At 54.3% G+C, this 225,110-nt stretch carries 227 protein-coding genes, 7 tRNA genes, 2 other RNA genes and 2 pseudogenes (2 of these 238 cut by a window edge); 146 read left to right on the forward strand and 92 right to left on the reverse strand.

Annotated elements, in window-relative coordinates; genetic code table 11:
* From NP77_RS06710 to NP77_RS06740, 7 genes are all read right to left on the reverse strand, one after another.
* Positions 1-2,385 carry the 5' portion of a DEAD/DEAH box helicase family protein gene (locus NP77_RS06710; RefSeq protein WP_039659487.1) on the reverse strand. Its footprint begins 105 nt before the window's first position, so the window shows 2,385 of its 2,490 coding nt (coding positions 1-2,385); the start codon lies at positions 2,383-2,385; its stop codon lies off the left edge, out of view.
* A 268-nt stretch (positions 2,386-2,653) separates the two neighbouring features.
* A complete protein-coding gene (locus NP77_RS06715; protein WP_039659488.1) occupies positions 2,654-4,990 on the reverse strand; it encodes a primase-helicase zinc-binding domain-containing protein in 2,337 nt (778 codons plus the stop codon).
* A 14-nt stretch (positions 4,991-5,004) separates the two neighbouring features.
* Entirely contained in the window at positions 5,005-5,346 is a 342-nt protein-coding gene (locus NP77_RS06720; protein ID WP_039659490.1) for a DUF5375 family protein, read from the reverse strand.
* Positions 5,333-5,599 carry a hypothetical protein gene (locus NP77_RS06725; RefSeq protein WP_019106103.1) on the reverse strand — a complete coding sequence of 89 codons (267 nt, stop codon included), beginning with the start codon at positions 5,597-5,599 and terminating at the stop codon, positions 5,333-5,335. The genes NP77_RS06720 and NP77_RS06725 overlap by 14 nt, the downstream gene beginning before the upstream one ends.
* A complete protein-coding gene (locus NP77_RS06730; RefSeq protein WP_039659493.1) occupies positions 5,596-6,123 on the reverse strand; it encodes a host cell division inhibitor Icd-like protein in 528 nt (175 codons plus the stop codon). The genes NP77_RS06725 and NP77_RS06730 overlap by 4 nt, the downstream gene beginning before the upstream one ends.
* Positions 6,124-6,136: 13 nt before the next feature.
* Positions 6,137-6,385: a hypothetical protein gene (locus tag NP77_RS06735; RefSeq protein ID WP_039659495.1), complete on the reverse strand. Its 249-nt coding sequence runs from the start codon at positions 6,383-6,385 to the stop codon at positions 6,137-6,139.
* Complete coding sequence (locus NP77_RS06740) at positions 6,382-6,639, reverse strand: AlpA family transcriptional regulator (RefSeq protein ID WP_039659497.1); 258 nt, start codon at positions 6,637-6,639, stop codon at positions 6,382-6,384. Before NP77_RS06740 ends, NP77_RS06735 begins: the two co-directional genes overlap by 4 nt.
* A gap of 509 nt (positions 6,640-7,148) precedes the next feature.
* Here NP77_RS06740 and NP77_RS06745 point away from each other — a divergent pair.
* From NP77_RS06745 to NP77_RS06755, 3 genes are all read left to right on the forward strand, one after another.
* Positions 7,149-7,865 carry a hypothetical protein gene (locus tag NP77_RS06745; RefSeq protein WP_039659498.1) on the forward strand — a complete coding sequence of 239 codons (717 nt, stop codon included), beginning with the start codon at positions 7,149-7,151 and terminating at the stop codon, positions 7,863-7,865.
* A complete protein-coding gene (locus NP77_RS06750; protein WP_039659499.1) occupies positions 7,862-8,113 on the forward strand; it encodes an ogr/Delta-like zinc finger family protein in 252 nt (83 codons plus the stop codon). The genes NP77_RS06745 and NP77_RS06750 overlap by 4 nt, the downstream gene beginning before the upstream one ends.
* 583 nt (positions 8,114-8,696) lie before the next feature.
* Positions 8,697-9,422, forward strand: coding sequence for a hypothetical protein (locus NP77_RS06755; RefSeq protein WP_156137291.1), 726 nt, complete (start codon positions 8,697-8,699; stop codon positions 9,420-9,422).
* A gap of 210 nt (positions 9,423-9,632) precedes the next feature.
* Here NP77_RS06755 and NP77_RS06760 read toward each other — a convergent pair whose 3' ends face one another.
* The 4 genes from NP77_RS06760 to smpB all read right to left on the reverse strand — a co-directional run bounded on the left by NP77_RS06760 (position 9,633) and on the right by smpB (position 12,997).
* Positions 9,633-10,310 carry a DUF2971 domain-containing protein gene (locus NP77_RS06760; protein ID WP_197066361.1) on the reverse strand — a complete coding sequence of 226 codons (678 nt, stop codon included), beginning with the start codon at positions 10,308-10,310 and terminating at the stop codon, positions 9,633-9,635.
* A gap of 415 nt (positions 10,311-10,725) precedes the next feature.
* Entirely contained in the window at positions 10,726-11,916 is a 1,191-nt protein-coding gene (locus NP77_RS06765) for an integrase domain-containing protein (RefSeq protein WP_039659506.1), read from the reverse strand.
* Between the two features lie 193 nt (positions 11,917-12,109).
* Positions 12,110-12,471, reverse strand: a transfer-messenger RNA (tmRNA) gene (gene ssrA / locus NP77_RS22830).
* Between the two features lie 43 nt (positions 12,472-12,514).
* The gene (smpB, locus tag NP77_RS06770; RefSeq protein ID WP_003848573.1) at positions 12,515-12,997 is read right to left on the reverse strand and encodes an SsrA-binding protein SmpB; all 483 of its coding nucleotides are present in this window, start codon (positions 12,995-12,997) and stop codon (positions 12,515-12,517) included.
* A gap of 158 nt (positions 12,998-13,155) precedes the next feature.
* On the opposite strand from smpB, the gene NP77_RS06775 reads away from it, so the two are divergent.
* The gene (locus NP77_RS06775; protein ID WP_008926724.1) at positions 13,156-13,590 is read left to right on the forward strand and encodes a type II toxin-antitoxin system RatA family toxin; all 435 of its coding nucleotides are present in this window, start codon (positions 13,156-13,158) and stop codon (positions 13,588-13,590) included.
* Complete coding sequence (locus NP77_RS06780; RefSeq protein WP_039659508.1) at positions 13,583-13,876, forward strand: RnfH family protein; 294 nt, start codon at positions 13,583-13,585, stop codon at positions 13,874-13,876. Before NP77_RS06775 ends, NP77_RS06780 begins: the two co-directional genes overlap by 8 nt.
* Positions 13,877-13,970: 94 nt before the next feature.
* Here the strand turns inward: NP77_RS06780 and bamE are convergent, their stop codons facing one another.
* The 3 genes from bamE to nadK form a co-directional block, all read right to left on the reverse strand.
* Positions 13,971-14,318, reverse strand: a complete 348-nt coding sequence (gene bamE / locus NP77_RS06785; RefSeq protein WP_003848578.1) for an outer membrane protein assembly factor BamE — start codon at positions 14,316-14,318, stop codon at positions 13,971-13,973.
* 186 nt (positions 14,319-14,504) lie between these two features.
* Positions 14,505-16,166, reverse strand: coding sequence for a DNA repair protein RecN (gene recN / locus NP77_RS23390; protein ID WP_039659509.1), 1,662 nt, complete (start codon positions 16,164-16,166; stop codon positions 14,505-14,507).
* 84 nt (positions 16,167-16,250) lie between these two features.
* Positions 16,251-17,129, reverse strand: coding sequence for an NAD(+) kinase (nadK, locus tag NP77_RS23395; protein ID WP_003848582.1), 879 nt, complete (start codon positions 17,127-17,129; stop codon positions 16,251-16,253).
* Positions 17,130-17,251: 122 nt separating this feature from the next.
* On the opposite strand from nadK, the gene grpE reads away from it, so the two are divergent.
* Positions 17,252-17,833, forward strand: a complete 582-nt coding sequence (gene grpE, locus NP77_RS06800; protein ID WP_039659511.1) for a nucleotide exchange factor GrpE — start codon at positions 17,252-17,254, stop codon at positions 17,831-17,833.
* 59 nt (positions 17,834-17,892) lie between these two features.
* Here grpE and ung read toward each other — a convergent pair whose 3' ends face one another.
* Entirely contained in the window at positions 17,893-18,573 is a 681-nt protein-coding gene (gene ung, locus NP77_RS06805) for a uracil-DNA glycosylase (protein WP_003848587.1), read from the reverse strand.
* Between the two features lie 242 nt (positions 18,574-18,815).
* Between ung and grcA the strand changes: the two genes are divergently transcribed.
* Positions 18,816-19,199 carry an autonomous glycyl radical cofactor GrcA gene (gene grcA, locus NP77_RS06810; protein WP_008926720.1) on the forward strand — a complete coding sequence of 128 codons (384 nt, stop codon included), beginning with the start codon at positions 18,816-18,818 and terminating at the stop codon, positions 19,197-19,199.
* A gap of 217 nt (positions 19,200-19,416) precedes the next feature.
* Here grcA and srmB read toward each other — a convergent pair whose 3' ends face one another.
* Positions 19,417-20,745 carry an ATP-dependent RNA helicase SrmB gene (gene srmB, locus NP77_RS06815; RefSeq protein ID WP_003848590.1) on the reverse strand — a complete coding sequence of 443 codons (1,329 nt, stop codon included), beginning with the start codon at positions 20,743-20,745 and terminating at the stop codon, positions 19,417-19,419.
* Between the two features lie 164 nt (positions 20,746-20,909).
* Between srmB and NP77_RS06820 the strand changes: the two genes are divergently transcribed.
* Positions 20,910-21,659, forward strand: a complete 750-nt coding sequence (locus NP77_RS06820; RefSeq protein ID WP_039659514.1) for a tRNA1(Val) (adenine(37)-N6)-methyltransferase — start codon at positions 20,910-20,912, stop codon at positions 21,657-21,659.
* On the opposite strand, the gene nadB is transcribed toward NP77_RS06820, so the two are convergent.
* On the reverse strand, positions 21,644-23,263 hold the full coding sequence (nadB, locus tag NP77_RS06825; RefSeq protein ID WP_039660456.1) for an L-aspartate oxidase: 1,620 nt from the start codon (positions 23,261-23,263) through the stop codon (positions 21,644-21,646). The two genes, NP77_RS06820 and nadB, sit on opposite strands and share 16 nt — an antisense overlap.
* A gap of 412 nt (positions 23,264-23,675) precedes the next feature.
* On the opposite strand from nadB, the gene rpoE reads away from it, so the two are divergent.
* The 11 genes from rpoE (at position 23,676) to acpS (ending at position 33,134) form a co-directional block, all read left to right on the forward strand.
* Complete coding sequence (rpoE, locus tag NP77_RS06830) at positions 23,676-24,251, forward strand: RNA polymerase sigma factor RpoE (protein WP_003848595.1); 576 nt, start codon at positions 23,676-23,678, stop codon at positions 24,249-24,251.
* Between the two features lie 30 nt (positions 24,252-24,281).
* The gene (gene rseA / locus NP77_RS06835) at positions 24,282-24,935 is read left to right on the forward strand and encodes an anti-sigma-E factor RseA (protein ID WP_003848597.1); all 654 of its coding nucleotides are present in this window, start codon (positions 24,282-24,284) and stop codon (positions 24,933-24,935) included.
* On the forward strand, positions 24,935-25,891 hold the full coding sequence (gene rseB, locus NP77_RS06840; protein ID WP_003848599.1) for a sigma-E factor regulatory protein RseB: 957 nt from the start codon (positions 24,935-24,937) through the stop codon (positions 25,889-25,891). The genes rseA and rseB overlap by 1 nt, the downstream gene beginning before the upstream one ends.
* The gene (gene rseC / locus NP77_RS06845) at positions 25,888-26,352 is read left to right on the forward strand and encodes a SoxR-reducing system protein RseC (protein WP_008926717.1); all 465 of its coding nucleotides are present in this window, start codon (positions 25,888-25,890) and stop codon (positions 26,350-26,352) included. Before rseB ends, rseC begins: the two co-directional genes overlap by 4 nt.
* A gap of 218 nt (positions 26,353-26,570) precedes the next feature.
* Positions 26,571-28,370: a translation elongation factor 4 gene (lepA, locus tag NP77_RS06850; RefSeq protein WP_003848603.1), complete on the forward strand. Its 1,800-nt coding sequence runs from the start codon at positions 26,571-26,573 to the stop codon at positions 28,368-28,370.
* Between the two features lie 9 nt (positions 28,371-28,379).
* Positions 28,380-29,354, forward strand: coding sequence for a signal peptidase I (gene lepB / locus NP77_RS06855; protein ID WP_003848604.1), 975 nt, complete (start codon positions 28,380-28,382; stop codon positions 29,352-29,354).
* 131 nt (positions 29,355-29,485) lie between these two features.
* Entirely contained in the window at positions 29,486-30,166 is a 681-nt protein-coding gene (gene rnc, locus NP77_RS06860) for a ribonuclease III (protein WP_003848606.1), read from the forward strand.
* Between the two features lie 145 nt (positions 30,167-30,311).
* On the forward strand, positions 30,312-31,217 hold the full coding sequence (gene era / locus NP77_RS06865) for a GTPase Era (RefSeq protein WP_003848607.1): 906 nt from the start codon (positions 30,312-30,314) through the stop codon (positions 31,215-31,217).
* 4 nt (positions 31,218-31,221) lie between these two features.
* Positions 31,222-31,950 (forward strand): DNA repair protein RecO, encoded by a 729-nt coding sequence (recO, locus tag NP77_RS06870; protein ID WP_003848609.1) that lies wholly within the window; start codon positions 31,222-31,224, stop codon positions 31,948-31,950.
* Between the two features lie 72 nt (positions 31,951-32,022).
* The gene (gene pdxJ, locus NP77_RS06875; RefSeq protein WP_003848612.1) at positions 32,023-32,754 is read left to right on the forward strand and encodes a pyridoxine 5'-phosphate synthase; all 732 of its coding nucleotides are present in this window, start codon (positions 32,023-32,025) and stop codon (positions 32,752-32,754) included.
* Entirely contained in the window at positions 32,754-33,134 is a 381-nt protein-coding gene (gene acpS, locus NP77_RS06880) for a holo-ACP synthase (RefSeq protein ID WP_003848613.1), read from the forward strand. Before pdxJ ends, acpS begins: the two co-directional genes overlap by 1 nt.
* On the opposite strand, the gene NP77_RS06885 is transcribed toward acpS, so the two are convergent.
* Positions 33,131-33,379, reverse strand: a complete 249-nt coding sequence (locus NP77_RS06885) for a YfhL family 4Fe-4S dicluster ferredoxin (protein WP_003848615.1) — start codon at positions 33,377-33,379, stop codon at positions 33,131-33,133. The two genes, acpS and NP77_RS06885, sit on opposite strands and share 4 nt — an antisense overlap.
* 55 nt (positions 33,380-33,434) lie before the next feature.
* The gene (locus NP77_RS06890) at positions 33,435-34,274 is read right to left on the reverse strand and encodes a MurR/RpiR family transcriptional regulator (RefSeq protein ID WP_003848617.1); all 840 of its coding nucleotides are present in this window, start codon (positions 34,272-34,274) and stop codon (positions 33,435-33,437) included.
* A 155-nt stretch (positions 34,275-34,429) separates the two neighbouring features.
* Here NP77_RS06890 and yfhb point away from each other — a divergent pair, with 155 nt between their 5' ends.
* Both yfhb and tadA read left to right on the forward strand, forming a co-directional pair.
* The gene (gene yfhb, locus NP77_RS06895; RefSeq protein WP_039659517.1) at positions 34,430-35,068 is read left to right on the forward strand and encodes a phosphatidylglycerophosphatase C; all 639 of its coding nucleotides are present in this window, start codon (positions 34,430-34,432) and stop codon (positions 35,066-35,068) included.
* Positions 35,069-35,131: 63 nt separating this feature from the next.
* Entirely contained in the window at positions 35,132-35,623 is a 492-nt protein-coding gene (tadA, locus tag NP77_RS06900; protein WP_072040353.1) for a tRNA adenosine(34) deaminase TadA, read from the forward strand.
* Here the strand turns inward: tadA and mltF are convergent.
* The gene (gene mltF / locus NP77_RS06905; protein WP_003848623.1) at positions 35,620-37,077 is read right to left on the reverse strand and encodes a membrane-bound lytic murein transglycosylase MltF; all 1,458 of its coding nucleotides are present in this window, start codon (positions 37,075-37,077) and stop codon (positions 35,620-35,622) included. The genes tadA and mltF overlap by 4 nt on opposite strands.
* A 266-nt stretch (positions 37,078-37,343) precedes the next feature.
* Here mltF and purL point away from each other — a divergent pair, with 266 nt between their 5' ends.
* The 5 genes from purL to glnB all read left to right on the forward strand — a co-directional run bounded on the left by purL (position 37,344) and on the right by glnB (position 45,767).
* Positions 37,344-41,231, forward strand: a complete 3,888-nt coding sequence (gene purL / locus NP77_RS06910; RefSeq protein WP_039659519.1) for a phosphoribosylformylglycinamidine synthase — start codon at positions 37,344-37,346, stop codon at positions 41,229-41,231.
* Positions 41,232-41,810: 579 nt separating this feature from the next.
* Positions 41,811-43,238 carry a HAMP domain-containing sensor histidine kinase gene (locus tag NP77_RS06915; protein WP_039659520.1) on the forward strand — a complete coding sequence of 476 codons (1,428 nt, stop codon included), beginning with the start codon at positions 41,811-41,813 and terminating at the stop codon, positions 43,236-43,238.
* 3 nt (positions 43,239-43,241) lie between these two features.
* Positions 43,242-43,910 carry a two-component system QseEF-associated lipoprotein QseG gene (qseG, locus tag NP77_RS06920; RefSeq protein ID WP_039659521.1) on the forward strand — a complete coding sequence of 223 codons (669 nt, stop codon included), beginning with the start codon at positions 43,242-43,244 and terminating at the stop codon, positions 43,908-43,910.
* Entirely contained in the window at positions 43,910-45,244 is a 1,335-nt protein-coding gene (glrR, locus tag NP77_RS06925; protein WP_003848633.1) for a two-component system response regulator GlrR, read from the forward strand. The genes qseG and glrR overlap by 1 nt, the downstream gene beginning before the upstream one ends.
* A gap of 184 nt (positions 45,245-45,428) precedes the next feature.
* Positions 45,429-45,767, forward strand: coding sequence for a nitrogen regulatory protein P-II (gene glnB, locus NP77_RS06930; protein ID WP_003848647.1), 339 nt, complete (start codon positions 45,429-45,431; stop codon positions 45,765-45,767).
* A 405-nt stretch (positions 45,768-46,172) separates the two neighbouring features.
* Here glnB and hmpA read toward each other — a convergent pair whose 3' ends face one another.
* Positions 46,173-47,357, reverse strand: coding sequence for an NO-inducible flavohemoprotein (hmpA, locus tag NP77_RS06940; RefSeq protein ID WP_039659523.1), 1,185 nt, complete (start codon positions 47,355-47,357; stop codon positions 46,173-46,175).
* Between the two features lie 326 nt (positions 47,358-47,683).
* Between hmpA and glyA the strand changes: the two genes are divergently transcribed.
* Positions 47,684-48,937, forward strand: a complete 1,254-nt coding sequence (gene glyA, locus NP77_RS06945) for a serine hydroxymethyltransferase (protein WP_003848651.1) — start codon at positions 47,684-47,686, stop codon at positions 48,935-48,937.
* Positions 48,938-49,065: 128 nt separating this feature from the next.
* On the forward strand, positions 49,066-50,214 hold the full coding sequence (locus NP77_RS06950) for a 3-phenylpropionate MFS transporter (RefSeq protein WP_039659524.1): 1,149 nt from the start codon (positions 49,066-49,068) through the stop codon (positions 50,212-50,214).
* Here the strand turns inward: NP77_RS06950 and csiE are convergent.
* Positions 50,196-51,464: a stationary phase inducible protein CsiE gene (csiE, locus tag NP77_RS06955; protein WP_039659525.1), complete on the reverse strand. Its 1,269-nt coding sequence runs from the start codon at positions 51,462-51,464 to the stop codon at positions 50,196-50,198. The genes NP77_RS06950 and csiE overlap by 19 nt on opposite strands.
* 155 nt (positions 51,465-51,619) lie before the next feature.
* Here csiE and NP77_RS06960 point away from each other — a divergent pair, with 155 nt between their 5' ends.
* The 3 genes from NP77_RS06960 to NP77_RS06970 all read left to right on the forward strand — a co-directional run bounded on the left by NP77_RS06960 (position 51,620) and on the right by NP77_RS06970 (position 54,435).
* Positions 51,620-52,246 carry a DUF1007 family protein gene (locus NP77_RS06960; protein WP_008926712.1) on the forward strand — a complete coding sequence of 209 codons (627 nt, stop codon included), beginning with the start codon at positions 51,620-51,622 and terminating at the stop codon, positions 52,244-52,246.
* Complete coding sequence (locus tag NP77_RS06965) at positions 52,237-53,217, forward strand: nickel/cobalt transporter (protein ID WP_003848657.1); 981 nt, start codon at positions 52,237-52,239, stop codon at positions 53,215-53,217. The genes NP77_RS06960 and NP77_RS06965 overlap by 10 nt, the downstream gene beginning before the upstream one ends.
* A 204-nt stretch (positions 53,218-53,421) precedes the next feature.
* Positions 53,422-54,435, forward strand: coding sequence for a TIGR04086 family membrane protein (locus NP77_RS06970; RefSeq protein WP_039659527.1), 1,014 nt, complete (start codon positions 53,422-53,424; stop codon positions 54,433-54,435).
* Positions 54,436-54,498: 63 nt separating this feature from the next.
* On the opposite strand, the gene suhB is transcribed toward NP77_RS06970, so the two are convergent.
* On the reverse strand, positions 54,499-55,302 hold the full coding sequence (gene suhB / locus NP77_RS06975; protein WP_008926709.1) for an inositol-1-monophosphatase: 804 nt from the start codon (positions 55,300-55,302) through the stop codon (positions 54,499-54,501).
* Between the two features lie 132 nt (positions 55,303-55,434).
* Here suhB and trmJ point away from each other — a divergent pair, with 132 nt between their 5' ends.
* From trmJ to sseB, 5 genes are all read left to right on the forward strand, one after another.
* Entirely contained in the window at positions 55,435-56,187 is a 753-nt protein-coding gene (trmJ, locus tag NP77_RS06980) for a tRNA (cytosine(32)/uridine(32)-2'-O)-methyltransferase TrmJ (protein WP_003848663.1), read from the forward strand.
* A 130-nt stretch (positions 56,188-56,317) separates the two neighbouring features.
* Positions 56,318-56,815 carry a Fe-S cluster assembly transcriptional regulator IscR gene (gene iscR, locus NP77_RS06985; protein ID WP_039659528.1) on the forward strand — a complete coding sequence of 166 codons (498 nt, stop codon included), beginning with the start codon at positions 56,318-56,320 and terminating at the stop codon, positions 56,813-56,815.
* Positions 56,816-56,903: 88 nt separating this feature from the next.
* On the forward strand, positions 56,904-58,064 hold the full coding sequence (locus NP77_RS06990; protein WP_039659529.1) for an IscS subfamily cysteine desulfurase: 1,161 nt from the start codon (positions 56,904-56,906) through the stop codon (positions 58,062-58,064).
* A gap of 161 nt (positions 58,065-58,225) precedes the next feature.
* Positions 58,226-59,512 (forward strand): aminopeptidase PepB, encoded by a 1,287-nt coding sequence (gene pepB, locus NP77_RS06995; protein ID WP_003848667.1) that lies wholly within the window; start codon positions 58,226-58,228, stop codon positions 59,510-59,512.
* Between the two features lie 46 nt (positions 59,513-59,558).
* Positions 59,559-60,323, forward strand: coding sequence for an enhanced serine sensitivity protein SseB (gene sseB / locus NP77_RS07000; protein ID WP_039659530.1), 765 nt, complete (start codon positions 59,559-59,561; stop codon positions 60,321-60,323).
* A 41-nt stretch (positions 60,324-60,364) separates the two neighbouring features.
* Here the strand turns inward: sseB and sseA are convergent, their stop codons facing one another.
* A complete protein-coding gene (sseA, locus tag NP77_RS07005; RefSeq protein ID WP_003848671.1) occupies positions 60,365-61,207 on the reverse strand; it encodes a 3-mercaptopyruvate sulfurtransferase in 843 nt (280 codons plus the stop codon).
* A gap of 146 nt (positions 61,208-61,353) precedes the next feature.
* Here sseA and NP77_RS07010 point away from each other — a divergent pair, with 146 nt between their 5' ends.
* The 13 genes from NP77_RS07010 to NP77_RS07070 all read left to right on the forward strand — a co-directional run bounded on the left by NP77_RS07010 (position 61,354) and on the right by NP77_RS07070 (position 81,474).
* On the forward strand, positions 61,354-66,249 hold the full coding sequence (locus tag NP77_RS07010; protein ID WP_039659531.1) for an alpha-2-macroglobulin: 4,896 nt from the start codon (positions 61,354-61,356) through the stop codon (positions 66,247-66,249).
* A 3-nt stretch (positions 66,250-66,252) separates the two neighbouring features.
* On the forward strand, positions 66,253-68,589 hold the full coding sequence (gene pbpC, locus NP77_RS07015; RefSeq protein ID WP_039659532.1) for a peptidoglycan glycosyltransferase PbpC: 2,337 nt from the start codon (positions 66,253-66,255) through the stop codon (positions 68,587-68,589).
* 175 nt (positions 68,590-68,764) lie between these two features.
* The gene (gene ndk / locus NP77_RS07020) at positions 68,765-69,196 is read left to right on the forward strand and encodes a nucleoside-diphosphate kinase (protein ID WP_003848684.1); all 432 of its coding nucleotides are present in this window, start codon (positions 68,765-68,767) and stop codon (positions 69,194-69,196) included.
* A 186-nt stretch (positions 69,197-69,382) separates the two neighbouring features.
* On the forward strand, positions 69,383-70,552 hold the full coding sequence (locus NP77_RS07025) for a bifunctional tRNA (adenosine(37)-C2)-methyltransferase TrmG/ribosomal RNA large subunit methyltransferase RlmN (RefSeq protein WP_039659533.1): 1,170 nt from the start codon (positions 69,383-69,385) through the stop codon (positions 70,550-70,552).
* 80 nt (positions 70,553-70,632) lie between these two features.
* Positions 70,633-71,367 carry a type IV pilus biogenesis/stability protein PilW gene (pilW, locus tag NP77_RS07030; RefSeq protein WP_039659535.1) on the forward strand — a complete coding sequence of 245 codons (735 nt, stop codon included), beginning with the start codon at positions 70,633-70,635 and terminating at the stop codon, positions 71,365-71,367.
* Positions 71,357-72,376, forward strand: coding sequence for a cytoskeleton protein RodZ (gene rodZ / locus NP77_RS07035; RefSeq protein ID WP_003848690.1), 1,020 nt, complete (start codon positions 71,357-71,359; stop codon positions 72,374-72,376). Before pilW ends, rodZ begins: the two co-directional genes overlap by 11 nt.
* Before the next feature lie 37 nt (positions 72,377-72,413).
* On the forward strand, positions 72,414-73,535 hold the full coding sequence (gene ispG / locus NP77_RS07040) for a flavodoxin-dependent (E)-4-hydroxy-3-methylbut-2-enyl-diphosphate synthase (RefSeq protein WP_003848692.1): 1,122 nt from the start codon (positions 72,414-72,416) through the stop codon (positions 73,533-73,535).
* Between the two features lie 105 nt (positions 73,536-73,640).
* Positions 73,641-74,915, forward strand: coding sequence for a histidine--tRNA ligase (gene hisS / locus NP77_RS07045; protein WP_039659536.1), 1,275 nt, complete (start codon positions 73,641-73,643; stop codon positions 74,913-74,915).
* A 39-nt stretch (positions 74,916-74,954) separates the two neighbouring features.
* Positions 74,955-75,572 (forward strand): YfgM family protein, encoded by a 618-nt coding sequence (locus NP77_RS07050; protein WP_033733525.1) that lies wholly within the window; start codon positions 74,955-74,957, stop codon positions 75,570-75,572.
* 19 nt (positions 75,573-75,591) lie between these two features.
* Positions 75,592-76,773 (forward strand): outer membrane protein assembly factor BamB, encoded by a 1,182-nt coding sequence (gene bamB / locus NP77_RS07055; protein ID WP_039659538.1) that lies wholly within the window; start codon positions 75,592-75,594, stop codon positions 76,771-76,773.
* Between the two features lie 174 nt (positions 76,774-76,947).
* Positions 76,948-78,438, forward strand: a complete 1,491-nt coding sequence (der, locus tag NP77_RS07060; protein ID WP_008926703.1) for a ribosome biogenesis GTPase Der — start codon at positions 76,948-76,950, stop codon at positions 78,436-78,438.
* Between the two features lie 62 nt (positions 78,439-78,500).
* Positions 78,501-78,722, forward strand: a complete 222-nt coding sequence (locus NP77_RS07065) for a zinc ribbon domain-containing protein (protein ID WP_039659539.1) — start codon at positions 78,501-78,503, stop codon at positions 78,720-78,722.
* A 310-nt stretch (positions 78,723-79,032) separates the two neighbouring features.
* Positions 79,033-81,474, forward strand: coding sequence for a glucose/quinate/shikimate family membrane-bound PQQ-dependent dehydrogenase (locus NP77_RS07070; RefSeq protein WP_039659542.1), 2,442 nt, complete (start codon positions 79,033-79,035; stop codon positions 81,472-81,474).
* Positions 81,475-81,514: 40 nt separating this feature from the next.
* Here NP77_RS07070 and NP77_RS07075 read toward each other — a convergent pair whose 3' ends face one another.
* The 3 genes from NP77_RS07075 to xseA all read right to left on the reverse strand — a co-directional run bounded on the left by NP77_RS07075 (position 81,515) and on the right by xseA (position 84,341).
* Positions 81,515-81,847 carry a protealysin inhibitor emfourin gene (locus NP77_RS07075; RefSeq protein WP_008926700.1) on the reverse strand — a complete coding sequence of 111 codons (333 nt, stop codon included), beginning with the start codon at positions 81,845-81,847 and terminating at the stop codon, positions 81,515-81,517.
* Complete coding sequence (locus tag NP77_RS07080; protein WP_039659543.1) at positions 81,844-82,857, reverse strand: M4 family metallopeptidase; 1,014 nt, start codon at positions 82,855-82,857, stop codon at positions 81,844-81,846. The genes NP77_RS07075 and NP77_RS07080 overlap by 4 nt, the downstream gene beginning before the upstream one ends.
* A 110-nt stretch (positions 82,858-82,967) precedes the next feature.
* Entirely contained in the window at positions 82,968-84,341 is a 1,374-nt protein-coding gene (gene xseA, locus NP77_RS07085) for an exodeoxyribonuclease VII large subunit (RefSeq protein WP_039660459.1), read from the reverse strand.
* 168 nt (positions 84,342-84,509) lie between these two features.
* Here xseA and guaB point away from each other — a divergent pair, with 168 nt between their 5' ends.
* From guaB to NP77_RS07100, 3 genes are all read left to right on the forward strand, one after another.
* The gene (guaB, locus tag NP77_RS07090; RefSeq protein ID WP_003848714.1) at positions 84,510-85,976 is read left to right on the forward strand and encodes an IMP dehydrogenase; all 1,467 of its coding nucleotides are present in this window, start codon (positions 84,510-84,512) and stop codon (positions 85,974-85,976) included.
* Between the two features lie 68 nt (positions 85,977-86,044).
* A complete protein-coding gene (gene guaA, locus NP77_RS07095) occupies positions 86,045-87,625 on the forward strand; it encodes a glutamine-hydrolyzing GMP synthase (RefSeq protein WP_003848716.1) in 1,581 nt (526 codons plus the stop codon).
* Positions 87,626-87,931: 306 nt separating this feature from the next.
* Positions 87,932-88,705: a DUF3750 domain-containing protein gene (locus tag NP77_RS07100; protein WP_039659545.1), complete on the forward strand. Its 774-nt coding sequence runs from the start codon at positions 87,932-87,934 to the stop codon at positions 88,703-88,705.
* Between the two features lie 30 nt (positions 88,706-88,735).
* Here the strand turns inward: NP77_RS07100 and NP77_RS07105 are convergent, their stop codons facing one another.
* Positions 88,736-88,915 carry a hypothetical protein gene (locus NP77_RS07105; RefSeq protein ID WP_003848720.1) on the reverse strand — a complete coding sequence of 60 codons (180 nt, stop codon included), beginning with the start codon at positions 88,913-88,915 and terminating at the stop codon, positions 88,736-88,738.
* A gap of 194 nt (positions 88,916-89,109) precedes the next feature.
* Here NP77_RS07105 and NP77_RS07110 point away from each other — a divergent pair, with 194 nt between their 5' ends.
* Complete coding sequence (locus tag NP77_RS07110; RefSeq protein ID WP_003848722.1) at positions 89,110-89,355, forward strand: hypothetical protein; 246 nt, start codon at positions 89,110-89,112, stop codon at positions 89,353-89,355.
* Positions 89,356-89,375: 20 nt separating this feature from the next.
* A complete protein-coding gene (locus NP77_RS07115) occupies positions 89,376-89,873 on the forward strand; it encodes an AlpA family transcriptional regulator (RefSeq protein WP_039659548.1) in 498 nt (165 codons plus the stop codon).
* Here NP77_RS07115 and mgtE read toward each other — a convergent pair whose 3' ends face one another.
* The 5 genes from mgtE to ppk1 form a co-directional block, all read right to left on the reverse strand.
* The gene (gene mgtE, locus NP77_RS07120; protein WP_003848726.1) at positions 89,874-91,307 is read right to left on the reverse strand and encodes a magnesium transporter; all 1,434 of its coding nucleotides are present in this window, start codon (positions 91,305-91,307) and stop codon (positions 89,874-89,876) included.
* A 131-nt stretch (positions 91,308-91,438) separates the two neighbouring features.
* On the reverse strand, positions 91,439-91,624 hold the full coding sequence (locus tag NP77_RS07125; RefSeq protein WP_003848728.1) for a YfgG family protein: 186 nt from the start codon (positions 91,622-91,624) through the stop codon (positions 91,439-91,441).
* Between the two features lie 102 nt (positions 91,625-91,726).
* The gene (gene tehB, locus NP77_RS07130; protein ID WP_003848730.1) at positions 91,727-92,341 is read right to left on the reverse strand and encodes a tellurite resistance methyltransferase TehB; all 615 of its coding nucleotides are present in this window, start codon (positions 92,339-92,341) and stop codon (positions 91,727-91,729) included.
* 41 nt (positions 92,342-92,382) lie between these two features.
* Positions 92,383-93,909, reverse strand: coding sequence for an exopolyphosphatase (ppx, locus tag NP77_RS07135; RefSeq protein ID WP_003848733.1), 1,527 nt, complete (start codon positions 93,907-93,909; stop codon positions 92,383-92,385).
* A 5-nt stretch (positions 93,910-93,914) separates the two neighbouring features.
* Positions 93,915-95,975: a polyphosphate kinase 1 gene (ppk1, locus tag NP77_RS07140; RefSeq protein WP_003848735.1), complete on the reverse strand. Its 2,061-nt coding sequence runs from the start codon at positions 95,973-95,975 to the stop codon at positions 93,915-93,917.
* Positions 95,976-96,125: 150 nt separating this feature from the next.
* Between ppk1 and NP77_RS07145 the strand changes: the two genes are divergently transcribed.
* The 3 genes from NP77_RS07145 to pstB are packed head-to-tail and all read left to right on the forward strand — an operon-like array spanning position 96,126 to position 100,624.
* The gene (locus NP77_RS07145) at positions 96,126-98,213 is read left to right on the forward strand and encodes an ABC transporter permease subunit (protein ID WP_039659551.1); all 2,088 of its coding nucleotides are present in this window, start codon (positions 96,126-96,128) and stop codon (positions 98,211-98,213) included.
* A complete protein-coding gene (gene pstA / locus NP77_RS07150) occupies positions 98,210-99,844 on the forward strand; it encodes a phosphate ABC transporter permease PstA (protein ID WP_039659552.1) in 1,635 nt (544 codons plus the stop codon). Before NP77_RS07145 ends, pstA begins: the two co-directional genes overlap by 4 nt.
* 12 nt (positions 99,845-99,856) lie before the next feature.
* Entirely contained in the window at positions 99,857-100,624 is a 768-nt protein-coding gene (gene pstB / locus NP77_RS07155; RefSeq protein WP_003848740.1) for a phosphate ABC transporter ATP-binding protein PstB, read from the forward strand.
* 280 nt (positions 100,625-100,904) lie between these two features.
* On the opposite strand, the gene purN is transcribed toward pstB, so the two are convergent.
* Positions 100,905-101,543 (reverse strand): phosphoribosylglycinamide formyltransferase, encoded by a 639-nt coding sequence (gene purN / locus NP77_RS07160; protein ID WP_039659553.1) that lies wholly within the window; start codon positions 101,541-101,543, stop codon positions 100,905-100,907.
* Positions 101,540-102,580, reverse strand: coding sequence for a phosphoribosylformylglycinamidine cyclo-ligase (gene purM, locus NP77_RS07165; protein ID WP_003848745.1), 1,041 nt, complete (start codon positions 102,578-102,580; stop codon positions 101,540-101,542). Before purM ends, purN begins: the two co-directional genes overlap by 4 nt.
* 229 nt (positions 102,581-102,809) lie before the next feature.
* Here purM and upp point away from each other — a divergent pair, with 229 nt between their 5' ends.
* The 3 genes from upp (at position 102,810) to hda (ending at position 105,667) form a co-directional block, all read left to right on the forward strand.
* Positions 102,810-103,436, forward strand: a complete 627-nt coding sequence (gene upp / locus NP77_RS07170; RefSeq protein ID WP_003848753.1) for a uracil phosphoribosyltransferase — start codon at positions 102,810-102,812, stop codon at positions 103,434-103,436.
* A gap of 137 nt (positions 103,437-103,573) precedes the next feature.
* Positions 103,574-104,857, forward strand: coding sequence for a uracil permease (gene uraA / locus NP77_RS07175; protein ID WP_039659555.1), 1,284 nt, complete (start codon positions 103,574-103,576; stop codon positions 104,855-104,857).
* Positions 104,858-104,959: 102 nt separating this feature from the next.
* The gene (hda, locus tag NP77_RS07180) at positions 104,960-105,667 is read left to right on the forward strand and encodes a DnaA inactivator Hda (RefSeq protein ID WP_033743385.1); all 708 of its coding nucleotides are present in this window, start codon (positions 104,960-104,962) and stop codon (positions 105,665-105,667) included.
* Here the strand turns inward: hda and arsC are convergent.
* Together arsC and NP77_RS07190 are read right to left on the reverse strand one after the other, a co-directional pair.
* Positions 105,664-106,005 (reverse strand): arsenate reductase (glutaredoxin), encoded by a 342-nt coding sequence (gene arsC / locus NP77_RS07185; RefSeq protein WP_008926552.1) that lies wholly within the window; start codon positions 106,003-106,005, stop codon positions 105,664-105,666. The genes hda and arsC overlap by 4 nt on opposite strands.
* Before the next feature lie 50 nt (positions 106,006-106,055).
* Entirely contained in the window at positions 106,056-107,519 is a 1,464-nt protein-coding gene (locus tag NP77_RS07190) for a M48 family metallopeptidase (protein ID WP_003848757.1), read from the reverse strand.
* Between the two features lie 753 nt (positions 107,520-108,272).
* On the opposite strand from NP77_RS07190, the gene NP77_RS07200 reads away from it, so the two are divergent.
* From NP77_RS07200 to NP77_RS07240, 9 genes are all read left to right on the forward strand, one after another.
* Positions 108,273-108,878, forward strand: coding sequence for a DsrE family protein (locus tag NP77_RS07200; protein WP_003848761.1), 606 nt, complete (start codon positions 108,273-108,275; stop codon positions 108,876-108,878).
* Between the two features lie 30 nt (positions 108,879-108,908).
* Positions 108,909-109,517 (forward strand): DsrE family protein, encoded by a 609-nt coding sequence (locus tag NP77_RS07205; RefSeq protein WP_003848763.1) that lies wholly within the window; start codon positions 108,909-108,911, stop codon positions 109,515-109,517.
* Positions 109,518-109,642: 125 nt separating this feature from the next.
* The gene (locus NP77_RS07210) at positions 109,643-110,665 is read left to right on the forward strand and encodes a LacI family DNA-binding transcriptional regulator (protein ID WP_039659558.1); all 1,023 of its coding nucleotides are present in this window, start codon (positions 109,643-109,645) and stop codon (positions 110,663-110,665) included.
* Positions 110,649-111,671 carry an ABC transporter substrate-binding protein gene (locus NP77_RS07215; protein ID WP_039659559.1) on the forward strand — a complete coding sequence of 341 codons (1,023 nt, stop codon included), beginning with the start codon at positions 110,649-110,651 and terminating at the stop codon, positions 111,669-111,671. Before NP77_RS07210 ends, NP77_RS07215 begins: the two co-directional genes overlap by 17 nt.
* Positions 111,671-112,546 carry an ABC transporter permease gene (locus NP77_RS07220; RefSeq protein WP_039659561.1) on the forward strand — a complete coding sequence of 292 codons (876 nt, stop codon included), beginning with the start codon at positions 111,671-111,673 and terminating at the stop codon, positions 112,544-112,546. The genes NP77_RS07215 and NP77_RS07220 overlap by 1 nt, the downstream gene beginning before the upstream one ends.
* Positions 112,543-113,358 (forward strand): ABC transporter permease, encoded by an 816-nt coding sequence (locus tag NP77_RS07225; RefSeq protein WP_003848771.1) that lies wholly within the window; start codon positions 112,543-112,545, stop codon positions 113,356-113,358. Before NP77_RS07220 ends, NP77_RS07225 begins: the two co-directional genes overlap by 4 nt.
* Positions 113,355-114,338, forward strand: a complete 984-nt coding sequence (locus tag NP77_RS07230) for an ABC transporter ATP-binding protein (RefSeq protein ID WP_039659562.1) — start codon at positions 113,355-113,357, stop codon at positions 114,336-114,338. The genes NP77_RS07225 and NP77_RS07230 overlap by 4 nt, the downstream gene beginning before the upstream one ends.
* A gap of 10 nt (positions 114,339-114,348) precedes the next feature.
* Complete coding sequence (locus NP77_RS07235; protein WP_039659565.1) at positions 114,349-115,179, forward strand: phosphodiesterase; 831 nt, start codon at positions 114,349-114,351, stop codon at positions 115,177-115,179.
* A 160-nt stretch (positions 115,180-115,339) separates the two neighbouring features.
* Positions 115,340-116,905: a sensor domain-containing diguanylate cyclase gene (locus tag NP77_RS07240; RefSeq protein ID WP_008926546.1), complete on the forward strand. Its 1,566-nt coding sequence runs from the start codon at positions 115,340-115,342 to the stop codon at positions 116,903-116,905.
* Between the two features lie 93 nt (positions 116,906-116,998).
* On the opposite strand, the gene bcp is transcribed toward NP77_RS07240, so the two are convergent.
* Positions 116,999-117,466 carry a thioredoxin-dependent thiol peroxidase gene (gene bcp, locus NP77_RS07245; protein ID WP_039659567.1) on the reverse strand — a complete coding sequence of 156 codons (468 nt, stop codon included), beginning with the start codon at positions 117,464-117,466 and terminating at the stop codon, positions 116,999-117,001.
* 155 nt (positions 117,467-117,621) lie between these two features.
* On the reverse strand, positions 117,622-118,203 hold the full coding sequence (locus tag NP77_RS07250) for a glycine cleavage system transcriptional repressor (RefSeq protein WP_003848785.1): 582 nt from the start codon (positions 118,201-118,203) through the stop codon (positions 117,622-117,624).
* Between the two features lie 143 nt (positions 118,204-118,346).
* On the opposite strand from NP77_RS07250, the gene dapA reads away from it, so the two are divergent.
* From dapA to ypfH, 6 genes are all read left to right on the forward strand, one after another.
* Positions 118,347-119,225 carry a 4-hydroxy-tetrahydrodipicolinate synthase gene (gene dapA, locus NP77_RS07255; RefSeq protein WP_003848787.1) on the forward strand — a complete coding sequence of 293 codons (879 nt, stop codon included), beginning with the start codon at positions 118,347-118,349 and terminating at the stop codon, positions 119,223-119,225.
* Between the two features lie 14 nt (positions 119,226-119,239).
* Complete coding sequence (gene bamC / locus NP77_RS07260; protein WP_003848789.1) at positions 119,240-120,271, forward strand: outer membrane protein assembly factor BamC; 1,032 nt, start codon at positions 119,240-119,242, stop codon at positions 120,269-120,271.
* Between the two features lie 145 nt (positions 120,272-120,416).
* A complete protein-coding gene (purC, locus tag NP77_RS07265) occupies positions 120,417-121,130 on the forward strand; it encodes a phosphoribosylaminoimidazolesuccinocarboxamide synthase (protein WP_003848791.1) in 714 nt (237 codons plus the stop codon).
* A 140-nt stretch (positions 121,131-121,270) separates the two neighbouring features.
* On the forward strand, positions 121,271-122,137 hold the full coding sequence (locus tag NP77_RS07270; RefSeq protein ID WP_003848793.1) for a neutral zinc metallopeptidase: 867 nt from the start codon (positions 121,271-121,273) through the stop codon (positions 122,135-122,137).
* The gene (locus NP77_RS07275; protein WP_039659568.1) at positions 122,137-124,089 is read left to right on the forward strand and encodes a tRNA(Met) cytidine acetyltransferase TmcA; all 1,953 of its coding nucleotides are present in this window, start codon (positions 122,137-122,139) and stop codon (positions 124,087-124,089) included. Before NP77_RS07270 ends, NP77_RS07275 begins: the two co-directional genes overlap by 1 nt.
* Positions 124,090-124,186: 97 nt before the next feature.
* Complete coding sequence (gene ypfH, locus NP77_RS07280; protein WP_003848796.1) at positions 124,187-124,867, forward strand: esterase; 681 nt, start codon at positions 124,187-124,189, stop codon at positions 124,865-124,867.
* A 261-nt stretch (positions 124,868-125,128) separates the two neighbouring features.
* Here the strand turns inward: ypfH and NP77_RS07285 are convergent, their stop codons facing one another.
* The 6 genes from NP77_RS07285 to narQ all read right to left on the reverse strand — a co-directional run bounded on the left by NP77_RS07285 (position 125,129) and on the right by narQ (position 133,147).
* Positions 125,129-125,317 carry a YpfN family protein gene (locus NP77_RS07285; RefSeq protein ID WP_003848800.1) on the reverse strand — a complete coding sequence of 63 codons (189 nt, stop codon included), beginning with the start codon at positions 125,315-125,317 and terminating at the stop codon, positions 125,129-125,131.
* Between the two features lie 22 nt (positions 125,318-125,339).
* A complete protein-coding gene (gene dapE / locus NP77_RS07290) occupies positions 125,340-126,467 on the reverse strand; it encodes a succinyl-diaminopimelate desuccinylase (protein ID WP_003848801.1) in 1,128 nt (375 codons plus the stop codon).
* A gap of 1 nt (position 126,468) precedes the next feature.
* Positions 126,469-126,837: an ArsC family reductase gene (locus tag NP77_RS07295; RefSeq protein ID WP_008926544.1), complete on the reverse strand. Its 369-nt coding sequence runs from the start codon at positions 126,835-126,837 to the stop codon at positions 126,469-126,471.
* A gap of 580 nt (positions 126,838-127,417) precedes the next feature.
* Positions 127,418-130,534 (reverse strand): multidrug efflux RND transporter permease AcrD, encoded by a 3,117-nt coding sequence (acrD, locus tag NP77_RS07300; RefSeq protein WP_039659570.1) that lies wholly within the window; start codon positions 130,532-130,534, stop codon positions 127,418-127,420.
* 166 nt (positions 130,535-130,700) lie between these two features.
* Complete coding sequence (locus NP77_RS07305; RefSeq protein WP_008926542.1) at positions 130,701-131,330, reverse strand: response regulator; 630 nt, start codon at positions 131,328-131,330, stop codon at positions 130,701-130,703.
* Between the two features lie 128 nt (positions 131,331-131,458).
* Positions 131,459-133,147: a nitrate/nitrite two-component system sensor histidine kinase NarQ gene (narQ, locus tag NP77_RS07310; protein WP_039659572.1), complete on the reverse strand. Its 1,689-nt coding sequence runs from the start codon at positions 133,145-133,147 to the stop codon at positions 131,459-131,461.
* A 257-nt stretch (positions 133,148-133,404) separates the two neighbouring features.
* Between narQ and NP77_RS07315 the strand changes: the two genes are divergently transcribed.
* The 4 genes from NP77_RS07315 to NP77_RS07330 all read left to right on the forward strand — a co-directional run bounded on the left by NP77_RS07315 (position 133,405) and on the right by NP77_RS07330 (position 137,440).
* On the forward strand, positions 133,405-133,677 hold the full coding sequence (locus tag NP77_RS07315; protein WP_039659573.1) for a DUF1471 domain-containing protein: 273 nt from the start codon (positions 133,405-133,407) through the stop codon (positions 133,675-133,677).
* A 280-nt stretch (positions 133,678-133,957) separates the two neighbouring features.
* Positions 133,958-135,454, forward strand: coding sequence for an L-asparagine permease (gene ansP, locus NP77_RS07320; RefSeq protein WP_008926539.1), 1,497 nt, complete (start codon positions 133,958-133,960; stop codon positions 135,452-135,454).
* A gap of 144 nt (positions 135,455-135,598) precedes the next feature.
* Positions 135,599-136,177: a GDP-mannose pyrophosphatase NudK gene (nudK, locus tag NP77_RS07325; protein WP_039659576.1), complete on the forward strand. Its 579-nt coding sequence runs from the start codon at positions 135,599-135,601 to the stop codon at positions 136,175-136,177.
* A gap of 189 nt (positions 136,178-136,366) precedes the next feature.
* Complete coding sequence (locus tag NP77_RS07330) at positions 136,367-137,440, forward strand: DUF1176 domain-containing protein (protein ID WP_039659577.1); 1,074 nt, start codon at positions 136,367-136,369, stop codon at positions 137,438-137,440.
* On the opposite strand, the gene ampH is transcribed toward NP77_RS07330, so the two are convergent.
* The 5 genes from ampH to amiA all read right to left on the reverse strand — a co-directional run bounded on the left by ampH (position 137,437) and on the right by amiA (position 144,075).
* Positions 137,437-138,600 (reverse strand): D-alanyl-D-alanine-carboxypeptidase/endopeptidase AmpH, encoded by a 1,164-nt coding sequence (gene ampH / locus NP77_RS07335; protein ID WP_039659578.1) that lies wholly within the window; start codon positions 138,598-138,600, stop codon positions 137,437-137,439. The genes NP77_RS07330 and ampH overlap by 4 nt on opposite strands.
* 259 nt (positions 138,601-138,859) lie before the next feature.
* Entirely contained in the window at positions 138,860-140,860 is a 2,001-nt protein-coding gene (gene tkt, locus NP77_RS07340) for a transketolase (protein WP_008926536.1), read from the reverse strand.
* Between the two features lie 57 nt (positions 140,861-140,917).
* Positions 140,918-141,868: a transaldolase gene (tal, locus tag NP77_RS07345; protein WP_003848827.1), complete on the reverse strand. Its 951-nt coding sequence runs from the start codon at positions 141,866-141,868 to the stop codon at positions 140,918-140,920.
* 346 nt (positions 141,869-142,214) lie between these two features.
* A complete protein-coding gene (gene hemF, locus NP77_RS07350) occupies positions 142,215-143,129 on the reverse strand; it encodes an oxygen-dependent coproporphyrinogen oxidase (RefSeq protein WP_003848828.1) in 915 nt (304 codons plus the stop codon).
* Positions 143,130-143,229: 100 nt separating this feature from the next.
* Positions 143,230-144,075: an N-acetylmuramoyl-L-alanine amidase AmiA gene (gene amiA, locus NP77_RS07355; protein ID WP_008926534.1), complete on the reverse strand. Its 846-nt coding sequence runs from the start codon at positions 144,073-144,075 to the stop codon at positions 143,230-143,232.
* 207 nt (positions 144,076-144,282) lie between these two features.
* Here amiA and NP77_RS07360 point away from each other — a divergent pair, with 207 nt between their 5' ends.
* The 10 genes from NP77_RS07360 to NP77_RS07405 all read left to right on the forward strand — a co-directional run bounded on the left by NP77_RS07360 (position 144,283) and on the right by NP77_RS07405 (position 153,057).
* Positions 144,283-144,708, forward strand: coding sequence for a GNAT family acetyltransferase (locus NP77_RS07360; RefSeq protein WP_003848834.1), 426 nt, complete (start codon positions 144,283-144,285; stop codon positions 144,706-144,708).
* Positions 144,698-145,165 (forward strand): DUF2919 family protein, encoded by a 468-nt coding sequence (locus NP77_RS07365; RefSeq protein WP_039659581.1) that lies wholly within the window; start codon positions 144,698-144,700, stop codon positions 145,163-145,165. The genes NP77_RS07360 and NP77_RS07365 overlap by 11 nt, the downstream gene beginning before the upstream one ends.
* Positions 145,166-145,230: 65 nt before the next feature.
* Positions 145,231-145,848, forward strand: coding sequence for an RpoE-regulated lipoprotein (locus NP77_RS07370; RefSeq protein WP_039659582.1), 618 nt, complete (start codon positions 145,231-145,233; stop codon positions 145,846-145,848).
* 253 nt (positions 145,849-146,101) lie between these two features.
* Positions 146,102-147,118 carry a sulfate ABC transporter substrate-binding protein gene (locus NP77_RS07375; RefSeq protein WP_039659584.1) on the forward strand — a complete coding sequence of 339 codons (1,017 nt, stop codon included), beginning with the start codon at positions 146,102-146,104 and terminating at the stop codon, positions 147,116-147,118.
* Positions 147,118-147,951, forward strand: coding sequence for a sulfate/thiosulfate ABC transporter permease CysT (cysT, locus tag NP77_RS07380; RefSeq protein ID WP_003848842.1), 834 nt, complete (start codon positions 147,118-147,120; stop codon positions 147,949-147,951). Before NP77_RS07375 ends, cysT begins: the two co-directional genes overlap by 1 nt.
* Positions 147,951-148,826, forward strand: coding sequence for a sulfate/thiosulfate ABC transporter permease CysW (gene cysW / locus NP77_RS07385; protein ID WP_008926532.1), 876 nt, complete (start codon positions 147,951-147,953; stop codon positions 148,824-148,826). The genes cysT and cysW overlap by 1 nt, the downstream gene beginning before the upstream one ends.
* Complete coding sequence (gene cysA / locus NP77_RS07390; RefSeq protein WP_039659586.1) at positions 148,816-149,904, forward strand: sulfate/thiosulfate ABC transporter ATP-binding protein CysA; 1,089 nt, start codon at positions 148,816-148,818, stop codon at positions 149,902-149,904. Before cysW ends, cysA begins: the two co-directional genes overlap by 11 nt.
* A gap of 81 nt (positions 149,905-149,985) precedes the next feature.
* Positions 149,986-150,870 (forward strand): cysteine synthase CysM, encoded by an 885-nt coding sequence (gene cysM / locus NP77_RS07395; RefSeq protein ID WP_003848848.1) that lies wholly within the window; start codon positions 149,986-149,988, stop codon positions 150,868-150,870.
* Between the two features lie 169 nt (positions 150,871-151,039).
* Positions 151,040-151,720: a response regulator transcription factor gene (locus NP77_RS07400; RefSeq protein ID WP_039659587.1), complete on the forward strand. Its 681-nt coding sequence runs from the start codon at positions 151,040-151,042 to the stop codon at positions 151,718-151,720.
* Positions 151,717-153,057, forward strand: a complete 1,341-nt coding sequence (locus tag NP77_RS07405) for an ATP-binding protein (protein WP_003848854.1) — start codon at positions 151,717-151,719, stop codon at positions 153,055-153,057. The genes NP77_RS07400 and NP77_RS07405 overlap by 4 nt, the downstream gene beginning before the upstream one ends.
* Positions 153,058-153,118: 61 nt before the next feature.
* On the opposite strand, the gene crr is transcribed toward NP77_RS07405, so the two are convergent.
* The 3 genes from crr to ptsH all read right to left on the reverse strand — a co-directional run bounded on the left by crr (position 153,119) and on the right by ptsH (position 155,808).
* Positions 153,119-153,619 (reverse strand): PTS glucose transporter subunit IIA, encoded by a 501-nt coding sequence (gene crr, locus NP77_RS07410; protein ID WP_008926530.1) that lies wholly within the window; start codon positions 153,617-153,619, stop codon positions 153,119-153,121.
* 42 nt (positions 153,620-153,661) lie between these two features.
* Positions 153,662-155,389 (reverse strand): phosphoenolpyruvate-protein phosphotransferase PtsI, encoded by a 1,728-nt coding sequence (gene ptsI, locus NP77_RS07415; protein WP_003848857.1) that lies wholly within the window; start codon positions 155,387-155,389, stop codon positions 153,662-153,664.
* Positions 155,390-155,550: 161 nt separating this feature from the next.
* A complete protein-coding gene (ptsH, locus tag NP77_RS07420; protein WP_003848868.1) occupies positions 155,551-155,808 on the reverse strand; it encodes a phosphocarrier protein Hpr in 258 nt (85 codons plus the stop codon).
* Positions 155,809-155,903: 95 nt separating this feature from the next.
* On the opposite strand from ptsH, the gene NP77_RS23400 reads away from it, so the two are divergent.
* A complete protein-coding gene (locus tag NP77_RS23400) occupies positions 155,904-156,218 on the forward strand; it encodes a hypothetical protein (RefSeq protein ID WP_153574537.1) in 315 nt (104 codons plus the stop codon).
* Here NP77_RS23400 and cysK read toward each other — a convergent pair.
* The gene (gene cysK / locus NP77_RS07430) at positions 156,196-157,164 is read right to left on the reverse strand and encodes a cysteine synthase A (protein ID WP_003848872.1); all 969 of its coding nucleotides are present in this window, start codon (positions 157,162-157,164) and stop codon (positions 156,196-156,198) included. The genes NP77_RS23400 and cysK overlap by 23 nt on opposite strands.
* A gap of 141 nt (positions 157,165-157,305) precedes the next feature.
* On the reverse strand, positions 157,306-158,073 hold the full coding sequence (cysZ, locus tag NP77_RS07435; RefSeq protein WP_039659590.1) for a sulfate transporter CysZ: 768 nt from the start codon (positions 158,071-158,073) through the stop codon (positions 157,306-157,308).
* A 218-nt stretch (positions 158,074-158,291) separates the two neighbouring features.
* On the opposite strand from cysZ, the gene zipA reads away from it, so the two are divergent.
* The 3 genes from zipA (at position 158,292) to NP77_RS07450 (ending at position 161,610) form a co-directional block, all read left to right on the forward strand.
* Positions 158,292-159,296, forward strand: a complete 1,005-nt coding sequence (zipA, locus tag NP77_RS07440; protein ID WP_008926527.1) for a cell division protein ZipA — start codon at positions 158,292-158,294, stop codon at positions 159,294-159,296.
* 75 nt (positions 159,297-159,371) lie between these two features.
* Positions 159,372-161,390, forward strand: a complete 2,019-nt coding sequence (gene ligA, locus NP77_RS07445; RefSeq protein WP_003848876.1) for an NAD-dependent DNA ligase LigA — start codon at positions 159,372-159,374, stop codon at positions 161,388-161,390.
* A gap of 1 nt (position 161,391) precedes the next feature.
* Positions 161,392-161,610 (forward strand): DUF3820 family protein, encoded by a 219-nt coding sequence (locus NP77_RS07450; protein ID WP_039659595.1) that lies wholly within the window; start codon positions 161,392-161,394, stop codon positions 161,608-161,610.
* 27 nt (positions 161,611-161,637) lie between these two features.
* Here NP77_RS07450 and NP77_RS07455 read toward each other — a convergent pair whose 3' ends face one another.
* Positions 161,638-162,654 carry a bile acid:sodium symporter family protein gene (locus tag NP77_RS07455; RefSeq protein ID WP_003848880.1) on the reverse strand — a complete coding sequence of 339 codons (1,017 nt, stop codon included), beginning with the start codon at positions 162,652-162,654 and terminating at the stop codon, positions 161,638-161,640.
* Positions 162,655-162,749: 95 nt separating this feature from the next.
* Between NP77_RS07455 and NP77_RS07460 the strand changes: the two genes are divergently transcribed.
* Positions 162,750-163,670 carry a LysR family transcriptional regulator gene (locus tag NP77_RS07460; RefSeq protein ID WP_008926526.1) on the forward strand — a complete coding sequence of 307 codons (921 nt, stop codon included), beginning with the start codon at positions 162,750-162,752 and terminating at the stop codon, positions 163,668-163,670.
* On the opposite strand, the gene NP77_RS07465 is transcribed toward NP77_RS07460, so the two are convergent.
* The 6 genes from NP77_RS07465 to NP77_RS07485 form a co-directional block, all read right to left on the reverse strand.
* Complete coding sequence (locus tag NP77_RS07465; protein WP_008926525.1) at positions 163,667-164,005, reverse strand: FlxA-like family protein; 339 nt, start codon at positions 164,003-164,005, stop codon at positions 163,667-163,669. The two genes, NP77_RS07460 and NP77_RS07465, sit on opposite strands and share 4 nt — an antisense overlap.
* 543 nt (positions 164,006-164,548) lie before the next feature.
* Positions 164,549-164,681: non-coding RNA, RtT sRNA (locus NP77_RS22840), on the reverse strand.
* A 43-nt stretch (positions 164,682-164,724) separates the two neighbouring features.
* Positions 164,725-164,800: transfer RNA gene (locus tag NP77_RS07470), tRNA-Lys, on the reverse strand.
* Between the two features lie 4 nt (positions 164,801-164,804).
* Positions 164,805-164,880, reverse strand: a tRNA-Val gene (locus NP77_RS07475).
* Positions 164,881-164,916: 36 nt separating this feature from the next.
* Positions 164,917-164,992: transfer RNA gene (locus NP77_RS07480), tRNA-Val, on the reverse strand.
* Positions 164,993-165,033: 41 nt separating this feature from the next.
* Positions 165,034-165,109: transfer RNA gene (locus tag NP77_RS07485), tRNA-Val, on the reverse strand.
* Between the two features lie 271 nt (positions 165,110-165,380).
* Between NP77_RS07485 and gltX the strand changes: the two genes are divergently transcribed.
* Positions 165,381-166,796, forward strand: coding sequence for a glutamate--tRNA ligase (gene gltX / locus NP77_RS07490; protein ID WP_039659597.1), 1,416 nt, complete (start codon positions 165,381-165,383; stop codon positions 166,794-166,796).
* 35 nt (positions 166,797-166,831) lie between these two features.
* On the opposite strand, the gene NP77_RS07495 is transcribed toward gltX, so the two are convergent.
* Positions 166,832-167,185 carry a YfeC-like transcriptional regulator gene (locus NP77_RS07495; protein WP_003848889.1) on the reverse strand — a complete coding sequence of 118 codons (354 nt, stop codon included), beginning with the start codon at positions 167,183-167,185 and terminating at the stop codon, positions 166,832-166,834.
* A 111-nt stretch (positions 167,186-167,296) separates the two neighbouring features.
* Positions 167,297-168,085, reverse strand: coding sequence for a formate/nitrite transporter family protein (locus NP77_RS07500; RefSeq protein ID WP_003848892.1), 789 nt, complete (start codon positions 168,083-168,085; stop codon positions 167,297-167,299).
* A gap of 360 nt (positions 168,086-168,445) precedes the next feature.
* Between NP77_RS07500 and NP77_RS07505 the strand changes: the two genes are divergently transcribed.
* A tRNA-Ala gene (locus NP77_RS07505) sits at positions 168,446-168,521 on the forward strand.
* Between the two features lie 44 nt (positions 168,522-168,565).
* Positions 168,566-168,641: transfer RNA gene (locus NP77_RS07510), tRNA-Ala, on the forward strand.
* A 314-nt stretch (positions 168,642-168,955) separates the two neighbouring features.
* On the opposite strand, the gene NP77_RS07515 is transcribed toward NP77_RS07510, so the two are convergent.
* Positions 168,956-170,146: a NupC/NupG family nucleoside CNT transporter gene (locus tag NP77_RS07515; protein WP_003848895.1), complete on the reverse strand. Its 1,191-nt coding sequence runs from the start codon at positions 170,144-170,146 to the stop codon at positions 168,956-168,958.
* Positions 170,147-170,515: 369 nt separating this feature from the next.
* Between NP77_RS07515 and NP77_RS07520 the strand changes: the two genes are divergently transcribed.
* The gene (locus NP77_RS07520; RefSeq protein WP_039659600.1) at positions 170,516-171,757 is read left to right on the forward strand and encodes an Nramp family divalent metal transporter; all 1,242 of its coding nucleotides are present in this window, start codon (positions 170,516-170,518) and stop codon (positions 171,755-171,757) included.
* 46 nt (positions 171,758-171,803) lie between these two features.
* On the opposite strand, the gene NP77_RS07525 is transcribed toward NP77_RS07520, so the two are convergent.
* Positions 171,804-172,223: a DUF2502 domain-containing protein gene (locus NP77_RS07525; RefSeq protein ID WP_039659602.1), complete on the reverse strand. Its 420-nt coding sequence runs from the start codon at positions 172,221-172,223 to the stop codon at positions 171,804-171,806.
* A gap of 172 nt (positions 172,224-172,395) precedes the next feature.
* Positions 172,396-173,385 (reverse strand): L-glyceraldehyde 3-phosphate reductase, encoded by a 990-nt coding sequence (mgrA, locus tag NP77_RS07530; RefSeq protein ID WP_039659604.1) that lies wholly within the window; start codon positions 173,383-173,385, stop codon positions 172,396-172,398.
* A gap of 219 nt (positions 173,386-173,604) precedes the next feature.
* On the opposite strand from mgrA, the gene ipdC reads away from it, so the two are divergent.
* Entirely contained in the window at positions 173,605-175,257 is a 1,653-nt protein-coding gene (gene ipdC / locus NP77_RS07535; protein WP_039659606.1) for an indolepyruvate decarboxylase, read from the forward strand.
* Between the two features lie 160 nt (positions 175,258-175,417).
* Positions 175,418-176,383: a glucokinase gene (gene glk, locus NP77_RS07540; RefSeq protein WP_003848907.1), complete on the forward strand. Its 966-nt coding sequence runs from the start codon at positions 175,418-175,420 to the stop codon at positions 176,381-176,383.
* Positions 176,384-176,549: 166 nt separating this feature from the next.
* On the opposite strand, the gene NP77_RS07545 is transcribed toward glk, so the two are convergent.
* Together NP77_RS07545 and NP77_RS07550 are read right to left on the reverse strand one after the other, a co-directional pair.
* Entirely contained in the window at positions 176,550-177,278 is a 729-nt protein-coding gene (locus NP77_RS07545) for a LytTR family DNA-binding domain-containing protein (RefSeq protein ID WP_003848909.1), read from the reverse strand.
* Positions 177,275-178,945, reverse strand: coding sequence for a sensor histidine kinase (locus NP77_RS07550; protein ID WP_039659607.1), 1,671 nt, complete (start codon positions 178,943-178,945; stop codon positions 177,275-177,277). The genes NP77_RS07545 and NP77_RS07550 overlap by 4 nt, the downstream gene beginning before the upstream one ends.
* 269 nt (positions 178,946-179,214) lie before the next feature.
* Between NP77_RS07550 and NP77_RS07555 the strand changes: the two genes are divergently transcribed.
* Together NP77_RS07555 and alaC are read left to right on the forward strand one after the other, a co-directional pair.
* Positions 179,215-179,739, forward strand: coding sequence for a GNAT family N-acetyltransferase (locus NP77_RS07555; RefSeq protein ID WP_003848913.1), 525 nt, complete (start codon positions 179,215-179,217; stop codon positions 179,737-179,739).
* Positions 179,740-179,856: 117 nt separating this feature from the next.
* Positions 179,857-181,089, forward strand: coding sequence for an alanine transaminase (gene alaC, locus NP77_RS07560; RefSeq protein ID WP_003848915.1), 1,233 nt, complete (start codon positions 179,857-179,859; stop codon positions 181,087-181,089).
* Between the two features lie 51 nt (positions 181,090-181,140).
* On the opposite strand, the gene ypdK is transcribed toward alaC, so the two are convergent.
* The 3 genes from ypdK to NP77_RS07570 all read right to left on the reverse strand — a co-directional run bounded on the left by ypdK (position 181,141) and on the right by NP77_RS07570 (position 184,048).
* Positions 181,141-181,215, reverse strand: a complete 75-nt coding sequence (gene ypdK, locus NP77_RS23405; RefSeq protein ID WP_099257831.1) for a membrane protein YpdK — start codon at positions 181,213-181,215, stop codon at positions 181,141-181,143.
* Between the two features lie 203 nt (positions 181,216-181,418).
* A complete protein-coding gene (locus tag NP77_RS07565) occupies positions 181,419-182,447 on the reverse strand; it encodes an HlyD family secretion protein (RefSeq protein ID WP_008926516.1) in 1,029 nt (342 codons plus the stop codon).
* A gap of 2 nt (positions 182,448-182,449) precedes the next feature.
* On the reverse strand, positions 182,450-184,048 hold the full coding sequence (locus NP77_RS07570; protein WP_039659609.1) for an MFS transporter: 1,599 nt from the start codon (positions 184,046-184,048) through the stop codon (positions 182,450-182,452).
* 149 nt (positions 184,049-184,197) lie between these two features.
* Here NP77_RS07570 and NP77_RS07575 point away from each other — a divergent pair, with 149 nt between their 5' ends.
* From NP77_RS07575 to NP77_RS07590, 4 genes are all read left to right on the forward strand, one after another.
* Positions 184,198-184,977: an IclR family transcriptional regulator gene (locus NP77_RS07575; protein ID WP_039659610.1), complete on the forward strand. Its 780-nt coding sequence runs from the start codon at positions 184,198-184,200 to the stop codon at positions 184,975-184,977.
* Between the two features lie 13 nt (positions 184,978-184,990).
* Positions 184,991-185,443, forward strand: a complete 453-nt coding sequence (locus NP77_RS07580; RefSeq protein ID WP_039659611.1) for a universal stress protein — start codon at positions 184,991-184,993, stop codon at positions 185,441-185,443.
* 9 nt (positions 185,444-185,452) lie between these two features.
* The gene (locus tag NP77_RS07585; protein WP_039659612.1) at positions 185,453-186,259 is read left to right on the forward strand and encodes a hypothetical protein; all 807 of its coding nucleotides are present in this window, start codon (positions 185,453-185,455) and stop codon (positions 186,257-186,259) included.
* Positions 186,260-186,533: 274 nt separating this feature from the next.
* Positions 186,534-186,815, forward strand: coding sequence for a lipoprotein (locus NP77_RS07590; protein WP_003848928.1), 282 nt, complete (start codon positions 186,534-186,536; stop codon positions 186,813-186,815).
* A 75-nt stretch (positions 186,816-186,890) separates the two neighbouring features.
* Here NP77_RS07590 and NP77_RS23635 read toward each other — a convergent pair whose 3' ends face one another.
* A complete protein-coding gene (locus tag NP77_RS23635; protein ID WP_008926513.1) occupies positions 186,891-187,064 on the reverse strand; it encodes a hypothetical protein in 174 nt (57 codons plus the stop codon).
* A gap of 263 nt (positions 187,065-187,327) precedes the next feature.
* Here NP77_RS23635 and NP77_RS07595 point away from each other — a divergent pair, with 263 nt between their 5' ends.
* Positions 187,328-188,203 carry an SMP-30/gluconolactonase/LRE family protein gene (locus NP77_RS07595; protein ID WP_039659615.1) on the forward strand — a complete coding sequence of 292 codons (876 nt, stop codon included), beginning with the start codon at positions 187,328-187,330 and terminating at the stop codon, positions 188,201-188,203.
* Positions 188,204-188,251: 48 nt separating this feature from the next.
* Here NP77_RS07595 and NP77_RS07600 read toward each other — a convergent pair whose 3' ends face one another.
* Positions 188,252-189,478, reverse strand: a complete 1,227-nt coding sequence (locus NP77_RS07600) for an MFS transporter (RefSeq protein WP_008926511.1) — start codon at positions 189,476-189,478, stop codon at positions 188,252-188,254.
* A 291-nt stretch (positions 189,479-189,769) separates the two neighbouring features.
* Between NP77_RS07600 and NP77_RS07605 the strand changes: the two genes are divergently transcribed.
* Entirely contained in the window at positions 189,770-190,003 is a 234-nt protein-coding gene (locus NP77_RS07605) for a hypothetical protein (protein WP_003848934.1), read from the forward strand.
* A 36-nt stretch (positions 190,004-190,039) separates the two neighbouring features.
* Here the strand turns inward: NP77_RS07605 and NP77_RS07610 are convergent, their stop codons facing one another.
* Positions 190,040-190,939, reverse strand: a complete 900-nt coding sequence (locus NP77_RS07610; RefSeq protein WP_039659618.1) for a DMT family transporter — start codon at positions 190,937-190,939, stop codon at positions 190,040-190,042.
* A 177-nt stretch (positions 190,940-191,116) separates the two neighbouring features.
* Between NP77_RS07610 and NP77_RS07615 the strand changes: the two genes are divergently transcribed.
* Positions 191,117-191,995: a helix-turn-helix domain-containing protein gene (locus NP77_RS07615; protein WP_039659619.1), complete on the forward strand. Its 879-nt coding sequence runs from the start codon at positions 191,117-191,119 to the stop codon at positions 191,993-191,995.
* Positions 191,996-192,290: 295 nt separating this feature from the next.
* Here the strand turns inward: NP77_RS07615 and NP77_RS07620 are convergent, their stop codons facing one another.
* On the reverse strand, positions 192,291-192,773 hold the full coding sequence (locus tag NP77_RS07620; RefSeq protein ID WP_008926507.1) for a type VI secretion system tube protein Hcp: 483 nt from the start codon (positions 192,771-192,773) through the stop codon (positions 192,291-192,293).
* An 82-nt stretch (positions 192,774-192,855) separates the two neighbouring features.
* On the opposite strand from NP77_RS07620, the gene NP77_RS07625 reads away from it, so the two are divergent.
* Positions 192,856-193,644: a DUF4225 domain-containing protein gene (locus NP77_RS07625; RefSeq protein WP_008926506.1), complete on the forward strand. Its 789-nt coding sequence runs from the start codon at positions 192,856-192,858 to the stop codon at positions 193,642-193,644.
* Position 193,645: 1 nt separating this feature from the next.
* On the opposite strand, the gene NP77_RS07630 is transcribed toward NP77_RS07625, so the two are convergent.
* The gene (locus NP77_RS07630) at positions 193,646-193,993 is read right to left on the reverse strand and encodes a hypothetical protein (RefSeq protein ID WP_008926505.1); all 348 of its coding nucleotides are present in this window, start codon (positions 193,991-193,993) and stop codon (positions 193,646-193,648) included.
* Between the two features lie 60 nt (positions 193,994-194,053).
* On the opposite strand from NP77_RS07630, the gene NP77_RS07635 reads away from it, so the two are divergent.
* Positions 194,054-194,869, forward strand: coding sequence for a hypothetical protein (locus NP77_RS07635; RefSeq protein ID WP_008926504.1), 816 nt, complete (start codon positions 194,054-194,056; stop codon positions 194,867-194,869).
* A 233-nt stretch (positions 194,870-195,102) separates the two neighbouring features.
* On the opposite strand, the gene NP77_RS07640 is transcribed toward NP77_RS07635, so the two are convergent.
* The 3 genes and pseudogenes from NP77_RS07640 to NP77_RS07645 all read right to left on the reverse strand — a co-directional run bounded on the left by NP77_RS07640 (position 195,103) and on the right by NP77_RS07645 (position 196,039).
* Entirely contained in the window at positions 195,103-195,321 is a 219-nt protein-coding gene (locus tag NP77_RS07640) for a hypothetical protein (RefSeq protein WP_050540853.1), read from the reverse strand.
* A 296-nt stretch (positions 195,322-195,617) separates the two neighbouring features.
* A pseudogene (locus NP77_RS23640) lies at positions 195,618-195,795 on the reverse strand (Arm DNA-binding domain-containing protein); the annotation flags it as partial.
* 169 nt (positions 195,796-195,964) lie between these two features.
* A tRNA-Arg gene (locus NP77_RS07645) sits at positions 195,965-196,039 on the reverse strand.
* Between the two features lie 193 nt (positions 196,040-196,232).
* On the opposite strand from NP77_RS07645, the gene NP77_RS07650 reads away from it, so the two are divergent.
* Positions 196,233-197,402 carry a site-specific integrase gene (locus NP77_RS07650; protein WP_039659622.1) on the forward strand — a complete coding sequence of 390 codons (1,170 nt, stop codon included), beginning with the start codon at positions 196,233-196,235 and terminating at the stop codon, positions 197,400-197,402.
* Here NP77_RS07650 and NP77_RS23790 read toward each other — a convergent pair.
* The 11 genes and pseudogenes from NP77_RS23790 to NP77_RS07700 form a co-directional block, all read right to left on the reverse strand.
* Positions 197,386-197,553 (reverse strand): helix-turn-helix transcriptional regulator, encoded by a 168-nt coding sequence (locus NP77_RS23790; RefSeq protein ID WP_369700123.1) that lies wholly within the window; start codon positions 197,551-197,553, stop codon positions 197,386-197,388. The genes NP77_RS07650 and NP77_RS23790 overlap by 17 nt on opposite strands.
* A gap of 82 nt (positions 197,554-197,635) precedes the next feature.
* Positions 197,636-197,964: pseudogene (locus tag NP77_RS07655) on the reverse strand (hypothetical protein); the annotation flags it as partial.
* Positions 197,964-198,254 carry an antitoxin PHD gene (locus NP77_RS07660; RefSeq protein WP_008926252.1) on the reverse strand — a complete coding sequence of 97 codons (291 nt, stop codon included), beginning with the start codon at positions 198,252-198,254 and terminating at the stop codon, positions 197,964-197,966. The pseudogene NP77_RS07655 and the gene NP77_RS07660, both read right to left, overlap by 1 nt.
* A complete protein-coding gene (locus NP77_RS07665; protein ID WP_008926253.1) occupies positions 198,254-198,493 on the reverse strand; it encodes a hypothetical protein in 240 nt (79 codons plus the stop codon). Before NP77_RS07665 ends, NP77_RS07660 begins: the two co-directional genes overlap by 1 nt.
* Positions 198,493-199,011 (reverse strand): hypothetical protein, encoded by a 519-nt coding sequence (locus NP77_RS22600; protein WP_008926254.1) that lies wholly within the window; start codon positions 199,009-199,011, stop codon positions 198,493-198,495. Before NP77_RS22600 ends, NP77_RS07665 begins: the two co-directional genes overlap by 1 nt.
* On the reverse strand, positions 199,011-199,703 hold the full coding sequence (locus NP77_RS07675) for a hypothetical protein (RefSeq protein ID WP_039659626.1): 693 nt from the start codon (positions 199,701-199,703) through the stop codon (positions 199,011-199,013). The genes NP77_RS22600 and NP77_RS07675 overlap by 1 nt, the downstream gene beginning before the upstream one ends.
* Complete coding sequence (locus tag NP77_RS07680; protein WP_039659631.1) at positions 199,700-200,041, reverse strand: hypothetical protein; 342 nt, start codon at positions 200,039-200,041, stop codon at positions 199,700-199,702. Before NP77_RS07680 ends, NP77_RS07675 begins: the two co-directional genes overlap by 4 nt.
* The gene (locus NP77_RS07685) at positions 200,038-200,451 is read right to left on the reverse strand and encodes a hypothetical protein (protein WP_039659633.1); all 414 of its coding nucleotides are present in this window, start codon (positions 200,449-200,451) and stop codon (positions 200,038-200,040) included. Before NP77_RS07685 ends, NP77_RS07680 begins: the two co-directional genes overlap by 4 nt.
* Positions 200,448-200,891, reverse strand: a complete 444-nt coding sequence (locus tag NP77_RS07690; RefSeq protein WP_039659635.1) for a hypothetical protein — start codon at positions 200,889-200,891, stop codon at positions 200,448-200,450. The genes NP77_RS07685 and NP77_RS07690 overlap by 4 nt, the downstream gene beginning before the upstream one ends.
* 10 nt (positions 200,892-200,901) lie before the next feature.
* The gene (locus tag NP77_RS07695) at positions 200,902-201,060 is read right to left on the reverse strand and encodes a DUF1317 family protein (protein ID WP_008925097.1); all 159 of its coding nucleotides are present in this window, start codon (positions 201,058-201,060) and stop codon (positions 200,902-200,904) included.
* Between the two features lie 726 nt (positions 201,061-201,786).
* Positions 201,787-202,485, reverse strand: coding sequence for a LexA family transcriptional regulator (locus tag NP77_RS07700; RefSeq protein WP_082040834.1), 699 nt, complete (start codon positions 202,483-202,485; stop codon positions 201,787-201,789).
* A gap of 54 nt (positions 202,486-202,539) precedes the next feature.
* On the opposite strand from NP77_RS07700, the gene NP77_RS07705 reads away from it, so the two are divergent.
* The 18 genes from NP77_RS07705 to NP77_RS07780 all read left to right on the forward strand — a co-directional run bounded on the left by NP77_RS07705 (position 202,540) and on the right by NP77_RS07780 (position 212,910).
* On the forward strand, positions 202,540-202,737 hold the full coding sequence (locus NP77_RS07705) for a Cro/CI family transcriptional regulator (RefSeq protein ID WP_039659639.1): 198 nt from the start codon (positions 202,540-202,542) through the stop codon (positions 202,735-202,737).
* 25 nt (positions 202,738-202,762) lie between these two features.
* Positions 202,763-203,299, forward strand: a complete 537-nt coding sequence (locus tag NP77_RS07710; protein ID WP_039659640.1) for a YmfL family putative regulatory protein — start codon at positions 202,763-202,765, stop codon at positions 203,297-203,299.
* A gap of 288 nt (positions 203,300-203,587) precedes the next feature.
* Entirely contained in the window at positions 203,588-203,770 is a 183-nt protein-coding gene (locus NP77_RS07715; RefSeq protein WP_039659641.1) for a DUF4222 domain-containing protein, read from the forward strand.
* Entirely contained in the window at positions 203,767-204,660 is an 894-nt protein-coding gene (locus tag NP77_RS07720) for a conserved phage C-terminal domain-containing protein (protein ID WP_039659644.1), read from the forward strand. The genes NP77_RS07715 and NP77_RS07720 overlap by 4 nt, the downstream gene beginning before the upstream one ends.
* A 13-nt stretch (positions 204,661-204,673) precedes the next feature.
* The gene (locus NP77_RS07725; protein WP_039659645.1) at positions 204,674-205,108 is read left to right on the forward strand and encodes a PerC family transcriptional regulator; all 435 of its coding nucleotides are present in this window, start codon (positions 204,674-204,676) and stop codon (positions 205,106-205,108) included.
* A complete protein-coding gene (locus tag NP77_RS23940; RefSeq protein WP_255351899.1) occupies positions 205,105-205,227 on the forward strand; it encodes a hypothetical protein in 123 nt (40 codons plus the stop codon). The genes NP77_RS07725 and NP77_RS23940 overlap by 4 nt, the downstream gene beginning before the upstream one ends.
* Positions 205,224-206,564 carry a ParB/RepB/Spo0J family partition protein gene (locus tag NP77_RS07730; RefSeq protein WP_039659649.1) on the forward strand — a complete coding sequence of 447 codons (1,341 nt, stop codon included), beginning with the start codon at positions 205,224-205,226 and terminating at the stop codon, positions 206,562-206,564. The genes NP77_RS23940 and NP77_RS07730 overlap by 4 nt, the downstream gene beginning before the upstream one ends.
* Positions 206,561-206,800, forward strand: a complete 240-nt coding sequence (locus NP77_RS07735; RefSeq protein ID WP_039659650.1) for a hypothetical protein — start codon at positions 206,561-206,563, stop codon at positions 206,798-206,800. Before NP77_RS07730 ends, NP77_RS07735 begins: the two co-directional genes overlap by 4 nt.
* Positions 206,797-207,162: a RusA family crossover junction endodeoxyribonuclease gene (locus NP77_RS07740; protein WP_039659653.1), complete on the forward strand. Its 366-nt coding sequence runs from the start codon at positions 206,797-206,799 to the stop codon at positions 207,160-207,162. The genes NP77_RS07735 and NP77_RS07740 overlap by 4 nt, the downstream gene beginning before the upstream one ends.
* A 150-nt stretch (positions 207,163-207,312) precedes the next feature.
* A complete protein-coding gene (locus NP77_RS07745; RefSeq protein ID WP_039659654.1) occupies positions 207,313-208,029 on the forward strand; it encodes a phage antirepressor KilAC domain-containing protein in 717 nt (238 codons plus the stop codon).
* Entirely contained in the window at positions 208,026-209,042 is a 1,017-nt protein-coding gene (locus NP77_RS07750) for a DUF968 domain-containing protein (protein ID WP_039659655.1), read from the forward strand. Before NP77_RS07745 ends, NP77_RS07750 begins: the two co-directional genes overlap by 4 nt.
* Before the next feature lie 21 nt (positions 209,043-209,063).
* Positions 209,064-209,492 (forward strand): antiterminator Q family protein, encoded by a 429-nt coding sequence (locus tag NP77_RS07755; RefSeq protein WP_008925111.1) that lies wholly within the window; start codon positions 209,064-209,066, stop codon positions 209,490-209,492.
* Positions 209,493-210,076: 584 nt separating this feature from the next.
* The gene (locus NP77_RS07760) at positions 210,077-210,439 is read left to right on the forward strand and encodes a phage holin, lambda family (protein WP_008925112.1); all 363 of its coding nucleotides are present in this window, start codon (positions 210,077-210,079) and stop codon (positions 210,437-210,439) included.
* A complete protein-coding gene (locus NP77_RS07765; RefSeq protein WP_039659659.1) occupies positions 210,423-211,055 on the forward strand; it encodes a glycoside hydrolase family 19 protein in 633 nt (210 codons plus the stop codon). Before NP77_RS07760 ends, NP77_RS07765 begins: the two co-directional genes overlap by 17 nt.
* On the forward strand, positions 211,043-211,480 hold the full coding sequence (locus tag NP77_RS07770; RefSeq protein WP_039659660.1) for an Rz lytic protein: 438 nt from the start codon (positions 211,043-211,045) through the stop codon (positions 211,478-211,480). The genes NP77_RS07765 and NP77_RS07770 overlap by 13 nt, the downstream gene beginning before the upstream one ends.
* Before the next feature lie 204 nt (positions 211,481-211,684).
* A complete protein-coding gene (locus NP77_RS07775; RefSeq protein ID WP_039659662.1) occupies positions 211,685-211,948 on the forward strand; it encodes a hypothetical protein in 264 nt (87 codons plus the stop codon).
* Between the two features lie 194 nt (positions 211,949-212,142).
* Positions 212,143-212,301: a YnfU family zinc-binding protein gene (locus NP77_RS23795; protein ID WP_225613745.1), complete on the forward strand. Its 159-nt coding sequence runs from the start codon at positions 212,143-212,145 to the stop codon at positions 212,299-212,301.
* Positions 212,302-212,634: 333 nt separating this feature from the next.
* Positions 212,635-212,910 (forward strand): hypothetical protein, encoded by a 276-nt coding sequence (locus NP77_RS07780; protein WP_039659663.1) that lies wholly within the window; start codon positions 212,635-212,637, stop codon positions 212,908-212,910.
* Positions 212,911-212,954: 44 nt separating this feature from the next.
* Here the strand turns inward: NP77_RS07780 and NP77_RS07785 are convergent, their stop codons facing one another.
* A complete protein-coding gene (locus NP77_RS07785; protein WP_156137293.1) occupies positions 212,955-213,215 on the reverse strand; it encodes a hypothetical protein in 261 nt (86 codons plus the stop codon).
* Between the two features lie 91 nt (positions 213,216-213,306).
* Here NP77_RS07785 and NP77_RS07790 point away from each other — a divergent pair, with 91 nt between their 5' ends.
* The 16 genes from NP77_RS07790 to NP77_RS07865 form a co-directional block, all read left to right on the forward strand.
* A complete protein-coding gene (locus NP77_RS07790) occupies positions 213,307-213,645 on the forward strand; it encodes an HNH endonuclease (protein ID WP_039659667.1) in 339 nt (112 codons plus the stop codon).
* 171 nt (positions 213,646-213,816) lie between these two features.
* Positions 213,817-214,281, forward strand: a complete 465-nt coding sequence (locus NP77_RS07795) for a phage terminase small subunit P27 family (RefSeq protein ID WP_029519569.1) — start codon at positions 213,817-213,819, stop codon at positions 214,279-214,281.
* Positions 214,235-215,980 (forward strand): terminase large subunit, encoded by a 1,746-nt coding sequence (locus NP77_RS07800; protein ID WP_039659668.1) that lies wholly within the window; start codon positions 214,235-214,237, stop codon positions 215,978-215,980. Before NP77_RS07795 ends, NP77_RS07800 begins: the two co-directional genes overlap by 47 nt.
* Positions 215,980-217,284, forward strand: a complete 1,305-nt coding sequence (locus NP77_RS07805; protein ID WP_039659671.1) for a phage portal protein — start codon at positions 215,980-215,982, stop codon at positions 217,282-217,284. The genes NP77_RS07800 and NP77_RS07805 overlap by 1 nt, the downstream gene beginning before the upstream one ends.
* A gap of 11 nt (positions 217,285-217,295) precedes the next feature.
* Entirely contained in the window at positions 217,296-218,141 is an 846-nt protein-coding gene (locus tag NP77_RS07810) for a head maturation protease, ClpP-related (RefSeq protein WP_039659673.1), read from the forward strand.
* A gap of 12 nt (positions 218,142-218,153) precedes the next feature.
* Entirely contained in the window at positions 218,154-219,368 is a 1,215-nt protein-coding gene (locus tag NP77_RS07815) for a phage major capsid protein (protein ID WP_039659674.1), read from the forward strand.
* 41 nt (positions 219,369-219,409) lie between these two features.
* Positions 219,410-219,691, forward strand: a complete 282-nt coding sequence (locus NP77_RS22860; protein WP_039659677.1) for a hypothetical protein — start codon at positions 219,410-219,412, stop codon at positions 219,689-219,691.
* Between the two features lie 5 nt (positions 219,692-219,696).
* On the forward strand, positions 219,697-220,026 hold the full coding sequence (locus NP77_RS07825; protein ID WP_010246528.1) for a head-tail connector protein: 330 nt from the start codon (positions 219,697-219,699) through the stop codon (positions 220,024-220,026).
* A 1-nt stretch (position 220,027) separates the two neighbouring features.
* Entirely contained in the window at positions 220,028-220,417 is a 390-nt protein-coding gene (locus NP77_RS07830; RefSeq protein ID WP_039659679.1) for a phage head closure protein, read from the forward strand.
* Complete coding sequence (locus NP77_RS07835; protein ID WP_039659680.1) at positions 220,410-220,916, forward strand: hypothetical protein; 507 nt, start codon at positions 220,410-220,412, stop codon at positions 220,914-220,916. The genes NP77_RS07830 and NP77_RS07835 overlap by 8 nt, the downstream gene beginning before the upstream one ends.
* Positions 220,913-221,473 carry a transposase gene (locus NP77_RS07840; protein ID WP_039659682.1) on the forward strand — a complete coding sequence of 187 codons (561 nt, stop codon included), beginning with the start codon at positions 220,913-220,915 and terminating at the stop codon, positions 221,471-221,473. The genes NP77_RS07835 and NP77_RS07840 overlap by 4 nt, the downstream gene beginning before the upstream one ends.
* 3 nt (positions 221,474-221,476) lie before the next feature.
* Positions 221,477-221,665 (forward strand): DUF2635 domain-containing protein, encoded by a 189-nt coding sequence (locus tag NP77_RS07845; RefSeq protein WP_039659683.1) that lies wholly within the window; start codon positions 221,477-221,479, stop codon positions 221,663-221,665.
* Entirely contained in the window at positions 221,665-223,161 is a 1,497-nt protein-coding gene (locus NP77_RS07850) for a phage tail sheath subtilisin-like domain-containing protein (RefSeq protein ID WP_039659684.1), read from the forward strand. Before NP77_RS07845 ends, NP77_RS07850 begins: the two co-directional genes overlap by 1 nt.
* Complete coding sequence (locus tag NP77_RS07855) at positions 223,161-223,517, forward strand: phage tail tube protein (RefSeq protein WP_010246516.1); 357 nt, start codon at positions 223,161-223,163, stop codon at positions 223,515-223,517. The genes NP77_RS07850 and NP77_RS07855 overlap by 1 nt, the downstream gene beginning before the upstream one ends.
* Entirely contained in the window at positions 223,514-223,783 is a 270-nt protein-coding gene (locus tag NP77_RS07860; protein ID WP_010246514.1) for a phage tail assembly protein, read from the forward strand. The genes NP77_RS07855 and NP77_RS07860 overlap by 4 nt, the downstream gene beginning before the upstream one ends.
* A 141-nt stretch (positions 223,784-223,924) precedes the next feature.
* Positions 223,925-225,110, forward strand: the 5' portion of a protein-coding gene (locus NP77_RS07865) for a phage tail tape measure protein (protein WP_039659685.1). 839 nt of this gene lie beyond the right edge of the window; 1,186 of the gene's 2,025 nt are visible here — the first part of the coding sequence; it begins with the start codon at positions 223,925-223,927; its stop codon lies beyond the right edge, outside the window.

Here is a 225,110-nt window from a genome sequence, read left to right on the forward strand (position 1 = left end):
ATTTGTACATATAGCATTGATAAAATCAATTATGGACTTCTTGAATGCATCAAGGTTGCCAATAGTCATTATTCTAGTTCCTTCATTTAACGTTGCTGCGTACTCAGGAAAGTTGGAATGATGTATCATGACTGGCTTGAATGTAGATGTTTGATCATACATGCTTTTAAACCATGCACCGGAGCCATTTAATTGATTGCAATCATGCTTGCTAATTCTTTCAGCCGTGGCTCCATTTTTACATTCAATGACTAAATATTCATTTTCACCCATAGACCATAGGTTATCAGGACCCTTTCCAGTATCATTCTCTGGCCGATGACTCCTAAACCCGATTAATTTAGCTACCTGATCTATAGCATTTTCGAATGGATTCGCAGTACCTTCCATAAATATAAGGTTTTCAATTATTGAATTTGTGTGGATAACAATTTCATTATTACTGTCGAAATTATTTCTTAAATATAAACTACATTCCTTTGCTTGTTCTAATGCTGCACCATTCAATCTACTATATGTTACACCCATTAATGGCTTCAATACACGATGGTTATCGCTTGAAGCCGACTGAAGTAATGTTTGAGCTTCACTTTTATCATAAAGATTAACGTATTCTGCGGCATGCTCTTTCAAAAAACCTTTGTGGATTTTATCATTAACATTACTATCGTTTCGTAGGGTTTGAGCAGCATCGTAATTCATGTTTCTTGAAGCTAAATCATATGCCATTCTCTTATTTATTGTATGAGGGTCTATTTCTTTATGAGTGGAGGATAACCCAGTTAATACACCCTTACTCATTGAGGTCCATTGTGGCTCTCTTAATAAACAATAATCAAGGGCACCCTTGATTGTTGTAATTGTAGAGTCAGGTAAAATATTCACTAATTCTTGAGATAATTTAATTTGAGCTTTAGTGGCTGGAGAGAATTTCTCTAAGGAAGAACCTAGGAAAACAGCACCATTTAAAGCTTTGCCAAGCAGGATTACTCCACAAAAATCGTCGCTCGAACGTACACCGCGTCCCATGCCTTGTTCAATTTTCTGAATAATCTCGTCTTTAGTTTTCTCACTTCCCAACAACATGCTTTGAGTTGTCTTGTCAACTAATCTACGAACATCAGGAAGACCATCAATGACTAAAAGGCGACAGGCAGTATTTGGTAAATCTATACCATCATACCTATTAACCATAACAACTAGCCCTACATGTTGACTTCTCAATTCTTGTACACCGTCATACAAGCTATCTTTATCTAAAATTTTATCAGCAACGTCATTCCAAAATTTCGCTCTGTATTCTGATGGTACGATAACAACCACATTGTGTTTGGTTGATATATCCTTGCACATCGATTTGATTTCAGGGTCGCTTAATTCCGGATTAATTACCTGAGGCATCAAAATCATTCTATCCCCAATATCACCTATGGTTTTGGGTGTTATTGGGTTCGACAATGAATCGTCCGTAATTCCGAAGTGGCTTGCTAAAATTGACTCATCTACGAGTGTAGCAGTCATGAATATTTTTCGGCGAGCATTTGATAAGCTAGGAATCATGTGAATTGGAATACAGTGAGGCGATATTTCAATCTTTGTAGCGCTTACTACACATTTAGAAAGCAAAAGGTTTTCTTTAATTAACGACCATTTAAAGGACAGGTCTTTACTTTCTCTGTTTTCTAAAAGTATTTTTGTTATTTCATGAATGCTTTCTTGCCACTTCCAGAACGGGACTCTAACATAAGCATTTTTATCGCCATCTTTTATTTCAAGAGTCTTTGCGCTTCCTTGTGTAAATAGAGAGTTTTCAAAAATTCTAAAAAGATGATCATATGCTGGATTTTCTCTGCTTATGCTTAATGTAAATTGGTCCTCAATTGTAGAAAGGCAAGCATGCGCATCGTCAATTATTATTGATCCAATTTCAATTTTTTCACCTTCATCTCCAACACCAAATACAGAACGGCCATTGACCAACTTGAATATATTTGTAACTAGAATCTCATGACCTGCGATAAATTTAGGGGACTTTTCATCGGAAGTTACAGGAATGCCTAAAAGGTTGGCTTCTTCAATAACTTGCTCAACTAAATATTTATCTGGTACAAGATATACTACGGGGCCTACTCCCTCATTAATGCAACTCTTTAGGATTATTAGTCCGACTGAGGTTTTTCCACTGCCAGTATTCATTTTTATAACAGTTGTAGAGTTATTTCTATCATTGAACCATTTTTCCCAAACTTCGGCCTGAACATCACGAGGATATTGAAATTTTGTATTTTTACTCGGAAGTGCGGTGAATATATCTCGAGGAGGTATTGCTGTATTGCTGTCAACCCCTTTAGATAATTTTGATAAATCTAAAAATAATCCGGACATTAGTATTCTCCCTTACTATAAATGTTTTTCGTTCATTGCTAGCTTATAGATCATTAACACATTTTTTTATTCGACGCATTAAATTATATTAATAATTCTAATGATAATAAAAATACTTAAATTTCAATTGGTTGTGTGGGTGTTTGTAGGGGGTTAGAGCTGTCAAGCTAAGGGGGAACTATCGCTAGGAAAAGCTTATCATTTCCCAAACTCTTGCCTTTGAGAAAGGCATAAAAAAACCGGCGTATGCCGGTTTATAAAGTATTTTTTAACAGCACGCGGGCAACCAATCAGCCTCGCTGTCCTCATGCAGCGTCAGATTGGTTTGTATGCCGTTATTCGTTCGGCGCTTGAGCAGTACGCGCTCGTATTCTTTCAGTGTCAGTGGTACTGCCTGGCCGAAAGCCGTCAGGCTGAGCGGGTGCTGATGGCCGCGCGATTCCATAAATGACAGATACGCATGATAGAGATAGCGCTTCGGGTTAATCGGGCGAATATTGGCGTTGCCGATAAACAACCCGTTCGGCGTGCTCAGTGGCATCAAGTAGCCGCAGAAATCGACCAGCGGATCAGCCTGTCGTTTTATCTCCAGCGCTTCGCCGGATGATTGCTGCGCCTGCAACAGTTCGCGCGCTTCATCGGGTAACGCGAAGCGCTGCATCAGATGACGAACAATGACGGCCAGCTCGGCGCTGATTTTATCCAGTAATAGCGTGTCACGCTCTTTCGCCGGTATTACTTCCGGGAACGTCAGGATTACCCGGCGACGCGATACTCCACCACTGCGATCGCTGAAGCGCATCGGGTTATTGTTCACCGCCAGAATCACCGCCGGGATATGCGTTGAATAAGCGTCACGGTATTTCGGATCGATTGCTACCGCATCGCCGCCGGTAATCGCCTTGATGCCCGCACCGTCGCCGCTCCATTTCTCCTGGTCAGGCAGGATAATCAGAGAGAAGCCCACCACGCTGGCGCGCTCGCGGGAGGATTCCAGCGTGTCGATGGTGGCTGACGTGGTGTTGTCTTTTCCGGCCAGCAGAGTGGCAATCGAGGCCATGACGCTTTTACCGCTGCCGCCGGGGCCGGTCACCTCAAGAAACATCTGCCAGTCATAGCGGTTTGCCAGCACCATAAATAATGCCGCGAGAATGCGCTCCTGCTTGTCGTGATTATGCCCGGCGGCCCGCGTTAACCAGCGCCAGAAAGCCGGGGCGTGGTCTGCGAGATTTTCACCAGGACGTGGCGCGGTGTAGTCCACACTGTTGACGGTGCGCAGCCAGTGCTCGTGGCGGTGCGGGCTGAAGGTGCCTGTTGTGGTGTCATACACGCCGTTACGGAAGCCAATCAGGCGGCGGGACGGTTCACCCATCTGCGGCACCATCAGCTTGAGCGTGTCCAGCACGCTGCCGATACCGGCGGCCGAGAACGGTGCGCGTACTTTCTGAAACAGCGCGGCGATTTCCCGGCGCAGCGTCTTCGCCTCCATCACCTGCCATGCGCCGTTCTCATAGCGGCAGATTTCTTCCCCGACCGGCGGCACGGCCAGCGCCTCTCCGTAATGGGCGACCAGCAACTCGGCTTTCTGGCTGGCGCTCATGGCCTTCAGGTCAGCCTCGCTGACGGATTCAAACGGGCTGAGTGGCTGCGGCTGCGTGAAGTCGGTGAGCTGCGCCAGCGTGGCGATATCGCCCTGCGCCAGCGTGGCGATATCGCCCTGCGCCTGCCACACGTCGTTCCAGTCACCCGTAACCGGCGGCAGTGCGGTTTTCCCGCCGCAGGCTTTCGCCGCTTCCTCTGCCTTTAACTGGCCGGTGCCGCTGTCGTCGCGGTCGGCGGCAATCAGCATCAGCGCGGCGGGGTATGACTCACGCAGCCGCTTTGCCAGTGCGGGCAGGTTGTTGGCGCTCAGCGCCACGTAAACCGCCTGCCCGGTCAGCCTATGCACGGTCAGGCCGGTGGCGTATCCTTCAGTGAGCCACAGCGTTTTGCCATCCGGCTCGCCTGCCAGCCAGTAGGTGCCTTTCACCTGCCCGCCGGGCAGGGTGCGCTTGTCGCCTGCGGCGCTGATGAGCTGCACGTTAACGGCCGTGCCGTCTTCACCGGTCAGGGGGATAAGCACATCCCCGGCGGCAAAGCTGACGCCACCACAGCGCAGCGCATCAGCAATTGTAAGCGCGTGCGTGCCGTGCAGCCCTTTCGATGAAAGGTAGGCATTGTCCGTGCGGCTGACGGCGGCGGCGATAAGTGCCTGCGCCCGTGCGGCTGCTTCAGTCTGTGCGCGGCTTTTGTCTGCGGCTTCATAATGCATAAACGGGGCTGACTCCGGCAGCGTGCCGAGCATTCCGGCCACCTTCATGGCGGCCTCTTTAGCGCTGATACAGAGCGCCTTTTCTACCAGGTTAAGGCCGTCACCGGCCCCGCACTGGTTACAGAGCCACGTTCCGCGCCCGTCCTGATTGTCAAAACGGAAGCGGTCTTTACCGCCGCACGCCGGGCAGGCACCGTGTCGTCCCCCGGCATGCACGCTGATACCGAGTGCAGGCAGAAGCTGCGGCCAGAATCCGATGGCCGCCTTTACGGTGTCAGAGACAATATGTTTCATATGCGCGTCCTCCCTCAGTGCAGCGTGGTGCGGCTGACGGCCGCTAGCTGGCTACGGAATAGCTCATCCATCATGGTGACGCCGAGCTGTGTCAGGCGCGGCGGGGCGGTCAGCAGGTCAGGCTCGACCATATCGCCCAGCATGGTGCAGGCCATCTCCATGCCCGCATCGGGGCCGTGACGGCGTACATAGAAGCCCTCCAGCTCAAGGGCGATAGTCATCTGCAACTCGTCGAGCGTGGCGGATACGGTGACGCCGAGGTTTTTGCAGGCATTCAGGTAGCCCTGCGCCAGCGCGCGGCGGTAAACGGCGGTGCGTACCTCAACGGGCAGGCAGGAGTGATTAGCGGTCATCATGGCGGGCCTCCGTGGCTAACATGCGGGATTCACAGGTTTCAACAACTTTACCGAGCTGGTCGGTGAGCAGGGCGACGACCGAGGCAAGCGCCGCGCCGTCCGGGACGCAGCCGCGTGCGCTCAGGCAGTTCACCGAGTCGAACATATCGAGCACGGTCACGCCGACCGTGTGCGCGTGCAGCAGACGCAGATAGTCAGCGTGGGGGATGGGGTAGGTGTCATGGTTATTCAGGTGTTGAGAAAGGGTGTTCATGCCGCCACCGCCTTAACCGGCAGACGACCGGCAAAGGACAGGACGTAATCGCGGGCGAGGCTGGCGCGGGCGCTGCGCTCATCGCCTGCCACGGTGCGCAGCATACAGAGACGCGCGGTCGCATCGGTGCGGCGTACTGCGGCAAAAATAAAGGTGAATTCGGGGTGAGCGGCAGTAAGGGCCGTTGTCATGAGGACAATCTCCATTGAGTAGCGGTTAACGCCACCACCGGAGCTGCAAATCTCATGGGTGGTGGCCCGAACGGGGTTTGCAGTACCGGCCTCAATGGATACCGGCCAGCCCGAAGGCTGCCCCGCCCGGGCCACCATTATTTGACAGCGGCTGCGGTCTAAGAACCACAGCCTGAAAAATGGGTAAGCCAGAGCAATGACACAAAAAAACACGCTTGGCGCGTGTTGTGTCGCCATTGAGTTACACGGGCTGCAAATCCCGGCTGCCGATTTTGCGGCAGCACGAAAACTGTATAACGGCCGCTTGCCAGAGAAAAGCCTTTTTTCACACATCGGGGCGTTTCCCTCAGCAACTGGTCAGGACGTGATCGGATTGCGGCGGATTTGATCGGAATATCCTGCTCTGTTTCTTAGCCCGATGCATGACAGGCTTCGCTTTTTTACTCATAACGGAGATGTGACCGAGCATTGCGCTGGTAAAGGCCGGTGCGGTTGCTGGTCTGTAGCTGAGGGCTGCCGTCAGGCTTTCTGCGGCAAAGGCGGCTTCTTCGCGGGTGAGCGGAAAGGTTTTTGTGCCAAATTTTAGCGTAATCATGCTGCACCCCCGGCGCGCTGTGCGATGCGGGCCTGCATCCAGCCGTCAATCTCTGACGCCAGCCAGGCGACGTTTTTACCGCCGAGGGAAATCTGCGAGGGGAACTGCTCCCGGCTGATTAAATCGTAAATGGTCGAGCGTGACAGGCCGCAGGTGCTGATGACTTCCGGCAGGCGCATAAAGCGGTCGCGTGGGTAAACGGCATCACGGATTACGGGAATGGCAGGGGCTGGTACGGATGAAACTGCGTGCATGGTGTTACCTCATTATGAGTCCGGCCGGTGCTGTCCGGTTCTGGTGGTGTCTTTAGGTAACTCCCTATTTTGTTGATATTTTTAAGTGTGGCAACACCCCTTCTTAGTGCAAAAAATAATCATTCATGAGATTCAGTGCAGTGTAATGCATTGAGTTGCATCCTGTTCTCTTTCTATTAATTTAAGTCATCATTCGTTAATTATTAATAGATAAAAACAATGAACTGAGGCTTACCAGAGAAAGGCTGGATTTCTGAAAAGTGAACACTAGTTAATACTCAGTGAATACTTCATTTTAAAGTGTTCACTTTTTTACTTACTGTATTTATTACCTTTTTTATCTCAGTGAATACCAGTGAACAGTTTTATAAGAAATATAATTAGTTAAAGGGCTATCCCATACAGGTTATGCCCTTGTTTGTTCATCGACAGGCGGAAAGCAATGAAATGCGCCGTCCTGTGGTACACGACAGAATGGCCTCATCCTTTACAGACGATGAGAGACAACCATGACTATGCCTGAACAGAAACCTGCATCACTGGAACGCTTTGAGAAAGCCCGCGCTGAACATACCGAAAGGATGAAAGCCTATAACGGCGTCTGCGCCGATATCGCCCGCTGTGAAAAAGAACAGCAGGCAGCCATCGAGGCAGGGAAAGAAGCCGAGAGCAACTGGCGCACGAGCTTTCGCAACCTGCGAGGCAATCTCACCGACGAGCTGCGCGCCGAACATTCTCAGCGCATCGCCAGCCGTGAACTGGCCGATGAGTTCGGCGGGCTGCTTAAAGAGCTGGCGCTGGATAAGCAGGAGGCGATGCTGAAATGCTGCGGTAGTGGTAAAGAGTATGTTGAATCGCACCGGGAGGCGTTTACCGGGTTCGCGGATGCGCACTGGCAGTCAGCCCTGCGTAACGTAAGTCCGTCGCTGCTGTGGGCCATTAAGCTGCGACTCCGTCGTGAAGAGCTTTCCCCGACATTTGCTGGAGACGACCGGGATAGTATTAATGACGTGGCTTATCTGGTCGGCGAAGCGCTGACGCGGGCGGCGGCTGATCTGCCAGACAGCAAACTAAATGAGGCTCCGCTGCTGGAGAATATTGGTCTGTATCGCCCGCCGCTTACGGGTATTGATATGGAGCTTTACCGCCATCCTATGCGCCGCCAGAAGCTGGCTGAATCAATCCGGGCGCAGCATGCAAAACTTCAGGAGGGAAGCCAGAAATGATGCATTGTCCCTACTGCAAAAGCGCGGCACATACCAAATCGAGCCGCTATATGTCAGAGCAGGTAAAAGAGCGTTATCACCAGTGCACTAACCTCGACTGCTCCTGTACTTTCAAGACGAATGAGAGCATCACAAAGGTGATCACCGCACCGCCACAGCCGGAAAAAATACCGGTACCATCACCGGAACCAGCAAGAGAACGCCAGACGCTGGGCCGTTATGGTTCTGCATTCCGCCAGATTCATTAATCCCTCACACTGCCGCTGCATAACCAGCGGCTTTTTTATTCCTGTCTTTGTCTTACTGAAGCCTTTTTTTGGCGAGCCGCTTTGTAAAGAGCAGTGCATGCATAGCGTGCATGGATCTGCATGCAAAATCATGTACCGCTTTCTCCCATTCAGGCCATATAGGGCGCGGCTTGGCCCACACAATGCACTTGCATGAAAAACGATGCATAAAGCGGGCAGGCGTGGCGGGGATAGCATTGCGCGCTGACCTCTTTGTGTAATTCTTGGGCGCAATTGGCTTCCTTTAATGTGTATAGTCTCAAACTTGAGCTGACAGTTTTCACTGGCAGCATACAATCAAATCTGACAGTCTGCTTAGCTATGAGCGGACCATGCATGTTGTTAATGAGGTCATGGTTAGGAATCAATCACCCAACTTGCTAAGGCTAGGTTAATGACCTATTTTGGCTGCTATTAATGCTAAAAAATTAAATAGACAAAACCAGAAAATGCAGAGAATCTTCTTTAAGAATCAGCTTAAAATACCAAGCAATTACCTGTAATACTTCTTTCGGAAAGTATAACATACTGTAGGAATAATATTATGGATTGGAATCGTGTAAACGTCTGGACTCGTACCCTATATACATTAGTGCATTCATTACATATGGCAAAACAAGTTGATTTTGGTGATAAGTCATCACTTAATGAACGCTTTAGAGATGCTACTAGTTGGATCTCACCCGTTTGTTCTTATTCCACGACTCTCTTACCATCTCATACAAATAATAAAAGGCTTGAGTTTAGGAAAGACCCATCTATGCATTTTGACGAGATATCTGGTCAGATAGTTAAGATGCTTGTTCAAGATTTGACAGTGATCTTCGATGAAATGATGGCAGATGCTATGGTTAAGCTAAATTTCAATCCCGCTGGGTTCCCTCAATCTAAAGTAGAAAAGCTTTCAACGCTACTTCATGCTGACTATGAGTGGTCAAAAAAAGGTTGTCTTGAACTAATTGCTGTAAGAAATTCATTGTGTCACGCTAATGGGCGTTGGAATACTAAGTCTCTTAATTTAATATCAAGCTTTATTAATCCTATCCCTGCGGCTGGTGATGAAATTATTGTAGGTTTCGAAATGCTTTTTAACTACAGAAAAGCAATTCGTACGTTTTTAAATGAAGTTTGCCCATCAGATAAAGCACCTAAATTAAAAATAAGGAATAATAAGTCTTCTCCGTCTAAAAAACAGTTAAAAAAAAACTTCAAGCAAGAAAGAAAGCAACGCGGTAGGGATGCAATGAAAGATTTGTTAAAGAAAATCTAAAATTAATGATTTTGGATTTAGGTAAATAAGTAAATGGCTATAAACGAAAGTAGAGGTCCAGATATCAGTTAGGCGTATTTATCTTGTGAAAAACTGCCAGTTTTCAGCTGGCAGTTTTGGCTGGCTAGGGCGAATGAATTGGTAGTAAGGTCGGCGAGAAGCGGAACTTATCGGATTAATAATTTGATTGCAGAATTAATTCCTAAAAATTCAAAAGTCATATTTATCTAAAAGAGATGACTTATACACCTTACAATTATTTAATTCATACTTTGAGCATATGGCTTTTACACTGCTTTCATAAGGATCAGATACAAAGGGTGATATAACCACATCATTAATCAATTCATTGATGTTGACATTAATAAAATATGGCTTAATAGTATATTTTTCCCAGTAATCAGTAAACATTGTATGCTGGGGGTTAAATAGATCATGTTCATGCGGTTTGTGATAAAGCCTGACTTCTTTCTCATGCTCATATTCTTTTCTTTTGAAAAGAATGCTGGCGATGGCCATATCATTTTCCAGAAGCTCTTCCTGTTTTAAAGAGAGATCATCAAAATTTAAATATTTAATTTTATTTAAATGGACAAGATTGATATTGTCTTCTGCTTCAATTGATTTTTTTAGACTGCCAACAGTTGTTTTGATTGCTACGGATTTTCCGTTATCGCCATATAGCTTCCACATTGCTTCAGATTCAAATTGACTCTCATACCAACAGCAAATACTTTGACGGCCACGAGTCTTTTCTTTCATTAGTTCCATCCTTAAATCAGAAGTGGCATTCCATTCCATCAGCCAGTCTTTCATTTCATTAGGCATGCTTTTGTAATCAGGCCTTGAGGACTCACGCATGGATCGTAAAGTATTTTCCATGTCCATATGAAACTTTTTTGGGAGGTGGCCTTCTAATGGATCGCTATTTTTGAAATATGATATTGGAGATAGAAATATTGTCCTGGAGTCAATCAAGTGAATAAATTTCTCAAGGCTCATATAGCGCCACAAAATAACATCATCTGAAAGCTTATGGTCAATTAAAATCTTATTCTTTATTTTCATTTTTGGATTGGCAACTTTGCAATATAAGTATGTTAAGTGACATCATTTTATTCCTTGAGGGAAAATATGCGATTCTTAGTTTTCTTCAATTTATTTTAACTTTATCAACGAAAATTAAATTTCTTAAATACAAGGAGAACATTCGTTTCTGGCATAGATCTGACTTTCAGATTAATTTTTACTCTATGCCATAGCTGTGTCAAGTCAAATCTAAACTAATAAATTTCATGTTGGGCTAACTTTTATAGGTGAATGTGCCCCACCAACTCATCATGTCTTTACGTTGTTCGAGATAGGTAGAGCGGTTGTAGGCTCGCCTAACTTCGTTTTTATCTGTATGTGCAAGAGCTGACTCGATGACATCAGGATTAAAGCTGGCTTCGTTGAGTGCTGTACTCGCTATGGAACGCAAACCATGAGCAACCAACTTGCCGCCATAGCCTATGCGCTTTAATGCAGCATTCGCAGTTTGGCTATTCATTGGTTGTCTGGGATCGTTACGGCTTGGAAAAACATATTGTCGGTTAGCGCTTATAGGCCGCATAACCTCGAGAATTTCCAAAGCTTGTTTTGATAAAGGAACGATATGTTCGCGCTTGGCCTTCATGCGTTCTGCAGGAATAACCCAAAGTTTCAAATCAAGGTCGATTTCTGCCCATTCTGTTCCAGAGGCTTCTGACGGTCGTACAAGGGTAAGAAGCTGCCACTCGATTAAACAACGGGTGGCGACTGAGAGATTGGACATCACCAATGAACGCATCAGCTTGGGCAGTTCTTCCGGCCGCAATGTTGGCATGTTTTGTTTTTTTGGCTTTTCGAAAGCCATCCCAACACCAGAAGCTGGGTTTGCATCGATCAAACCGGTATTAACCGCGTAAATCATAATCTCGTTAATGCGCTGCACTAACCGGCGAACTGTCTCAAGCGCCCCGCGAGCTTTAATCGGCTCCAATGCTTCTACAAACGTTTTAGCCTTGAGCGCTTGAACAGGAATTTCACCGATAGTAGGGAAGATGTCCTTCTCCAGCGATCGCCAAATATCCTTCGCATAATCCTCGGTAACGCTTTTACTCTTAAGCTGGAACCATCTTCCAGCAACAACTGAAAAAATACTGTCCAGCTCAATTTGCCGTTGCTCAGAAACTTCCTCTTGCTGCTTCTGTGGGTCAATCCCTTGTGCAAGCATCGAAAGATATTGGTCACGCATTTGGCGTGCGACAGCGAGCGTCAGGGCAGGGTACGAGCCAAGACTGAGATTTGTGCGACTGCTGCTATTTGGTCGCTGGTAGCGAAAACGCCACAGCTTCTTACCTGAAGTTTTTACGAGCATGAAAAGTCCGTCACCATCGTGCAGTGTGAAGTCTTTCTCTTGAGGCTTGGCTTTGAGGATTTCGTTATTGGTGAGTGGGCGTGTCATCCGCGCCATGACTGGTTTCCGTCCATAATTGGTACACGTTTTTAGGTACACATTATAGCGTGTACCTAAACGTGTACCAATTATCTCTGGATTCAGGCGGATCCCCTCGGAAGATTTCAGACACAAAAAAGCCCGCAGGGCTTGTGCCATGCGGGCTTTAAGGACTTCTGCGGATGGCACTGGAACCATCTTTGAAGAATTTTGGTGGAGCTGGCGGGAGTTGAACCCGCGTCCGAAATTACTACACCGTCGGCACTACATGCTTAGTCAGTTTTTACATTCGCCGGTTAGCTGCGAACAGACACGCCACTAACAGACTATCCTGATTGGATTTAACGCTTCAACCCCAGGCAAGGCATCCACGCGATCTCTTTTGGGTTTGACTTCTCTTGATCCCCGTCTTAAGAGCGGAAGCTAGGGAGAGAAGGCTAAAAGCAGGTTATTAAGCTGCTAAAGCGTAGTTTTCGTCGTTTGCGACTATTTTTTTGCGGCTTTTTACGAGGCAAACCGCCCCTCGGCATGCTCCTAAGGCTTCACAATCCCGTCGAGTCCAGAATCAGCCCCAGAACTTCAAATACTAGCAACAAAACAAATCAAAATCCAGTGCTTAACGCTTTGAATTCTTCATGATACGTGCTTTATCCAGTTTCCATTCACGGTCTTTGATATCGTCGCGCTTGTCGTGCTCTTTCTTACCGCGTGCAACACCAATCTTCAGTTTGCACCAGGCGTTTTTCCAGTACAGCGACAGCGCCACGATGGTGTAACCTTCGCGGTTAACGCGGCCATACAGTGAATCAAGTTCACGTTGCTTCAGCAGCAGCTTTCGGCTGCGCGTCGGGTCACAGACCACATGGCTGGAGGCAACGGCTAAGGGTTGAAAGGTTGAACCGAACAGAAAGGCTTCGCCATCGCGCAGCAGAATATAGCTGTCGCTGATGTTGGCTTTACCGGCACGAAGTGACTTAACTTCCCATCCTTGTAACGACAATCCCGCTTCATACTCCTCTTCAATGAAGTACTCGTGGCGGGCGCGTTTGTTCATGGCAACAGTGGCAGAACCGGGTTTGTGTGCTTTTTTCTTTGTCATAGTGCGGCGTATTTTACATCACTTAGTCGGTTATCGCATCCCCAGTCCAGCGGGGCGGCAGGAAACGGGATATTCTAGCACACCCTCACTCGGGGACATTTTTGTTTAATCGCTGAAAATGCTATTATTCAGCGGTTTTGTGATGAACAGGAACCATTATGGCTCAGATTAGTCGTTCGGCGCTGGTCCCGTTTAGTGCCGGGCAGATGTACCAACTTGTAAATGATGTGGATGCCTATCCGCAATTCCTGCCGGGTTGCACCGGAAGCCGCGTGCTGGATGCGTCTGAGAATCAGATGACGGCGTCCGTGGATGTGTCGAAAGCGGGCATTAGCAAAACGTTTACCACCCGCAATACCCTGACGGATAACCAGAGCATCCATATGCAACTGGTTGATGGTCCGTTCCGCAAGCTGACTGGCGGCTGGAAGTTCGTCTCGCTGGGTGATGACGCCTGCAAGGTTGAGTTAAGCCTGGAGTTCGAATTTACCAATATGCTGGTAGAGATGGCCTTTGGGCGGATCTTCAAAGAGCTGGCCAACAGCATGGTGCAGGCTTTCACACAGCGCGCCAAAGAGGTTTACCGTGCCTGATATCTCCGTCGAGGTGGTCTATGCCTTGCCTGAAAAGCAGTATCAGCTCTATGTGAAAGTGGAGCAGGGCAGCACGATTGGACAGGCCATCCTCAAATCAGGACTACTTGAACTGCGTCGTGAGATTGACCTCGCCAGTAACAAGGTCGGCATCTACAGTCGGCCAGTGAAGCTGGATGATGTGGTGAATGAGGGCGATCGTATCGAAGTCTATCGTCCGCTGATTGCCGATCCTAAAGAGTTACGCCGGCAGCGCGCAGAACGAGCGGCAGAAAGCAAAAAATAAGCCCTTATCCCATCAGATACAGCGGATACCCGGCATAAAAAAGGCGCTCAGTGCGCCTTTTTGCTGTCTGTTGTTTCTGACAATCTTACGACAATCAGTCGTTGTTCTGTGACAGATTCTGCTTGTTGTCGATATTAGTCAGAACGCCGTTACCATCAAAGGTCAGCGTCAGCGTCTGCTGTTTTACGCCCTCATGACCTGGCTCCTGACGGAAAACGTAATACCAGACGTTGCTGCCAAACGGATCTTTCATCATTGGCGTACCGAGCGTGTAAGCCACCTGCTGCTGTGTCATACCGGTATGAATCTTGGCCACATCGTTGGCAACCAGATAGTTCCCCTGGTTGATATCAGGACGATAGACCACGCGCTCTAAGGTGGAACATCCGGCGGTCATCATCAACATTACTACTGCCGCGGCAGTCAGCGTTTTACAGCGCATCTATACATTCCTTTTCCGGGGCCAAACGCCTTTTAAAGGCGGCTTTCTTGCCATCAAAATCTGAACTCTGCCTGCGGCAGGCTTTATTACTCTGGCGACATAAGTGCCGATGATAATAAACCTTTTCGCTGTTGGAAACCTCTACAGAGCAAGCATATGACCACGGAGGGTTAAAAAAGTGCGCTGCTATGCGGCTAAAAGTTCTTTTGCGTTGGCCAGGGTATTGCGTGTGACCTCGCTGCCGCCCAGCAGTCGCGCCAGTTCCTGCAGACGCGCCCGCTTGTCCAGTGGCTGCATGTGCGTTTCAGTCATTGCGCCATCGGTCTCTTTGCTGACGTAGAAGTGCTGATGACCACAACCGGCCACCTGCGGCAGGTGAGTCACACACATCACCTGGGTCGATTCACCCAGCTGACGCAGCAGTTTACCGACCACGGCAGCGGTCGGGCCGCTGATGCCGACATCCACTTCATCGAAAATCATCGCCGGTGTTTCCATTTTCTTCGCAGTAATCACCTGAATTGCCAGCGCGATACGCGACAGTTCACCACCGGAAGCCACTTTGCCCAGAGGCTGCAGTGGCTGGCCTGGGTTAGTGGTGACCTGGAAATCGACGCGGCTCGCGCCGTCTGCCGTGAGCTGATCCGGATTAAAGGTCAGCGCAATTTTAAACTGGCCGTGCGGCATCGAGAGCAGATGCATACTCTGGGTGATCAGCTGCTGCAGTTCGTCAGCAAAGTGGCTGCGCTGCTGATGCAGTTGCTCTGCGCTTTTCAGCGCAGCCTGATAATGTTCACCCACCAGTGACTGCAGGCTCTCCTGATCGCTTTCATGCTGTGAGAGCAGCTCCGCTTCTGCCAGCAATTGCTGATGCAGTTCGGGCAGGCCTTCCGGCGTGACGTGATGCTTACGGGCCAGCGCGATCTGGCGTGAAATACGCTTTTCCAGCTCATACAGGCGGTTAGGATCCATATCCAGGCTGTCACAGTAGTGACGCAGCTCATCGCTGGCTTCGGTCAACTGAATGGCGGCTTCTTCCAGCAGATTGTGAACGCCGTTCAGCTTCTCATCCAGTGAAGTCAGTTCAGAAATCATCTCACGCGCCGTGTAGAGCAGGCTGTTGAGATTCGTGTCATCGCTGTCTGCTAACAGCTGCAGTGCCTGCTGGCTGGTCGACAGCAGTTGTCCGCTGTTAGCCAGACGCTTGTACTCTTCATCGATCTGCTCATATTCACCCGGCTGCGGTGCGAAGTCGTTCAGCTCTTTCAGCTGATACTGCAACAGCTCGCGACGTGATTCGCGTTCCTGCGCCTGCTGCTGATGCAGCGCCAGGGTGCGGCAGCTCTGATTCCAGGTCTGATAGCTGGCGCGCATTTGCTGCAGCAGCTCGTCGTGACCGGCATAGGCATCCAGCAGATGTTTCTGATGATCAGGTTTAAGCAGAAGCTGATGGGCATGCTGACCGTGGATCTGGATCAGTAACTGGCCGAGGTCGCGCAGCTGAGAGAGCGGCACTGCTGTGCCATTGATAAAGCCACGGGAGCGTCCGTCAGCGCTGATCACCCGGCGCAGCAGGCACTCGTTGCCCTCATCCAGATGATTATCGACCAGCCAGCGCTGGGCAGAAGGGGAGGACTTAAGCTGGAAGCGGGCACAGAGGTCAGCCCGGCTGGCACCCTGACGCACCATGTCAGCATCAGCACGACCGCCCAGACACAATCCCAGCGCATCAATGGCGATAGACTTGCCGGCACCGGTCTCACCCGTGATAGCTGTCATGCCGCGTTGGAAATCAATGTCGAGCTCACGAACGATAGCGAAATTACTGATGGTCAGTTGGGCCAGCATAGGTTCACCTGTATGAATAAACACATATGGTTTTTCATACAGTATAAACTGGTTTTTTATCCAGTAAAGAGGCGAGGCCGGTTTTCAGAACAATTTTTTTGACCAGCCCAGTTTCGAACTCAGCGTATTGAAATAGCTGTAGTTTTTAGGATGGATCAAATCAAGATGACCGGCACTGCGGCGAATCAGTACATCCTCGCCCTCCTGGATGGGCAGCGCAATCTGGCTGTCACAGCTGATCTCCAGGTCACTGCGACGTGAAGAAAAGCGTAAACGGATGGTACTGCTGCTGTTGATCACCAGTGGCCGCGCGGAAAGCGTATGCGGGAACATCGGCACCAGCACAATCGCCTCCAGTGACGGCGTCAGAATAGGGCCGCCCGCCGAGAGTGAGTAGGCTGTAGAGCCGGTGGGCGTGGAGATAATCAGCCCGTCTGAGCGTTGGGAAAAGGCGAACACTTCATCGATGTAAACTTCAAATTCGATCATGTGTGCCACTTTGCCAGGATGCAGTACGACTTCATTAATGGCAGAGCCAATACGCGGCGAGCAGTCCGATTTGCACACCTGCGCTTCCAGCAGAAAGCGGCTCTCGACGAAATAGTTGCCCTGCAGCACCTCATCCAGCTGTTGCTGCGCGTTATCCGGATCGAGATCAGTGAGAAAACCGAGATTACCGCGGTTAATGCCGATCACTTTGATGTCATAACGCGCCAGCACACGCGCTGCGCCCAGCATATTGCCGTCACCACCCACCACGACGGCTAAATCAGCCTGCTGACCAATCTCCGCCAGCGTGCCCGTCTGTACGTCGTGAAGCGACAGCTCCTGGGCAATCTGCTTCTCAACGATCACCTGATAACCTTTGGCCGTCAGCCAGCGCCAGAGCATCTCATGCGTGGTTAACGCAGTGGGATGGCGCGGATGACCCACAATCCCAATGCAGTTAAAGTGTTTATTCATCTGGTCGGTGTTCCTTATAAGCCAAAACGGCAAGGCAATGTGATAGGTTCCCTTGAATCCGTCATACCAATCCCCATAATAAGCCAACCAGCGAAATGAATGTGCAAAACGCGGAGAAATTCATGAGTAGTAAAGAACAGAACACCCCAAACGAGCAAGTCTCAGACGAAATTCAGCAGGATCAGCAGCAACCTCAGGAAGCGGAGACAGCAGCAGAGGTGGATCCGCGTGATGAGCGTATTGCTCAGCTCGAAGCTGAATTAGCGCAGTCGCAAACCGGTGTGCGCGATGCCCAGCTGCGTGCGCAGGCTGAAGTTGAGAACATTCGTCGTCGTGCCGAAATGGACGTTGAGAAGGCGCATAAATTTGCGCTGGAGAAGTTTGCCAACGAACTGCTGCCAGTCATCGACAGCCTGGAACGTGCGCTGGAAGTGGCAAACAAAGAAGACCCGCAGCTGGCATCCATGATCGAAGGGATTGAGCTGACCCTGAAAGGCCTGCTGGGTGCCGTGCGTAAATTCGGTGTTGAAGTGGTAGGCGAAACGGGCGTGCCATTTAACCCGGAAGTGCATCAGGCAATGTCGATGATAGAGTCTGAAGAGTTTGAGCCTAACCATGTCATGCTGGTGATGCAGCGTGGCTATACGCTGAATGGTCGCCTGCTGCGTCCGGCGATGGTGGCGGTTTCTAAAGCTAAAAGCTGATTCAACGCCTGAATCCTGTCACACGGCCGCGCACTGACGCGGCCGTGTGCTTTCTGGCGTTAATCCGGTAAGACCGGCGTCCAGTCCACCGGTTTTTTACCGGCTGCGCTCAGCAGTTCATTGGTGGTCGAAAAGTGTTTGCTGCCGAAAAAGCCACGATGCGCGGAAAGCGGCGAGGGATGCGGTGCCTGCAACACATGATGGCGCTTGCGATCAATAATGCTGCCTTTCTTCTGGGCATGCGAACCCCACAGTAAAAAAATCACCCCTTCACAGTGCTGGTTAATCGCCTCAATCACATTATCCGTAAAGGTCTCCCAGCCGAATCGGGCATGAGAATGGGCTTTACCCGCTTCAACCGTTAACACTGTGTTGAGTAACATCACGCCCTGTTTTGCCCAGCTCTCAAGAAAGCCGTGGTTGGGCTTTTCAAAGCCGGGAATATCCTGTGCCAGCTCTTTATAGATATTCTGCAGTGAGGGCGGCACCTGAACGCCGGGCAGCACCGAAAAAGCCAGTCCATGCGCCTGATTCGGCCCGTGATAGGGATCCTGACCCAGGATCACAACGTTGACGTCGCCCAGTTCTGTCAGGCGAAAGGCGTTAAACACATCTTTCTGCGGCGGATAGACGGTTACACCCTCGGCGCGCCGATCGGCGACCTGCTTCAGCGTCTCAATAAAATAGGGTTTCTCTTTCTCTTCAGCCAGCACGTCGTGCCAGGTCAGCTTTTCAGCCATGTTCAACTCCCTTAACGTTAGTGCCGTAAGCTTAGCTGTTCCTGCTGTCGACCTGAAGGCAAAAATAATTTGAATAATACAAATTATTTTTTAATGGCAGCGGGTTTGAGATCAACGGGTTAGCGTTAAAGCCGCCTGAATGCCTGATTCGTATTGATACAGGTCAAAGAGGCCTGGAATAAAGAGTGCTATACCGGGGCCTCAAATTTGATGTATTCACGTTTTATTCGGGAGACGCAATGATGATCACGGGTATCCAGATCACGCAATCAAACAACTCACAGTTACTGAACTCATTCTGGCTGCTGGACGAAGAGAAAGCCCAGGCGCGTTGCCTGTGTGCAAAAGCGGGCTATGAAGAAGACCAGGTTGTCGCGCTCAGCGAACTGGGCGAATTTGCCTGGCGTGAAGTGCCGGTTGAAATTAAACCTCAGGTGCGGGTTGAAGGTGGACAGCATCTGAACGTCAACGTTCTGCGTCGTGAAACACTGGAAGATGCGGTTAAACATCCTGAGAACTATCCGCAGCTGACCATTCGTGTTTCCGGCTATGCCGTGCGTTTTAACTCACTGACACCAGAGCAGCAGCGCGACGTCATCACCCGTACCTTTACTGAAAGTCTTTAAGCAGTCTGATTAATCAGGTGATGAAAATAAGCGCAAAGCGCACACAGCAATCTTTAGCTTAATTATTAACGAGATAAGAAGTTTAACGTCCGGCATTGTTATGCTCGCGCCTTAAAGAAAACGCGCTGGCATGAAAAACAGTGTGAAAAGGTTATTACTGATTATCAGATAAAAAAAATCGCCTCAATTGAGGCGATCTTTTTATGGCGGCGATGATTTATTCCGCATTCTCGTTAGCTGGCGTACTGCCGCTTGCCTTGCGGCGTTTGCCGACATTTTTGGCATCACGATGACGGTTTTTCACCCGCGGTTTTTCAGTTTCGCTGGCTTTCTTCTCTGCACGTTTGGCCAGTACCTTTTTCGACGGTTTTCCCGTGGTTTTGGCACTTGGCGCACGCGTTTCCGGACGCAGCTCATCAATCACACGCGCTTTGATAGGCTCGTTAACATAGCGGGTGATTTTGCCCAGCAGGACGAAATCGTGCGCTTCAACCAGTGAGATGGCGATGCCTTTACGGCCCGCACGACCGGTACGCCCAATGCGGTGCAGGTAAGTATCTGCGGTGCGCGGCATGTCATAGTTAAAGACGTGACTGACATCCTCAACATCAATGCCACGTGCCGCGATATCGGTAGCAACCAGCACGTTAACGCGTCCTTCGCTCAGGCGCTTAATCGCTTCGTTACGTTTCGCCTGCACCATTTCGCCTTCAAGATAGCTGCTGCGAATCCCCGCTTCGTGCAGCCAGCTCACCAGCTCATGCAGACGCTCACGCTTACGCACGAACACGATGCAGCGCGTCACATCCGGCTGTTTCAGCAGGTGAATCAGTAATTTTGTCTTGTGCTGCAGATCATCAGCGCGGTAGTACCACTGCTGAATTTTTTTGCGCTCACGACGGCTCGGGTCCGCTTCCAGTTCTACCGGATCGTTCAGCAGACGCTCGGCGAAGTCGCGAATGTTGTCGCCTTCCAGCGTGGCGGAAAAGAGCATGGTCTGCTTACGCCAGCGCGTTTCAGCCGCGATGGTTTCGATATCCTGGGCAAAGCCCATATCAAGCATGCGGTCCGCTTCATCCAGTACCAGGGTTTCTACGGCGCGACAGTCAAAGTTCTCTTCTTTGATGTACTGCAGCAGTCGGCCGGTGGTGGCGACGACAATATCCTGGTTTTCGCTGAACACTTCGGCATGGTTCATGTAAGCCACGCCGCCCGTGATCGTGGCGATATCCAGATGGGTATGTTTCGCCAGTTCACGCGCATGATCGGCAACCTGCATCGCCAGTTCGCGTGTTGGGGTCACAATCAGGATGCGGGGTGGTCCGGATTTCTTGCGCGGAAAATCAAGCAGGTGCTGCAAAGCCGGTAACAGATACGCGGCGGTTTTCCCGGTCCCTGTAGGTGCCGAACCCAGAACGTCACGACCCTCCAGTGCGGGCGGAATTGCAGCAGCCTGGATCACTGTTGGGCGCGTAAAGCCTTTTTCCTGCAACGCTTGTAGCAGGCTTTCGTCGAGTTCGAGTTCGGAAAATGTGGTTACTGTCATGGTCTACCTCAGTTTGGGGCGCTGATTATAGACAGATCAGACTGAATCTTCATCTGTTAATCCGTTTCGGCTGCGCCTGGGGGTGTCTGTCGCGTGAATTCCCTCTGTCGTCACGTTACACTCATGCGCTGCCGTACGGCAGGAAAAAACGATGGTAGTGACGAATGATGCAGGATAAGCCGCGTGAACGGCCACAGTTAAACAAGAACGGATTTACCTTTAAACAATTTTTTGTCGCACACGATCGCTGTGCGATGAAAGTGGGCACCGATGCCATTCTGCTCGGGGCCTGGGCGCCCGTTGCCGGTGTCAGGCGCATTCTGGATATTGGCAGCGGCAGCGGGCTTATCGCGCTGATGCTGGCACAGCGCACGCCGTCGCCGGTTGAAATCGATGCGGTTGAGTTAGAACCGGAAGCCGCAGGGCAGGCGCAGGAGAATGTGCAGCAGTCGCCGTGGCCCGAACGTATTCGGGTGCATCAGCAGGATATCGCCGGCTGGGCTGAGCAGTGTGATAAACGTTACTCGCTTATCGTCAGCAATCCCCCGTATTTCGCGCCGGGCGTGGCCTGCTCCACCGCGGCGCGGGACAGCGCACGTTCGACGGCTTCGCTCGACCATCAGACGCTCTTACGCAGTGCCGCGTTACTGATTGAAGAGGAGGGGATGTTCTGTGTGGTGCTGCCCTCGGCTTCCGGCCAGGCGTTTATCGATCTGGCTAGGGCGGATGGCTGGCATCTGCGTTTCCGGCTGGACGTGGCGGAATATGCCCATCGTCCGCCACATCGCGTTGTGCTGGCTCTGTCACCGCAGGCCGGTGAAACGTTACTGGAGCGTCTGGCCATCCGCGCGCCGGACACCCGCTATTCCGATGAGTGGTGCAGCCTGACGCGGGAGTTTTACCTCTTCATGTAGCCCGGTGGTGTCAGAATGGTCGGCAGCGCCTCTGGCAGTAAATCCGGGTAGTCGCGGATAAAGTGCAGGCCACGGCTCTCTTTCCGCTCCAGCGCGCAGCGCACCATCAGGTCAGCGACCTGGACCAGGTTACGCAGCTCCAGCAGATTATTGGAGAGGCGGAAATGGCAATAATATTCGTCGATCTCCTGCTGAAGCAGGTTAATGCGGCGCAACGCCCGCTCCAGACGCCGGGTCGTGCGGACAATACCGACATAATCCCACATAAATAGCCTCAGCTCGTGCCAGTTATGCTGTATTACCACGCGCTCATCGGCGTCATCGACCTGGCTTTCATCCCATGCAGGCAATGCAGTAACGGCTTCAATGGCGGGCAGCGTCCTGATCAGCGCTTCTGCCGCAGACCAGCCATAAACCAGACACTCCAGCAGTGAATTCGAAGCCATGCGATTAGCGCCGTGCAGGCCGGTGTAACTCACCTCACCGATGGCATAGAGCCCATTGACGTCAGTCTGACCATGCTGATCGACCATGACACCGCCACAGGTGTAATGTGCGGCAGGCACAATCGGGATGGGCTCTTTGGTCAGGTCAAAGCCAAACGTCAGCAACTTCTCATAGATCATCGGGAAGTGCGCGCGAACAAATTCTTCAGGCTGGTGGCTGATATCCAGATACATACAGTCGACACCCAGCCGCTTCATTTCATGATCGATGGCCCGTGCGACGATATCGCGCGGAGCCAGTTCGGCACGCTCATCAAAATCGGGCATGAAACGACTGCCATCGGGACGCAGCAGCCAGGCACCTTCACCGCGTAATGCTTCGGTTAACAGGAAATTCTGCGCCTGCGGATGAAACAGGCAGGTTGGGTGGAACTGGTTAAATTCCAGATTGGCGACCCGACAGCCCGCGCGCCACGCCATGGCGATGCCATCACCGGAGGCGATATCGGGGTTGGTGGTGTATTGATAGACTTTGGCGGCACCGCCAGTGGCGACCACAACGGCTCGTGCCCGACAGGTTTCGACCCGCTCGCGATTGCGGTTCCAGATCCACGCACCGACCACCCGGCGTGTGCCCGGCAGGCCGATTTTATCTGAGAGAATCAGGTCGACCGCATTGGTACGTTCGAGAATCCGGATGTTGGGGTGGCTGAGCGCCTGACTCACCAGTGTGGTTTCAACCGCGTGACCGGTGGCGTCAGCGCTGTGCAGGATACGACGATGACTGTGGCCGCCTTCGCGTGTCAGGTGATAGCGCATATCGCCCGCTGCCTGCGGGTCGAGATCAAACGCGACGCCGTTGTCGATCAGCCACTGTACGCAATGCCGCGCATTACTGGCAATAAACGAGACCGCATCACGGTCGCATAAACCTGCGCCAGCAATCAGCGTATCTTCGATGTGCGACTCAATGCTATCCGTCTCATCAAACACCGCAGCAATACCGCCCTGGGCATAGAGCGTTGAACCCTCATTCACCTGCGCTTTACTGAGTACGGTCACCTGACAATGCTTCGCCAGCCGTAACGCCAGCGACAGACCGGCGGCACCGCTGCCAACAATTAATACATCGCACTCATAATCCGGGGTCACATTCATCATAATGTTTAATTTACTAAACAAGAATACGTCTGAGCATAAGCGCAATAGGGGTTTCTGTGAAGTATTTTAAACATCAGCTCACGCTATTCGGCAGTGAATTTCCCAAAGTTACCTATAATCAGTAAGTTAAAAAAGGGCTGCTAACGAGGTGGTTTTTTATAGCAAACTTATTAAACCTAAAGGATTTAATGATGAAAAAGCTCTTGTCATAGGTTACTCTGCCTGCGATTTACGCGCCTGACACTGAACGAAAACGAACAACCTGTGTAATGGCTATTGGCGTGTTAAATATCAGGGCGAGAAGTGAACTTCGCACCACATCACAACTCTAAGCGCATGCTTGCTCAGAACATGAGATGTGCTGGCAGTTACTTTTGCATATGAAAAATTTGGGGAGACATTACCTCGGATGAGCGAGCAGTTAACGGATCAGGTCCTTGTCGAGCGGGTACAGAAGGGAGATCAAAAATCGTTCAACTTACTGGTAATTCGTTACCAGCATAAAGTGGCGAGTCTGGTTTCACGCTATGTTCCCTCGGGCGACGTCCCTGATGTAGTACAGGAATCGTTTATTAAAGCGTATCGCGCACTGGACTCGTTCCGGGGCGATAGCGCGTTTTATACCTGGCTGTACCGCATTGCGGTTAACACAGCGAAAAATTACCTGGTTGCTCAGGGGCGACGTCCGCCATCCAGCGATGTGGATGCGATTGACGCAGAAAATTTCGAAAGTGCGGGTGCATTAAAAGAAATTTCGAACCCTGAGAACTTAATGTTGTCTGACGAATTGAAACAAATTGTCTTTCGTACCATCGAGGCGCTACCTGAGGACTTGCGTATGGCAATCACCCTCAGGGAACTGGACGGTCTGAGTTATGAAGAGATCGCCGTCATTATGGATTGCCCGGTAGGCACTGTTCGATCACGTATCTTTCGTGCGCGAGAGGCCATTGATAACAAAGTTCAACCGCTTATCCAACGTTAGTGATAACGGCTACTGGAAGGGTACATAGGCATGCAGAAAGAAAAACTTTCCGCTTTAATGGATGGTGAGACCTTAGATAACGAGCTGTTTTCCGCCTTGTCTAAGGACGCAGAATTACAGAAAAGCTGGGCGAGCTATCATCTCATCCGCGATACAATGCGCGGTGATACAGGCGATGTCCTGCATTTCGATATCTCTGCGCGCGTCGCTGCTGCCATCGAAAAAGAACCTAAACGTTCGGTCACTACGCTGATCCCTGAAGCTCAGCCAGAGCCTTCCCGCTGGGAAAAAATGCCGTTCTGGAAAAAAGCGCGTCCATGGGCTGCGCAACTGACTCAGGTGGGTGTGGCTGCCTGCGTTTCGCTGGCCGTGATCGTGGGTGTTCAGCACTACAATCAGCCGGCAGGCAGTGCCACGCAAACCTCTGACTCTCCGGTATTTAATACCATGCCGATGATGGGGAAAGCGTCGCCGGTGAGCCTGGGTGTGCCGTCAGATGCGTTTGATACAAACAGCTCAAACCAGCAGGTTCAGGACCAGCGTCGTCGCGTAAATGCGATGCTGCAGGACTATGAACTGCAACGTCGCCTGCATGCTGACCAGCTGCAGATTGAAACCAATGCGCCAAAACAGGCGCAGGTTGATGTTCCCGGAAACCAATCATTAGGACAGCAGCAGCAGTAATGAAGCCGCTTTGGTATGCTGTTAGCCTGCTGACAGGCAGTCTGTTATGGTCATCTGCCGCCCCGGCGCAAACTACCGCGTCCGGGGCGTTATTGCAGCAGATGGAGCAGGCAAGTCAGAATCTCAACTACGAATTCGCCTATATCAACGTCTCGCGCATCGGCATTGAATCGCTGCGTTATCGTCACGCTGTAATCGATAACCGGATATTCGCGCAGTTGTTACAGATGGACGGGCCTCGCCGGGAAGTTATCCAGCGTGGCAACGATATCAGCTACTTCGAACCCGGCCTCGATCCCTTTTCGCTTCCCGGTAATCATATTATCGATGCCTTGCCCTCGGTAATTTTTGCTGACTTCACCAAACTTGCCTCAGCCTACGATTTTATTACCGTAGGGCGCTCCCGCATTGCCGATCAAATGTGTGATGTGCTGCGTATCGTTTCCCGTGATGGCACCCGTTACAGCTATGTGGTCTGGCTGGATGTGGACACCAAACTGCCGCTGCGAATCGACCTGCTTGATCGTGATGGCGAAACGCTGGAGCAGTTCCGCGTGATCAGCTTTGCGGTGGATGAAGGGGTGCGTAATCTGATGCAGGGACTCGAGAAAGCGAATCTGCCTCCGTCGCTATCCGTGCCGAAAGGGGATGCGGTTACGCTTACCTGGCAACCTGGCTGGATACCTGCCGGCATGTCCCTGGTGTCGCAGAATCGCCGTACACTGCCGGGGCTGAACAAAAATATGGAGTCGAAGCTCTACAGCGATGGGCTGTTTAGTTTCGCCATCAACGTGACGCCAGCCGATAAAACCAGTCTGACGCAGACATTGCGCACTGGACGTCGTACGGTCCAGACCGTTGTGCGCAATAATAACGAAATTGCAGTGATTGGCGAATTGCCGCCCTCCACCGCAAAACGTATTGCGGACAGCATTGACCTGGGGTCACAAAAATGATGAGAGAATGGGCCACCGTAGTGGCATGGCAGGATGGCATCGCCACACTGCATACCGAAGCAAAAACGTCCTGCAACAGTTGCCAGGCGCGTAAAGGCTGTGGCAGTCATATGCTGAATAAACTCGGTCCAAAAAACGCCCATGTGATGCAAATCGCCAGCAGTAAGCCGCTGCAACCTGGACAACGCATCGAGCTCGGCATCAAAGAGAGCAGCCTGCTTGGTTCAGCACTGCTGGTCTATATGACGCCGCTGTCTGGTCTTTTCCTGGTGGCCGGTCTGTTTCAGGCGCTGTTTAACAGCGATCTGGCTGCGGCCTGCGGTGCGCTGCTGGGTGGCATCGGCGGTTTTATTGTTGCTAAAGGTGTTTCAATGAAATTTGGCGACCGTGAAGCTTTTCAGCCGGTCATTCTGAGCATTGCCTTGCCTCCTGATGCGCTGCGTGTTGAAAGCGAAGCGTAACGTACGTCCAGGCCGCGCATCTCGCGGCCTTTGTCCATTCTGCTTTGCGCAGATATCTGTTTCGCTTCCACCACGTTCCATTCTTTTATGCGCGGCGTTAACAGTGTAATATGCGTCGTCATTAATGAGGCTGACAGGATTGTGGGTAAAGAGCGATCTTCCTGAATGTGTCTGTGCTCAGGTTTTCAACTGAATTTTAAGCGAAGATATCCCAATAAATGAAGCACATAAGAAATTTCTCCATCATCGCTCATATCGACCATGGTAAATCTACGCTCTCTGACCGTCTGATTCAGATCTGTGGCGGACTCACCGCTCGTGAAATGGCTGCGCAGGTTCTCGACTCTATGGATCTGGAGCGTGAGCGTGGGATCACCATCAAAGCCCAGAGCGTGACACTCGATTACCACGCGAAGGACGGCCAAACTTACCAGCTCAATTTCATCGATACCCCAGGCCACGTAGACTTCTCTTATGAAGTTTCCCGCTCACTGGCCGCCTGTGAAGGCGCGCTGCTGGTGGTGGATGCCGGTCAGGGTGTTGAAGCGCAGACACTGGCGAACTGCTATACCGCGATGGAGATGGATCTGGAAGTGGTGCCGGTTCTGAACAAGATTGACCTGCCAGCTGCCGATCCCGATCGTGCCGCGCAGGAAATTGAAGATATCGTCGGCATCGATGCAACGGATGCCGTGCGCTGCTCAGCCAAGACCGGCGTCGGCGTACCCGAAGTGCTGGAGCGCTTAGTGCGTGATATTCCGCCGCCGGAAGGCGATCCGGAAGGTCCGCTGCAGGCACTGATTATCGACTCCTGGTTTGATAACTATCTGGGCGTTGTTTCTCTGGTGCGTGTGAAAAATGGCACCATGCGTAAAGGCGACAAGATTAAAGTCCTGAGCACCGGCCAGGTTTATAACGCTGACCGTCTGGGAATTTTCACTCCGAAGCGTGTGGATCGTAATGAACTGAACTGCGGTGAAGTCGGCTGGCTGGTCTGCGCTATCAAAGATATCCTTGGCGCGCCGGTAGGCGATACCCTGACTACCGCGCGTAACCCGGCAGACAAAGCGCTGCCAGGCTTCAAAAAAGTGAAGCCGCAGGTTTATGCCGGTCTGTTCCCAATCAGCTCTGACGACTATGAAGCGTTCCGTGATGCGCTCGGCAAGCTGAGCCTGAACGATGCCTCGCTGTTCTATGAGCCAGAAAGCTCAACCGCCCTGGGCTTTGGTTTCCGCTGCGGCTTCCTTGGCCTGCTGCACATGGAGATCATTCAGGAGCGCCTGGAGCGCGAATACGATCTCGATCTGATCACCACCGCGCCGACGGTGGTGTATGAAGTCGTGACTACCAGTGGCGAGATCGTTCATGTTGACAGCCCATCTAAGCTGCCTGCGCTGAACAATATCGAAGAGCTGCGTGAACCGATTGCGGAATGTCACATGCTGCTGCCACAGGAGTATCTGGGCAACGTCATCACGCTGTGTATTGAGAAGCGTGGCGTGCAGACCAACATGGTTTACCACGGCAATCAGGTGGCACTGACGTACGAAATTCCGATGGCAGAGGTGGTACTCGACTTCTTTGACCGTCTGAAATCAACCTCGCGCGGTTATGCCTCGCTGGATTACAACTTTAAACGTTTCCAGCCTTCAGACATGGTGCGCGTTGACGTACTGATTAACTCTGAACGTGTGGATGCGCTGGCGCTGATCACTCACCGCGACAACGCACCTTATCGCGGACGCGATCTGGTTGAGAAAATGAAAGATCTCATCCCGCGTCAGCAGTTTGATATTGCGATTCAGGCTGCCATCGGCAACCACATTATCGCGCGTTCAACGGTTAAACAGCTGCGTAAAAACGTACTCGCCAAGTGTTATGGCGGTGACGTGAGCCGTAAGAAGAAACTGCTGCAGAAACAGAAAGACGGTAAGAAGCGTATGAAGCAGGTTGGTAACGTTGAGCTGCCACAGGAAGCGTTCCTCGCCATTCTGCATGTCGGTAAGGACAGCAAATAAGGATTTCCAATGGCTAATATGTTCGCCCTGATTCTGGCGATAGCGACGCTGATTACTGGCATCGTATGGGTAATAGATCGTTTTAAATGGGCACCTGCGCGTCGCGCTAAACAGGCTGAGGTTCAGGCCCAGACCGGCAACGCGCTCGACAGCAAAACGCTGGCGAAGGTTGCTGCCAAGCCAGGCTGGGTTGAGACCACCGCGTCTGTGTTCCCGGTGCTGGCGGTGGTGTTCATCGTGCGTTCGTTTATCTACGAACCGTTCCAGATTCCCTCTGGCTCGATGATGCCAACGCTGCTGATTGGTGACTTTATCCTGGTGGAGAAATTCGCTTACGGTATCAAAGATCCGATTACCCAGACGACGCTGATCCCAACCGGTCAGCCGAAGCGCGGCGATATCGCGGTATTTAAATACCCGAAAGATCCGAGCCTGGATTATATTAAGCGCGTTATCGGCCTGCCGGGCGACAAAGTCATCTATGATCCTTACAGCAAAACCCTGACGGTAAAACCGACCTGCAGCGACGACAAAGCCTGTGACACAGCGCTGGCGGTAACGTACACCGATATTGAGCCAAGCAACTTTATTCAGACTTTTAGCGGTTTTGATGGCAACGAAACCGGCAACGGTTTTTATCAGGTGCCGCAGGGCGATACTATGCGCGGAGGTCTGCGCCTGGCCACCCGCAAAGAGACGATTGGTAACGTGACGCATGACATTCTGCTGGTAAACGAAGCGCAGAGTCAGGCAGGCATGTATTATCAGCAGCCGGGTCAGCCGCAGTCGAGCTGGGTCGTGCCGAAAGGGCAATACTTCATGATGGGCGACAACCGTGATAACAGCGCCGACAGCCGTTACTGGGGCTTTGTCCCGGAGCGTAATCTGGTCGGTAAAGCGGTCGCTATCTGGATGAGCTTTGAGAAACAAGAAGGCCAGTGGCCTACCGGCGTGCGATTCAGTCGCATCGGCGGTATCCACTAACAACATTGTCTGATTAACAGGCAATTCGGGTGGCCTCCTCAGGGAGGCCACTGCACACCAAACGGAACGTGTTGGATTGCCAGCCCCGTTTGGTATGCAGAGTCACAGACGCAACAAAGAACTGGAATCGCATGAACCCCATCCTGATTAACAAGCTTCAGCGCAAACTGGGCTACACTTTTACTCATTCGGAACTGTTACAGCAGGCCCTGACTCACCGCAGCGCCAGCAGTAAGCATAACGAACGCCTGGAATTTCTTGGCGATTCAATTCTTAGCTATGTGATCGCTAATGCCCTTTATCACCGCTTCCCGCGGGTTGATGAAGGTGACATGAGCCGCATGCGCGCCACACTGGTGCGTGGCAACACGCTGGCTGAAATGGCCCGCGAATTTGATCTTGGCGAGTGCCTGCGTCTGGGACCGGGTGAGCTGAAAAGCGGCGGCTTCCGTCGTGAATCTATTCTTGCCGATACGGTCGAGGCGCTGATTGGCGGCATTTTCCTCGACAGCGGTATTGAGCGGGTAGAACAACTGATCCTTGACTGGTATCAGAGCCGTCTGGACGAAATCAGTCCTGGCGACAAACAAAAAGATCCGAAAACGCGTCTGCAGGAGTATCTGCAGGGACGTCATCTGCCACTGCCAAGTTATCTGGTCGTGCAGGTGCGTGGCGAAGCCCATGATCAGGAATTCACCATTCACTGTCAGGTGAGTGGCATGGCCGAGCCGGTCGTCGGCGTCGGCTCCAGCCGTCGTAAAGCTGAGCAGGCAGCAGCTGAACAGGCGCTGATAAAATTAGGTCTCGAATAGTTCTGTCGGGGTGACCGTGCCGGAGCGGCACACAGTGAATCACCCTTTGGCAGTTCTGTCCCGGCGTCAGAAGACGCTGAATGACACACGATTCAAATAGCACTTTTTCAGCGCCGTATCAGGCGCTGAACAACTCAGGATTCGAATGAGCGAAAACGTTACTTATTGCGGCTTTGTCGCGATTGTTGGCCGACCAAACGTCGGTAAATCCACCTTACTGAACCAGTTACTGGGGCAGAAGGTGTCGATCACCTCGCGTAAGCCGCAAACCACGCGCCACCGCATCATGGGCATTCACACCGAGGGCGAATATCAGGCGATCTACGTCGATACTCCGGGTCTGCACATGGAAGAGAAGCGTGCCATTAACCGTCTGATGAACCGCGCAGCCAGCAGTTCGATTGGTGACGTAGAGCTGGTGATCTTCGTGGTTGAAGGCACCCGCTGGACGCCAGATGACGAGATGGTCTTAAACAAACTGCGCGACAACAAAGTGCCGGTCGTGCTGGCGATCAACAAGGTCGATAATATCCAGGATAAAAGCATTCTGCTGCCGCATCTGCAGTTCCTGAGCCAGCAGATGAACTTCCTCGATATCGTGCCTATCTCTGCTGAGAGTGGCAAAAACGTCGATACCATTGCGGCGATTACCCGCAAGCATCTGCCACAGGCCGATCATCACTTCCCGGAAGATTACATCACTGACCGTTCACAGCGCTTCATGGCGTCAGAGATGATCCGTGAAAAACTGATGCGCTTTCTGGGCGCTGAACTGCCTTACTCTGTCACGGTTGAGATTGAGCGCTTCGTTACCAACGAACGCGGCGGTTACGATATCCATGGTCTGATCCTGGTTGAGCGTGAAGGGCAGAAGAAGATGGTGATTGGCAACAAAGGCGCCAAAATCAAAGTCATCGGAACCGAAGCGCGCAGGGACATGGAAGAGATGTTCGAAGCGAAAGTGCATCTCGAACTGTGGGTGAAAGTGAAATCCGGCTGGGCAGATGACGAACGTGCACTGCGCAGCCTGGGTTATACAGACGATCTCTGATTCAATGGAAGGCTGGCAACGCGCCTTTGTGCTGCATAGTCGTCCCTTCAGCGAAACCAGCCTGCTGCTCGACCTGTTCAGCGAAAGTGAAGGACGGGTTCGGGTACTGGCCAAGGGCGCGCGTTCCCGGCGTTCCAACCTGAAAGGCGCGTTACAGCCTTTTACCCCGCTGCTGGTTCGCTGGAGCGGGCGCGGGGAAGTTAAAACCCTGCGCAATGCCGAAGCGGTGTCGCTGGCTTTACCGCTCAGCGGCATCACGCTTTACTGCGGTCTCTACGTCAATGAGCTGGTCTCACGCGTATTGCAGCAGGAATCTCCCTTCCCGGAACTCTTCTTCGACTATCTCAACTGTCTTCAGGCGTTAGCCTCAACACACGGTAAGCCCGAACCGGCACTGCGACGATTTGAACTGGCGCTGCTCGGTCACCTGGGTTACGGCGTCGACTTCCTGCACTGCGCCGGCAGCGGCGAGCCGGTCAGCGACGATATGACCTACAGCTATCGCGAAGAGCGGGGTTTTATCGCCAGCCTGGTGGTGAACAATCGCAGCTTTACCGGACGGGAGCTGCATGCCCTGTGTGAGCGAGAGTTTCCGGATGCCGACACCCTGCGTGCCGCGAAGCGCTTTACGCGCATCGCCCTGAAGCCTTATCTTGGTGGCAAGCCGCTGAAAAGTCAGGAGCTGTTCCGCCAGTTTATCCCGAAGAAAAAGCCCGAACAGGCAGAAGAATAGCGCTGGTCGTACCGCCTGTTTATATTTGCGCGGTACACTCAACATCACGATGGAAAAGAAGTGAGGATGGTCATGGCTGAGTTGCTGTTAGGCGTCAATATCGATCACATTGCCACGGTGCGTAACGCGCGTGGGACAAACTATCCCGATCCGGTACAGGCGGCGTTTATCGCCGAGCAGGCAGGCGCAGACGGCATTACCGTGCACCTGCGTGAAGATCGCCGTCACATCACCGATCGCGACGTGCGAATTCTGCGTGACACGATTCAGACGCGCATGAATCTGGAGATGGCGGTCACCGATGAGATGATCGGCATTGCCTGTGACATTCAGCCCCATTTCTGCTGCCTGGTGCCGGAAAAGCGCCAGGAAGTGACAACGGAAGGCGGACTGGATGTGGCGGGACAGCAGGAGAAGATGAACGCGGCCGTGCGACTGCTGAAGGATGCTGGCATTCTGGTTTCGCTGTTTATTGATGCCGATCACCGCCAGATCGAAGCCGCCGTTGCCACGGGTGCGCCTTACATCGAAATCCATACTGGCGCTTACGCCGAGGCACCCGAGGGACTGGCGCGTGACGCTGAGCTGGCGCGCATTCGCCATGCCGCGACTTTTGCTGCCAGCCTGGGGCTCAAAGTTAACGCCGGTCATGGTCTGACCTACCACAATGTGCTGCCGATTGCCGCGCTGCCGGAAATGCATGAGCTGAACATCGGCCATGCGATTATCGGGCGTGCAGTAATGAGTGGCCTGCCGGATGCAGTTAAAGAGATGAAGCAACTGCTGCGTGAAGCCCGTCGCTAATGGCTATTCTCGGATTAGGTACGGACATCGTTGAGATTGAACGCATCGCCGGGGTGATAGAGCGCTCCGGCGATCGGCTGGCGCGTCGGGTGCTGAGTGAAGCCGAATGGCACCAGTATCAGGCGCACAAGCAGCCGGTGCGCTTTCTCTCCAAACGTTTTGCGGTTAAAGAGGCGGCAGCAAAAGCCTTTGGCACCGGCATTCGCGGTGGTCTGGCGTTTAATCAGTTTGAAGTTTACAACGATGCGCTGGGAAAACCGGGGTTACGCTTCTTTCAGCATGCCGCTGACGTGGCAGAGAGGCTGGGCGTTAAGCACGTTCACGTGACGCTGGCCGATGAGCGTCACTACGCCTGCGCCACGGTAATCATTGAAAGCTAGCCGTGCAGCAGCACGAACTTCTCCCACAGCGCATCGCGAGATTCGGTGTGCTGTGGGTCTATGATAATCGTGTTGTCGATGGGGCAGACCTGCTGACAGGTTGGCCGCTCATAGTGCCCGACACATTCCGTGCAGCGGCTGACATCAATCTCATAGATCGCATCGCCCAGTGAAATCGCCTGATTCGGGCACTCCGGTTCACACATATCGCAGTTAATGCATCTGGACGTAATCAACAGCGCCATTTTACCCACCTGATACCAACAGAAAAAGCGCGGGTATTATACGTGCTGACGCTGATCAGACCAGCTTTTTCACCAGCGCTTCACTGTGACGAATATGGCTGGACGCGCGCTCCGGATCGTTTTGCACCAGCGCCATAAAGAGCAGATCGGTCAGAGCAAGCTGTGCCGTGGTTGAGGAGATCGCCGCGCTGCGGGTACTCTGCTCTTCCGCCACCGTATAAAGACAGTAACCGGCACTCTGCTGCAGGGTATTCGGCGTAAAACCCGTGAACGCCACCACATCTGCGCCCACCTGAACCGCTTCCTGCGCGGCCAGATTGATCTCTCGCCGTTCACCGGTGTAAGAGATGGCGAGCAGCACATCGCCTGGCCCCATCGCCTGCACGCTGGCCAGCAGGGCGTGCATATCCTGTTCCGCCACCGCATTAATGCCGATCTTCATCAGCTTCCAGGAGAAATCTTTCGCCACCAGGCCCGAGGCGCCGATGCCCACCAGTAAAATACGGCGGGCATTTTTCAGCAGCTGTAACACGTCGTTGAGCTTTTCTTCGCTATTAATATCCAGGGTGGCGCGGATCGCTGAAAGCTTTTCTGTCAGCAGCTTTTCACCCACCATTTTAAGCGGGTCGTCGCTCAGAATATGGTTATGCACGGTAATGGCATCCTTGTCCGCCAGTGACTCACTCAGGGCCAGCTTAAGCGCCGGAAAACCTTTATAGCCCAGCTTCTGAGCAAACTTCACTACGCTCGACTGACTGACGCCGGACTCTTCCGCCAGTTTTTGTGAACTCAGGTGACGCGCCCGATCGGGTTGCGACAGTAAAAAATCCGCGAGCCGACGTTCGTTCAACGCCAGTCGTGGATAAAGCTGGCGAATGCGCAGCAAAGAACTCATGCCCAATCCTCGTCATTCAGGGATAATCAATGAAGAATAAACTATTCATCGGGCATTGTAGTCATCGGAATTAAAAATGACAGTCATCGCCGTACCGCCTGATGATGGCTACACTACTCTTTATCATTCCAGAACCAGCCATAAAGGAGAGTTGTTTGACCAGGGGAACACAACGTCGCATCGTATTTTTTGACCTGGATGGCACTTTGCACCAGCAGGACATGTTCGGCACGTTTATGCGCTATCTGCTGCGTCGCCGCCCGCTTAATCTGCTGCTGGTGGTGCCGGTATTGCCGGTGGTCGGTATCGGCCTGCTGTTTAAAGGACGTGCGGCTCGCTGGCCCATGAGCCTGCTGCTCTGGTCAATTACCTTTGGACGCTCTGAGCAGACATTGCTGCGCCTCGAAGCGGAGTTTGCGCAGTGGTTCCGGCTGCGCGTGAAAGCGTTCCCGGTGGTGCAGCAGCGTCTGACGGATTATCTCAGCAGTGATGATGCTGAAGTCTGGCTGATCACCGGATCGCCACAGTCGCTGGTGGAGCAGGTCTATTACGACTCCGCGTTTCTGCCACGTGTGAAGATGATTGCGAGCCAGATGCAGCGCGGCTGGGGTGGGCGGGTGCTGGCGATGCGCTGTCTTGGCCATGAGAAAGTGGCGCAGCTGGAAGAGAAAATCGGTACGCCGCTGCAGCTTTACAGCGGCTACAGCGACAGCAAACAGGACAACCCGCTGCTGTTTTTCTGTCAGCATCGCTGGCGCGTGACCCCGGCGGGTGAACTGCAACAGCTGGAATAAGTTTTTAAAGGACCGATGAGACCGCTATAATGCGCCGCTTTTTAGTCGCCCGGGGTGGTCAGCGTGAAACAACAAGATGAGTACTGGATGCGCCATGCGCTTGGTCTGGCGCGACGGGCGTGGGAGCAGAGCGAAGTGCCGGTGGGCGCGGTGCTGGTTCAGAACGACCAGGTGATTGGCGAAGGCTGGAACCGGCCCATTGGTCAGCACGACCCGACGGCGCACGCCGAAATAATGGCTCTGCGCCAGGGCGGTAAAGTGCTGGAAAATTATCGTCTGCTGGATACCACGCTTTACGTGACGCTGGAGCCGTGCGTCATGTGTGCCGGTGCTATGGTTCACAGCCGCATAACGCGTCTGGTTTATGGTGCGCACGATGTTAAAAGTGGCGCGGCGGGATCGCTGCTGGATGTGCTGGGCCACCCTGGCATGAATCATCAGATTGAATTGCACAGTGGCGTGCTGGCTGAAGACTGCGCCGCCATGCTGAGCGATTTTTTCCGTATGCGTCGCGAGCAGAAAAAAGCGCTGCGTCAGGCGCAGCGCCAGGGTTAGTTCATCGCGATCTTTGGTTCAACCGCCGGATAGCCCTTCGCCAGTTCGGCCTGGGCTTCCGCCTGCTGCTTCAGACGCTTCTCCTGCTCCTGCAGATAACCCACCAGACTTAGCTGATACTTGCGGATATTCTCCACGTAGTTATAAGCTTCATGCCCACGGGCGTAGCCATACGTCGTCTGTGTGTAGTAACGCTTCTGACTCAGCATCGGCAGACGCAGCTTTACATCCGCCCAGCTGTCCGGATCGCCACCCTGGCGTGCCGTCAGCTTGCGGACGTCGAGCATATGGGCATAGCCCATGTTGTAAGCCGCCAGCGCAAACCAGATACGTTCATCTTCCGGGATGCTCTGTGGCACCTTCGCCATCATATCCTGCAGATACTGACTGCCGCCGCGAATGCTCTGTTCGGGATCGGTACGATCACCCACATCCAGACTCTCCGCGGTGTTACGCGTCAGCATCATCATGCCGCGTACGCCGGTAGGGGAGGTGGCCTGCGGATTCCAGTGCGACTCCTGATAGGAGATCGCTGCCAGCAGTCGCCAGTCAATGCTGGTGGCGTACTTCTCAAACAGCGGCTTGATGTCGGGCAGCGTATTGTCGATGGCCCGCAGGAAAGTGCGGGTATCGACATAATCAAAGGTGCCAACGTGGCCGAGATATTTCTCCTCCAGCCGCGCCATCGCGCCTTCTTCTCCCATCCCGTTAAAGAAGTCGAGCATCGCCGCATTCAGGCTGTCATCATCACTGTGCCGCACATACCAGGTCACCGGCTCTTCATCGGTGACGTCGAACGCGACCGCCAGCTGCGGATAAATGCGCTGTAACAGGGCGATGGTGACGGAGTCGCCAATCGTGTAGTCGAGCTTGCCATCAGCTACCGCTTCCAGCAGGGCTTTAGGGCTCTGATCGGTGGAGATCGCCCAGTCCAGATCGGGAAACTGATTAGAACGCGCGCTCTTCAGCGTTGACAGGTAAGCCGATCCCGCCGCAACCGTTAGCCGCCCCTTTAAGTCACCGAGGTTTTTAGGGCGCGGCTTATCCACGCGATAGACCAGCTGCTGCGAAACATTGTAGTAACCTGGCCCGGTCTGATAACGCGTCAGGCGTTCATTGTTATAGTTCAGCCCGGCGGCCAGCACATCGGCTTTGCCATCGTCAAGGTCATCAAACAGATCGCTCAGGTTAGGACGAACCGTCACCTTAAGTTTGACGCCCAGATAATCGGCGAAACGTTTTGCCAGCTCATAGTCCATACCGGCCGGTAATTGGTTAACTGTGTAGTAAGTCAATGGGGAGTTGATGGTACTGACACGCAGCACTCCCCGCGATTTAATCTGTGAAATCTGGTCCTGCCCACCCCCATACCAGGGAATGGATGGCCATAGCGCTAACGCTAACAGCACGGCAACCAGACCGATAAACAGATAATTAAATTTTAGGCGTTTCAAATAGTTATCTCTCGCTGGCTCTAAGGCCTCTGTCTTTTAAAGGCAGTATTTATCTTCTTTGAACTCCCAGAGCGAGGGGCATTTTGCGCAACAAAATCACGCTGAGCAACTTTTATAGCAGCTTTTGCGCAAATTTCAGGCAAATCCGGGTCGCCAAAAATTGTGCGCAAACGGTTTCGTCGCGAGGTCGCTTTCTCTATAATACGCCCCGTTTTCCCTGTTGCGCCCAATTTGCGTCGCCCGGCGCCCTGACGAGAGACTTATTAATGGAAATTCTGCGTGGTTCGCCCGCCCTGTCGGCATTTCGTGTAAACAAACTGCTGACCCGCTTTCAGGACGCTCATCTGCCGGTGAGTGATATTTACGCTGAGTACATCCATTTTGCTGATGTCAGTACGCCTTTAAGCGCTGACGAACAGAGCCGTCTGCAACGTCTGCTGAAATATGGTCCCTCTCTTGCTGAACATGCTCCACAGGGTCGTCTGCTGCTGGTGACCCCGCGTCCTGGTACCATTTCGCCCTGGTCATCCAAAGCAACCGATATCGCCCACAACTGCGGCCTGCCACAGGTCCGTCGTCTGGAACGTGGTCTGGCTTTCTATGTACAGGCTCCCCAGCTGACCGAAGCGCAGTGGCAAACGCTGGGCACACTGCTGCACGATCGGATGATGGAAACGGTCTTCAGTGACCTGGCGCAGGCTGAGCAGTTGTTCGCGCACCACACGCCGCAGCCGGTGAAAAGTGTCGATCTGCTGGGTGAGGGCCGTCAGGCGCTGGTGCAGGCCAATATCTCCCTGGGTCTGGCGCTGGCAGACGATGAAATTGACTACCTGGTGGCGGCGTTTACCGCACTGGGTCGTAACCCCAACGACATTGAACTCTATATGTTTGCGCAGGCGAACTCTGAGCACTGTCGTCACAAGATTTTCAACGCCGACTGGATTATCGACGGCGAGAAACAGCCAAAGTCGCTGTTTAAAATGATCAAAAATACGATGGAGAAGACGCCGGACTTCGTGCTCTCTGCCTATAAAGATAACGCCGCCGTGATGGAAGGATCAGAGGTTGGCCGCTTCTTTGCTGACGCCGGAGAGAGCGAGTACCGCTGGCATCAGGAAGCTGCGCACATTCTGATGAAGGTGGAAACGCACAACCACCCAACGGCGATTTCGCCGTGGCCAGGCGCGGCCACCGGTTCTGGTGGTGAAATCCGTGATGAAGGCGCAACCGGTCGCGGCTCCAAGCCAAAAGCGGGCCTGGTCGGATTCTCGGTCTCTAACCTGCGTATTCCTGGCTTTGAACAGCCGTGGGAAGAGGACTTCGGTAAACCAGCCCGCATTGTCAGCGCACTGGAGATCATGACCGACGGACCTCTGGGCGGCGCTGCCTTCAACAATGAATTTGGTCGTCCGGCTCTGAATGGCTACTTCCGTACTTATGAAGAGCAGGTCACCAGCCACAACGGCACTGAGCTGCGCGGCTATCATAAGCCGATTATGCTGGCGGGCGGCATCGGTAACATCCGTGCCGATCACGTGCAGAAAGGCGAAATCACCGTAGGCGCGAAGCTGGTGGTGCTGGGCGGTCCGGCCATGAACATCGGCCTGGGCGGCGGCGCGGCCTCATCCATGGCCTCGGGTCAGTCTGATGCCGATCTCGACTTCGCCTCTGTACAGCGTGATAACCCGGAGATGGAGCGCCGTTGTCAGGAGGTGATCGACCGCTGCTGGCAGCTGGGCGATGAGAACCCGATTCTGTTTATCCACGACGTGGGCGCGGGCGGCCTTTCCAATGCTATGCCGGAGCTGGTCAGCGATGGCGGTCGTGGTGGCCGGTTTAACCTGCGTGACATCCTGAGTGATGAGCCAGGCATGAGCCCGCTGGAAGTCTGGTGTAACGAATCACAGGAACGTTATGTGATGGCCGTAGCACCCGATCAGCTGGCGCAGTTTGAGGCGATTTGCCAGCGCGAACGCGCACCTTTTGCCGTAATTGGTGAAGCCACCGAAGAGTTGCACCTGAGTCTGGAAGATAGCCATTTCGATAATAAGCCTATCGATATGCCGCTGGATGTCCTGCTGGGCAAAACGCCGAAGATGACGCGGGATGTGGTGACGCAGCAGGCGCAGGGCACCGAGCTGCAGCGTGACGGCATTACGCTGGTTGATGCGGTGAATCGCGTACTGCATCTGCCTGCTGTGGCGGAAAAAACCTTCCTGATCACCATCGGTGACCGCAGCGTGACCGGCATGGTGGCACGCGACCAGATGGTCGGGCCGTGGCAGATCCCGGTGGCCAACTGTGCGGTGACCACTGCCAGCCTCGACAGCTATCACGGCGAAGCCTTTGCCCTGGGCGAACGTTCACCGGTTGCGCTGCTGGACTTCGCAGCATCGGGTCGTCTGGCGGTGGGTGAAGCCCTGACCAACCTGGCGGCAACGCAGATTGGTTCGCTGAAGCGCGTGAAACTCTCCGCTAACTGGATGTCCGCTGCGGGTCATCCGGGTGAAGATGCGGGTTTATACGCGGCGGTGAAAGCCGTCGGCGAAGAGCTTTGCCCGGCGCTGGGGATCACCATCCCGGTCGGTAAAGATTCGATGTCGATGAAAACCCGCTGGCAGGAAGGCACTGAACAGCGCGAGATGACTTCGCCGCTGTCGCTGGTGATTACTGCGTTTGCACGCGTCGAAGATGTCCGTCGCACCGTCACGCCACAGCTGCAGGCCGATCAGGACAACCTGCTGCTGCTGATCGATCTGGGCAACGGCGCGAATACGCTGGGCGCAACCGCGCTGTCACAGGTCTATCGCCAGCTTGGTGACAAACCTGCCGATGTGCGTGATGCCACCCAGCTGGCTGGCTTCTTCAATGCGATTCAGGTGCTGGTGGCTGAGCAGAAACTGCTGGCCTACCACGACCGCTCTGACGGTGGTCTGCTGGTGACGCTGGCCGAGATGGCCTTTGCCGGTCACTGCGGCATTGACGTTGATATCGCCTCGCTGGGCAGCGATGCGCTGGCGGCCTTGTTCACCGAAGAGCTGGGTGCGGTGATTCAGATCAACGCCGCCGATCGCGATGCCGTTGAGCGGATCCTGGCCGATCACGGTCTTGCCGCTTCCACGCATCTGCTGGGCAGCGCGCAGCCAGGCGATCGCTTTGTGATCCGTTCCGGTGACAGTGCGGTTTACAGTGAAAGCCGCAATACGCTGCGTACCTGGTGGGCAGAAACCACCTGGCAGATGCAGCGCCTGCGCGACAACCCGGCGTGTGCCGATCAGGAGCATGAAGCGAAGAAAAACGACAGCGATCCTGGTCTCAACGTCAATCTGACCTTTAATCCGCAGGAAGATGTGGCGGCACCGATGATCGCGACGGGAGCGCGTCCACGCGTCGCCGTGCTGCGTGAGCAGGGCGTGAACTCCCATGTGGAGATGGCCGCTGCCTTTGATCGTGCTGGCTTTACCGCCATTGACGTTCACATGAGCGATCTGCTGGCCGGGCGTCGCGGTCTGGAAGCGTTCCAGGCGCTGGTTGCCTGTGGCGGCTTCTCTTACGGTGATGTGCTGGGTGCCGGTGAGGGCTGGGCGAAGTCGATTCTGTTCAACCCGCGTGTTCGCGATGAGTTCGAAACCTTCTTCCACCGTCCGCAGACCCTGGCGCTGGGCGTCTGTAACGGCTGTCAGATGATGTCCAATCTGCGTGAACTGATTCCGGGCAGCGATCTCTGGCCGCGCTTTGTGCGTAACCAGTCTGAACGCTTTGAAGCGCGCTTCAGCCTGGTCGAAGTGGCTGCCAGTCCGTCACTGCTGCTGGACGGCATGGCCGGTTCGCATATGCCTATCGCGGTTTCGCACGGAGAAGGTTTTGTTGAAGTGCGTGATGCGACGCATCTGGCGGCCCTGGAGTCGAAAGGGCTGGTGGCACTGCGCTTTGTCGATAACTTCGGCAAGGTGACAGAAACCTATCCGGCTAACCCGAATGGCTCACCTAACGGCATCACCGCTGTGACCAACGAAAGTGGTCGCGTCACCATTATGATGCCGCATCCGGAGCGTGTTTTCCGTACCGTCAGCAACTCCTGGCATCCGGCAGAGTGGGGCGAAGACAGCCCGTGGATGCGCATTTTCCGCAATGCGCGCAGACAGCTGGGTTAATGTAATACGCTGAAATGAACAGGAGGCCGGTGTGCCTCCTGTTCTTTTTTACGCCGCTGTTGGCAAATGGCGACAAGGGGGATATTGCACTGTCTCTTTATGGCGACATCTATCTCATTGATTTTAAATGAGCGAGTATCCGGGGTGATTTAATGTCGCCTTGTGGAGACACATTGACGCTGTCTGCATCGGACTTTTCGCAGGTGTCATTGGAGCAGCTCGTTCAATCTGCTGAAAAATATAATGATTTATTTTCTGGCATGAAACTTGCTATACTTATGCAGCTGCTCATTCACCTGTTTATGATTGCCCCGCGAAGCGGATAAGAGCTCATAAAGCCCGAATGACGCACCAAACGGAGCCTGCCGTCCACCTGACCGATAATCGCTTGCGTTATCAAACACCGGACGTAACGTTGAGTAAGGCTCCACCCATTCTTACGCGATGCACCACGCGTCGTGACAGCGGCAGGCCATTGAGCCTGCCGTTTTCTTTTGTTTCTCTTTCTGCCCACCACACCTTTCTTCTGCTGTCAGAGTCCGCTAGCATCCAGACAGTAAATCTTAAGGAAGCGTCTGCGTGAAAAAATGGCGTTTATTTCCCCGTTCTCTGCGTCAGCTGGTGTTGATGGCGTTTGTTCTGGTGCTGCTACCGTTGCTGGTACTGGCCTGGCAGGCGTGGGAAAGTCTCTCTGCGTTAAGTGAACAGGCCGCTGATACCAACCGCAACACCTTCACCGATGTGCGCAGAAGTGAGGCAATGGCACGAACGGCAGTAGAGCTTGAGCGCAGTTACCGTCAATATTGCGTGCTGGATGATGCCTCGCTGTCGCGTCTTTATCAGACGCAGTACACCCGCTACAGTCAGATGCTGAGTTCGCATAGCGCCAGTCTGCCTGAACTGCCCGCCTTTCAGACCTTGCAGGCCACTCTGCCGCTGCTGACGCCGCTGAAATGTGATAATGGCAATCCCATTACACCCGCCGCAGAGGCACTGGATCGCTTTTCTGCTACTAACGCGCAGATGGTGCAGGACACGCGCGAAGTGGTCTTTTCGCGTGGCTTACAACTGCAGCGTGAAATCGCCGATCGCGGCCAGTTTTTTGGCTGGCAGGCGCTGATTCTGTTTATCATCAGTCTCGCGCTGATGACGCTCTTTACCGGCATGATTATCGGGCCGGTCAAGCGCATTGAGCGGATGATCAACCGGCTTGGCGAAGGGCGTGAGCTGGGTAACAGCGTGATTTTTCGCGGCCCGCGCGAGTTACGCTCGCTGGGACAGCGCATCGTCTGGCTCAGCGAACGGCTTGCATGGCTGGAATCTCAGCGTCATGAGTTTCTGCGCCATCTTTCACACGAACTGAAAACGCCGCTGGCCAGCCTGCGTGAAGGCACTGAGTTGCTGGCGGATGAAGTCGCCGGATCGCTGAACGCCGACCAGAAAGAGGTGGTCACTATTCTCGACAGCAGCAGCCGCCATCTGCAGCGGCTGATTGAACAACTGCTCGATTACAATCGCAAACTGGCGGATGGCCCGATCCAGCTGGAACCGGTCAGCGTGGCAGCGATCATGGAGGGCGTCGTCAATGCACATGCGCTCTCGGCGCGCGCCAAACTCATGCAGACGGTCGTTAATCTTGAGGTCAGCCACTGTCTTGCTGAACCGACGTTACTGATGCGGGTCATTGATAACCTCTACTCGAACGCCGTGAACTACGGCAGCGAATCCGGTACCATCTGGCTGCGCAGTCAGCAGCAGGGCGATCGGATCTGGATTGAGGTCGCGAATAGCGGCACGCCGATTCCGCCGGAAGAGCAGGCAATGATTTTCGAACCGTTCTTCCAGGGCAGCCAGCAGCGCAAAGGGCCGGTAAAAGGCAGCGGGCTGGGATTGAGTATTGCCAAAGATTGCCTGCGCCGGATGCATGGCGACCTGACGCTGGTCCCCTGTGAGCAGGCTGACGTCTGTTTTCGAATTGAACTGAACACCACTGCCGGGAAAGTCTGACTGATGAAATATTTACCCGCGTTGCTGTTAAGCACGCTGACGACGCTGCTCCTCAGCGGATGTACGACCTCCCCGGCCACCTCATCCCTGTCGTCAGGCCATCAGGTAGCGGAACCCGAGGTCAGCATTGCTGATTATCTGGCGACCCGCTGCAATGATCTCTGGCCGATAGAGAAGAGTGCCGCGCTGGATAATCCCCTTTACTGGATGCGGGCGATCGATTGTGCTGAGCGCCTTTCTCCTGCAGAAGCCAGAGCCGAAGCCCATCGCTGGCCGGCAGAGAACTGGTCGCGCGCCTTTAAACAGGGCGTGCTGATGTCTAATGGCAACGTCACGCCTGTTGAGCGTCGTCGCTATGTGGAAACCCTGGATCGTTACAGCGCTGATTTCCCACAGTCTGTGCGCCCGCTGATTCAGTTGTGGCGCAGCAACCAGACCGCGCAGCTTGACCTCAGTGAGGCGCGCACCCGTTATGTCCATCTGCAACAGAGCAGCGATAGTCAGCTTGAGGCGATACGCCAGCAGATGGTTAAGCAACAGCAGCAGCTCAGTGACACGCAGCATAAGCTGGAGCGGCTGACTGACATTGAGCGGCAGCTCTCATCGCGTAAAGCCCCGGATGTTTCTGACAGCAGTCATGGTACAGCGCTGCCGCAGGATGAGGAGCAATGATGGTCAGACAAGCGGCAAAATTGCTGCTGGTGGATGACGATCCCAGTCTGCTGAAGCTGCTGGGCATGCGTCTTCGCAGTGAAGGGTATCAGGTCACCACTGCAGGCAGCGGACCCGAAGCGTTGCGTCTGTTGCAGAAAGAGAAGATTGAGCTGGTGATAAGCGATCTGCGGATGGATGAGATGGATGGGCTGGCGCTCTTTGGCGAGATCCAGAAGCGCCACACCGGTCTGCCAGTGATTATCCTGACGGCGCATGGTTCCATCCCGGACGCCGTTTCCGCCACGCAGCAGGGCGTATTCAGCTTCCTGACAAAACCGGTTGATCGGGACGCGCTCTACAAAGCGATTGATGAGGCGCTGGCACAACAGGCACCGGTCAGTGATGACCGCTGGCGCGAGGCGATCGTCACCCGCAGTCCGCTGATGCTAAAGCTGCTGGAGCAGGCGCATATGGTGGCGCAGTCGGATGTCAGCGTACTGATTAATGGTCAGAGTGGCACCGGCAAAGAGATGCTGGCGCAGGCGATTCACGCCGCCAGCCCGCGTAACGGCAAGCCTTTTGTCGCCATTAACTGTGGCGCTTTGCCGGAGCAGTTGCTGGAGTCAGAGCTGTTCGGTCACGCCAAAGGTGCTTTTACCGGTGCGGTCAGTGCGCGTGAGGGGTTATTTAAAGCGGCAGGCGGCGGCACCCTGTTCCTGGATGAGATTGGCGATATGCCGCAGCCATTGCAGGTTAAGTTGTTGCGAGTGTTGCAGGAGCGTAAGGTCAGACCGCTGGGCAGCGACCACGATAGTGAGATCGACGTGCGAATCATTTCAGCCACGCATCGCGATCTGCCGAAGGCGATGGAGAAGAAAGAGTTTCGTGAGGATCTCTTCTATCGTCTGAATGTGGTGAATCTGAAAATACCCGCGCTGCATCAGCGCACAGAAGATATCCCGCTGCTGGCCAATCATCTGCTGCGCCAGGCAGCGGAACGGCATAAGCCACAGATTCGCAGTTTTTCCGTTGATGCGATGAAGCGTCTGATGGCCGCAAGCTGGCCAGGCAACGTGCGCCAGCTGGTAAACGTCATTGAGCAGTGCGTGGCGCTGAGTTCATCACCGGTGATCAGTGATGCGCTGGTGGAGCAGGCGTTGAGCGGCGAGAACAGCGCCTTGCCGACCTTTGCGGAGGCGCGTAATCAGTTTGAGCTGAACTATCTGCGTAAGCTGTTGCAGATGACCAAAGGCAATGTGACCAACGCCGCACGTCTGGCTGGACGCAACCGCACGGAGTTCTATAAGCTGCTGTCTCGCCATGAACTGGATGCCAGTGATTTCAAAGAGTAGCGGAGGCTGCGACGTAATACCGGCAGGTTGCCTGCTCAGGCCCGAATCAGAATGGGTGCGGTCAGCATAATCTGACAGCGCTTGCGGCAACCTGAAGAATCCCGGATATTACCGCCCGACAGCGCCAGCAACATTTATACTTGATAAACCCTCTGACCATGGAGGGAGTGAAAAAGGGTCTGACATGAAAAAGATTGATGCGATTATCAAACCATTCAAGCTCGATGATGTTCGTGAAGCCTTAGCGGAAGTCGGCATCACCGGGATGACCGTGAGTGAAGTAAAGGGCTTTGGTCGCCAGAAAGGGCATACCGAGCTGTATCGCGGCGCAGAGTATATGGTCGATTTCTTACCTAAAGTGAAAATCGAGATGGTGGTGGGCGACGATATCGTTGATACCTGCGTCGAGACCATTATGCGCACCGCGCAGACCGGCAAAATCGGTGACGGTAAAATCTTTGTCTTCGACGTGGCGCGCGTGGTGCGTATCCGTACGGGTGAAGAGGATGAAGAGGCGATCTGATCGTCTTTTTATCAGCGATTAATCAGTATAAAAAGGCCCGCGTTGCGGGCTTTTTTATACCTGGAAATCGGATGAGGTCTACTGTGAGATCAAGCCAGCTCAGAGAACCCGGTCAGATCGGAAAGACGCAAAACCCGCCATCCATGGCACGCTCGGCCCGCGCGATTACGCACCTCGTCCCTGAGGTGCGCCCGTAAACGGGCCAACGCGTTGCATTGTTCAAAAACGCTCCCGGCGTTTTTAGTACGCACCTCGTCCCTGAGGTGCGCCCGTTGCCGGGCCAACGCTTTGCGTTGTTCAAAAACGCTCCCGGCGTTTTTGTCCATGGCGCGGGACGCTTTCCTCTTCTGCCCGAGTTCCCTTCGCTTTGAAGTTGTCTGTTGCTGCCTGAACTTAGTAGCAGATTTACATCCCTTTGTGCGGGCCAAAAAGTTCGTAATGAATGCGTGCATCTGCCACGCGGGCATCGCGCAGTTGCGCCACCACATGCTGCATAAAGGGTAGCGGTCCACAGAGATAGAAGTGGGTATCGGATGACGCTAACCGTGCAGCCATTTTGCTGATATCCATCAGCCCCTGCGTGTCATAGCGACCTGCATCTTCAGCAGCGGGATCGCGATACCAGACCTCGCTGATGAAATCGGCGAGCTGCGCGCCAGTGGCACCGACTTCCTCGCCAAACGCATGCTGTTTGCCGTTCTCTGCGGCGTGCAGCCAGCTGACCGGCGCGCGATGTTCACTGGCTGCCAGTGAATGCAGCATCGCCAGCATCGGCGTCTGGCCCACGCCCGCAGAGATGAGCGCGACTGGCGTGCCAGAATCGACCTCCAGGAAGAAGTCGCCGTGCGGTGCGGCGAGCATCAGCTCATCGCCCACTTTGCCATGCTGATGCAGCCAGCCGGAGACCGTGCCCTGCGCTTCGCGTTTCACCGCAATACGATACGCTTTACCGTTGCTGAGATGCATCAGTGAATACTGACGAATCTGGTGATGCTCGAAGCTGGCAGGCTGCAGGTGTACTGTCAGATACTGACCCGGCTTAAAAGCGGCTACCGGGCCGCCATCCACCGGCGTGAAGGTAAAGCTTTTAATGACCTCGCTCTGCTGCTCAACTGCGCTGATGCGAAACGCTCGGGTGCCGCGCCAGCCGCCGGTTTGCTGCGCTGTGGCCCTATAGATCTCTTCTTCCCGATTGATGAACACATCCGCCAGGACGCCATAGGCCTGGCCCCACGCAGCCAGCGCCTCGTCACCGGGATTCAGCAATTCTTTGATGGTCGCCAGCAGATTTTCACCGACGATGGCGTATTGGGCAGGCTGAATATTCAGGCTGGTGTGTTTCTGCGCGATTTTTTCTACCGCAGGCAGCAGCACGGCCAGATTCTCCAGATTCGCGCCATAGGCGCAGATAGCGTTGAACAACGCTTCGCGCTGATCGCCATTGCGCTGGTTATTCATATTGAAGACGTTTTTGAGTTCAGGGTGGTGCGACAGCATACGGTCATAGAAGTGTGCGGTAAGCTTTGGACCGCAGGCGGCTATGGCAGGCAGCGTCGATTTAACGGTGGCGATGGTGTGTGCATCAAGCATATCAATGGCCTCTTATTAAACATGTATTTTAAATGCATGTTATAGCCGCCTTGCCTGTGGTGTAAATAACCCGGGAAACTTTCTGGCTCCCCATGTGGCAACTTTTTGGTGCATCAACAGACGCCGCCGTCACATCGTTGAGAAAAAATGTGACGGCTGAACAGGCTAAAAAGGTGTAAAAAAGCGCTGCCAGTCGCCAGCCAATCGTTTGCGTAAAAAGAGGCGGTTCACCCTACCTTCACCTGTTAAAACGGTTTACACTGTTGGCCTTCGCCCCTGAAGGGGGGTAAATACCGTCAGAAAGTTAGCTGAGTCAGGAGATCCGGATGTTAAAGCGTGATATGAACATTGCCGATTACGATGCCGAGTTGTGGCAGGCAATGGAGCAGGAGACAGTGCGTCAGGAAGAGCACATTGAACTGATTGCTTCTGAAAACTACACCAGCCCGCGTGTTATGCAGGCACAGGGTTCTCAGCTCACCAATAAATACGCTGAAGGCTATCCGGGCAAACGTTACTACGGCGGCTGTGAGTACGTTGATATCGTTGAGCAGCTGGCGATTGACCGCGCAAAAGCGCTGTTTGGTGCTGATTACGCTAACGTGCAGCCACACTCAGGGTCTCAGGCTAACTTCGCTGTTTATACGGCGCTGCTGCAGCCGGGCGATACCATCCTCGGGATGAACCTGGCGCACGGTGGACACCTGACTCACGGCTCACCGGTTAACCTGTCTGGCAAACTCTATAACGTGGTTGCTTACGGTATCGATGAGACCGGAAAAATCAATTACGACGAGCTGGCTGAACTGGCGAAAACCCACAAGCCAAAAATGATCGTTGGCGGCTTCTCAGCTTACTCTGGCGTCTGCGACTGGGCGAAAATGCGTGAAATCGCGGATAGCGTGGGTGCCTGGCTGTTTGTCGATATGGCCCACGTTGCCGGCCTGATTGCCGCAGACGTTTATCCAAGCCCGATTCCCCATGCGCACGTCGTGACCTCCACCACCCACAAAACGCTGGCGGGTCCGCGCGGTGGTATCATTCTGGCTAAAAACGGCGACGAAGATTTCTACAAGAAACTGAACTCTGCTGTCTTCCCTGGCGGCCAGGGCGGTCCTCTGATGCACGTTATCGCGGGTAAAGCGGTTGCCTTCAAAGAGGCGATGGAGCCGGAGTTCAAAACCTACCAGCAGCAGGTGGCAAAAAATGCCAAAGCGATGGTTGAAGTGCTGATTGAGCGTGGCTATGACATCGTTTCCGGTGGCACCTATAACCATCTGTTCCTGATCGATCTGGTGAGCAAAAACCTGACCGGTAAAGAAGCGGATGCCGCGCTGGGCCGTGCCAACATCACGGTTAACAAGAACAGCGTACCGAACGACCCGAAAAGCCCGTTTGTGACGTCGGGTATCCGTATCGGCACACCTGCCGTTACGCGTCGTGGCTTCAACGAAGCAGACGTGCGTGAGCTGGCTGGCTGGATCGCTGATGTACTGGATAACGTCAATGACGAAGCCACCATTGAGCGGACCAAAAAGAAAGTCCTGGATATCTGCAGCCGTCTGCCGGTCTACGCTTAATCGCTAACCTGTTGTAAGACAGCACAAAAAGGATGGCAATTGCCATCCTTTTTTATTGCCTGCTCCGCAGTGCTCTGCCAGAGTAACGCCTGTTTATGCTGCCTGGCAGCAAACTTACTGGAGGGAATATGGCAATCGGCTCCGCCAGATGGCTCGGATTGGGCTACTTCACTTACTTCTTCTGTTACGGCATCTATCTGCCATTCTGGGGCGTGTGGCTGAAAGGTACCGGCCTGGATGCTGAAAAGATTGGCCTGCTGCTCGGGTGTGGCATGGTCGCGCGCTTTGTCGGCAGTCTGCTTATCGCTTCTCAGGTCAAAAATCCATCACGGTTGATTACGGCGCTGCGCCTGCTGGCGCTGATGACCTGTCTGTTCGCCGCCGGTTTCTGGGTGGGCGAGCAGTGGATGTGGCTGCTTACCGTGATGATTGGCTTTAACCTCTTTTTTTCACCGCTGGTTCCGCTCAGCGATGCGCTGGCCGCCACCTGGACACAGCAGATTGGGCTGGCATACGGGCCGGTCAGGCTGTGGGGCTCGCTGGCCTTTGTCATCAGCTCGGCGTTAACCGGCGTGCTGGTCAGCGCCTGGTCCTCAAACGCAATTCTGATGCTGTTATCCATTGGCGTCATTTCTATGCTGGCGGGCATGATGCTGACACCCGTCACACAACCGCAGGGCCATGAGCGACAGGGCCCTGCGGGCGGTGGATGGCAGGAGTGGCGGGCGTTGCTGCGTGAGAACGCGGTATGGCGATTCATGCTCTGCGTGACACTGCTGCAGGGTGCACACGCTGCCTATTATGGCTTCAGTGCTATCTGGTGGCAGGAGAGCGGCTATTCCGCCTCGACGGTGGGCTATCTCTGGTCGCTGGGCGTGGTGGCAGAGATTGTCGTCTTTGCCATGAGCAACCGGCTGTTCCGCCGCTGGAGCGCGCGCGATCTGCTGCTGCTTTCGGGCATCTGCGCGCTAATTCGCTGGGGTCTGATGGGGGCGACAACGGCGCTGCCGCTGCTGATTGTGGCGCAAATTCTCCACTGTGGCAGCTTCACCGTCTGCCATCTTGCAGCGATGCGATTTATCGCCGCGCGTCAGGGGGCGGAAGTCATCCGACTGCAGTCGCTCTATTCCGCGCTGGCGATGGGCGGTGGCATTGCGATAATGACGATGATCTGCGGCGTGCTGTTCGCCCATCTGCAGGGGCATCTGTTCTGGGTGATGGCACTGGTGGCACTGCCCGCGCTGTTTCTGCGGCCCGGCTACAACTCCAGTAAATAACGAATACGCTGCTGATGGTGTAACGTCAGCGGCAGTTCCGCATGCACCAGCGGCGGAGAGTAGAGTGGCAACGAGGTCGGGTAGGGCGAAATGATGATGTCGACATCACGTGGCGCGCCCTCCCGCTGAAACAGTTTCACGTCCTGATAGGTAATATTAATTGGCAGCAGCGTGATCTCACGAATCTGCTGTTCTACATCCTGTTCCAGATCGGCGTCGTCGCCGGTCAGGATCAGCACCTGCTTTTCCTGCAGCGCACTCTCCTGCATCAGCCAGGCGCCGAAAATAATGGTAATTAAACTCACCTCTTCCGGTGTAAAAGCGATGCGGTAGTGCTGCTCAAAAGCCTGCAGTGCCTGCTGAGTGGTGCGAAGCAGACGCGGATAGAGGCGGCTGACATCCAGTGCCACGCTATTGTCGATACCGATATTGAAATGGGTACGATCCAGCGCCTGCGCCAGATGCGGATAGAGCTGGTGCAGCAGTTCATTGCGGTCAGCAAAGGTAATCCCGGCACAGGCTTCAAAATCATCAATCAGTTGCTGAGTCGCTTTCATTAACTGCTGTTCAGCAGGATGCGCAATCGCGTCCACGACCGGCGTATGTATCTGGCTGAACAGCAGCGTCCAGAAATCCGCTTCACTGACGGGCGGAGCAATATGGCAGCGTTTGCGCCAGTGGTAGATCACATCCTCAGCGGCCTGCCGCTCAGGCTTCTGCTGCAGCCAGAGACATTGCGCCTCACTGAACAGCACCGGCTGACGCTGGCACAAGCCATACTTCATGAATATCTGCAGAAACAGCCGGTCACGTTCGCTGAAGTCACGCTTCAGGCGCAGGCTACAGTGCTGAATCAGTGCCTGTAAATTGGTCTCATCCCACAGCGCTTTCTCAATCTTCATGACTTTCAGGCGCTGACGCAGAGGCGCGGCAAAATGTTCGCAGACGAAGTCCTGCGATAAACGCAGACTGCGTCGCAGGTTATGCAGCAGACAGAGGCGCCGATCCAGCTCAGTTCCATGAAGACGAAAGCTGCCATCTACCATCTGATGCAATTCCAGCTGGTGATATCGCTGTATCTCATGGCCCACATCCGCGATATCCTGTCGGGCAACGTCAGGATCGACGCCATTCAGCTGGCAGACTTTTTCAAGCGTAAGCAAAGGTGTCGGCAGAAACAGCAGCAATAAAAGATGGCACTGACGCTGTGAACGGGAGAAGAGTGGTGCCAAAGGGGTAGCAGAACTCATCAATCAGATTTCCAGCAGGCTATTTTGAGCTAAGAATAGTCAACCCGTTCAGCGCCTGCGCGGTTTACGCGGTTTATTTGCCAGAGGTTTAAGGCGGGTCACAAAATTTTGTTACTTACAGATTCTTTTCGTCGGGAACGTTACTTTATAACATTATGAAACGCGCACTCTTTGCTCTGTTAATGGTATTAAGTCCGGCTGTGCTGGCACACCCTCACAGCTTCATTGATATGAAAACGGAACTGGTGGTGAAGGATGACACCTTTACCGGGTTGAAGATGACCTGGACCATGGATGAGATTACCTCCGCTGATCTGCTGTATGACGCGGGCGACGCGAAACCTGGCACTGTAGTGTGGAAAAAGCTGGCAGCGGGTGTGATGGCAAACGTGCTGGGCCAGCACTACTTCTCAGAAATCTGGCACAACCAACAGCGGGTAAAGTTTTTGAATCTGCCAACGGAATATAACCTTTCGCGAAACGGCCACAAAGCGGTGCTGGAATTTATTCTGCCGCTGGCGGAACCCCCGAAGCTGACCGGACAGCGCTTTGAGATCCTGACTTTTGATCCCACCTATTTCGTCGATATGTTTTACGACAATCCCGGTGCTTTAACGCTGCCGCCTGCACTGCAGACGCGTTGCCGGTTTACCCTCAATACGCCCAAACCCAACGACTCACTGAAACAGTATGCGCTGTCGCTGGACAAAGCGGATGCCCCGGCTGAAGAGATGGATTTAGGCCGCCAGTTCGCACAAACGGTGGTACTGACATGTCAATAATCTCCACGCCTTCCAGGGCCACCCGACTCTGGCCACTCTGGATGATAGCAGGACTCTTCTCTGGCGGCGCACTGCTGGTCTGGCTTTACTGGTCGCAGATTCTGCTTCAGAGTGTATTGTGGCAGAAAGATTTGCACCGGCAGATGACTCAGCTGTTACAGCAGGTCGCGGAGCAGCCACACCAGGCAGGCATATCGCTGGTGATATTCAGCCTGATCTATGGCGTGCTGCACGCGCTGGGACCGGGCCACGGAAAAGTGGTGATCGCGACCTTTCTGGCGACCCATCCGAGCCGCGTCAGAACCAGTATCAGGCTGACGCTGCTTGCCTCACTGCTGCAGGGATCGGTCGCGATTGTGCTGGTCACGGTGATGCTGGTGCTGCTGAAAACGTCGTCGCGCCAGCTGCATCTCAGCAGTTTCTGGCTTGAAAAGGGCAGTTATCTGCTGGTGATCGGGCTGGGTGTGATGATCGGGTATCGGGCGCTGCGTGCGCTGTGGCTGGCGTTGCGCCCACGACCCGCTCCGGTATTTCGTGCTTTCCAGCCGCAGCATCAGCATGACGAGCATTGCGGATGCGGCCACGCACATCTGCCGACGCCGCAGCAGATGAATGGCAACGTCAGCTGGAAAACTCAGATGCTGGTTGTGGTGTCGATGGGCTTACGTCCCTGTTCTGGCGCGATTATGATGCTGCTGTTCGCCAAAGTGATTGGTGTTTATGGCTGGGGCATTCTCTCTGCTGCGGTAATGGCACTGGGCACGGCTCTGACTATTTCCGCTATTGGTTTGCTGGTGCAACAGGCGCGCTCGGTAGCACAGCGGCTGGCACAGCCTGGTGCTGGTGCTGGCATCATGCGACTTCTGATTCCCATCCTGGCTTTGACCGGTAGCCTGATATTAATCGTAGTGGGTATTGCATTATGGCAGTCTGCCCGGTTAACGTTGGGCGGCGGAATTCGACCTTTCTGACTAAAAGCGCAGCGGGAATAAAATTTCCGCTGTTATCTTTACCTCGCTAATTATCTGAGGCTTCATCACTTTAATTTTTTATCTGAGTAGTTCAGTGGTGAAATCACTATTCCCTGTCTACGCTGTTAATACCAAAACGGCATTCCGCCGTCGGCATGATAAAAGATCAAGACAGCTTTCTGTTTATTGCGAGGAGTATATTTCATGGCTGATACCCGTATTAATAATGGCTACACCGAAACGCTGGCGACCGGACCTGCAGGATTACCGTTAAAGCGTATTTCCTGGAGCGCCGTTTTTGCCGGTGTTATTTGTGCCTTAATCGTTCATATCATTCTGACATTGCTGGGAACAGCCATTGGTGCCACCATCATTGATCCGATGAAAGAACAGAATCCTCTCGACGGCCTGGGTACTGGCGCACTGGTCTGGACAGCCATTGAAATGCTGGTTGCGATGGCGGCAGGGAGTTATGTTGCCGGGCGACTGGCTCAGCGCGAAGGGGCCCTGCACGGTTTATTGATGTTTGGCCTTAGCACAATTTTCACTATTTACCTGGCTATTGCACTGGCGACCAGTGTATTAGGCGGCGCGATGAATATTGTGGGTTCAGGTTTCCAGGCACTCGGTAGTGGTATTTCCGCTGCAGCGCCTTCGGTTACTCAAATGGCAAAACAAAAGCTGCAGGAGAATAATATTAATTTAGATAACCTGCAGAACGAACTGGAAACGACATTACGCCAGACAGGCAAACCGGAATTACAACCCGAGAATTTGAAGCAGGACGCAAATAAAGAAGCGCAGAATGCAGAAAACCAGGCTAGCAACACCGCGAATCATCCGCAGACAGCTGATACTGATCTGACTAACTGGGTAAAAGGTGTGATGGATCGTCATTCAGATACTCTGCAGGCAGCCGACCGTGATGCGCTGAAAAATATTATTAAAGCGCGTACCGGTAAAAGCGATCAGGAAGTGGATCAGATTGTCGCTAAAACTGAGCAGAACTATCAGCAGGCCGTTCAGAAATACCAGGAACTGAAACAGCAGGCTGAACAGAAAGCGCGTGAAGCCGGTGAGAAAGCCGCGGCTGCAACCGCTAAAGCAAGCTGGTATGCACTGATTCTGCTGATCATCGAAGCCGTACTGGCCGGTGTGATGGGTATGGTCGGTCGTCGTACACAGCCTCGTCAGGTGCTGGCACACGAACGTCGTTAATCATCACTGAATAACAGGCAACAAAAAAGGCGGCTGAGAAGCCGCCTTTTTCTGTACTGAAACTTAGCGTTTTAACGCTTCGCTCAGCTCATCACGCATATTCGACAGCATCGATTTCACGACACGTGGGTTACCCGCGACCAGGTTACCTGACAGCAGATAGCCGTGGTTACCGGTGAAGTCAGTGACCAGACCGCCCGCTTCACGCACCAGCAGTTCGCCCGCGGCAAAATCCCATGGCTTCAGGCCAATCTCAAAATAGCCATCGACGCGACCGGCAGCGACATAAGCCAGATCCAGCGCAGCAGAACCGGTGCGACGGAAATCAGCACACTGGGTAAAGAGTTTGGTCATGATGTTCATGTAAGCAGGCGCGTGCTGCTTCATTTTGAACGGGAAGCCGGTTGCCAGAACGGTGCCATCCAGATCGCGTGCCGTGCTGCCACGCAGACGGTAGCCATTCAGCTGCGCGCCCTGACCACGTGAAGAGGTGAACAGTTCATTGCGCATAGGATCGTAAACAACGGCGACTTCAGTGCGGCCTTTGATGCGCACAGCGATCGAAACAGCAAAGTGAGGTAAACGTTTGATGAAGTTAGAGGTGCCATCCAGCGGATCGATAACCCATTGAACATCCTGATCTTCGCCCGCCAGCTCACCGCTTTCTTCAGTGATGATGGTGTGTTTCGGGTAAGATTTACGAATAATTTCGATAATCAGGCGTTCTGCTTCGCGGTCAACATTCGTTACGAAGTCGTTGCTGCCTTTCTGGCTGGCTTCGACGGCGTCCGGGGTTTCATAATATTTGGCAATTAAATTTCCGGCCTTGCGCGCTGCGCGCACGGCAATGTTGAGCATTGGATGCATCGGTATCTCTCGCTGGATGTTAAAGAACGGGGAAAACGGCGCGGAGTATAGCAGTGTGTTCGGTAAATGTCCTGCTTTATGTTAATATTCGCCCTACTGATTTTACTGACCCGTTTCTGAGTATCCCTAATCATGTTGCAAAATATTCGTATCGTGCTGGTTGAGACGTCTCACACCGGTAACATGGGCTCCGTTGCGCGCGCCATGAAAACCATGGGCTTAACTAACCTCTATCTGGTTAATCCGCTGGTCAAACCTGATTCACAGGCTATCTCCCTGGCCGCCGGTGCCAGTGACGTTATCGGCGAAGCTAAAATTGTCGACTCGCTGGATGAGGCGATCGCCGGATGCAGTCTGGTTGTTGGGACCAGCGCCCGTTCCCGCTCGCTGCCCTGGCCGATGCTGGATGCACGTGAATGTGGCGTGAAAAGCGTGGAAGAGGGCCAGCAGGCACCTGTTGCGCTGGTGTTTGGTCGTGAACGTGTTGGCCTGACCAATGAAGAGTTGCAGAAGTGCCATTATCACGTCGCGATTCAGGCTAACCCGGAATACAGTTCGCTGAACCTGGCGATGGCGGTGCAGATTATTGCCTATGAAGTGCGCATGGCGTGGTTGCAGTCGCAGGAGCAGGCCAGCCCGGCACCGAAGTATGAAGAATCCCCTTATCCGCTGGTGGATGACCTTGAACGCTTCTATCAGCATATGGAGCAGATGATGCTGAACAGCGGTTTTATCCGTGAAGCTAATCCGGGTCAGGTGATGAGTAAACTGCGTCGTTTATACACCCGCGCACGCCCGGAACGTGATGAACTCAACATCCTGCGTGGCATGCTTTCATCGTTTGAAAAGCGTAAAAACGAGAAAAAAGAAGCAGATAATAGTTGAGTAAATTACCAGGTTAAATACCTGACTAATTTACCAGGTTAAATAGTTGACCAAATTACTCGGGAATGGCAGACTTCAGCGCATCTGTTGCTAATCCTCCGATAACCGGACGCTATTGAGGTCACACGCTATGAGACTGACATCCAAAGGACGTTATGCCGTTACTGCAATGCTGGACGTTGCCCTTCACTCCCATGAAGGTCCGGTCCCGCTGGCGGATATTTCCGAGCGTCAGGGCATCTCGCTCTCCTATCTGGAGCAGTTATTCTCCCGACTGCGTAAAAATGGTCTGGTCTCGAGCGTGCGTGGTCCGGGTGGCGGTTATCTGTTAGGTAAAGAATCCAGCACCATTTCTGTCGGTGAAGTGATTACCGCCGTGGATGAGTCTGTTGATGCGACCAAATGCCAGGGTAAAGAAGGTTGTCAGGGTGGCGAGCGCTGCCTGACTCACGTGCTGTGGCGCGATCTGAGCGTGCGCATCAGTGAATTCCTGAACAATATTACGCTGGCTGAGCTGGTGAATAATCAGGAGATTCTGGATGTGGCCGATCGTCAGAATGCAATTGATAATCGTCGCTTCCAGAGCCCGCGTTCTCAGGGAATTAACGTTAACCAACGCGCCTCCTGATCCCCGCTGTTGCGGCCCTTACTGCTAACGCGGTCAGGGCCGAATCTGCTATAAAGACGTATGATTTTTTATACGGAGCTGTAGCGCAATGAAATTACCGATTTACCTGGATTATGCCGCCACCACACCGGCCGATCCGCGTGTAGCCAGCAAAATGATGCAGTTTCTGACGCTGGATGGCACGTTCGGTAATCCGGCCTCGCGATCGCACCGTTTTGGCTGGCAGTCTGAAGAAGCGGTTGATGTTGCCCGTAATCAGATCGCCGAACTGGTCAACGCCGATCCCCGCGAAATCGTCTTTACCTCTGGCGCCACCGAATCCGATAACCTCGCGATCAAAGGCGCTGCCCATGCCCACCAGGCACGCGGCAAACATATCATCACCAGCCAGACCGAACATAAAGCGGTGCTCGACAGCTGCCAGCAGCTGGAGCGTGAAGGCTTTGCTGTCACGTATCTGACGCCAGCAACCAATGGCATTATCTCGCCTGACCAGTTACGTGCGGCGCTGCGCGACGACACGATTCTGGTCACTCTGATGCATGTGAACAATGAAACCGGGGTGATTCAGGATATTGCCGCCTTTGGTGAAATTTGCCGTGAGCGTGAGATTCTGTTCCATGTTGATGGCACCCAGAGCGTTGGCAAATTGCCCATCGATCTCAGCCAGTTACCGGTCGATTTGATGTCGTTTTCTGCCCACAAGCTTTATGGCCCGAAAGGCATCGGCGCGCTCTATGTACGGCGTAAACCGCGCGTGCAGATCGCTGCGCAGATCCACGGCGGCGGACATGAACGCGGAATGCGCTCCGGGACCTTGCCGGTGCATCAGATTGTCGGCATGGGTGAAGCCTATCGTATTGCCGCCGAAGAGCGCGAAACTGAAATGGCGCGGATTCAGGCGCTACGCGATCGCCTGTGGCAGGGCATCAGCGCACTGCCGGACGTTACCCTTAATGGCGATCTGCAGCAGAGTGCACCGAATATTCTTAACCTCAGTTTCGCTGATGTTGAGGGTGAATCACTGATCATGGCGCTGAAAGACCTGGCGCTCTCTTCCGGTTCGGCCTGTACCTCCGCCAGCCTGGAGCCTTCCTATGTCCTGCGCGCGCTGGGCCTGAGTGAAGAACTGGCGCACAGTTCGCTTCGCTTCTCGCTGGGACGCTTCACGACCGAAGAAGAGATCGACTACGCCATTGCACTGGTGCAGAAGTCAGTGACCCGTCTGCGGGCCTTAATGAAATCCTGATACCCGGCGATAGTCCGGAAACTGCGCCAATATGGGCACTTCGCTGGCAACGCCCGGCGGAATCTGTTATCAGGTCTCTCTGTGAATTACATTTAACATCTTATTAAAGCCGTTATAACAATCAGGCTGGATGAAACAGATAACGATTACGGAGCTTTTCGATGACCACACAACCGATGAACATTACGCTTAGCAGCCAGCCCGCCGATGCGCGCTGGGGCGAAAAAGCGATTCTCAGCAGCAACGACAGCGGCATGACACTGCACCTGACCGGCGCAGATGCGCTGAATACCATTCAGCGTGCGGCCCATAAAATCGATGGCCAGGGCATCCGCCATGTGGCGCTGACCGGCGAAGGCTGGCACCTTGAGCAGTGCTGGGCATTCTGGCAGGGCTTCCGTGGCCCGAAAGGCCAGCGTCAGGTTGACTGGCCTGAACTGGGCGAACATGAGCAGGCGGAGTTTGATCGCCGTCTGAAAATCATCGACTGGGTGCGCAACGTCATTAACCTGCCCGCAGAAGATCTGGGGCCGGAGCAGCTGGCGCACAATGCCGTCGATCTGATCAGTGAAGTGGGCGGTGACGCCGTCAGCTATCGTATTACCAAAGGCGATGAACTGCGGGTGCAGGGTTATATGGGCCTGCATACTGTGGGACGCGGTTCAAATCGTCCGCCGGTCTATCTGGCGCTCGACTACAACCCGACCGGCGACGAGAATGCGCCGGTTTACGCCTGCCTGGTCGGTAAAGGCATTACCTTTGATACCGGCGGCTACAGCCTGAAGCAGAGCAGCTTTATGGACTCGATGAAGTCTGACATGGGCGGCGCGGCGACGGTGACTGGCGCGCTGGCGATGGCGATTTCTCGCGGTCTTAACAAGCGCGTCAAACTCTACCTCTGCTGCGCCGATAATATGGTCAGCAGCAACGCCTTCAAGCTGGGCGACATTATTCGCTATCGCAACGGCAAATCGGTGGAAGTGATGAACACCGACGCGGAAGGCCGCCTGGTGCTGGCCGACGGTTTGATCGACGCCAGCGAGCAGAACCCGACGATGATCATTGACGCCGCAACGCTGACCGGCGCGGCTAAAACGGCGCTGGGCAACGATTACCATGCGCTGTTCACCTTTGATGAGGTGATGGCGCAGTCGCTGATGGGCAGCGCAGTGAGTGAGAACGAACCTTTCTGGCGTCTGCCGCTGGCCGAATTCCATCGCAGCCATCTGCCGTCTAACTTTGCCGATCTTAATAACATCGCCAGTCCGTCTCATGCGGCCGGTGCCAGCAGCGCGGCAGCGTTCCTGTCACACTTCGTCAGCAACTATCAGCAGGGCTGGCTGCACATCGACTGCTCTGCGACCTATCGCAAAGGCGCCGTTGATCAGTGGGCGGCAGGTGCAACAGGTCTGGGCGTGCGTACCCTCGCCAATCTGTTACTGAAATAAGCCGATCTCAGCGGTGGCTGATGCTGCCGCTGTTCAGAGGGAAACTATGAACCGTCTTGAAGAGGTGCTGAAGCTGGCGGCGACTGAGCCTGCCCATCGGCCCGAGTTTTTCCAGTTGCTGCTGGAATCTGACGTCTTTGTTCCGGGCGAAAGTACCACGCAACAGTTTGATGCCAGCACGCCCGTTGATCTCCAGCACTGGGAAAAAGAGGATGGCAGCAGCATTATTCCTTTTTTCACGTCAGAAGAGGCGATGAGTGAAGCAGTAAGCGGTGAGCAGTCCTGGTTGCGTCTGCCGGTACGGACGTTGTTTGAGATGACGCGTGGCGAGACGCTGTTTCTCAATCCTAAACTGCCTTCCGGTAAAGAGTTCACTGCAGCGGAGATCACGCATCTGCTGGCGGAAGAGGGCAGTGCGCTAAGTCAGCAGACTGTGCTGGAAGGCGGGCAGTCACTGCTGCTCTCTGAGGTGGCTGAACCGCCTGCACAGATGATCGACTCGCTGACTCAGCTCTTCACGAAGCATAAGCAGGTGCGTCGGGCATTTATTGCCAGCATTCGTGAACGGGCAGACGAAGCACCTAATTTACTGATTGGCATTGAAGCGGACAGCAACATTGAAGCGATCATCCAGGCGGCGGGCAGTGTGGCAACGGATACGCTGCCAGACGATGCGCCAGTGGATATCTGTGAAGTGATGCCGAACGATCGCGGCATCAGCCACTTCTTTACCGCGCACATCCCCCCCTTCTATGAACGTCGCTGGGGCAGTTTCCTGCGCGACTTCAAGGGCAGTGAGCGGATTATCTGACGCACTCAATACAAACAGGCGGCTCATGAGCCGCCTGTTTTTTATTTCGCAATAGGCAGGTCGTCCCGGCTGCCCCATTCGCCCCAGGATCCGTCATACAGCGTGGCATCCCGTGCGCCCAGCGCGGTCAGCGCCAGAATCAACACCACCGCCGTTACGCCTGAGCCACAGCTGGCGACCACTGGCTGGGAAATATCGACACCTGCGTCAGCAAAAATTCTGCGCAGTTCCGCTTCCGGCTTGAGTGTTCCCTGCTCAACCAGCATATTCCACGGCACGTTCAGGCTGTTGGGAATATGGCCGCGATGCAGGCCGGGACGCGGTTCGTCCACTTCAGCGTTAAAACGATTGGCAGCACGGGCATCAACAATCTGCGCGCCGCCTTCATGGCTGATCAGCAGCACATCCGTCAGGCGTTTCACCCGGCTTTCATCCGCGTGGGCTTCAAACTCACCTTCCGGCAGATTCACTTCGCCGCTTGCCAGCGCAAAACCGGCCGCTTTCCAGCCCTGCAATCCCCCGGCCAGAATCGACACCTGAGCCACACCAAAGGTCTTCAGCATCCACCAGGCGCGGGGTGCGGAAAAGAGATTGCCTTCGTCATAAACGACCAGATGTTTATCACTGCTGATGCCCAGCTCGCGCATCGCGACGGCAAAGGTCTCGGCACGCGGCAGCATATGTGGATAAGGGCTGGTGTGATCGGAAAGGGCTTCAATATCAAAGTAAGGGGCGTCAGGTAAATGACCCGCCAGATACTCAGCCTGGATATCGCGAACCGCTTCCATTCCGGGTGGCAACAAACGTGCATCCAGTACCTGAAGGCGTTCATCGTTGTAGTGCTCTTGTAACCAGTCGGCGGACACAAACAGTGGCGTCGTCATAACAACCTCATCTCAGCAATCTGTCATACCAGTGTCAGGGAATGTGCGCACCATCTCAAGAGAAGCGTTGATTAAATGCGAGCATTGATATGAAATTACGCGGCGTAATCAAACGACACTCCCTGCGTCCCGGTGAAGGAACTACCATGAAGAAACGCAACACCCGGCTGCTGCTCAGCATGCTGATCGGTGGCTCGCTGCTGTCAGCAACTCTATTACCTGTTTTGCCTCTTCAGGCGGCAGAGGCACCCTCAACGGCTCAGGTCAGCAAACCGCTGACCATTATCGATCTCTCAGAACTGCAGATCGACGGTGCCGCTGCGCTGGTCTTAACCTTCAGTCAGCCGCTGGATGATAAACAGGATATCGCGCAAAAAGTCAGGCTGACTGACGATAAACAGGGCCGGGTGGATGGCGGCTGGGAGCTTTCCGCTAACCGCAAAACGTTGCGCTTCCGTCATCCTGAACCCTCACGTCACTTCACCGTCACGGTGGATGCAGGATTGCGCGCGGCCAGCGGTGAAACGCTTGCCGCCGATTACAGCCAGAAAATCGCCACCAGTGATATCCAGCCGATGGTGGGGTTTGCCAGTCGCGGTTCACTGCTGCCGCTGCGTATCACGCAGGGACTGCCGGTGCTGGCGCTGAATGTGAACCAGGTCGATGTCGATTTCTTCCGCATTAAGAATGCCGGCCTGGCAGAGTTTCTCTCGCAGTGGAATTACGGCAATAACCTCTCCAGCTGGCAGTCACAGGATCTGTTGAAAAGCAGCCAGCTGGTCTACTCCGGTCGCTTCGAGCTTAATCCGGCGCGCAACACCCGTGAAAAATTGCAGTTGCCGATGAGTGACATTACCGCGCTTCAGCAGCCGGGCGTCTATCTGGCGGTGATGAAGCAGGCCGGAACGTATCGCTACAGCCAGCCCGCTACACTTTTCACCCTGAGCGACATTGGCCTCTCACTGCATCGCTTCCCGACTCAATTTGAACTGTTTGCCCAGAGCCTGGCAAACGGCCAGCCACTTTCCGGCGTCAGCGTCAGGTTGCTGGATGCCAAAGGGCAGGTGCTGCAAAGCGGCACCAGTGACAACACCGGCCATCTGCGCCTCAGGGCGGATGAAAAAGGCAGGATCCTGCTGGCCGTGCAGGGTGAACAGACCTCAATGATTGACCTGTCGCGTCCGGCGCTGGATCTCGCGGAGTTTCCGGTTGCCGGACCGCAGGGTTATGACAAACAGCTGTTTGTCTTTGGGCCGCGCGATATCTATCGCCCAGGCGAAATCGTCATCGTCAATGCGCTGCTGCGTGATGCCGACGGACATCCGTTGCCCGTTCAGCCGATAAAAGCAGAACTGGTGCAGCCCGATGGCCAGGTGATGCGAACCTTTGTCTGGCAGCCTGAGGCGGGCCTCTACCAGCAGCGCCTGACACTGCCCGAATCTGCCATGACCGGCAACTGGATACTGCGACTCAATACCGGCGATAACCTCAAGCGTGAATGGACGTTCCACGTCGAGGATTTTCTGCCGGAGCGTATGGCGTTAACCCTGAAAAATGACCCTCAGCCGCAGCCTGCTGATGCCCCCGTTGAGTTTGGTATTGAGGGGCGTTATCTCTTTGGCGCACCGGCGGCGGGTAACACGTTACAGGGACAACTCTATCTGCGACCGGCACGCGAAGCGGTGGCTGCACTGCCGGGCTACCAGTTTGGTGACATTACCGAAGAGGGGCTAAAGCGCACGCTGGATGAGGTCGATCTCAAACTCGACGCCAGCGGTAAAGCGCAGCTTTCGGTAGAGAGTCAGTGGGATCAGCTGCACTCTCCGCTCAACCTGATCCTGCAGGCCAGCCTGCTGGAGACCGGTGGACGTCCGGTCACCCGACGCGCTACCCAGGCCATCTGGCCTGCAGAAGCTCTGCCGGGTATCCGGCCGCTGTTCGGTAACAAGGCCATTTATGACTACCGCAGTGACAGCTATCACGATGAGCCTACCGTGCCGGAAGAGAGCCTGGCCGAATTCGATATTGTCTATGCCAACAGTCAGGGCAAGAAACTGGCGGCAGACAAGCTGGATGTGCGCCTGATCCGTGAGCGCCGTGACTACTACTGGAGCTTCTCGGACAGCGAAGGCTGGCAGTCGCAGTATGGCGACAAGGACCTGCAGGAAGATGAACGCGCCATCTCAATCCCGGCTGACGGCAGCACCAAAGTCAGCTTCCCGGTTGAGTGGGGCCACTACCGGCTGGAAGTGCAGGCGGGCGAGAAGATCGTCAGCAGCGTGCGGTTCCAGGCCGGTTATGACTGGCAGGACAACACCAACGGCACGGGTGCACTGCGTCCGGATCAGGTCAGACTGAAGCTGGACAAAGCGGCTTACCAGCCGGGCGACACCGTGCATCTGCAGGTTGACTCCCCGGCAGCCGGTAAAGGTTACCTGATGGTGGAGTCGAGCAGCGGCACGCTCTGGTGGCAACCGCTGACTGTACCTGAGAGCGGCACAACAGTGGATGTCCCTGTTGCTGAGAGCTGGCGGCGTCACGATCTCTACTTCAGTGCCATCGTGGTGCGTGACGGCGATAAGGTCAGTGGCGCAACGCCAAAACGCGCGGTGGGGCTGTTGCATCTGCCGATGGCGACAGAAGCGCGCCGCTTAAACCTGACGCTGGATGCACCCGATAAAATCCGTCCTGAGCAACGCCTGACGGTAAAAGTTCATGCCAGTCGTGATGGCGGCCCGCTGACTGAAAAAGTGAATGTGCTGCTGTCAGCCGTGGATAGTGGCGTACTGAGCGTGACAGATTTTAAAACGCCCGATCCGTGGCAGGCTTTCTTTGGCCGTAAACGCTACAACGTCGATCAGTACGACGTCTTTGGCCAGCTAATTGAAGGCGGAGGCCGACTGGCGGCGCTGCGTTTTGGTGGTGATGGTGAAGATGAATCGATGACGCGCGGCGGTAAAAAGCCGGTAACGCATGTGAATATCGTGGCGCAACAGTTGCAGGCGGTAACGCTGGATAAAGAGGGCAACGGGACGATTACGCTACCGATCCCGGCGTTTAACGGCGAACTGCGGCTGATGACCCAGGCCTGGAGCGACGATAGCTTCGGCGCGGCAGAGCGCAAACTGGTGGTTGCGGCGCCGCTGATCAGCGAACTGGCCACGCCGCGCTTCCTTGCCAGCGGCGACTCGGCATCACTGGCGCTCGATCTCACGAACCTGACCGATCTGCCGCAAACTCTGAAAGTGGATGTGGCCAGCAGTGGCTTAGTCGATCTGACCGGTGCGGCCAGCCAGAGCGTGACGCTGGCCAAAGGCGCTCGTACCACACTGCAGATTCCGGTCACGGCGAAAACCGGCTTTGGTGATGGCGAGATTGCCGTACAGATTTCCGGTCTGAACCTGCCGGGTGAACAGGTTAAGGCCAGCAAACAGCAGTGGAAAATCGGCGTCCGGCCGCCTTATCCTGCCCTGACGCTGAACTTTGATGCCGTTATCAATCCCGATCAGCCCTGGCAGATCGCGGCAGCGGCGCTGACCGGCCTGGATGCACAGACCCTGAGTGGACAACTCACGCTGAGCAATCGTCCGCCGCTGAATATCGCCAGCTATATCAGTGCGCTCTATGCCTATCCCTACGGCTGTCTGGAACAGACTACCAGCGGGCTCTGGCCTTCGCTTTACACCAGCCATGCTGAGCTAACTGCTATGGGCATTAAAACCAGCAGCGATGAAGCGCGACGGGCCGCCGTCGACACCGGCATTGCTCGTCTGGCGGGCATGCAGCGGGCTAACGGCAGTTTCGGGCTGTGGGATAAACAGAGTGAAGAGGAGTTCTGGCTGACGCCTTATGTAACGGACTTCCTGCTGCGCGCCAGTGAGGCGGGCTATGCGCTGCCAGATAATGTGGTTGATCGCGCTAACGCACGGCTGCTGCGCTACTTGCAGGATCCCGCGCAGATCAGCGGCGGCAGCAGTGACGACAACGCCGCGCTGCAGTTCAGCGTGCAGGCTTACGCCGGATTGGTGCTGGCGCGTCAGCAGCGCGCGCCACTGGGTGCGCTGCGTGCATTGTATGAAAAGCGTGAGAAAGCCCGCTCCGGCCTGGCGCTGATGCAGCTGGGTGTCGCGCTGAAGCTGATGGGTGACGGGCAGCGCGCATCGCTTGCGATCATGCAGGGTGCCACGCTGACCCGCTCGGACAAAGCGTGGTACGGCGACTATGGCAGCACGGTGCGCGATGAGGGGATGATGATTGCCCTGTTAGCAGAGAATAAGCTGCAGCCTGATTTGCAGAATAGTCTGCTGCTGTCGCTCTCCAAAGAGGTCAGGGGAAAACGCTGGTTCTCGACCCAGGAAAATAACGCGCTTTATCTGGCTGCGCATACCTTACAGCAGGCGCAGGGCGGGAGCTGGCAGGCGCAGCTGTCCGGTAACCCAGCTCCGTTACAGGGCGATGCACCGCTGAATAAAGGGCTGGGCGCGGAGCAACTGCTGCAGGGGCTAACCATCAGTAATCCGGGCAGTGCGCCGCTGTATGGTCGTCTGGACGTCACCGGTTATCCGCTGGCTGCGCCTCAGCCGGAGAGTAATGTGCTCGGGATAAAACGTGAATATTTCACCCTGGATGGCAAAGCTGCCGATCTCAGTAATCTGCGCAGCGGTGAATTGCTGGTGGTTCGTCTGACGGTCTCCTCGAAACGCAGCATCAGCGATGCGCTGGTGGTGGATCTGCTGCCTGCTGGTCTGGAGCTGGAAAACCAGAATCTGGCGGATAGCAGCGCCAGCCTCGGTGACAGTGCGGATGCGCTGAAGGAGAGCATGGGTGACATGCAGCAGGCTGATATCAAACACATCGAGTTCCGAGACGATCGATTCGTCGCGACCCTGGCGGTGGATACCTATCGTCCCGCCACGCTGGTCTATCTGGCCCGGGCGGTCACGCCGGGTCGCTATCTGATGCCACCGCCGCAGGTGGAGTCGATGTATGTGCCGGAGTGGCGCGCCACCGGCAGTACACCGCCGCAGCTGCATATCCAGTAAGTGATGCAGGGCGTGATTAACATCAGCGCCATTAAAAAGCGGTGGCTCGCGCTGCCGCTTTTTTTTCTGGCGTTATGGCTGGCGACATGGGGACTGGATCGGCTGTTCCCGCTGCCGCTTAAAGAGGTGCAGCCTGCGCGGGTGATTGTGGCCAGCGACGGCACGCCGCTGTGGCGCTTTGCGGACAGCAAGGGCATCTGGCGCTATCCCGTCACACCAGAAGAGGTCGCTCCGGCTTATCTGCAGGCGCTGCTCACCTACGAAGATCGCTGGTTCTGGTATCACCCCGGCATCAATCCCCTGGCGCTGGTGCGTGCGGCCTGGCAGGATTTGCGCCATCAAAGCGTTATTTCCGGTGGCAGCACGCTGACCATGCAGGTAGCACGCCTTATCGACCCGCAACCCCGTACGCTGCGGGGCAAGCTAATCCAGGCGTGGCGGGCGCTGCAGCTTGAATGGCACCTTTCCAAACGTGACATCCTGACGCTCTACCTTAACCGTGCGCCTTTTGGCGGCACGCTGGAAGGAGTGGGCGCGGCAAGCTGGAGCTGGCTGGGGAAATCCCCGTCACAGCTGACACCGGGCGAGGCAGCGCTGCTGGCGGTTTTGCCGCAGGCACCCAGCCGACTTCGCCCCGATCGCTGGCCAGAGCGGGCAGAAGCGGCACGCAATAAAGTGCTGGATCGGCTGGCGGAATACCGCATCTGGTCCGCTGAGCAGGTGGCGGAAATCCGTCAGGAGCCGGTCTGGCTGCCGCCACGGCAGATGCCGCAGATGGCGCCGCTGCTGGCCCGGCGATTACTGTCGATCAGTTCCAGCGACAAGATTGTCTCCACGCTCGATCCTTCACTGCAGCGCGAACTGGAAAGCCTGGCGCTGAACGTTAAAAACCAGCTTCCGCCGCGCACCTCACTGGCGATGCTGGTGGTCGATCACACCACCATGGCGGTTCGGGGCTATGTCGGTTCGGCTGACTTTACCGATGACAGTCGGTTCGGGCATGTGGACATGATCGCCAGCGTGCGTTCGCCTGGCTCGGTGTTAAAACCCTTTGTTTACGGCATGGCGCTGGATGAGGGGCTGATTCATGCCGAATCGCTGCTGCAGGATGTGCCGCGTCGCTTTGGTGATTACCGACCAGGCAATTTCGACACCGGTTTTCACGGGCCGGTCAGCGCCAGCGATGCGCTGGTACGCTCCCTGAATCTGCCGGCTGTACAGGTGCTGGAGGCGCTGGGACCGAAAAACGTTGCGGCGCGTCTGCGCAATGTGGGTCTGAATTTACGTTTCCCGCCAGGCGCGGAACCCAATCTTTCGTTGATTCTTGGCGGCACCGGCGCCCGTATGGATGAAATTGTGGCGGCTTATAGCGCCTTTGCCCGTCACGGCAATGCCGCTGCACTGCGCTGGACGCCCGATCAACCCTTGCAGCAGCGACCGCTGCTTTCACCCGCATCGGCGTGGATCATCCGGCGCATCCTGGCGGGTGAAGCGCAACCGGCCGGTAATGGCAGCGTACCTGATGTGGTGCCGCTGGCCTGGAAAACCGGCACCAGTTACGGCTATCGCGACGCCTGGTCGGTGGGCATCAATCCCCGTTATCTGATTGGCGTCTGGGTGGGGCGGCCGGATGCGACTCCGGTTGCCGGGCAGTTTGGTTTCGCCTCTGCCGTGCCAGTCATGAATCAGATTAACAGCGTGCTGATGAGCCGTCTCGGCAGGCGTGACGTGCCGGTCGACCCACGTCCGGCCTCGGTAACGGTCGCGACCATATGCTGGCCTGGTGGTCAGCCGTTGCCTGCCGGAGATGAAAACTGCCGCCAGCGTCGGCAAAGCTGGGTCGCTTCTGATACGTTGCCGCCAACACTGCTGGCGCCCGGTCAGGAGAGCCTCAGCGGATTACGCGCGGGCTACTGGCAAAATGCGCAGGGACTGCGCGTCGCAGCAGATTGCCCCGGCGCCACCCGCCACGAACGGCTGGTCTGGCCGCTGCCGCTGGAAGCGTGGCTGCCGCCTCAGGAGCGGCGGGCGCAGCGCTTACCGCCTGTCGATACCCATTGTCCGCCATTACAACAGGGCAGTAGCGCACCACTGATTGTCACCGGCGTTATTGAGCGGCAAATCGTTAAACCGCTGCCGGGTAATAGCACGCTGACGATCCCGGTCGCGGTGCAGGGAGGGCAGGGCACGCAACGCTGGTGGTTCCTGAATGGTGAGCCATTGATGACGCAAAACGCGGCGAACAGCCTGTCGCTGCATCTTGATCATCCCGGCGAGTATCAGCTGGTGGTAATGGATGAAGAGGGACAACTTGTCTCGGTCACCTTCACTCGGGGCTGACGATTTTTTGCGCTAAATCATAACTATGGCGCGCCTGCCTCGACTCAGATCAAGAATTTTCAACAAATTGGGGATCTCTGATAGGCAATGCCGCACTCAGCCCCTATAATCGGCGCCGTTTCTTAACCGGGGCGGACGCCACCGGTTTCTTCAGAACGTCAAGACAGAGGTCATCATGGCAATCGAACGTACTTTTTCTATCATCAAGCCAAACGCCGTCGCTAAAAATGTGATTGGTGCTATCTATAACCGTTTTGAAAGCGCTGGCTTCAAAATCGTTGGCGCAAAAATGCTGCAGCTGAGCAAAGAGCAGGCTGAAGGCTTTTACGCTGAGCACCAGGGCAAGCCATTCTTCGATGGTCTGGTTGAATTCATGACCTCTGGCCCGGTTGTTGTATCCGTGCTGGAAGGTGAAAATGCGGTTCAGCGTCACCGTGACCTGATGGGTGCAACTAACCCGGCAAACGCACTGGCTGGCACACTGCGTGCTGACTACGCTGACAGCTTCACCGAAAACGCGACCCACGGTTCAGATTCTGCTGAATCCGCTGCCCGCGAGATCGCTTATTTCTTCGGCGAAAACGAAATCTGCCCACGTACCCGTTAATCGCCCGGCGATAAACGTTACAGCGGCTTTACAAAAATCTGCGTAGGGGAGGTCACTCCCGCCTGTTATCAGGCCGCAGATGTTGTACAATATTGCGCCTTCATTGACATCGCTTAATGAAGGCGCAATTTTTTCACCTATCCCTGAACAGCGCCATAACGTGTAACAACGAGGCCAGAGAATATTATGTCCGAACAGATTGAGACGTCCGCGTCCGTGTCCCCCATTGTCGTTTCTCCCAAAAGCCAGAAAATAAACCTGCTGGATCTCAACCGTCAGCAGATGCGGGAATTTTTCCTGTCGCTGGGCGAGAAGCCTTTCCGCGCCGATCAGGTCATGAAGTGGATTTATCACTACTGCTGCGATGACTTCGAGCAGATGACCGACATCAACAAAAAGCTGCGTAACCGGCTGATGGAGCTGACGGAAATCCGCGCGCCAGAAGTGGCGGAAGAGATGCGCTCCACCGACGGCACCATTAAATGGGCCATTCGCGTGGGCGACCAGCTGGTGGAAACGGTCTACATCCCGGAAGGCGATCGCGCCACGCTGTGTGTCTCTTCACAGGTGGGGTGTGCGCTGGAGTGTAAATTCTGTTCGACCGCACAGCAGGGCTTTAACCGTAACCTGCGGGTGTCAGAAATTATTGGTCAGGTGTGGCGTGCGGCGAAAATTGTTGGTGCAGCCAAAATCACCGGCCAGCGTCCTATCACCAACGTGGTGATGATGGGCATGGGCGAGCCCCTGCTCAATCTCAATAACGTGGTTCCGGCGATGGAGATCATGCTGGATGACTTCGGTTTTGGTCTGTCGAAGCGTCGCGTAACCCTCTCCACCTCTGGCGTCGTGCCTGCGCTGGATAAACTGGGTGATATGATCGACGTGGCGCTGGCGATCTCGCTGCATGCAGCAAACGACAAGCTGCGTGATGACATCGTGCCGATCAACAAAAAGTACAATATCGAAACCTTCCTGGCGGCGGTGAAGCGTTACATCGCGAAATCCAACGCCAACCAGGGACGCGTGACCATTGAGTACGTCCTGCTGGATCACGTCAATGACAGCACTGATGATGCGCATGAACTTGCCGCATTACTGAAAGAAACACCGTGTAAAATCAACCTGATTCCGTGGAATCCCTTCCCGGGCGCGCCGTATGGCCGTAGCTCTAACAGCCGTATCGATCGCTTCTCCAAAGTTTTAATGGACTATGGTTTTACCACCATCGTGCGTAAAACCCGTGGTGACGACATTGATGCCGCCTGCGGTCAGTTAGCCGGCGAAGTCATTGACCGTACCAAGCGGACGATGCGCATCAAAATGGCGGGTGAAGCCATATCTGTGAAGCCTCTCTAGAAGGTTGAAATCGCGCGTTTCCTGACGTGATGACCCGTGGCAGGCTGCAGCCTGTCAACGTCAAACGGAGGGAAACGATTATGCGTAATGGATTACCTGCAGTGTTGCTGGCGCTGTTTGTTGTAAGCGGGTGTGTCAGTCAGCCGCGTGAACCTGGCGCAGAAGAGGTGCGTCTGCAGTTAGGGATGCACTATCTGGCCAGTGGCGACGCTGCTGCGGCTGAGCGAAACTTTCTAAGGGCACAGGCCGCTGCGCCACATGATTACCGGGTCTCGCTTGCGCTGGCACGGCTGGCACTGAAGCAGGGTAATCAGACAGCGGCGCAGGCACGGTTTATACTGGCACAGCAGCAGGCGCCGGATAATGGTTTTGTTGCTAACAATTACGGTGCGTTTCTCTGCGCTTTAAGGCAGTATGACGAAGCGCATCAACAGTTTAGTCGGGCAAGCGCAGCACAGCAGTTTGATGCTCGCAATGACGCGCTTGAACTGGCAGGCTTTTGTTATCTGCAGGCTGGCGATGTTGCTGCTGCCCGCAGGGCGTTACGTCAGGCCATTGATGCTGACAGGCGTAAAGCTGACTCGCTGCTGTCGGAAGCTGAAAAGCAGCTGGCAGATAACCATCTGTCGAAGGCTCAGGTTTTGCTTAGTGTTTACCAGCAACAACTGCCTGAAACAGCACGAAGTCTGGCGTTACACTTACGTTTCGCCGCGCTACAGGGAAATGCCGCTGACGTTTCACGTTATGGCGACCGGTTAGCGCGACGTTTTCCGCAATCGATACAGTACCAGCGTTATTTAGCTAATGAATACTGAAGCCACTCAAGAAAACTCTGCATTACAATCAACAGGTGAACGCCTGCGTCTGGCCCGTGAGCAGATGGGGCTGACGCAGCAGAACGTCGCTGAACGCCTGTGCCTGAAACTTTCTACCGTGCGTGACATTGAGGAGGACAAATCACCTGCTGATTTAGCTTCCACGTTCCTGCGCGGCTACATTCGCTCTTACGCGCGTCTGGTGCATATTCCTGAAGAGGAACTGCTGCCGATGATGGCGAAGCAGACACCGATTCGGTCTTCAAAGATTGAGCCGATGCAAAGTTTTTCACTGGGCAAACGCCGCAAGAAACGCGACGGCTGGTTAATGATTTTTACCTGGCTGGTGGTGTTTGTGGTCGTGGGGCTGACGGGCGCCTGGTGGTGGCAGAACCATAAAGCGTCTCAGGACGATCTGGTGCCGATGACCGACCAGAGCAGTAGCAGCGGTGATAATGGTCAGTCGATTCCGCTGGGTGAAAGCAGTGGTGATAGCGCGGCACCTGCCGCAACTGACGAGAGCAACACCACCACGACCAGTAACAGCGGCGCAGCCAGTGCGCCGGCGAGTGCGGCTCCGGCCGCCACCGCCAGCAATAGCGCGACCACCACTCAGCCGGATAACACCAGCAATGCTGTGGTGTCGCCGAGCCAGGCGCCAGTGGACAACTCAGCGGCTGCACCAGCAGCCACGACGCCGACAACCAGCGCGGCACCTCCGATGCCCGTCGGTGCAGCTGCGGTCAATGAGCCGGCAGCTGACCCTAATGCGGTGGTCATGAACTTCAACGCCGACTGCTGGCTGGAAGTCAGTGACGCGACCGGCAAAAAACTGTTCAGCGGCATTCAGCGTAGTGGTGGTAAACTCAGCCTCGCAGGAACGCCTCCGTATCGTCTGAAAATTGGCGCGCCTCGTGCGGTTCAGGTGCAATATCAGAATCAGCCCGTTGATTTAAGTCGTTTTATCCGTAATAACCAGGTTGCTCGCCTGACGTTGGGTGCGCAATAACAGCGTATCGCGTACCGGGCAATTGTGGAGAAGAAATATGCATAACGAAGCACCCATTATCCGCCGTAAATCCAAACGCATTTACGTCGGCAAGGTGCCGGTCGGTGACGGCGCGCCAATCGCTGTTCAGTCGATGACCAACACCCGCACCACTGACGTGGAAGCGACGGTAAATCAGATCAAAGCCCTTGAGCGAGTCGGTGTCGACATCGTTCGTATCTCGGTGCCTACCATGGATGCCGCAGAAGCATTCAGACTGATCAAACAGCAGGTGAATGTACCGCTGGTTGCAGATATTCATTTTGACTACCGCATCGCCCTGAAAGTCGCCGAGTATGGCGTCGACTGCCTGCGCATCAATCCCGGTAATATCGGGAACAACGAGCGCATCCGTATGGTGGTTGACTGCGCACGCGACAACAATATTCCGATTCGAATTGGCGTGAACGCCGGTTCACTGGAAAAAGATCTGCAGGAAAAGTATGGCGAGCCGACGCCGCAGGCGTTGCTGGAATCAGCCATGCGTCATGTCGATCATCTTGACCGTCTTAACTTCGATCAATTCAAAGTCAGCGTAAAAGCCTCTGACGTCTTCCTTGCCGTTGAATCTTATCGCCTGCTGGCGAAACAGATCGAACAGCCTCTGCATCTCGGCATCACCGAAGCGGGTGGCGCACGCGCAGGCGCAGTAAAATCTGCGATTGGACTTGGCCTGTTACTGTCAGAAGGGATCGGCGATACGCTGCGTATCTCGCTGGCGGCCGACCCGGTTGAAGAAGTCAAAGTCGGTTTCGATATCCTGAAGTCACTGCGCATTCGCTCTCGCGGGATCAACTTCATCGCCTGTCCAACCTGTTCACGTCAGGAGTTTGACGTTATCGGCACGGTCAACGCGCTGGAGCAGCGTCTGGAAGATCTGATCACCCCGATGGATGTCTCCATTATCGGCTGTGTCGTCAACGGACCGGGTGAAGCGACCCTCTCTACGCTGGGCGTGACCGGCGGCAGCAAGAAGAGTGGTTTCTACGAAGATGGCGTGCGTCAGCGCGATCGTCTCGACAACAATGACATGATTGATCAGCTGGAAGCGCGCATTCGCGCCAAAGCGTCGATGCTGGATGCCAGCCGCCGTATTGATGTGCAGCATCTGGAAAAATAATGGCGCGCGCGGTCTGCGTGCGTGACTTTTTTGACTGAACCTGTGCGGTTTCATCCTCATAAGGTATGATGCCGGACAGGTTTTTTTGCATTAAGAGATTCTAACGTGGCGAAGAATATTCAGGCGATTCGCGGGATGAACGACTACCTGCCTGCGGATACTGCCCTCTGGCAACGGATTGAAGGCGTTCTCAAGCAGACGCTGGCGAGCTACGGTTACAGCGAAATTCGCTTACCGCTGGTAGAGCAAACCCCACTGTTTAAGCGCGCCATCGGTGAAGTCACCGACGTGGTTGAAAAAGAGATGTATACCTTTGACGATCGCAACGGCGAAAGCCTGACGCTGCGTCCGGAAGGCACAGCAGGCTGTGTGCGAGCCGGTATCGAACACGGTTTACTCTACAACCAGGAACAGCGTCTGTGGTACATGGGTCCCATGTTCCGCTATGAGCGTCCGCAGAAAGGCCGCTATCGTCAGTTCTATCAGATTGGCGTGGAAGTTTTTGGTCTGCAGGGACCAGACATCGATGCTGAACTGATCATGCTGAATGCCCGCTGGTGGAAAGCCCTGGGTATCTTTGAGCACGTTCGCCTGGAACTTAACTCTATCGGTTCGCTGGAAGCGCGTGCTCACTACCGCGACGCGCTGGTCGCCTTCCTTGAACAGCACAAAGAGGTGCTGGATGAGGATTGCAAGCGCCGCATGTACAGCAACCCGATGCGCGTTCTCGACAGTAAAAATCCCGATGTTCAGCAACTGCTGAATGATGCGCCACAACTTGGCGACTATCTGGATGACGAATCACGCGAACATTTCAGCGGCCTGTGTGCCCTGCTGGATGACGCCGGAATCAGCTACACCGTCAATCAGCGTCTGGTGCGCGGTCTGGATTACTACAATCGCACCGTGATTGAGTGGGTCACCGATAGCCTGGGTTCACAGGGCACGGTTTGCGGCGGTGGTCGCTACGATGGCCTGGTTGAGCAGCTCGGGGGGCGCGCAACGCCAGCCGTAGGCTTTGCCATGGGCATGGAGCGCCTGGTGCTGCTGGTTCAGGCGGTTAATCCTGAATTTGAACCGACGAGCAATGTGGATGTCTATGTTATCGCCTCAGGTCAGGGCGTGCAGTCTGCTGCAATGCAGCTGGCTGAGAAATTGCGTGACGAAGCGCCAGAACTGAGGCTGATGACCAACTTTGGCGGCGGTAACTTCAAGAAGCAATTTGCCCGTGCTGACAAGTGGGGCGCGCGTGTTGCCCTGGTGTTAGGCGAGGATGAAGTCAAAGCCGGTCAGGTCGTGATTAAAGATCTACGCCGTGGCGAGCAGCAAACGCTGGATCAGGCAGAGGCTGCTGCTGTATTGCGTACGCTGTTACAGTAAGCGTGACACAGCACCAACCATAGAAAGGAGAGGGATTGCGTGGAAGTGTATAGCAATGAGAACGAGCAGACCGACGCGCTGCGCAACTTTTTTGCCAGTAATGGCAAAGCGTTAGCCATTGGCGTAGTGATCGGCATTGCTGCGCTGGGTGGCTGGCGTTACTGGAGCAGTCATCAGGACGATACGGCGAAGTCAGTGTCTGCGCAGTATCAGCAACTGACCAGCGCCATGCAGGCAGGCAAACCGGAAACGCTGGAAGCGGTAAACCGTTTTGCCAGTGAAAACAGCAATACCTACGGTGCGCTGGCAGCGATGGATCTGGCGAAGCAGTATGTTGACGCCGGTCAGCTCGATAAGGCTGCGACGTTGCTGCAAAACGGACTGAAAGATACCAAAGATGCCAATCTGCAGGCGGTCATTAACCTGCGCCTGGCCCGCATTCAACTGCAACAGAATCAAGCCGATGCGGCGCTTAAAACCCTTGACGGTGTGAAGGGTGATGGCTGGACAGCCATTGTGGCCGATATTCGCGGCGAAGCGCTGCTGACCAAAGGCGACAAGCAGGGCGCGCGCGATGCTTGGAGTAAAGGGGTTGAATCTGACGCCTCTCCGGCATTGAAGCAAATGATGCAGATGAAGATGAATAACTTAAGCTAAGCCAGTCAAGAGAGAGCGCATGGAATTACGTAAATACCTGCTGCCGGGACTGATTTCAGTCACTTTGCTCAGCGGTTGTTCGCTGTTTAGCGGCGAAGAAGATGTAGTAAAAATGGCCCCGTTGCCGAAGGTCGAAAACCAGTTCACGCCACAGAAAGTGTGGAGCACCTCGGTTGGTGACGGTGTGGGTGATTTCTACTCAAATCTGCATCCTGCCTGGCAGGATAATACGGTTTACGCTGCCGACCGCTTTGGTATCGTCAAAGCACTGGATGCCGCAGACGGTAAAGAAAAGTGGAAAGTCGATCTCTCTGAGAAAACCGGCTTCTTCTCGAAAAATATTTCAGTCCTGCTATCAGGTGGCCTGACGGCCGATGGCGACCGCATTTATGTTGGCAGCGAACGCGGCCAGGTTTTTGCCCTGAACAGCAGCGATGGTAGCGTGGCCTGGCAGACGAAAGTCGCCGGTGAAGCGCTGTCACGTCCGGTGGTCAGCGATGGCCTGGTGCTGATTCATACCAGCAACGGCATGTTGCAGGGACTGGATCAGAGCAGCGGTGTGGTGAAGTGGAGCGTCAACCTGGATATGCCAGCGCTGTCTCTGCGCGGTGAATCTGCGCCGGCTGTGGCCTTTGGCGGCGCAATTGTCGGTGGCGACAACGGCCGTGTCAGTGCCGTGGCAATGAACCAGGGACAGCTGATCTGGCAGCAGCGTATTTCTCAGGTCAGCGGTGCCACGGAGATTGACCGTCTTAATGACGTCGATACCACACCGGTTATCGTTAACGGCGTCGTTTATGCACTGGCCTACAATGGCAATCTGTCGGCGCTGGATCTGCGTTCAGGTCAGATTTTGTGGAAACGCGAAATCGGCGGTGTGAAGGATCTGATTGTTGATGCCGGCCGTATCTATCTGGTCGATCAGGACGATCGTGTGATCGCTCTTAACACTGACGGCGGTGTTGCCATCTGGCGTCAAAGCGATCTGCTGCATCGCAACCTGACTTCACCGGTGCTCTACAACGGTTATCTGATAGTCGGTGACAGCGAAGGCTATCTGCACTGGCTGAACACCACAGATGGACGTTTTGTGGCACAGCAGGAACTGGATAGCTCAGGCTTCCAGACCGAGCCGGTAGTTGCCAGCGACAAGCTGCTGATCCAGTCCAAAGACGGTGAGGTTTATGCGATTACCCGTTAACGGGTAAACGTCTGGCAGGTGAAATCCTCCGTTCCGACGGCTCCTGATTTAATCAGGGGCCGTTTCGTTTTTAGTCAGGCATGGTATTCTTTGCGCCTTAAGCCTGAACTTAACGGCCAGAGCCGTTATAATCTCGCCATTCGGGCGATTAATTTTTTATTGAGGCATTTTGTTATGGTACCTGTGGTCGCGCTGGTTGGGCGTCCCAATGTGGGAAAATCTACGCTATTCAACCGTTTAACACGCACACGTGATGCGCTGGTAGCGGATTTTCCTGGACTGACTCGCGATCGCAAATATGGTCGCGCCGAAGTGGAAGGGCGCGAATTTATTGTTATTGATACCGGTGGTATCGACGGCACCGAAGAGGGTGTTGAAACGCGGATGGCTGAACAGTCACTGCTGGCGATCGAAGAAGCCGATGTTGTGCTGTTTATGGTGGATGCGCGTGCGGGTATGATGGCCGCCGATCAGCAAATTGCGAAGCATCTCCGTTCCCGTCAGAAAGCGACCTTCCTGGTGGCAAATAAAACTGACGGGATGGATCCGGATCAGGCGATTGTCGACTTCTATTCACTGGGCCTGGGCGAAATCCACGCCATTGCGGCGTCGCATGGTCGTGGTGTGAGCAGCCTGATTGAAGAGGCGCTGCTGCCGTGGATGGAAAAAGTTGAGGCGGTCGAGCTCACTGAAGAAGAAGAGAACCAGGCTTACTGGGCTGCGTTAGAAGCTGACGAGATTGCTGAGCAGGAAGCCGCAGAGGAAGAAGAAAACTTCGACCCGACGGGCCTGCCGATCAAACTGGCTATCGTTGGTCGTCCAAACGTAGGTAAGTCAACGCTTACCAACCGCATTCTCGGTGAAGACCGCGTGGTGGTCTACGATATGCCGGGCACCACCCGCGACAGCATCTACATTCCGATGGAGCGCGATGGACGTGAATACGTTCTGATCGACACCGCCGGTGTCCGTAAGCGTGCCAAAATCTCTGACACTGTAGAGAAATTCTCGGTGATCAAGACGCTGCAGGCGATTGAAGATGCCAACGTGGTGATGCTTGTGATTGATGCGCATGCCGGCATTTCCGATCAGGATCTCTCACTGCTTGGCTTCATTCTCAACAGTGGTCGCTCGCTGGTGATTGTGGTCAACAAATGGGATGGCCTGTCGCAGGAAGTACGTGATGAAGTGAAAGAGACGCTGGACTTCCGTCTGGGCTTTATCGATTTCGCCCGTATCCACTTTATCTCTGCGCTGCACGGCAGCGGCGTGGGTAATCTGTTCGAGTCGATCACTGAAGCTTATGACTGCTCGACCCGACGCGTAAATACCTCGCTGCTGACGCGCATCATGAACATGGCTGCAGACGATCACCAGCCGCCGCTGGTACGCGGTCGTCGCGTTAAGCTGAAATACGCGCATGCCGGTGGTTATAACCCGCCTATCGTAGTGATCCACGGTAATCAGGTGAAGGATCTGCCCGATTCTTACAAACGCTATCTGATGAACTACTTCCGTAAATCACTGAACGTGATGGGAACGCCAATTCGTATTCAGTTCAAAGAGGGTGATAACCCTTATGAAGGCAAACGTAACCTGCTGACGCCAACGCAGCAGCGTAAACGTAAGCGTCTGATGGCGCATATGAAAAAGAATAAGCGTTAACAAAATGAGGGCCATCTGGCCCTCTTTTTTTTGCTCTGAACTCATCAGGCAGGGAGAAGAAAATGATGGTGATGTGTGAAAAATGTCAGCAACCGCTGTCGCTCAGCAACGGTGAAATTATCTGCAGTGCCTGTGGTGCGCATTATCCCGCGAAACCCTGTTGCCCTGAGTGTCACCAGCCGCTTGACGTACTCAAAGCCTGCGGTGCAGTGGACTACTTTTGCCGCAATGGACATGGTCTGATCTCGCGCAAGCGCGTACTGTTCCAGCCGCCAGGTCACTAACGCCGCTTTCAGCTACGCGTAATCTGTCTGAGAATCCACCGCGACGCCCGGCTATTTGTAGCAAAAATGCTATTGCGCCGTAACAAACCGGTTAGATATGTTCACTCTGTAACGTACCAGGTGGTACAATCCTGCCGCGTCGTGGGAGGGGTCAGCCACATCAGTGCTCTTCCGGCCCACAGATTCTCACGGACGCGGGTCTGTTTATATTCGATTTGAAACCGAGCGATGCTCCACGCGCACCTGTTAACGCGCCGGAGTCCGGATGGCCTCTGTCCGGGCGCTCTGTTTATTCAGGAGAGTAAGTGTTATGGCTGAAACATCCTCCCGCGCCGGAAAGGGGCTGGGAATCGCATCCATGCTGCTCGGACTGGTGCTGCTTGCCACCGGTCTGTTTTTTGCAATTGGCGGCGGTAAACTGGTTGCCTTGGGCGGCAGTTGGTACTTTTTAATTGCGGGTATTGTTACTGTCCTCTCCGCAATTCAGTTCTTCCGTCGCAAATCTTCGGCAGTGGTTCTGTTCCTGCTGGTCTTTGCTGGCACCCTGATCTGGTCGCTGTTTGACGCAGGTCTGGATTTCTGGCCACTGGTCTCGCGTCTGATGGTTCCAGCCGGACTGACGCTGCTGGCTTTCCTGATCTGGCCTTCACTGCGTAAGCACGAAGGTAAGCACTCACTGGCGAAACCTTCTTACGCGTTCGCGGCAGTGCTGGCGGCAGGCATGGTGGCAACACTGGTGCAGATGTTCCAGCCTCATCCTACCGTTGCGGCTACGGGCGAAGAGTTACCGTTGATCCCGGTAGACAAAGCGAAACAACAGAAAGACTGGGATAATTACGGCAACACGCCTCAGGGCAGCCGCTTTGTGGCACTCGATCAAATCACCCGCGACAACGTGAAAGATCTGCAGGTCGCGTGGACCTTCCGCACGGGTGATACCCCAGTCAGCCCGACCGGTAACGGCGCAGAAGATCAGCAGACGCCATTACAGATTGGCAATACCCTTTATCTCTGTACGCCGCATAACAACGTTATCGCCGTTGAAGCCAACACGGGTAAGCAGATCTGGAAACGTGAAATCAACGCCCAGGCTGAAGTCTGGCCGCGCTGCCGTGGTCTGGCTTACTTTGATGCCACCAAACCTGTGCAACAGCCGGACAAGCCGGGTTCTGTACCGGTGACGGCGGCTGTGCTGCCAGCTGGTGACAGCTGTCAGCGCCGTATTCTGATGAATACCATTGATGCGCGTCTGATTGCGATCAACGCCGACAACGGTGAGTTCTGTGAAGATTTTGGTAATCACGGCATCGTAGATCTCAAAGCGGGCCTGGGTCAGGCACCGGACCCACAATATCAGCTGACCTCCGCGCCAACGCTGGCCGGTACCACGGTTGTGGTGGGTGGCCGTGTCGCAGATAACGTACAGACCGATATGCCTGGTGGTGTGTTACGTGGTTTTGACGTGATTACTGGCAAAATGCGCTGGGCGTTTGACCCGGGCAATGTTGACCCGAATGCGATACTGATGCCGGGCAAAGATTATACCCGCAGTACGCCAAACTCATGGGCGCCGATGTCTTATGACCCGGCAATGAACACCGTGTTCATCCCAATGGGGAGTTCGTCAGTTGACCTCTGGGGTGCGAACCGTACCGCGCTGGATCACAAATATGGCGCATCGGTGCTGGCGCTGGATGCCACCACCGGTAAAGAGAAGTGGGTCTATCAGACCGTACATAACGATCTGTGGGACTTCGACCTGCCGATGCAGCCAAGCCTGATCGACTTCCCGCAAAAAGATGGCAGCACCACGCCAGCGGTGGTGATTGGCGGCAAAACCGGCATGATCTTCGTGCTTGACCGTATGACCGGTAAGCCGCTGACCAAAGTCGAAGAACTGCCGATGCCGCAGGGTCATATCCCGAACGAGCAGTACACCAAAACACAGCCGCACTCGACCGGTATGCCGCAGATCGGCAACCAGACGCTGAAAGAGTCTGACATGTGGGGTGCCACGCCGTTTGACCAGCTGGCTTGCCGTATTGGTTTCAAATCGATGCGCTATGACGGTCTGTTCACCGTACCAGACACTGACAAGTCTCTGAGCTTCCCGGGTTCACTGGGTGGAATGAACTGGGGCAGCATGTCGATCGATCCGAACAATCACCTGTTGTTCGTCAATGACATGCGTCTGGGCCTGTGGGTTCAGATGATCCCGGCGGATACCAATAAAACGGCGCGTGGCAGTAACGGTGGCGAAGCGATCAACACCGGTATGGGTGCGGTTCCGCTGAAAGGCACGCCTTATGCTGTGAATAAGAACCGCTTTATGTCACCGCTGGGCATCCCTTGTCAGAAACCGCCATTTGGTACGCTGTCGGCGATTGACCTGAAAACACAGAAAATCGTCTGGCAGGTGCCGGTCGGTACGGTGCAGGATACCGGTCCGTTTGGTATTAAAATGCGCGTGAAAATGCCGATTGGTATGCCAACGCTGGGCGGTACGCTGGCAACGCAGGGTGGCCTGGTGTTCATCGCCGGTACACAGGATTACTACCTGCGCGCCTTTGATGCATCAACCGGTAAAGAAGTGTGGAAAGCACGTCTGCCGGTGGGCAGTCAGGGCGGCCCAATGAGCTACGTCTCACCGAAAGATGGTAAGCAGTACATCCTGATCTCGGCAGGTGGCGCACGTCAGTCACCGGACCGTGGTGATTACGTGATTGCGTACGCGCTGCCAGACAGCAAGTAACAACGCTTAACGAGAAGGGCCGACATTGTCGGCCCTTTTTTTATTTGCCGTCGCGCCACAGCGCCTGCAACTCAGGTGGTGCCACCTGTTCCGGAATCAGCAGCACAATGGTGCCCACCTCGCGGCGGGTGGCATACTGAATCTGGATGCGGAAATAGCGCTGATCGCCACTGCCCACCTGCGCAGCTTTTTCCTCGGGTTCGCCCAGCGGCATTGCCTGCTCCAGCGCATGGCAGACGCGCTCTTTTTCCGGTGCCGGCAGCTCACCCAGCATAAAACGACGTTCGGCGCGCAACCCCGGAATAAAAGCCATGCCGCCTTCACGCGCGACGATGATGGTGGCATCATCGGTGAGTTCGGGCAGGTCACTCATAGCACGCCAACCTCCTTCCACGCCTGTTCAATAGCATTGCTGACCGACGCGTCGAAGCGTTTTTTACCATGCTCAACGGTGAAGCGGGCAAAGGTCTTAAAGTCCGCATTCTGTGGCAGTTCGTCGTCACACACGGTGTCGTACCAGGCATATCCCGCCTGTTCCCATGCATAACCGCCCAGTGCTTTAGCCGCCAGATAAAAGGCCCGGTTAGGAATGCCGGAGTTAATATGGACCCCACCGTTATCTTCACGGGTCTTCACGAAGTGATCCATGTGGGCCGGTTGCGGATCTTTGCCCAGCATCGGATCATCGTAGGCGGTACCAGGTTCAGACATCGATCGCAAACCACGCCCATTAATTCCTTTTGCCAGCAGACCTTCACCGATGATCCAGTCGGCCTCGTCGGCGCGCTGTTTTTTACTGAACTGTTTCACCAGCGAGCCAAAGACATCCGACAGCGATTCATTCAGCGCGCCAGACTGCTCAAAGTAGATTAACCCGGCTTCGTTTTCAGTGACGCCATGCGCCAGCTCGTGCGCCACCACGTCAATCGCAATGGTGAAGCGATTGAAGATTTCGCCGTCACCATCACCAAATACCATCTGCTGGCCGTTCCAGAAAGCGTTCTGGTATTTCTCACCGTAGTGCACGGTACCCAGCAATTTCAGGCCCTGATTATCCAGCGAGTTACGCTGATAAGCCTGCCAGAAGAAGTCATAGGTTACGCCAAGATAGTCCCAGGCTTCTTCTGCAGCCACGTCGTCATTGCCGGGCTGACCTTCCTGACGAATCAGTTTACCCGGCAGCGTTTGCTGACTTTGCGCATCATAAATTTCACGATCCACATGACCACCCGCCGCGGTTTTTACGCCGGTCGGCTTTTGCCAGTGTTCCGCCATGAGGTGCTGAACGTGAGTCAGGGTGCGACGCGCCTGCTCCTGCTGGTGGCCGGAACCGTGTGCGATAATTTTGCGAAGGATATAGGGAGGAATAACGCAGTAAGCCATCTGGAACTCCTTGGCATCATGAATGTACCAAAAAGTATAGACCCGCCAGTCTGTTTAAACCTTATTCATCAGACCAGCGGTGAGGGAAAAGTGTGATTTGACAGCAAGCGTCAGGACGCGGTTTTACGGCGGCGTTTTTTCTCAGGTAACAGCTGGGTCACCTGGCTTTCAACCCAGCCATCATCCAGACGGGTGCGCAGCAGATCGCCGCTCTGGAGCTGTGCCGTTTTCTTCACCACCTGTCCGGTGGTGTCGGTGGTCACACTAAACCCACGCGCCAGCGTCGCCAGCGGGCTGACGCCTTCCAGCTGCGCCACCAACTGACCAAAGTGCTGCCTGTTGCTGTTAAGCTGCTGAGTGATGCTCTGCTGCAGGCGATAGTGCCAGTTTTGAAGCTGCTTTTGCGCCTCGAACAGGCGCTGCTGCGGCTGTTGAGCATTGAGTCGCTGGGACAGGCGATCCTGCTGACGTGTTGCGTGACGCAGACGGGTTTCCATCGCTTCACCCAGACGCTGTTGCAGGCGGAACAGGGCGGTCTGCTGACGAGCCAGACGCAACTGCGGGTGCTGCTGCTGCAGACGATGCTCAAGGCGGGTATAAAGCCGCTGCTGGCGCGCCAGGTAATAATCCATCGCCATCTCCAGCCGCTGTTGCTGAGATTGCAACTGGCGCAGCAGCTCCAGCTGGTTACGGCTGACAATTTCAGCGGCGGCGGAAGGGGTGGGCGCGCGTAAATCGGCAACAAAGTCAGCAATGGTGACATCGGTTTCGTGACCGACCGCGCTGACGACAGGAATGCGGCTGGCAAAAATGGCGCGTGCTACGCGTTCGTCATTAAAACTCCACAGATCTTCCAGTGAACCGCCGCCGCGTCCGACGATTAACACGTCGCACTCATTGCGCAGGTTGGCGATTTCAATTGCACGGACAATCGCCGCGGGCGCATCAACACCCTGAACTACGGTGGGGTAGATCACCACGGGCAGCGAAGGATCACGGCGATGCAGCACACGTAACACATCGTGCAGTGCCGCACCGGTGGAAGAGGTGATAACCCCGACCTGGCGTGCCGGTTCCGGCAGTGGTTGCTTATGCTGCGGATCGAACAATCCTTCGGTCGCCAGTTTTGCTTTCAGCAGTTCAAACTGCTGCTGCAACAAGCCTTCACCCGCCGGATGCATACTCTCGGCAATCAGCTGATAGTCACCGCGGGGCTCATAGAGCGTGATGTTGGCACGCACCAGTACCTGCTGACCGTGCTGCGGACGGAAGGTGACGCGACGATTGCTGTTACGGAACATGGCACAGCGAACCTGAGCGCCATCATCTTTCAGCGTGAAGTACCAGTGACCGGATGCCGGTTGCGTGAAGTTGGAGATCTCGGCGCTGATCCAGACCAGACCCATCTCTTTCTCCAGCAGTTGACGCACTGTCGTATTGAGACGGCTGACGGTAAAAATATTGGCGATGGGTGGCAGCGACATGTGACGAAGATCAAATTCCAAATCAGCAGGTTAATTCATCGATACTACATTGCTGCCTGTGCGGATCAAGAGTTTTTCTTAAATAATGCTGGAGGCAATCGATTACGGCCTGTATAATGCCGCGGCAATATTTTATCTATTCTCAATCACCCGAGGTGGAGTATTGCCATGTTAAGAATCGCTAAAGAAGCACTCACTTTTGACGACGTTCTGCTCGTCCCTGCACACTCCACCGTCCTGCCTAATACGGCCGACCTCAGCACGCAGCTGACCAAAAATATCCGTTTAAACATTCCTATGCTCTCCGCTGCCATGGACACCGTGACCGAATCGGGTCTGGCGATTGCGCTGGCACAGGAAGGCGGCCTTGGCTTCATCCATAAAAATATGTCGATTGAACGCCAGGCGGACGAAGTGCGCAAGGTGAAGAAACATGAAAGCGGCGTGGTCACTGAACCACAGACCGTGCTGCCAACCACGCCTCTGGCTGATGTGAAAGTGCTGACCGAGCGCAACGGCTTTGCAGGCTACCCGGTAGTTAACCGCGACAACGAACTGGTGGGTATCATCACCGGTCGTGATGTGCGCTTCGTCACCGACCTCTCTCAGCCGGTCTCTGCGGTCATGACCCCGAAAGAGCGTCTGGTGACGGTGAAAGAGGGTGAAGCGCGTGATGTGGTCCTGCACAAGATGCACGAAAAGCGCGTTGAGAAAGCGCTGGTCGTGGATGACAGCTTCCATCTGCTGGGCATGATCACTGTTAAAGACTTCCAGAAAGCCGAACGTAAACCTAACGCCTGTAAAGATGCGCAGGGTCGACTGCGTGTCGGTGCAGCGGTGGGCGCGGGTGCCGGTAACGAAGAGCGTATTGATGCGCTGGTCGCAGCAGGCGTTGACGTGCTGCTGATTGACTCTTCACACGGCCACTCTGAAGGTGTGCTGTCACGCATCCGTGAAACCCGCGCTAAATACCCGGATCTGGAAATCGTCGGCGGTAACGTGGCAACAGGCGCAGGCGCTCTGGCGCTGGTCGCGGCAGGCGTCAGCGCCGTTAAAGTCGGTATCGGCCCGGGCTCAATCTGTACTACCCGTATCGTAACCGGCGTGGGCGTTCCACAGATCACTGCTGTTTCTGACGCGGTTACTGCGCTGGAAGGCACCGGTATTCCGGTGATTGCTGACGGTGGTATCCGTTTCTCCGGTGATATCGCTAAAGCAATCGCGGCGGGTGCGTCCTGTGTGATGGTCGGTTCAATGCTGGCGGGGACCGAAGAGTCGCCGGGCGAGATCGAACTCTATCAGGGCCGTTCATTCAAATCCTATCGCGGTATGGGTTCACTGGGCGCGATGTCCAAAGGCTCGTCTGACCGTTACTTCCAGACTGATAACGCCGCTGACAAGCTGGTGCCGGAAGGTATCGAAGGTCGCGTGGCCTATAAAGGCCGTCTGAAAGAGATCGTGCATCAGCAGATGGGCGGATTGCGTTCGTGCATGGGCCTGACCGGTTGCCCGACCATTGACGACCTGCGCACCAAAGCGGAATTTGTTCGCATCAGCGGCGCGGGCATCAATGAGAGCCACGTGCATGACGTGACTATCACTAAAGAGTCACCGAACTACCGCATGGGTTCGTAATCCCGATTTCACGCCCGGCTTCAGCCGGGCGCTTTTATTGATCAAGTCACCGTTCTGGAAACCCCTCAATGACGACGGAAAATATCCATAAGCACCGCATTCTGATTCTCGATTTCGGCTCACAATACACGCAACTGGTGGCACGTCGCGTGCGCGAACTCGGCGTTTATTGCGAACTCTGGGCATGGGATGTCACCGAAGAGCAGATTCGCCAGTTCAACCCCAGCGGCATCATCCTTTCCGGTGGCCCGGAAAGCACCACAGAACTGAACAGCCCGCGTGCACCTGAATATGTCTTCAACGCAGGCGTGCCGGTGCTGGGTGTCTGCTACGGTATGCAGACTATGGCGATGCAGCTGGGCGGCACAGTATCTGGCTCTAACGAGCGCGAGTTTGGCTATGCGCAGGTTGAAGTGACGACCCCAAGTGCCCTGGTTCGCGACATTGAAGATGCAATCAGCGCCACCGGTAAACCGCTGCTGGATGTCTGGATGAGCCACGGCGACAAAGTCACGGCGATCCCGGCTGACTTCGTGACCGTTGCCAGCACAGAAACCTGTCCATTTGCCATTATGGCCAACGAAGAGAAGCGTTTCTATGGCGTGCAGTTCCACCCGGAAGTGACCCATACCCGTCAGGGCCTGCGGATGCTTGAGCGCTTCATCATCGACATCTGTGAATGTGAAGCACTGTGGACACCGGCCAAAATCATTGAAGATGCCGTTGAACGCCTGCGTGAGCAGGTTGGCAACGACAAGGTCATCCTTGGTCTGTCAGGCGGAGTGGACTCCTCTGTGACGGCAATGCTGCTGCATCGTGCCATCGGCGACCGTCTGACCTGTGTGTTCGTGGATAACGGCCTGCTGCGTCTGAACGAAGCACAACAGGTAATGGATATGTTTGGCGACCACTTCGGTCTGAACATCATCCATGTGCCGGCTGAGATGCGCTTCCTGGATGCGCTGGCGGGTATTGATGAGCCAGAAGCCAAGCGTAAGACCATTGGTCGCGTCTTTGTGGAAGTGTTCGACGAAGAAGCGCTGAAGCTGCAGGATGTGAAGTGGCTGGCACAGGGCACCATCTATCCGGACGTGATTGAGTCGGCGGCGTCAGCTACCGGTAAAGCGCACGTCATCAAGTCACACCACAACGTGGGTGGCCTGCCGAAAGAGATGAAGATGGGCCTGGTTGAGCCGCTGAAAGAGCTGTTCAAAGACGAAGTGCGCAAGATTGGTCTGGAGCTGGGCCTGCCGTACGACATGCTGTATCGCCATCCGTTCCCGGGTCCGGGTCTGGGCGTGCGTGTGCTGGGCGAAGTGAAGAAAGAGTATTGCGACCTGCTGCGCCGTGCCGATGCCATCTTCATCGAAGAGCTGCATAAAGCGGATCTCTACAACAAAGTCAGCCAGGCGTTCACTGTCTTCCTGCCGGTTCGCTCGGTCGGCGTGATGGGCGATGGCCGTAAATATGACTGGGTTGTCTCGCTGCGTGCGGTGGAAACCATCGACTTTATGACCGCACACTGGGCGCACCTGCCGTATGATTTCCTGGGACGCGTCTCAAACCGCATCATCAATGAAGTCGACGGCATCTCCCGCGTGGTGTACGACATCAGCGGCAAGCCACCGGCGACGATTGAGTGGGAATAAACCGGCCCATGCCGCCGATTAGCTCCTGATGCTTTAAAAGCCCGCTTTCAGCGGGCTTTTTATTGCCTGAACTCCACTTAGATGGGCCATTTTAACCTTTCAGCACATCTATCCCCATCACTGGCGGTTTTCTGTTCACTTTACCGGAAATTGCGCTATTCTCCCTGCAGTAGAAGCCTGCACTTAACTTCCTTTGTGTCCTGCTTTTATTCGCCGCTTCGATAATCCGTATCCCAAAGCCGCCACTTACTGTAACCGCCTGCCACTCAGGCGTTTCGTGATTCTTACGTCATCAGGAATGTTGTCATGCTCTCACTGAAAGTGTTCAGCCTGTTTTTTATTGCCGTACTGCTGCTGTCGCTGGGAGCCAGCATTGCGCAGGCGACGCGTCACGGCGAAACCGCACAGCCCGGTGGCTGGGCCACTGCCCGGCGGGATTCGGCCGGAATCGCGCCCGATCCGCGCGCGTTATATAACCTGGCTATCGTGCAGGTCTATGCGGCGCCGACCTATGGCTGGAAAGGGCGGGTGGCGGTGCATCCCTGGATCATCTTTAAGCGCGCAGGTGAAACGCGTTTCACCCGCTACGAAGTGATTAGTTGGGGCAGCGGCGACAAAATCCGGCGCAACACCAACCTGCCGGATGGTTACTGGTATGGCGCAAAACCCCGACTGCTGGTGGAGCATCGCGGACCGGAAGCCGAGGCGATGATTCCGCAGATTGAAGCCGCCATTAAATCCTATCCGTGGCCGACAACTTATCGTGCCTGGCCCGGACCGAACAGCAATACCTTCCTGGCGCATATCGGCCGTGAAGTGCCGGCTTTAAAACTGGATCTGCCCGCCAATGCGCTGGGCAAAGATTACCGGTCACTGTGGCATCCCATCGGGCTGCCGCCATCCGGGCGCGGTTTGCAGGTGTCGATTCTGGGCGTGGCGGGCGTGACGCTGGGCGCGGAAGAGGGACTTGAAGTGAACCTGCTGGGGCTTAATATGGGACTCGATTTTACGCCGTTCCGGCTGCGGTTGCCGTTTATCGGTGGTCTGGGCAATGACAACCTTCAGCAGGACAAACCCTGACAGTCTGGCCCCGTCAGGGGCCATTTTGCGTCAGCACACGCCAAAGTCACCCTCTTCATGATAGAGATTGACGCTCTCTGCCTTCACTTCGATCTCTTTCTTTGCCGCATCATCAACGCGCGCGCACCACAGGGTGTCGCCGTCGACGCGCAATACCTGCATTTTAGGCCCGCCGGTTTTCGACTGAACAAAATCCTCTGCTTTAAACATTCCTGCCTCCGTTGTTGAACATGAGTCCGGCCGGATTCTCGCTGGCGCGGTTTATTTTTTGCGTGACGTTTTCCAGTTTATACCCTGACCGTTTTACTGCGAGAAAAAGTCTGCGCATGCTGAGGCGCATTAAGAAATATTCACCTGGTTGTCAGTTGACAACTCAATCATTCAGCGTCAGGATAGGGACACACATGGCAAGGAAGCGGCATCCCAGTAAAGAGATTGAAACGGCGTTACGTTACGCCGAAACCCATGGCTGGCTGGTCGTGACGGGAGGTCATCACGCCTGGGGCAAAATGTACTGCCCGAAAAATCTGTTGATGTGCCGATGTGGGGAGTTTTGTCTGACCTGCATCTGGAGCACACCGAAAAATGCACATCAGCATGCCCAGGCGCTGCGGCGCGTGGTAGATAATTGTCACTATCTGAAGTCCTGAAGCAGCACAAGGAGAGGCATATGGAATATTGTTTTACACTGCGGTTTAGCCTGCCGGAAGGGCATGCGCCGGTGGATGAGTTGCTGGAAACACTGGCAGTATCAGGCTGTGATGATGCACTGATCGGTCTGGGTATGCCAGGGCGCATTGCACTGGAGTTTACCCGGGAGTCTGACTCTGCCACGGAGGTATTGAGACAGGCAGAAGAGGATGTGCTGCGTGCTATACCGGGTGCCACGCTGGTAGAAGCGGCACCTGATTTTGTGGGATTGACGGATGTGGCCGAGATCATCGGCATGACGCGTCAGAATATGCGTAAGTTAATGCTCAGCCACCGCCCGCCGTTTCCACTGCCGGTGCACGACGGTAAAACCGCCATCTGGCACTTAGCGGACGTGCTGGAGTGGCTGAGCCAGCGCGGCAATTACACGTTGCCTGCGGCGACCCGTGAGCTGGCAAAGGTGACGCGCCAGCGCAATCTCAACGGGTCGCTGCAACGTTACGGCCTGCACGCCTGATCAGTGGGGCAGCAGGAAGATCGTCGCCAGTCCCAGGAAGATAAAGAAGCCGCCGGTATCGGTCAGAGCAGTGATCAATACGCTGGAGCCTACGGCCGGATCGCGCTTCATTTTGGTCATCACCAGCGGAACCAGTACACCCATCAGCGCGGCCAATAGCAGGTTCAGCGCCATGGCCAGCATCATGACGCCACCCAGCGCCATATTGTCATACATCAGCCAGGTAATGCCGCCCATAATGCCGCCCCAGAACAGGCCGTTGATCAGCGCTACGCCCAGTTCACGGACAATCAGAAACGAGAAGTTACCCGGTTCAACCTGATGTAAGGCCAGTGCCCGCACAATCATGGTGATGGTCTGGTTACCGGTGTTGCCGCCAATACCCGCAACAATTGGCATCAGGGTGGCAAGCGCCACGATTTGCGAAATCGTCCCTTCAAACAGCCCGATAACCCGCGAAGCAACAAAGGCGGTACAGAGATTAATGGCCAGCCAGGCCCAGCGTTTGCGTACTGATTTACGCACCGGGGCAAACACATCCTCTTCCTGACTGATGCCGCCCATTTTACGAATGTTACTTTCGTTTTCGGCATTCACCAGGTCGACAATGTCTTCGATGGTCACACGGCCAATCAGTTTGCCCCTGGCGTCGGTGACGGCAGCAGAAATCAGGTTATAACGCTCAAAGGCGCTGGCCGCATCTTCGGCCTTGTCGTTGAGCTGGAAGGTGGTCGGGCGCGCGTTCATAACGTCGCTGACCAGAGTTTTAGGTTTGTTAAGCAGGATATCCGTCAGCAGCAGTTCGCCCAGCAGCTGATTGTCTTTGTTAGTAATAAAGAGTTTATCGGTACCGCCTGGCATGCTTTTACGCTTGCGCAGAAAACGCTGCACCGTTGCCAGCGTGACATCGTCGCGCACCGTCAGGATATTAAAATCCATCACCCGGCCTACGCGGTCGCGGTCGAGCTGCACCATATCGAGCATGCGGGCGCGCAGAGCTGGCTCCACGGTCGCCAGCAGGCGCCCGGTCAGGTCACGCGGCAGATATTGTGCCAGCCAGACCTGATCGTCGATGTCCAGCGGCTGGATAGCGCGCAGGATATCACGGTCGCTCATCTCTTCGGTGAGGCTGGCCCAGACCGTTTCTGAGGCTTCAACCAGCACGTGACCACGCCGCTCATTTGGCACCAGCCGCCACAGCGCCTGACGTTCCTCTTCGGGCAGGGCTTCAAGAATGTCGGCGAGGTCAGCGGCATGAAGCTGCTGAATATCCTGTTCCAGCGCATCACGCTGGGCCGCATTTTCACGTTGCTGTTCAGGGTTGAGATCGCCGGATTTCTCCAGCAGGGAATCAACCAGATCGTGCTCATTGAGCAGCAGCGTCAGAATGCGATGACGTATTTCACTTAAACGTTGAGATTGAGAGGCAGACACATTGGATCCCTTAGTCTGTAAGCACCAGCACGCAGTGTAGCGTTTCGCCTGAAAAAGGGATGCAAAAAAGAGTCCAGTTATCTGGATTCCGTTCAGGTTTCAGTGCAATTCAGGCGAAATATCACTATTCGCTAGCGCGTATCATTTGATGTGACGGTGACAGGCTCAGGAATAGCTTTCTGTTGCTGATGATGCTCGAAGGCAGCAGGCAGGATAAAAATCAGGCGACTAAAGAGAATGATAAAACTGATCAGCAGCACGATGCGGGTCATGGTGCCGGTTTTTTGACGTCTTCGGGGAGAAATAGCGCTGTTCACGCGGGGTGGTTCCTGTAATGAGCCCATCATAGGGCGACTGCAATATTTAGTCACAGTCGCCAGATGAAATCAATCGCTGTTGAAAAAAACAGCAGATAAAGATCAATAACTCGCTTTTTGCGCCAGTAACGTCGCAAAGCGGCAGGTGATGCGGTTACCGTTTTCATCTTTACGATGCAGCTGACCGGGGTGCTCGTTGTACTTCACGATGTGCCAGTTGCGATAATAGTGGCTGAGTTCGCCCGATTTAAACGCAAAAGAGAAATCTGCCGGGCAGGGCATATCGTCCGTGTTCATCGCCGCCACAATCAGGTTGAAACCATCCCTGACCGTACAAGCCTGCATGTCGGCAATCAGCTGCGGAATGGTCTGCGGCTGCAGAAACATCATTACCACGGTCGACAGCACAACGTTGAAGCCGCCATTAAAGCGTGTGTTGTTCAGATCGCGCTGCTCAGTGTGAATACCCTGAAGGTTTTCCTGCGCAATAATCTCCTGCAGGCGCGCCAGGCTCTGCGGATTGTGATCCCACGCTGTGACGTCAAAACCGTGCTGATTCAGAAACAGCGTATTGCGTCCCACGCCACAGCCAAGATCAAGCGCCTTGCCGACGTTAAGCTGGGGCAGAGCCGCAACCACTTCGGAGTGGGGCGGCGTTAAACCATAGGTGTCGGCAAAATAGTTTTCGCCTGAAAGCGGTGCGGTTGGTTGTGTCATAGTCATCAATTCAGTTAAACGGGCGCGGGGCGCCCGGGTTGTCAGATATCTTCTTCGAGGATCAGCTTCCATCCGGTGACGTCGTTCCAGTAAGCCTGCTCGCGTTCAAGATCGAGCTGAACCAGATTGTTCTGTGCAAAGTAGCCCGCCGGGAAAATCAGCGTCCAGTGGCCATCATCGCATTTCAGGGTTAACGCATCCGGACGCGTGGTGGCCTGACGCTGATTATTCAGCAGGGTGCCCAGGCGCAGCAGAAAAATCAGCGGCACAAACTGTTTTTTCTTGAACAGCGTTACGCGTGGTAACTCATCAAGCTTCACCGCTTTACGATGGAATCTGACCAGTGCCGCCAGCAACATCTGCTGATCCTGATTGAACCCCGGCAGGTTGGTGTTTTGCAGAATATAGGCTGAATGACGTTGCAGGCCGCTGTGATTGATAGTCAGGCCCACTTCATGCAGCATCGCCGCCCATTTAAGCAGTGCAGCCAGTTGCGGATTCGCCAGCTTTGGGTTCTGATCGCGCCATTGCAGATAAAGCTGCTCGGTCGTCTCCAGCACACGTCGAGCCTGATCGCTGTCGATGGCGTAATGGTTAGCCAGACTTTGTGCTGTGCGGCTGCGAATATCCTGATGGCGGAAACGGCCCTCCATCTCATAGAGCACACCTTCACGCAGCGCACCGTCGGAGAGGCGCAGCTCGCGAATCGCCAGCGCATCGAAGACGCCACAGAGAATCGCCAGTCCGGGGACAAACACACCTTTGCGCTCTTCTGAAAGGCCCGGCAGGCTCAGTGCAGAGAAGGATTTATGTTTCATCACTTCGTCATAGAGCTTTTCGAGACGCTCAGGCGTAATCAGCTTCTCTTTTTCATCCATCGCCTGCAGCACTTCGCAGGCAGCTTTGATGGTACCGGATGCGCCCAGCGCATATTGCCAGCCATGCAGACGATATTGCCATGCCAGCGTTTCCAGCTTTTGTGCAGCCGCTAAGCGGGCACGACGGAAGTTTTCACGGCTGATTTCCCCTTTCGGGAAATAGAGCTGGGCGAAACTGACGCAACCCATGCGCCGGCTCTCAACCAGCTGAGGTTCGAAATCTTCACCAATCACCAGCTCAGTGGAGCCGCCGCCGATATCGATTACCAGCTTGCGGCCTTTTTCCGGCTGTGTGTGCTCCACACCCATAAAGATCAGACGCGCTTCTTCATGGCCTGAAATCACCTCGATTGGATAGGGGATCACCTCGGCAGCGCGCTGCAGGAAGGTTTCGGCATTGATCGCCTCGCGCAGCGTATGGGTGCCGACAATCGTCACGTTGCTGGGACTGAAACCCTGCAGGCGTTCGGCGAACAGGGCCAGGCAGGCTAAGCCACGCTCCATCGCCTCTTCGCTGAGGTTGTGTTGAGCATCCAGCCCGTCCGCCAGATGGACGCGCTGTTTAAGGCGGCCCAGTACCTGCATCGCACCATCGACAACCCGCGCAATTACCATATGGAAACTGTTCGAGCCCAGGTCAATCGCCGCAAACTCCTGGGGTTTTGGCGTACTTTTATGAGAAATTGGCATAGGATTTATTCAGGTTGTTCCAGTTTCTTGATGTAATCATAGATGGCCAGCTGCGAGCGCACTTTACGACGATTGCCGCGCTGGACGTAATGGTTACTCAACTCTTTATCGACGATGCGGGCTTTCACCGTATCACTCAACTGAATAGCAATAATGTCGAGTATACGCTGCCGGATGTGGGGATCGAGAATCGCCACAGCCACTTCGATGCGGTAATCGATGTTACGCGTCATCCAGTCAGCGGAGGAGAGGAATACCTTTTTATCGCCGCCATTTTCAAAAATATAGACGCGATCATGTTCCAGATAACGATCAACAATACTGATGACACGAATATTTTCACTGATCCCAGGCAAGTCAGGAATTAATGAGCACATTCCGCGCACCAGAAGATTGACCTTTACCCCTACGCTCGAGGCTGTATAAAGCCGATCAACCAGACCTTTGTCCACCAGATTGTTTATTTTCAGAGTAATGCCGCAGGGCTTATTTTGCTGAGCATTGGCAATTTCGGTGTCGATCAGTTCATACAGCATCCGGCGCGAGTTTTGTGGCGACACCATCAGGTGATCGAACGTCACAGGCCGATAGGGATTCTCAATAAAGTTGAACACCCGACGCACTTCATTGGTGATGCGCGCATCCGCGGTCAGCAATGAGTAATCGGTATAGAGTCGCGCGGTTTTCTCGTTAAAGTTGCCGGTACCGATATGCGCGTAGCGCACAATCTCTTCGCCTTCGCGGCGTGAAATCAGGAACAGCTTGGCGTGAATCTTCAGGCCTGGTGCGGAGAAAATGACGTGCACACCCGCTTCAGTCAGGCGTTTCGCCCAGTAAATGTTAGCTTCTTCATCAAAGCGCGCCTGCAGTTCCACCACCACCGTGACTTTTTTACCGTTATAGGCGGCATGGATCATCGCATCCATAATGCGGGAGTGTTTGGCGACGCGGTAGATATTGATTTTGATTGCCAGCACGCTGGGGTCAAACGATGCCTGACGCAGCAGCTCCAGCACATGCTCAAAGGTATGGTATGGATAGTAGAGCAGCACGTCGCGATTACGAATCGCATCAAAGCCGTTGCGGAAGCCATCAAAACCGATGTGGCGAATCTGCGGCAGCGGGCGGTTAACCAGGTTGTTTTTGCCGACGTTCGGGAAGCCGATAAAGTCTTTGAAGTTGTGGTAGCGGCCGCCCGGCAAAATGGAATCCAGGTTAGAGATGGAAAGCTTATGACACAGCAGCGACACCATGGTGTCGGGCATATCGCGCTGGTAGACAAAACGTACCGGCTCCGCCGTCAGGCGCTGCTTCAGGCTGGAGGACATCAGCTCCAGCAGGCTCGACTCCATCTCCGTAACCAGGTCGTACTCGGCGTCACGCGTCATTTTCATTGAATAGGCGTTGAGCGCGTCGTAGTCGTAGAAGCCTTTGAAAATATCATCCAGGCAGTAACGCAAAATGTTATCCAGCAGGATCATCGGTTTACGGCGACGCGGTGGCTCTGCCGGTAAATTAATGAAACGCGGCACTTTGTCAGACGGAATTTCCAGCAGTGCATACTGAATATGGTCACCACGGATAATCTCTACTGCCAGATAGGTGTAGTCGTCTTTGAGGAATTCCGTCAGGTCGGTCTCGTGGGTGATCAGGATCGGCGAGATGTGCTGACGCAGTTCATGTTTGAAGTAGTGGCGCAGCCAGGCCTGCTGATTGGATGAGAGCTGACGTTCGTTGATCAGGAAGATCTGATTACGTGCCATCTCCAGCAGCAGATCGTTATAGAGCGCATCAAACTCCTGATCGGACTTCATCACCCGTTGCTGAATTTTCTTAAACAGATGGCGTGGCGTACTGGCGGAACCCTGCTCTTCACCAATCAGAATGCGGCGTTTGAGGTCGGCGAAACGCACTTTATAGAATTCGTCGAGATTATTGGAGTAGATGCCCAGAAAGCGCATCCGCTCAATAAGTGGATTGCTTTTGTCTGCGGCTTCCTGCAAAACCCGTTCATTAAAGGATAACCAGCTTAATTCTTTTTCAATATAAAGCTTTACCTGACCCATTCTCACTCCATTTAGCGGTTGCAGGACTGAAGATCCAGTATCCACCAACATTATGGCGAGAGTATGGCAGCGTTGTCCAACGCCAGGAGTTGTCTTATCAATCGGCTACGGGCAACATAGCGGCTTATTTCAGGCTGCCACCGGAACCGCATGAGCGCAAACCACATTCCTGTCCAATTCAGCGATCGTAAGCGTCGTGCCGTTGACCGTCTGACGCGGCGACTGGTCACCTGCTGTGGCGTAGCGATCCTATTGCTGATGCTGCTGCTATTCTGCTGGTTGATTGGCGTGGTATTACCGCTGTTTAATGCGCCTGGCCTGCAAATTGCGGCCAGCCAGCAGCTCTGGGATCGTGCGCCCGCTTTAGCCATGGGCAATCAGGGCAGTGTCGGCTGGCGAATCAGCGCACGCGGTGCGGCCCGTTTTATTCCGCTGGATGGACAGCCTGCGGAACCGGCGCTGACCCTGACTCCCGCTCCCGATGACGCCGTGCAGAGTGCCGATGGGCAAACACTGTTGCTGAATATGCAGGGCGCGCTAACGCTGATGCAGCCGACAGCCGACCAGCAATGGCGTTTTCCACTGGGTGACAAACCGTTCCATCTGCCTGATGGCGCGGTGACGAAGATGGCGCTGGCGACGCGTCATGCGGGCCAGTGGCGCATTGCTGCTCTCACCGAGGCCGGACTCCGGGTGCTGACGCTGGGCACCGATCGTCAGGCATCCATTATCCCGCTTCCGCAACGTCAGCTGGATCTGCTGGCACTCTCGCCATCCGGCGATCTGCTCTACACCACTGAAGGCAATCTGCTGCGGGTCTGGCAACTTGATGATGATCGGGCACTGTTGCGCGAAACCCACATGCTGCCGCAGCCTCCGCAAAGTTTGCATCTGCTGGTGGGGGGGAAAAGCCTGCTGATCCAGGATAATCGCGGTGTCACCCAGTGGTTTGCGATTGCCAGCGATCAGGGGCCACGGCTGCAGCAAATCCGGACCTTTGCCGACAGCGACGGCGAGACGATTCTGGTGACGGAATCTCAACGTCGCGTGTTTGCGACCCTCAGTAAGCAGGGGATGCTTCGGCTGTTCGCCAGTAAGCAGGATGGCCCGATACTGCAGCGTCAGCTGGCGCCGGGCATTGTGCAGGCGCAGTTCTCTCCCCACGGCGACAGCCTGCTGATTGAGCGGCCGGGCAGCTGGCAGACACTGCGGCTTGATAATCCGTGGCCGGACGTCACCTGGCGCAATTTCTGGCAAAAGATCTGGTATGAAAACTACCCTGGGCCCGACTGGGTCTGGCAATCGACTGCGGCCGGTGATAACTATCAGGCCAAATTCAGCCTGATGCCGATGGTCTCGGGAACGCTGAAAGCGGCCAGTTTAGCACTGCTGTTTGCGACACCGCTGGCGCTGGCGGCGGCGATGTACACCGCATGGTTTATGGCGCCAGGCCTGCGGCGCTGGGTTAAACCGGCCATTGAGATGATGGGTGCGCTGCCGAGCGTGGTGGTGGGGCTGATTGCCGGGATTTGGCTCGCGCCGCATATCGGTCAGGCGCTGGTGGGTGTGCTGCTGCTGCCGCTAACGCTGGCAGGCGCGCTGCTGCTGTGCGGCGTATTCAGCGCGCGTTTACCACCACGCTGGCGTCAGCCGGGCCGTGAGGTCATGGTTCTGCTGCCGCTGTTGCTGCTGGTCACGCTGCTGACGCTGTGGCTGCCCACACTCTTTATACCGGATGCCGGTGACTGGCTCCCGCATTACGAGCAGCGCAATCTGCTGGTGGCTGCGCTGGCGATGGGCTTCGCGCTGGTGCCGCTGATTTTCACCCTCTCAGAAGATGCGCTGTTTAGCGTGCCTGCTGCACTGGGGCAGGGCTCGCTGGCACTGGGGGCGACGCCCTGGCAGACACTGACCCGCGTCGTGCTGCCGGGAGCCTCTGCCGGTATTTTCGCCGCCCTGATGATCGGTCTGGGACGCGCCGTAGGAGAAACCATGATTTTGCTGATGGCGACCGGCAATACGCCGCAAAGTGAAGGTGGCATGTTCAGCGGGTTGCGCGCGCTCTCTGCCAATATCGCCATTGAGATGCCGGAAGCAGCAGCGGGCAGTGCCCACTATCGCGTGCTGTTTCTCAGCGCACTGATGCTGTTGCTGTTTACGCTGGTGATTAACACGGTTGCCGAGCTGATCCGTCAGCGACTGCGTCAGCGCTACAGCCAGCACGAGGAGCAGGCATGAAAGCGATGCGACAGAATGACCGCTGGCGCTGGTTAACCGCCGGTGCCGTCGCCGTCTGCCTGCTGGCTTTTACGCTGCTGATTGGCCTACTGGCGTGGCAGGGCGTTCGCGCTTTCTGGCCGCAGCGCGTTGACCTTTATACGTTCAGTCAGCCTGAGGGCGGCGAAACACGTCTGCTGGGCGAAACGCTGGAACATCAGCGACGTTTTCCGGCCCCGGCCGATGAGCAGGGTAACAGCGGCGGTCAGGTGAATCGCTATCTGATCAAAACCGGTAACCGTGACTGGGACGCACCCGATTTCCGCGTCGTCTACAGTCGCACGGCAGCGAAGGTCAGCCAGCCAGCAGATATCATGGTGCTGCAACGCCGCAGTCACGGCCAGGCTTATGGCTGGTTTGTTGGCCTGCGTGAAGATAATGAAGAGTTAACTGCGCAGGATCCCGATGCGCTGCTGAATCAGCGGCTCGGACAGGTGCAGATGCTGGTGCGGCAGGCTAACCAGATTCGCCGGGTCGGGATGGCGCGCATCAACAGCCAGCGTGAGGAGCTTGATGAGCAGGCGGCCACAAACCGTGCTGCCGGCCACTTTGATCTGCAGGCCGAATCGGAATATCAGGCCAATCAGGCTGCCTTACAGCGCCGCTTCAATCAACTGAGTGAGACACTGGCTTCTCTGCAACTGCAGAGTCAGCGCGATGTGTTAGTTCTGCGGGATGTGCAGGGCACCGAACATGCGATCCCGCTGACCGAAATCGTCGACAGCTGGAAACCTAATGCGATGACGCTGACCGGCAAAACCGGACATTTTTTGCATCAGCTGTGGCGTTTCGTCAGTGACACACCCGCCGAGGGTGAAAGTGAATCCGGGGCGTTTCCGGCGATATTTGGCACCGTGCTGATGGTGTTGCTGATGTCGGTGGTGGTGATGCCGCTGGGCGTCATCGCCGCCATCTGGCTGCACGAATATGCCGGACGCAATGCGCTGACCAGGCTGGTGCGTATCGCAGTGGTCAATCTGGCGGGCGTCCCTTCAATCGTTTATGGCGTATTTGGTCTGGGCTTCTTTGTCTGGCTGGTGGGCGGCACCCTTGACCAGCTCTTCTTCGCCAGCGCGCTGCCGAATCCCACTTTTGGCACGCCGGGTTTGCTGTGGGCCTCACTGACGCTCGCCTTGCTGACGCTGCCGGTGGTGATTGTGGCGACTGAAGAAGGCTTATCCCGTATTCCCAACAGCCTGCGTCAGGGTTCGCTGGCGCTGGGCGCGACCCAGGCGGAAACGCTGTGGAAGGTGGTGTTACCGATGGCGGTGCCGGCCATGTTGACCGGCCTGATTCTGGCGGTAGCGCGTGCTGCTGGTGAAACCGCACCGCTGATGCTGGTGGGGGTAGTAAAAATGGTACCGGAACTGCCGGTCGACGCAGTGTTTCCTTATCTGCATCTGGATCGCAAGTTTATGCATCTGGGCTTCCAGATTTACGATCTGGCGTTTCAGAGTCCGAATATTGAAGCTGACCGGCCGCTGGTGTTTGCCACCGCGCTATTGCTGGTGCTGATTATTCTGTCGCTTAATCTGCTGGCGATGGGCCTGCGCCACCGTCTGCGTGAACGCTATCGTCTTATGACTCAATAACAGGCTATGACTATGACGTCCGACACGGATATCGCGCTGACCGTTAACCATCTGTCGCTATGGTATGGCGAGCGCCAGGCGCTGCAGGATATTTCTCTGCAGGTGCCGAAAAACAGAATTACTGCGCTGATTGGCCCCTCAGGCTGTGGTAAGTCGACGCTGCTGCGCTGCTTTAATCGTATGAACGACGTGATTGATCACTGCCGGGTAGAGGGCGACGTGCTGCTGGATTCACTGCCGATCCTGCAACCCGGACAGGATCTCTCTGCGCTGCGCCGTCGGGTCGGTATGGTGTTTCAGCGGCCCAATCCTTTTCCAAAGTCGATCTATGAAAATGTGGTCTATGGGCTGCGTTTACAGGGTGTGCGCGATCGGCGGGTATTGAACGAAGCCTGTGAACGGGCACTGCGCGCGGCGGCGCTGTGGAGTGAGGTCAAAGATCAGCTGTCACAGAATGCGCTGACGCTTTCGACCGGACAGCAGCAGCGGCTGGTGATTGCCCGCGCCATTGCGATTGAGCCGGAAGTGCTGCTGCTGGATGAGCCGACCTCCGCGCTGGATCCGATCTCTACGCTGGTGATTGAAGAGTTGATGACCACACTGAAGCAGCATTTCACGCTGGTGCTGGTGACGCACAACATGCAGCAGGCGTCGCGCGTGTCAGATTACACAGCGTTTATGCATCAGGGCGCGTTAGTGGAGTTTGATGAGACCGACCGGATTTTCACCGCCCCGAAACAGCGACGGACTGAAGATTATATTACGGGGCGCTACGGCTGAGGGAGAGGAAAAATGGGTATTCTGACTGACAACTCCTGAATTCAAAGCGATGGGAGCTTATGCCTGTAGTAAAGCATCGCTGACCAGGGACAAAAACGCCGGGGGCGTTTTTGAACAACGCAAAGCGTTGGTCTGGCAACGGGCGCACCTCAGGGATGAGGTGCGTAATCGTCCGCGCTGAGCTGCCATGGATAGCATTTTTTGCGTCTTTACCGAGGGCATAGGCTCCCTGAACCTTTACTCTGCCAGTACTTCATAAGAAGCCCTGGCTTCCCATGCATCAGTCGTTAGCATAGCCCTGCGGCGGCAGCGGTTCACCATCCAGCCAGGCTTTGCCGTCTCGCATTTCCAGCCGACCCTCAACAAACCAGCTGATCACCAGCGGATAGATAGCATGTTCCTGGTGCTGCACCCGCTCCGTAATCTCCGCTTCACTGTCGCCAGGAAAGACCGGCACTTTGGCTTGCAGGATCACCGGACCACCATCCAGCTCGTCCGTCACGAAATGCACGGAAGTGCCATGTTCGCTGTCGCCATTTTCCAGCGCCTGACGATGCGTATGCAGACCCGGATATTTCGGCAGCAGAGAAGGGTGGATATTCAGCAGGCGATTATGAAAATGCGCCACAAAAGCGCTGCTGAGAATGCGCATATAACCGGCCAGCACAATCAGGTCTGGACGGTATGCGTCGATTTCAGTGATGAGCTGACGATCAAAGGCTTCGCGGTCAGCGAAGTCACTGGCGGCAAGCGCATGGGCGGGAATGCCCGCCTCCTGCGCCCGCGTCAGGCCATAAGCGGCGGCACGGTTGCTGAACACGGCAGCGACGCTGCCGTGAATCTGCCCGCTTTCACAGGCGTCAAGGATGGACTGAAGGTTACTTCCGTTGCCGGAAATCAGTACAACCAGCTTTTTCATCCGTTAATAACCACACGCTCTTCAGCATCCGACGCTTTAATCACGCCGAGCTTCCAGGCTTTCTCGCCTGCGGCCTGCATCAGCGCAATCGCCTTGTCCGCCTCTGCCGGGCTCAGGGCAATGATCATGCCGACGCCGCAGTTAAAGGTGCGGTACATCTCGAAACGGCTGACGTTGCCCGCCTGCTGTAACCAGCTGAATACCGCCGGCCATTCCCAGCTCTTTTCGTCGATCACGGCCTGAGTATTGTCAGGCAGTACGCGCGGAATATTCTCCCAGAAGCCGCCGCCGGTCAGGTGCGCAATAGCGTGCACATCGACCTGCTCAATCAGGCTCAGGATATTTTTCACGTAGATGCGGGTCGGTTCCAGCAGATGATCAGCCAGCGGTTTGCCTTCCAGCTGTTCAGCCAGTGGATCCGTGTTGCTGACTTCCAGAATTTTGCGCACCAGCGAATAGCCGTTGGAGTGCGGGCCGCTTGATCCGAGGGCGATCAGTACGTCACCATCCTGCACCTTGCTGCCATCAATGATTTCTGACTTTTCCACCACGCCGACACAAAAACCCGCCACGTCGTAATCTTCGCCGTGATACATGCCTGGCATCTCAGCGGTTTCACCGCCGACCAGCGCACAACCCGACTGCAGACACCCTTCGGCGATGCCGGTGATCACCGCAGAGGCGGTTTCCACATCCAGTTTGCCGGTGGCGTAGTAGTCGAGGAAGAAGAGCGGCTCAGCGCCCTGTACCACCAGGTCGTTAACGCACATCGCGACCAGGTCAACACCAATGGCATCGTGGCGTTTGAGATCCATCGCCAGGCGCAGCTTGGTGCCGACGCCATCGGTGCCGGAGACCAGCACCGGTTCACGGTATTTTTGCGGCAGCGCGCAAAGCGCACCAAAACCGCCCAGTCCACCCATCACTTCCGGGCGACGCGTCTTTTTCACTACGCCTTTAATACGGTCAACCAGAGCGTTACCAGCATCAATATCAACACCGGCGTCTTTGTAACTGAGAGAGGTTTTGTCGGTCACTGCGAGGTCCCCACGCGAATTGCGGTTGGTGGTTAAAATAAAGCGCGACAATTCTATCAGTGCAGGCAAACGTTTGCGAGTCCGGGATTGCGCATCGGGCGATTTTCATTAATCCTCTATTTGTTCCGGTAAAAGCCGCGGCTTTGCGCAAGAGCAGGTGGCGCAGGGCGCAAAAGGCGGTATAATCCCGCGATTTTTTTTTAGCTCAACTCATTCCGGGAGAACACCAATGAAGATCGTGGAAGTCAGACACCCGCTGGTCAAACATAAACTGGGCCTGATGCGTGAGCATGATATCAGCACAAAGCGTTTTCGCGAGCTGGCCTCTGAAGTGGGCAGCCTGCTGACCTACGAAGCGACCGCCGATCTGGAAACAGAGCGCGTCACCATTGAGGGCTGGAATGGCCCGGTAGAGATCGACCAGATCAAAGGCAAAAAAATCACGGTGGTCCCGATTCTGCGTGCCGGCCTGGGCATGATGGAAGGGGTGCTGGAGCACGTTCCCAGCGCCCGTATCAGCGTGGTGGGTGTTTACCGTGATGAAGAAACCCTGGAGCCAGTTCCTTACTTCCAGAAGCTGGTCTCTAACATTGAAGAGCGCCTGGCGCTGGTGGTTGACCCGATGCTGGCGACCGGCGGTTCCATGATCGCCACCGTCGATCTGCTGAAGAAAGCGGGCTGCACCAGCATCAAAGTGCTGGTTCTGGTTGCTGCACCAGAAGGGATTGCCGCGCTGGAGAAAGCGCATCCTGACGTCGAGCTTTATACCGCGTCAGTGGACCAGGGACTGAATGAAAAGGGTTACATCATTCCCGGGCTCGGCGATGCCGGGGACAAAATTTTCGGAACCAAATAAAACGCACAGCCGACCAGAGAGTCGGCTTTTTTTTGGCAAAAAACACCCCACGGATTCGGCCTGCCGCAAGGCGCACCGGCGTGCCTGCTGCTGTGCCTGAGGCCCGAATCGTCGGGGAAAAAATAAGGGGATAAATGATGACTCGTCGCGCCATTGGCGTCAGTGAACGACCGCCGTTACTGCAAACCATTCCACTCAGCCTGCAACACCTGTTTGCCATGTTTGGTGCCACGGTACTGGTACCCATTCTGTTTCACATCAACCCGGCGACAGTGCTGTTGTTTAACGGGGTCGGCACACTGATTTATCTCTTTATCTGTAAAGGCAAAATTCCCGCCTATCTGGGTTCGAGCTTTGCTTTTATCTCGCCGGTGCTGCTGTTATTGCCGCTGGGTTATGAGGTCGCACTGGGCGGGTTTATTCTGTGCGGCGTGCTGTTTTGCATCGTGGCGCTGATTGTCAAACGCGCCGGAACCGGCTGGCTTGATGTGATGTTCCCTCCGGCGGCGATGGGCGCAATTGTCGCCGTCATCGGTCTGGAGCTGGCGGGTGTGGCCGCGAATATGGCGGGCCTGCTGCCTGCTGAAGGCAGTACGCCCGACAGTAAAACTGTGCTGATCTCGCTGGTCACGCTGGCGGTAACCGTTTTCGGTTCCGTGCTGTTCCGTGGCTTCCTGGCGATCATCCCGATTCTGGTCGGGGTCGTGGCGGGTTATCTGCTTTCCGCGTTTATGGGCATCGTTGACTGGAGCGGCGTGGTCAAAGCGCCCTGGTTTGCACTGCCGACCTTTTATACGCCGCGCTTTGAGTGGGTAGCGATGCTGACGATTTTGCCTGCGGCGCTGGTAGTGATTGCCGAGCATATCGGTCATCTGGTGGTCACCGCCAATATCGTGAAGAAAGATCTGATTCGCGACCCCGGTCTGCATCGTTCAATGTTCGCCAACGGTTTATCGACCGTCATCTCCGGCTTCTTTGGTTCCACGCCCAACACCACCTACGGTGAAAACATCGGTGTGATGGCGATTACCCGCGTCTACAGCACATGGGTGATTGGCGGCGCAGCGATTCTGGCGATTCTGCTCTCCTGCGTTGGCAAACTGGCGGCGGTGATCCAGGCGATCCCGGTTCCGGTTATGGGCGGTGTGTCGCTGCTGCTGTATGGGGTCATTGGCGCCTCCGGTATCCGGGTGTTGATCGAATCCAAAGTCGATTACAACAAAGCGCAGAACCTGATCCTCACCTCGGTGATCCTGATCATCGGGGTCAGCGGGGCGAAAGTGCATATCGGCGCAGCGGAGCTGAAAGGCATGGCGCTGGCGACGATCGTCGGTGTCGGACTGGCATTGATCTTCCGGGTTATCTCGCTGCTCAGACCTGAAGAAGTGGTGCTGGAGGCTGAAGAACCGCGCGAGCAGTGATCGCCGCGAGCCTGACAGGATCCGGGGCAGGGACGCCCCATTCATCTCTTTCTGAAAACTGTGTTAGACTTCCCCCGATTTTTTGCTTGTTCTCTTGCTGAGGTGCTTCTGAACACGCCGGCACAATTGTCATTGCCACTCTATTTACCTGACGATGAAACCTTCTCCAGCTTCTGGCCGGGGGAAAACCCGTCGCTGATTGCCGCCCTGAAAGGCGCGCTCAACCAACAACATGGCAGCTATCTCTACTTCTGGTCACGCGAAGGCGGTGGGCGGAGCCATTTGCTGCACGCCGCGTGTGCCGAAATGTCCGCGCGCAGTGAAGCCGTGGGCTATGTTCCGCTGGATAAACGCACCTGGTTTGTTCCGGACGTTCTGGAAGGGATGGAGCAGCTGTCACTGGTCTGTATCGATAACATCGAGTGCATTGCAGGCGAGCCGGAATGGGAAATGGCGATCTTCGATCTCTATAACCGCATTCTGGAAACCGGTAACACGCGTCTGTTTATCACCGGCGATCGTCCGCCACGCCAGCTTAATCTTCAGCTGCCCGATCTCGCCTCGCGCCTTGACTGGGGGCAAATCTATCGCCTGCAGCCGCTTTCTGATGAAGATAAATTACAGGCGTTGCAGTTGCGTGCCGGGTTACGCGGATTTGAGCTGCCTGAAGATGTAGGTCGCTTCCTGCTGAAGCGACTCGATCGTGAAATGCGCACGCTGTTTGATACGCTGGATCGTCTTGATCGCGCCTCGATCAGCGCCCAGCGCAAACTCACCATTCCCTTTGTTAAAGAGACGCTCGGCCTTTAAAGAATGTCGAGCACCGCATCTGGCGGGCGGCCAATCCGCGCCTTATCGCCATTGATCACTATCGGCCTTTCAATCAGCACCGGATTCTCTACCAGCGCATCCAGCAGCGCACTTTCACCTTTGTCGTCAAGCGCCAGCTCGCTGTAGATCGCCTCTTTAGTTCGCATTAACTCGCGTGCGCTCTGCATACCCAGTTTCTGTAACAGGATTTGCAGCGTCTCGCGGTCGGGCGGCGTCTGCAGATAGAGCACCACATCCGGCTCAATTCCGCGGGCAGTCAGCAGCGCCAGTGTCTCGCGGCTCTTGCTGCAGCGCGGGTTGTGATAAATCGTCACCATCTCTGACTCTCCTTTCTTCTCTGTTCGCGACGTGCTGGCGGTGTGAGTGCTTAGCCTTTCTGATACTGCTTAAAGCGCTGTTGTAACTGGCGCAGCTGATCGATACGGGCATCGTAACGCGCCTGTTTCAGGCTGCCGAGCGGCACCTGTGCGCTGGCACTGCTCAGGGTGGTGATCGCCTGATCAAGCTGGCCATTCAGGGCCAGACTCTCTGCCCGCGCCGATAACTCTTCATCATTCAGTCCCTGCTGCGCCGAGGCCTGCGCCAGTAGATCCCAGCCGTTGGGATCATCTTTATTGGCCCAGGTGTAGCGGTTCAGAATACGGCTGGCATTGGCATACTGTTTCGCTTCAACGTAGGCATTGGCCAGATTGAGCTGCACCACCGGACTGTTTTTGGCACCGGTTGCGGCGGTGAGCAGGGCGATGGCCTGTTGTGGCTGATTCAGCCCGATATCAATGTCCGACATGATATCCAGGAACCAGACATTATTAGGCTGCTTCGCCAGCAACGGGGTGATAATCCGTTTCGCATCGGCGTAACTCTTCGCCTGCAGAAACTGAATGGCTTTGCCATATTGTGACGCCATCTGCTCACGGGAATTGCCGCTGGCGTACTGACTCAGCAGTTCATCGGTCAGCTGATTACGTCCGGTAGAGTACATCCCCAGCGAACGCACCTTTGCCATATAGAAATCTTCCGTGGATTGCACCACCACCGGCCGCATCTGATTAGCACGGTTGCGGGCATCCGCCAGACGACTGTCGGGCAGGGGATGCGTCAGCAGAATTTCAGGTGGCTTCGAAGAGAAGCGGCTCTGATCGGCCAGTTTTTGCAGAAAGTTCGGCATTGCCTGGGGATCGAAGCCAGCGCGCTGCAGCACCTGAATCCCGATGCGGTCTGCTTCCTGCTCATTGCCCTGCGTAAAGCTGATAATTCCCTGCTGCGTTCCCGCCAGAGTACCCGTCAGCGCGGCCATGCCCGCCTGCGGACTGGCCATCGCCAGCAGAATAGAGCCAAGCGCACCGACCCAGGTCAGTGGCGCGTTGCGCTTCTGATCTTCCATGGCACGCGCCAGATGGCGCTGGGTGACGTGCGAGATTTCATGTGCCATCACTGAGGCCAGCTGGCTTTCGTTATCAGTGAAGCGGAACAGCGCCGAGTGCAGCACCACGTTGCCACCGAAAAAGGCAAAGGCGTTAAGCTCGTCGTTCTGGATCAGAAAGAAATGGAACGGCGTTTTCACCGAGTCGGCGTGAGAAACGAGTCGTTGCCCCAGCTGATTAATGTACTGATTAAGCAGCGGATCGTTGATTAGCGGCGCACTGGCGCGCAGCTGGCGCACATAGAAGTCGCCCATCTGCAATTCCTGATTAATTGATAGCGTCGAACCCGCCGTAGTACCAATATCGGGAAGTGAGTCACTGACATCGGCGTTAGCGGGTGTCAGAGTGGAGAAAATGAGCGTCGGAAGGAGCGCGGCGATCAGCGTTTTCTTTAACGAGTTCAACATGCCTGAATCCTGTAGAGAGGCCCTGAGAATGGACAGGTGCGCAGCGGGAATGTTCCGTTTTTCGCAGATAACGACGGTTCGTGACTATCTTAACCAGGGCCTCAAAAGAAAGAAATGTTGTTTTCTGGCAAATCGCCCGCCTGATTTGAGCAAGATCGCCGATTATGAAGAAAAAAATTGAATATCCTGCCAGTTTAAACCGCAGTTAAACGAAAAAAAACTGGCGGGGTATTGCCGGGGTCGTCAGCGGTTATATTACGGCGTTGTTGTTTATTTACATTGCGCTTCGTTGAATCAGAGCAGAATCTGCTGCCATACAACCGAAGCCAGTAAGCTTATTTTTATAAAGTTATGTAAATTCACTCAAAAAAACTGAACATGGCATGTGTTTTTCCAGGTCTACTCTGAAAAAATAGCGCACTCTGCGCCGCTAAATGCCTTTCAACCATTGATAAATCAAATCGTCTCTCCCGCCTTATTCCACATGTTCCAGATTAGCCTGGTTGTTATTTTTATATAATGAATAGCATCGAAAAGGAAAAAGGAGAAATAGTCAGGTCCACTCCAGATAAGACTTTTTATTTCTCATCATGAAACTTTTCGATTAATTCCGGCTGTGAATAATTCCAATAGTTATCAGCGCTGCGTTGACCTGAATTTACAGAGGCAAGAATTACACCTGCGCTGTGGTATAGATAGCCGACCTGATTCAATTCTGAATCTGCCAGACATAATATGCCGGAGAGAAGGGTTATGCGTTCAGTTGTTTCATACGCGTTAATCGCCATTATTGGCGGCGTCGTTGGCGCGGCTGTCACACAGAGTGGCGATATTTACGACAAAGTGACACGCCATTTTGCAACCGAGCCACAGGAAGCGCCCGGATTCTGGAGCACGCCGGCGATTGAAGGTTACGGAAAAATTCATTACGAGCCTGACGCCGCGTTTAAACCGGTGCCGGGCCTGAGTAACAAAATTGTTTTCCAGATTACCCGAAGTGACGGGGCGATGACCGCACCCAATCTGGGGCTGGAACGTGTAGCCAGGGTGGTCAATCTCTATATCGCCTCGGGTATTCCGGCTGACCAACTGAAGTTTGTGGTGTCAGTCACCGGAGATGCGACGCCCGCCATGCTGGACAATGCCCATTTCAAACAATTTTATGGCATCGAAAATCCAAACCTGAAGCTGATTAATGAGCTGAATCAGGCGGGAGTGAAAGTCTCGGTCTGCGATCAGTCCGTGGCATTCCATCACTATCCCAATAACTGGATTGATAAATCCGTGGTACATGCGCTTTCCAGTCCAACCACCGTATCAACCCTGCAAAATCAGGGATACGCGTGGCTGGCAATGTAATTCATTTTTAAATAATTGGGAGAAACGTAAATGCGTCCAGCAGCTTTAGTGGTGATGGCAGCCGTTGCCGGATTTATTGGGGGCAATGTTTTACAGTTGCCGGAATTATACGATAAGGTCAGCGGGAAAATGGCGGATAATAAATCTGAGCCTGCTGATTTCTGGAGTACGCCAGCAATCGAGGGCTACGGAAAAATACATTATGTCGACACGCCCGCATTTAAACCCGGCACGACAGCGGGCCTGAGTAATAAAATTGTTTTCCAGATTAACCGTAATGAAGGCGATATTCGTAAGCCGAATCTGGGTCTGGAGCGCGTAGCGCGTGTCACCAACCTCTATTATGCGGCGGGTGTGCCACTCGACCAGCTGAAATTTGTGGTGTCGATTAACGGTGATGCAGTGTCATCAGCGCTGAATAATGATCAGTTCAGCAAAGCTTATGGCGTCGATAACCCGAACCTGAAGCTGATCAGCGAGCTGAAAAAAGCGGGCGTTCAGGTCACTATCTGTGATCAGTCTGTCGCGTTTCATCAGCTTGATCGCAACTGGATTGACCCGATGGTCACTCATACCATCTCCAGCGGCACCACCGTTGCCACCCTGGAAAACAGCGGTTACGCCTTCCTGATGCTTTAACTCTCCAGCAGCGGCGTCACTGCCGCTGTCATCTGCCAGTCAACTTCCTGAGATACGCCTGTCATATAACGCCACTAGTTTAGACCGCAATGAGATCGATCTCATTGACGATAAACGAGGCAGACATGACCGATTTAATCAGCGTAGCCAGACTGGCAGGGGTTTCCCGCGCAACCGCTGCGCGCGCCTTCTCTGATCCTCATCTGCTTAAACCGGGTACCCTGAAAAAGGTGCTTGCCGCCTCAGAACAGATAGGTTTTCGGCCGAATCACATTGCCCGTCAGCTCCGTACCCGCCACTCCACCACGCTCGGTGTACTGCTGCCTTCTCTGCTCAATCCGGTTTTTGCCATGCAATTGCAGGCGATGGAGCAGCAGGCACAGCAGGCAGGCTATGCGTTGCTGGTGGCGACCAGTGATTATCAGGCTGAGCGGGAAGCAGCCATTGTCGAACATATGCTGCACCAGCGTGTTGCCGGTCTGGTACTGACGGTGGCAGACGCCGACCGCAGTGCGCTGCTGCCCACACTGGCGGCAGCGAAGATGCCGTTTGTACTGACCCACAGCGTGCCCCAACAGCACGCGTGGCCTGCTTTGCACGTCGACAACCGCAAAGCGATGGCCGAAGCGACCACCCATCTCATCTCTCTGGGCCACCGTCACATCGTGATGGCCGCAGGCCCAATGCAGCAATCCGATCGCGCGCGTCTTCGCTTTCTCGGCTACTGCCAGGCCATGCAGCAGGCTGGTCTGACGCCGCAGGCGATGATTGAGATGCCGAGCCATATCCACTCCGATTTCAAGCCGCTGCTGCCGCTGATGAATGCACCTTCGCCGCTGACTGCAGTGATTTGCAGTAACGATCTGCTGGCTATCAGCCTGCTGGGGGCGGCTGCGCGTGCAGGTGTCAGCGTGCCGCATCAATTGTCAGTGATCGGTTTCGACGGCATTGCGCTGGGCGAACAGCTTTCACCGTCACTGGCGAGCGTGGTTCAGCCGATTGCGCTGATGGGAACGCTCGCCATTGATCTGCTTCTGAATCCGGGCAGTGAAACCCACCTGCTGCCCCATCATTTACGGATCGGGGAGAGTATCGCCCCGGCATTTTATGGCTCTTCTTCAGGGAAACATCATGTCACTCACGTTTAATCTCAGATATATCGCCAGCGCGGCGCTGCTGGCCGGCTGCACGCTGACCAGTTCATGGGTCCAGGCGGCGGAAAATGCTATCTGCTACAACTGTCCGCCTGAGTGGGCCGACTGGGCCACGCAGCTTCAGGCGATTGAAAAAGCGACCGGCATTCATGTGCCGCAGGACAATAAAAACTCGGGTCAGGCGCTGGCGCAGCTGGTGGCAGAGAAAAATAATCCGGTTGCCGACGTGGTCTATTACGGCGTCAGCTTCGGCATTCAGGCTGTCAGTGCTGACGTGGTCAGCGCGTATAAGCCGGCTCACTGGGATGAAATCCCGGCCGGTATGAAAGATCCGGCGGGCAAATGGGTAGCGCTGCACTCCGGTACCATGGGCTTTATGGTGAATGTTGATGCGCTGGGTGGCGCGCCGGTGCCGCGATCCTGGGATGATCTTCTGAAGCCGGAATATAAAGGCATGGTGGGTTATCTTGATCCGGCCAGTGCCTTTGTAGGCTATGCGGCCGCAGTCGCGGTGAATCAGGCCAAAGGCGGCAGCCTGCATGACTTCACTCCCGCCATCAACTGGTTCAAAGCGCTGCAGCGCAACCAGCCCATTGTGCCTAAGCAGACCGCCTATGCGCGGCTGATTTCAGGCGAAATCCCGATTCTGATCGACTATGACTTCAACGCCTATCGCGCCCGCTACAAAGATCACGCCAATGTCGAGTTTGTTATCCCGAGTGAGGGAACGGTGACGGTGCCGTACGTTATCAGCCTCGTGAAGAACGCGCCGCATCCGGCCAACGGTAAGAAAGTGATCGATTTCGTGCTGTCCGATGCGGGTCAGGCAATCTGGGCCAATGCCTGGCTGCGTCCGGTACGGGCTGGCGCGATGTCACCTGAGGCGAAAAAATATTTTCTGCCTGACAGTGATTATGCGCGCGCCCACACGGTCGATTATCAGCAGATGGCCGATGCACAGAAGGGCTTCTCCGCCCGCTATCTGAGTGAGATTCGCTGATGTCACTTTCAGACATTAATTCCTTAACCACGGGCGGGCCGCTTAGCCATCGGCTCCGCCCGCTGGGGGCAAACTGGCCGTGGATGCTGTTGCCTGCGCTGCTCTTCTTTGCTGCCTTCTGGCTGCTGCCGTTTGCCCGCCTGTTACAGATCGGCATGACGGAGGATCGCACCACGCACCACAGTGGCTACTGGACGGTAATCAGTCAGCCACAATATCTGCAAAGCCTGCTGAATACCGTCCTGCTCTCGGCGGCGGTGACCCTGGTCACGCTGCTGATTGCGGCGGTGGTGGGCTGCTTTCTGGCGCGGCAGCGCTTTCCCGGACGAGGAACGCTGCTGGCGCTGCTGACCTTTCCGCTGGCTTTTCCGGGCGTGGTGGTGGGATTTCTGATGGTCATGCTGGCGGGGCGTCAGGGTGTGCTGGCGCAACTCAGTCTCAGTCTGTTTCATGAACGCTGGGTCTTCGCCTATTCACTCAGCGGCTTATTTGTTGGCTATCTCTACTTTTCGCTGCCGCGCGCCATCGTAACACTGGTGGCGGCCAGTGAGAAACTGGATAGATCGCTGGAAGAGGCGGCCCGTTCACTGGGTGCCAGCCAGTGGCGCATCATCATAGACATCATCATACCCGGACTGAAACCGGCGCTGCTCTCCTGTGGCGCACTCTGTTTCGCCACCAGTATGGGCGCGTTTGGCACCGCCTTTACGCTGGGTACCGAACTCGCTGTGCTGCCGCTGACCATTTACGGTGAGTTCACCAATTACGCTAACTTTGCCACTGCGGCGGCACTCTCAGTCGTGATGGGCGCCGTGGCCTGGCTGGCGCTGATGCTGGCTAATGGCCTTACGCGCCGGAAGGAGCATGAATCATGAAACGACGGGGTCTCTTCTGGCTGCAGGTGGCGATCACCAGCCTCACCGCACTGTTTATGATCGTGCCGGTCATGCTCTCGATGCTGGCGGGCGTTACACAGAACTACTTCGCGGGCCTGCGCAGTGGCCTGACACTGAAGTGGGTGGAGCAGGTGTGGCAGATGTATGCCGACACCTTCTGGCTGTCACTGCTGATTGCGCTGAGCTGTCTGGCGGTGACGGTCATTGCTGGCGTACCCGCCGCCTGGGGCTTACTCAAGTCACCGTCACGCTGGGCCTCGCGTATTGAGGAGTGTCTGATGCTGCCGGTGGCGTTGCCGGGCCTCGCCACCGCGCTGGGCATCATTCTGCTTTACGGTCAGTTCAGTGCGTTGCGCGACAGCTGGCTCTTTATCCTGATCGGCCATGTGCTGTTTACACTGCCCTTCATGATTCGCCCGGTGCTGTCGGTGATGCAGGCGATTGATCTTCCGCGCCTGGAAGAGGCCGCCGCCAGCCTGGGGGCGAGTTTCTGGCGTCGCTTTTTTACTGTGGTCGTTCCGAACTGCCGTAACGGCATTCTGGCGGGTGCGTTTATGGTCATCACCCTGTCGGTGGGGGAGTTCAACATTACCTGGATGCTCCACACACCGCTGACCAAAACGCTGCCGGTGGGGCTGGCCGACAGCTACACCTCCATGCGGCTGGAAGTCGGTTCTGCCTACACACTGATCTTTATCATGATGATTTTACCGCTGCTGCTGTTGCTTAACGCCTGTAATCACTGGCTGGAACGGCAAACGTCGCGGCAGCAGAGAGAGGAAACCGTATGAATGAGGCCATCAATGTGACGCTGCGCCACTGCTCGCGTCGCTTTAATCAGCAGGTCGCGCTGCATCCGCTCGATCTGCGCGTGCACGCCGGAGAAACGCTGGTTCTGCTGGGACCGTCGGGCTGTGGTAAAACCACGCTACTGCGCATTATCAGTGGCTTGGAAAGCAGCGATCCGCCGGGCGAGATCTGGTTTGATCAACGTAACGTTACCGCGCTGCCGATTGAGAAACGCAATGTCGGCATGGTGTTCCAGAACTACGCGCTGTTCCCGACACTTAACGTGGCGCAGAACGTCGCCTATGGCCTGAAGGTGCAGGGCGTGCCGCGTGCCGAGCGAGAGGCGCGGGTTGCAGAGATGCTGGCGCTGGTTGATCTGACGCCTCTGGCACATCGCGCGATTGATAAGTTGTCCGGCGGGCAGAAACAGCGTGTGGCGCTGGCACGTGCGCTGGCCGCCCGGCCTAAAGTGCTGCTGTTTGATGAGCCGCTGGCGGCGCTTGATGCCAGGCTGCGCGACCGACTGCGTCTGGAGATCGGTGTGCTGCTTAAGCGGCTGGCGATCACCGCCGTTTACGTCACGCATGATCAGCAGGAGGCGATGGCGCTGGGCGATCGCATCGCGGTGATGGAGCAGGGCCGTCTGGTGCAGCTTGATACCCCGCAGGGCATTTATCAGCGTCCGGCCTCCCGCTTTGTGGCCGATTTTGTGGGTGCGATTAACTGCGTAGCGCACGACCCGGAAGGCAATCCTGTGCGTTTTTGCCGCCCGGAAGATGTTCTGCTGGCCGATGATACGCGCTATGCCCAGCGCGGCGTGGTGGTGGGCAGTATGTTTCTCGGCGCTTCACAGCGCTTACTGATTGATATCGGACTGGATAATCCCATTCAGGTCGATCGTCATGCGCGCGAAATCTGGCAGGCGGGGCAGCGTATCAGCTGGTCGCTGACCAGCCACGCCGCGCTGGAATTCAGTTGCTAAGGAGTCTGTTGTGTCTCTTCAACCCACATTGATTGCTCAAATCAGCGATCTGCATATCAAGGCCCATGGCCGCCTTTCATACAAACAGGTCGATACCCATGCGGCGTTACTGCAGGTTATCGATACTCTCAACACGCTGCAGCCACGACCTGATGCAGTGGTGATTACCGGCGATCTGGTCGATTTTGGCAGGCCGGATGAGTATCAGACTTTGCGGGAAGCCCTGCAGCGCCTGCAACCGCCGTTTTATCTCATGGCGGGCAATCACGACGACCGCGAGGCGCTGCGGGCTGCCTTCCCTGATCACGGCTATCTGCAATCCGGACCCACACTGAACTGGCAGCTGAGTGTGGGCGGCGTCAGGTTGATTGCCCTGGATTCCAGCGTACCGCAACAGCCGTGGGGTGAGGTAGACGAGGAACAGTTAGAATGGCTGGACCAGGCGCTGGGCATGTCCGCGGATCAGCCCACCCTGGTCATGCTGCACCATCCGCCTTTTGCCTGCGGCATTGCGCATATGGATCGGCAACGGTTACGCCATCCGCAGGCTCTTGAGGCGATCATTGCCCGTCATCCGCAGGTAGAACGGGTCTTGTGTGGACATCTGCATCGCAGCCTGCAGACCCGCTTTGCTGGCACGCTCGCCTGTGTCGCGCCGGGCGTATCGCATCAGGTCGCGCTGGATCTGCATCCGGAGGGGCCCGCGCACTTTATCCTGGAGCCGCCCGGCTATTTACTGCATTGCTGGCAACCCGGAGAGGGAATGGTCACACATCAGTGCGCGATTGGCCATTTTTCAGGACCCTGGCCATTTTACGATAGTCAGGGATTAATCGATTAGTGCCAGCTAAATCTGTATTAAGCGGGGTAAAATTTGTCTTAGTGCTGCTCAAAAATGCCGACACAGTGTAGACTTAAGCCCGGATATCAGGGCCTCTGGCACACTTAAAAAAATAATCAGGCATTCACGACATGACACTCATCTTCGGCGCGGCGACGCCATGCTAAAGCACATCCGGCCCAAGGCCGATTTGCGCAATCTGATCGCCTTGCTGGTGATTGTCAGCATTGTTATCACACTCGCGAACGCGCTCTACGCTACCTGGCGGGTTCAGCGCCAGGTGCTTATTGACACCACGCTTGAGGCTAACCGGGCGTATGCCGCCAAGCTCGCCTCAACCAGTGAAATTTTCTTCCAGCTGGCGCAGTCTCAACTTCATTACAGCGCCAATCAGCTCAGCCGTGACTTTACTAATCAGGGGCTGCTGAACAATGAAGTCAATCGACTGCGTGAGCAGACCACCAGTTTCAACTCCGTCGCGATCGTGGATGCGCAGGGCGTGATCAAAGCAATTTCCCCCGAGTCACTGACGTTACAGGGTATGCACCTCACCAGTGACGCCTCGCGAGAGGCGCTGACCCTGCGACAGCCGATCATCAGTAAACCCTCCCTTTCTGCCGCCAATAATCTGCTGGTTTTTGTCTCATGGCCTGTCTGGAGTCCCGAGGGTGACTACCTGGGCTACATCGGCGGCACGATCTACCTGAAGAAGAAAAGCATACTCAATGCGCTGCTGGGTGAGCAGTTCTATCGCGATGGCACAACGGTTTATGTGCTCGATAGCAACAATGAGGTGTTGTATCACCAGAATCGTCAACTGATTGGCAAAACGCTGCCTGCCATCGTCAATCCGCGTGATGACCAGACCAATGGCTCGCTGATGCTTGCCGGTCCGGGTAATGCCACACAGCTGGCGGGCTTTGCCGTGGTGCCGACGACCGGCTGGACAGTGGTAGCGTTGAAGCCGATTAACGTCACACTGGATCCGCTGTCCGGTCTGTTGATGAAAGTGCTGAAAAATTCTGTGCCGTTCGCGCTGCTGACTCTGCTGGTGGCCTTAGTCATGGCACGTCTGATTGCCCGGCCACTCTTCCAGCTGGCGCGCAAAGCCAGCCGGATGGATGCGCAGGGCGTATCAAAAGAAATTGGCGGCATCACCGCCTGGTATTTTGAGGCGGCCCAGGTAAAGCGCGCGCTGCTCACCGGTATTGGGCTGGTGCAGGATAAAATTGGTCGCCTTAACTCAGAAGCGCAGACCGATCCGCTGACTCAGGTACTCAATCGCCGGGGTCTGAATGCGGTGCTGGAGTACTATCGGACCCTGCGCCAGCCTTTTTCGGTGCTGGCACTGGATATCGATCATTTCAAAAACGTTAATGACAGCTGGGGCCACGACGTGGGCGACCGGGTCATTCAGCAGGTGGCAAGTACGCTGCGTGCCAGCGCCCGTCAGTCTGATGTGGTCTGTCGCAATGGCGGAGAGGAGTTTCTGATGCTATTGCCAGGAACGGCCCTGGATGAGGCGCAGATCATCGCAGAACGCGTACGGGTGGGCATTGCTGAAGCCTGGCTGACTGACGTGGGGCGCATTACCTTGTCTATTGGCGTGGCGGCCTGGAATGGTTCGCAGGATGCGGGACTGGAAAACAGCCTGAAACAGGCGGATGCGGCGCTCTATGAGGCGAAGAGTGCCGGACGTAACTGTGTGATCGTTGCCGACTCCTAGTCGGGTGAAACCGGATGTTTCATTACGGCAGGGTAAACGTGCGGGAAAAAGAGAAGCAGGGGCGCGGCGGTCAGACTAACGCGCCCCTTAACATCAGGCTGATTGGACGTAATCCAGCACCATGTCGTGGTGATTCGACGTCTTAAAGTTATCAAACACTTTTTCGATCTTGCCCTCGGCATCAACCAAAAAGCTGATGCGATGAATACCGTCATAGGTTTTCCCCATAAACGTTTTTTCACCCCAGACGCCAAACGCCTGGCAGACTTCATGATTTTCATCTGACAGCAGCGTAAAGTTCAGCAGCTCTTTTTCGACAAACTTTGACAGTTTTTCCGGTTTGTCGGTGCTGATACCCAGCACTTCCACGCCCGCTTTTTTCAACTCATCCATGTTGTCACGCAGACCGCACGCCTGCACGGTGCAGCCTGGTGTCATCGCTTTCGGGTAGAAGTACACCAGAACGCGCTGTCCCTGGAAGTCGGTCAGATTCACGTGTTCGCCGTCCTGGTCAGGCAGGCTAAATGCGGGTGCAGTATCTCCGGCTTTCAGTGGATTCATCACATCTCTCCATTTTCTTATTCAGGCTGTGGGTAATACACCATCCGGCCAGAAACGGCCAGCAGCAACATTACCATCAGGGGGTATTTCACCACATAGCCGAGCATTCAGGCGTCAGTAATGTGGAGAAATAACTCCGGTTTAAGGACCAAAGCTTAGCGTATCGCGCTGACAGGTTCGCTGCTGTCGGCGTCTGAGACACTGTAGAGACGTAGCGTTCCCTGGGCATTCAGCTCCTGGCACAGGGTATTAAAAGCCTGCTCAAACGACGTGCCACGGGTTCGCGTTGGACTGTGGGCCGTCATTTGAATATAGAGTGTCGGTGGCAATTCGTGTTGCGCAGGTGTGATTCGCGACACCAGTTCGGCCACGTTCATCTGATGCTTATCAATAAGATCGGTGAAACGCTCAATAATATGCGGCGAATCGGCCACTTCAACCTGGATGAATGCGGTGTCGGGCATCGGCGGACGAAGCCGGGCATTGGTTCGCTTCATGACGATCAGCAGCTCCAGCTCTGCGCCTTTCAGCGGCAATGTCGATTCAATCAGTGTGATTGCGTTCCAGCTGCCCGACAGCAGCATAATAAACGTGAACTCATCCCCGAGCATGGCAAGACGGCTATCTTCAATATTACAACCGCAGCTGCTGACGTGTCGGGTAATGGTGTTGACGATACCCGGACGGTCAACACCAAGCGCGGTGATCACCAGATGATGGGGCTGAGATTGCGGCAAAATGGCTTTTCCTCTGCTTTCGCTAATAACCATAAGGTAAACATAAAAAAAACTGCTGACAAGCGCGGGAATGGCGTGGCTTGCTTGCTTTTCCCTAAGTGTAAAACGTACCATGAAGCACTTGTTTGTCGAGGGGATCGCCAATGTTTACGGGAAGTATTGTTGCACTCGTTACGCCAATGGATGACAACGGTAATGTCTGCCGGTCGAGTCTGAAAAAACTGATTGATTATCATGTCGCCAGCGGCACCGCGGCGATCGTTTCCGTCGGCACCACAGGCGAATCTGCAACCCTGAGCCATGAAGAACATGGTGATGTGGTGATGCTGACCCTGGAACTGGCTGATGGCCGTATCCCGGTGATAGCCGGAACCGGTGCAAACGCCACCGCTGAAGGCATCTCTCTGACGAAGCGTTTTGAAAATTCCGGCGTGGTGGGTTGCCTCACCGTGACGCCTTATTACAATCGTCCGACCCAGGAAGGGCTGTTCCAGCACTTCAAAGCGATTGCGAATAGCACCAGCCTGCCACAGATGCTGTATAACGTTCCCTCGCGCACCGGTTGTGACATGCTGCCGGAAACCGTTGCCCGCCTGGCCGAAATCAAAAATATTATCGGAATCAAAGAGGCAACCGGGAACTTATCGCGTGTTAGTCAGATCCAAGAGCTGGTAAATGAAGATTTCATTCTGGTGAGTGGCGATGACGCGACTGCGCTGGACTTTATGCAACTGGGCGGTAAAGGCGTCATTTCGGTGACCGCAAACGTCGCTGCACGCGAAATGGTTCAACTGTGTCAACTTGCACAGCAGGGCAATTTCGTTGAAGCACGCCGCCTGAATCAGCGTCTGATGCACCTGCACCAGACGCTTTTCTGTGAACCCAATCCTATCCCGGTGAAATGGGCTGCGAAACAGCTAGGATTAATCGCTAACGACACGCTGCGTCTGCCAATGACGCCACTGACTGCAGCTGGCCAGCCGAAAGTGGAGCAGGCGCTGGTGAAAGCGGGTTTGCGATAATTTAGGGAGTTTGAATGAATTACTCAGTAAAGCGGTCAACAGTAGCCACAGTGGTGGGGCTTTCTACCCTGATGCTGTTGTCGGCCTGTTCAAGTGATCAGCGTTATAAGCGCCAGGTCAGTGGTGACGAATCTTATCTTGAAGCCAGTCAGTTAAGTGAACTGAAAGCGCCGGCCGGCATGATCCTGCCGGTACAGCGTGGTGATTACGATGTACCGCGCACCAGCAGTCAGGCACCCACCGGCAAGCAGCTCGACATTCGTCCACCTGCCCAGCCGCTGGCGCTGATGAACGGCACCCGTGCGCAGTTCAGCAACAACACGGGCGCACTGATGATTGATAGTAGCCGTGGTTCAGTCTGGCCCCGCGTCGTGAGCGTCGTGCAGTCAAACAATTTCGCGATTGCTTCACGTAATGACGCCGGCCAGCAGCTGACGACCGACTGGGTACAGTGGAACCGTGCTGATGAAGATCAGCAGTATCGTGGTCGCTACCAGATCAGTGTGCAGTCGCAGAGCTATCAGCAGCAGCTCACCGTACGTCTGCTGGAGCTGCAGCAGGCGGGCAAAACCGTTACCTCACCTGTGCAGATTCAGCGCTATACCGCGCAGATGCTGAATGAAATCAGCACCGGTCTGGACAAGATTGATACCGCCAGTGAAAACGCGGCGGCAGGTCGGGTGAGTGGGGCTATTGATGTGCAGAGCGGCGCAGATGATACCGGCCTGCCAATGCTGATCCTGCGCACGCCATATAATGTGGCGTGGCAGCGTCTGCCTGAAGCGATGAAACGCGTTGGGATGGAGGTGACGGATACCACTCGCTCAACGGGTAGCATGAAAGTGACCTACAAGTCACTGAGCAGCAGCGACTGGGATTCCATTGGCGCAAAAGACCCGGAATTACCTGACGGTGATTACAAAGTGCAGGTCGGTGATTTGGACAACCGCACCAGTCTGCAATTTATCGACCCGAAAGGGCATGTGCTGACCCAGTCGCAGAACGATGCGCTGGTGGCCGTGTTCCAGGCGGCGCTGAACAAATAAAGTTGCCTCAGGCCGGAGATTCTCCGGCCTTTTTATTTTGTTTTTGGCATAATAGCGCGCGGCGAAGTAAACGATTGCGTCAAGGCAATCGCCGCAGCGGCACTGGCCGCTGAACACCCGTTATTTCAAGTCTGGAGTGAATAAGATGCAAAAGCGAGCTGAGTTGTATCGCGGTAAAGCGAAAACCGTATACAGCACCGATAATCCGGATCTGCTGATACTCGAATTCCGCAACGATACGTCAGCAGGTGATGGCGCCCGAATTGAGCAATTTGATCGCAAAGGAATGGTTAACAACAAGTTTAACCACTTCATCATGACCAAATTGCAGGAAGCGGGTATTCCAACCCAGATGGAAGCGCTGCTGTCTGATACCGAAGCGCTGGTGAAGAAGCTGGAGATGGTGCCGGTAGAGTGCGTGGTCCGTAACCGCGCCGCAGGTTCGCTGGTAAAACGTCTGGGCGTGGAAGAGGGCATTGTGCTCAATCCCCCGCTGTTTGATCTTTTCCTCAAAGATGATGAAAAGCATGACCCGATGGTCAACGAATCCTACTGCGAAACTTTTGGCTGGGTCAGCAAGCAGAACCTGGCGCGGATGCAGGAACTGACCTTTAAAGCCAACGAAGTGCTGAGCAAGCTGTTCGACGATGCGGGTCTGATTCTGGTTGATTTCAAACTTGAGTTTGGTCTGTTTAACGGTGAAGTCACGCTGGGCGATGAGTTTTCGCCAGATGGTGCACGCCTGTGGGACAAAGAGACCCTGGATAAAATGGATAAAGACCGTTTTCGCCAGAGCCTGGGTGGCGTAGTCGAAGCTTATGAAGCAGTGGCACAGCGGCTGGGTGTAAAACTCGACTGAGTCAGCCTGCAGTGCAGTAAGTAAGCAGAATAAAACGGAGAGCCCAGGCTCTCCGTTTTCATTTCAGCCTAAAGCTGGTGATTGCCCGGTCACGCAACTAAAATCATGCCATCTGAAAAAAATGACTGAGGGAAGAGAGCATGCGCTGGCAAGGGCGTCGCGAAAGCGACAATGTAGAGGACCGTCGCGATCAATCGTCCGGTTTAGGTGGCGGAGGCCGTCAGATTCGTCTGCCGCGCGGCAAAGGCGGTATCATCCTGTTGGTGGTGGTGGCTATTGCAGGTTATTACGGTTATGACCTTACCGCGCTGCTGACGGGTGGGGACGTTGCACCAACCAGCCAGCAGCAACAGCGCAGCGTCAGCACCAATGATGACGAGGCTGCAAAATTCACTAAGGTGATTCTTGCGACCACGGAAGATACCTGGGGCAAGCTGTTCAAACAGATGAACAAACAGTATGTTGCACCAAAGCTGGTGATGTATCGCGGGGCAACCCGAACCGGCTGCGGCACAGGCCAATCCGTGATGGGACCCTTCTACTGTCCAGCCGATCAGACTGTCTACATCGATCTCTCTTTCTACGATGAGATGAAAAACAAACTCGGCGCTGACGGCGACTTCGCCCAGGGCTACGTTGTCGCGCATGAAGTGGGCCACCATGTTCAGAAACTGCTGGGTATTGAGCCTAAAGTACGTGAAATGCAGCAGGGCGCGAGCCAGACGCAGGTCAATCAGCTCTCTGTGAAAATGGAATTGCAGGCAGACTGTTTTGCCGGTGTCTGGGGACACTATATGCAGCAAGAGAACATCCTTGAAGCAGGGGATTTGCAGGAAGCGCTGAACGCCGCAGAGGCGATTGGCGATGACCGTCTGCAGCAGAAGGGTCAGGGCCGCGTAGTGCCGGACAGCTTTACCCATGGCACCTCTGAGCAACGCTACACCTGGTTTAAGCGCGGATTTGATGGTGGCAATCCAGGACAGTGCAACACCTTCGCCAGCAACTGATGATCGCAACACAGCCTATGCAGCAGGCCGGTGTGCGTCGCCTGGCCGTGATCAGCGGCGACCCGGACTGGTGCCTGGAGCGTGCTGCAGAGTGGCATGACGCGTTGCCAGGCGACTGGCTGGTGCTAAGCCCGGAGCCGCTCTTCTCTGCTTCCTCTGGTGAGTCACTTATACACAAACAGCCAGGCGCGGTTCGCACGCTGCTTGGCCGAGAATTTCGTCATGGGATATTCGATGCCCGCCAGGGCTTTCATGCCGAGGCTTTCGCTGCGCTGGCTGGCACGCTCACCGCCGGTAGCTGGCTGTTACTGCTGGTCCCGCCCTGGGAAGGGTGGTCGCAGCAGCCTGACACCGACAGCCTGCGCTGGGCCGATGTCGCTCAGCCCATCCCAACACCCCGTTTTGTTCACCATCTGCAACAGCTGATCCTGGCGGATGACCAGATACTGCTGGAGCGGCAGCATCAGCCATGCCGTTTTCCGGTGCAGCCTGACTGGCCAGAATGGCACTGTCAGGCCCCGCAACAGCAGCAGGCGATACTCGATCAACTGATGAGACTGCCATCGGGGATCGCGGTGCTGACCGCCGCCCGTGGACGGGGTAAATCGGCGCTGGCGGGGATGCTGGCCCGCCAGAATCGCCATTGTCTGGTCACGGCACCCGCGAAAGCTTCAACGGAGGTGCTGGCCACCTTTGCCGCTGAGCATTTTCACTTTATGGCGCCGGATGCACTGCTGGCGCTGGCGCCGCCGCCCGAGGCGGATTGGCTGATTGTGGATGAAGCGGCGGCGATACCGGCCCCGCTACTGCAGGCGCTGGTCAGCCGTTATCCCCGCGTGTTGCTCACCACCACCGTGCAGGGCTACGAAGGCAGCGGGCGCGGCTTTATCCTTAAGTTCTGCGCCGGGCTTACCGGGGTGCACTACTACACGCTGGACGAGCCGTTACGCTGGTCGCGTTGTGATCCGCTGGAGCAGTGGCTGAATCAGGCGCTGCTGTTTGACGATGCCAGCGCGACGGCACCCGATTCTCCGGCCACACCGCATCCTGTTGAACGTCACGATTTCAGCACGCTGGAAGCCGCCTATCGCCTGCTCACCAGCGCGCACTATCGCACGTCGCCACTTGATCTGCGCCGCCTGCTGGATGCGCCGGGTATGACGTTGTGGCGGGCGGGCGAGACACCTGCATTACAGGGTGCACTCTGGCTGGTGGAGGAGGGCGGTCTTGAGCCAGCACTGGCGCAGGCGGTCTGGGCGGGCACCCGGCGACCACGCGGGAATCTTGTGGCGCAATCGCTGGCTGCCCACGCCGGTCTTGCCGAAGCGGCAATCCTGCGCTCGCAACGAATCAGCCGTGTTGCCGTGGCAACGGAGAGCCGTCGCCGCGGAATCGGTCAGCAGCTTGTGGCCGCCGCGGCCCGTGCGGCTGCCGAACACGACTACCTCTCTGTCAGCTTCGGCTACACTGAATCACTCTGGGCGTTCTGGCGCGCCTGTGGTTTTACTCTGGTGCGAATAGGCAGCCAGCGCGAAGCCAGCAGCGGCTGCTATGCGGCAATGGCTATTCTGCCCTGTTCTGCTGCGGGCAGGGCATTAGCGCACCGGGCGGCAGAACAGCTGGCGCGTGACTGGCCACTGTTGCGACAACATATCGCGCTGCACCTGCAGTTTGATCAGATCCCAGATAATGGATTAACAGCCCAGGATATGCATCTGGCCATCGGTTTTGCCTGGGCGCAGCGGCCCCTGGAGGCGAGCCTGCCGGTATTGCAGCGTCTGGCAGAAGCCAGTGTCGCGCCCGCCCCGTTATTGGCCGCAGTCGTTGCCGCCCCCGATGCGCTAAGCGAGCTTGCCCGGCAGGCAGGCGTGAGTGGCCGTAAAGCGCTGGTCGCGGTGTTACGTCAGCAGGCAGCAACAGCGCTCCAGAGCCTGGGCGTTACTGCGGACTGACTGCACCGGCCGTTGAAATAATTCGACCAGCTGGTTCAAATTATCCCCATATCATTTTTTGCTACGCGGCGTAGAGTGAACACAGGAGGTCAACAACATGACACTGAAATATGTAATCGTTCAACAGCCTGCTACCACAGCACAGCTGTTTCTGCTCTACCATGGCGTTGGCGATAACCCGGATTCAATGGGTGAGATTGGTCACTGGTTTGCGAAAACCTTCCCCGACGCGCTGGTGGTGTCCGTTGGCTCGCCTGGCGCGGTTCGTCAGTGGTTTGGCGAAACTGACCTGCACGATCAGACTATCCAGCAGCGGGTTGATGCGGCGATGCCGCAGTTTGTCGAGTCGGTGCGTCACTGGCAAAAAAAGAGCGGCGTGCGGGCGGAAGCGACAGCCTTAGTCGGTTTTTCCCAGGGTGGCAGTATGGTGCTGGAAGGCGTCAAAGCGAATCCTGATCTGGCGGGCCGCGCGGTGGTGTTCAATGGCCGGTTTATCACGCTGCCGGAGAAAGCCAGTACCCGCACCACGATTCATCTGATCCACGGTGATTATGATGAGCAGATCCCGTTGCACCATGCACAGGAGGCGGAGCAGCGGCTGACCGCCCGCGGGGGCGACGTCACTCTGGACATCGTTGACGATCTGGCGCATGCCATCGATCATCGCAGTATGGAACTGGCGCTGAATCATCTGCGTTATACGGTGCCAAAACGCTACTTTGATGAGGCGTTAAGCGGCGCAAAACCCGGTGACGATGACGTTATCGCGTTGATGTAAAAATGCCCCTGCAGAGCAGATTGCTGACAATGCCGAACCGGGGGTAATCCCGCCGCTACGCATAAATTCAACACGCAGGGAGCTCGGTCAGAGGAGGAAAGCGTCCCGCGCCAGGGACGGTGCGGGCCGAGCGGCCATGGATTGGCTTTAGCGACTTTCCGATCTGACCGTGTACCCTGCGCAGGCTCGATCTTAACGCTGATGAGGGCTGACTTTATGAAGAACAATAAAAATGCCCCTGCAGAGCAGGGGCATTTTCGTTTACTTCTTCTTCGGCCAGTTATCGTCGTCATCCCATTTATCGTTGAAATCACGATGCGGCGGCAGGTCTGGTTTGTTATCCATAAACTTCTTGTGATCGATGCGTTTCAGATCTTTATAAACGTTCATCAGCACGCCAACCATCAGCAGGATCACCAGGATCCACCAGTAATCTTTAATAAATTCCATTTGCTGCTCCTTAACATCGCCATCAGGCGATCAGTTGTTCCATGATGCGTTGGTACATCCGGCTCAGCATCTGCAGATCTGAAGCTTTCACACACTCATTGATTTTATGAATGGTGGCATTTACCGGTCCCAGTTCAACCACCTGCGCCCCCATCCGGGCAATAAACCGGCCATCAGAGGTTCCACCCGTAGTCAGCAGCTGCGGCTTAATTTCATTATAGTGCGCGACAGCTTTTACGACGGCATCAACCAGCTTACCGCGCGTGGTCAGGAAGGGTTGACCCGAAAGTTTCCACTCAATGGTGTAACGCAGCTGGTGACGATCCAGCAATGCTTCGACGCGCTGACGAATCAGCTCATCAGTGAGTTCAGTGCTGAAGCGGAAGTTAAACTGCACAAACAGCTCGCCAGGAATCACGTTGTTGCTGCCGGTGCCCGCCTGGACATTGGCAATCTGCATGCTGGTTGCCGGGAAGAACTCATTCCCCTGATCCCACTCCGTGGCGACCAGCTCATTCAGTGCTGGCATTGCCCGGTGGACCGGATTATCCGCAAGGTGCGGATAGGCGACGTGGCCCTGCACACCATGCACCGTCAGGTTGGCAGTGATTGATCCACGACGGCCATTTTTCACCACGTCACCGACCACTTCCGTACTGGACGGCTCACCGACCAGGCAATAGTCGAGCCGTTCCCGGCGCGCCATCAGCCGTTCAACCACTTTAACCGTGCCGTTGGTCCCGCTGGCCTCCTCATCAGAGGTAATCATAAAGGCGAGTCGCCCTCTGTGATGGGGACGTGCTGCAACAAAACGTTCGGCAGCTACCACCATGGCGGCCAGTGAACCTTTCATGTCGGCCGCACCACGACCAAACAGCATGCCATCGCGTATGGTGGGCTCAAACGGTGGGTTGATCCAGCGACTGGCATCGCCAGGCGGCACCACATCGGTGTGACCGGCAAACGCCAGTGTTTCACCTTCGCCACGGGTGGCCCAGAAATTCAGGGTGTCGTCGATGTTCATCGTTTCAATCTTAAAACCAATAGCTTCAAGACGGGCGATCAGCAGAGCCTGACATCCGGCATCATCGGGGCTGAGGGAAGGGCGACGAATAAGCTGCTGCGTCAGCTCAATGACCGGGCAAAACATATTATGACCTCTCCTGGATAGCATTCTGATAGGTGGCTTCGCTGAAACCGGCGAGCAAACTGCCATCCGGGGTGCGCAACAGCGGGCGCTTAATCATGGCGGGATGCGCCAGCATCAGCGCTTTGGCGCTGCTGGCATCGGTAACCCCTTCACGGTCGGTCTCTGGCAGTTTACGCCAGGTGGTGCCGCGGGTATTAAGCAGGGCTTCGTAGCCCAGCGCATCGATAAATTCCTGCAGCAGGACATCGCTCAGGCCATCGGCACGGTAATCGTGAAAGTGATACTCAACGCCTGCGTCTGTTAAAAAGCGCCGGGCTTTTTTTATGGTGTCGCAATTTTTAATCCCGAACATCACCCACTGCGTGCTCATTGCCCGATCCTTATTGTCCTGTGAGAAGTAAAAGCTGAAAAAGCAGCCAAAGCGCGAGTTTACCATAGTGTGATCCGTTGCGGCAGTTGCCGGGGCGCGGGAATCTGACCCGCGATCGTGTCGTGAAAGCCACCGCTTATCCTCGGGTAACCGCTATCAATTTCTCAGGTAATCATTACCTTGCTTAGCATTATTTTATTCGGAATTTCGCCATGCAGATAAAATAGTCTACCGCTGGGCTTAAAATAAATTATTTTCAATCGGGTTAAGGAGTTGCTGAAATGTGCGTCAGCTTCCAGAACCGGCAGAATTCATGTTTTTATCAGGCTTGCCGATAAATAAAACAGGTGTAACCGTATTCACCTGATTAAAAAAAGAGCGTAACATCGCCAGCACAATAAGAGAGGGCATCATGATTGACACTGAAATGGGAACCTGGAAAGAATTTATCGAATCAATGTTACGCAACAAGTAACAGGCTGAGGTAAAGGCGGGGTAAACCTGCTGACTGGAATTCTTACCACACACAGAAATAAGGCGGCCACTGACATCAGTGGCCGCTTTTTATTTGCCTCAGTGATCAGTCGAGTGGCTTCTCTTTAAGCGGGAAGCGACGGCGAACCAGCACAAAGAACAGCGGCACAAAAAAGATCGCCAGCAGCGTGGCGGAGATCATTCCACCCATCACACCGGTTCCTACCGCGTGCTGACTGCCGGAGCCTGCGCCGCTGCTGATTGCCATCGGCAGCACGCCAAAGATAAAGGCCAGCGAGGTCATCAGAATCGGTCGCAGACGCTGACGCGATGCCTCCAGCGTGGACTCCACCAGTTCGCGTCCTTTACTGTTAATCTCATTAGCAAATTCCACAATCAGGATGGCGTTTTTGGCGGATAACCCGACGACTGTCAGCAGGCCCACCTGGAAGTAGACATCATTCTCCAGTCCGCGCAGCCAGGTCGCAATCAACGCGCCGACGACACCCAGTGGGACCACCAGCATCACCGAGAACGGAATTGACCAGCTTTCATACAGTGCGGCCAGGCAGAGGAATACAACCAGCAGCGAAATGGCATACAGCGCCGGTGCCTGTGAGCCAGAGAGGCGCTCCTGATAAGAAGCACCTGTCCACTGGAACCCGACGCCCAGTGGCAGGGCATTCACCAGCTTTTCCATCTCATCCATTGCCGTGCCGCTGCTGACGCCATTAGCCGCTTCTCCGACAATCTCCAGTGAAGAATAACCGTTATAGCGTTCAAGACGGGGTGAGCCGGTCTCCCAGCGGCTGGTGGCAAACGCGGAGAAGGGGACCATTTTGCCGCTGCTGTTGCGCACATACCACTTATTGACGTCGTCCGGCAGCATGCGGAATTCGGCGGCGGCCTGTACATAGACCTTTTTCACCCGACCGCGATCCAGGAAGTCGTTCACATAGGTTGAGCCCCAGGCCGTGGTCATCGTGTCGTTGATGGTATCCAGCGACACGCCCAGCGCCTGCGCTTTACGGGCATCGACATCGATCTGCAGCTGCGGACTGTCATCCAGTCCATTGTGCCGTACCCGGGACAGCGACTTATCGTTGCCTGCCATCTCCAGCAGTTTGTCGCGCATCGCCATCAGTTGGGTATGGCCGATACCGGCGTGATCCTGCAGTTCCATGTCAAAACCAGAGCTGCTGCCCATGCCGGTGATAGCAGGTGGACTGCTGGCAATCACCCGGCCCTCTTTAATCTTCTGAAACGCTTTGGTCGCGCGATCGATAATCGCAAACGAAGTCCGATCGGCGCCGGGCCGCGCTTCCCAGTCTTTCAGACGGACAAACAGACGTGCGACGTTCTGTCCATTGCCGCCCGGCCCGGCACCGATAGTGGAGAAAACCGACAGTACGTTGGCCTTCTCCTTGGTGAGATAATAATTTTCGACTTTGGCAACGACGCTGGCCGTTTGCTCAAGCGTCGCACCTGCCGGAAGCTGAACCTGAGTCAGGAATACGCCGCGATCTTCCAGCGGCAGAAACGACGTCGGCAGACGCAGAAACAGAAACGCCATCAGGCCAATAATCGCGACATAGACCAGCAGCCAGCGACCACCTGTGCGCAGGATGCCCGCAACGCCGCGTTCATAGCGGTCAGCGTTACGATTAAAGTGGCGATTGAACCAGCCGAAGAAGCCGCGACGCTCGTGCACCTCGCCCTGCGCAGCGGGTTTGAGCAGTGTGGCACAGAGCGCTGGCGTCAGGATCATCGCTACCAGCACTGACAGCACCATCGCCGAGACAATGGTGATTGAGAACTGACGATAAATGGCGCCAACGGTACCGCCGAAAAACGCCATTGGCACAAACACCGCAGAGAGCACCAGCGCGATACCCACCAGTGCACCCTGAATCTGTCCCATCGATTTTCGTGTGGCAGCACGCGGCGAAAGTCCCTCTTCATGCATGATGCGTTCAACGTTCTCCACCACCACAATGGCATCATCCACCAGTAGTCCTATCGCCAGCACCATGGCAAACATGGTCAGGGTATTGATGCTGAATCCAAAGGCATAAAGGACGCTAAAGGTGCCAAACAGCACTACCGGCACCGCAATGGTGGGAATTAAGGTGGCGCGGAAGTTCTGCATAAACAGATACATCACGCCAAATACCAGCACGATTGCTTCAAGCAGCGTCTTCACCACATCGGTAATTGATGCTTTGACGAACGGCGAGGTTTCATAGGCAATTTTTGCTTCCAGGCCGTGAGGGAAATAGTGCGAGAGTTCCTCTATACGCGCCCGTACCAGCTTATCAGTGTTCATCTCATTGGCACCGGACGCGAGCTTCACGCCCAGGCCTGACGCAGGTTGGCCGTTATAGCGGCTCAGATAATCATACTTCTCTGCGCCCAGCGCCACGGTGGCGACATCGCCCAGCGTCACCACAGAACCGTCGGGATTGTTTTTCAGGGTAATGGCCCGGAACTGCTCGGGGGTCTGCAGCATCGACTGGGCGTTGACCGTGGCGTTAAGTGCCTGTTTCTCCACCGACGGCAGGCCACCGACCTGACCCACAGCCACCTGGGTATTCTGCGACTGGATTGCATTGACGACATCGTCGGTGGTGAGCGCGTAAGCGATCAGTTTGTTGGGATCGAGCCAGATGCGCATCGCATATTGCGAGCCGTAAGCATCAACCTGGCCGACGCCATCAATACGGCTCAGCGGGTCCTGAATATTACTGGCGACATAGTCTGAAATATCCTGCTTATCCATACTGCCGTCGGTCGAGACGAAGGCCACCATCAGAATATTGCTGTCACCGGTTTTGTTGACCGTCACGCCCTGCGACTGCACCACCTGCGGCAATTTGCGCAGGGCGGACTGCAACTGGTTCTGAACCTGCTGGCGGGCTTCGTCGGGATTGGTCCCGGCAGTAAAGGTGAGGGTGATTTGCGCCTGACCGGTGTTGCTGCTGTTCGAGGACATGTACATCAGATTATCGATGCCGGTCATGTTCTGCTCGATCACCTGAGTCACGGTGTTTTCCAGCGTCTCGGCGGATGCGCCGGGATAGTTAGCGGTGATACGCACATTAGGTGGAGCCAGATCGGGATACTGCTCAACAGGCAGCGAAATAATTGAAAGGGTGCCACACAGGCACAGCAGAATCGCCAGCACCCAGGCAAAAATGGGGCGGTCGATAAAGAAATTCGACATTAAATCGACACTCCTCAGGACTTATTATTATCGGTCAGGCCCACCGGCAACGGGCCACAGGCAGAAAGGTCGCAGGGTCTTTACACGATTCTCCGCCGCCTTTCACTTTACGTGCGGCAGCGAGGGAAATCGTGGAGAAATTGAGGAGAAAATGTAAATTCGTTGGCTATTTGCGGCTTTCAAGCCACATCACCGTGGCGGCAACGCGTGAACGGACATCCAGCTTACGCAGAAGGTTACGGATATGCACTTTCACTGTCTCTTCAGAGATATGCAGAATGGCAGCGATCTCTTTGTTTGACAGGCCACGCGCCACCTCCTGGAGCACGTCGCACTCGCGGTCAGTGAGAAGACGCAGAGGGTCGGCGCTGTGCTGACGGTTATCCAGATAGCTGGCGACGCCCTCACTAAAGACTTTCTCGCCCCGCGATGCCTGCAGAATATGCCCCAGCAGAATCTCTGGCTCGCTGTCCTTGAGCAGATAGCCGTCGGCACCGGCATCCACCATGGCAAAAATATCACTGCGGGCATCGGAGACGGTCAGCACCAGGATGCGCGAGCTGATACCTTCGTGGCGCAGCGCCTTTAGGGTATCCAGCCCGGACATGCCTTTCATATTGAGGTCGAGCAGAATGATGTCAGGTTCCTGACGGCGGGCTTCCGCCAGCGCTTCGGTGCCATTGTTAGCCTCGGCGATCACGTCCAGCCGGGGATCCAGTGCCAGCAGCTGACGAACGCCGCGGCGCATCAGAGGGTGATCATCCACAATCATCAATGTTAATGCGGGCTGTTGCATAATTTCTCCGTTTTATCGTTTCAGACTGCGGCGGGGCAACACGTATCGCGCACCGGTATGCCTGTGTTCAGCCTTTAATAGCCTGCTATCTGTAGCCAGTAGCGTGTTTTAATTATTTGAAGGATAAATTACGTTAGCTGCCGTGCCGGTTGCGGTGGAAAGCGCAGTTCAACCCGGGTCCCTTGTTCCTGTGCGTGAAGGGTCAGATTACCATTAAGGCGCTGGGCACGTTCAGCCATAATCGTCAGACCGTAATGGCCTGGAGGTTCGTTAGTACTGCCGATGCCCACACCGTCATCCGTTATTGTAAGTAAATGCTCACCTTGATCGCTGTGCTGATAGTCCACGTTGATCACCTGCGCACTCGCATGACGGATCGCATTCAGCAACGCCTCCCGGGCGATCTGCAAGACATGTACCTGCTGCTGTGCCTCCAGACTCTGCAGGCCGGTCTGATAGTTAAAATGTATCTCTGCGCCGCTCTTTTCCTGCAACGAGGCGATCATTGCCTGCATCGCCGCCACCAGATCTGCCTGCTCAATGGTCAGGCGGAAGGTGGTCAGCAGTTCGCGCAACTGACGGTAGGCATCAGCCAGCGCCTGATCGAAGTCAGCGATAATCGCATGGGCGGCACTGTCATCCTTGTCCACGGTGCGGCGTAACAGGGTCAGCTGAATACGTAAAAAGGAGAGTGACTGCGCCAGTGAGTCATGTAATTCCCGGGCAATCGTCGTTCGCTCTTCAATCAGCAGCATTTGTTGATACTGCTGCTGTGCCTGCCAGATCCAGATTGCGCGTCCCAGCATCGCCGCAAGACTGCGCATCAGCTCATCCGGTGGGGAAGCGCCACATGTCTGCCAGCGCAATTCGCCAATCTGCTGCTCATCCTGCTGTAATGGCTGACGTTGCCACTCACCAGCCGCCTTTTCGTCACCGGCGCGGAACTGAAACTGGTCGCTCTCGAGCCAGATTGCCGTCAGTTTTTCACGCGTCAGCACCTTGGTCAGCACCGCTTCAAACAACGCCGGATGCAGTGGGCTGGCGGTCAGCATTTGTGAGCTGTCATAGAGTAGCGACAGCGTGCGATTCGCCTGAGTTAAGTCTTCCGTCTTTGCGCGAACCGTACTCTCCAGCAACTGGTAATGCGAATGCAGGCGTGCCGCCATACCGCTAAAGGCATGCGACAGAACCCGCAGCTCATTTTGTTGCTCAACGTGCAACGGCGGAAAAGCAAAGTTGCCATTCTCGACGTAGCGGCTGGCCTTGACCAGCGCATTCAGTGGCCGCACGACATGCAGTCGGGTAAAGCGAATCGTCATGAGCGCCAGCGCCACAATCGCAATAACACCGACCAGGCTGCTGGCGGCCACCAGATGCATTTTTAATTCGGTATAGCGTTGCAGACCCAGAACAAAGCGATCAATTTCCCCGACGTAAATGGGCACCTGCTGCTGCAAGGCCACGCTATCACCCCGTTGCAACGCCTGTTGCAGGAGAGGCCAGGCGGCGCGCAGTCGCTGGTAGCGAACGCCCACTTCGCGCGGTACCCAGGGCCGATCAAGATTGTGCAGCACCGGCGCATCCAGCGTTTGCTGATAGCGCGCGAAATGTTGCGGCAGGTTTTGCGGCTGACGGCTGGCATCCCAGGCCATGCGATAGCTCTGCATGCGCAGTGAACCCGCCAGATTAATCGCCTCGGCGTCGCGCTGACTGCTGAGTAGCGTGACTAAGGCCAGACTGGTGGTGAGCAGCGACAGCAGGACAATGGCGCTGAGGGCCCGAGCGATGCTTTGTGTAACTGAACGTTTAACGATCACATGAATGGCCCTCTTCTGAGTGGGGGAATTATATGAGCGAAGTCACGCAACGCAAATGATCCCTTCCCTGTTTATCGCACAGGACATTACAGGTCGCACATAAAATGACCTCGACTGACACTTCCCAGGATGCGTTACGATTTTACGGTTAAAAAGGGAACAGGTTTACATCGTGCCGATGTTGCTTTTCATTGCAGCGCTAATAATTCACTCAGTCATTAGCAACGCAATCCCGATCACAGATCAAGGAGCATCCAATGAAAAAACTGAGTGCTGTACTGGCGGGTGCTTTACTGGCTACCGCCTCATTTGCCACCTTCGCCGCCGCGCCAGTCGATCGGTCACAGGCGCTGGGTATGCAGAGCATCGGCAGCGTCTCTGTCTCCGGCGTTCGCGGCTCACTGGACGATGCAAATCGTCAGTTGTCGCAAAAAGCGGAAAAGATGGGCGCCAGCCATTACCGTGTTATCGGTGTCGATAATCCAGGCGATTCCAGCTTGTGGAGCGGCACCGCAGAGATTTATCGCTAACCCAACCCTCCTGTTTCCATCCCTGTAGCTTTTACCGGCCTGAAAATGGCCGGTTTTTTTGTTTTTGTGCATCATGATGGATTCTTACAAATCAGCCTGTGCATCTGCCCGGTATATTTTGCTTCGTTCTTGCAGAACGGGTAGGATTCATCGCCGTAAATTCCCGCGCTGCCCGGCACTCACTCACGGGCAAACGCACAGAGGAAAATCCCCCATTTTGCAGGGCGTTACGTTCGCATTGGGGAGACGACGACTGATGGTCCGGACAAACAGGAATGCTATGAAATCCAAAAAGAAAACCCCAGGTGAGATGCGCGCTGCGAAACGGCGCTGGCTGAATTCTCACGATGCTGGCTACCAGAAAGCGATGGGTAACCGTCACGTTCAGATGATTGCGATCGGCGGTGCTATCGGCACCGGTTTGTTCCTGGGTGCAGGTGGCCGCTTGCAGGCTGCAGGCCCCGCGTTAGCCCTCATCTATCTGGTGTGTGGCATCTTCTCCTTCTTCATTCTGCGTGCGCTGGGCGAACTGGTGTTACACCGCCCGAGCAGTGGCAGCTTTGTCTCTTATGCCCGTGAATTCCTGGGTGAGAAAGCCTCCTACGTTGCAGGCTGGATGTATTTCGTCAACTGGGCGATGACCGGTATCGTCGATATCACCGCCGTTGCGCTTTACATGCACTACTGGGGCGCGTTTGGTGATGTGCCACAATGGGTCTTTGCACTGGGCGCGCTGGCAATTGTCGGCACCATGAACATGATTGGCGTTAAGTGGTTTGCCGAGATGGAGTTCTGGTTTGCGCTGGTGAAAGTGCTGGCGATTGTGATTTTCCTGGTGGTGGGTGTGGTGTTTCTTGGCACCGGCAAGCCGCTGGATGGCAACAGCACCGGTTTCCATCTGATTACTGATAACGGCGGCCTGTTCCCGCACGGCCTGCTGCCCGCGCTGGTGCTGATTCAGGGCGTCGTATTCGCCTTTGCCTCAATTGAGCTGGTCGGTACGGCGGCCGGTGAATGTAAAGACCCGCAAACCATGCTGCCGAAAGCGATCAATAGTGTGATCTGGCGTATTGGTCTGTTCTATGTCGGTTCGGTTGTGTTGCTGGTGCTGCTGCTGCCATGGAATGCCTATCAGGCGGGCCAGAGTCCATTCGTGACATTCTTCTCGAAACTTGGCGTGCCTTACGTTGGCAGCATCATGAACATCGTGGTCCTGAGCGCAGCGCTCTCCAGCCTGAACTCCGGCCTCTATTCAACCGGGCGTATTCTGCGTTCCATGTCGATGGGTGGCTCTGCACCGAAATTCATGTCAAAGATGAACGGTCAGCAGGTCCCTTATGCCGGTATTCTCGTCACCATTGCCGTTTATGTCATTGGTGTAGTGCTTAACTACTATGTGCCTTCTCAGGTATTTGAGATCGTCCTGAACGTTGCCTCACTGGGCATTATCTCCTCCTGGGCCTTTATCGTGGTCTGCCAGCTGCGTCTGCGCAAAGCGATCAAAGAAGGCAAAGCAGATGATGTCAGCTTCAAGCTGCCAGGTGCGCCGTTCACCTCATGGCTGACGCTGCTGTTCCTGTTCAGCGTGCTGGTGCTGATGGCGTTTGACTACCCGAACGGGACGTACACCATTGCCTCTATTCCGCTGATTGCAGTGCTGCTGGTGCTGGGATGGTTTGGTGTGCGTAAGCGTGTTAACGCTATCGCGCAGACCGAACAGGATCATCATGAGGATGAGCCTCAGTCAACCCGACTGGCTGACGATACGTCACGCTGATCAGGTCTGCATCAATCAGGGCCAGCCTTCGGGCTGGCTTTTTTTTGGCCGCTAATCGCCTTTCTGGCAATGCGAATTAGGATAGTTTTCCGGCAAGCCTGGCCCTATGATGAATAACTCCCTTTATGCGGTAGCGGAGTCTCCATGTCGTTTAAGATCAACATCATCAAAAATAAGCTCCTGTGTGAAAACTGGTTTGTGCTGCGCAACTACACCTATGACATCACCGATCGCCGTGGCGAGGTTATCCGTCATAAACGCGAAGTCTACGATCGCGGAAACGGGGCGACCATCCTGCTCTATAATCGCGAAAAGAATAGCGTCGTCCTGACGCGCCAGTTCCGCATCGCGACGTACGTCAACGGCAACGACGGCGGCATGTTAATTGAAGCCTGCGCGGGCTTGCTGGACGACGACTCCCCGGAAGATTGCATCCGCAAAGAGGCGATTGAAGAGACCGGATATGCAGTCGGTGAGGTGGAGAAAATTTTTACCTGCTATATGTCGCCGGGCGGCGTCACGGAATTGGTCCACTTTTTTGCTGCAGAATACAACGAATCACTGCGCGACAACCCAGGCGGTGGCGTTGAGGATGAGTCAATTGATGTGCTGGAACTGAGCTTCCCTGATGCGCTGGCGATGGTGGCCGATGGCCGTATTCGCGACGGTAAAACCATTATGCTGCTACAGCATGCGCAGATTGCGGGATGGCTGAGGCCTTAGGAAACCCATCTGTCATACCTGTTGCCGCGCAGCAGCGCTGAACGTGGAAGGATGCAGCTTTAGCCACCTTATGTACGCTTTTTAAGCACTTAACTGCGCTTTTTGCACAGGTTCACAGAATGCGAACCCTGCCAGGCCCGTTGATGCGCTATCCTCTCCATTCTGGTTATTCGGGGATCGATTTTCTTAATGTCGTATTGGATGAAATCGCTGTGGCTGTTGCCGTCTTTGTGGGTTGCCTGTGTTCAGGCGGAACCGTTGCAAAAGTCATTCAACGACTGGCAAATTACCTGCAACAATGTCGCCTTTTGCGTGGCGCGCAATATTCCAGGCGACAAAGGGTTGGTGATGACGATTTCGCGTCATGCGGGCGTCAACGATCGCCCCTTGCTGCGCATTGACTATGGCAGCGCCTACAGTGGTGCGCTGCCTGGCGGTCCGCTTCAGGATAACCTGCTGCTCGATCAGCGCCGCCTTAAACCCGACCTCAAACACTGGACGGTAGAACCTCATCATCTCGCCACCAGCAATACCATCGCGATAGATGAGTTCCTTGATCTGGTGATGGAGGCGAAAACCCTGCAGCTCACCTTTGATCCCAATGCGCTGATCTCGTTGCGCGGCATGAAAGCTGCACTGTTGCTGATGGATGACACCCAGGGGCGGGTCAACAGCCTGAGCGCGTGGATCAAGCGTGGCGACCGTGCCAGCTGGGACGTTCCGCCGCCGCCTGCGCTGCCGCCATTGCCGCCTGCTGTCGAGCCGCCCGCAGCACTGACGCGCGATGAGACCAGCGGACTCATTGATTACGGCACCTGGCGGGTCAATACCGATTCCTGTTCACTCGATCCGCTACGCCGGGAAGTCAGCGTGGCTCCCCTTACTGACCAGCGCGCACTGCTGCTGGTGAGTTGTGAAATGGGGGCCTATAACGTGATCGATCTGGCGTTTGAAGTGACGCGCAGCCAGCCTTACGTGGCGCGGGGTATTACCTTAACGTTGCCGTTTACACCGCCGGGTGCCAGCGATCGTCAGCTGGAGCTGATTAACGCCGAGTATGATGCGGCCAGCGGCCAGCTCTACACCTTTGGTAAAGGACGGGGACTGGGCGATTGTGGCAGTGCGACACGCTGGCAGTTTGATGGCACGCGTTTTGTGTTAGCGGAGTATGCAGAAGAGTCGACCTGTGACGCCTGGCACAGCAGTGATGACTGGCCAACCCTGTGGGTCAGCCAGTCTGACGGTAGCGTACAGCAGCGTTAAGGAATGGCCTGCACCATCATCGGTGAGCCCAGTTGGTTACCCACCAGTTCGGCCAGCATATTGTTCACGCCGTCGCTCATTGGCGTAAAGCGGGTCAGCGGCGAGCGCGTCACCACGACAAACACCCCAACGTTATGCTGCGGCACCATCGCCATATAGGTGATGAAACCGCCACCGCCGCCGGTTTTCTGAATAATGCCCGGGCGACCATTTTTTGGCCCCATATAGACCCAGCCCATACCCAGTGCATCCGCTTTACCCGGCACATCCATGCCTTCAACTTTGTGCAGCTGATCGCGACGGTAAATCAGCGTTTGCAGTCGATCGATCTGCGGCGTGCGATGGTTTACGGAAGAGTTAAGGAACTGCTGCATCCAGCGGCCCATATCATCCGGCGTGGAATAGACGCCGCCGCTGCCGATCGCCGCCAGCGTGTTATTACACGGGCTGGCACCTTTCTCCGCCACCATCAGGCGTCCGCACTGCTCAGGCGACGGCGTAAAGGTGGTGTCTTTCATGCCGAGCGGGCGGGTTATCAGTTGCTGAAACAGCGCCGGATAAGGGGTGCCGGCGGCGCGTGACAGCGCATCGCTCAACAGATCGTAGCCCAGGTTGGAGTAGGCGGCACTGCTGCCGGGTGCCGCTTTAAGGCTGGCGCGCGCCAGCCATGTCCAGCGCTCGCTTTTCGTCGGCCAGACAAACACCGGACGCTGCGCTTTGCCGCCTGGCTGTTCGCGCGGCAGTCCGCTGGTGTGGGTTGAGAGATTAATCAGGCGAATAGGCTGGCCATTGTACGTGGGCACGCGTGCACCTGGAGGCGCATATTTACTCAGGGGATCGTCAAGACGAATCTGTCCGTGTTCAGCCATCTTCACCATCACTTCACTGGTCATCAGCTTACTCAGCGAGGCGATGCGAATCAGTGAATCTTTCTGCGGACGCACATTGTTGCCGGGACGGGTATCACCGAAGCTGGCGAACACCCGCTGATTGCCATCTATCGCCACCAGCGCCATGCCGGTTGCACCGCTGCCATAAAAAATATGTTCCGCATAGCGATCAACAATCTGAGAAGCCAGCAGCGGATCGGGCGCGACCTGCGCCATGCTTTTTAAAGGAAGCAGTGAAACCATCAGGGCCAGTAAATAGGGTGTACGCATGTTCAACGGAAGTGGCTTCGCTATAGATATCGGAGAAAATCTGCCTTCACTCATCAGGATGCGGCAGGTCAGACCCGTTTTTATCCCGGCAGGAACAACAGCAGGAAAAGAGGGCCAGCCAGCGTACAGGCAGCATTGAATAGGACGGCTCTATAGTAATCAGTTTGCGCGGGGCGTGAAGAGGGGAATAGAGGTTTTTTTCTGTTTCAGTTTTTAAGATGAAATGGCCCTTCCCGGTGAGCCGGGAAGGGCACAGGCATTAAACGGGCTTGAGTAATGCTTCAGCATGGCTGACGATATTCTCAACCGTGAAGCCAAACTCTGCGAACAGCTGGCTGGCAGGGGCGGACTCACCAAAGGTGGTCATCCCGACAATTGCACCATCCAGACCGACATACTTGAACCAGTAGTCAGCAATACCTGCTTCGACTGCCACACGCGCTTTCACGCCGCTCGGCAGAACAGATTCGCGGTAAGCGGCATCCTGCGCATCAAACAGGTCAGTTGAAGGCAGTGAAACCACCCGCACCTTGTGACCGCCCGTGGTGAGCTTTTCTGCTGCACCCAGCGTGATTTCAATCTCAGAACCGGTGGCGATCAGAATCACGTCTGGCGTGCCGTCGCAATCCTTCAGCACGTAGCCGCCGCGTTTGATATTTTCGATCTGCTCCGGCGTACGTTCCGGCTGCAGCAGGTTCTGACGGGAGAGGATCAGCGCGGTTGGACCGTGATGGCGTTCAATAGCCGCTTTCCACGCCACCGCCGTTTCCACCTGGTCACAAGGGCGCCATACGCTCATGTTTGGCGTCAGACGCAGGCTGGCGATCTGCTCAACCGGCTGGTGCGTCGGGCCATCTTCGCCCAGACCGATGGAGTCATGGGTGTAGACCAGAATCTGACGCGCCTTCATTAACGCCGCCATACGCGCGGCGTTTCGCGCATATTCCACAAACATCAGGAAGGTGGCAGTGTAAGGAACGAAACCGCCGTGGTGCGCGATACCGTTACCAATCGCCGTCATGCCAAATTCACGTACGCCGTAGTGAATGTAGTTACCGGCCGGATCCTCTTTGATCGATTTGGAGCCTGACCAGATAGTGAGGTTACTCGGTGCCAAATCGGCCGAGCCGCCAAGGAATTCCGGCAGCATTTTACCGTACGCTTCCAGCGAATTTTGTGACGCTTTGCGGCTGGCGATTTTCTGCGGATTAGCCTGCAGTTCCTGAATGAAACGGGCTGCTTCAGTTTCCCAGTTGGCCGGCATTTCGCCATTCATGCGGCGTTCATACTCTTTCGCCAGCTCAGGATAGGCTGCTTTGTAAGCGGCAAATTTCGCATCCCAGGCTTTTTCACGTTCAGCACCCGCCGCTTTGGCATCCCACTGCTGGTAGATTTCAGCCGGGATTTCAAACGCCGGGTAGTTCCAGCCCAGTTGCTTACGGGTCAGAGCAACTTCAGCCTCACCCAGCGCTGCGCCGTGCGACTCCTCTTTACCGGCTTTGTTCGGTGACCCGAAACCGATAATGGTGCGGCAGATAATCAGTGAAGGCTTATCGGTAACGCTCTGTGCTTCTTTAATGGCGTCACGAATAGCATCAGCGTCATGTCCGTCGATGTCGCCAATCACATGCCAGTTGTAGGACTCAAAGCGTTTATGGGTGTCGTCGGTAAACCAGCCTTCGGTCTCACCATCGATTGAAATACCGTTATGGTCGTAGAAGCCGATCAGTTTACCCAGGCCCAGGGTGCCCGCCAGTGAACAGACTTCGTGCGAGATCCCTTCCATCAGACAGCCATCGCCCATAAACACATAGGTGTGGTGATCGACGATGTCATGGTCCGGACGGTTAAACTGCGCGGCCAGCGTGCGTTCTGCAATCGCCAGACCCACGGCATTAGCCAGTCCCTGACCCAGCGGGCCGGTGGTGGTTTCAACGCCTGGGGTATAGCCAATTTCCGGGTGACCTGGCGTTTTAGAGTGCAGCTGGCGGAAATTTTTCAACTCTTCAATTGGCAGGTCATAGCCGCTGAGGTGAAGCAGGCTATAAAGCAGCATGGAGCCGTGGCCGTTGGAGAGGATAAAGCGGTCGCGATCAAGCCAGGCGGGATTGGTCGGATTATGCTGGAGGAAGTCGCGCCACAACACTTCGGCGATATCGGCCATACCCATCGGCGCACCGGGGTGGCCTGAATTAGCCTTCTGGACGGCATCCATGCTCAGTGCACGGATCGCGTTTGCCAACTCTCTGCGTGAGGACATACAGTTCTCCCTTGTTATGCATCAGGGCGGGAATGTCCCGCCCGATTAAAATGAGGACTACAGGCGTGCGGCGAGCACATCTTCCAGTTTCTGCTGGTCAACCGCGAACTGGCGGATGCCGTCAGAGAGTTTCTCAACGGCCATCGGGTCCTGGTTATGTTCCCAGCGGAACTCCGCTTCGGAGAGCGGCGATGGCTGATGGAAGCCTTCTGTGGAGGGCTCCAGTTTGCGCTCCAGCGGCGCATCACTGTTCTGCATCTCTTCCAGCAGGTTAGGGGAGATCGTCAGGCGATCGCAGCCCGCCAGCGCGATAATCTGCTCCACTTTACGGAAGCTGGCACCCATGATGATGGTGCTGTAACGGTGCTTTTTGTAGTAATCGTAAATGCGACGCACAGACTTCACGCCGGGATCTTCATCCGCCACATAGGGTTCCATTGGCTTGCGTGAGTTGTACCAGTCGTAGATGCGGCCAACAAACGGGGAGATCAGGAACACGCCCGCTTCGGCACAGGCACGCGCCTGGGCAAAGGAGAAGAGCAGTGTCAGGTTGCACTTAATGCCGTTTTTCTCCAGCTCTTCTGCTGCACGGATACCTTCCCAGGTCGACGCCAGCTTAATCAGTACGCGAGAGCGGTCGATACCGTGCTCTTCATACATCCGAATCAGTTTTTCTGCTTTGGTGACACACATGCCACGATCGAAGGAGAGGCGCGCATCCACTTCGGTCGAAACACGGCCCGGTATGCTCTTCAGGATTTCCATACCGAGGTTAATCGCCACTTTGTCGCTGGCATTAATAATCTGGGTCTCTTTGCTGCCACCCTGTTTTTTGGCGTACTCAATCGCGTCATCCATCAGGTGTTTATACCCTTCGAGACCGGACGCTTTCAGAATGAGTGAGGGGTTGGTGGTAGCGTCTTCCGGATGGTAATTACGAATCGATTCGATATCACCACTGTCCGCCACCACGGTGGTGAACTGTTTTAGGGCTTCTAACTGATTCATCTCTAAACTCCTTGAAAAGAAAAATGAAAGCGAACAGGGAGCACCTCAGGCCTCGCAGCCGGTCTGTGGCATGTTCTGCTACCGGTAACGCGAACCCATAACATTGCAACAGAGACTTTCTGATGGAAATGCGGTTTCTCTGATTGTTGCGCTGCGAGGCGGTGCGAAGGAGCCGTCATGCGGTTTTTACCGTGGGATGCGCCATATTCCATCTGTAAGCATAGCAGTCACGCGGAATGACGCAGGCTGCACTGTAGCAATCCGTGCCCTGTAAAAAAGAATAAACCGATCAGGAGAGAGGTAAGCGCAGCGCGGAAGCAGGCTCGCGCTGCAGCGGCAGAAGAAATCAGACGGGCAGGTTCAGCCAGTTTTTTACCGGCAGGAAATCGCGATAGAGAGCCGCTTCTGGAGAGTCGGCCTCGGGCTGGTAATCATATTCCCAGCGCACCAGCGGTGGCATCGACATCAGGATCGATTCTGTGCGGCCACCGGTCTGCAGGCCAAACAGCGTGCCACGGTCCCACACCAGATTAAACTCCACATAGCGACCACGGCGGTAGAGCTGGAACTGGCGCTCACGATCGCCCCAAGGATGATCTTTACGGCGCGCCACAATGGGCCGATAAGCATCGATAAAGCCGCGGCCTACCGACTGCATAAAGCTGAAGCTCTGCTCAAAGTCGGGCGTATTGAGATCGTCAAAAAACAGACCGCCAATGCCGCGCTGCTCATCACGATGCTTCAGATAAAAATAGTCGTCACACCATTTTTTGTAGCGTGGATAAACATCTTCACCAAAAGGCTGACAAATGTTTGCTGCAGTCTGATGCCAGTGCAGCGCATCTTCTTCGAAGCCATAAAAGGGGGTCAGGTCAAAGCCGCCGCCAAACCACCAGACTGGATCGGCACCCGGTTTCTCGGCGATAAAGAAGCGCACGTTGGCGTGACTGGTGGGCACATAGGGATTGTTCGGGTGGATCACCAGAGAGACCCCCATCGCTTCAAAGCTACGACCCGCCAGCTCTGGCCGGTGCGCGGTCGCTGATGCTGGCATCTGATCGCCATGCACATGCGAAAAGTTGACGCCTGCCTGCTCAAACACCGCGCCATTGCGCAGGACGCGGCTCTGACCGCCGCCGCCGCCAGGACGCTGCCAGCTATCCTCGGCAAACTGTGCGCCGCCATCTTCAGCTGCCAGCTGGTTACAAATCTCATCCTGCAGTGCGAGCAGGAATGCTTTTACGCGTGAAATATCAGCCATCTTTTCGCTTATCGTTTGTCAAAGTCTGACGCGATTATACGCAAAACCGCGCCGCTTGCATGAGTACGGCGAGTGCCCGGACCTAAACCGGCTACCCACATCAGGCGTTGCGGCGGTCAAACTCATCAAAGTAATTGACGATGCCGCTGGCAATTGCAGAGGCAATTTTCTGGCGAAACGCCGTCGTGCCGAGTAATTGCTCTTCGCGCGGATTGGTAATAAAGGAAGTCTCAACCAGCACGGAGGGGATCGACGGTGACTTGAGTACCGCAAAGGCCGCCTGCTCGGTGTGCTGGCTATGAAGATGATGCACCGGTCGGATCTGGTCCAGTACGTGCTTGCCCAGTGTCAGGCTGTTCTTGATGGTATCAGTCTGCACCAGGTCGAACAGGATCTGCTGCAGATAGTGATCCTGCTGCTGCGCTTTCACGCCGCCCAGTTTGTCTGCATCGTTCTCCCGCTGTGACAGGTAACGCGCCATGGAGCTGCTGGCCCCACGATTAGAGAGCGCAAATACGGAGGCGCCACTGGCGTCGGGGCTGGTAAAGCCGTCGGCATGAATCGACATAAAGAGATCGGCGCCGTGCTGATGCGCGATCTCGACGCGCTGATAGAGCGGGATAAAATGGTCGCTGTCGCGGGTCAGGCGCACTTCAATGCGCGGATGGCTCTGGAGCTGGCGCTGCACGTTGCCAGCGATCTCCAGCACGATGTGTTTCTCTTCTGAACCCTCTTCGCCAACAGCACCGGAGTCGATGCCACCGTGGCCAGGATCGATCATGACGATGCGTTTGCCGTTTTTCGCTGGTGGAGCCGGGCGCGTATGAGGATTTGCTCCGGTCAGGGTTTTTTCTTTAGCCTGAACCGCACGCGGCGTTAAAATGGCTAGCGCCAGCCCGGAAAGCAGTAACTGACGACGATGAATCAAACGTTTAAGCAGGTGCATGTGGGGGTCCGGTAACAGGAATCTTGCCGGTGTTATAGCCTAAGCCTCTGCTGCCTGCGATCACAGAAACATTTCAGGGCATTACTTTGTATTGCAGGTCGCGAACAGGAAATTTGCGCTTTTTTATTTGTCCCTCGCCATGGAGGGTTGCGTGCAGCAGAGAATGCGTGATAATCAGCAAATTGTGCTTATTTGCAGGTAAAGAAGATGGAAATCCGCGCCTTCCGCCAGGAAGATTTTGAAGAAGTGATCACCTTATGGGAACGTTGCGATTTGTTACGGCCATGGAACGATCCGGAGCTGGATATCGAACGCAAAATGAATCACGACCCCGATCTCTTTCTGGTCGCTGAAGTGGGCGGTGTCGTCGTTGGCACGCTGATGGGCGGTTACGATGGTCACCGTGGCGCGGCGTATTACCTGGCGGTGCATCCTGACTATCAGGGACGCGGCTTCGCGAATGCGCTGATGAACCGTCTGGAGAAAAAGCTGATCGCGCGAGGCTGTCCGAAACTGCATCTGATGATCCGTGAAGAGAACGATCAGGTGGTGGCGTTTTATGAGAAGCTCGATTATGAGCCGGTTGATGCGCTGCTGTTTGGTAAGCGTCTGATTGAAGATCGTGAATACTAATCCGTTGCCTGGCTATCAGCCGGACGAATACGACGCGCAAGGGCAGCTACGGCTGCCGTTTCTTTTTTGGCTAATCCTGTTGCTTCAGGCCCGAACCTGGCTGCTGCTGGCGATGGCTGGCGCGTCACGGCAACAGGGCAACGATCTGCTGGCGCTGTTCTATCCGGATCGTCAGGCGTTCTGGATTGGACTGGCGCTGGGTTTACCCGCGCTGGCGGGCCTGCTGCTGACCGGTTATCGCACGCGCCTGCCGCGACTCTGGCAGCACTGGCGCAGCGTACTGGCGCTGTCGCTGTTGGTGAATCTCCTCTGGCAGGGCTGGCAGTTTGTGCAGGGTGATCTGCTCAGCTCACCGCTGCCCTTGTTGCTGACGCTGTTCGACCTGCTGGCGCTGATCTGGCTGCAGTTTAATCGCCGCTGCCGCGACTGCTTTCTGCCCGAGCACCATCTCAACTAAACTTTTTGTCGCTTTGCGACTCCAATTATTTCCGCCTTTCCGGCATCGTATTTACAGGAGTTCTCATGAAAGCTGTTCGTTCCACGCTACTGATCGCCGCCGTTGCACTGAGCGGCTGTGCCAGTTCGGGTTCCGGCGCTGACAGCAGCCAGCAGGCAAGCTGGTGGAATCCGCTGACGTATCACTGGTCTTCTGCGCTGCCATGGAACTGGTTTGGTTCCACGCTGACCGCGACTGAACAGGGCGTGGGTGGGTTAACCGCCTCGACCGCCATGAAAGAGGACGCGATCAGTGCCGGACTGAACGGTGACTATTCGCTGCGACAGGGCATGCGTAGCGAGAATGGTCAGGTGATTTCATTCTGGCAGGCGCTGAATGATGGCAAAGTTAAGCTGGTAATTTATGGAGAGTCGCAGGTCGATCGTATCGAGGTCATGGATAGCGCGATCGCCAGCAGCGACGGCAGCAAAGTGGGTGATGCCTTCAGTAATAAGTTCAGCAAAGCCTTCGACAACTGCACCTTAGCCAGCGGCCCCGACGCGCGTGACGTGGCGTGCCGTGCGCCAGGCAGTCAGCATCTGACTTATGTCTATCATGGCGACTGGCACGGGCCGGAAGGATTGATGCCTTCTGACGATACCCTGAAAAACTGGAAAATCAGCAAGATTGTCTGGCAGCGTTAAGCCTGCCTTATCAGCGCGCCGCCCCCCTGGCGGCCGCTGAACAGCTCAGAACCCCTGCCAGCCCACGCTGCACGCGGTTCCATCTCCCCATCGGCTTTTGCTGATTTGTGCATAAACTCTGCCGCCGTCTTATGCTTTTTTCGACTTTGAAATCATTAAACGATATATAAAACCGTTACTGGTTTTCACTGAGTTATAAATAAACTGATGCATCAGCGGGTGAGATCCGCATCAAAATTTTTCAGGGTGCCAAATGACATTACAAGCGATGAAAAAAATCGTGAGCGGTATCGCGTTGTCGCTGAGCCTTGCTGGCGCAGCCAACGCCACTGAACTTCTTAATAGCTCTTACGATGTGTCGCGGGAGCTGTTTGTTGCCCTGAATGCTCCGTTTGTTAAACAGTGGGATGCCACACATCCAGGCGATCCGCTCACTATCAAGATGTCACATGCCGGTTCATCAAAACAGGCGCTGGCTATCCTGCAGGGACTGCGCGCGGATGTGGTGACCTACAATCAGGTGACGGATGTGCAGGTGCTGCACGATAAAGGCAACCTGATTGCCGCAGACTGGAAAAGCCGTCTGCCGAACAACAGCTCACCTTTCTACTCCACCATGGCGTTTCTGGTGCGCAAAGGAAATCCAAAGCAGATTCACGACTGGTCAGATCTGACCCGCAGCGATGTGAAGCTGATTTTCCCGAATCCGAAAACGTCCGGTAATGGCCGCTACACCTATCTGGCCGCCTGGGGCGCAGCGGACAAAGCCGATGGCGGCGATCAGGCCAAAACGCAGGCCTTTATGACGCAGTTCCTTAAAAACGTGGAAGTGTTTGATACCGGTGGTCGTGGCGCGACGACGACTTTTGCTGAGCGCGGTCTGGGCGACGTCCTGATTAGCTTTGAGTCGGAAGTGAATAACATCCGTAACCAGTACGGCAAAGATGAATATGAAGTCGTGGTGCCGAAAACCAATATTCTGGCGGAGTTTCCGGTGGCGTGGGTGGATAAGAACGTCGCCACCAACAAAACCGCAGATGCGGCCAGCGCATACCTGAACTATCTCTACACCCCAGAAGCGCAGAATATTATTACGCACTACTACTATCGCGTGAATAATCCACAGCTGATGGCAGCGCAGAAAGATCGCTTTCCGCAGACCAGCCTGTTCCGGGTGGAAGATGCCTTTGGCGGCTGGGACAAGGTAATGAAAACGCACTTTGTCAGCGGCGGTGAGCTCGATAAATTGTTAGCGGCGGGGCGCGGATAATGTTTGCAGCCAGCCATAAACGCGTATTGCCCGGCTTTGGTCTCAGCCTTGGCACCAGCCTGCTCTTTACCTGCCTGATTCTGCTGCTGCCGATCAGCGCGGTGATCATGCAGCTGTCGCAGATGACGCTGCAGCAGTACTGGGATGTGGTGACTAATCCGCAGCTGATTGCCGCCTATAAAGTGACGCTGCTCTCTGCCGGTGTTGCGTCACTATTTAATGCCGTGTTCGGCATGCTAATGGCGTGGATTCTGACCCGTTATCGCTTCCCGGGCCGTGCGTTGCTGGACGGTCTGATGGATCTGCCCTTTGCACTGCCTACCGCCGTAGCAGGTCTCACCCTGGCCGGACTCTTTTCGGTCAACGGCTGGTACGGACAGTGGTTCGCCCATTTCGACATCAAAATTTCCTACACATGGATTGGTATCGCCATTGCCATGGCCTTTACCAGCATTCCGTTTGTGGTACGAACCGTACAGCCGGTGCTTGAAGAGTTAGGCCCGGAATATGAAGAGGCCGCCGAAACCCTGGGTGCTACGCCGTGGCAGAGCTTCCGCCGCGTGGTGCTGCCAGAGGTGGCCCCTGCGCTGCTGGCCGGTACGGCACTCTCCTTTACGCGCAGCCTGGGTGAGTTTGGTGCGGTGATTTTCATTGCCGGTAACATCGCCTGGAAAACCGAAGTGACCTCCCTGATGATTTTTGTCCGGCTGCAGGAGTTCGACTATCCGGCGGCCAGCGCCATCGCCTCGGTGATCCTGACGGCTTCGCTGATTCTGTTATTCGCGATTAACACATTACAGAGCCGCTTTGGCCGTCGTCTGGGAGGTCACTAATGGCTGAGGTTTCACAACTTAATCACGCGGCGCGTCAGCCGGTGAACTGGGGTAAGTGGCTGCTGATTGGTACTGGCGTACTGATTTCTGTTCTGCTGCTGGTGGTGCCGATGGCCTCCATCTTCTGGGAGGCGCTGAATCAGGGCCTGATCGTGGCGCTCAGCAATCTGGCCGACCCGGACATGCTGCACGCTATCTGGCTGACTGTCATGGTGGCACTGATTACCGTTCCGGTTAACCTGGTATTCGGCACGCTGCTTGCCTGGCTGGTCACGCGCTTTACCTTTCCGGGACGTCAGCTGCTGCTGACCCTGTTCGATATTCCTTTTGCCGTGTCGCCGGTTGTCGCCGGTCTGATGTACCTGCTGTTCTGGGGCGTGAATGGTCCGGCAGGCGGCTGGCTGGATGCGCATAACATCCAGATTATGTTTGCCTGGCCGGGTATGGTGCTGGCGACGGTGTTTGTGACCTGTCCGTTTGTGGTCCGCGAACTGGTTCCGGTGATGCTGAGTCAGGGCAGTCATGAAGATGAAGCGGCGGTGTTGTTAGGCGCCTCTGGCTGGCAGATGTTCCGTCGTGTGACGCTGCCGAACATACGCTGGGCGCTGCTGTACGGCATCGTGCTGACCAACGCCCGTGCGATTGGTGAATTTGGTGCGGTCTCGGTGGTCTCGGGATCGATTCGCGGTGAGACCTATACGTTACCGCTTCAGGTTGAATTATTGCATCAGGACTACAACACCGTTGGCGCGTTCACCGCAGCCGCACTGTTAACCCTGATGGCAATTGTGACGCTGTTTCTGAAAAGCATTGTGCAGTGGCGTTTAGAGCAACAGCACAAACGCCTGCAACAGGAGGGAAATCATGAGCATTGAGATTAACAAGATCAACAAGTCCTTTGGTCGCACCTCGGTGCTGAACGATATCTCTCTGGATATTGCCTCGGGTGAAATGGTGGCGCTGCTTGGCCCATCAGGCTCGGGTAAAACCACGCTGCTGCGTATTATCGCCGGGCTGGAGCATCAGAACAGCGGTCAGATCCGTTTTCATGGCAACGATGTCAGCCGCCTGCATGCGCGCGACCGTCAGGTCGGTTTTGTGTTTCAGCACTATGCGCTGTTCCGTCATATGACGGTGTTCGACAACATCGCCTTTGGCCTGACCGTCCTGCCGCGTCGTGAACGTCCTTCAATGGCGGAGATCAAACAACGTGTCACCCGTTTGCTGGAGATGGTGCAGCTGGCCCATCTGGCGAATCGCTTCCCGGCACAGCTGTCGGGCGGCCAGAAACAGCGTGTGGCCCTGGCGCGTGCATTAGCGGTTGAACCTCAGATTCTGCTGCTGGATGAACCCTTTGGCGCGCTGGATGCTCAGGTACGTAAAGAGCTGCGCCGCTGGCTGCGTCAGCTGCATGAAGAGATTAAATTCACCAGTGTGTTTGTGACCCATGACCAGGAAGAGGCGATGGAAGTCGCCGATCGCGTGGTGGTGATGAGCCAGGGCAACATCGAACAGGTCGGCACGCCAGATGATGTGTGGCGCGATCCAGCAACCCGCTTTGTGCTGGAGTTCCTGGGTGAAGTGAATCGCTTTGATGGCGAAATTCAGGGATCGCAGTTCCACGTGGGCGCGCATCACTGGCCGCTGGGCTATACCTCGGCACATCAGGGCGCCGTGGAGCTGTTCCTGCGTCCGTGGGAAATCGACGTGTCACGCCGCAGCAGTCTGGAAACCCCGTTACCGGTGCAGGTGCTGGAAGTGAGCCCGCGTGGCCACTTCTGGCAGCTGGTGGTGCAGCCTGCTGGCTGGCAGAGCGAGCCGTTCTCGCTGGTGTTTGAAGGTGATCAGACGGCCCCGATTCGTGGCGAGCGTCTCTTCGTAGGCCTGCAGCAGGCGCGCCTCTATAAAGGTGACACACCGTTGCGCCCGGTTGCCTTTGCACAAAGCGCCTGATATTTTCTCATCAACAACGGGCGGGAGTGTGACTCCCGCCTTTTTTTCGCCTCTCGTTTGTAACAGGCCAGGAAGCAGACCGTGACGACTCTTGAAAATACCATCGGCAATACCCCGCTGATTAAGTTGCAGCGCCTGACGCCTGCCAACGGCAGTGAGGTCTGGCTCAAACTGGAAGGTAATAATCCGGCGGGTTCGGTAAAAGATCGCGCAGCCTGGTCGATGATCAATCAGGCAGAGCTGCGCGGTGACATTTCACCCGGCGATCAGCTGATTGAAGCCACCAGCGGCAATACCGGCATTGCACTGGCGATGATCGCAGCGATGAAAGGCTATCGTCTTCGCCTGCTGATGCCAGACAACATGAGTCAGGAGCGGCAGGATGCGATGCGTGCCTACGGCGCGGAGCTGATTCTGGTGCCGCGAGAGCAGGGCATGGAAGGCGCACGCGATCTGGCGCAGGCAATGGCCGCGCGTGGTGAAGGGCGGGTGCTGGATCAGTTCAATAATCCTGATAACCCGCTGGGCCATTATCAGACGACCGGGCCAGAGTTGTGGCAGCAGTCGAATCAGCGCATGACCCATTTTGTCTCCAGCATGGGCACGACCGGCACCATCACCGGCGTAGGGCGTTACCTGAAAGAGAACAACACGGGCGTGAAGGTGATCGGTTTACAGCCGAGTGAAGGCAGCAGCATTCCGGGCATTCGCCGCTGGCCACTGGCCTATCTGCCGGGCATCTACCGTCCCGATCTGGTGGATGATGTGATGGATATGGCGCAGAAAGAAGCGGAAGAAACGATGCGGGCGCTGGCACGCCGTGAAGGTATTTTTTGTGGCGTCAGTTCAGGCGGCGCGGTTGCGGGGGCGCTGCGCATTGCGCAGGCTAATCCGGGCAGCGTGGTGGTGGCGATCGCCTGCGATCGCGGCGATCGCTATCTCTCTACCGGACTCTATCATCAGTAATCTTTGCTGATGCGGGAACCCAGCCTGTGCGCAGCGTTTGCTGCCCACAGGCTTTTTTTTAACAGTATTTCACGCGCCAGATAGACTGAATCTGTAAGGATCGCGTAAATCAGGCTGCACGAACGCCCGGTACAGGACAAAATAGCGCCAATTCTGTCGAGAGATAAACATGAAAATTTTGCTTGTTGATGATGACGTTGAATTAGGCACGATGCTAAGCCAGTACCTGATCGCCGAGGGGTTCGATGCGCAGCTGGTTCTGACCGGCAGCGCCGGTATTCAGGGCGCGCTATCAGGTGAGTTCACCGCCATTATTCTGGACATTATGCTGCCCGACATGAGTGGTATTGATGTACTGCGGCAGGTACGCCAGAACAGCCGGATTCCGGTGATTATGCTGACCGCCAAAGGCGATAACATTGATCGGGTGATCGGTCTGGAGATGGGTGCAGATGACTATATGCCAAAGCCCTGCTATCCCCGGGAACTGGTGGCCCGCCTGCGCGCCGTATTGCGTCGTTTCGAAGAGCAGGTTCCGCAACCTGATGCCAGAGAGCCGCTGCGCTGGGGCGAGCTGACGCTGAATCCGGCTACCCGCATGAGTGAATGGCAGGGGCGAGCCTTCGATCTGACGGCATCGGAATTTAACCTGCTGGATTTACTGCTGCGCGCCCCGGATCGGGTGGTGTCGAAAGATGAGCTCTCTGAGAAGGGGCTGGGTCGTCCGCGTGAAGCCTATGACCGCAGTGTCGATGTGCATATCAGCAATATCCGTCAGAAGCTCAGTGCATTAACTGCTGACAGCATCAACATTGAAACCGTTCGCAGCATCGGTTACCGCATTCGATGAAACAGAGTTACCGTGGACGCATGTTCTGGAAGATTTTTATCGGCTTCTGGATTGTTTTTGTCATCATGAGTCAGCTTATCTGGCTGGGTTTTACGCTCTCCGGTAAACGTCACGAACCGCCTGAAATTGTGGCTATCCGGCGCATTGTCGATCTGCAGATGACTTCTGCCGCATCGGTGCTGGCGCGCAGCGGGCCCGACGCGCTGAATGCGATGCTGTCGGACTGGGATAACAGCGATCGACAGTTTTTCCATGTGACGCAGCAGGCAAAATCGCCACAATCACAAAACAGCGGCAATCTGGATTATGTGGGGCGTCTTCCTGAAGAGGTGGTGCGCTGGGTTCAGGGTGCTGATGGCAAAGAGTATCAGCTGCGTTACGACCTGGATGGCATGCGCAAAGACAGCATGCATAATCTGATGCCACGCAAATTTCTGAATATTCCTGAGCCGATTTTCATCTTTGCCGGTTCGGTGGGATTGCTGTTCAGCCTGTTGCTGGCCTGGAATCTGACGCGGCCTATGCGTCAGCTGTGTGAGGGATTTTCCCGCGTCGCCGAGGGTGATTTACGTGTGCGGCTATTCCCGATCATGCGAAAGCGCCACGACGAGATCTCAAACGTTGCAGAAGCCTTTGATGCCATGGTCGAGCGGCTGGACACCCTGGTGCGCGCCCGTGAAGAGCTACTGCACGATATCTCGCATGAGCTTCGTTCACCGCTGGCACGACTTCAGCTGGCTACCGGACTGGCCAGACAGACGCCAGAGAGCGTAAACAGTTCGCTTGATCGCATTGATGAAGAGGCGCGTCGGCTGGACAAGATGATTGGCGAACTGCTGACGCTGTCGCGGGCCGAGCATGAAAGCATTCCGGATGAGCAATATTTTGACCTGACTGGTTTACTGGAGGCAGTCCTTACTGATGTCCGTTATGAAGCGCAGATTCCCGGTGTGCAGGTTGAGCTGCATGTCGATGCCGAGGCTGATTACACCGTGCGAGGCAATGCCGAGCTGATACGGCGCGGCGTAGAGAACGTGTTACGTAACGCGCTGCGTTTCTCTCTGCCAGGACAGCGGATTGAGGTGCATTTGCGCGCAGAAGCGCAGTGGCTGGCGATTCAGGTGTGCGATCAGGGGCCGGGTGTCGACGAGGATAAACTCTCCAGCATCTTTGACCCGTTTGTGCGGGTAAATTCGCCGCTGATGGGTAAAGGGTATGGTCTGGGTCTGGCTATCGTGCGCAAGGTCGTACTGGCGCATCATGGTGAGGTTGATGCCCGGAACCGGCCAGAAGGTGGACTTGAACTGACGCTGCGTCTGCCACACTGGCAGCCCTGAAAAGGTGTATTGCAGAAACGATAACGGCACCCGCAGGTGCCGTTATGATATCAACGCATACTTACTTTCTGATGCGAATCACCGGCGTTTCGCCGACGGTGACCTGGCCAGACAGCTTAATCAATTCCTTGATTTCATCCATGTTGGAGATAACAACCGGTGTCAGGGTTGATTTCGCTTTCTCTTCCAGCAACGGCAGATCGAACTCGATAACCACATCGCCTTTTTTGACCTTCTGGCCTTCTTCAGCGATGCGTTTGAAGCCTTCACCTTTCAGTTCTACCGTATCGATACCGAAGTGGACAAACAGCTCAATGCCGTTGTCTGATTCGATCGAAAAAGCGTGATTGGTTTCAAAAATCTTACCGATAGTGCCATCAACAGGCGCAACCATTTTGTTGCCGCTGGGTTTGATAGCAATACCGTCGCCCACGATTTTCTCTGCAAACACCACATCTGGTACGTCTTCAATATTCACGATTTCGCCTGACAGAGGCGCTACGATGTCAATTGTCCCAGCGCTATCCGTTTTTTCGCCAAAAAGTTTAGAAAACAAACCCATGATCTTCTCCTAAGCAGTAATTTGGGGCCAGCATCATGCAGATTAGCAGAGCGTTTTTTCCTTAATAAACTTGTTTACCAGGTTCATCAGGTCTTCCGCTGTCGGTTGAGCCAGTGCCTGCTCTGCCAATGCCTTCGCATCTTCAAAATTAGTATTACGAATGATTTTCTTGATGCCAGGGATAGAAATGGCACTCATGCTGAACTCGTCCAGCCCCATTCCCAGTAACAGTAGTGTAGCACGTTCATCACCTGCCAGCTCACCACACATGCCGGTCCATTTACCTTCAGCGTGAGATGCATCAATGACTTGCTTGATTAAGTTAAGCACAGACGGCGTCATTGGGTTGTACAGGTGCGAGATCAAATCATTACCACGATCGACCGCCAGAGTATACTGCGTCAGATCGTTTGTCCCAATACTGAAGAAGTCGACTTCTTTCGCCAGATGATGCGCAATCACGGCTGAAGCCGGGGTTTCCACCATGATGCCGACTTCGATGCTTTCATCAAAGGCTTTACCTTCTTCGCGCAACTGCGCTTTCAGCAGTTCCAGTTCCGCTTTCAGACTGCGAACTTCTTCAACCGAAATGATCATCGGGAACATGATGCGCAGTTTACCGAAGGAGGAGGCGCGCAGGATAGCACGCAGCTGCGCATGCAGAATCTCTTTGCGATCCATAGCGATGCGGATAGCACGCCAGCCGAGGAACGGGTTCTCCTCTTTCGGCAGGTTCATGTAAGGCAGATCTTTGTCACCGCCGATGTCCATGGTACGAACGATAACGGCTTGTGAACCCATCGCTTCAGCAACGGCTTTGTACGCCTGGAACTGCTCTTCTTCGCTTGGCAGAGAGTCACGGTCCATGAACAGGAATTCGGTACGATAAAGACCAACGCCTTCAGCGCCATTGCGCTCAGCACCGGCGATATCGCGCACGGTACCGATGTTGGCGCAGACTTCAACCTGGTGACCATCCAGCGTGACGGCTGGCAGATCTTTCAGCTTGGCTAATTCGTGTTTTTCCGACAGATACTGATTCTGTACGGCTTTCAGCTCTTCCTGAATCGCTTCAGAAGGATTGACGTGAATCGCATTGTTAACGCCATCCAGGATCAGGAAATCGCCGTTTTTAACCGTGACGGTCACATTGCCGGTGCCGACAATGGCTGGGATCTCCAGCGAGCGCGCCATGATTGAAGTGTGTGAGGTACGGCCACCCAGATCGGTGATAAAGCCCAGCACCTTTTTCAGGTTCAGCTGTGCGGTTTCTGACGGCGTTAAATCTTTTGCCACCAGAATGGATTCGTCCGGAATAGCGCTCAGGTCAACAATGTGCAGACCGAGGATGTTTTGCAGCAGACGTTTACCGATGTCACGTACGTCAGCCGCACGCTCTTTCAGGTATTCGTCATCTAACTCTTCCAGAGCTTTCGCCTGGCCATCAATAACAGAGTAGGCAGCAGCATCGGCAGAAGCGTGATCTTTTTTAATCAGATCGATGATTTCCTGCTCCAGCTCTTCATCTTCCAGCAACATGATGTGGCCTTCGAAGATGGCTGCTTTCTCTTCACCGAGGGTTTCACCCGCTTTGACGCGAATCGCTTCCAGTTGTAATGCCGCTTTGCTACGGCCATCAAGGAAGCGTTGTACTTCCTGCTCAACCTGATCATCAGAAATTTTCTTGCGGTTGATGACGATCTCGTCTTCTTTCAGCAGCAGTGCTTTGCCGAAAGCGATACCTGGTGATGCTAAAATGCCTGAAATCATAACGCTACCTTTTAATCACGATGGCTGATGGGACTCTATGCGGTGCCATTGTCGCGGGACACGTACTCTACGAAAGCAATAACGCGGACAGGTTGTCCGCGATCAAGATGTTTGCACTCAATGGCGCAGAGGAGTCGATTGGCTGGAGAGCTGAGCGGAGATTACTCCAGTTCAGCCATCAGTTTGACCAGATGCTCAACTGCTTTCTGCTCATCTTCGCCTTCTGCAGAAAGCGTCACAACCGTTCCCTGGGTTAAACCCAATGTCTGCAGCTTGAACAGGCTTTTCGCGCTTGCTGATTTACCGTTAGAGGTCACGGTAATTTCTGACTGGAAAGCTTTGGCTTCTTTTACGAATTGCGCAGCTGGGCGAGTATGCAGACCGTTTGGTGCAGTAATGGTAACTTCTTGCTGGAACATTCTATTTCCCCAACGTTATCAGGATGAGTGTTATGGATCTAAAGTCTAGCCTGGAGCCTTCACTTTAGCCTGTGTAGGTGCGCGGGTATAGCATCATGCTGACCAAAGACGCGCAGGCGTCAAATCTACATTCCGTTGCTTCTCAAAACCGATTCTACACGTCACCGGTTAATTATGCCGTGATTCGCCGTTTCACTGAATCCGTAAATCGATTCAGCTTGATCCACTTCAAAGGCGGATTAATTTCAGGCATCGAAATAATTGGCAGTCTGAATACCAGATCGGCGTCACTGAAATCAATCTGCCGGGTTATGAAAGTGAGATCTGCACCACAAAAAAGCACCCAGGCGGGTGCTTTTTTCTCCATTTTCAGACTATCTGCCGCTGCTACTGCAGCTCTTTTTCTGTGAAGAGATCGGCAAACAAAGCCGTACTCAGATAGCGTTCGCCGGAGGAGGGGAGAATGACCACAATATTTTTATTCGCGAAGGTTTCGTCTTCCTGCAGCTTCAGCGCGGCGGCGACGGCAGCACCGGATGAGATACCGGCCAGAATACCTTCCTCTTCCATAAGCTTACGCGCTGTGCTGATCGCTTCATCATTGGTGATCGCCACTACGCGGTCCACCAGATTCAGCTCAAGGTTGCCCGGAATAAAGCCTGCGCCGATACCCTGAATTTTGTGTGGACCAGGCTTGATCTCTTCACCCGCCAGCGCCTGAGCAATTACCGGTGAATCCGTTGGCTCAACGGCGACGGTTATCAGGTCTTTCTTGCCTTTGGTGTTTTTGATATAGCGGCTCACCCCGGTCAGCGTACCGCCGGTGCCGACACCTGCGATAAAGACATCCACTTCGCCATCCGTGTCTTCCCAGATTTCCGGGCCGGTGGTCTTCTCATGGATTTCCGGGTTAGCCGGATTGCTGAACTGCTGCAGCAGGACATATCGGTCCGGATCGCTGGCGACAATCTCTTCCGCTTTGCTGATAGCGCCTTTCATGCCTTTAGCACCTTCGGTCAGCACCAGCTTAGCCCCCAGCGCTTTCAGCAATTTACGACGTTCCACTGACATGGTTTCTGGCATCGTCAGGGTTAATTTGTAGCCGCGTGCTGCGGCAACATAGGCCAGCGCAATACCGGTGTTACCGCTGGTCGGTTCAACCAGTTCAACACCGGGCTTCAGAATACCGCGTTTTTCTGCGTCCCAAATCATATTGGCACCGATACGGCATTTTACGCTGAAGCTCGGGTTACGGGATTCAACTTTCGCAAGGATGCGGCCGTTACCGATGCGGTTCAGTCGAACCAATGGCGTATGACCAATTGTCAAAGAGTTGTCTTCATAGATCTTACTCATAGCCTGTCCTTAACTGTATGAATTATTGGGAACGCTATGAGCATACCTGTTCTGCCTGGGGGCGGAAGGAAAGAAATCGTATATCTATATTTCGCCCGGCAATAAGCCCTGCTAAAAAGAGCATAAGGCGTGCGGGTGTGACTAGCGCACCTCACTGCGGGCCAGTTGCGGCCGGTAACGGTCAACCCACATGGCGGTGGCACCACAAACGGCAACCGGCATAATCACCAGATTAAGAATCGGAATCATGGTGAACAGGCTGGTTAGCGCGCCAAACTGCATGTTGGCCGTTTTGTGCCGGCGCAGGGCGTTTCGCATTTGCTGAAAAGGCACTTTGTGGTTGTCGAACGGGTAGTCGCAATACTGAATGGATAACATCCAGGCACTGAACAGGAACCACAGCACGGGCGCCACCGTCTGACCAAATCCCGGAATAAAGTAGAGCAGCAACAGTCCCAGCGCGCGGGGCAGGTAATAGCCCAGTTTTTGCATCTCGCGCTTCATAATGCGCGGCACATCTTTAATCATTCCCGCCCAGCCACTGTCGGGCAGAGGCTTACCGGTCAGGCGGCCTTCGAGCTGTTCGGCCAGCAGGCCGCAGAATGGAGCAGCAATCAGGTTTGCCAGCGTTGAGAAGAAATAGCTGAACACCAGTACAATCGCAATCACCGACAATGGCCACAACAGATAACTCAGCCACTGCAGCCAGTCGGGAATATGGGCCATCAGGCGTGGAATCCAGTCGCCGAGGCGATAGAACAGCCAGACGAATGCGCCGCCCAGCATAATGATGTTGATCAGCAGTGGCATCACCACAAAGCGGCGAATGCCAGGCAGACGGACCAGTTTCCAGCCCTGGCTAAAGTAGTGCATGCCGTTAAAATTTGAGACGGAATTCTCAAGGGCCATAAAGCCAATTCTCCTGAAGGTGTTAAGGCGCGCTCACTATAACCTGGCTTTTTCTCCAGGCCAGGTGCCGTTTGGGTAAAAAAACAGCGAAAAAGCGTGGGTTGCCTATCTTATTTGTCAGAAAATACTGCACAGACTTGCACTTGTGTAGCAGGGCAAATACAGTTAGAGGATAAAGTTTGCCGCGGTGGCAAGGTATTGGAACAACAGAGAATACAATGATGCAGGATTTGCGTCTGATATTAATCGTTGTTGGCGCGATCGCCATTATAGCGCTCCTTCTTCACGGGCTGTGGACCAGCCGTAAAGAGCGTTCGTCAGTGTTCCGCGATCGCCCGCACAAACGTCTAAAACAACGTGATGACCATGATGAGCAGGACCTGATTGACGACGAAGATGACGGCGTCGGCGAGGTTCGTGTTCGTTCTGAGCGCAACGTCCATCAGGAACCGCGTTTCGATGAGATCCGCGAACCACAGCCAGAAGCGCCGCGTAAGCAAGCGCCCGCTGAGCCTGTGCGTCAGCCTGCGCCACGACCCGCACCGCAACCCGAACCTGACAGCGATCCGCTATTCACTACGGCACCTAAGCCTGCTCCACAGCCGCGCCCTGAACCGGTGCGTCAGCAGCCAGCGCAGACTTTCGTCGCGCCGCCTGTTCAGGCCGACCCGTTGCTGGATCTGGATCCGCTGGAGTCTGTGCAGCCTGCGCCGCAGTACCAGGCTGAACCTGAGCCACAACCGCAGCCTGAGGTGTCAGCGCCTCCTGCGCCTGAACAACCCGCGGCTAAAGCGCCAGCAGAAAAACCGAAAGAAGCCGTACTGGTGCTGCATGTTGCTGCCCATTCGGGCGGCGAACTGAACGGTGAAGCGTTGCTGCAGGGTATTCTGCAGGCGGGCTTCCAGTTTGGTGAAATGAATATTTTCCATCGTCATCTTAGTCCGGCAGGCAGTGGTCCGGTGCTGTTCAGTCTGGCTAACATGGTTAAGCCAGGTTCGTTCAATCCTGACATGATGACCGATTTCAGCACGCCTGGTATCTCCATCTTTATGATGGTGCCCTCTTATGGCGATGCGAATCAGAACTTCAAGCTGATGCTGCAGTCTGCACAGCGTATCGCTGATGATGTTGGTGGCGTGGTGCTGGACGATGAGCGTCGCATGATGACGCCACAGAAGCTGGAAACTTACAAAGCGCGTATCCGCGATGTGGTTGGCGTCTGACACCTGCGCTAAACGCTATCTGAATTGTTAAAACAAACCCCCGCCTGTCGGGGGTTTTTTATCTGATGGGGCTTTATGAAATCCGTCCAGGATCACATCACCGAACTGCGCACCACGCTGCGCCATCACGAATATCTCTACCACGTCATGGATGCGCCGGAAGTGCCGGATGCTGAATACGATCGCCTGATGCGTGAACTGCGTCAGCTGGAAGAGGAACATCCCGATCTCATTACACCGGATTCGCCCACCCAGCGTGTGGGTGCTGCGCCGCTGACGGTATTTGAGCAGGTTCGCCATGAAGTGCCGATGCTGTCGCTGGACAACGCGTTTGATGAAGCCACATTTATGGCTTTCAACAAGCGGGTACAGGATCGGCTGAAAAACAGTGAGGACATTACTTACTGCTGTGAACTCAAGCTCGATGGCGCTGCGGTCAGCCTGATGTATGAAAATGGCCTGCTGGTTCAGGCCGCGACGCGCGGTGACGGCACGACCGGTGAGAACATTACCGCCAACGTCCGGACCATTCGCGCTATCCCGCTGCGGCTGAAGGGCGACAACATCCCGGCCCGGCTGGAAGTGCGCGGCGAGGTGTTTATGACGCAGCGCGGCTTCGAGAAGCTTAATGAAGAAGCGCGTCGGACAGACGGCAAAGTTTTTGCTAACCCGCGTAATGCAGCAGCGGGTTCTCTGCGTCAGCTCGATCCGCGCATTACCGCCAAACGTCCGCTGACATTTTTCTGCTACGGTTTTGGCCTGCTGGAAGGCGGTGAGATGCCACACAGCCACATGGCGCGCCTGCAACAGTTTAAAGCCTGGGGCCTGCCGGTCAGCGACCGCATTAAGCGGGTGCATAATGCGGAGGAAGCCCTGGCGTTCTATCGGGAAATTGAGCAACAGCGTCCAAACCTGGGTTTTGATATCGATGGCGTCGTAATCAAAGTCGATTCACAGGCGCTGCAGGAGCAGCTGGGCTTTGTGGCGCGAGCGCCGCGCTGGGCGATTGCTTTTAAGTTCCCGGCACAGGAACAGCTGACCTGGGTGCGCGACGTCGAATTTCAGGTTGGCCGCACAGGCGCTATCACGCCAGTAGCTCGCCTGGAGCCGGTGCAGGTCGCAGGCGTTATCGTCAGCAATGCCACACTGCATAATGCAGACGAAATCGAACGGCTGGGTTTACGCATCGGTGATCGAGTTGTGATTCGCCGCGCCGGCGATGTGATTCCGCAGGTCGTCAACGTGGTTATCGCGGAGCGACCTGAAGAGACGCGAGAGGTGGTATTTCCTGCCCATTGTCCGGTCTGCGGTTCTGAGGTTGAACGGGTTGAAGGCGAATCAGTCACGCGCTGCACCGGCGGCTTGATCTGCGGCGCACAGCGCAAAGAGGCACTGAAGCATTTTGTCTCACGTCGGGCGCTGGATGTGGATGGCATGGGCGATAAGATTATCGACCAGCTGGTGGAGAAAGAGTACGTGAGTACGCCAGCCGATCTGTTCCGTCTCACGGCGGGCAAGCTGACCGGACTGGATCGCATGGGGCCGAAATCAGCGCAAAACGTTGTAGATGCGCTGGAGAAAGCGAAGTCGACCACGCTGGCACGCTTCCTCTATGCGCTGGGCATTCGTGAAGTGGGTGAAGCTACCGCCGCTAATCTGGCTAACCATTTTGGTGAGCTGCAGAAGGTGATGGATGCCGATCTTGAGGCGCTCATTGCGGTACCGGATGTGGGCAAAGTTGTTGCCACACACGTTCGCAACTTCATGGAAGAGGAGAGCAACCGTGAAGTTATCCGTCAGCTGACCGAAGAGATCGGCATTCACTGGCCGCAGGTGGTGGTAGTGAAAGCCGAAGAGATCGACAGTCCGTTCGCGGGGAAAACGGTGGTGCTGACCGGCTCGCTGTCGCAGATGAACCGTGATGATGCCAAAGCGCAGCTCGTCGCGCTCGGCGCAAAAGTCAGCGGCAGCGTATCGAAGAAAACCGATCTGCTGATTGCCGGAGAAGCTGCCGGTTCCAAACTGGCGAAAGCACAGGAACTGGGCATAGAGGTGATTGATGAAGCGGAAATGATTCGCCTGCTGGGGGCCTGAGATGGATGAACACCAGCTGGTGGCGATAGCCAATACGCCGATGCCGTTTGGGAAATATAAAGGGCAGATGCTGATCGATCTGCCTGAACCTTATCTGCTGTGGTTTGCCCGCAGTGGCGACTTCCCGTCGGGGCTGTTGGGGGATTTGATGCAGTTGACTCTGACAATAAAAATTGAAGGTCTGGAGGGATTAGTTAAACCGCTCCAGACCCGCAAGTAACTGTGCCCGCGCAGGCGGGCACCTGTTCTACTTCTGTGACTCCATCACCGAATCTTTAACCTTCAGCGTCTGCTGTTGCTGTTTCTCATTGGTCTTCTTGTAACGGCCGGCAATAAACGAGCAGACCATCAGCTGAACCTGATGGAAAATCATCAGCGGCAGCACGATAATCCCCACGGTGCTGGCCGGGAACAGAATATTCGCCATGGGCACCCCGTTCGCCAGACTCTTCTTCGAGCCACAAAACAGCACCACAATCTCGTCGGCACGTTTAAAGCGGAACAGGCGCGAGGCCAGCAGGTTGATAATCAGCACGGCGGTCAGCAGGATGATTGAACCTGCCACAATCCACAGCAGCGTAGTCAAGCCAACGCGATGCCAGATGCCATTCACCACGGCTTCACTGAAGGCGGAATAAACGACCAGCAAAATCGAGGTCTGGTCAGTTTTGCCAATCAGGCTGCGATGTTTCTCAACCCAGCCACCGATCCAGCGACGAGAGAGGTGGCCCAGAATGAATGGCACCATGAGTTGCAGCATAATTTTACCGATCTGCTCCAGACCGTCGCTGGGCGCGCTGCTGTGAATATCCATCACCAGGTTCACCAGCAACGGCGAAATAAATACACCCAGCAGGCTTGATGCCGAGGCGCTGCACACCGCTGCTGCAACGTTACCGCCTGCCATAGAGGTAAACGCGATAGCGGACTGAACGGTGGCTGGCAGGATACAGAGGTAGATAAAGCCGGTATAAATTTCCGGACCGACATCAACCGGATGCCACCAGACCAGCAGCAGACCCAGCGCGGGAAACAACACAAAGGTGCTGAACATAATCCACAGATGCAGCTGCCAGTGGCTGCTGCCTGCGATGATTTTTTCACGCGAAAGTTTGGCACCGTGCATAAAGAATAACAGTGCTATCGCTGCCGTCGCGAGGTAGCTGAAGACATCGACGTAGATCCCTTTCGCTGGCAGGAACGACGCCAGCAGCACGGTGATGATGAGTTTGACCATCATCGGATCGAGTTTTAAAAAGCCCATTGTTAAAATCCGGTAAATTTTTCAATAGCGCGATTGTGCGTGAATTGGTTTTAGAAATAAAATTGATTTATTGAATTAATCTATGAGCATAATCGATGAATTATACCCTGCGTCAGCTTCGGACTTTTATTGCAGTGGCACACTACGGTGGTTTCAGTCAGGCGGGGCAGGCGATAGGTCTGAGTCAGTCGGCAGTCAGCCACAGTATTAAAGAGCTGGAAGCGGAAACCGGCGTCCGGCTGCTGGATCGCACCACGCGTGAGGTGATGCTGACCGAGGCAGGCAAGCAGCTGGCGTCACGGATGGAGCGCCTGCTGGAGGAGATTCATACGACGCTGCTGGATATCCGCAGTTTTGGGGAGCAGCGCAGTGGCACCGTCAGAGTGGCAGCCAGCCAGACCATCTCTGCGCATCTTATGCCGCAATGTCTGGCTGCCAGTCAGCAGCACTTTCCCGATATCAAAGTGATACTGCACGATCGCGCTCAGCAGTGGGTGCTGCAAAGTGTGCGTAACGCCGAGGTCGACTTCGGGATTGTGATTGGGCCGCTCAGCGACAGTGATTTTGATAGCATCGCGATTCTGGATGAGCCTTTCCTGCTGTTGTGCCGCGATGATGATCCGCTGGCGCAGGTGGAAAGGGCTGAATGGTCGATGCTGGATGGTCGCACCATGGTGCTGCAGGATTACGCGTCCGGCAGTCGGGTACTGATTGATGCGGCGATGCAGCAGCAGAACATCAGGGCGCAAGTGGTGCAGGAAATTGGCCATCCCGCTACGCTGTTTCCGATGGTAGAAGTGGGGATCGGCATCAGTATTCTGCCCGCGCTGGCATTACCGTTACCGGCCGATCGTGACCTTAGTGTGCGTCGTCTTTATCCGGAAATTAATCGCAGCCTGACGCTGATCAAACGTAAAAACCGCTCGCTGACGCCTGCTGCCGAAGCGATCTGGCAGGAGGTGCGCCAGCAGGCAGCGCTGCTGGCGCAACAACGCGAAGCCAGCCCCGCGTTTTAGATATAGACGTCCACTTTATTGGTGTCGGTAGGGCGGTTAATGCCGTCTGCTTTGTTCGCACTGACAGGCGTGCTGTCACTTTTTGGCTGATCCTGCTCCGCCTGCTTCTGCTCCAGCTGCGCAATCTGTGCCTGCAGCATGGTGAGCTGCGACTGATACATCTGCTGCATTTCAGCTTTCTGTTCGTCAGTCAGCTCTTTGTTGTCGGCCAGCTCTTTGACCTGGGTTAAGACATTCTGAATCTGTTTATTCAGGGCTGCGACCTGAGAAGCAACACTGCCGCCGCTGTCACCGCTACTGACCGCACTGCTTAAAATTCCGGAAATTGAAGACATCATTTTCTCCCTGTAAGTCGTCACATACGTTATCGGCACGCAGTGAAACGACTTTAGCGCGGAGATTGTTAAGGTTTGGAAAAGAAGGGAGCTTATCTACAAGCCAATGTCTAAACAGCAGAAACGAAAAAAGCGCCTTACAGGCCTTCAGATTGTCGACAAAGTCTGGACTGATGGCAGTGAGAGCGAGCCAGCGCAGGAAACAGGGTCAGATCGGAAAGACGCTAAAACCGCCATCCATGGCTCGCTCGGCCCGCGCGATTACTTACCTCATCCCTGAGGTGCGCCCGTTGCCGGGCCAACGCTCTGCGTTGTTCAAAAACGCTCCCGGCGTTTTTGTCCATGGCGCGGGACGCTTTCCTCCTCTGACCCTGTTCCCTGCTAGTTGAGCTATTCATCGCTGCAAGATGCGCCCTGATTTGAGTTTGTCCGTAATCTGAATCGCCAGCGATTCAGTCGAACCTGCAGCAGGTTCTCATCCCGCACGGTCACGTCCGTGCCCCGGAAACGAAAAAAGCGCCCAAAAGGCGCTTTATTCTGAATTGGTGGGTCGTGCAGGATAGCCTCGGCCCATCGTGGGCCTCGCCCTCCGGGTGATGCTAACGCATCAGCCTGAATCGCCAGCGATTCAGTCGAACCTGCAGCAGGTTCTCATCCCGCACGGTCACGTCCGTACCCCGGAAACGAAAAAAGCGCCCAAAAGGCGCTTTATTCTGAATTGGTGGGTCGTGCAGGATTCGAACCTGCGACCAATTGATTAAAAGTCAACTGCTCTACCAACTGAGCTAACGACCCGAAGTGGTGGGTGATGACGGGTTCGAACCGCCGACCCCCTCCTTGTAAGGGAGATGCTCTACCAACTGAGCTAATCACCCACTTCGTACTTCAGTACTGCTTTAACAGGTCAGATATGGTGGGTGATGACGGGTTCGAACCGCCGACCCCCTCCTTGTAAGGGAGATGCTCTACCAACTGAGCTAATCACCCATATCTTCATACCTGTTCACTGCGGGCCACGCTGTTAAGAGTGGTGGGTGATGACGGGTTCGAACCGCCGACCCCCTCCTTGTAAGGGAGATGCTCTACCAACTGAGCTAATCACCCCCGCTGTGTGGAGTCGCATTATAGGGATAGTTGATTTTGAGTCAACGCTTTTTAAAACATAAATGTGCGTTCGGTTTATTTTTAAACATCCTGTTGCGCTTTTAGCCAATGTGCTGGTTTTACTGGCAGAAAAGTCCCTTTTCCCGGGACGCAACCGGCGGGCATGCATTGAGGATTCACCGTCAGATGCTAGAATATGCCCACTGTTTTTCGCGTCTAACCTGTTTTTTGTCATCCAGACAAAGAACCCGCGCATCTAAGGCAATACTCAATGAAAATCAAAACACGCTTCGCGCCAAGCCCAACCGGCTATCTGCATGTCGGTGGCGCACGTACCGCACTTTACTCCTGGCTCTTTGCCCGTCACAACCAGGGCGAGTTCGTGCTGCGCATTGAAGATACCGATCTGGAGCGATCCACGCCGGAAGCTATCGAAGCCATCATGGATGGTATGAACTGGCTGAGCCTCGACTGGAATGAAGGCCCTTACTACCAGACTAAACGTTTTGATCGCTATAACGCGGTCATTGATGACATGCTGGAAGCCGGAACCGCTTATAAATGCTACTGCTCTAAAGAACGCCTGGAAGCGCTGCGCGAAGAACAGATGGCGAACAACGAAAAGCCGCGTTATGACGGCCGCTGCCGTGACAGCCATGAACATCATGCTGATGATGAGCCATGCGTGGTGCGTTTCCGCAATCCACAGGAAGGTTCGGTCATCTTTGACGATCAGATTCGTGGACCGATCGAGTTCAGTAACCAGGAACTGGATGATCTGATCATCCGCCGCACCGATGGGTCGCCAACCTATAACTTCTGCGTTGTTGTTGATGACTGGGATATGGGTATCACCCATGTTATTCGTGGTGAAGACCACATCAACAACACACCACGTCAGATCAACATCCTCAAAGCGATTGGCGCGCAGGTTCCGGTCTACGCTCACGTTTCCATGATTCTGGGCGATGATGGCAAAAAACTCTCCAAGCGTCATGGCGCAGTAGGGGTGATGCAGTATCGTGATGACGGCTACCTGCCGGAAGCGCTGCTCAACTACCTGGTTCGTCTGGGCTGGTCACATGGCGATCAGGAAATTTTCAGCGTGGCTGAAATGGCTGAGCTGTTTACGCTGGATGCCGTCAGTAAGTCTGCCAGTGCGTTCAACACTGAGAAACTGCAGTGGCTGAACCACCACTATATCAATACGCTGCCGCCAGAATATGTGGCGACACATCTGCAGTGGCATATTGAAGAGCAGAAAATTGATACCCGCACCGGACCGGAACTGGCGAAGCTGGTGGGTCTGCTGGGCGAGCGTTGCAAAACGCTGAAGGAAATGGCTGCATCCTGCCGCTACTTCTACGAAGACTTCGCAGAGTTCGATGCCGATGCGGCGAAGAAACATCTTCGTCCGGTCGCGCGTCAGCCGCTGGAAGTGGTGCGTGACAAGCTGGCCGCCATCACTGAATGGACGGCTGAAAACGTGCATCAGGCGATTCAGAGCACCGCAGATGAGCTGGAAGTGGGTATGGGTAAAGTCGGCATGCCGCTGCGTGTGGCCGTGACCGGTGCCGGTCAGTCACCGGGTCTGGATGTCACCGTGGAGGCGATTGGCCGCAGCCGCAGCGTGGCCCGTATTGAGCAGGCCCTGGCCTTTATCAGTGAGCGCGAAGCGCAGGCGTAATGAACACAGCCGGAGGCGCTACGCTTCCGGTTTTCTTACTCTTCACCAATTCCCAGTCGCTCCAGCACGCCTTTAATCCCTTCACGTAAGATTAATGCAGTGAGTTGATCCTGTTCATCCTGGCTCATTTGCTGGATGGAACTTAACAATAACGCAGGTAATGAATTCGTTACTGCGCCATAGGTGGCTGTGGGTTCATTAAGGTTGCGGGTGGATTGAATAAAACTTTTTACGCGTTCATCAATATGAATAAGACGTGCCTTGCCGCCCTGAACTCCGGGCTTTGGCGTGGTTGTCCAGTTCTCCCGCTTGATCCACTTATTCACCGTTTGCCGACTGTAACCCGTTTCTGCAGCCAGCTCTTCGGGGGTAAGCCATTCCTTTTTCACGACACTGTCCCTGTTAAATACATTAGCGGTACATATTACAGCAAAAAGTAACGGTGAAAAGTAACGTAGGCTGAAATTGCCTTTTGTCTGATGACAAAAGGCAAAACAGAATTACTGAGGATTACTGGCAGGTTCGGCAGCAGGACGGAATGCCAGGAAATAGGCCAGACCAACGAAGACGGCTCCTCCTACGGCATTGCCCAGGAAGACGGCGACAAAGTTAGGGAAGTACTCTGCCCAGCTCATCTGACCGGCAAAAATAGCGGCCGGAATAATAAACATGTTAGCGACAACGTGCTGGAAGCCAATGGCAACAAACGCCATCACCGGGAACCACATGCCGAAGATTTTGCCAACCATATCTTTACTCGCAAATGCCAGCCACACAGCCAGACACACCAGCCAGTTACAGCCAATGCCTGAAATAAAGGAATGCAGGAAATCGGCATGAACTTTGGCAGAGGCGATAGCCACGGTCTTTTTCAGGTAGTCACCTTCGGTCATGCCCAGCATATGGCCAAAGAACCATGCAACAGCCACGCTGCCGATAAAGTTCGCCAGGGTCACCCAGAACCAGTTACGCGCTACGCTCATAAAGCTGATGCGGCGGGCGAACCAGGCCACGGGTAACGTCATCATATTGCCGGTCAGCAGCTCGCCACCCGCCAGCACGGTCATAATGATACCTACAGGGAAGACTGCGGCACCTAACAGGCCACCGAAAGAGCCCCATTCAGCGGGCAGGGAGTTAATGACGTGAAGATCTAACAGGAAGCCGGTCGCAATAAATGCACCCGCCATAAAGCCAAGAATCAGAAGGATGCTGACAGGCGCACGACTTTTAGCCACGCCAGACTGGATCGCCAGTTGTGCGATTTCTTTAGGTGTATGCAGCGACATAGTATCTCAATAGTTTTTTTATGATTAATGGGGACGATAACGCCTGGTGGACGCGTGGCCCGCGGGAGAGGGTCCCGGTGGCCACTAAATTAGCGGGCTAAGTTTTGCATGCGAAAAAGACGAAGACAAGAAAATTCCTATAACATATTTAACCGTGAATTAACCTGATGGCAGCGGGTATAACAGTTAAAAAACGGTACTGCGTGACCAGACATGATTTTTATCTGCAGCATGCTGCTGAAACTTCGCAGGTTGCCGCCTTTTTCAGCGATCAAACAGAGAATGTCATTTTGCCGTTGACACCCTGGAGGCGGTTTCATATTATGCCGTCCGTCGCTTAACGCGACAGTTTTTCGGTTCGGGGCTATAGCTCAGCTGGGAGAGCGCCTGCATGGCATGCAGGAGGTCAGCGGTTCGATCCCGCTTAGCTCCACCAAACTTTTTCCCAAAAGTTTGGCACTGAAAAACGATTCCAGATGTGGGGGTATAGCTCAGCTGGGAGAGCGCTTGCATGGCATGCAAGAGGTCAGCGGTTCGATCCCGCTTATCTCCACCATTTTCTGACAACGTCGATGTCATTGTTGTCAAAATCCTTTCTGATTTATCTTTCATTCGCCTTTCTGCGAATATAACGCTATTGCTTTGCAAATCAGCTGCTGCGCACGCTTAACACGTACATACCCGGCAAGCGCCGCCGTGTTCTGCCCGGATAACGCTGTGCTGCGCCTCGTGCGCGCTTTACATGCAGAATCTGAGTGTATTGTATAAGGGCAGACGTCGCCTGAAGAGGTATTCAGCGGGAAGAAAAGCAGGGATGGCGAAAAACGAAAAGGGCGAGACAGGCTCGCCCTTTGATGTTCAGCACTGCACTCAGAACGCCAGAACCAGACCGGCGATAGCGGCGGAGAGCACGCTGACCAGCGTAGAGCCGTACAGCAGCTTCAGGCCAAAGCGGGAAACCACGTTGCCCTGTTCTTCGTTCAGGCCTTTAATCGCACCGGCCACGATGCCGATGGAAGAGAAGTTGGCGAACGACACCAGGAACACGGAAAGAATACCTTCTGAAGTGGGTGACAACTGGCCTGCAATTTTCTGCAGATCCATCATGGCAACAAATTCATTCGATACCAGCTTGGTCGCCATAATACTGCCGACCTGCAACGCCTCACCCGACGGCACACCCATCACCCAGGCAAACGGATAGAAGACATAGCCAAGCACGCCCTGGAAGCTGATGCCGAAGATCAGATCAAACAGCGCATTCAGACCTGAAATCAGCGCGATAAAACCAATCAGCATCGCGGCAACGATAATCGCGACCTTAAAACCGGCCAGGATATATTCGCCCAGCATCTCGAAGAAGCTTTGACCTTTATGCAGATCCTGCAACTGCAGATCGTCTTCGTTCTCAACGCGGTAAGGGTTGATCAATGACAGCACGATAAAGGTGCTGAACATGTTGAGCACGAGTGCGGCGACCACATACTTTGGCTGCAGCATGGTCATATAGGCACCGACAATAGACATCGAAACGGTCGACATCGCCGTCGCGGCCATGGTGTACATGCGGCGCTGTGACATCTTGCCCAGGATATCTTTATAGGCAATGAAGTTTTCTGACTGTCCCAGTATCAGAGAACTCACGGCGTTGAAAGATTCCAGTTTTCCCATGCCATTGACTTTCGACAGCACAGTACCGATACCGCGAATAACCCACGGCAGGATACGGAAATGCTGCAGAATACCGATCAGCGCAGAGATAAAGACGATTGGACACAATACGTTGAGGAAGAAGAACGCCAGGCCTTTATCATTCATGTTACCGAAGACAAAGTTTGTGCCCTGGGCCGCATACTTCAGCAGATGATCAAAGAAGCCGGCGAAGCCTTTGACGAAACCCAGTCCCGCTTCTGAGTTCAGGAAGAACCAGGCGAGCACAATTTCAATCACCAGTAGCTGTATAATGTAGCGAATGCGAATGCTTTTACGATCGTGACTGACCAGCAAGGAGAGTATCCCGACCACCACCAGTGCTAAAAGAAATTGCAAAATATGGGACATAGTTGCTCCAAATTTGAGGAGGGTTGTATTTTGTTGCGTATTCTATGTAACGCGTTACTTAAAAACGAGATCTGAACCACATTATAAGTATTCGCTATCGCTATATTTTCCAGAAAAGTTCCAGAGATCACGCCCTGTTTAAAAATCGTTCAACCCAGATAACCACATAATTATTGTCTGAATTTTACACAGAGCGTAAAGTGACACCGTTGCTCACATTTTTAGCACTCACTTCCTTTACTGTAATGTATAGCAATGGCTATACTTTATAGCAGCATCTATTACACCGATAACAATAAACGAATTTCACTTGCACATGCTAACCCCTAAGCTGCCGGGGCAGGCAAATGTTCAGACAGGGTACCGGATATGCTTGAGAGTCGTACCGCCGAGCGCGCTGCTCGCGGAGTCAGAAAAGTCAAACTCGCACTGCTGGGGCCCGCCTTTATCGCCGCTATTGGCTATATCGATCCGGGCAACTTTGCGACCAACATTCAGGCAGGCGCTGCTTACGGCTACAAATTGCTGTGGGTGGTGGTGTGGGCCAATATCATGGCCATGCTGATTCAGCTCATGTCTGCCAAGCTGGGTATCGCCACCGGCAAAAATCTTGCCGAACACATCCGCGATCGCTTTCCCCGGCCTGCCGTCTGGTTTTACTGGGTGCAGGCGGAAATTATCGCGATGGCCACCGATCTGGCGGAGTTTATCGGTGCCGCACTGGGGTTCAAACTGCTGCTCGGCATTTCATTGATGCAGGGCGCGGTGCTGACGGGCATCGCCACCTTCCTGATACTGATGTTACAGAGTCGCGGACAGAAGCCGCTGGAGCTGGTGATTGGTGGACTGCTGTTATTTGTGGCGGCGGCCTATATTGTCGAACTTTTCTTCTCCCAGCCCAATATTAAAGAGCTGGTGGTCGGCATGGCGCTGCCCGCGTTACCGACGTCGGATGCCGTATTCCTGGCCGCCGGCGTGCTTGGGGCGACCATCATGCCGCACGTAATTTATCTGCACTCTGCGCTGACGCAGGGCAAAAGTGAGGACAGTAAAAGTCAGCGTTACTCCTCAACTAAACTGGATGTGGCGATTGCCATGACCATTGCCGGATTTGTAAACCTGGCGATGATGGCAACTGCGGCAGCGGCGTTTCATTTTAGTGGTCACAGCAAAATTGCAGAGCTCGATCAGGCCTATCTGACGCTGCAACCGCTGTTAGGTCAGGCTGCCGCAACGGTATTTGGTCTGAGCCTGGTGGCCGCGGGACTCTCCTCAACAGTGGTCGGTACGCTGGCGGGGCAGGTGGTAATGCAGGGCTTTATCCGTTTCCACATTCCACTTTGGGTGCGTCGAACTGTCACCATGTTGCCCTCGTTTATTGTCATCTGGGCAGGCTGGGACCCAACAAAGGTGCTGGTGATGAGTCAGGTGCTGCTGAGTTTCGGTATCGCGCTGGCGCTGATTCCGCTGCTCTCCTTTACCGGCAACCGCGAGCTGATGGGCGATGATATGGTGAACTCGCGTCTGATGCAGAACACCGGGCGACTGATCGTGCTGCTGGTGATTGCGCTGAATCTTTACCTGCTGGTGGGTGAAGCGCTGGGACTGTAAGGGTTTCTGGAAACAAAAAACGCCCGGCTATGCCGGGCGTTTTTTGTTAGTGACGATCGTGGCCATGCGGACCGGGTCCACCGGGTCCGTGGGGCCCAAAACCATGCGGGCCAGGACCTGGACCACGGCGGTCATGATGATCCCAGTCGCGATCGCGGCGATACTGATGATCCCAGCGGCGCTCGCGGTCGCGCTCCTGCCAGCGGCGTTCACGCTCCCACTGCTGCTGACGACGCCACTCTTCGTGTCGCCACCAGCGGCGTTCATTGTAGGTATAGCGGTCATTCCACCAGCGGGGTTCACGCCAGCGACCGCCATCCCAGTAATTACCACGATTATCGCGATCGCCCAGATTCAGGGTGACGCCAGGGGCCAGAGAAATAGAGGCACTGGACGCCTCGGCTGTGTGACAGGCCAGCGGCGAAAACAGCGCCAGCAGGGCAGCAAAAATTAGAGCTCTTTTCATTATATTCTCCTCATCAACAGGCTGATGCTGTTGCGGCGCAGTGATTATGCCTGCGTATTACTGTTGTTACCGCATCATTGTGTCGGAAAATTGTGAGGAAATTGGGGAGAGAAGGGGGATTGAGATTATTCTGGTGAAAAAAAACGCCCGACCTGCGCCGGGCGGTGAATGCTTACATCAGAGCCGCGTCAATGGCCGCTAATTCGGTGTCGCTGAACTGACGACGGACGAGCATGGCCACCGCGTCATCAATCTGCGCCGTTTTACTGGCCCCAATCAGCACTGACGTGACGCGATCATCGCGCAATACCCACGCCAGCGCCATCTGCGCCAGTTTCTGCTCACGTTGCTGTGCGATGACATTCAGCCTGCGGACTTTTTCCATCTTCTCTTCGGTCAGCTGGCTTTCGCTCAGGAATTTGCTGCCGCTGGCCGCACGCGAATCTTCCGGAATGCCCTGCAGATAGCGATCGGTGAGCACACCGCCTGCCAGGGGAGAGAAAGCGATACAGCCAACGCCCGCATCGCCCAGCGTCTGAATCAATCCCTGCTCAGGGGTACGTTCAAACATCGAATAACGCGGCTGGTGAATCAGGCAGGGGGTGCCGAGATCGCGCAGGATAGCAATCGCCTGGGCAGCCCGTTCAGCCGTATAGTTAGAAAGAGCTACGTAAAGCGCTTTGCCCTGGCGTACCACATGATCGAGCGCGCGCATCGTCTCTTCCAGCGGGGTTTCCGGATCGGGACGGTGGTGATAGAAAATATCGACATATTCCAGCCCCATGCGTTTAAGGCTTTGATCCAGACTGGCAATCAGATATTTACGCGACCCCCAGTCTCCATAAGGCCCCTGCCACATGGTATAGCCCGCTTTGGTGGAGATTATCAGCTCATCACGATGGGCACGAAAATCTTCCCGCAGAATACGACCAAAATTCTCTTCCGCCGAGCCCGGAGGCGGGCCGTAGTTATTCGCTAAGTCGAAGTGGGTGATGCCGAGGTCAAATGCATGACGTAGCAACTCACGGCTGTTATCGACCCGCGTGCTGTCACCAAAGTTGTGCCAAAGTCCCAGCGAAATTGCAGGCAGTCTGATGCCGCTGCGGCCGCTGCGGCGATATTCCATCTGTTGATAGCGATCGGGATGGGGGAAAGAGGACATTTAGCGCTCCTGAGCAAAAACGGGAATATGTGCCAAAAGTCTATCAGTGTATACGGTTACACTTAGTGACAGCGCGCAGCAGTTCGCGATTTTACAGAATATTCCGCCAGCGTAACGTCGTCTTGCCAGGCATTGCGGCTGGTTAAAATAGCTACTCTCCTCGCTAATTTTATCCTCTGTCAGATACTTAACCCGACTCTTCCCTGAAAGGAACGCGCAATGTCCACATTCACTGTCGGAGATTACCTGCTGACCCGTCTGCAGGAGATTGGTATCAAGCATCTGTTTGGTGTGCCGGGCGACTACAACCTGCAATTCCTGGACCGCGTTATCGCCCATCCTGAAATCAGCTGGGTGGGCTGCGCTAATGAACTCAACGCAGCCTATGCGGCGGACGGTTATGCGCGCTGCAACGGCGCGGGGGCACTGTTAACGACGTTTGGTGTTGGCGAGCTCAGCGCGATTAATGGCACTGCGGGCAGTTATGCTGAGTATCTGCCGGTGATTCATATTGTGGGTGCGCCAGCCACGCAGGCGCAGTTGCAGGGTGACTGCGTGCATCACTCGCTGGGCGATGGTGATTTCCAGCATTTTATTCGCATGGCTGCCGAGGTCAGTGTGGCAACCGCACTGCTGACTGCCGACAATGCCACGGCTGAGATTGATCGGGTGATTATCAGTGCGCTGCAGGCCCGTCGTCCCGGCTATCTGTCGCTGGCAGTGGACGTGGCAGCCATGGCTGTACAGCCACCTGCACAGCCGCTGAACACCCATCAGCCCGCATCGGCTGACGCGCGTCGCGCTTTCAGGGCCGCGGCAGAACGTTTACTGGCACCGGCACAGCGTGTTTCACTGCTGGCAGATTTTCTGGCGCTGCGCTGGCAGCGGCAATCTGCGCTGGCCGCGCTGCGCGAACAGAGCGCGATTCCCTGCGCCAGTCTGCTGATGGGCAAAGGCGTACTGGATGAGCAGCAGCCAGGTTATGTCGGTACCTATGCCGGCGCGGCCAGTGCAGGGCAGGTGTGTGAACAGATTGAACAGGTGGATGCAGCAATTTGCGTCGGTGTCCGTTTTACCGACACCATTACGGCAGGTTTTACACAGCAGTTTGCCACCGAGCGACTGATCGATCTGCAGCCCTTCAGTGCCAGCGTGGGTAATGAACGTTTTGCGCCGTTGTCGATGGCGGATGCGCTCAGTGAACTGCAACCGCTGTTTGAACATTATGGTCAGCAGTGGCAGCCTGCCGCCGCAATCCCCGCCGCGCAGCCAGCAGAACCCACGGCGGTGATCAGTCAGCACGCCTTCTGGCAGGCCATGCAGGGATTTCTGCAACCCGGCGACCTGATTCTGGCCGAGCAGGGCACGGCCGCCTTTGGTGCCGCCGCGTTGCGATTACCCTCGCGGGCACAGCTGGTGGTTCAGCCATTATGGGGATCAATCGGCTATACTCTTCCGGCAGCGTTTGGCGCGCAGACCGCCAACCCTGATCGACGGGTTATCCTGATCATCGGAGACGGTTCGGCGCAACTGACTATTCAGGAGCTGGGGTCGATGTTGCGCGATGGGCAGCGACTGATAATCTTTTTACTGAATAATGACGGCTATACCGTCGAACGGGCGATTCATGGCGCAACACAACGTTACAATGATATCGCCCCGTGGAACTGGACGGCTCTGCCACACGCCCTTAGCCTTCATGGCCAGGCGCAGAGCTGGCGCATCAGTGAAACCGTGCAGTTAGACGAGGTGATGACGCGACTGGTCGCGCCTCAATGGCTGTCGCTGGTTGAGGTGGTGATGCAGAAAGAAGATTTGCCGCCACTGCTAAGAAAAGTCACTGCCTGCCTGAATCAACGCAACGGCGGCTAAGATTCAGATAGTTGCCGCTGTGCAGGCTGGACTAACGCGGTTAGGCTGTAGCACAACTGAGTAAGACGCTCACCAATCGCACCGGTGAGCGTTGTTGTTTTATGGGCAGAATTTTATAGTGTCCTCCAACTCTTAAGACCCCAAGCGGAGCAACAGAAGAATGACAACCTATGCCTTGGTCGGCGATGTCGGCGGTACTAACGCGCGCCTCGCCCTGTGTGAGGTGGAAAGCGGCAGCATCACCCAGGCCAAAACATTCTCAACATCAGAATACGACAGCCTCGAAGCCGTCATCCGCCACTATCTTGATGAACAACAGCAGGACGTTAAAGATGGCTGTATTGCTATCGCCTGCCCGATTACCGATGACTGGGTTGAAATGACCAACCATGACTGGGCGTTTTCTACGCGCAAGCTCAAAGAGAACATCGGTTTTGAACACCTGGAAATCATTAACGATTTTACTGCGGTATCCATGGCTATTCCGATGCTGACCGCCGAAAACGTGATTCAGTTTGGCGGCTCAGAGCCGGTCAAAGATAAACCTATCGCCATTTATGGTGCCGGTACCGGCTTAGGCGTCAGCCATCTGGTGCATGTGGACAAGCGCTGGGTGAGCCTGCCAGGTGAGGGTGGTCATGTCGATTTTGCGGCCAACAGCGAAGAAGAAGATCAGATCCTGGAAGTGCTGCGTGAAGAACTGGGCCATGTCTCAGCTGAACGTGTGCTGTCGGGTGCCGGTCTGGTTAATCTCTACCGTGCCATTGTGAAAGTTGACAACCGCGTGCCGGAAAATCTGAAGCCGAAAGATGTCAGTGAACGTGCGCTGGATGACAGCTGTACCGACTGCCGTCGCGCGCTCTCCATGTTCTGCGTCATTATGGGCCGTTTTGGCGGCAATCTGGCGCTGAACCTGGGCACTTTTGGCGGCGTTTATATTGCGGGAGGCATTGTGCCTCGCTTCCTGGAATTCTTTAAGGCGTCGGGTTTCCGTGCGGCTTTTGAAGATAAAGGACGCTTCCGCGACTATGTTGCCAGCATTCCGGTTTACATGATTACGCACGATCAGCCTGGCCTGCTGGGGGCGGGCGCGCATCTGCGTCAGACGCTGGGCCGCGAAATCTGATTCTGCTTTACTCCGCGCGCACAGCCTTTGTGCGCGCGATCGCTTTCCCGACCTGGAGGCTTCAGCCGTTCAGGCCCGGGAAATCACCGCCTGACTTCTCCTGCCTTTTCCTGCTGTTGTCCTGAAAGCCACTTCTCTACCTGAATCGTTCCCTCACTCTCCTGCATTACAGACGCATCAGCTGTCTGAACTGCTTAACCTTACTGCGGCTGACCGGCACCTGAAATTCCAGATCGCGCAGCTTAAGCAGATAGGTGTTGTTAAACCACGGCTCGATTTCGCGGATCTTGCTCAGGCTGACGCAGTAAGAGCGGTGACAGCGGAAGAACTGCTGCTCTGGCAGGCGTGAACAGAACTCGGTGATATTCATCGACATGACGTAGGACTCGCGCCGGGTATAGACAAACGTCAGCTTTTCATGCGCCTCAACGTAGTAAATATCATTCACGTCAGTGACGATAATGCGTTCATCTTTAATCAGGTTGACGGTCTGCGGCGCAGGTGTGGCACTAAGATGACTCACAGCCTGCTGCGCCTGTGCGGTGGCTTCCAGCTTGTTCAGCATGGTGACAATCCGCGACTCCTGATAGGGCTTGAGAATGTAGTCAAATGCCTCAAGCTCGAATGCTTCTACCGCATGCTCTTTCCACGCGGTAATAAAGACGATCAGCGGCTTGTGGGCAAACTGATGGATATTCTGTGCCAGCAACATACCATCCAGCGAGGGGATATTAATGTCGAGGAAAATCACATCGACCCGATGCTGTTGCAGATACTTCAGTACATCAAGACCATCATCAAAACAGGCTTCAATTTCGATTTTGCTGTGATGCTGAATCATCCAGCTCAGCTCCTGCTGGGCCAGAAATTCATCTTCCACAATAATGGCTTTCATAACAGATTCTCCGCCAGGCGCTGGCCATTTTTACTCAGCGTAAAAGCGATCTCGGTCCCCGGTTGATGCCGCACGATGTTCAGTCCCTGACCTGACAGGAGTTTGACGCGATGGTGCACATTGAGCAGACCGATTTTATTGCCGGGCATCTCGTTGCGCGCCACCCGTTCCACGACTTCGTCACTGATGCCCTGACCGGTATCCCGCACGGAGATCCGCACCCGATCGCCCAGATCCCGGACGCTCAGCGTGACCACGCCTTTGCCTTTACAGGGCTGAATCCCATGCACAATGGCGTTTTCTACCAGTGGCTGAATCAGCAGACTTGGCAGCAGAAAATGCAGATCTTCATCGACGTCATAAATCATCGTCAGTTTATCGCCGAATCGCGCCTGCTCAATGGCGATATAATCTTTCACCTGCCACAGCTCTTTACGGATGTCGATCAGCTCATCGTCGTTCAGTTCCAGGTTGTAGCGCAGATAGCGTGAAAGGTTAATGACCAGCTGGCGGGCAGTATCGGGATTGAGCCGGATAGAAGAGGAGATAGCATTCAGCGCATTGAACAGGAAATGGGGATTTATTTTACTTTGCAGCGCTCGCAGTTCCGCTTTATTGGCCATCTCACGCAGCTGCTCGGCGCGCGACACTTCAAGCTGGGTTGAGATAATTTGTGACAGGCCAATCGCCATCTCCTTCAGCGAGCCGGTAATACGGTGTGCGCGGCGATAATAGATTTTCAGCGTGCCGGTGACTTTGCCTTTTTCCCACAGCGGGATGACGATCATCGAATGTATATCTTTAGTGCGGTGCGCTTCATCATTGTTCTTAATAATAATTTTACCGCTGTTGATAGACTGCGCCGTCGTCGGGCTGATGCCATCATCGCCATGCTTATAATTATGTTCGCCATAGCCGACGTAGGCCAGAATCTGCTTTTTATCCGTCATCGCCACCGCATCGGCTTTGATCTCTCTTCGGATAATGTCACAGATATTGCGCAGCGAGTCGCTGTTCACCTGACGAAACAGCGGCAACGTTTTGTTGGCGATCTCCAGTGCCAGCTTGGCCTGGCGGGCAGCAATAGCCTCTTTCTCTCCCTCAACACTTTGCACCAGCAACACAATGATGCCGATGCTGGACGCGCCGAGGATCATCGGCAGGGCAATCTCCGACACAATCGCCAGCCCGAGTGAGGCAGGGCGCGCCCACAGGACGATCAGCAACATCGTCAGGGCTTCACACAGCATGCCGCCGACGATACCGGCGCGCCAGCGATGCTCTTTCAGCACCCGGCGATTAATCCCGCCTGCGACGACACCGGCAATGATGCTGGTAATCAGGCAGGGGACGGAAGTGACGCCATGAATATCGATCAGAAAACGGTGAAGACCCGCAATCACACCGGTGGCGATGCCAACCCAGGGACCAAACAGAATCCCACCCGCCATCACGGCAATGACCCGCACATTCAGCAGCGAACCGTCGACATTGACGCCCGACCAGGTACTGAACAGCGCAAACAGGGAAAAGATGGCAGTGACCGCCACTTTTTCCGCGCGGGTGTGCTCATCTTTTTGCAGCAGCTGACGAAAAGGCCGGGTGCGCGTCAGGAAGAACAGGCAGATCAACATCAGGGCGGCGCGGTCAAAGACTGCCAGTAACATCGTGAAGTGGGAGGACACAGGCGACTCGTGAGCGATGGAAAGTGCCTCTATGATAAAAAATGTGATCGCGAACCGCTAGCACCCCGATCAATCCCGCCACAAGTTAATGTTTCAGATCAATTTTTACGGCAATCCAGTAAAAAGAGGAAAAGTTGAGTGGAATAAAGGGGAATAGTTTTTCACGCTGGTCGCTGTGAAGCCGTTTTGCTATGTTGCGCGATGACGCGCGCCAGTAACCGCTGGAAAACCGCGCCCATCGGGAGCCACAGATGCAACTTGTCACCGACAGACTAACCCTGAGTAAATTACAACCCGAAGACTGGCAACTGTTTCGTGCCGTCCATGAAGATCCCGACACCATGAAATGGGTAAGCGAAATCCCGGATGAAGCGGATATTCGACAGCGTTTCACACAGCGTCTGGCACCCTGGCAGCCGGGCAGTTTTCATATGCTCTGCCTGGTGGCAAGACGCCAGGACAGCGGTGAGCCCATTGGCCTGTTTGGCTGCAGCCCGGAATGGGAGCCGTATCGTCAGGCGGAGGTGGGCTATATGCTGCTGCATCGCCACTGTGGTCAGGGCTATGGCAGCGAAGCGCTGGCGGCGCTGTGTCAGTTTCTGCTTGAAGCCGATTTTCACAAACTCAAGGCGATGGTGATTGAAGGGAACTGGGCGTCACGCCGTATTCTGGAGAAAAACGGTTTTCAGCTGGAGGGCACGCTGCGGGATAATTATCTGCTGGATGGCCACTGGGTGAACGATTGGCTGCTGGGACGGCTGAATCCGCAAAAATAAAAAAATTTTCCGCCACCCTCGACAAAATGATCCTCGCCACGTTATGTTCGTAACGGGTCACCGCAGTGACCCACGTCGCTCGGACGGTCCGGGCGCTTACGTAATCCAGAGGACATCATGGCTGATAACAGCACACCCCGTCGTTTCTCGCGTATTGAACGTTTACCCCCTTACGTTTTCAACATCACTGCTGAACTGAAGATGGCTGCGCGTCGGCGCGGCGAAGATATCATCGACTTTTCAATGGGCAACCCGGATGGTCCGACTCCGCCTCACATTGTCGAAAAGTTATGCCAGGTGGCGCAGCGTGACGATACCCACGGTTATTCCACCTCGCGCGGCATACCGCGTCTGCGCAGAGCGATTTCGCGCTGGTACGCTGAGCGCTATCAGGTGGAGATCGATCCCGAATCTGAGGCAATTGTCACCATTGGCTCCAAAGAGGGGCTGGCGCATCTGATGCTGGCGACGCTGGATCATGGTGATACCGTACTGGTGCCCAATCCCAGCTATCCGATTCATATCTACGGTGCAGTGATTGCCGGAGCGCAGGTGCGTTCGGTGCCGCTGGTGGCGGGTGTCGACTTCTTCACTGAGCTGGAACGTGCTATTCGGGAAAGCTACCCCAAGCCAAAAATGATGATCCTTGGATTCCCATCCAACCCGACCGCACAGTGTGTGGAACTCGACTTTTTCGAGCGGGTGATTGCGCTGGCGAAGCAGTACAACGTGCTGGTCATCCACGATCTGGCTTATGCTGACATCGTCTACGATGGCTGGAAAGCGCCGTCGATTATGGAGGTGCCGGGCGCGCGTGATGTCGCCGTTGAATTCTTTACCCTGTCAAAAAGCTACAACATGGCAGGCTGGCGTATCGGTTTCATGGTGGGTAATAAAGAGCTGGTCGCCGCGCTGGCGCGTATCAAGAGTTACCATGACTACGGCACCTTTACGCCGCTACAGGTGGCAGCCATTGCCGCGCTGGAAGGGGATCAGCAGTGCGTGCGTGACATTGCTGAGCAGTATAAACGCCGCCGTGATGTGCTGGTCAAAGGCTTGCATGAAGCGGGCTGGATGGTGGATAACCCCAAAGCCTCGATGTACGTCTGGGCAAAAATTCCCGACCACTATGCACATCTGGGTTCGCTGGAATTTGCTAAACATATGCTGCAGGAGGCGAAAGTCTGTGTTTCCCCTGGTATCGGTTTTGGTGACTATGGCGACACGCACGTGCGATTTGCGCTGATTGAAAACAGCGATCGTATTCGTCAGGCAGTGCGGGGAATTAAGGCGATGTTTCGTGCCGATGGCGTATTGCCGGGCAGCATGAAAACAGAAGAAGAGAGCTGACAGCCAGCAGGGGCGACACGATGGTCGCCCCTTGGCGGCACTGTCACGCCATTACTTCAGCAGCAGAACAAAGGTTCCGAACCAAAGTAACGCGAAAAAAGATATTCCCATCAAGGCATATTTCACAAAGCAACTCCTCTGAGCGGTTACGATGATGGCGATCCCAAACCAGTGCAACGCGAACAGATGTGGAAAAGAGATCGCCATTTCAGTAATGGTCTGCTCTCTTCCGGGTCGATCTGAATAACTCTCAGAACAGGATCAGGCGCTAATTTACGCGTAATCCCACCCAAATGAAATAGGCCCGTTCTGAGATATTGCTCACAATATTAGGGCGCCTCGATTTCAGGGATCGCCGACATGCCGACACGTAACTGAGCCAGATGCGGTTGGTCGCCATCCAGCACAATTTTCACCGGCAGACGTTGAACGACTTTAGTGTAGTTGCCTGTGGCGTTATCGGGAGCGATCGCTGAAAAAGTTGCACCAGTGGCCGGTGCGATGCTGTCCACATGACCGGTAAAGGTCTCGCCTGGCAGGGCATCAACCCGGATTCGGACCCGCTGTCCTGGGCGCACATCGCTTAACTGCGTCTCAAGGTAGTTAGCCGTAATGTAGGTTTGCTGCAGGGGGACCACGGCCAGCAGACGGGTTCCGGCTGAAACGTATGCGCCTGTCCGCACCGCACGCTGACCCACCATGCCGTCAACAGGAGCCGTAATGCGCGTGTAGGAGAGATTCAGCCTGGCCTGATCGACGCTGGCTTTGGCTGCGGCAACATCCGCTTCTGCTGAACGCACCGCCGCCTGTAATACGCCCACCTGTTTTATTGCCGATGCCAGTGCAGCCTGACTCTGATGGACAGCTGCCAGCGCCGAGCGCTGATTTGAGCTGGCCTTTTGCTGATCGTCAGCGGCGACGGTGCCGCTTTTATAGAGGCGGTTATAGCGATCGGCGCTTTGACCCGCATACTGCGCAGAAGCCTGACTTGCCGCGACGCTGGCTTTCTGCTGATCAATCATCGACTGCTGCTGTTCCAGTTGAGCCTGGCTGCTCAGCAGTTTCGCCTGACTCACCTGCAGGTCAGCTTCAGCACTCTCCAGCGCCACCCGATAGTCACGGTCATCCAGCGTTGCCAGCAACTGGCCCGCTTTGACCTGCTGATTATCCTGCACCTCAACATGGCTTATGTAGCCCGAGACTTTCGGTGCTACCAGGGTGTAATCCGCATTGACGTAAGCATCATTGGTGCGGTGATCGTTGCTGGTCATCATCGTCCAGACAACAAAGGCAATGGCCAGTAACACCAGCAGCAGCAGACTCAGCAGCAGGGTTCTTCTCATTTCAAAAGTACGCATATTCAGTTATTCCGGGGAGGGTGTTGAATCAAAGTTTGAGGCGGCCAGACCCGTTTTGGCAGGATGGCGGTAAGCAATAACAGGCAGGCGGCAAAGCCGGTCAGCATCAGCCAGCTGTCGCTCAGGCTCAGGATCGTGGCCTGATGCCGGACCAGGGTGGCGAATCCGCTGAGATTATCGCTGGCGCTGATGCTGCCATCCGGCAATAGCGGCAAACTGCGGCTGGCTTGATCGGCTGTCGGCGCGGTCATCAGCCAGCTGCGGCTGGCGGCCTGATTAATCAGGACACTGGAATGAAATTGCTCACGATGAGAAAGGAAAACCTCAACCAGCGTGGAGGCGGCAATACTGGAAAACCCGCGCACCGTGTTAAACATCGCGGAGGCAAAAGGGCCTTCAGGTGGGGCCACAACGCTGGTGGCACTCATCAATATCGGCAAAATGATCATCGGTTGTCCGAACGCCTGCAGGATTTGCAGCAGCCAGAAATTCTGTCGCGCCCAGTCACTGGTGATCTGCGAGCCCAGCAGACAGGCAGTCACCAGCAGGCCGACGCCCGCCGTCAGCATCCAGCGGCAATCAATCCAGCGGATATTGAGCAGTGCCGCAATCAGTGGCGCGATGAGCAATTGTGGCAGGCCTACGGTCAGTGCCAGCGGGGCAAACTCAAGGGTGCGAAAGCCGCTCACCTGAGCAAAGTAGGCCGAAGGCAGCGCGGAACCTGAAAGCCCCAGGATGAGCACGCAGGCCAGCCCCAGCAGGCCGTGCGCCAGGTTGGGCCGTCTGAGCATCTGTAATTTAAACAGCGGCAGCGGGTGAAACCACTCATTGATCAGGAAAACCAGCAGCAGCGGCAGCGCGGCGAGCAGCATACCGGCGATCAGTGGCGAGTTCAGCCAGTCAAGACGCTCCCCCTGGGTCAGCACCAGCACCAGCAGCGCGACAGCACTGCAACCGGTCACCATGCCGAACAGATCGATCTGCTGAAAACGTTCCGGACGCAGCGGGTCCTGCGGTATCCCCCAGCTAATCAGTACCATCGCAATCAGCATGCCAGGCACCACCTGCCAGAACACCATCATCCAACTGACATGGTCGGTCCATATTGAGGCCAGCGAGGCTGCCATATTGGGGCCAAACGTCGCGGTCAGGGCATAGCCCGCCAGGCCGAACAGCTTAAAAGGCGGTGGCAAAAAGCGCAGAGCAACAGTCATCAGCATCGGCGGCAGTGCGCCGCCAAACAACCCCTGCAGCACGCGCAGGCTGATAAACAGCGTGGGATCCGGCACCAGCGGCAGCAGAATGCCGGTCAGCATAAATCCCGCCGACACGCCGAGTGTAAAACGCCGCAGCGACAGGGTGACGGCAAACCAGGGGGCAATCATCATCGCCGCAACTTCTGCCGCCTGATAGCCGGAGATAATCCAGCTACCCTGATCGAAACCGATGCCGATTGCGGCACGGATATCAGCCAGCGCGATATCACTGACGCGGTCGTTCAGCCCGGAGGTCAGCGCAGCAATAAGCACGCCGATCAGGCCCAGGGCTAGTCGGAGTGTAAAAGGATGAGGAGCCGGCGGCGTGGCGGGCTTAGCGTTCATTACTGGCAATCTCGTTATTATGATGCAGTGTACTGCAATGTGGTACAGGGCGTAATATTACATCCCGGTATGCTGTATTGCAATGTGGTACAGGCTGTAAAAAGTGCGGCATTCGCGCTACAGTAAGGCAGCTCAAACAGGACGACGCTATGGCACATCAACCCTCCAGCCGCGAGGATGAAAAAACGGGCGGTATCCAGGTCATCGCCCGTGCGGCAAAAATTCTTAATGCGCTGGGCGAACAGCCGGGCGGCATGAGCCTTGGCGAGATCGCTCAGGCGGTGAAACTGCCCCGTTCAACGGTGCAGCGCATTGTCGCTGCGCTCGACAGCGCAGAGCTTGTGCGCAGCAGTGGGGCGGGCGGATTGCGTCTGGGACCTGCCCTGTTAAAACTGATCTCCAGTGTGCATACCGACGTGGTTGATCTGGTCAGTCCGCTACTGGAAAAACTCTCTTCGGATACTAATGAAACGGTCTCGCTGGCGCGCGCCAGCGGCAGCCAGCTGGCGATTATTCACCATGTCGTGGCGTCACGTGAACTTCGGGTTGTCCCGCATATGGGACTGAATCTGCCGCTCTACAGTACCTCCGGCGGACGGGCGTTGCTGGCACTGGAGTGTGAAAAAGATGTCCGGACGATTGTTGGCGATGCCTGGCAGGAGCTGACCGATCAGACGGTGAAAACATTGCCACAATTGCTACAACTTATCAGGGAAGTCCGCGAAACCGGTATCGCCGTGGATCGCGGTGAAACCCTGGAAGGGATCTCTACCATGGCGTTTGCGCTGGATACGCTGTTTGGTCGCTTTTCTGTCTCTTTACTGGTGCCCTCTGCTCGTTTTCTGCGACATGAAGCGCGTTTTCGTGACGAGATGCTGAAGTGTAAAGAGGCGCTGGTGCGTGAAATCGGCAAAGTTGCCGCGATTTAAGGATAAGCATCTGATGAAAACCCTGCTGATGGCCATAGACCACTCTCCGGTTGCCGGGAAAGTGGTTGCCTTGACGATTGAAGAAGCGCTGGCACATCGCGCCGAAGTGGTGGTGCTGTGCTGCGTCGATCCTGCCTACTCCTCCTGTAATCAGCCGATGGAAATCGATGCGGGTGAAGACCCGGCCGATTTTGTGGCAGCACAGGATGAGCAAAATACGGCGGAAATGGTGGTGCGTCATGCACTGGCACCGTTACTGCGCGCTGGCATTAATGCGCGTGGCGTGATCCTGGCGGGTGAGGCGGCAGATACCATTGTTGCCCAGTCACAACAGCTTAAGGCAAGCATGATTATCATGGGACGTCGCCACCTCTCTTCGTTTAACAGGTTATTAAAAGGCTCGGTCAGCGCAGCGGTGATTGAGCGTGCTCACTGCCCTGTGCTAATCGATGTGCGTAAGGATTAACCCCGCAGCATGAATTCTCTGCTTTTTATTACGCTGGCTGCGTTTGCATTGCTGGCGTTGATCGTTATTGTGCTGATCAAAACGACCCGACTGCGTTTGTGGCAGGGGCTGCTCATTTTTCTGCTGCCCCTGATCATGGCTAATCTGCTCTGGTTCAGCTGGGTCGCGCCGCATCAGTTGCAGGCAAGCCAGCATGAGCAGGCAGTAAATCAACTGGCAAAGATGCCAGGCTATCGCGTACTGCAAACGCAGGAACCCGCGCTCTGGTTATTGCTGACCCAGGAGCTGACCCGTCGAATCCGTGCAGGCGAGCCCGCTCTGCAGGCAACAGGTGAACTGCGTGGCTGGCTGATTGAGGTGGTCAACCAACGGCTGATGCGCGCAACGGATGCAGCGGTGGTTAACTATATCGGCGTCTCAGTAGAAGAGATGCGGGCGCTGAATCAAATCGATCCGGGCCTCTGCTTCCGTTTTCTCTATCCGCAGGTGAGTGGAGGAATTAATTTACAGACTACGCTACCGTCTTCGCTGAATCGCAAAGAAGCGGATGCCATGGAGCAGTTGCTGCTTAACAGCCCTCCGCCCGAAAAGCCCCTCGATAAGACGCAGGCGCAGGATGATCTGCAAAAGATCGTCGGACGCCTCTTTCTGAAATGGGGCGACAAACTGCAGCAGCTGAATATGCCAGCTGACACGGCAGTGGATCGCTCATCGCTGTGTGGCATGTCCATTGATCTCTACAGTGCCATTCTGGCATTACCTGACAAACGCGCCGCTAACCTGTTACGTAGAATGGTGGCAATGACGGGTCAGTAAGCGACCGCGGAATAGCGGGCAAAAAAAAGCCCGCTAAGCGCGGGCAGGGAAGAGAGAGGAACAGCTTTTTTATTTTTGGCATTTCCTGGTGTGGTGCAGTCTTCGTTTCGTCTTGTCTGAGTACATCCTGTCATTTCTGACACGATAGCGATAGCCGTTTAATCGTATTACATTAATCGGCAAAAGCTTCTCAATTTTTAATTTTCGCGCATAAATCCTATGGATGATCGACATGCTGCGTCATACACTGCGCGGCAACGTGAGGACAACAACTATGAAAAAACTAATTACCGGCGCAGTAGCGCTGATTTTGCTGAGTGGATGTACTGCCAGCAAACCCGGGGCATTCGAACGTGTTGATGAAGATCCGGATTCAAATACCGTTCAGTACCGTTTTGACCCGGCAAAGGTCAATCGTGACGCAATGGATATTGATCTGGCGAATTACTGCAGCAGTAAAGGATTTGATAAGGTCGAAGCGCTGCCTGCCGAGGAGAGTCATATTCCGGGACTGAAGAAAGCGTGGTTCCAGTGTAATTACGCATTGAAAAGTTAAATAAAACGGGCGGGATAAATATCCCGCCCTTAAAATGTAATGCTTTTATTTTATGCTGTGTGACATCTTTGCCCGTCAGTGGCGATAGTAACCGCCATGATACCCTTCGTGATAACCTCCATAGTAGCCTCCATGATATCCGCCGCCACCACCGCGATGCCAGCCATTGTCGTGTCGTGGGCTGATGATACAACCACTTAATAACGTCATCAGTGCAACGACAGAAGCGACTTTAATTAATCTCTTCATCGGAAGCTTCTCCTCTTTTCCAATGACTACGACACTACGCCGGAAAAGTGGAGTGAAGATGCAGGCTTTGTAGAGTTATTTAAGAAGATATGACGGAATATTTCAAAATGCTGAATTATGCAGCAAGGGGAATTAAAAACATCGGAATGAACTGAATAATTAATACTATCAAAGAGAATAGTCTCAAAATCAAGCGAAAATAATTCTCATTTGAAAGTTTTTACCACTACATTATTAGCATGTCAGTTCAATGGGAGAGAAACATGCCGCATGACGTTAAAAATATTCTGGCTTTACAGGCAGAGCTGGGCGAATGCCCGCTCTGGTCAGTGGAGGAGCAGATGCTCTACTGTGTCGATATCCTGGCACCGGCCATTCACCGTTTTAATCCAGTCAGCGGCGAGCTGCAAACCTTCCCTCAGGCGGAAGAGGTGGGATGTATTGGGCTGCGTGAGCAGGGCGGGATAATAGCGGCACTGCGCGGCGGTGTCTGGCTGCTGGATGCGCAGGGTAAGCCGGAGAAAAAGGTCGCAGAGAATCCCGGTATCGCTGCGCACAGTCGCTTTAATGATGGCCGCGTTGATCCCTGGGGTAACTTCTGGTGCGGCAGCCTGTGGGAACCGCAGGACAAAAACGGCGGCCTGCTGTGCCGTGTGACGCCTGACCTGAAGCTGGAGGTGAAGGCGCGCGACATTAAAATTTCCAACGGGCTGGCATTTTCTCCTGACCGACGCTGGATGTATCACAGCGACACGCCGAATGAGGCGCTCTATCGCTATCCGCTGAATGAGCAGGGCGAACCGGGTGAGCGCACGCTGTTCCGTCGTTTCGACGCTAAGGGCGGGCTACCGGATGGCGCTGCTGTAGACAGTGAAGGATTTTACTGGTCTGCACAGTTTGATGGCGGACGCGTGGTACGTATCGATCCGCAGACCAGCGAAATCGTCGATGAGATCCTGCTGCCGGTGAAGTGGCCAACCATGGTGGCCTTTGGCGGTGCCGATCTTAAAACGCTGTTCATTACCAGTTCACGTGAAGATCGCACGGAAGAGGAGCTGGCACGCTATCCGCAGTCCGGCGATATCTTTGCAGTAGACCTGGCGGTGGCGGGAATGGCAGAGCCGCGATTCCGCGGTTAAACGACTACGGGCCGCTTAATTGCGGCCCGTAATCATTGTCAGTAAGCGTTAATGGCGTTGCAACACCGGTTCTGCTGTGATGGAACTCTGAGGTAAGCGGATAGTGAGTGACAGGAACAGCGAGATGACCAGCAGCGTCATAATCAGGCTGAAGGTGACGGTGAAACCACCAAACAGTGAGGCGACCAGTGAACCCAGCACGCTACCGATACCAAAGCCGAGATAGAGCAGACCGTAATTTTTAGTCAGGTTGTTGAGCCCGAAGAAGTCACTCACCAGCGATGGGAACACTGTGATAGTGCCGCCAAAGCTGAAGGCGACACAGGCGAGTGACAGGAAGAAGGTCATCTCATTCATCCGGGTAAACAGCAGCACGCTCATTCCGATCAGAGACACAATTTGCGCCAGTGAAATGACTCTGATGCGCATCATTTTGTCAGAGAGCACACCCAGTACCAGACGACCGCTCAGGTTGGCAATCGCGATCACTGTTACTGCGCTGGCAGCTGTCTGCGTGGAAAGATGCACCATGCCTTCGCCGATATCCTTGGCAACGCCTATCACATAGAGGCCGCTCATACAGGCGGTCAGGAACATCAGCGCCAGCATCCAGTACTGCGGCAGACGTACCGACTGTGCCAGCGTGTAATCCCGCGTATGTTGCTGACCTTTAGTTGAGGTTCCGATCTGCTGCAGTGGTGCTTCACGCATCAGCAGCGCACCGAGAATAATCATCGACATCGCCAGCACGCCCCAGATCATGAAGGTCTGTTCCAGACCCACCGTCGCCAGCAGCGCCCCGCAAATAAATTTAAATCCCAGGCTGCCCAGACCGTATGCCCCAATCGCACAGGCAGAGATCATTCCTTTGCGCTCAGGGAACCACTTCACGCAGTTAGACAACGTCATCAGGTAACCTGCGCCATCGGCCAGACCGACCAGCAAGCCGGCACTGAAATAGAGCATCATCAGGTTATTTGCGTGAGCGGTGAGCCAGAAACCCAGTGCCATCAGTACACCTGCACCGATAGTGACGCGGCGTACACCAAAACGTTCCTGTAATTTACCGGCCAGCGAAGAGGCGATAGCCAGACCTAAACTCAGCAGGCCGAAAGAAAAAGCGACCTGACTGACGGGGGCATCCAGCTTCTGTGACAGCTGGCCATTAAACAAACTCCATGTGTAGACTGACCCCAGCGCGAACTGAGTGATGACCGTGCCGAACAATGTAAGCCAGCGGGAACGCTGGTAAGAAGCCTGTTGAGTCTGGTTCATGATTTTTCTCTCCCGTCCGGGAATCTGGAAACTGCGGTCAGAATAAAGCCGTGCTTCGCGTGCGTGTGTAATAAAGGCATGAATAGAACGGATCAGGGAATGAAATGCTCTTCAGAGGGTATGAACGGCATCGTCACAGGTGCAGCGACGGGGCGTAACGGGAAAAGTAACCAATACGGCATCATGATGTGTAAGCGTAATTAGCCGTAAGATAATGTTTCATTTCGCTGTTTCTGTGAGCGGGTTTCCAGATTATTTGCCAGACTTACAACTCACTTAACAGGAGGAAATATGAAAGACCGGACATATGAATCCAATAGCAGTGAGGATGACGTTTGCTGCATCATCGGTCAGGCGGTGATTGAACTCAGTACAGAACAGCAGCCTGTGACTAAATCGACCCTGGCATTGAAACTGCTGTCCATGGCCGATCGTGATAGTGACGATGAGCGTGTTCTGCTTTACTGGATTGCGCGTAAAGCGATCAATCAACCACAGAAACTTCTTCAGCAGCAGTCGGCGTAACGCCCATCCGGACGCGGGCCTTAGCCCGCCTCGATGTCAGATAATGACCCGGCGACGGCTTGCCGGCCAGGGGGCAAACATCACGACATTGCCCAGCAAAATCATGACAAGGCCAGGGATGGCGCTGGCATGCCATTCGTACCCTTCGTATCGGGTGGAAAGTGCCAGTGCAACCAGCGGAAACAGGACAGTTGTATATGCAGCACGACTGGCTCCGATGCGACCGACCAGCGTAAAGTAGGCACCAAACCCTATCACCGACCCTACCAGAGCCAGATAAGTTAAGGCTCCCACCCACTGGGTATTCCATGCTGGCTGCAGCGAAATCCCCTGTGCCAGCGAGACAAGGGCCATCGCAACCGCACCGTATAACATGCCGTAACTGTTGGTTGTCAGCACATCGCGTTGCAGACGCTGATGTCGTTGACTGATCATATTGCCGAATGAAAATCCCAGGGTGCCCAGTGCACTCAATCCAATGCCCCATATCAATTCTGCCGAGGCCTGCGTGCTGCGCAGATCGTGCCAGAACAGGGCAACAATGCCTGCCATCCCCAGCACTACCGCCGGAATCAGACGTGCAGAGGGGCGCTGACGGAAGAATACCCAGCTATTAATGGCGTTATACATGACAGCCATTGAGAAAATCACTGACTCCAGTCCGCTGCTGATATAGCCGGACGCGTAATAGAAACAGACAAAGTTGAAGCCAAAGACACAACAGCCCTGCAGCATACAAAAGAGATGATCCTGCAGTGTCAGTCTGTGCAGCCGTTTTATCAGCGTAAGCAGCAATAGCATGACCAGTGAAGCCAGCAAAAACCGCCAGAACACCGCGACGACCACGGCGTTATCGCCCGCAGACTGTTGCGCGTAAATCGCGATCCAGGTCGTGCCCCAGATAAGTACAACAGAAAGATACAAAAACAGGTTCATGCCAGATTCTCCGATCTAAACCGTTGATTCTGCATCTGCACTGCGTTCTGGTCTTGCAGGGCATTGCGCCGGATTTGCAAAATCTTGCGCATTTTTATCCTCCGTCCCAATGTGACCTGTTCTCTGTCCCTTACAATCCGTAAACTGATCTTCTGTTTTATCTGAACTGATACTTTGATGCGTACCTACCAGACCTTTGAAATGCTGCAACGTCACAAAGCGCAACTGCGTGACCATGTGCATCTTAATAGTGGCATTCAGCTGGCAGCCTGGTTCAACAGCGGCGATCGCGTCACCAACCTCAGCGATCATCACACCCTGAGCCTTTATGTCGCGGGCGGCTACGATACCTGGCATAAAACCCCACACGGCTGGCGTAATGGTGGCGCACCGGATCGCTTCTGTCTGATGCCGGCAGGCACGGAATCAACCTGGGATCTGCGAGCCGATCTCGCCTTTGTTCATCTCTATTGCAGCGAAAACCAGCTGCGGCAGCTGGCCGAACGGGTCTGGGACCGCAGCCCGGCGCAGTTAAATCTGCATGAAAAAATCTTTTCCACTGATGACCGCATTACCCAGCTTTATCGGCACTTTCTTCTGAGCAGTGACTGGCAACAGCCCGCAAGCCAGCTGATGCTGAGCAGTGCATCCACACTGCTTCTGACCCATCTATTGCAGCACTACAGCGAAGTCAGGTGGCAACTGCCACAGGTGCGTGGCGGACTGGCGCCGGCGGTATTACGACGTGTTCTGGAATTTATTGAAACCCATCTCGACCAGCCTTTAACTCTGGCGGTGCTGGCGCAGGAAGCGGCATTAAGTGAGTTTCACTTTGCCCGTATGTTCCGTCACACCACGGGCGAAGCGCCACACCAGTTTGTGATGCGCCGTCGTATGGAGCGCGCACGGACGTTGCTTGAGCGACCTGACCTGACGCTGACCGACATTGCTTTTCAGTGTGGATTCCACTCTTCAGCACACTTCAGTCATCGTTTTCGTCAGGTTTATGGCATGACGCCTTCGGCGTGCCGACGGGGAAGTTGTCAAAATTTCTAAACTTGCCGCTATAGATACTGATTTCAAGCCACACTGAATAACCAGCCCTGGATTACCATTTAGCCAGTCGGCAATGATCCTTCAGAGCATTAAAACTTTTTTGAGTTCTGGCTTAACATATGAGTCTTAATTTTCATTAATGCTTCATGAATGTGTCAAGAGTGTCTAATCGGATTAAGAGTTATACTTTGAGAAACATTCTTATGGGCAGATAAAATATGAAGGTGCCAATCTTGATGGACACCTTAAATAAAAAGCTTCGGAACATGTTAAACCATCTAATGTTCTTGAGACATTACAGTTCTTTGTTACCTTTAATATCCCACCCTGACTGAGTTTCAGCGCCTTTGCCGCCACTCGCAGACTGTTCCCAATACTGTGTTCTGACTTTTGATGCCTGGAACTGATATGAGACTCCGATAAGGTCACGATTTGTAGTGCCATTGAAAACCACATTAGTGATAAGGACGTCTTCAAGCGTAATGCGACAGTACTCAATCTGGCTGCCTCCGGCTTTACATACTGAAAGCTCAACTTTGGCGACATGTTTGCCGTTGGATACGTAGCGCATTATCGCTGGCGTAGCTTTGTCAATAAGTGCCTGAACCGACAGGTCCCGGTACTGAACTTTTCCTGCGCCACCACCGCCTCCAGCAGACATATTCCCTGGTTGGTTTGCACCCCAGGTGAAAGATTCAATAGCAATCCAGCCTTTATGGTTACTATCCAGTGATTCGCCTGTGATGCCATCGATTTTTAAGAAGATGTCTGTACTCATAGCTGGTCCTTTTGCTTTCCCTGTGTAAGGGAATCTGATTAAATAAACTTAACGATACGTATAATGACATAAAGGCACAGTCATGGACTACTGGAAACCAGACCGATTCAAGGATTACTTTCTGACTATGGCTAATGCTGAAGCTAATCAGCTGCTTAGTACGTCAAATCACTTATCTTTGATTCACCTGTCTGAGGGTTACAACAGGATTCAGTTTCAGGACGAAGTGAAGATTTTCGTTAATGCTCAGATTGATACGATTCGAACAGGTGCCAGCGATGATGAATGCCAGCAATGCATTCAAAACCTGAAAGAAGAACATCGTAATCTCATGAGACAAGATCAACTTCTTCGTACTGGTCAGGCGGCATTGCATGCTTCAGTAAAATTCGTTCAGCAAGGTGATATCTGGGGATATATTATCGATGGTGTGGGGGTAGTACTGAGTGGATTACAGGTGGTGGCTGGGTTTGGAGTTATGGCCGCTTCAGCTGCAACCGGAAATATAATAGGGGTTGGTTTTGGTGCGATGCTCACGCTTCATGGCGTGAATGGCGTTCAGGAAGGTGTAATGAATGTTATTACAGGAAAAAATGACGCCCAGGGATTCTTGAAAGATGGTTACATTGGAGCAGCCAGGTTCTTGGGTTTTGATCAAAAAACAGGTGAAATTGCCTACAGCAGTATGGATCTTGCTCTTTCGGCCTATGGCATGTTCAGGCTGATAAGAAAACCTCAAACATTTCGACTTTTTTACTACGTAAACTCCGACTTCGTTAGGGGTATCAAAGATATGAGCCGCTTTGAATTAGGAGTGGAAATATATAATGACTATTCGGCTCTGAAATCAATTTACGATAATAAAAAATAAATCACTTTTTTCTCGTGTACCGGAATGATTTGTAGCCTAACTTCATGGGTGTGAAAATGTAAAAAATAGGAGCTATGATTAGCATTGTGATTGAGTATGAGGTAACAGCGAGGCTATCCTTGTACATAAGCGTGTATATCCAGACTATAGCAAGAATGGCTACAAGGACCATTGAAGCAATAAAACGTATGCTAAGCTCTTTAAGTAAAGCCGGGTAAGTCGTTCCACTTTTTTCAGCTTGCATTCTTAAAGCCGCAATATCTTTCGCATTGAAACCGTTTTCAGCAAGTTTTTCTTCAATTTCAAAAATGTTCATATCATCACCAAATTGTAGATTTATATTGATCATAACTCACATTGCTAATAATTTACCAGAAAAAATTATATTGTCATTCAAAAGGAAATGAAAGTGTTAGAGGACTCAAAATTAATTTATCCGCATTTTTCAATTATACACTATTCCCCAACGTGGATTGATGAGAGCAGGACTACTGAATTAGCTTTGGAATGGCAGAGTTCACTAGTGTCTTTTTTTATAACTCAACCTCACCGTAAACAAGAGGCCTTTTTGATCGGAAGCGGTTTTATATATCTATTAGGTGACCATATACCTTGTATTGTTACTGCTTCCCATGTAATTAAAGAGATGCAAAAAAGTGAATTGTCGTTCATATCGATTGACGGAAATAAATTTAAGTTCGAGCATCTGGAAGTATTTTTTAATGATGAACAAGATTACGCTATTATTCCTATGTCTGAAAAAATCATGAAGGCTATACCAAATAGCGTTCTTTTTGATACTAAAGTTAACAACGATTTTTTTGAGAAAACATCTTCATTTGTGATCATGGGATATCCATCAAAAGTTAATAAGTTACATAAAATGCACCCTGAGAAAGGCTTGTCGCCTTTTAATATTAATTTTCACAACTTTTTTTATGAAAGAAAAACCGAAGATATTTATTTCCATTTTATTGCTGGCGGAAAAGAAAAAAACATCTGTTTTGAGGATGCCAGTACTAATAAAACCGTTACTTCGCTTGCAGGTATGAGTGGAAGCGTGATTGCTCAGTTGATAATTAATAAATTGGACGGTGGAGTTTCTTTAAAAGCTATTGGTATATTCAAAGAACATCGACCTAAAAGAGGTAATTTTCTGGTAGGTTCTACCTTGATTGATTTTGCTGATAATCTTAATTCATACTTAAATGATGATGATGCTTAGATAGGGTTTGGGCAAATATAATTCTTATACCTTCTCGCACAGTTAAGTAGAGTTGCAAAAGCTCACTCATTAATTTGTGTAAATTAATAGTGAATGTTATTCACCCCTCAAGCAATCCTGATAATGGTGTGAATGATTTGTTTTTTTGATATATTTTCTGGCGCTGCAATTGAATAAAATAGCTTTCCTTCGGGATTTTTCTAAGAATTTCTATTGTAGATTGATGCGTTAGGTTACGGTGACACTTTCCAGTTACCATCGTTTTTAATGAATTTAAATTCAGCTACAGTTTGCTTCTCGCCCATCATGGGTAGTTTTATATCAGTATCCACTTTGCAAAGGTATTTCCCTTTTTCCTCTGACTCCTTACAGGAAACCTTATCAGCTTGGTTTAGAGTCGTGAGCATGTCTTTGCTATTCTCACCGAATCGCTGTCTGGTTTGTGCGCTCAATGTTGTCCTGCATAGCTTTCTGGATTTCGGAAGAGGAGGGTTTGCTGTCGCAGCCGGTAAGCAAAACTGCTAAAGACAGGGCTGCAACTGTTGAAAATCTATTCATTTTTAATTCCTTATATGATTTTGGTGCTCATTATTTTGCTATGGATTTGTTGAGGATCTGGTCGAAAATTTCACACCACTGCTTTAACTGCATTTCCTTATCGCGGATCCCGCGTTGATGGGGATGTCCTCATGTGGCTTATGAAGACATTACTAACATCGCGGCGTGTTTATCAACGGGGAGCAGGTCAAACCTCAGGATAAACACCGAGAGCAAGAATCTTTTGTTTGCTGCCAAAGCGATACTGAAAACGCCAGTATTTGGAACCGTGTGGGGGTAATAAAAAGATGCATACCATTACCGTCTGTCATTTTGACCGGCTTCACAGCAGCCTTAGCATTTCTTACCTTTAACTCAGTGAGCGGCATAGTAAAAATCTCCGGCTAATGGTATCTGCATTATCGAACCAAACATACTAACAATTATACCAACATAACACTGTGGATTTTGTGAGCCTGCTGGAGACGCAGGTAGACTATAGAATTGAAATAACTTACTGAATGGAATGGATAAAGTTGACGTTGAGAGACAGGCATATGGTGTCCCCTGCAGGAATCGAACCTGCAACTAGCCCTTAGGAGGGGCTCGTTATATCCATTTAACTAAGAGGACGTTGTTCGCGGAGGTTTTGAAGTTGTTCCGACGGTTCGCATCCTATCGTAAAACCTCAGATTTTTACAAGCTTTATGCTCTATTTTGTTTCGCTAGGTTTCCCGCTATTCACCTTTAACATTGCTTCGTTCACTTGCCATTGAGTACACATTGAGTACAGAATGCTTTCAAAGTGTGTGTACAGGAAATCATAGTGGCGCTGAGTGACACCAAATTAAGAAGCATCAACGGCAAAGCTTACAATGGCCCGGCAGAGCTAACTGACGGCGACGGCTTGAGCGTTCGCATCACTCCATCGGGAACGATTACATTTCAGCACCGCTACCGCTGGAATGGAAAGCCTGTTCGTCTCACTGTTGGTCGCTACCCATCAACATCATTGAAAGATGCGCGAATTGCCGTTGGTGAGATGCGTGGATTGTACATGAAGGGGGTTAACCCAAAAACCTATTTTGCCGGAAGCACCGGTGAGCTGACACTGAAAGAGTGTCTCGATAACTGGTGGGAAAAATACGTTAAAGGGCTCAAGCACAACACTCAAGTGCTGTACAAATCGGTTGTGTACAACACAATGTACAGCGAATTTGAGGATGTTCCCGTTGCAAACATCCCTGTATCAGCCTGGGTGCAGTTTTTTGATAAACAAGAAAAGCTGAACAAGAAGAAAGCCCGCGTTCTGTTGCTTCAACTCCGGTCAGTCATTCACTGGTGCATCAGCCGCCAGCTGATACCCTCATGCGAAATCACAAAACTCAGTGTTAAAAATATTGGTAAGAAGCCAGACGTTGGTGATCGCGTTCTGACCTACAGTGAGTTAGCAAAAATATGGGTGGCGCTTGAGAACAGTAAGATCTTCACGTCCAACAGGTTGCTTCATCAGATGCTGTTGCTCTGGGGGGCTCGCTTGTCTGAGCTTCGCTTGGCTAACGCTGCTGAATTTAATACCACCGATTGGATATGGACCACACCATCCGAACATTCAAAGATGGGCAACATCATCAGGCGTCCTATCTTTGAGCAAATGAAGCCCATGGTGGAGCGCCTGCTAAATAGTGGGAATAAGGTTTTGTTTCCGGGGCAGGAGCTTGATAAAGCCATTGATCGCTCTTCATCGAATCTGTATATGCGGAAGCTGAGAGAGACGATTGATATCCCTGAATGGCGCACCCACGATTTCCGCCGTTCTTTGGTGACAAACTTATCAAGCGAGGGAGTCATGCCCCATGTCACTGAGAAAATGCTGGGGCATGAACTTGGAGGTGTCATGGCTGTGTACAACAAACACGACTGGCTGGAAGATCAAAGAAAGGCATATGAGCTGTACGCAGATAAAATATTCTGGCACGTTAAACAGCTCGGTTAATCCCGCCATCACAAATCCACTTCTCAACCGCTCTGCGGCTATACCGCGCCGGATGGGTTAGCACTGGCGCTGGAAAGCCATGTTGCTTGCGCAGCCGCCAGAGCGCCGTTCTCGCTTTACCAATTTCGGCCATAACCTCTTTTTCACTCATAAAGTCGTGGTGCATTTTGTTCTCCACACATTCCTGCTGCATCAGGCTTGTTAGCCGTGACAGGTCTCGGCGTATCGATATTTAATTTAAGTTTGTGCCAGCCGCTGGTGGTCCAGCACGCCGCTTCACCCTGGCAGGGGCATGACTTCACCGGCAGCTGCTCTTTGCACTTCCCGCACTGCTGGTGGGCCAGCTCTCTAAGCTGCTGGCCAGCTCAGCGGCATCCTTTCGGATTAACAGCGCTATGTACTCGTTCAGCTCATACGGTTCACGACCGGGGCGGCGTGCGGCGCAGTTCTGCTCCAGCATCTCCACTTCCTGACTATCCAGCGCCAGCTCCAGCTTTTTACCACCGGCAGCGGCCTGCCTGGCACGCTGCGCTGCTTTGCGTTCGGCGGGGGATTTAGGCATTAATTATCACCTCTGCAAATAGGGCATGAGTTGTCAGCCATCGAATATGGAAAGCTGCTATCCAGCTCATCGCACCATTGAAGATGTTCGTAACACCAGAACGGCTCCCACGGCATCCGGTAATACTTCATCTGGCAGGTAATGAGGTATGGAACGGGAATCGGCGGCATTTCCTCTGGATAAAGCTTGTCATTCAGCTCACGCTCTGCGCGGTCCAGAAGCTTTTTCAGCGCCTGATTATCCTTTTCCAACTCGATGGCCTTGGCCTGCAAATCAGACTTAGTAGCCATCAGTCGTCATCCTCATCCCAATCGTCATCTTCCTCTTCGTCATCACCACCAAAGGCTAAGAGTGGATTGGTAGCAGCCAGCATCTGACTGGCCGCGCCACGGCGCTGAAGTCGGCGCAATGCCTCCGACAGCTCAAACGCCTCTACGCGATCCGGTCCCAAATCCAGCGAAGCAGCGTAACTGTATGCCTGACTAACAAGCGCCTGTAAGCCTTCACTGATTTCCTGTTTAGTCGCCATCACTCCACCTCCGACGCTGCTGCCTGAAAATGATCAATGCCTTTTGACCAAATTTCTTTGATGGTGGTCCAGTCAACAGGGATGCTCTTGGTCCAGCTGCCGTCACCACTGCAATCAACACAACCTTCGCCAAAGCACTCGTGGCATACGAGGTTATATTCCAGATTAAACTCGCCTAATAGCGCGGCCTTTGCGCCGTTCTCTGCGGTCAGCGTGCGCGGAACCATAACGAAGCCATCAGGCACTGATGGCGCGGCAACGGGCGGCGCAGGGTAACTAATCCAGCGGTCGTCAGGATGGCAGCTGTCGTAAGCCGCTTTGCTTACATCAAGGTTTATATCCTCAGCGTAACTGGTGTTGTATTCAGGCTCAGCCGTCAGAGCCGCCAGAGTGATTTCCATCAGCTCGACCATGTAACGCATGTTGGGATTCGATTCTGATGCCGCTTTCCAGCGCTTAATCTCAATCCGGCACAGGCCAGCAAAGACTGCTCTATCTTCTTCCGTATATGCCTGCATCACTCCACCTCCACGCGCTTAAACTCAATGACCCACACCCACGGGTTAGCCTGCCAGCTGTCATCGCCGTATATGGATTGCCACAGTCGCTGGAATGCCACCCCAGCGGTAGCGAAATCGCTTTTGGGCGTCAGGTATGTGCCAGGGTAATCAGGTAGCAAATCGCCAGCTGGTGGAACACCCTCAGCCTTTGCATCTTCTTCACTTATATCCTGCAACCGCTCCACACGAACGCCGGTAATCTCCAGCGTTATGCGGGAAGCCCAGCGCGGCATGTGGATTGATGGCACTATTTTTCCTTCACCACCACGATACCGATAAAGATCGACCCACCGACCAGAGTCAAGAGGGTGAGCTTTAACAGGTATTTCGTTGCCCTCAGCCGGATAGCTAACAACATCTAAACCTGACTCATGCTCTACGGCCTGACACGTCTCACGCACCCACAGGCGATCACCATTCTCACCGAACGGGCAAGAGAACAGCGCGGAGCGACGAGGGTTAACGAACACGCCTGGCTCAGCCCAGCACCACTTACCAATTTCGCTGCGCTTGGTTGAGTCGATGATAAAGCGCGATTCAAATCCTGCTGAGTCCGGCTGAACACGCATAATGCGGCGCGTCTGCGTCTTTCTGCCGTCGAGAACTGCACGAACCATGTCTGCGTTAAAGATGATTGGGCGCTCTTTCATGATGGCTCTCCTGCGCGGACAGCTTCAAAAGCCCCGTTAGATAGCAAGCATGGAACGCCCTCTTCATCATAAATCACGCTATTCAGCGAGTCTGACCATGCAATCTGACATTTCATCCTCTGGTTTTTGCTGCGGTCTGTGAAACGAATATGAACCCACTCGTGAGGCAATTTAACCGGCTGCGCGGTTAGGGCAGTTTCTGGTTTATCCATTGCATCCAGCAGAATTTCGAAAGCAGCAACTATCCCTGCTTCCGGTACGTCGTCCTCATGATCACGATATGCATCAATCGCTTCGCAGACTGCGCGAAGGGTTAAACCGTATGGGTATTTTTTCATGATGGCTCACCCATGCATTCCAGATACAGCCCGTTGGCAATCAGTCGGGCGCGACGTTTAGCTGCTTCACTGTGGCGCTTCTTTGCCTCTTCAGAGCAGTCATTCCTGTGGTTGATCACCAGTGGCTTGCGTGGTTGGCGAGCAACACGGCGCGGATTTCTGACCAGGGTGTAAGTGCGGTCAATAGAGCCACCACCCAGACAGACCTGATTCGTGCCTTCGACCTGCAGCGTTTCACCACCGCGGCGCATTATGTGGAGAACTAAACGGTTGAACTCACTCAGGGTCATACCGAGACGCTCTGCCAGCTCTCGGCCCGTTGCCGGGCCTTTTGATAACTGCCAGGCTAACTTTTCACTGAATCCGGCATTAGCCCCGGTACTGCGCCGGAATTGGGCGACCTTTTTCATGACACCACCTGCAGCGTTACAGTTCGTGTGCGGAGCAAATCCATTTCCAGCTGCGAAATGATATTGATCGCATGTGAGATACCCGGCTGCTGGTGGTTACCCAGCGTTGTTACAGCCCGGCGTGCTTCCCCAAGTGCTTCACCGCGTAGGGTGCGAATCCATTGATCACAAGCTGGGGTCGCAAGCGCCACGTTCAGATCATCAATCAGGGTCATATCAGCGTCTGCTGCCTGTAGTGCTGAAATGGTGTCAGGCAGCACGCTGTTAATACGCAGCACCTCCGCAGCCATCAGGTCTGCGCGAACAGTGGCAACGTCGAGGCGTGATGCAAGTTCAATAACTAATTTCGCCATGTCCATCACAGAGGTTTCTTTGCCGATGTTCTTAGCGAACTGGTGGCCAGCAGCGACAACTTCTTTATTCGATTTGAAGTGATGCATGTCATCGCCCTCAGTGAATGGTGATGGTGCTGTTAAGGCGCTCAGCTTCGTTCTGCGCCTTAATGGGATTAGTGATTACCGAGCCATCAGGCATAACCCAGCCGTTGAGAATATGGCTGTAGGGCAGGGTGATAATGCCAACGGTAATATGGTCGTTAGGCTTTTCCATGAAACTCTCCACACACGATTTTGGGTTGCATGAATCCCTTGCCAGTGACGGCAATAAAAAACTTTTGGGATTCGTTTAAGTTGGCTGGTGAGCTACTGCAATAACCCACAGCCCGATTACTCCACACACTTGAAAGGTTGCTGCGGTGCCGGGTGCCTCCCGGTGCTCTGGTCAGACTGACAAACCTCAGAGCGGAAACTCTTAGACTGTATGCAATCTTTGTCAGTCTTCCGCGTGCGCTAGCCGCATTCACCACAACGAAAAGGACACTTACTCCACGTCTCTAAAGCGTTCGAAAACACCCGCTTTGCAAATGCCCTTATCGTTGTGAAAAAGGGCGGTTTAACCAAAAAATTTTTAGTAACCGCCAACACAGCAATTCCGTACTTTTAAAACGCTGGACCCCGAACTACGTTTTCAACATCACACTGCACACTCACCACTCCTGCATCACCACAGCAGATCACATCGGCATCCGGGAAGAGGCGCAGAAAGGTAACTAAGTCCTTTACCGATGTGTTCGACATGTTCTTAATCATCTTCATTTCCGCCTCTTCAGAGAGAGCTAAATACCAAATCGTAAGAGGGGATTAACACTGGCACCCCTTTGTTGGATATAATGTAGGATAGCCAACAATAAGGTGTCAAGTGTCTTTGTAGGAAACCCTACATTTAGGGCGAAAAAAAACCGGATGGGTATCCGGCTTAGTTTTTATGAGGGAGGAATTAGAATTCCATGATGACTTGTTTTACCACTCCGACGATCCGGCAGTTCCCATCACATTCAATGGTTTTGTAATTTGGGTTGAGAGGAACAAGGTAGCGGTGAGGGAAGTCCTCAACAAACTTTTTCAGGGTAGCTTCTGACCCGCCATCAATATGAGCAACAACAATTTTCCCATTGATTGCGGCAACATCATGAATTTCAGGCTCAACGATGACAATCGAATCTTCAGGAATGGTTGGATTACCGTGTGGATTCGTCATTGAGTCACCACGAACCCTCAGTGCAAACGCCTTATCAGAGACCGATGCAGTGGTGTAGAGCCACATTATTGCCTCATTGCGGGTTAACCCAGGGTCAGTAGCTGTCCAGCTGCCAGCCTGTACCCATGAAATTAAAGGCACCTCTTTTGCACTGACTTGAACAGGTCTTAGTAATGGGCTTGATATGGATTCTCCTTTCCCACTAACCAACCAGGTAGGATCGCATTTAAGCGCGTCCGCGAGTGCCTGAAGGTTAGCCCCGTTTGGCTGGTAATCGTCCTTCTCCCAGCCTGTAACAGTCACGCGATTAACACCGGCCTTTTCTGCCAGTGCTTGTTGCGTGAGATTAAGTTCTTTCCGCTTAAGACGGATGCGTTCACCCATATTCATCATGTAGGCGATCCTACCAAAATCGTAGGTAAGAATCTTGACATTCATATGTTGGATATCCTACATTGTGTGTCACGCCAACCCATTAAAGGAATTGCTCTCATGAGGAAGCAGGACGTTATCAAATTTTTTGGAGGGGTATGTAAAACCGCAGCAGTTTTGGGAATTAAACATCCGTCAGTTTCTGAGTGGCCGGAAGTTATTCCTGAGGGTCGTGCATACCAGATCGAAAAAATCACCAAAGGCAAACTGCGCTTCGATGCGTCTTTGTACCAAAAAGATACAGGCCAGGCGGCCTGACTGTAACTACCGAAGGAAAAGAGAAATGGTAGACACAATCAACACAGCAATTCGACTGATGTGCAAGGCACATAAAGCGGGTCGTTTAGGTATGGCTGATGACTTAGGCATGACCATCGATCAGTTTCACAACCACATGTATCGCAAGTGTGGCAGTCGCTTCTTCACTCTGGATGAACTCATGAAGATGGAAGAGTTATCCGGCACGGCATGCCTGGCAGACTTTTTCGCAACGCGTCATGGAAAGCTGCTGGTGGATGTGTCGGCAGTGAAAGAGGTGGATAAGGTCGATCTGTATGACATCGAGATGAAGGCAAGCGCAGCAGCTGGTGAGTTGGCCATAGCAAAGATTGCCGCAGCATCTGACGGTGTGATCGACAGCAAAGAGCGTAAAACCCTGTCCGCGCTGTTCCACACCAAAATGCGTCACCAGATTCACGGCTTCCTGGGTTTTATGGCGCTGTATGGCGTCGGTGTTGCTGAGCATTCGGTGGATATGTTTGTGGCGAACGGCAGGAAAATCGATGCATCAGGTATGCAAATTGAAGTGCAGGACATTTGAAAATGAAAAAGTTTTTAAGCCCCAAAAAAGTGACACCCGCAGGATTGCAGTCCCCGGGTGTCTGTCGCGATTTTATCAACGTGTGTGGAGAATCAATCGCATGTCCATTGTAAGCCAAAATAGAGCGGTTGGGCAATTCCGTTGCCGCGTAATCGCTGGCGTCCGTGTCTATGAGCAAATCATACCGGTCACTGGTGGCCCTAACAACTACCAGCCAACCACGCGTTTGGTAGTTGAGTCCGCCTGGAAGAATTTCTATAGCCGACCGGCGCAGTCGAGGGTGAGCTGATGGAAAACGAGATCATTAAACCCTGGGTGGAGCGATTTAAGGACAATCGCGGCGTGGTGGTAGAGACCGTTGGTGTTGACGTGGTTAATCACCGCGTAATTTACATGCGTCCCAACTATCCACATCCCTGCATGCAGCCCCGCGCTTTGTTCAGCCAGAAGTTCAGGAAGGTGACGTTATGAGTTTGTTGCTGAAGGTTAAGCCATTGGTCATCAGCCCCGAACTGGCGCAGCGTATTGGCCTCAATGAAGCCATCGTGCTGCAGCAGATTTGTTACTGGCTGGAAGACACCACTTCAGGCGTTGAGCATGCAGGCCGTCGCTGGGTTTATAACACTATCGAAGAGTGGACTAATCAGTTTCCGTTCTGGTCTGAGAAGACTGTGAAAAGGGCGCTCACGTCGTTAAAGGCGCATGGACTCATTTATGTCGAGCAGCTGAAGAAAACACAGCATGATCGTACTAATTTTTATTCGATTAACCACTCAAACCCTCTGCTGGCCGATGGGGACAAATTGACCCCATCGAAGAAGACAAATTGTCCTCATCGAGAAGGGCAATCTGTCCCTATGGATAAGGTCAACTTGTCCCAATCCATAGGGTCAACTTGTCCCACTCTTACAGAGATTACAACAGAGAATACTACAGAGATTACAACAACCCCTTCTTGTCAGGTTGCGTCGCAACCAGACGATGAGTGGTCAATTATCAATCGCTCTCGTCAAGTTTTACGCCACCTGAACAAAATCACCGGCGCAAAGCACACCGAAGCGCAGTCGTCGATGGGTCACATTAAGTCCCGCCTGAAAGACTCGTTCACGGTGGAAGAGCTTTGTCTGGTGGTGGAATACAAACACGCGCACTGGGAAGGCACCGAGGAGTACCAGTACATGCGTCCCAAAACGCTGTTCATCCCCGGCAACCTGCCTGGCTATCTCCAGTCAGCGACCAAATGGGACAAGGCCGGACGCCCACCACGCTCTGAGTGGAATGCTCTGAAGCGCAACATGCAGCGGGATATCACCGTCATTCCGCAGCCTGACAGCTCAGTGCCTCACGGCTTTCGCGGTTAACGGGGGATAAATCATGATCAACCACGAATCAAAAATTCTTGAACTGATTACCCGTAACGGCCCGCTAAAGGTCCGCGACCTCTGCAAGCTAACCGGCCTGCATGAGACGTCAGTTAAGCGCTTTATCAAACCGCTGTTCACTAAGGGTCGTCTAAAGCGTGCCAGCGACTGGAGCTACTCGATCAACACCGACCCGTTGCCGGTTGAGAGCGAGAGATACAGCCAAAAGGCGAAGCAGGCCGCCGAACTGGAAAGCAAAGGGTTCTGGCTGCGTGCAGCACAGGTATGGCGTGAGGCGATGATGGTGGCGAAGTTCGACATCTCACGCAATGAAGCCAAAGAAAACTGCGACCGCTGCGCCGTGAAGGGATCATTCAACTGCGGCAGCTATGGCGGACTTGATACCGGCCGCATCATTTCAGCCTGTTTGAACAGGGATTTGTTATGAGAGCGCACCTGAAAAGCCACTACGAACGCAACGAGATTTTCTATCAGGCCATCCGCACAGCAGTAGTGATGATTGCCGCACTGATTTTTTTCCTGACATGGGAGCTGACCACAGCATGAGTACTTTAGCGCGCATTTACGACGATAAGAAAAACAGCGACACCGATATCACCACCCGTAAAACCTACCTGCTGGGCGTTGATGAGCTGTATGTCGAAACTAATTACAACATTCGTGATATTGACCAGACCCATGTCGAGGAATTCCGGGACGCCTTTATCGCTGGTGAGCATGTGCCGCCGCTGGCTGTTAAGGTCACGGAAAAGGGCATCAAGATTATCGACGGCCATCACCGGTATTACGGTGCGAAGCTGGCACAGGAAGCAGGCTACACGCTGCGCCTTGAGTGTAAGGACTTCGTGGGTAGTGAAGCTGACAGCGTGGCTTTCATGGTCACCAGCAGTCAGGGCCGCGCCCTGTTGCCGCTGGAACGTGCAGCAGCCTATCAGCGTCTGGTTAACCAAGGCTTAGAGCCAGCGGAGATTGCCGCCAAGGTGAAACGTTCGATCACCGACGTTGAACAGCATCTGCAGCTGCTGACCGTTGGCGAACCGCTGATTGAGATGGTGAAGTCCGGCGAAGTAGCCGCGACGACCGCAGTAGCCCTGCAGCGTGAGCATGGCGTGAAAGCATCTTCGGTAGCTCAGGAGCAGATGCAGAAGGCGAAAGCAGCGGGTAAGAAGAAGCTGACCAAGACCGATGCTATGCCGCAATTCAGCGCCGCCCAGGCACGCAAGCTGGTAGAGCTGATTGCTAAGCATTGCCAGACCGAGCAGGGCGAGGAAGGGTCTCGCATCACGCTGACGTTTGAAACTGACCTGCAGGCGGCTGAGCTGATGGACATTGTTCTGATCGCTAAAGAGCACTACGGCGTCACCCAATCAGTTAGTGAGCAACCTGCACCGGCCAAAACAGAGAACAGTGATGGTGATGACCTGCCACTGCTTAAGCACGAAATCCTTGAGCAAAGCGGTGTTGAGGTTTGGGCCTGCGTTATTGCCGCGTTCAAAATGAAAGCTGAGTACACCTACAGCGAATCCAAGTGGGCGCATACATGGGCGGCAGACTCTGTTGAGAACCCTACCTGTGTGACAGTGCCGGCAGAGACGATTGCCAGCGCCGTTCGTCTCATCAAACAGCATCAGGACGATCTTGAACTGAAGTTATGGCTGTCAGAGCAGCACGATGATTCAGACGTTGCCACTGAGCAACTGATGCGCTTCTCATCGGTATTGTCAGAGATTCGCCTGGACAAGCCATGCACGGTTCAGGAGTTTATCGCGCTGGTGGAGCAGACCGACCGTGATTGCTGGTCAAACATCCGCATGCTGCGTCAGGCAGTTCGTGAAGTGGTTGGTCAGATGACCATTCCCGGAATCGGGGAGGATGCAGCATGAGTTACGGATATCAGCCGGTTAAACCTGTAGCACGATATCGGGTAGTGATGGATGGTAAAGGAAAGCTGATTGTGCAGGAGCGCCAATCTTTGTGGCGCAGGCTTTTTTGTGGACTGTACTGCCCCGTCAGTCAGCCACTTAAAGACCTTGTCACCTGTGATGAATTTGTTGCACGGAAAAAGCTTGAGGAAGCGGGTAAGACAAATGCCGGGTTAGTGGTTAAGGAGTATCGATGAAGTTAACGCTACCATTCCCGCCAAGCGTTAACACGTACTGGCGTAACACCAGAAAGGGAGTATTGATCAGCGCCTCCGGGCGCTGTTTCCGCTCCAACGCATTTGCCGCCGTTCTTCAGCAGCTCAAACGCCGCCCGCAGCCGATTACAGTGAACGTGGAGGTAAGCGTGCTGCTGTTCCCGCCAGACAAGCGCCAGCGCGACCTTGATAACTACCTCAAAGCCCTCTTCGACAGCCTCACACATGCCGGTATATGGGGCGATGACAGGCAGATTAAGCGATTCACTGTAGAGTGGGGACCGGTAACCAAAGGCGGTAAATCTGAGGTGATAATCAGCGAGTTTCAGCCGGTGGCGGCATAGGTCCGCAACTGGTTACATGACCAGTAAAATTAGGTATAGTGAGTACTGTACTGGTGATTGCAGTCGCCGTACCAAGGTTGGTCCCGCTCACTTGCAGGTGATGGGGCGGGGCCATTTAAAAATGTTGTTCCAGTGTGTGGAGAGGTCAAAATGCTGAATCAATCAGCGGGTGCTATTGCGCCTGTAGTCAATGCTATTCAATCCCCAGTCATGACCAGCCGTGAAATTGCTGATCTCACAGCTAAGCGTCATCCAGATGTTAAAAGAGACATTGAAGTCATGCTGCTTCAGCTTCAGGAAGATGCGCGCAAATTTGCTCACATCTATTTTGACAGCATGAATCGTCAGCAGACTGAGTATCACCTCGACCGTGAGCACACCGAATGCCTGATTACAGGTTACAGTGCCACTCTTCGCATGAAAGTGATCAAGCGACTGCATGAGTTAGAGGAAAGCCAGCCAGCTAAAATCCCGCAGACCTTTGCTGAGGCACTCCGCCTGGCCGCCGAAGCGGAAGAGGAGAAAGAGCGCCTGCAGCTGCAGCTTACTGAAGCTGCGCCAAAGGTTGCGTTCGTGGATCGGTACGTCACGGCCACCAGTTCAATGACATTCCGCCAGGTGGCAAAACTTCTTGAAGCCAAAGAGCCTGAATTACGCCTGTTCCTGATTGAAAGCCGGGTTATGTACCGCCTCAATGGCGTCCTGACACCTTACAGCCAGCACATCGAAGCCGGTCGGTTTGAGGTCAGAACCGGAACCACTAACGAATCAAATTACATGTTCAGTCAGTCCCGCTTCACCGCAAAGGGCGTTCAGTGGATTGGCGGGCTATGGACGGCGTATAAGGCTGCAGGCGGTGCTGAGTGAGGGCATTGCTTACACCTGAAATAGCGCCGCGCACAGGGATTGTGCTATTCAGGCCGGGACCGGAACTGATGAAGCTGTTTAAGACTCGCGTTGTGATCAGTACTCCGACAATGGATATGGCAGACCTACCATCAGGGCGACTGAATGACGGTACACAACCGCTGCTTGATGAGCCCTCACTGATTCCCTTCTTCGGTCACGAACGTGTGATAGCGGCTGCTGGTGGTCCTAATGCGCTGGCATCCTTTGTTCAGTCATTTGGCTGTTGTCAGTGGGAGCAGCCCGAAACATGGCATCACCATGAATTCACAGTGTCAGAAATCGAAAACGGCCTGGTGTCTCTTTGCTACAGTCACGATAATGAGTTCAGGGAAAACGGCGTGCCCGGTAGCCTGGAGAATATCGCCAAAGGCAACACCGCACTCTGGATAATCAAAGCTGCATGCAGCCAGATGGCGCTAAGCGGCGATCACCAGATGACACTACCGGAATTATGCTGGTGGGCCTCACTGAATGACCTGATTGATTTGATCCCGGAGGCACCAGCGCGGCGCGTTCTGCGTATGCCAAAGGAAGCCATACATGCTGGCGAACTCAAAGAGTCGCGGATTGTTCCGATGCGTCCGGCACGTGAAGTTATTCAGGATGCTGCTCAGGTCGTCAAAAAGATAATCAGCTTACGTACTGACCCGGAATCACCAGAATCATTCATGAAGCGCCCCAAGCGTAAGCGCTGGGAGAGTGAGAAGTACACACGGTGGGTTAAGTCACAGAGCTGCGCATGTTGTGGCAGACAGGCTGATGACCCTCATCACATCATCGGACATGGACAGGGAGGAATGGGAACAAAGGCCCATGATTTATTCGTGATACCGCTTTGCAGGGCGCATCACGATGAACTGCACCGGGATATGAAAGCGTTTGAAGCAAAATATGGCAGTCAGGTTGAGCTGCTATTCAGGTTCCTGGATTTCGCGATTGCAGTCGGCGTTATCGGGACAGATAAAAAATAAAGTGTGTGGAGAGGATTAAATATGCGTGACATGTCACAGGTACTAGAGCGCTGGGCTGGCTGGGCAAAATCGGACAGCAGCGGTGTGGATTACTCATCAATAGCGGCAGGCTTCAAAGGTCTGCTGTCACAGGATTCGAAATTAACGCTCACCTGCAGTGACAATGACGGATTAATCATTGAGGGCTGTCTGGCTCGACTCAAAGAAAAGCGCCCGGATGAGCATGCGATCATCGTGCTGCATTACTTTTTTAATATCTCGAAGCGTTCCCTGGCAAAGCAGGCCAAGCGAGATGAGAAGTTGGTGAGAATTGAGATTCAGATGGCTGAGGGATTCATTGAGGGCTGTCTGGCGATGCTTGATGTTCGGCTGGATATGGATGCCGAACTGACGCCGAAAAAAATATTGAAAAAACCTCTCACGCGGTCCGCATTTTCCTTAGTAATCTGATAAGGTCGATTACCAAGCAGTGCAGCTTATCTGCTAAAAGTCAGTTCCAAATGTGGATTTCAAAGAGCCTCGCGAACTCACCAGTTAGCGGGGCTTTTTATTTGCTCAAAACCGCTATGGCGGATAATTAATATCCCTAAGCTATTGCAAGCATTCACCTCTTTGCACCTTTGCCTTATTCAGCAGAAATGATGTTTTAGGATATAACTGTAACGATTAACTGTTAGTGTCAGAGTGTTGCAGCTAATCCCCCTAAGCGGTGGGGTGCAAATGGTCGCATTAGCATAAGCTGTGTGTTGTCTTTCACGAGCCGGTTTGACCATTCAATGGCTTACCGGGAGGCACCTGGAGCTGCAGCTTTAATTCGATCACATCCGCTTGGCGCTCATATTTTAAGGGGTGCTTAAGGTGTGGTTGTCTTAATCTTTCACCCACAGAACAGATTTTAAAATTGGTCGCCATTAGAGCGGCCTTTTTTTCGTTTTTGCGCACACCAATCAGTCTCCACACACACTTTTGACACCGTGGTGTTGCGCATCTTTCTTATGACTACTGACAGCACCTGCCAATTAATGGAGGTGAGGATGAAACGCATGCCGGACAAAGACGTTGGGTTCTGGGCAAGCCTGATTGCCTGGCTTTACGCCCACAAAAACGAAACCGGCTATGCGGGGCTTGCCGGAGTCATGGCGATTCTTAGAGCCACTTACGTTGGCAAAGACGCATGGTCACGCCGCCTGCTTGATGCTGCGATGTGCAGCGTCTTCGCCTTCTTCCTGCAACCAAGCCTGCAGGTGATTGGTTCGGTGTTCAACTGGCACTTCAGTGAAGACATCACGAGGGTTGTTGCGGTCTTTCTTGGCTTCCTCGGTGTGGACTACGTATCAACGAGGATACGCCGCCAGATAGATAAGCGATTGGGAGACAGTAATGCTGACAGCCAATAGTTTTCAGCTTGCGACCGGCGTGAGTAATGCGCTGCGTGATGCATGGTATCCCCATATAGCGGCAGGCCTCTCAGCCTTCCAGATAAGCACGCCATTACGACAGGCTCACTTTCTGGCGCAGACGGGGCATGAATCAGCCGGGTTCATGAAGGTTGAAGAGGGATTGAACTACAGCGAGAACGCGCTGACAGCCATGTTTGGCAAGCGCATCACCGCTGAGCAGGCCCGAGCCTATGGTCGTAATGCGATGCATGTGGCTAACCAGAAGATGATCGCCAGCATCATTTACGCAAATCGTAACGGTAATGGTGATGTTGATTCCGGTGATGGTTACCGCTATCGCGGTCGCGGCCTGATTCAGATTACCGGCAAGGCCAACTATGCAGCACTGGTAAAACAGCTGGGCGCTGATGTAGTGGCAAACCCTGATTTATTGCTGGGCTATCGCTTTGCTGCGATGTCTGCTGCGGCATGGTGGAAGAATCACGGCTTAAACGAGCTGGCAGACTCTGATGATGTTCTCCGCATCACCAGAATCATTAACGGTGGCACCAATGGTCTGGACGACCGGAAATCCCGCTTATCAAAATCTAAGGGGATTCTATGTTCAACGTAATCGGCTTTATCCGAAACAATTCAGGCCTGGTCATCATCGGTCTTATCTGCGTGGCGCTGTGGGGGCTGAATGCCAGTAACTCACAGCTGAAAGCAACGAACGACAGACTTGAAAAGCTGGCAAACAGCAAAGACGATCAGATTAAGGACCTGCGTTCAAAGAACGATGACCTGGCATCCAGTGTCACTGAGCTGGTAACAGCCGTTAAGCAGCAAAACGAAGTGATGAGTCAGGTCACAGAGCAGCGTGCCGTAACAGCCCAGCAGAATCGGAAATTACAGAATGAAATTAAGCGTTACCTTGCGGCGGACAAGTGTGCTGTTGCTCCTGTTCCCCCTGATGCTGCTGACCGGTTGCGTAACGCAGCAAAAGCCGCTGGTGGAGTACCGGACAGTAAAGCAGCCACAGCTAAGCCTTCCGGCTGAACTGACCAGCCCAATTGATGTACCAGCGCCGTCACAGGATATGACGTTCGGTGACAGCGTAAGCCTCAACGCTGAGTTATATGGCGCTCTTGGGCAGTGCAATATTGATCGTGCTGCAGTCAGGAAGCTTGATATGCATCCTGTTCCTGTTGCCCATTAAATGTGATGATCTGATTTCACACATTTAATGGGCAAGGTACGGCTATGGCTTCGGAAAAAGCTCTGTTTCCTGACGAGTTCTCGTTCGAAAATATTACGTATATCGGGCAAGCGGACACCACAAACAACCAACTTCTGATACCGTTCAAAGATCGAACCTGCCCATTCGATATTGGTGAAAAAATTTTGTTGAGGCAGGGCGCTAAGATGTTGTGTTTTGACATACTGGATTATGAGATGCGGGATAGAGAGGTTGGTGGCAGTCTGCCTTACATGGCTATAATTCATGTAAATGATATTGATAGCTAATCCAAAGGTAGCCACCGAGAGTTTTGTCTGCTGATTAAATCGAAGCGCAGGCTAATCAATGGGGAGCCGGTCAATGGCCTTGCATGAGTAATTAATCTTTCCATGATATATCTTAAGATTAGTCGTAATGGTTGTGATTAAAAAACAACCAGCAGTGTTATGATTAGTCTCATTCATGAGAAAGGCCGAATACCATGTCCTACTTCAGTCAGGTAATGGACCGTGTCGCCAGAATCAACACTGACGCTAAGTGTCCAGTTTGCGGGAAAACGTCCAAGCAGTCCGTTACGAAGGTTTCAAAAGAGCAAGCTTTGTTATGCCCGCACTGCAAATCGCTCTTTGTAATCCATTAATAAATAAACACGAGCACTAAGCCGCCTCCGGGCGGTTTTTTTGTGCTGAAAACTGCATTCAATGAGTTCACTTTTCAGCATAAACACAATGAATTATCGGCTGGTGGCTTCACCATTGCTGAGGATTAACCGCGTTTAACCAGTAAAAAATTCTTATGAAGGCTTCATGTTCACGCATGTGCAGCCAATCGAACCAGTTATGAAAGTCAAAGATTAAAAAAAGGCCCCGTGCAGGGCCATTCAAAGAGGAACACTATTTATTGTTGTTCTGAAATATTAAAGGCATACATCGTCATTGCAAGCGTAAGCGGTAACATTAATGAGAGGAAAATCATGAGCGAAGCAAAACCGCAGGACGGCAGCACCGTTAAGGGCTATCGGACGCTCTCTTATGGCGAAATCGGCAAGATGAATCAGTTCAAAGAGCTGAGCCGCCATTTCATTGCTTTGCTGCAACAACATGGGGTGGATATGGAGTCCGAACCAAGCCTGCAGAACTCGACAGAATGCTGGGACGCGCATGAATGGTTGCGCGAATCACATAAGGATATGCAGCGTGCCTGCATGGCAGCGTGTCGTGCTGTAGCCCGTCCAGACTCAGATTGCTGATTTCATAATGAGGCGCATTTGAGCGCGCGCCTCATTTTAATCTTTTACTCTTGCTGGTGGGTTTCATTTATTAGATCAGTAGCAATTTTGAGTGCTGAGCTCCTGTCCGCTAATTCAAGTAATTCTTTGCAGGTATCTTGCACAGCAAACAAAACCCTATTGTCGCCGGTTAATTGCTCAAGTTGTTTCATGATAGCTATAAGCAACACCTCGTGTGCAACAGTGTGATCTGTCGGATTGTTTTGAATACGCATTGGTGAGCCTGACGCCCTGGCACACGATTGATTAAAACTTTTTGAAGCCATGTTGATGCTCTCCAGAAGTATTGGTAGTCAATGATTTAAAAAACCAAGTAAACCGCTCATAAGTTATACGGCATTAAGGTAATTAAAAACAATGTCAGAGCCACGCATCTATAACAGCCGCTGGGAAAAAGCCAGGCTGTCATTTCTTAAGTCTCACCCTCTCTGTGTCATGTGCCATCGGCAGGGCAGAGCAGTTGCAGCTGCTGTCGTTGACCACATCAAGCCACACAGGCTGAAAGAAGCAATCAACGGCGGCAAACAGGATGAGATAGCAAAGGCTCAGAAGCTCTTCTGGGACAAGGCCAACTGGCAGCCGCTCTGCAAGCAGCATCACGACTCGACCAAGCAGCGTGAAGAGAAGCGCGGACACGTCATTGGATGCGATGAAAACGGCATGCCGCTCGACCCGTCATCCCATTGGCATAAATGAGAATGAATATCATTTACCATTGAGGTCAGGTGGGTCATCAGGTCAGATGAGAACGATTATCATCACCATCGGGGGGTGGGATCAGAGTTCAGGGGATAGCGACCTCCTGACCGCCCGCCCCCCTTTTTATGCACAACCGCGAAATGAAAAGTTTTTTTCTGGGAGGTTTTTATGGCCGGAAGACGACCAAAACCGACCCACCTTAAGGTCGTTACCGGCAATCCGGGTAAGCGAAAACTCAACGACAAAGAGCCTGCACCTGCGAGAGAAATCCCCAGCCCGCCGTCACACCTCACTGATTGGGGAAAGGTTGCGTGGGGAAAGCTGACTGTCCTGCTCGACGGGATGGGCGTGCTGACCGTTGCCGATGTGCTGGCGCTGGAAAGGCTCTGTGATATTTACGCCGACATTCTTCAGCTTCGGATCACAATTGCTGAAGAGGGCAGAACCTACACGGTCCAGACCGAAGGCGGATTTCTGATAAAAGCCAACCCGGCTGTTTCAATGCTGGCTGATGCAGACCGGCGATTTAAAAGCTACCTGGTAGAGTTCGGCCTGACACCGGCTGCCCGGTCAAAGGTGAACGTGAATGGTGGAGAAAAAGAAGAAGACCCGCTCAACCAGTTCTTCGGTTGATCCGGCCACGCAGTATGCAATGGACGTTACCAGCGGTGCGGTTATTGCCGGGCCAGATATCCGCGCGGCATGCGCCCGTCACCTTCGCGATCTGGAGGAGGGTCCGAAGCGCGGCCTGTTCTGGGATGTTGAAGCGGTAACGCGCGTTGTTAACTTCTTTGCTCAGGTTCTGAAGCTGAATGGCGGTGAGCATGAGGGGAAACCTTTCATTCTGCTGCCGTGGCAGTGTTTCATTGTTGGCTCCCTGTTCGGCTGGAAGGCGGAAGACGGCACGCGCCGCTTTCGCATGAGCTATATCGAGTCCGGTAAGGGCTCGGGTAAATCGCCACTGGCGGGCGGAGTTGGTCTTTACCTGCTGATGGCAGACAAAGAGCCCCGCGCCGAAGTTTACGCGGCGGCCACGAAAAAAGACCAGGCGATGATCCTGTTCCGCGATGCGGTGACCATGGTCGATCAGTCGCCCGCGCTGGCGCAGCGCATCACCAAATCCGGCACTGGCCTGAACGTGTGGAACCTTGCGTTTCTGCAGACGGGCTCTTTCTTCAAGCCGATCAGCTCCGATGATGGTCAGTCAGGACCGCGTCCGCATGGCGCACTGATTGACGAAGTGCATGAGCACAAAACAAATGCCGTTGTTGAGATGATGCGTGCCGGTACAAAAGGCCGCCGTCAGGCGCTGATGTTCCTGATCACCAACAGCGGCCACGATAAAACCAGCGTCTGTTATGAGTATCACGAGTACGGGCGCAAGGTTGCTGCCGGTGACCTGGTTGATGACAGTTTTTTCAGCTTCATCTGTTCACTGGATGATGGTGATGACCCGTTTAAGGATGAATCCTGCTGGGGAAAAGCAAACCCGTCGCTGGGTCAGACCTTCACGGATAAATATCTGCGGGAGCAGGTGACGCAGGCTCGCGGCATGCCTTCTAAAGAAAGCATCGTCCGCCGCCTGAACTTCTGCCAGTGGGTTGAAGCGTCCGACCCGTGGATTGACAGCGACACCTGGATGAACTGTGAACAGGAATTTGATCCTGAAGATTTGGCTGGTGAAGAGTGCTATGGCGGTCTGGACCTGTCCGGTTCACGTGACCTGACGGCGCTGGCGCTTTACTTCCCGAAAACCAAAAAGCTTTTAGTCGAGTTCTGGACACCAAAAGACTCTCTGCTTGAACGAGCCAAGACTGACCACGTTCCCTATGATGCCTGGCTGCGTAATGGCTTCATTCACGCGCCGCCGGGTAAGGCGGTGAACTACGGCTTTGTCGCGGTTCGCATCGGTGAGCTGGCGGCCAGATACGATATTAAGTGCATCGCATTTGACCAGTATCGCATCAAGTATCTGGAGCCCGAGCTGGAAAGCGAGTCTGTGAGCGTTGATCTTGTTCCGCACGGCCAGGGCTTTTACAAGGCGCAGGAGTCCGGACTCTGGATGCCGCGCTCTATCGAGCTGTTTGAGGAGCATCTTAATAACCGGGTGCTGGCTATCCGGCCCAATCCCTGTCTGCGCTGGAATGCCGCCTGTGCAGTGCTTGAGGCTGATCAGAAGGACAACCGCATATTTGCCAAAAAGAAAAGCACCGGCCGCATTGATGGCGTGGTGGCTTCGGCTATGGCAATCGGTGCAGCAGAGGATGCAGTGCTGATAGACAGCGGCGATCCTGATGACTTTTTTGATGACCCGATCATGGTAGGTATCTGATGAAGGAAAAAAAACAGCCGGGTCGCATCAAGAGCGCGATTGTGAACTGGCTCGGTGAGTCGATTGGGCTTAATGACGCTGCGTTCTGGCAGGAGTGGTACGGCACAAGCAGCAGCGGAAAGGTCGTGACAGCAGAGAAAGCGCTGGCACTGGCCTCTGTCTGGGCGTGTGTGCGCCTGCTGAGCGAGTCAGTTTCAACCCTGCCGATGAAGGTTTACGAACGTGCCGCTGACGGCTCGCGCAAGCTGGCGCTTAATCATCCGGCCTATCAACTGCTATGCCGCCGACCGAACAGCGAAATGACGCCGTCGCGCTTCATGCTGATGGTCGTTGCCAGTATCTGTCTGCGGGGTAATGCCTACGTTGAGAAAATGATGATCGGCACCAAGCTGGTTTCTCTGGTGCCGCTGCTTCCCCAGAGCATGAAGGTGGAGCGGCTCGACAGTGGCGAACTGCAGTACACCTACACAGAGAAAGGCGTGCCGCGCATCATTCCGGTTAAAAACATGATGCACATCCGGGGGTTTGGTCTGGATGGCGTCTGCGGAATGATGCCGATGCGCACAGGGCGCGACGTGTTTGGCGCAGCGATGGCGGTTGAAGAGTCAGCCGCAAAAATTTTTGAAAACGGTATTCAGACGTCAGGATTCTTTCTTTCAAAGAATCTGCTGACCAAAGAGCAGCGCCAGAAAAACCGCGAAAACCTCAACCGGTTCGTTGGTTCAAAAAACGCGGGCAAGGTGATGGTCCTTGAGGGCGACATGTCTTACCAGGGCATTACTCTTAACCCCGAAGATGCTCAGATGCTGGAGTCACGATCATTCAGTATTGAGGAAATCTGCCGGTGGTTCCGCGTGCCGCCGTTTATGGTGGGTCATGTTGATAAGCAGAGCAGCTGGGCGTCGAGTGTAGAGGGAATGAACCTGCTGTTCCTGACCAATACGCTGCGTCCGATGCTGGTAAACATTGAGCAGGAGATTTCACGCTGCCTGCTGAACGGTGATGAAGACCTGTTTGCTGAGTTCTCCGTTGAAGGCCTGCTTCGTGCCGACAGCGCAGGACGCTCTGCTTATTACACCACTGCGCTGCAGAACGGCTGGATGTCGCGTAATGATGTGCGCCGCCTGGAGAATCTGCCGCCGATTGAAGGTGGTGATATCTACACCGTACAGCTGAACCTGACACCGCTTGAAGACTTACGCAAAAACAGCACCGCCACAAGGGCCACGCTGTTGCGCGAAGTTCATAACGCCGTTTTTCCGGATATTCCTTTCGAACAATCACCGCTTAAACAGGCGGCTTAGGAGCAACCCCAATGACAGTAAAAAGTCTTCCGGCAGCGCCGGAGGGGCGGCCTTTTGCGCGCGAAAATCGCGACCTGCCGTCCTCTGCAATGGAGCGCTGGAACGGCGGTATCAAAGCCGCAAAGAGTGATGAAAACAGCATTTCCGTATTCGACGTCATTGGCGCTGACTGGTACGGCGACGGCGTTACCGCCAGCCGCATCGCGGCGGCACTCCGCTCAATCGGCGGTGCTGACGTAACCGTGAATATCAATTCGCCGGGTGGCGACATGTTTGAAGGTCTGGCGATTTATAACCTTCTGCGTGAATACGAAGGGAAAGTCACCGTTAAGGTACTGGGGCTTGCAGCCTCTGCAGCGTCGATTATCGCGATGGCAGGGGACGAGGTTCAGATTGGCCGCGGTGCCTTCCTGATGATCCATAACTGCTGGGTTTATGCGATGGGCAATCGTCACGACCTGCAGCAGATTGCGGCGGACATGGTGCCTTTCGACAAGGCGATGAACGACATCTATGGCGCACGCACCGGTCTGGATGCTGCCACCATCGACGCGATGATGGATGCTGAAACCTATATCGGCGGCAGCGATGCGGTTGAAAAAGGTTTTGCGGATCGCCTACTGGGGGCAGATGAAATCGCTGACGGTGACGACAGCCCTGCCGCCGCACTGCGTAAGCTGGATGCGACACTGGCAAAAACTGATATGCCACGCTCCGAGCGTCGAAAACTTCTTAAAGCATTAACCGGCAGCAAGCCAGGCGCTGCTGCCAATCCTGAAGGTATGCCGGGCGCTACCGACGAAATAAATCCCGAAAATATTGCTCAACTTAAAAACGCGCTGGCCGCGTTCGGCTAATAAGGAATCACCATGTCAGATGTAAATGAATTACTGAAAAAAGTATCTGCAAAGCTGGAAGAGGTGTCCGGCACCTTCAGCCAGAAGGCTGAAGACGCGCTGAAGGAAGCAAAAAACTCCGGTCAGCTTTCTGCTCAGACTAAAGAAGCAGTAGATAAAATCGCTACAGAGTTTAACGCGCTGAATGAAGCTAACAAATCTCTGAAGGCTTCACTGGGCGATCTTGAGCAGCACGTTGCGCAGATGCCACTGGCGAATGCGAAAAACGTCATCGAAACCGTGGGCGGTCAGGTAGTTTCCTCCGAAGCGCTGAAAGCATTTTCAGCTAGCATCGAGGGAAATAAGCGCCTGAGCATCCCCGTTAAGGCAGCGCTGCTTTCCGTGAACGTGCCGGGTACGATTGTAGCACCCGACCGTCTGCCTGGCATCGATCAGCAGCCGAAACAGCGCCTGTTTATCCGCGATCTTATTGCGCCGGGCCGCACTGAATCCAATACCATTTATTGGGTTCAGCAGACGGGCTTCACCAACAACGCCGCGACTGTAGCTGAGAACACCACCAAGCCATACAGCGGCATCACCTTTGCGGAAAAAATCACGCCGGTCCGTACCATTGCGCACCTGTTCAAAGCTGCTAAGCAGATTCTGGACGACATGCCGCAGCTGCAGTCGACGATTGACGCCGAGCTGCGTTACGGCCTGAAGTACGTTGAAGAGCAGGAAATTCTGTTCGGTGACGGCACCGGCACGCACCTGAACGGTATCGTGCCGCAGGCATCTGCATACGCTGCCGCCTTCACCGTGGCGAATCAGAGCGGTATCGATGATCTGCGACTTGCTATGCTGCAGGCGCAGCTGGCACGCTTCCCGGCTTCCGGCCATGTTCTGCACTTCATCGACTGGGCGAAGATCGAGCTGACCAAAGATACGCTGGGCCGTTACATTCTGGCGAACCCGGCAGCGCTTACCGGTCCTACCCTGTGGGGTCTGCCGGTTGTCGCGACCGAAGCGGCTGCGTTCCAGGGTAAATTCCTGACCGGCGCATTCAATGCCGGTGCACAGATTTTCGACCGCGAAGATGCCAACGTGGTCATCTCCACCGAAAACGCCGACGACTTTGAGAAAAACATGATCTCAATCCGTTGTGAAGAGCGTCTGGCGCTGGCCGTCAAGCGTCCTGAGGCGTTCGTTTACGGTTCCTTCGCCGCACCTGCTGCAGCTGCATAACAGCAACGGCGGCCTCTGGGCCGCCTTTCCGGGAGTTAAATATGAAACTGCTTCTGATTAAACCGAATTATTTCGGCGGTACTGTCGTTTCTGAAGGCAACACCATCGAGACCGACGAGCAGCATGGTCGCGATTTGATCAAAAAAGGCTATGCAGAGCTGGTTGAAGAAGGTACTGCTGCTCTGCCAGAGCCAGAGCCAGAGCCAGAGCCAGAGCCAGAGCCAGAGCCAGAGCCAGAGCCAGAGCCAGAGCCAGAGCCAGAGCCAGAGCCAGAGCCAGAGCCAGAGCCAGAGCCAGCAAAAGGTAAAAACAAAAAAGGCTGATTACCATGCTGCTGACTCTCGAAGAAATTAAACAGCAGTGCCGCCTTGAGAGCGACTTTACGGAAGAAGATCGGCTGCTTGAGCTTTTCGCTCTGGCCGCCGAGGCGAAGGCGGTAACGTACCTGAACCGTAATCTGTATAAAACGGTGGCAGATATTGCGCCGCTTGATACCGATGGCATGGTTATTACCGAAGATATCCGGCTTGCGCTTCTGATGCTGGTCAGTCACTGGTATGAACACCGCAGCTCAGTGTCAGAGCTGGAGATGACGGAGACGCCGCAGGCGTTTGAGTTCCTGCTCTATTCGCGGCGTCTGCCGGTGTCGGGGTATTAGCATGCAGCGACGCTCATCCAATACCAGCGCCGTATTCACGTTGCCCGATCCCGGCGAGCTAAATAAGCGCATCCATCTGCGCCAGCGTATCGACCAGGCAGCAGCAGACTACGGCACTGAGCCGGTCTATCAGAATGAAAATGACGTCTGGGCAAAGGTCCGGCAGGTGGGTGCCACCACCTATCATGAGTCCGTTCAGGCTGATGACACCATCACCCATTACATGACGATCCGTTATCGCCGGGGAATCACTTCAGATTTTGAGGTGGTTTACGGCGGCTTTGTGTATCGCGTTAAGCGCCTGCGCGACCTCAACTCAGCCGGTCGTTACCTGCTGATGGAGTGTGAGGAGCTGAGAGCAGTGGACAGCGGTGAGGTGATGTATGGCTAAGCCGCTTCTGCACGTTGATTTTCAGCAGCCCAAAGACCTCGTTTTCAACCGGCCAAAAATGCGTCGCGCCTTCATTCAGATTGGTCAGGTGCATATGCGTGATGCCCGGCGCCTGGTCATGCGTCGCGGACGCTCAGCGCCGGGCGAGTATCCGGGGTTCAGGACCGGCAGGCTGGCGCGTTCCATCGGCTATTACGTTCCCCGCGCATCAAAAAGCCGTCCGGGCCTGATGGTGCGCATCGCGCCAAACCAGAAGCGGGGCGAGGGTAACCGCCTCATTGATAGCGACTTTTACCCGGCGTTTCTGTTCTACGGCGTGAAGCGTGGCGCTAAGCGCAAAAAGAGCCATCACAAAGGGAAATCCGGCGGTAATGGCTGGCGCGTTGCGCCGCGTAAAAACTACATGACCGAAGTGCTGGAGGCGCGCAAAACGTGGACGCGCTATGTGCTGACCCGTGCACTGCGCACCTCCCTGCGTCCTGAAAGGAAAAAGAAATGAAGCTATCACTGGTGATCGCCGCACTCCGGGCGCGATGTCCGATGTTCGCGGGCAACGTGGCCGGAGCGGCCGAATTCAAGTCCATCCCCGAAACGGGGAAAATGAAGCTGCCGGCGGCGTATGTGGTGCCGACCGAAGATATCACAGCTGAGCAGAAGTCGATGACCGACTACTGGCAGAACGTGACCGAAGGCTTTGCAGTGGTCGTGGTGCTGGACAATACGCGCGACGAGCGCGGTCAGGCGGCAGGTTATGACGCCGTGCATGATGTGCGACAGCAAATCTGGAAGGCGCTGCTGGGCTGGGAGCCTGATTCAGACGCTGGCCCGGTGGCGTATTCCGGCGGTCAGCTTCTGGATATGGATCGCGGTCGCCTCTACTACCAGTTTGAATTCATGCTGACGCGGGAAATCACCGAAGAGGACACGCGCCAGCAGGATGACCTTGACGCCCTGGACGAGCTGAAGATGGTCGACATCAATGTTGACTATATCGACCCGGGCGACGGTCCTGACGGCATTATCGAACACCACACCCAAATCAACCTCAGCGAGTAAATCATGCAAATCAGACCCAAGCGCGGGCGGTCAGTTCCTGACCCTGTCCGGGGCGATCTGCTGCCTTCAGAAGGCCGCAACGTCGAAGAGAGCAGCTACTGGCACCGCCGCATTGCGGATGGTGATGTCGAAGAAGTCAGTGCGGAAGAAGAAAAGCCCGCTGCTGAAGCCAAGAAAAAGGGCGGTGAATAATGTCAGTCTCGTTCCCCACTATTCCGTCAGACCTCCGCGTGCCGCTGTTCTGGGCCGAAATGGACAACAGCGAAGCGAATACCACGCAGAGCAGCGGGCCGTCGCTGCTGATTGGCCTCGCCTCAGCTGACAGCACCATCGTTAAAAACAAACTTGCCATCATGCCGTCTGCCGCGCTAGCGGGTAAGGTGGCAGGCCGTGGCAGCCAGTTGGCCCGTATGGTGGCACGCTATCGCGCTGTCGATCCGTTCGGTGAGCTCTGGGTTATCGCGGTAACTGAGCCGGAAAGCGAGACTGCCAAAGGTACGCTGACGCTGACCGGCAATGCGCAGGCGTCAGGTTCGCTAAGCCTGTATATCGGCGCGGATCGTGTGCAGGCAGCCGTAGTAACGGGCGATACCCCTGCAACCGTGGCCGCCACACTGGCCGCTGCCATTAATGCTGACGCTGACCTGCCGGTGACCGCCGCTGCTGCTGCAGGCGTGGTGACTTTGACCGCCCGTCATAAAGGGCTTACCGGAAACAGCATTCCGCTGGCGCTGAACTACTACGGCACCGTGGGCAGCGAAACCACGCCTGACGGCGTTAACGTTGCTATTGCCGCGATGTCTGGTGGCACAGGCTCACCGTCACTGGCTGCGGCCGTGGCCGCGATGGGTGATGAGCCGTTTGACTTCATTGGAACGCCGTTCAGCGATTCTGCTTCGCTGGCAACGCTGGCGCTGGAGATGAACGACTCTTCCGGTCGCTGGGGCTATGCGCGTCAGCTTTACGGCCACGTCTACACCGCGAAAGTCGGCACGCTCTCCGAGCTGGTTGCCTTTGGTGACACCATGAACAATCAGCACATTACCGTAGCCGGTTATGAGCCTGCTGTTCAGACGTCTGCCGATGAGCTGGTCGCACTGCGTACTGCCCGTAATGCCGTGTTTATCCGCACTGACCCGGCCCGCCCGACGCAGACCGGTGAGCTTACCGGCGCATTACCGGCACCGGCAGGCAGTCGCTTTACGCTGACCGAGCAGCAGTCTCTGCTGAAGCACGGCATTGCAACGGCCTACGCTGAAAGCGGTGTGCTGCGTATCCAGCGCGACATCACCACCTATCAGAAAAACGCTTATGGCGTCGCTGATAACAGCTACCTGGACAGCGAAACACTGCATACCAGCGCCTATGTTATCCGTCAGCTGAAAAGCATCATTACCAGCAAGTACCCGCGCCATAAGCTGGCAAATGACGGTACACGCTTCGGTCCGGGGCAGGCCATCGTGACGCCTGCAGTACTGAAGGGTGAGATGTGCGCCAGCTACCGCACCATGGAGCGGGCAGGGATTGTGGAGAACTTCGATCTCTTCAAAGAGCATCTGGTGGTTGAGCGCAACGTCAGCGACCCGACCCGCGTGGATGTCCTGTTCCCGCCGGATTACGTCAATCAGCTGCGCGTCTTTGCGCTGCTTAATCAGTTCCGTCTGCAATACAGCGAGGAGACCGCGTAATGGCAAAGATTGCGGGTACAGCATACGTCAAGGTGGACGGCCAGCAGCTGTCGCTGACCGGCGGCATTGAGGTGCCGATGAACACCAAAGTGCGTGATGACGTGATCGGCCTGGCTGGTGACGTCGATTACAAAGAGACGCACCGCGCACCATACGTCAAAGGCACCTTTAAGGTGCCAAAGGCGTTCCCGGTCACCAAGCTGATGGACTCAGACCAGATGACCATCACCGCCGAGCTGGCAAACGGCATGGTTTACGTGCTGTCTGAGGCGTTCCAGTTCGGTGAGGCAAACCACAATGCGGAAGAGGGTACGGTTGACCTCGAATTCCACGGCTCAGAAGGATTCTATCAGTGAGTGAACTTCAGCTTTCAAAACCCATTACGGCACACGGTGAGACTATTCATGTGCTGGAGCTGCGCGATCCAACAGGTAAGGATGTCCGCGAGCTGGGCTATCCGTATCAGATGAATCAGGATGAGTCAGTGAAGCTGCTGGCTCACGTTGTGGCTAAATACATCAGCCAGCTGGGCGGCATCCCACCCAGCTCAGTTGATGACATGTCGCCATCAGACCTGAATGCTGCTGGCTGGGTGGTTGCAGGTTTTTTCCTTCAGGCCTGACAGCTAAAGAGCTGCTTAATCTGTACTTCGATTGCGCCAGTTACTGGCGCATTAATCCTCTGGAAGTCCTGAGCGAGGACTTAAAAAGCCTGCAATTACTTATCGACCAGGCGAACCGGATAGAACGGGAGCGAAAAGCCAATGGCTGAATTTGAACTGAAGGCGCTCATTACTGGCGTTGACAGGCTTTCACCTGCACTTGGCCGCATGCAAAAGAACCTGCGCCGGTTCCGTAAAGACGCTGAGGAAGCTGGCAGGGGAGGCATGGCTATGGCAGGCGGTCTTGCTGCCGGGCTAACAGGTTCACTGGTTGCTTTTGCCAAGCAGGAGGACGCTGCAACAGGCCTGAAAGTTGCCATGATGGACGCCAGCGGCGCAGTAGGTTCAGACTTCGAGAAGATCAACAAGCTGGCTATCGGCCTTGGAAACAAACTGCCTGGCACCACTGCAGACTTTCAGAACATGATGCAGATGCTTGTCAGGCAGGGTATTCCGGCTCAGAACATCCTGAGCGGTGTTGGTGAGGCCTCCGCTTATCTGGCGGTTCAGCTTAAGAAAACGCCCGAAGCGGCTGCAGAGTTTGCTGCAAAAATGCAGGATGCTACCGGTACAGCCTCAGAAGATATGATGGGATTATTCGACACTATCCAGAAAGCTTTTTATCTGGGCGTTGATGATACCAACATGCTGTCATTTTTCTCTAAAACCAGCTCCATAATGAAGATGGTAAGTAAAGATGGCCTGACGGCGGCCCGTGCTTTAGCTCCAATTTCAGTGATGATGGATCAGATGGGAATGGAGGGCGAGGCTTCCGGTAACGCGCTCCGAAAAGTATTCCAGGCTGGTTTTGACGGTAAAAAGATGAAGGCAGCCAATAAGCTGCTCAGTCGGAAAGGAATTCATTTGGATTTCACCGATGGTAAGGGGGAGTTCGGCGGACTTGATAATCTTTTCAAGCAACTGAATAAGCTTCAGTCATTAACAACCAAACAAAAAACCACCATCATTAAACAGATATTTGGTGATGACGCTGAAACACTGCAGGTACTAAATGCACTGATTGATAAAGGCAAAACCGGCTATGACCAGATTCAGGAGAAAATGGGGAAGCAGGCAGACCTTAATAAGCGCGTAAATGCTCAGTTAAACACTCTTTCAAATATCTGGGAGTCACTGACCGGTACAGCAGTCAATGGTCTTGCGGCAATAGGTGGTGCATTTTCAGGTGATGCAAAAAGGATTGTTAGCTGGCTGGGTGACATGTCAGAGCGCTTTACTGAGTTTGCTGACAAAAACCCGAAAGTGATTCGTGGTGCATTTGGCATCG

The organism is Pantoea sp. MBLJ3 (assembly GCF_000816655.1).
Taxonomy (GTDB): domain Bacteria; phylum Pseudomonadota; class Gammaproteobacteria; order Enterobacterales; family Enterobacteriaceae; genus Pantoea; species Pantoea eucalypti.

What these genes read in the sequence shown, in the direction of transcription:
- gltX (WP_039659597.1), top strand. Translation starts at nt 165,381, where the DNA reads ATGAAAATCAAAACACGCTTCGCGCCAAGCCCAACCGGCTATCTGCAT.
- NP77_RS07200 (WP_003848761.1), top strand. Translation starts at nt 108,273, where the DNA reads ATGCGTTCAGTTGTTTCATACGCGTTAATCGCCATTATTGGCGGCGTC.
- NP77_RS07110 (WP_003848722.1), top strand. Translation starts at nt 89,110, where the DNA reads ATGGCAAGGAAGCGGCATCCCAGTAAAGAGATTGAAACGGCGTTACGT.
- NP77_RS07360 (WP_003848834.1), top strand. Translation starts at nt 144,283, where the DNA reads ATGGAAATCCGCGCCTTCCGCCAGGAAGATTTTGAAGAAGTGATCACC.
- grcA (WP_008926720.1), top strand. Translation starts at nt 18,816, where the DNA reads ATGATCACGGGTATCCAGATCACGCAATCAAACAACTCACAGTTACTG.
- NP77_RS07790 (WP_039659667.1), top strand. Translation starts at nt 213,307, where the DNA reads ATGTCAGAGCCACGCATCTATAACAGCCGCTGGGAAAAAGCCAGGCTG.
- NP77_RS07545 (WP_003848909.1), bottom strand. Translation starts at nt 177,278, where the DNA reads ATGAAAGCCATTATTGTGGAAGATGAATTTCTGGCCCAGCAGGAGCTG.
- pilW (WP_039659535.1), top strand. Translation starts at nt 70,633, where the DNA reads ATGCGTAATGGATTACCTGCAGTGTTGCTGGCGCTGTTTGTTGTAAGC.
- NP77_RS07845 (WP_039659683.1), top strand. Translation starts at nt 221,477, where the DNA reads ATGCAAATCAGACCCAAGCGCGGGCGGTCAGTTCCTGACCCTGTCCGG.
- NP77_RS06715 (WP_039659488.1), bottom strand. Translation starts at nt 4,990, where the DNA reads ATGAAACATATTGTCTCTGACACCGTAAAGGCGGCCATCGGATTCTGG.
- nadK (WP_003848582.1), bottom strand. Translation starts at nt 17,129, where the DNA reads ATGAATAAACACTTTAACTGCATTGGGATTGTGGGTCATCCGCGCCAT.
- NP77_RS07515 (WP_003848895.1), bottom strand. Translation starts at nt 170,146, where the DNA reads ATGTCCCATATTTTGCAATTTCTTTTAGCACTGGTGGTGGTCGGGATA.
- pbpC (WP_039659532.1), top strand. Translation starts at nt 66,253, where the DNA reads ATGCAGGGCGTGATTAACATCAGCGCCATTAAAAAGCGGTGGCTCGCG.
- qseG (WP_039659521.1), top strand. Translation starts at nt 43,242, where the DNA reads ATGAAATATTTACCCGCGTTGCTGTTAAGCACGCTGACGACGCTGCTC.
- NP77_RS07700 (WP_082040834.1), bottom strand. Translation starts at nt 202,485, where the DNA reads ATGAATGTCAAGATTCTTACCTACGATTTTGGTAGGATCGCCTACATG.
- suhB (WP_008926709.1), bottom strand. Translation starts at nt 55,302, where the DNA reads ATGCATCCAATGCTCAACATTGCCGTGCGCGCAGCGCGCAAGGCCGGA.
- NP77_RS07405 (WP_003848854.1), top strand. Translation starts at nt 151,717, where the DNA reads ATGAAACAGAGTTACCGTGGACGCATGTTCTGGAAGATTTTTATCGGC.
- recN (WP_039659509.1), bottom strand. Translation starts at nt 16,166, where the DNA reads ATGCTGGCCCAACTGACCATCAGTAATTTCGCTATCGTTCGTGAGCTC.
- NP77_RS07680 (WP_039659631.1), bottom strand. Translation starts at nt 200,041, where the DNA reads ATGAAAAAATACCCATACGGTTTAACCCTTCGCGCAGTCTGCGAAGCG.
- rseB (WP_003848599.1), top strand. Translation starts at nt 24,935, where the DNA reads ATGAAGCCGCTTTGGTATGCTGTTAGCCTGCTGACAGGCAGTCTGTTA.
- grpE (WP_039659511.1), top strand. Translation starts at nt 17,252, where the DNA reads ATGAGTAGTAAAGAACAGAACACCCCAAACGAGCAAGTCTCAGACGAA.
- bamC (WP_003848789.1), top strand. Translation starts at nt 119,240, where the DNA reads ATGAATTACTCAGTAAAGCGGTCAACAGTAGCCACAGTGGTGGGGCTT.
- era (WP_003848607.1), top strand. Translation starts at nt 30,312, where the DNA reads ATGAGCGAAAACGTTACTTATTGCGGCTTTGTCGCGATTGTTGGCCGA.
- cysW (WP_008926532.1), top strand. Translation starts at nt 147,951, where the DNA reads ATGGCTGAGGTTTCACAACTTAATCACGCGGCGCGTCAGCCGGTGAAC.
- NP77_RS07550 (WP_039659607.1), bottom strand. Translation starts at nt 178,945, where the DNA reads ATGTTACTGGCAGTCTTTGACCGCGCCGCCCTGATGTTGATCTGCCTG.
- rnc (WP_003848606.1), top strand. Translation starts at nt 29,486, where the DNA reads ATGAACCCCATCCTGATTAACAAGCTTCAGCGCAAACTGGGCTACACT.
- NP77_RS07065 (WP_039659539.1), top strand. Translation starts at nt 78,501, where the DNA reads ATGATGGTGATGTGTGAAAAATGTCAGCAACCGCTGTCGCTCAGCAAC.
- NP77_RS07760 (WP_008925112.1), top strand. Translation starts at nt 210,077, where the DNA reads ATGAAACGCATGCCGGACAAAGACGTTGGGTTCTGGGCAAGCCTGATT.
- nudK (WP_039659576.1), top strand. Translation starts at nt 135,599, where the DNA reads ATGTCGTTTAAGATCAACATCATCAAAAATAAGCTCCTGTGTGAAAAC.
- crr (WP_008926530.1), bottom strand. Translation starts at nt 153,619, where the DNA reads ATGGGTTTGTTTTCTAAACTTTTTGGCGAAAAAACGGATAGCGCTGGG.
- NP77_RS07305 (WP_008926542.1), bottom strand. Translation starts at nt 131,330, where the DNA reads ATGCAACAGCCCGCATTAACATTGATGATTGTGGATGATCACCCTCTG.
- NP77_RS07375 (WP_039659584.1), top strand. Translation starts at nt 146,102, where the DNA reads ATGACATTACAAGCGATGAAAAAAATCGTGAGCGGTATCGCGTTGTCG.
- NP77_RS07580 (WP_039659611.1), top strand. Translation starts at nt 184,991, where the DNA reads ATGAAAACCCTGCTGATGGCCATAGACCACTCTCCGGTTGCCGGGAAA.
- NP77_RS07285 (WP_003848800.1), bottom strand. Translation starts at nt 125,317, where the DNA reads ATGGAATTTATTAAAGATTACTGGTGGATCCTGGTGATCCTGCTGATG.
- NP77_RS07780 (WP_039659663.1), top strand. Translation starts at nt 212,635, where the DNA reads ATGAGCGAAGCAAAACCGCAGGACGGCAGCACCGTTAAGGGCTATCGG.
- cysA (WP_039659586.1), top strand. Translation starts at nt 148,816, where the DNA reads ATGAGCATTGAGATTAACAAGATCAACAAGTCCTTTGGTCGCACCTCG.
- NP77_RS07190 (WP_003848757.1), bottom strand. Translation starts at nt 107,519, where the DNA reads ATGTTGAACTCGTTAAAGAAAACGCTGATCGCCGCGCTCCTTCCGACG.
- sseB (WP_039659530.1), top strand. Translation starts at nt 59,559, where the DNA reads ATGAACCGTCTTGAAGAGGTGCTGAAGCTGGCGGCGACTGAGCCTGCC.
- bcp (WP_039659567.1), bottom strand. Translation starts at nt 117,466, where the DNA reads ATGAATCCACTGAAAGCCGGAGATACTGCACCCGCATTTAGCCTGCCT.
- NP77_RS06885 (WP_003848615.1), bottom strand. Translation starts at nt 33,379, where the DNA reads ATGGCGCTGTTGATTACGTCCAGATGCATTAACTGCGATATGTGTGAA.
- NP77_RS07695 (WP_008925097.1), bottom strand. Translation starts at nt 201,060, where the DNA reads ATGGAAAAGCCTAACGACCATATTACCGTTGGCATTATCACCCTGCCC.
- NP77_RS07620 (WP_008926507.1), bottom strand. Translation starts at nt 192,773, where the DNA reads ATGAGTACAGACATCTTCTTAAAAATCGATGGCATCACAGGCGAATCA.
- NP77_RS07745 (WP_039659654.1), top strand. Translation starts at nt 207,313, where the DNA reads ATGCTGAATCAATCAGCGGGTGCTATTGCGCCTGTAGTCAATGCTATT.
- NP77_RS07400 (WP_039659587.1), top strand. Translation starts at nt 151,040, where the DNA reads ATGAAAATTTTGCTTGTTGATGATGACGTTGAATTAGGCACGATGCTA.
- tal (WP_003848827.1), bottom strand. Translation starts at nt 141,868, where the DNA reads ATGAATCAGTTAGAAGCCCTAAAACAGTTCACCACCGTGGTGGCGGAC.
- lepB (WP_003848604.1), top strand. Translation starts at nt 28,380, where the DNA reads ATGGCTAATATGTTCGCCCTGATTCTGGCGATAGCGACGCTGATTACT.
- NP77_RS06720 (WP_039659490.1), bottom strand. Translation starts at nt 5,346, where the DNA reads ATGATGACCGCTAATCACTCCTGCCTGCCCGTTGAGGTACGCACCGCC.
- trmJ (WP_003848663.1), top strand. Translation starts at nt 55,435, where the DNA reads ATGTTGCAAAATATTCGTATCGTGCTGGTTGAGACGTCTCACACCGGT.
- NP77_RS07465 (WP_008926525.1), bottom strand. Translation starts at nt 164,005, where the DNA reads ATGTCTTCAATTTCCGGAATTTTAAGCAGTGCGGTCAGTAGCGGTGAC.
- guaB (WP_003848714.1), top strand. Translation starts at nt 84,510, where the DNA reads ATGTTAAGAATCGCTAAAGAAGCACTCACTTTTGACGACGTTCTGCTC.
- ispG (WP_003848692.1), top strand. Translation starts at nt 72,414, where the DNA reads ATGCATAACGAAGCACCCATTATCCGCCGTAAATCCAAACGCATTTAC.
- iscR (WP_039659528.1), top strand. Translation starts at nt 56,318, where the DNA reads ATGAGACTGACATCCAAAGGACGTTATGCCGTTACTGCAATGCTGGAC.
- NP77_RS07575 (WP_039659610.1), top strand. Translation starts at nt 184,198, where the DNA reads ATGGCACATCAACCCTCCAGCCGCGAGGATGAAAAAACGGGCGGTATC.
- ligA (WP_003848876.1), top strand. Translation starts at nt 159,372, where the DNA reads ATGAAATCCGTCCAGGATCACATCACCGAACTGCGCACCACGCTGCGC.
- NP77_RS06745 (WP_039659498.1), top strand. Translation starts at nt 7,149, where the DNA reads ATGACTATGCCTGAACAGAAACCTGCATCACTGGAACGCTTTGAGAAA.
- NP77_RS07715 (WP_039659641.1), top strand. Translation starts at nt 203,588, where the DNA reads ATGGAAAACGAGATCATTAAACCCTGGGTGGAGCGATTTAAGGACAAT.
- pepB (WP_003848667.1), top strand. Translation starts at nt 58,226, where the DNA reads ATGACCACACAACCGATGAACATTACGCTTAGCAGCCAGCCCGCCGAT.
- NP77_RS07705 (WP_039659639.1), top strand. Translation starts at nt 202,540, where the DNA reads ATGAGGAAGCAGGACGTTATCAAATTTTTTGGAGGGGTATGTAAAACC.
- nadB (WP_039660456.1), bottom strand. Translation starts at nt 23,263, where the DNA reads ATGAATGTGACCCCGGATTATGAGTGCGATGTATTAATTGTTGGCAGC.
- csiE (WP_039659525.1), bottom strand. Translation starts at nt 51,464, where the DNA reads ATGAGTTCTGCTACCCCTTTGGCACCACTCTTCTCCCGTTCACAGCGT.
- glk (WP_003848907.1), top strand. Translation starts at nt 175,418, where the DNA reads ATGACAACCTATGCCTTGGTCGGCGATGTCGGCGGTACTAACGCGCGC.
- NP77_RS06970 (WP_039659527.1), top strand. Translation starts at nt 53,422, where the DNA reads ATGGCTGATACCCGTATTAATAATGGCTACACCGAAACGCTGGCGACC.
- NP77_RS07855 (WP_010246516.1), top strand. Translation starts at nt 223,161, where the DNA reads ATGGCAAAGATTGCGGGTACAGCATACGTCAAGGTGGACGGCCAGCAG.
- NP77_RS06765 (WP_039659506.1), bottom strand. Translation starts at nt 11,916, where the DNA reads ATGGCGCGGATGACACGCCCACTCACCAATAACGAAATCCTCAAAGCC.
- NP77_RS07835 (WP_039659680.1), top strand. Translation starts at nt 220,410, where the DNA reads ATGGCTAAGCCGCTTCTGCACGTTGATTTTCAGCAGCCCAAAGACCTC.
- rodZ (WP_003848690.1), top strand. Translation starts at nt 71,357, where the DNA reads ATGAATACTGAAGCCACTCAAGAAAACTCTGCATTACAATCAACAGGT.
- recO (WP_003848609.1), top strand. Translation starts at nt 31,222, where the DNA reads ATGGAAGGCTGGCAACGCGCCTTTGTGCTGCATAGTCGTCCCTTCAGC.
- NP77_RS07070 (WP_039659542.1), top strand. Translation starts at nt 79,033, where the DNA reads ATGGCTGAAACATCCTCCCGCGCCGGAAAGGGGCTGGGAATCGCATCC.
- acpS (WP_003848613.1), top strand. Translation starts at nt 32,754, where the DNA reads ATGGCTATTCTCGGATTAGGTACGGACATCGTTGAGATTGAACGCATC.
- acrD (WP_039659570.1), bottom strand. Translation starts at nt 130,534, where the DNA reads ATGTCGAATTTCTTTATCGACCGCCCCATTTTTGCCTGGGTGCTGGCG.
- NP77_RS07610 (WP_039659618.1), bottom strand. Translation starts at nt 190,939, where the DNA reads ATGAACCTGTTTTTGTATCTTTCTGTTGTACTTATCTGGGGCACGACC.
- upp (WP_003848753.1), top strand. Translation starts at nt 102,810, where the DNA reads ATGAAGATCGTGGAAGTCAGACACCCGCTGGTCAAACATAAACTGGGC.
- NP77_RS07735 (WP_039659650.1), top strand. Translation starts at nt 206,561, where the DNA reads ATGAGTTACGGATATCAGCCGGTTAAACCTGTAGCACGATATCGGGTA.
- bamE (WP_003848578.1), bottom strand. Translation starts at nt 14,318, where the DNA reads ATGCGCTGTAAAACGCTGACTGCCGCGGCAGTAGTAATGTTGATGATG.
- uraA (WP_039659555.1), top strand. Translation starts at nt 103,574, where the DNA reads ATGACTCGTCGCGCCATTGGCGTCAGTGAACGACCGCCGTTACTGCAA.
- ansP (WP_008926539.1), top strand. Translation starts at nt 133,958, where the DNA reads ATGAAATCCAAAAAGAAAACCCCAGGTGAGATGCGCGCTGCGAAACGG.
- NP77_RS07660 (WP_008926252.1), bottom strand. Translation starts at nt 198,254, where the DNA reads ATGGCTACTAAGTCTGATTTGCAGGCCAAGGCCATCGAGTTGGAAAAG.
- NP77_RS07770 (WP_039659660.1), top strand. Translation starts at nt 211,043, where the DNA reads ATGTTCAACGTAATCGGCTTTATCCGAAACAATTCAGGCCTGGTCATC.
- NP77_RS06740 (WP_039659497.1), bottom strand. Translation starts at nt 6,639, where the DNA reads ATGCACGCAGTTTCATCCGTACCAGCCCCTGCCATTCCCGTAATCCGT.
- mgrA (WP_039659604.1), bottom strand. Translation starts at nt 173,385, where the DNA reads ATGTCCTCTTTCCCCCATCCCGATCGCTATCAACAGATGGAATATCGC.
- zipA (WP_008926527.1), top strand. Translation starts at nt 158,292, where the DNA reads ATGATGCAGGATTTGCGTCTGATATTAATCGTTGTTGGCGCGATCGCC.
- NP77_RS07270 (WP_003848793.1), top strand. Translation starts at nt 121,271, where the DNA reads ATGCGCTGGCAAGGGCGTCGCGAAAGCGACAATGTAGAGGACCGTCGC.
- NP77_RS07075 (WP_008926700.1), bottom strand. Translation starts at nt 81,847, where the DNA reads ATGAGTGACCTGCCCGAACTCACCGATGATGCCACCATCATCGTCGCG.
- amiA (WP_008926534.1), bottom strand. Translation starts at nt 144,075, where the DNA reads ATGCACCTGCTTAAACGTTTGATTCATCGTCGTCAGTTACTGCTTTCC.
- glrR (WP_003848633.1), top strand. Translation starts at nt 43,910, where the DNA reads ATGGTCAGACAAGCGGCAAAATTGCTGCTGGTGGATGACGATCCCAGT.
- NP77_RS07555 (WP_003848913.1), top strand. Translation starts at nt 179,215, where the DNA reads ATGCAACTTGTCACCGACAGACTAACCCTGAGTAAATTACAACCCGAA.
- arsC (WP_008926552.1), bottom strand. Translation starts at nt 106,005, where the DNA reads ATGGTGACGATTTATCACAACCCGCGCTGCAGCAAGAGCCGCGAGACA.
- NP77_RS07625 (WP_008926506.1), top strand. Translation starts at nt 192,856, where the DNA reads ATGGACTACTGGAAACCAGACCGATTCAAGGATTACTTTCTGACTATG.
- tehB (WP_003848730.1), bottom strand. Translation starts at nt 92,341, where the DNA reads ATGACACAACCAACCGCACCGCTTTCAGGCGAAAACTATTTTGCCGAC.
- NP77_RS07275 (WP_039659568.1), top strand. Translation starts at nt 122,137, where the DNA reads ATGATCGCAACACAGCCTATGCAGCAGGCCGGTGTGCGTCGCCTGGCC.
- ptsH (WP_003848868.1), bottom strand. Translation starts at nt 155,808, where the DNA reads ATGTTCCAGCAAGAAGTTACCATTACTGCACCAAACGGTCTGCATACT.
- NP77_RS07840 (WP_039659682.1), top strand. Translation starts at nt 220,913, where the DNA reads ATGAAGCTATCACTGGTGATCGCCGCACTCCGGGCGCGATGTCCGATG.
- ypfH (WP_003848796.1), top strand. Translation starts at nt 124,187, where the DNA reads ATGACACTGAAATATGTAATCGTTCAACAGCCTGCTACCACAGCACAG.
- NP77_RS07850 (WP_039659684.1), top strand. Translation starts at nt 221,665, where the DNA reads ATGTCAGTCTCGTTCCCCACTATTCCGTCAGACCTCCGCGTGCCGCTG.
- NP77_RS07725 (WP_039659645.1), top strand. Translation starts at nt 204,674, where the DNA reads ATGATCAACCACGAATCAAAAATTCTTGAACTGATTACCCGTAACGGC.
- bamB (WP_039659538.1), top strand. Translation starts at nt 75,592, where the DNA reads ATGGAATTACGTAAATACCTGCTGCCGGGACTGATTTCAGTCACTTTG.
- NP77_RS07630 (WP_008926505.1), bottom strand. Translation starts at nt 193,993, where the DNA reads ATGATCAATATAAATCTACAATTTGGTGATGATATGAACATTTTTGAA.
- sseA (WP_003848671.1), bottom strand. Translation starts at nt 61,207, where the DNA reads ATGACGACGCCACTGTTTGTGTCCGCCGACTGGTTACAAGAGCACTAC.
- NP77_RS07215 (WP_039659559.1), top strand. Translation starts at nt 110,649, where the DNA reads ATGTCACTCACGTTTAATCTCAGATATATCGCCAGCGCGGCGCTGCTG.
- NP77_RS07590 (WP_003848928.1), top strand. Translation starts at nt 186,534, where the DNA reads ATGAAAAAACTAATTACCGGCGCAGTAGCGCTGATTTTGCTGAGTGGA.
- NP77_RS07595 (WP_039659615.1), top strand. Translation starts at nt 187,328, where the DNA reads ATGCCGCATGACGTTAAAAATATTCTGGCTTTACAGGCAGAGCTGGGC.
- NP77_RS07315 (WP_039659573.1), top strand. Translation starts at nt 133,405, where the DNA reads ATGAAAAAACTGAGTGCTGTACTGGCGGGTGCTTTACTGGCTACCGCC.
- hemF (WP_003848828.1), bottom strand. Translation starts at nt 143,129, where the DNA reads ATGGCTGATATTTCACGCGTAAAAGCATTCCTGCTCGCACTGCAGGAT.
- ipdC (WP_039659606.1), top strand. Translation starts at nt 173,605, where the DNA reads ATGTCCACATTCACTGTCGGAGATTACCTGCTGACCCGTCTGCAGGAG.
- NP77_RS07500 (WP_003848892.1), bottom strand. Translation starts at nt 168,085, where the DNA reads ATGTCGCTGCATACACCTAAAGAAATCGCACAACTGGCGATCCAGTCT.
- tkt (WP_008926536.1), bottom strand. Translation starts at nt 140,860, where the DNA reads ATGTCCTCACGCAGAGAGTTGGCAAACGCGATCCGTGCACTGAGCATG.
- NP77_RS06890 (WP_003848617.1), bottom strand. Translation starts at nt 34,274, where the DNA reads ATGAGTTCTTTGCTGCGCATTCGCCAGCTTTATCCACGACTGGCGTTG.
- glyA (WP_003848651.1), top strand. Translation starts at nt 47,684, where the DNA reads ATGTTAAAGCGTGATATGAACATTGCCGATTACGATGCCGAGTTGTGG.
- NP77_RS07240 (WP_008926546.1), top strand. Translation starts at nt 115,340, where the DNA reads ATGCTAAAGCACATCCGGCCCAAGGCCGATTTGCGCAATCTGATCGCC.
- NP77_RS07795 (WP_029519569.1), top strand. Translation starts at nt 213,817, where the DNA reads ATGGCCGGAAGACGACCAAAACCGACCCACCTTAAGGTCGTTACCGGC.
- NP77_RS06965 (WP_003848657.1), top strand. Translation starts at nt 52,237, where the DNA reads ATGTCAATAATCTCCACGCCTTCCAGGGCCACCCGACTCTGGCCACTC.
- NP77_RS07115 (WP_039659548.1), top strand. Translation starts at nt 89,376, where the DNA reads ATGGAATATTGTTTTACACTGCGGTTTAGCCTGCCGGAAGGGCATGCG.
- NP77_RS07520 (WP_039659600.1), top strand. Translation starts at nt 170,516, where the DNA reads ATGCTTGAGAGTCGTACCGCCGAGCGCGCTGCTCGCGGAGTCAGAAAA.
- NP77_RS07815 (WP_039659674.1), top strand. Translation starts at nt 218,154, where the DNA reads ATGTCAGATGTAAATGAATTACTGAAAAAAGTATCTGCAAAGCTGGAA.
- pstB (WP_003848740.1), top strand. Translation starts at nt 99,857, where the DNA reads ATGACGTCCGACACGGATATCGCGCTGACCGTTAACCATCTGTCGCTA.
- guaA (WP_003848716.1), top strand. Translation starts at nt 86,045, where the DNA reads ATGACGACGGAAAATATCCATAAGCACCGCATTCTGATTCTCGATTTC.
- NP77_RS06775 (WP_008926724.1), top strand. Translation starts at nt 13,156, where the DNA reads ATGGCTCAGATTAGTCGTTCGGCGCTGGTCCCGTTTAGTGCCGGGCAG.
- NP77_RS22600 (WP_008926254.1), bottom strand. Translation starts at nt 199,011, where the DNA reads ATGCAGGCATATACGGAAGAAGATAGAGCAGTCTTTGCTGGCCTGTGC.
- NP77_RS07830 (WP_039659679.1), top strand. Translation starts at nt 220,028, where the DNA reads ATGCAGCGACGCTCATCCAATACCAGCGCCGTATTCACGTTGCCCGAT.
- NP77_RS07210 (WP_039659558.1), top strand. Translation starts at nt 109,643, where the DNA reads ATGACCGATTTAATCAGCGTAGCCAGACTGGCAGGGGTTTCCCGCGCA.
- NP77_RS07145 (WP_039659551.1), top strand. Translation starts at nt 96,126, where the DNA reads ATGAGCGCAAACCACATTCCTGTCCAATTCAGCGATCGTAAGCGTCGT.
- purL (WP_039659519.1), top strand. Translation starts at nt 37,344, where the DNA reads ATGGAAATTCTGCGTGGTTCGCCCGCCCTGTCGGCATTTCGTGTAAAC.
- NP77_RS07730 (WP_039659649.1), top strand. Translation starts at nt 205,224, where the DNA reads ATGAGTACTTTAGCGCGCATTTACGACGATAAGAAAAACAGCGACACC.
- NP77_RS06960 (WP_008926712.1), top strand. Translation starts at nt 51,620, where the DNA reads ATGAAACGCGCACTCTTTGCTCTGTTAATGGTATTAAGTCCGGCTGTG.
- pstA (WP_039659552.1), top strand. Translation starts at nt 98,210, where the DNA reads ATGAAAGCGATGCGACAGAATGACCGCTGGCGCTGGTTAACCGCCGGT.
- hmpA (WP_039659523.1), bottom strand. Translation starts at nt 47,357, where the DNA reads ATGCTTGATGCACACACCATCGCCACCGTTAAATCGACGCTGCCTGCC.
- NP77_RS07805 (WP_039659671.1), top strand. Translation starts at nt 215,980, where the DNA reads ATGAAGGAAAAAAAACAGCCGGGTCGCATCAAGAGCGCGATTGTGAAC.
- NP77_RS06735 (WP_039659495.1), bottom strand. Translation starts at nt 6,385, where the DNA reads ATGATTACGCTAAAATTTGGCACAAAAACCTTTCCGCTCACCCGCGAA.
- NP77_RS23795 (WP_225613745.1), top strand. Translation starts at nt 212,143, where the DNA reads ATGTCCTACTTCAGTCAGGTAATGGACCGTGTCGCCAGAATCAACACT.
- smpB (WP_003848573.1), bottom strand. Translation starts at nt 12,997, where the DNA reads ATGACAAAGAAAAAAGCACACAAACCCGGTTCTGCCACTGTTGCCATG.
- NP77_RS07570 (WP_039659609.1), bottom strand. Translation starts at nt 184,048, where the DNA reads ATGAACGCTAAGCCCGCCACGCCGCCGGCTCCTCATCCTTTTACACTC.
- NP77_RS07690 (WP_039659635.1), bottom strand. Translation starts at nt 200,891, where the DNA reads ATGCATCACTTCAAATCGAATAAAGAAGTTGTCGCTGCTGGCCACCAG.
- ndk (WP_003848684.1), top strand. Translation starts at nt 68,765, where the DNA reads ATGGCAATCGAACGTACTTTTTCTATCATCAAGCCAAACGCCGTCGCT.
- NP77_RS07225 (WP_003848771.1), top strand. Translation starts at nt 112,543, where the DNA reads ATGAAACGACGGGGTCTCTTCTGGCTGCAGGTGGCGATCACCAGCCTC.
- ppx (WP_003848733.1), bottom strand. Translation starts at nt 93,909, where the DNA reads ATGCCAATTTCTCATAAAAGTACGCCAAAACCCCAGGAGTTTGCGGCG.
- purN (WP_039659553.1), bottom strand. Translation starts at nt 101,543, where the DNA reads ATGAAAAAGCTGGTTGTACTGATTTCCGGCAACGGAAGTAACCTTCAG.
- NP77_RS23940 (WP_255351899.1), top strand. Translation starts at nt 205,105, where the DNA reads ATGAGAGCGCACCTGAAAAGCCACTACGAACGCAACGAGATTTTCTAT.
- ung (WP_003848587.1), bottom strand. Translation starts at nt 18,573, where the DNA reads ATGGCTGAAAAGCTGACCTGGCACGACGTGCTGGCTGAAGAGAAAGAG.
- dapA (WP_003848787.1), top strand. Translation starts at nt 118,347, where the DNA reads ATGTTTACGGGAAGTATTGTTGCACTCGTTACGCCAATGGATGACAAC.
- NP77_RS06990 (WP_039659529.1), top strand. Translation starts at nt 56,904, where the DNA reads ATGAAATTACCGATTTACCTGGATTATGCCGCCACCACACCGGCCGAT.
- NP77_RS07460 (WP_008926526.1), top strand. Translation starts at nt 162,750, where the DNA reads ATGAATTATACCCTGCGTCAGCTTCGGACTTTTATTGCAGTGGCACAC.
- ampH (WP_039659578.1), bottom strand. Translation starts at nt 138,600, where the DNA reads ATGCGTACACCCTATTTACTGGCCCTGATGGTTTCACTGCTTCCTTTA.
- NP77_RS07825 (WP_010246528.1), top strand. Translation starts at nt 219,697, where the DNA reads ATGCTGCTGACTCTCGAAGAAATTAAACAGCAGTGCCGCCTTGAGAGC.
- pdxJ (WP_003848612.1), top strand. Translation starts at nt 32,023, where the DNA reads ATGGCTGAGTTGCTGTTAGGCGTCAATATCGATCACATTGCCACGGTG.
- NP77_RS23400 (WP_153574537.1), top strand. Translation starts at nt 155,904, where the DNA reads ATGCTGACCAAAGACGCGCAGGCGTCAAATCTACATTCCGTTGCTTCT.
- NP77_RS07025 (WP_039659533.1), top strand. Translation starts at nt 69,383, where the DNA reads ATGTCCGAACAGATTGAGACGTCCGCGTCCGTGTCCCCCATTGTCGTT.
- rseC (WP_008926717.1), top strand. Translation starts at nt 25,888, where the DNA reads ATGATGAGAGAATGGGCCACCGTAGTGGCATGGCAGGATGGCATCGCC.
- NP77_RS06725 (WP_019106103.1), bottom strand. Translation starts at nt 5,599, where the DNA reads ATGAACACCCTTTCTCAACACCTGAATAACCATGACACCTACCCCATC.
- NP77_RS06820 (WP_039659514.1), top strand. Translation starts at nt 20,910, where the DNA reads ATGATGCAGGATAAGCCGCGTGAACGGCCACAGTTAAACAAGAACGGA.
- NP77_RS07775 (WP_039659662.1), top strand. Translation starts at nt 211,685, where the DNA reads ATGGCTTCGGAAAAAGCTCTGTTTCCTGACGAGTTCTCGTTCGAAAAT.
- ppk1 (WP_003848735.1), bottom strand. Translation starts at nt 95,975, where the DNA reads ATGGGTCAGGTAAAGCTTTATATTGAAAAAGAATTAAGCTGGTTATCC.
- NP77_RS07010 (WP_039659531.1), top strand. Translation starts at nt 61,354, where the DNA reads ATGAAGAAACGCAACACCCGGCTGCTGCTCAGCATGCTGATCGGTGGC.
- ptsI (WP_003848857.1), bottom strand. Translation starts at nt 155,389, where the DNA reads ATGATTTCAGGCATTTTAGCATCACCAGGTATCGCTTTCGGCAAAGCA.
- NP77_RS07665 (WP_008926253.1), bottom strand. Translation starts at nt 198,493, where the DNA reads ATGGCGACTAAACAGGAAATCAGTGAAGGCTTACAGGCGCTTGTTAGT.
- NP77_RS07800 (WP_039659668.1), top strand. Translation starts at nt 214,235, where the DNA reads ATGGTGGAGAAAAAGAAGAAGACCCGCTCAACCAGTTCTTCGGTTGAT.
- NP77_RS07295 (WP_008926544.1), bottom strand. Translation starts at nt 126,837, where the DNA reads ATGAGCACGCAGTGGGTGATGTTCGGGATTAAAAATTGCGACACCATA.
- NP77_RS07450 (WP_039659595.1), top strand. Translation starts at nt 161,392, where the DNA reads ATGGATGAACACCAGCTGGTGGCGATAGCCAATACGCCGATGCCGTTT.
- NP77_RS07810 (WP_039659673.1), top strand. Translation starts at nt 217,296, where the DNA reads ATGACAGTAAAAAGTCTTCCGGCAGCGCCGGAGGGGCGGCCTTTTGCG.
- lepA (WP_003848603.1), top strand. Translation starts at nt 26,571, where the DNA reads ATGAAGCACATAAGAAATTTCTCCATCATCGCTCATATCGACCATGGT.
- srmB (WP_003848590.1), bottom strand. Translation starts at nt 20,745, where the DNA reads ATGACAGTAACCACATTTTCCGAACTCGAACTCGACGAAAGCCTGCTA.
- NP77_RS07605 (WP_003848934.1), top strand. Translation starts at nt 189,770, where the DNA reads ATGAAAGACCGGACATATGAATCCAATAGCAGTGAGGATGACGTTTGC.
- NP77_RS07755 (WP_008925111.1), top strand. Translation starts at nt 209,064, where the DNA reads ATGCGTGACATGTCACAGGTACTAGAGCGCTGGGCTGGCTGGGCAAAA.
- NP77_RS07685 (WP_039659633.1), bottom strand. Translation starts at nt 200,451, where the DNA reads ATGAAAAAGGTCGCCCAATTCCGGCGCAGTACCGGGGCTAATGCCGGA.
- NP77_RS07220 (WP_039659561.1), top strand. Translation starts at nt 111,671, where the DNA reads ATGTCACTTTCAGACATTAATTCCTTAACCACGGGCGGGCCGCTTAGC.
- NP77_RS23635 (WP_008926513.1), bottom strand. Translation starts at nt 187,064, where the DNA reads ATGAAGAGATTAATTAAAGTCGCTTCTGTCGTTGCACTGATGACGTTA.
- NP77_RS07720 (WP_039659644.1), top strand. Translation starts at nt 203,767, where the DNA reads ATGAGTTTGTTGCTGAAGGTTAAGCCATTGGTCATCAGCCCCGAACTG.
- purC (WP_003848791.1), top strand. Translation starts at nt 120,417, where the DNA reads ATGCAAAAGCGAGCTGAGTTGTATCGCGGTAAAGCGAAAACCGTATAC.
- NP77_RS07585 (WP_039659612.1), top strand. Translation starts at nt 185,453, where the DNA reads ATGAATTCTCTGCTTTTTATTACGCTGGCTGCGTTTGCATTGCTGGCG.
- NP77_RS22860 (WP_039659677.1), top strand. Translation starts at nt 219,410, where the DNA reads ATGAAACTGCTTCTGATTAAACCGAATTATTTCGGCGGTACTGTCGTT.
- NP77_RS06950 (WP_039659524.1), top strand. Translation starts at nt 49,066, where the DNA reads ATGGCAATCGGCTCCGCCAGATGGCTCGGATTGGGCTACTTCACTTAC.
- NP77_RS07710 (WP_039659640.1), top strand. Translation starts at nt 202,763, where the DNA reads ATGGTAGACACAATCAACACAGCAATTCGACTGATGTGCAAGGCACAT.
- NP77_RS07765 (WP_039659659.1), top strand. Translation starts at nt 210,423, where the DNA reads ATGCTGACAGCCAATAGTTTTCAGCTTGCGACCGGCGTGAGTAATGCG.
- NP77_RS07330 (WP_039659577.1), top strand. Translation starts at nt 136,367, where the DNA reads ATGTCGTATTGGATGAAATCGCTGTGGCTGTTGCCGTCTTTGTGGGTT.
- dapE (WP_003848801.1), bottom strand. Translation starts at nt 126,467, where the DNA reads ATGTTTTGCCCGGTCATTGAGCTGACGCAGCAGCTTATTCGTCGCCCT.
- glnB (WP_003848647.1), top strand. Translation starts at nt 45,429, where the DNA reads ATGAAAAAGATTGATGCGATTATCAAACCATTCAAGCTCGATGATGTT.
- rpoE (WP_003848595.1), top strand. Translation starts at nt 23,676, where the DNA reads ATGAGCGAGCAGTTAACGGATCAGGTCCTTGTCGAGCGGGTACAGAAG.
- der (WP_008926703.1), top strand. Translation starts at nt 76,948, where the DNA reads ATGGTACCTGTGGTCGCGCTGGTTGGGCGTCCCAATGTGGGAAAATCT.
- NP77_RS06760 (WP_197066361.1), bottom strand. Translation starts at nt 10,310, where the DNA reads ATGGACATGGAAAATACTTTACGATCCATGCGTGAGTCCTCAAGGCCT.
- NP77_RS07455 (WP_003848880.1), bottom strand. Translation starts at nt 162,654, where the DNA reads ATGGGCTTTTTAAAACTCGATCCGATGATGGTCAAACTCATCATCACC.
- NP77_RS07525 (WP_039659602.1), bottom strand. Translation starts at nt 172,223, where the DNA reads ATGAAAAGAGCTCTAATTTTTGCTGCCCTGCTGGCGCTGTTTTCGCCG.
- NP77_RS06755 (WP_156137291.1), top strand. Translation starts at nt 8,697, where the DNA reads ATGGATTGGAATCGTGTAAACGTCTGGACTCGTACCCTATATACATTA.
- xseA (WP_039660459.1), bottom strand. Translation starts at nt 84,341, where the DNA reads ATGTCGCTGCCACCCATCGCCAATATTTTTACCGTCAGCCGTCTCAAT.
- NP77_RS07105 (WP_003848720.1), bottom strand. Translation starts at nt 88,915, where the DNA reads ATGTTTAAAGCAGAGGATTTTGTTCAGTCGAAAACCGGCGGGCCTAAA.
- rseA (WP_003848597.1), top strand. Translation starts at nt 24,282, where the DNA reads ATGCAGAAAGAAAAACTTTCCGCTTTAATGGATGGTGAGACCTTAGAT.
- NP77_RS07565 (WP_008926516.1), bottom strand. Translation starts at nt 182,447, where the DNA reads ATGCGTACTTTTGAAATGAGAAGAACCCTGCTGCTGAGTCTGCTGCTG.
- NP77_RS07600 (WP_008926511.1), bottom strand. Translation starts at nt 189,478, where the DNA reads ATGAACCAGACTCAACAGGCTTCTTACCAGCGTTCCCGCTGGCTTACA.
- NP77_RS07370 (WP_039659582.1), top strand. Translation starts at nt 145,231, where the DNA reads ATGAAAGCTGTTCGTTCCACGCTACTGATCGCCGCCGTTGCACTGAGC.
- NP77_RS07100 (WP_039659545.1), top strand. Translation starts at nt 87,932, where the DNA reads ATGCTCTCACTGAAAGTGTTCAGCCTGTTTTTTATTGCCGTACTGCTG.
- cysK (WP_003848872.1), bottom strand. Translation starts at nt 157,164, where the DNA reads ATGAGTAAGATCTATGAAGACAACTCTTTGACAATTGGTCATACGCCA.
- NP77_RS06750 (WP_039659499.1), top strand. Translation starts at nt 7,862, where the DNA reads ATGATGCATTGTCCCTACTGCAAAAGCGCGGCACATACCAAATCGAGC.
- NP77_RS07785 (WP_156137293.1), bottom strand. Translation starts at nt 213,215, where the DNA reads ATGGCTTCAAAAAGTTTTAATCAATCGTGTGCCAGGGCGTCAGGCTCA.
- NP77_RS07675 (WP_039659626.1), bottom strand. Translation starts at nt 199,703, where the DNA reads ATGAAAGAGCGCCCAATCATCTTTAACGCAGACATGGTTCGTGCAGTT.
- alaC (WP_003848915.1), top strand. Translation starts at nt 179,857, where the DNA reads ATGGCTGATAACAGCACACCCCGTCGTTTCTCGCGTATTGAACGTTTA.
- cysT (WP_003848842.1), top strand. Translation starts at nt 147,118, where the DNA reads ATGTTTGCAGCCAGCCATAAACGCGTATTGCCCGGCTTTGGTCTCAGC.
- NP77_RS07230 (WP_039659562.1), top strand. Translation starts at nt 113,355, where the DNA reads ATGAATGAGGCCATCAATGTGACGCTGCGCCACTGCTCGCGTCGCTTT.
- NP77_RS07205 (WP_003848763.1), top strand. Translation starts at nt 108,909, where the DNA reads ATGCGTCCAGCAGCTTTAGTGGTGATGGCAGCCGTTGCCGGATTTATT.
- NP77_RS06730 (WP_039659493.1), bottom strand. Translation starts at nt 6,123, where the DNA reads ATGTGTGAAAAAAGGCTTTTCTCTGGCAAGCGGCCGTTATACAGTTTT.
- NP77_RS07740 (WP_039659653.1), top strand. Translation starts at nt 206,797, where the DNA reads ATGAAGTTAACGCTACCATTCCCGCCAAGCGTTAACACGTACTGGCGT.
- NP77_RS07615 (WP_039659619.1), top strand. Translation starts at nt 191,117, where the DNA reads ATGCGTACCTACCAGACCTTTGAAATGCTGCAACGTCACAAAGCGCAA.
- NP77_RS23790 (WP_369700123.1), bottom strand. Translation starts at nt 197,553, where the DNA reads ATGAGTGAAAAAGAGGTTATGGCCGAAATTGGTAAAGCGAGAACGGCG.
- cysZ (WP_039659590.1), bottom strand. Translation starts at nt 158,073, where the DNA reads ATGGCCCTTGAGAATTCCGTCTCAAATTTTAACGGCATGCACTACTTT.
- NP77_RS07080 (WP_039659543.1), bottom strand. Translation starts at nt 82,857, where the DNA reads ATGGCTTACTGCGTTATTCCTCCCTATATCCTTCGCAAAATTATCGCA.